Raw genomic sequence first — 227404 nt, forward strand, 5'->3', positions numbered from 1 at the left:
GGTGTGGGAGAGTAGGTCACCGCCGGACTTAACTTGAGTAGATGGTTTGAGGCCCTGGTACCGTTTGGTGCCGGGGCCTCACCTGTTTAACCCGTCCCCTGGTAATCGACTTGCTAAAGCCTATGGGTTCAGTTTCATGCTGGGCCCTTTTTGTCGTTAACCCCTTTTAGAAGAGTTGAATCTATCAAGGGGCTTCGATCGGCTACGCATGCGTCGATGGCTGGGGGCAACCTTAGGGCCGCCACTGAGTGTCTTGCCACATTGGACCCGTTTCCCTATGGTATGACTCGTGCCTCCCGTAGACTTGAATTTAGATGTACATGCCTCGAGGGCATGCTGAATAGTTAATAGTGAAGTGATTTGCAAAGGCAAACACGAAGGTTGCGGTATTGAGATAGCCGCTGAAGGGGACATTAGATGTCTAACGAATTCCGCCGTAACTCCGACAACGGACGAGGCGACTTCCGGAACTCAGATTCAAACCGCAACAACTCCCGCGATGGCTTCAAGCGTCGCGACGACCGTAGTGATTTCAAGCGCACCGACGATAACCGTGGTGGCTTCCGCGGTGACCGTAATGCTGACCGCGGCGGTGACTTCAAGCGCGACGACAACCGTGGTGGTGGCTTCAAGCGTGATGACAACCGCGGTGGCGTTTTCCGCAATGATGACCGTGCTGGCTTCCGTGGCGAGCGTCGCGATGACAACCGTGGCGGTGGCTTCAAGCGTGATGACAACCGCGGTGGTGGCTTCAAGCGTGACGATAGCCGCGGTGGCGGTTTCCGCAATGATGACCGTGGTGGTTTCCGCGGCGAGCGTCGCGATGACAACCGTGGCGGTGGCTTCCGCAATGATGACCGTGGTGGTTTCCGTGGCGAGCGTCGCGATGACAACCGCGGTGGTGGCTTCAAGCGTGATGACAACCGCGGTGGTGGCTTCAAACGCGATGACAATCGCGGTGGTGGCTTCAAACGCGATGACAACCGTGGCGGTGGCTTCAAACGCGATGACAACCGTGGCGGTGGCTTCAAGCGTGATGACAACCGTGGCGGCGGTTTCCGCAATGATGACCGTGGCGGCTTCAAGCGTGACGACAACCGCGGTGGCGGTTTCCGCAATGATGACCGTGGTGGTTTCCGCGGCGAGCGTCGCGATGACAACCGTGGCGGTGGCTTCCGCAATGATGACCGTGGCGGCTTCAAGCGTGATGACAACCGTGGCGGTGGCTTCAAGCGTGATGACAACCGCGGTGGCGGTTTCCGCAATGATGACCGTGCTGGCTTCCGTGGCGAGCGTCGCGATGACAACCGCGGTGGTGGCTTCAAGCGTGATGACAACCGCGGTGGCGGTTTCCGCAATGATGACCGTGGTGGTTTCCGCGGCGAGCGTCGCGATGACAACCGTGGCGGTGGCTTCAAGCGTGATGACAACCGCGGTGGTGGCTTCAAGCGTGATGACAACCGCGGTGGTGGCTTCAAGCGTGATGACAACCGTGGCGGTGGCTTCAAGCGTGATGACAACCGCGGTGGTGGCTTCAAGCGTGCCGACGACCGTCGCTCGAAGGGTGAGTACCCAGCACGTGAAGACCGCTTTGCTGATAAGCGCGGTGACGCACCGCGCGCACATAATCCTGGCGATCTGCGCATCTCGAACCGTGCCGATCGTGAACAGTCCCCAGATATCGATGAGGATGTTACCGGTAAGGAGTTGGACCGCGTAGCACGCGCCCAGCTGCGTTACCTCGAAGAGCGCTCGGCAAGCTGGGTCGCAAAGCACCTGGTGATGGCTGGCCGCCTGCTGGAAGACGACCCAGAGCTGGCATACGAGCACACCCTGGCAGCATCGCGCCGCGGCGGCCGTGTCGCGGTGGTTCGCGAGGCCGTTGGCATCGCTGCCTACCACGCTGGCAAGTACGCCGATGCACTGCGCGAACTGCGTACCCACCGTCGTATTTCCGGTTCGGACTACAACCTGCCATTGATCGCTGACTCGTTGCGTGGCCTGGGCCGCCCAGAGAAGGCAATCGAGCTCGCCCAGTCCGAGGAATGCGCCAATCTGGAAAGCGCCGTCAAGGTTGAAATGCAGATGGTTGCTGCCGGTTCGTATGGTGACTTGGGCAAGCTGGATAAGGCTCTGGCTGAGCTGGAGTCGCTGGAACAGCTGAACTTCAACCGTGCCTTCTCCTTCAGCCCACGTTTGTTCACTGCCTACGCTGATCTGCTGTCGGCTGCCGGCCGTGCAGAAGACGCGAAGCGCTGGAATGCTCAGGTCGAGGTTGCAGAAAGCGCCCTGGGCATCGAGCGTGAAACCGAATCCTTCATCATGGACCTGGCTCCGGAGATGGATGAGGAAGAGGAAACCCCACGCGCCAAGGATCTGATCGAGCCTTCGGAAGCTGAAGACGCAGATGCCGACGCCGAGGCTGAAGAAGCAGATGCAGAAGCAGAGGCCGAAGAAGCAGAAGAGGCAGAAGCCGAGCAGACCGGCATCGACGAGGAAGATGACCTGAACGAAGTCATCGAATCCGACACGGAAGCTGGCGAAGCTGACGTGGAAGAAGAATCGGCGAAGTAAGCTTTGGCGTAGTAGCCAAATACCTCAAGTAGTAGGAACCACCACCGAATGCTGATTTCCGGATTTGATTCCGTCCTCTCCGACTTGGACGGCGTCGTCTATGCTGGCCCGAACGCCATTGACGACGCCGTGGAGTCGCTGAACACCCTCGCGGAAGTGAATGTCACCTTGGCGTTCATTACCAACAATGCTGGGCGTTCGCCGATGTCCGTCGCGGCCCACCTGCGCCAGCTGGGCGTGAAAACCAGCGCTGAGCAGGTTTTCGGTTCTGCCGACGCCGGTGCGGAGATGCTGGCCCGCGAATTGAATCCGGGATCCAAGGTTTTGGTGGTGGGTTCCCCCTACCTGCGCGAATGCATTGCCGTGCGCGGGTTGGAAGTCGTCGAATCCCATAAGGAAGAACCCGTAGCGGTGATCCAGGGGTTCGACCCGGACATCTCGTGGAAGAACCTGGCCGAGGCCAGCTACGCGATCAATCACGGTGCCCAATGGGTTGCCACCAACACCGACCTGACGATTCCGCGCGCCGAGGGCCTGGCCCCGGGCAACGGATCGCTGGTCAATGCGGTGAAACTGGCCACGAGCGTGGAACCACGCGTGGCGGGCAAACCCGAATCCTACCTGTTCGCTCGGGCCGCGGACCGACTGGATTCCCAGCGCCCGCTGGTCGTCGGCGACCGCCTGGATACCGACATCCTTGGCGGCTTCCGTGCCGGGTTCTCCACCGCGCTGGTGCTGACCGGTGTGGACACGCCGCGCACAGCACTGGGCGCACCGGTCGAGCAGCGCCCCAACTACCTCATCAATTCGATGGCTGATCTGTACCGGCCGTACCCGACCATCAAGGTACTGGGCTACGGCGTGCAGGTCGGCGACGCGGTTGCCAAGGTCGATAACGGCGCGATCGAAGTCTCGGGCAGCGACCAGGACCTGAATGCCTGGCGCGCCGCCTGCCATGCCTGGTGGCTGGCCCATCCGCGCCAGTCGGGGCACGAAGAACCGGAAATCCGGTTTACCGAACGCGGGCTCGATGCCCTGCGCAAGATCCGGGGCTAAGCATGCAGCCGCAGAATCCTCTTCCGAGCCCTGGCCCTCGCGGGCTGGATGATCCAGCAGTGGAGCAGGCGCTGTCTTCCCTGGCCGACCATGACATTACCGAGCATGCCGGAATCTATGAGCAACTGCTTGCCGGCCTGCAGCAAGAACTGAATCGTACGGAGCACGGCGCGTGAATCGCCTGGATCAAGAACTTGTCACCCGTGGGCTGGCGCGCTCGCGCACCGAAGCAGCCAAGCTGATCGATGCGCAGCGGGTGCTGCTGAACGGGCAGGCCGCCACCAAGGCCGCCAAGAAGGTTTCCGCCACCGATGAGCTGGCCCTGGTGCCCAGCGAAGGCGAAGAATACGTCTCCCGTGCCGGGCATAAGCTCGCCGGAGCCCTAGATGCTTTTACGACTATTGACCCCGCTGGCCTGCACTGCCTGGACGCCGGTGCCTCGACCGGCGGCTTCACCGACGTGCTGTTGCGCCGCGGTGCGAAATCTGTGGTAGCAGCCGATGTAGGCCATGGCCAGCTGGTCGACGAGCTGCGCGAAGACCCCCGCGTCACGGTCCACGAAGGACTGAACGTCCGCTATCTGGCCCCCGAAGATATTGGGGGACCAGTCGACCTCGTAGTAGCCGACTTGTCCTTTATTTCGCTGCGCCTGGTGATCGACGCCTTGGCCGGGGCCGCCAAGGACGGCGGCTTCCTGCTGCTGATGGTCAAGCCGCAGTTCGAGGTCGGGCGCGAACACCTGAACCGCACCGGCGTGGTCACCGATCCCGCCCTGCGCCGCAGCTCCGTTGAAGCGGTGGTCGCCAGCGCGCAAGCCGCGGGACTGCACCTGCGCGGGCTGGCACGCAGCCCGCTGCCGGGACAGGACGGCAATGTCGAATTCTTCCTTTGGCTTGCCGCAGGAGCGGATCCACAGCCTGCCGATGTTCCACGCATCGGGCAGGATGTTGACTATTCTTAGTAGTGACGTGTTTTAGCCGTGGTCGATAACCACGGTCATTTTGCACCTCGCGATGCTGAGAGGGGCCGACCGCCTTGCGCCGAATCCTGATTTTCACCCATACCGGACGCCAAGAAGCCATCACCGCGGCCATAGAAACCTGCGCCTTGCTCAACGCCGCCGGAGCTATCCCGGTGATGCGCGGCAAGGACCAGCTGGCGATGACTGAAGCGATCGGCGCGGCTGTGCCTTCGGTGCAGGTGCTCGGCGAGGATTGCCAGATCGAGGACGTCGACATGGGCGTGGTGCTCGGTGGCGATGGCTCCGTGTTGCGTGCCGCGGAATTGGTGCGGGAATCCCCGATGCCGCTGGTGGGGGTAAACCTCGGGCATGTGGGTTTCCTCGCCGAAGCTGAACGCAGCGAACTGGCCTCCACCGTGGAAGCACTGGTCAATGAGACCTACACCGTGGAAGAACGCATGACCATGGAGGTCAAGGTGTGGCTGGACAACGTCTGCCTCGCCGAGACCTGGGCCTTGAACGAGGCCGCGGTGGAAAAGGCCAACCGCGAACGCATGGTCGAGGTCGTGATCGAGGTCGACGGCCGGCCGATCTCCACCTTCGGCTGCGATGGTGTCGTGATGGCCACGCCTACCGGTTCTACCGCGTACTCCTTCTCCGCCGGCGGCCCGGTGGTCTGGCCGGACGTGGCGGCGCTGATCATGGTGCCGATCTCCGCGCACGCACTGTTCGCCAAGCCCCTGGTCATTTCCCCGGATTCGATCATGGCCGTCGAAATGCTGACCCGCACCGATGCCGGGGCCGTGCTCTGGTGCGATGGACGGCGCACCATCGAGCTGCCGCCGGGAGCCCGTGTGGAAGTAACGCGCAGTGACCGCCCGGTGTACATGGCGCGATTGAACACGACGCCGTTTTCCGAGCGCCTGGTCAACAAGTTCGAGCTGCCCATTACCGGTTGGCGCGGACCAGCGAAGGAAGAGGCGCGCCGTCCGGCCACTACGGCACTGCCGGTGATCGGACCAGGCCTGCAAAGCGTCGATCCGCATTACCGCGATGAACCGGGCATTCCCATGGTGGGACGCCCCGAGGACCAGGACTGAATAGCGGCCTCGAAGAAAAACTTTCCACACGCTCGAACATAGTTACGAAAAATAGGGTTAGAACACATATACTAAAAGCGCACGGTACGACTTGAACTCGACATTCGGGAGCAGGCATTGATTCAGGAAATCCAGATATCCAACCTTGGGGTGATCACCGAGGCCACGCTTCCGCTTGGTCCGGGACTCACGGTAGTCACCGGTGAAACCGGCGCTGGCAAGACCATGGTGATCACCGCCTTGTCCCTGCTGCTCGGGCGCCGGGCCGATGCCGGTGCGGTGCGCAACGGCGCCAAGCACGCTCTGGCTGAAGCCGTGGTGCACTTGCCGCCGGATCACCACGTGCTCGATGCCGCAGGCCAGGCAGGCGCATTCATCGAACCAGCGGGGGAGAACAGTGAACTGCTGCTTTCCCGCTCGCTCTCGGCCCAAGGCCGTTCACGCGCCACCATCGGCGGACGCAGCGCCCCTGTCGGCCTGCTAGCCGAACTGGGGCACGATCTGGTGGCCGTCCATGGCCAATCGGACCAGATTCGCCTGAAAGAGCCGGTGGCGCAACGCGATGCCCTGGACCGCTTTGCAGGTAGCTCGCTGTCGCGCACGCTAAGCAACTACCAGCGAGCCTACCGCCAGTGGCGATCGGCTTCCAAGGAGCTGGCGGGGCTCAAAACCGAATCGCGCAACCGTGTTCGCGAAGCAGAAAACTTGCGCCTGGCGCTGGACGAGATCGATTCCCTGGATCCGCAGCCGGGCGAGGACGAAGCCTTGCGCGAGCAATCCATGAAGCTGGGCAATGTCGAGTCCCTGCGCACCGCCGGCCGGCAGGCGCAAGCCGTCATCGACTCCGAGGATTTCGAGAACCCGGGCGTTACCACCTTGGCGGAGACCGCCCGCGGCGTGCTGGCCCAGGCCAGTGACGATGATACTGCGCTGGCCGCTTTCGCGGAGCGGGCAGCAGAACTGGGCATTCTCGCCTCGGAACTCTCCAGTGATCTTGCCGCCTACGTTGCCGACCTCGATGAGGAAGGCCCGGAGCGCTTGGCGCAGATTGAAGCCCGCCGTGCCGATTTGAGCAAGCTCATGCGCAAGTACGCACCGAGCATTGATCAGGTGCTCGCCTGGGCTGCCGAATCCCGTACCCGTCTGGAAGAACTCGGTGGGGATGACTCGCGCATCGAGGAGCTGGAAACAGAAGTCGTTGAATTGGAGCACAAGGTGGCCTCGCTGGCCTCGGACCTCTCCGACGCGCGCCGCAAGGCTGCCAAGAAACTCTCCGCGCAGGTTTCAGCCGAGCTCAAGGCCCTGGCGATGCCGGATGCCAAGCTCGTCATCGAGGTGAAGGAACTGGAAGAACCAGGTGCCTTCGGCCAGGACGCGATTTCCATGCTGCTGGCCCCGCATGCCGGAGCCTCGCCGCGACCGCTGGGCAAGGGTGCCAGCGGCGGCGAGCTCTCCCGCGTCATGCTGGCCATTGAAGTCGTCCTAGCGGCGGTCGACCCGGTGCCGACCTTCGTCTTTGACGAGGTGGACCAGGGCGTGGGTGGCAAAGCGGCGGTGGCCATTGGCGAGCGCCTGGCGATGCTGGCAAAGCATGTGCAGGTCATCGTCGTGACCCACCTGCCCCAGGTGGCCGCCTATGCGGATCGGCACATTCGTGTGATCAAGAATTCAGATGCCAAGTCGAAGGCGGGAGCTGGCTACACTGCCAGCGATGTCATCAGCTTGGATCAGGAAGCCCGCGTCAAGGAACTTGCGCGCATGCTCGCCGGCCAAGAGGAATCCGGCACGGCGCAGGCGCATGCTGAGGAGTTGCTTGAAGAAGCGCAGAACCTAGTGTCATCGCTCACTTCCAAGAGAATGGCGAAAGCCTAAAAGTCTTGGTGAGCCCCTGAATTACGGCAATGCTAGGGCATTGGCCGGAGGTGCACTAGAGTCTTATGAGGATGCGAAATATTGGAATGGTGATAGGATGAAATCCCGTGGTGCAGCGTAATTCAACTCGTGATTCTCGGTCGTCTGAAACGACAAAGCATATCTTCGTCACCGGCGGTGTGGCCTCTTCCCTGGGTAAGGGATTGACGGCATCCAGCCTTGGACATCTACTTCGAGCTCGTGGTCTCTCAGTGACCATGCAGAAGCTCGACCCGTACCTGAACGTCGATCCAGGTACTATGAACCCCTTCCAGCACGGTGAAGTCTTCGTTACTGACGATGGCGCAGAAACCGATCTGGATATCGGACACTATGAGCGTTTCCTGGATGAGAACCTTCCGGGTACCGCCAACGTGACCACCGGACAGGTCTACTCGACCGTTCTGGAACGCGAACGTCGCGGTGAATACCTCGGCGATACCGTTCAGGTCATCCCTCACATCACCGATGAGATCAAGCGTCGTATGCGCTTGGCAGCAACCGAACCAGGGGCCGGCAAGTCGGCACCTGACGTGATCATCACGGAAATCGGTGGCACCGTCGGCGATATCGAATCCCAGCCATTCCTCGAAGCAGCACGCCAGGTCCGCCAGGACATCGGCCGCAAGAACGCATTCTTCGTACACGTTTCCCTGGTTCCATTCATCGGCCCAAGCCATGAACTGAAGACCAAGCCTACCCAGCACTCCGTTGCCGCTTTGCGTTCGATCGGTATCCAGCCAGATTCGCTGGTAATCCGCTCGGACCGTCCAATCCCGGCAGAAATGCGCGCCAAGCTCGGCCGTACCTGCGATGTGGACACCGAAGCAGTGATCAACTGCGCCGATGCTCCAAGCATCTACGACATCCCAAAGGTCATCCACTCCCAGGGCCTGGACGCTTACATCGTCCAGACCTTGGAGATGAAGTTCCGCGACGTCGACTGGGCTTCGTGGGATCGCTTGCTCGAAGTCGTGCACAACCCCGCAACCGAGCTGACCGTAGCTTTGGTGGGCAAGTACATCGATCTGCCCGATGCCTACCTGTCGGTCACCGAAGCCCTGCGTGCCGGCGGGTTCGCAAACAACGCCAAGGTCAACATCCGCTGGGTACCAGCAGATGACTGCGCTACCGAAGCAGGGGCCGCCAAGGCGCTTGAGGGTGCAGAGGCAATCTGCGTCCCCGGTGGCTTCGGCATCCGCGGTCTGGAAGGCAAGCTGGGCGCGCTGCGCTTCGCTCGCGAAAACAAGCTGCCAACCCTGGGCCTGTGCCTGGGACTGCAGTCGATGGTCATCGAATACGCCCGCAACATGGCTGGCCTCACCGATGCATCGTCCACCGAATTCGATCCTGAAACCTCGACCCCGGTCATCGCGACCATGGAAGAGCAGCTGGACATCGTTGAAGGCAAGGGCGACCTGGGCGGCACCATGCGTTTGGGCCTGTACGACGCAAAGCTGCTTGAGGGATCGGTTCTGGCTGAGACCTACGGCAAGACCGAGGTTGCGGAGCGCCATCGCCACCGCTACGAGGTCAACAACTCGTACCGCGCGCAGCTCGAAGAAGCTGGCCTGGTCTTCGCTGGCACCTCGCCAGACGGCAACCTGGTCGAGTTCGTTGAACTGCCAAGGGAAGTACACCCGTACTACGTTTCGACGCAGGCTCACCCTGAGCTCTCCAGCCGCCCGACTCGCCCGCACCCGCTGTTTGCAGGTCTGGTCGAGGCAGCTCTGGAGCTGCGCAAGTAAGTAATACTGCTTGCCGGAGGTAAAACTCTGAAGGCACTGCGCGCCGGTCGTTACTGACCGGCGCGTAGCTGTTTAAGCTGGAGAATACCGACCAGCTTTTTCTACCGAAGGACGATCCTCGTGCCGCTGCATCCTATAGCCGATGAATTCTCACCACGTGAATTGCTGAACCGTGAAACCGTGTACGAGGGACGGATCTGGGACGTCATCCATGACACGGTGAAGCTCTCCGAATCCGGGGCGACCATTGAACGCGATTACATCAACCACCCCGGTGCTGTATGCGTTCTGGTCATGGATGCTGAAGAACGCATCTTGATGGTCAACCAGTACCGCCACCCGGTAGGCATGCGGCTGTGGGAAATCCCTGCCGGGCTGCTCGATGTGGCTGGAGAACCACCTTTGGAAGCTGCCAAGCGCGAATTATGGGAAGAAGCGGATCGTACCGCCGAGCACTGGTCGATCCTCACCGATGTCTTCTTGAGCCCGGGCTCCTCGGCCGAAGCAGTGCGAGTCTACCTCGCGCGCGATGCGAAACTGGTTGCCGCCGATCAGCGCCATGAGCGTACCGAGGAGGAAGCTGAAATGATCAGCACCTGGGTGCCGCTGGAGGAAGCCGTCGCAGCCGTGCTGGCAGGCAAGATCCATAATCCCACCGCGACAATCGCGATCCTTGCCGCTCATGCAGCGCGTACCAGCAAGTACTTGGACCTGCGCGATGCGAACGAGCCATTCGATGTGCACCCATACCTGCGCGAAGGATGAGCAACCACTTCGAGACCCCGCTCAAGCGCTACCTGCAGCATCTGGCGATCGAGCGCGGGCTGGCCGAGAATACACTGGCTTCCTACCGGAGGGATCTGCTTCGCTACGTTGAAGCGCTGCAGGCAGCCGGCGTAGCACAACCGCAGCAGATTACCGAGCTGGCCATCAGCGGCTACCTGCAGGATCTATCCCGCGGCGATGAAGAGCATAAGCCGTTGAGCGCCCGCTCCGTCGCTCGCCATTCGGTAGCCATCCGCCAACTGCACAAGTACTGGGAGCTCGAAGGGATTTGCGCGCCTAACCCGGCCCGCGAGATCCAGCCTCCGGCTATCGGGCAATCCCTGCCCAAAGCGATCTCCATCGACCTTGTTACCAGGATCCTCGAATCGGTGAGCATCGAAACCCCTGCCGGGCTGAGGGATCGCGCGATTCTGGAATTCTTGTACTCCACCGGTGCGCGCATTTCCGAAGTCGTGGACCTGGACGTCGATGACCTGCACTTTGCCGACGATGCCGTTGTGCGCTTGTTCGGCAAGGGATCCAAGGAGCGGGTCGTTCCGGTGGGCGGTTATGCCCAGCGTGCGGTGAGCGATTATCTGGTGCGTGCCCGTCCCGGGCTAGCCGCCAAGGGAAAGGGAACTCCAGCGTTGTTCCTGAACCAGCGCGGGGGACGGCTTTCCCGCCAATCGGTGTGGCTGTTGCTTTCGAAGGCCGCTGAGCGCGCCGGGGTTTCCACCGAGGTTTCTCCGCATACGCTGCGCCATTCCTTCGCCACTCATTTGCTGGAGGGCGGCGCGGATGTGCGTGTGGTCCAGGAGTTGCTGGGACATGCATCGGTCACCACCACGCAGATCTACACCAAGGTCACCGTGGATTCGCTGCGTGAGGCCTACCAGCTGGCCCACCCGAGGGTGAACTAGTGGTCGCCGGCCACCAGGTGCGTTCTGCCAAGCAGGTAGCCCTCGTGGCGCTGCTGCAGGAGCGCGAAGGACGGCTGCACGTGTTGCTCGGACGCAAGCGTCGCGGATTCGGCAAGGGCAATATCGTGTTGCCTGGCGGCAAGATCGAGCAGGGAGAGAGCGCGCGGCAAGCGGCCATCCGGGAATTCTCCGAGGAAACCGGACTGCTCCTCGCTCCGGAGGAGCTGGAGCCTGCGGCGCAGGTCAATTTCCGGTTCCCCGCCCAGCCGGCAGCCGACATGGAATGCGCCACCTTCATTGCCTGGAAGGCATCGGGCCAGCTGCACATCACCGAGGAGCTCGAGCCGCTGTGGGCCGATCCGGCGGCCTTGCCCTTGGAGCAGATGTGGCAGGATTCCCCGTTGTGGCTGCCGCAACTCGTAGCCGGCGGGAAATTTACCGTCGAGATCGTGCTGGCGCAGGACAACACCTCGGTGCAGAGCATCAGCTTCGAGAACTGGGACTAGCCAGCGAGCTGCATCTAGTCCTGTTCGGTTTCGAAGATCAAAAGGTCGCCGGGTTGGCATTCCAATTCCCGGCAGAGGGCTTCAAGAGTGCTGAAACGTACGGCCTTGGCGCGCCCGTTCTTGAGCACCGCGAGGTTGGCCGGGGTAATGCCGATGCGTTCGGCCAACTCGCCGACGGCCATTTTGCGGCGGGCCAGCATCACGTCTATATCTACGCGGATTCCCATTAGATCACGCCGCCCAGTTCGGTACGGAGCGCATCGGCTTGGGCTTCGGTCATCGCCGCTTGTGCGAGCAACTGCCGCAGTACGAGCACGATGATGCTGATGCCGATCATCAGCACCCCGGCTCCACCAACAAGAAGCACGACTCCGGGTGCAATTTCCGTGCTGGCGGCGAAGATCGCTCCGAGGGCAAAAGTGGATAGGGCGCCGATCGTGAAGGCAATGATGATCGGCGTTACATAGCCCAGGGAAGCGGGATCGAAAACGGTGCCGCGTTTAACTCTCGTGGCTAGTTTCCACACGCTGTAGACGCAGGTTTCAATGATGAGCCCGGCGAGAAGCAAGTAGCCGAGGAAAGAGGCTTGAAAGAACTTGTCGGTGCCGTTGCTCGGCGACTCGTGGATCAAGATCATCGGGATTATGAACAGCTGCACAAAAAGCGTGCCGGCCAGGATCACGGCCAGAACTACCTTCAAACCGATAATGCTGAATTTTCCCATGGCAATAGACCTTATCGTTCTTCGGAATGTATCTATCGTTAAACGATAGGCCCATTGGCCTGGGACTGCAACTTCGGGCAACGACGGCAAGCCGATGCCGTTCCGCAGCTGGCACGGCAATGGCCACGGGCTGGCACGGCTGTGCCATACCCGCGGCCAATACCGGGAGTCGAAGTGTGTCTACAGCGAGCGCTGCTCCACGCCGTTATAAGCCGAAAGCGGGCGGATCAACGCATTGGCTGCGCGCTGCTCGAAGATGTGGCTGGTCCAGCCGGTGATGCGTGCCGCGATGAAGATCGGGGTGAACATCTCGGTGTCGAAGCCCATCAGATGATAGGTAGGGCCGGCCGGGTAGTCGAGGTTCGGCTTGATGGACTTGGCCTCGTCCATGGCTGCCTCCAGGCCGTCGTACAAGCCCAGCATCTCATGGCGGCCGTAGTGCTCGATCATGCGATCCAGCGCGGCCTTCATGGTTGGCACGCGGGAGTCGCCGTGCTTGTAGACGCGGTGGCCGAAGCCCATGACCTTCTTCTTGGCGGCCAGCGCGTCTTGCATCCACGACTTGGCGCGCTTGGCGGCATCCTCGCGGGATTCCTCCTTGTCGATGCCGATCTCGTTGAAGGTATGCATGACAGCCTCGTTGGCGCCGCCGTGCAATGGGCCCTTCAGCGCGCCGATCGCCCCGGTGACGGCCGAGTGCAGGTCCGAAAGCGTCGAGGTAATCACGCGGGCGGTGAAGGTCGAAGCGTTGAAGGAGTGCTCCGCGTAGAGCACCATTGACACGCGGAAGGCGTCGACGACCTCGGGGGCTGCTTCTTCGCCGAAGGTCATCCACAAGAAGTTAGAGGAGTAATCCAGATCTTCGCGTGGAGCTACCACGTCCTGGCCGCGACGGCGGCGCTGGTCATAGGCAACAACTGCCGGGAAGGCCGCGAACAGTTCCTTGGCCTTGAGCAGCTCCGCCTCGGGGGAGGAGTTCTCGGCCTCCGGGTGGTTGGCGCCAATTACCGAGACCGCGGTGCGGCCCACGTCCATCGGGTGGCAGTCAGCTGGCAGCAGGTCGATGGCTGCCTTCACGCGTGGGTCCAGCGCGCGGTTGGCCCGCTCGAAAGCGCTGAACTCGGTCAGTTCGCTTTGCGTTGGCAGCTCGCCGGTCCAGAGCAGTAAGGCGACCTCTTCGAACGACTTGTTCGCGGCCAGATCCTGGACCGGGTAGCCGCGGTAGAGCAGCGAGTTGGTGTCTGGATTGACCTTGGAGACGGCGGTGTAGTCAACGACGACGCCTGCTAGGCCCTTCTTGATTTCCTCGGTGGCAGTCATTCTTGCTCCTCTTCATTGCCGGAGAATAATAATGCTTTGGGTAGCGCCGGCCGGCGGGTGCCGGCCGGCGCAGGGGGGGTGTTAGGTGCTTGCGAGCCTAGAGGTTCGCGCTGTTGGAATCAATGTCCAGGGTTGGGACCTGGAAGTTGAAGATCCCGGTATCGAAGCGGTTGTAGGCCTCGTAGTCCACGAGCTCGTACAAACGTGACCTGGTCAACATGTTATCCACTTCACGTGCCTGGGTGCCATCCTCGCTGATGGCATCCAGTACGCGTTCAGCCGCGCCCATGGCGCTGCGCAGCAAGGTGACAGGGTAGATGATCAGCGCGACGCCTGCATCGGCCAGTTCCTGGCGGTTGAACAGCTCGGACTTGCCGAACTCGGTCATGTTCGCCAGTACCGGCACGTCGACCGCATTGCATACTGCCTCGAATTCGGCGACGTTCTTCATCGCCTCCGGGAAGATCGCGTCGGCACCAGCATCGACCATCGCCTTGGCGCGGTCGATCGCCGCATCCAGGCCATCGACCGCACGGATATCGGTGCGGGCCATGATCAGGAAGTTCTCATCGATGCGTGCATCAGCGGCAGCGGCGATGCGCTTGAGCATGGTGTCGGTATCCACCACATTCTTGCCATCCAGGTGCCCGCAGCGCTTCGGGTTGAACTGGTCCTCGATGTGGCAGCCGGCAAGGCCGGCGTATTCGAGTTCCTGGATGGTGCGGGCCACGTTCATCGGCTCGCCGAATCCGGTGTCGGCATCCACGATCGCCGGCAGGTCCGACATGCGCGCGATCTGCCCGGCGCGGGTTGCTACCTCGGTCAGCGAAGTCAGGCCGATATCCGGCAGGCCCAGATCGTTGGCCAGGACCGCGCCGGAGATGTAGATTCCGTCGAACTGCTTCTCGCTGATCAGCTTGGCTGAGAGCGGGTTGAAGGCTCCGGGGAACTGGCGCGCAGCTCCCGGGGTGAGCATCTCGCGCAGCGCAAGGCGCTTTTCTGCGGGGGTTTTGGTTGAGTACAACATGTTAGAACAGGCCCTTCGGTGCGGCCGCGGCGTCGATGACACCCGCTGCGGCGGTGATGTTCAGCTGATCCAATTCGCCGGCGGCCAGGTTTTCCAGGTTCTGGGCGGCCGCGATGAAGCGGTCGATCTCAGCGTCGTCCACCAGGCCGGTGGCCAGGGTGCGGAACTTGTTGATGTACTGCTCGCGGGCGAAGGGACGTGCGCCCAGTGGGTGCGCGTCGGCTACGGCAATTTCATCGGTGATCACGGTGCCATCGTTCAAGGTGATTTCCACCGAGCCGCCGAAAGCCTTCTCCGCGATATCCAGCGAGTGGTAGCGTCGGGTCCATTCGGCATCTTCTTCGGTGGTGACCTTGCTCCACAGATCCACGGTGTCGGCGCGGCCGGCACGCTCTGGTGAGTACGAATCCACGTGGTGCCATGCGCCATCCTGCAGGGCCACGGTGAAGATGTAAGGGATCGAGTGATCCAGGGTCTCGCGCGATGCGGTCGGATCGTACTTCTGCGGGTCGTTCGCTCCGGAGCCGATAACGTAGTGTGTGTGGTGGCTGGTCTTGATCAGCACCGACTTGACGTTCTCCGGGTCGGTGGCCTCCGGGTGCTCGCCATGCAGCTTGCGGGCCAAATCGATCCAGGCCTGCGCCTGGTACTCGGCCGAGTGCTCCTTGGTGTAGGTGTCCAGGATGGCGCGCTTGGCTTCGCCAGCCTCCGGCAGCGGCACCTCGTAAGCGGCATCCTTGCCGTCAAGCATCCAGGCGATAACGCCGTCTTCGCCTTCGTAGATTGGCACTGGGGAGGTCTGGCCGCGCATCGCGCGGTCGGCAGCCTCGACGGCCATCTTGCCGGCGAAGGCCGGGGCGTGGGCCTTCCAGGTGGAGATTTCACCCTTGCGCGACTGTCGGGTGGCGGTGGTGGTGTGCAGGCCCTGGCCAACGGCCTGGAAGATGGTCTCGACATCCAGCCCCAGCAGGGTGCCGATGCCGGCAGCGGCCGATGGGCCCAGGTGCGCTACGTGGTCGATCTTGTGCTTGTGCAGGCAGATGGCCTTGACCAGATCCACCTGGATCTCGTAGCCGGTGGCGATGCCGCGGATCAGGTCCTTGCCGGAAGCTCCGGTGTGCTGGGCAACCGCCAGGATCGGCGGGATGTTATCGCCCGGGTGGGAGTACTCGGCAGCCAGGAAGGTGTCGTGGTAGTCCAATTCGCGCACGGCCACGCCGTTAGCCCATGCGGCCCATTCCGGGGAGACCTTCTCGGAAATGCCGAAGACGCTGGCGCCGGCACCGCCGGTGGATGGGGCGTGGGCCAGTGCCTGGGCACGGGCGGCGACGATCGGGCCGCGGTTCAGCGAAGCGATCGCGACCGAAGCATTATCGATGATGCGGTTGATGATCATGTCGGTCACTTCTGCGGTGACCTCTACCGGATCGGCAGCAACCGTGGCGATCTTATGTGCCAGCTGGTCTTCGCGAGCCAGGTTTTCCTCTGAGCGGTATACGCGTACTGGGTGGTTGATCATGGTAACTGCCTTTCTGATCCGGCCGCGTGGGCCATGATGTGGGTGAAGGATTGGTGCAGGTGAACTGTGGTGGCCGCGGCTGCGACCTCGGGGTTTCCGCTGGCGATCGCTCTCGCGATGGCCGCGTGCTCGGAGGCGGAAGCCTTAAGCCTTTCGGGATTGTCCTTGGCCATGCGCCGCACCCGTTGCAGGTTCACCCGCAAGGTGCGCAGTGCGTTGGACAAGTACTTGTTGCCAGCTGCTTCGTCGATGGACTCGTCCAGCAGCTGCACCAGCTGGTAGTAGGACTCCCGGGAGCCGGGAAGTTCCACCTCCGTGACGGCTGCTTCGAAGCGGCCGGCCAGCTGATTGAAGGCCGATCGCTGCGCGGACTTGGCAGCTTCGCGTGCGCTGGCGCATTCCAATGCCAGGCGCAATACGAACAGGTCTTCTACGTGGTCTTCACTGACTTCGGAGACGACAGCACCGCGTCCGCGATGCTGTACCGCCAAGCCGTCGGCGACCAATCGGCCCAAGGCCTCGCGCACCGGAGTGCGGGAAACGCCCAGGCGTTCTGACTGTTCCACTTCGGCAAGAACGGTACCTGGAGCCAGCCGCCATTCGACGATGTCGGCACGGAGGCTCTCGTAAACCTTGTCGCTTGCTCTCATGGCTCCAGTGTATACATGAAACCCGAAAATATGTGAGCTGTGCCAAATTCTTTTGGGATTTTTTCGAAATATGTATACAAAGAAGTTGCGATGATGTGATCGTACTCATACAGTTAATGCCAAGAGGACGACCTCAACCACCACACAGGTGCCGGGTAATGACGCCCGGGGCCAGGAGGAGAGAACCATGGCGCAGGAATACCGTCAGGCCTTTGACCAAGCCACCAATGACCCAGCCGCATTCTGGCTGCAAGCTGCCCAGGATATCCATTGGGACAAAGCGCCGCAGATTGCGCTGGATGATTCGCGCAAGCCGCTGTATGGCTGGTTTCCGGATGGCACGCTGAATCTTTCGGTCAATGCGCTGGACCGCCACGTTCAAGCCGGCCGCGGAGATAACACCGCCCTGATCTACGATTCGGCAATGCTGGGCACTGTCACCGAGTACTCCTACTCCGAGCTGCTGCGCGAAGTGGAAATCTTCGCCGGGGTGCTGGCCGAACGCGGCGTGAAGACCGGCGACCGCGTGCTGGTCTACCTGCCGATGATCCCGCAGGCGGCCATCGCGATGCTTGCTTGCGCGCGCCTGGGTGCCATCCACTCGGTGGTCTTCGGCGGCTTCGCGCCCAAGGAACTGGCTGCCCGCATTACCGACTGCGCCCCGGTCGCGATCATTACCGCCTCTGGCGGCATCGAGCCAAGCCGCCGCATCGAATACCTGCCGGCCGTGGCCGAGGCGCTGGGCCTGGCCGAGCCTGCGGTCAGGGACGTGATCGTCGCCCATCGGGATGGTTTCGGGCACTCCTTGGACGAATACCAGGGCAAGCAGGTCAACGGCCAGGAGATCAATTGGCTGGACTGGGATGAGCAGGCGAAGACCGCTTCGCCGGCCGGGCCAGTATCCGTGCCATCCACCCACCCGCTCTACGTGCTCTACACCTCGGGAACCACCGGTGCCCCGAAGGGCGTGGTGCGTGATACCGGCGGCTACGCCACTGCCTTGCAGTACTCCATGAACGCGGTCTACGACGTGCATCCGGGAGATACCATGTTCACCGCCTCCGACGTGGGCTGGGTGGTCGGACACTCCTACATCGTCTATGCGCCGCTGATCGCCGGGGCCACCACGGTCCTCTATGAGGGCAAGCCCATTGGCACTCCGGATGCCGGCGCGTTCGGCCGGATCATCGAGGACCACAAGGTCACAACGATGTTCACCGCGCCGACTGCGCTGCGCGCGGTGCGCAAGGCCGACCCGGAAGGCGCGATGATCGCCAGCCACGATCTGTCATCGCTGCGTGCGCTGTTCGTCGCCGGCGAGCGGCTGGATCCGGATACCTACCACTTCGCCTCGAAGCTGCTGGGCATCCCCGTGGTGGATAACTGGTGGCAGACCGAAACCGGCTGGCCGATCGCGTCCAACCCGCTGGGCCTGGAAGAGCTGCCTGCCAAGGCCGGTTCGCCGACCACCCCGGTACCCGGGTTCGACGTGCAGATCCGCGATGCGCTGGGCGAGCAGCTCGGCGCGAACCAGGAAGGCAACATCGTTGTCCGGCTACCCTTGCCGCCCGGCGCCTTGACCACCCTGTGGGGCAACGACCAGCGCTTCATCGACACCTACCTCTCGCAGATCCAGGGGTGCTACCTCACCGGCGATTCCGGCTTCCTGGACGACGACGGCTACCTGTTCGTCATGGGGCGAACCGATGACGTGATCAACGTGTCCGGGCACCGCCTGTCCACCGGTGCCATGGAGCAGGTGCTGGCAAGCCATCCCGCCGTGGCCGAATGCGCGGTGATCGGCCTGGCCGACGCGCTCAAGGGCCAACGGGCCAGCGGCTATGTGGTGCTCAAGTCCGGTGTGCAGATCCAGGAGGAAACGCTGAAGAAGGAAATCGTCGCGCTGGTGCGCCAGCACATCGGCGCGGTGGCCGACTTCCGCGAAGTCACCGTCGTGGCGGCGCTGCCCAAAACCCGTTCGGGCAAAATCCTGCGCAAGACCATGCGGCAGATTGCCGATGGCAAGGACTACTCGGTCCCGTCGACCATCGAGGACACCGCGGTGCTCGACGAGCTGGTGCCGCTGCTGCGTCCCGAAGCCTAGGGGAAACCAGAACCTAGCTGCGCGAGGCTGCCCGGTATTCGTATTCCGGGCGGCCTCGTGTGCCATGCCGGGGCTGCTTGACCACGGCCTTGACCTCGGCGAGATGCTCCAGATAGCGCCGGGCGGTGACCCGGGAGATGCCCAGCTCTTCTCCGAGCTCGGTCGCTGACAGGCAGGTATCGGGCTTGCTGCGCAGATGGTCGGTGATCTGCGCCAGCGTTTCCGGAATCAGCCCCTTGGGCAGGGACGCGGAAGCACTGGTGGTGCGCAGGGCCGAGAACGCATTATCCAGCGCGGCCTGGCTGGTATCCGGACCGGTGGAGCTGATCTCGGAAATGAACCGCCGGTGGTTCTCCAATTTCTCGCTGAACGCCGCGAAGGTGAAGGGCTTGATCAGGTACTGGGTGATTCCGGTGGCTACCGCCGAACGCACCACAGCCAGGTCCCGCACCGCGGTAATGGCGATGATGTCGGTGGTCAGCCCGCGGCCGCGCATGCGCTTGGCGACGTCGATGCCGTGCAGGTCGGGCAGGGTCATATCCAGCAGGACCAGGTCAAAGGGGTCGTGGGCATCGCGGGCCGCGGCCAGGAGCCCGAGCGCCTGCTGGCCGTTGGCGGCAATGGCGCCGGTGGCGAATCCCGGAACGCGGTTGACGTACTTGGCGTGGGAGGCGGCAGTTTGCGGCTCGTCGTCGACCACGAGCACCTTGAAACTGTGCGAGGCGGTGCCCGGCGGGGGCGTGGCTGCAGGGGATTCGTGCACGGTACCCTCCTGGGCTAGTCGCTGATTCTCAAAGGCAAGGTGACGGTGAAGATTGCGCCGGCATCGTTATCAACACCCATTGTGCCACCTAGCCGCAGCACCGCCTGCTGCACCAGTGCCAGCCCCAGGCCGCGCGGCTGGCCGCCGGCCTTGGTGCTGGCCCCGAAGCGCAGCAGCTGATCGAGGAACTCGGGTTCGATGCCCGGGCCGGAATCGGCCACCGCGATGATCAGCTCGTCATCGGCCGCGGCCACTTCCACCCACACCGTCGCGTCCTGGGTGCCCGCCGAAGCATCCAGCGCGTTATCCAGCAGGTTGCCGACGATGGTGACGATGTCGGTGGCGGCAAAGGCATTGCCCGGAATCATGCCCTGCGCGTTGATATCGAGCTTCACGCCGCGCTCATGGGCTTGGGCGGCCTTGGCCACCAGCAGGCTGGAAAGATAGACGTCGTCGATGGAATGCACGATCGCATCGGTGAGCTTCTGCGAATGCTGGCGGTCATCGACCGCGAAGGCCAGCGCCTTGTCGCTCTGGCCATTTTCGATCAGCGTGGCAATGGTGTGCAGGCGGTTGGCATGCTCATGGGTTTGCGCTCGCAGGGCGGTGGAGAAGGTCTTCAGCGATTGCACTTCGCCGGCCAGTTCCTGCACTTCGGTCAAATCGCGCAGCGTCATGACCTGGCCGGTCACCGGCTGGGAACCGAACCAGCGGGCCGGCAGCCCGCCGCGGCGGGGCAATCGCGCGTTGGTCAGGCGGGCCGGGCCCTGGGAAATGGACAGCACGGTATGGGTGCCCAAATGGATTTCGTCCTTGCAGCTGCGTCCGGTCGCCATCAGGGTGCGCAGGGTTTCGGGGATCTGCACCTGGTCGAGGTCCAATCCGCCGGAAGGCACTTCCTCGGGGAAGCCGAGCAATCTTGAAGCTTCCTGGTTGTAGAGCACGATGCGGTGCCGCCGGTCCAGCAGGACCAGGCCCTCGCGAACCGAGTGCAGGGCCGAGAAGTAGAAGGCGTAGAGCCGGCGCAGCCCGTGCGGGCCGAAGCCGAGCGTGGCCTGGTTGACGTAGCGGGAGAAGGACCATGAGCTGAAACCCGCCAGCAGCAGGGCCAGCGCCGAAACGGTCATGATCTGCGGAAGTTCGCTGCGGTAGATCGACTCCAGGCTCTCCAGCGTGATGCCCGAAGAGACCATCCCCACCAGCTCGCCGTCATGGTAGACCGGGGCGATGGTGCGCACCGATAGGCCCAAGGTGCCCGCGGCCACCTCGTTGTGGGTCTGGCCGGCCAGTGCCTGGTTGATGCTGCCCGAATATCCCTTGCCCAGCTGCTCGGGGTCGGGGTGGGTGACGCGCAGGGCATCGGGGGTCATGATCGTAATGAAATCCACGCCTTGCCCGCGGTCCAGGATCTTGTCGGTGTAGGGCTGCAGCTGCTCGGTGGGGTGATCGCCGGCCAGGGCCTGGGACACGAAAGGATCGTTGGCCAGGGTGATGGAAATCGTGGCCACCGTGGCCTGCTTGTCATCCTGGATCACCTGCGCCTGGTGCTGGTAGGTGGCGACCGCCAGGCCGACGACGACGAAGATGACCACCAGCATCTGGGCGGCGAAGATGACTACCGCCAGGGACCAGCCGTCGCGGCTGAGCGGTGCGGGGGAGGCGGCCTCGCGGGTGGGGCGGGCCAGCGACAGGTCGGTGAAATGATCGGTCACTGCGCTCATCTCCTTGTGCTGCCTGGTCCTTGTACTGTTCACCGCGTGACCAATATGAACGCAATGGAGATGCGGATCACTTCGAACCGCACCATGGATACAGAACGATTCTACGTAATGCCGGCTGTGCAAGGGTGCACGGTTCGGTTCCATGCGCTCACAAGGGTAGGACTACCATGGCTGTCACAGACCAGATGCCGCCGGCAGGCAATTCGCCGCAGGCCGGAACGAAGAAGAAAGACAAGACCCACTGGCTGTACATCATGGTGATTGCCGCCGTGGTGCTCGGCGCAGCGGTCGGCCTGTTGGCCCCGGAGGTGGGCAAGGCCCTCAAGCCCCTGGGCACCGGATTCGTCGCACTGATCAAGATGCTGATCGGTCCAGTCATCTTCTGCACCATCGTCCTGGGCGTTGGTTCCATTGCCAAGGCGGCAACCGTCGGCAAGGTCGGCGGCCTGGCGCTGCTGTACTTCATCACCATGTCCACCTTTGCGCTGGCCATCGGCCTGGTCGTCGGCAACATCATCCACCCGGGTTCGGGGCTGAAGCTCGAGCCGTACGAGTCGGGATCCGGCGGCGGGGAGAACTCCACCGTGGCCTTCCTGCTGGAAATGATTCCGGGCGACATCCCCGTGCTGCCGACCCTGGTGCTGGCCCTGCTGGTCGGCTTCGCGCTGCAGTCCATGGGCAAGTCCGGCGAGCCTGTGCTCAACGCAGTCAAGCACATCCAGGCGGTGGTCTTCCGCCTGATGATGATGATCATGTGGGCTGCCCCGATCGGTGCCTTCGGTGCCATTGCCGCAGTGGTCGGTGCTACCGGCTGGGCCGCCATCGGCTCGATGGCGATCCTCATGGGTGCCTTCTACGTCACCTGCGCGCTCTTCATCGTCGTCGTCCTCGGTTCCCTGTTGCGCCTGGTCACCGGCCTGAACATCTTCTTGCTGCTGAAGTACCTGGCTCGCGAATACCTGCTGATCTTCTCCACCTCATCCTCCGAGTCGGCACTGCCGCGCCTGATCGCCAAGATGGAGCACGCAGGGGTGTCCAAGCCCGTCGTGGGCATCACCGTGCCTACCGGCTACTCCTTCAACCTCGATGGCACCGCCATCTACCTGACCATGGCGGCACTCTTCGTCTCAACGGCCATGGGCATGCCCATGAGCCTGAGCGAGCAGATCGGCCTGCTGGTCTTCATGATCATCGCTTCCAAGGGCGCAGCCGGCGTGACCGGCGCCGGCCTGGCCACCCTGGCAGCCGGCCTGCAGTCGCACCGCCCGGAACTGCTGGACGGCATGGGCGTGATCGTGGGCATCGACAAGTTCATGTCCGAGGCCCGCGCGCTGACCAACTTCACCGGCAACGCCGTGGCAACCTTGCTGATCGGCAAGTGGACCAGGGAGATCGACATGGACCAGGCCAAGGCCGTACTGGCGGGCAGCCTTCCATTCGACGAGAGCAGCGTCGAAGGCCACTAGGACCTTGCTGGAAATCCGTTATCCGACACGTTCGGGTAACGGATTTTCTGCGTCTGGGCGCCTTTGGCAAGATAGGGCCTAGCCGGGCGCAGCAGCCAGCAGGCGGAAAGGCATCATGGGTTCAGCGGTACGAGTGTGCTTTGTCGGCGATTCCTTCGTCGCAGGAGTCGGCGATGAAACCCATCGCGGATGGGCGGGGCGGCTGGTCGCCCGGGGAATCGAACGGGGCCATGGGCTTACCGGCTACAACCTCGGTGTTCGCGGCGATACCAGCGCCATGATCCGGCAGCGATTCGAAGCTGAATGCGCCGCACGCTTTCCGCCAGGGGATTACGCGCCAGGCGTGGTGCTCTGCTTCGGGGTCAACGACGTGATCCGCTGGGACGCGAAGCCGCGGGTGGCCGCCGGAGAACGGATCCAGAACCTCGAGGCCATCCTGGATGCGGCAAAGGAACGCAATTGGCCGGTTCTCATGATCGGTCCGCCGCCGATCGCCGATGATGCATTGAACGCGGAACTGCGCGAGCTGGATGCGCAAATGCGGGCACGGTGCGCGTCGAGGAATGTGCCTTATCTAAGCGTGTTCGGGGATCTCGCGGGACATGAGCTGTGGCGCCGCCAAGTGGCCGCCGATGATGGAGCGCACCCGCGCGCAGCAGGATACGACCTGCTGGCGGAGATGGCCAGCCAGGCTTGGGACCCGTGGCTTGCGGAACTGGGCAGCTAGGCTGGAGCAATGAACGGGACACCGCACCGGCAGCAGTATCGTGCACTGGCAGACGCCGAGGAAGAACTGGTCGAACTCGCCCGGCGGACCATTGAGGCAGCAACCGACGCGCCCGATGGCGGCGACGGGGTGCACACCATGGGTGCCGCGGTGCTGGCTGCCGACGGCGCCATGCACGCGGGCGTGAATTTCTACCACTTCACCGGAGGCCCGTGTGCAGAGCTGGTGGCCTTCGGTGCGGCCCGTGCGGCCGGGGCAAGGGATCCGCAGGTGGTGGTGGCGGTGGGCAACCAGGGGCGCGGCATCAAAAGCCCGTGCGGGCGCTGCCGCCAGGTGATGGCTGATAGCTATCCGTGGCTGCGGGTCATCGTCGATACCCCGCACGGGGCGCGCAGCATCGGCATTCGCGAGCTGCTGCCGTTGTCTTTCGACTGGTTGGCCGAGCAAGCCTGAGAGCCTGATGCCCGGCTCAGCGCGAGAGGCCGGGCAAGGGCGAAGCGAGCACCACCCGGTTGCCGTCGGGATCCTGCAGCTGCACGATCCGTGCTCCGCCGCCAGGCTGCGGGCCGTGATGCCCGATGCCCGCATCCAGCAGGCGCGCGGCCTGCGCGTCGAGGTCGGCCACTTCCAGGACCAGCGTGCTGTATCCGGCACGGTCGGGCTCCGCGAAGACCTCGACTCCGAATCCCGGGGCCAGATGCCATTCGAGCAGCCCGTCCATGGGCCGTTGGTCCGGCGCCCGGTTGAAGAGCCGCGCGTACCAGTGCTCGGCCCGGGCCAAATTCGATACCGTGCAATTGCTGAGCATTCCCGTGAACATCTGCCTCGCCCCTTATGCCGCCGGATGCCGGCGCGTGTGGAACCATTCGACCACCGGAATGCGCCAGGATCAAGAACTTATCCGAATAGCCAGCGGATGATCGGGCTGGGCACCAGGGCGCTGCCCAGCCGGGGACTCCACGGCAGGATCACCCTCCAGTGCCTGGCCGGTGGCTAGGGCCAGATCGCAGAGGTGGTCAAGCAGTTCGCGTACCGTCCAAGCGGTGCATGGCGCGGGAATCCTGGTTCATGATGATTCCGGTTTTCGGCCCAGAAGCACGCAGGTCAGTGGCCGGCCGCGGTGTGCAGGCGCGGGCCGAACTGGACCTCATGATCCAGAGCCATCAGCTCGTTGATCGACGCGTGCAGCTGTTGCGCAGCGAGAATCGACTGGATGTACTCCCAATAAGCATGCAGCTCCTCGGCCCGTCTCCACCCCGGTGCCGGTTCATCCGGGCCCACCACAACCAACGCGGTTTCGCGGATTCCGGCCGGCGTCACCTGCGCCCATTCTTCGCTGCTGGACCATCCGCGGTCGTCGAGCACCACGATGAATTGCCCGTCGTCCAGTTGGGCCTGGAGGAGCACACGGACCCTTGCCTGCTTGCTGCCTGGCTCGGCTTCCGCCCAGCTGGCGAGCTTTTCAATGGTGCGCATCGCGCCCTTCCCGTAAATGCCAGAGTGCGTTCAGCTCGCATACAACATTAGAGCTAAGGTTCAAGGTAAAGGCTCGCCGTGGAAGAACCCAAAAAACCAAGATCTTTTGCTTCGACCGATAACCTTGAAAAGAGCTTACAGCTCGAAGAATCAGGTTTATCGAACGGGAAGTGTGGTTTACCCATCGTGAGCGAGGAACAGGGAAACAAGCACCGCGGAGCGGGGATGCTCAAGGAGCCTCGCCCAGTGGGTCCTACTGGCAAGCCATTGACAGATTTCCCCGTGCCAGCACCGTTGCCATCGCACGGCCCGGCACGCGTGATCGCCATGGTGAACCAGAAGGGCGGCGTCGGCAAGACCACCTCCACCATCAATCTCGCCGCCGCGCTCGCCGAGTACGGCCGCAAGGTGCTGCTGGTGGACTTCGACCCGCAGGGCGCGCTGTCTGCCGGCTTCGGAACCAACCCGCATGAAATGGACATCACCGTCTACAACGTGCTGATGGACCGCAAGGTGAAGATCACCGACGCCATCGTGAAGACCGACGTCGAGAACATCGATCTGCTGCCAGCCAACATCGATTTGTCCGCAGCCGAGGTGCAGCTGGTCAACGAGGTCGCCCGCGAGCAGGTGCTGGAACGTGCGCTGCGCAATGTCATCGACGACTACGATGTGGTGCTCATCGACTGCCAGCCATCGCTGGGCCTGCTGACCATCAACGCGCTCACCGCCGCCCATGGCGTGATCATCCCGCTGACCGCAGAGTTCTTTGCGCTGCGTGCGGTGGCATTGCTGATGGAAACCATCGACAAGGTCAAGGACCGGCTGAACCAGGTGCTGGAGTTGGACGGCGTGGTGGCCACCATGTACGACGCCCGCACCCTGCACAGCCGCGAGGTCATCACCCGGCTGGATGAGGCCTTCGGCGACAAGCTCTTCGAGACCGTCATCAAGCGCACCATCAAGTTCGCCGACGCGAACGTGGCCGCCGAACCGATTACTTCCTACGCCGCCAACCACCCGGGCGCTGAGGCCTACCGCAACCTCGCCCGCGAACTGATTTGGCGTGGTGGTGCCCCGTAATGAGCGCCACGCTCAGCGAAGAAGCCGCCACCGATTCCACCACGCCAGCAGGAGCTGAGCAGGAATCGGCTGGCGGTTTTCGCCTTGCCCTGCAGAATTTCAACGGGCCCTTCGATGTGCTGCTGCACCTGATTACCAAACGCGAGCTGGATATTACCGAGGTCGCGTTGGCAGAGGTCACCGACGAATTCATCGCCTACCTGCGCGAGCTGCAAGCCACCAGTGCCGCCGAGGGGAGCGACGGGATGAAGGTGCTCGATGAAACCACCGAATTCCTCGTGGTCGCCTCCACGCTGCTGGATTTGAAGGCGGCCCGCTTGCTGCCGCGCGGCGAAATGGCCGATGAGGAGGACTTCGAGCTGCTCGAAGCCCGCGACCTGCTTTTCGCGCGGCTGCTGCAGTACAAGGCCTTCAAGCAGGCCGCCGAGTTCTTGGGCGAACGCTACGGAATCGAGGGAGCGCGCCATCCCCGCGAAGTCTCGCTGGAACCGCAGTTCGCGGCCCTGCTGCCGGAACTGGTGTTCAGCATCGGGCCCGACGCCTTGGCCGCGATGGCGGCCAAGGCGCTGGCGCCGAAGCCGGAACCGGAAACAGAGGTCGGCATCGGGCACCTGCATGGGGCGAACGTCACCATTGCCGAGGAAGCCGATGCGATCACCGCCCTGCTCGAAGCCCGCGGCACGCTGGCATTCACCGAGCTGGTGGCAGACGCGGATGCGCAGCTGGTGGTGGTCGTGCGTTTTCTGGCATTGTTGGAGATGTTCAGGCAGAAAGCCATTAGCTTTGCGCAGGAAGATCCGCTCGGCCCGCTGCTGATCTCGCTGGTCCAGGAGTCCAGTTTCGATGCGCAGGCCGTGCAAGACGACTACGAGGGGAGTGCTGGTGAGGTGGATCATGAGTGAGATTGCACCCATTGACCAGCTGCCAGGAGGCCTGGAATCGGGCCTTGAAGCGGTGCTGATGGTCGCCGATATCCCCGTATCTTCGGCGCGTTTGGCCGAAATCTTCGAAGTCCCCACCGCCAGGGTTGCCGCCGCTTTGGAGACCCTTGCTACCGAGTATGATAGTAAGGATCGCCCGCGCGGATTTGAACTGCGTCGCGTCGCCTCCGGGTGGCGCTTCTATTCGCGGGCCGATTACGCCGATTTCGTCTCCAGTTATGTGCTCGACGGGCAGACAGCACGCCTGTCACAGGCCGCCCTAGAAACCCTGGCTGTCATCGCTTACCGACAGCCGGTCTCGCGTGGACGTATTTCGGCGATTCGAGGTGTCAACGTCGATTCAGTGGTGCGCACGCTGCTCACCCGCGGATTGATCACGGAGTATCCGGAAGTTGGGGATGGCGGAGCGACGCTGTACCAAACCACCGAATACTTCCTGGAACGACTGGGACTGGGCTCGCTTGATGAGTTGCCTGCGCTGTCCCCGTATCTTCCCGGGGTGGCCGACCTCGAATCGCTCGATTCGGCAACCTACGACGACTAGGTAGCTGCCAGCCGGCAGCTACAACGGACCAACCACGCGTGAAGCCCCAAGACTGGCGGGCTCGCGCAGCGAACACGTAACAGCAAGGGACACAGGCAAGCATGAGCAGGGGACCATCCTCAGGCCGCAACGATCGCGGCAACAATTCAAACTTCGGCGGCAAGCCAGCAGGCGGCCGCGGCAAGTCCGGCGGCAAGGCCTACGGCAAGCCAGGCGGTGCAGGCCGCACCGGTGGCAAGTCCTTCGGCGAGAAGCCATTCGGCGAGAAGCCGTATGGCAAGTCCGCCTCGGGCAAGCCAGGGGAAAAGTCGAATTCAGCCAAGCGCAACACCGCAGCACCGCGCAAGAACTCCGAGCGTGCTTTCGGCAAGGAACGCTTCGGCAACTCCGTGCCGACCAACTATGCGCGCCCGACCCAGCGCGCCCGCGCCCAGGCTCGTGCCGAAAGCCAGGCAGCTCGCGAGATCAACGGCGAGCAGCAGGACGGCATCCGCCTGCAGAAGGCCATGGCCAACGCCGGGGTGGCCTCGCGCCGCGTCTGCGAGGAGATGATCCTCGAAGGCCGCGTCGAGGTCAACGGCAACCTGGTCGTCGAGCTGGGTTCGCGCGTGGATCCAGCCAAGGACCGCATCCACGTCGATGGCATGCGCATCCAGATGAACCAGGCAAACCGCTACTTCGTCTTCAACAAGCCGAAGCACGTGATGTGCACCATGGATGACCCGGAGGGTCGCCGCACCATCGCCGACTACTTCAAGAACGAGCACCACTCGCTGCGCTTGTTCCACGTTGGCCGACTGGACTACAAGACCGAAGGCGTCTTGATCCTGACCAACGACGGCGAGCTGGCCAACCGCCTGCAGCACCCGAAGTACGAAGTCCCCAAGACCTACCTGGTGCAGATCCCCGGTCCGCTGCCGCGTGCGGTGAGCAACCAGCTGCGCGAGGGAATCAAGCTCGAAGATGGCTGGATCAAGGTCGATGACCTGAAGATCATCGCCACCACCCCGAAGCACGTGATGGTCGAGGTGACCCTGCACTCGGGCCGCAACCGCATCGTGCGCCGCATGTTCGACGCCGTAGGCCACCCGGTCCAGCGCCTGGTGCGCGTTGCCGTGGGTCCGGTGCTGCTGGGCGACCAGAAGCAGGGCACCATCCGCTCCCTGGGCAACCAGGAAGTCGGGCACCTCATGGCCATGGTGGGGATGTAGCCCATGGCGTCTTCTCACCTTGCAGGCCCGGTGCTGGTCATCGGCACCGGCTTGCTGGGCACCTCGGTGGGATTGGGCCTGCGCGCCAAGGGCGTGCACGTCTACCTGTCGGATATTTCGCCAACCGCTGCCGGAGTAGCCCAGGACATTGGCGCCGGGGTGCTGCTGGAGCACCAGCAGATCGCCCCGGAACTGGTCGTGATCGGTGCTCCACCGGATGTCACCTCCGCCCTGGTGGGCGACGCGCTGCTGGCCTATCCGAACGCGGCCGTGGTGGACATCGCCAGTGTCAAGGGCTCGATCCTGGCCGGCGTGCTGGCGGACGAGCGGCTGGGCGAGGCCGAGACGTCCCGCTATGTGGGGACGCACCCGATGGCGGGCCGGGAGAAGTCCGGACCGGCCGCGGCTCGTGGCGAATTGTTCACCTCCATGCCGTGGGTCATCTGCGCCCATGAAGGAGCGCAGGCTTCGCGGGTCAAGGCCGCCGAATCCCTGGCCATCGACCTGGGTGCGACCATGTACCGGATGAGCGTGGTCGAGCACGATGAGTCCGTCGCGCTGATCAGCCACTTCCCGCAAGCGGCCAGCTCGATGATCGCCTCGCGCCTGCTGAACGCCGAAAGCCACCAGCTGGCCTTGGCGGGCAACGGGCTGCGCGACACCACGCGCATCGCGGCCAGCGACGAGAAGCTCTGGATCCAGATCTTCTCGCACAATGCCGCCGCACTGGTGCCGATCCTGACCGGGATGAAGGAAGATCTGGACCGGCTGATCAGCACGCTGCAGAACCCGCAGGGCCCCGGCGCGCTGCTGGACCTCTCGCAGCTGATGACCGAAGGCAACGCCGGCAAGGCCCGGATTCCGGGCAAGCACGGCGCACCGCCGCAGGCGTTCGCGTTGGTCACCGTCGTGATCGATGACCGGCCGGGGCAAATCGCCCAGCTGCTGACCGAAATCGGCGACGCGCAGATCAACATCGAGGATTTGCGCATGGAGCACTCCGCAGGCCATCAGGTCGGCATGGTGGATGTTTCGGTCGTGCCCGGCCGGCGCGATGAATTGATAGATGTATTGACCAAGAACGGATGGAAGGTAGCCCAGTGAGCACCTTGAACAACGACAAGCTTGTTATTGCCATCGACGGCCCTAGCGGCTCCGGCAAGTCCTCGGTCTCCAAGGCCGTCGCCCGCAAGCTGGGCGCAGCCTACCTGGACACCGGTGCCATGTACCGTGCGATCACCTACTCGGTGCTCGCCGATGGCACCGATCTGTCCAACGCCGAGGCCATTGCCCAGGCCGTGCGCGATGCCAAGCTGTCCATCTCGGTCGATCCTGATGCTGAACTGGTTGAAATCGGCGGTGTGGACGTGACCGCGGCAATCCGCGAACCACGCATCTCCGAGCAGGTTTCCGCCGTTGCCACCAACCTGGACGCGCGTGCCGAACTGGTCCGCCGCCAGCAGGAAATCATTGCGGCCAACACCCGCATCGTGGCCGAAGGCCGCGACATCACCACCGTGGTCGCCCCGGATGCCGATGCGCGCATCCTGCTGACCGCATCGGAAGAAGCCCGCCTGCGCCGTCGCGGCCTGCAGCTGGGCGGAACGCAGAACGAGTCGCAGCTGGCTACCCAGGTGCTGGCGCGCGATGCGAAGGACTCCACCGTGGTGAACTTCACCCAGGCTGCCGACGGAGTCATGACCGTAGACTCCTCGGACCTGGATTTCGAGCAGACCATCGACGCAGTGCTTGACGCAGTCGGCACTGCAACGAAAAACTAGCCTAAAGCTGGTGCCCATCCTCGGCGAGAGCCGATGAAGATTACGATCGCTGTGAAGGGAAAATCATGAGCGAGAACAACTCCACCCACGACGAGGAATACATCCCCGTTGGAGACGACGATATCGCCGAGCGCCTGGCCGAACTGAGCGAGGAAGAGGCCGCGGTTCGCGCCCAGGCCCTGCTCAGCGGACTGGAAGACTACGAACTGGACGAAGAGGACTCCGCCCTGCTTGCAGGCCTGGATAGCTTCGATGACGACGATGAAGACGTTGTCATTCCGCCGGTACTGGCTGTTATCGGACGACCTAACGTCGGCAAGTCCACCTTGGTCAACCGCATCCTGGGCCGCCGCGAAGCGGTAGTCGAGGATACCCCGGGCGTCACCCGCGACCGCGTGTCCTATTCCGCCGAGTGGGTGGGACGCCCATTCACCATCGTCGATACCGGTGGCTGGGAGCACGATGCCAAGGGCATCCACGCCTCGGTTGCCGACCAGGCCGAAATTGCCGCCGACGTCGCTGACGCCATCCTCTTCGTGGTCGACTCCCACGTGGGCGCGACCGCAACCGACGAGGCTGTGGTGAAGATGCTGCGCAAGAAGGGCAAGCCGGTCTTCCTAGTGGCCAACAAGGTCGACGACTTCAACCAGGAAGCCGAAGCCGCCGCGCTGTGGGGACTGGGATTCGGCCAGCCATGGCCAGTCTCGGCCCTGCACGGCCGCGGCACCGCCGACCTGCTGGACGCTGTCATGGAGAAAATGCCGGCCCATTCGGCTTTCGGCGGCATGATCCCATCGGGCGGTCCGCGCCGCATTGCGCTGATCGGCCGTCCGAATGTGGGCAAGTCCTCGCTGCTGAACAAGGTGGCCGGCTCCGAGCGCGTAGTTGTCGACGATCTGGCCGGCACCACCCGCGATCCCGTGGACGAACTTGTCGAGCTGGGCGGCGAAGTCTGGCGCTTCGTGGATACCGCCGGTATCCGCCGCCGCCAGCACATGGCCGTCGGCTCGGACTACTACGCGTCGTTGCGTACCCAGACGGCGCTGGAGAAGGCCGAAGTCGCCGTCATCCTGCTGGCTGCCAATGAAACCATCTCCGAGCAGGACGTGCGCATCATCCAGCTGGCCATCGAAGCCGGCCGTGCGATGGTCATCGTCTACAACAAGTGGGATGAGGTGGATGAGGATCGCCGCTACTACCTGGACCAGGAGATCGAGCGCGACCTTGCCCATATCGAGTGGGCACCGCGCGTGAACATCTCGGCGAAGACCGGCTGGCACAAGGACAAGCTCGTTCCCGCACTGAATACCGCGCTGGAATCCTGGGACAAGCGCATTCCAACGGGCAAGCTGAACGCCTTCCTGGGCGAACTTGTCGCAGCCCACCCGCACCCGGTGCGCGGCGGCAAACAGCCACGCATCCTGTTCGGCACCCAGGCTTCGGCCCGTCCGCCGCGCTTCGTGCTGTTCACCACCGGGTTCCTGGATCCAGGCTACCGCCGCTTCATCACCCGGCGGCTGCGCGAAACCTTCGGTTTCGAAGGAAGCCCCATCGAGGTTTCGATGCGAATCCGCGAACGCCGCGGACGCAATCGCTAAATTTCGAAATTAGCCCTTCACTTGGTGTAGGCTAATAAAGGAGCTTTTCGCAGACGGCACCCTTGGTTCTCACGACTTGGGGATAACGGCTGCGAGGGCATCGGGCTATGGCGCAGCTTGGTAGCGCGCCTCACTGGGGGTGAGGAGGTCGCAAGTTCAAATCTTGTTAGCCCGACGATCCAATCGCAAAACCCCGTCGAGAGTTTCTCTCGGCGGGGTTTTGCCGTGCCTCCCCAGAATTCCACACCCACTGCGAAGATCCGGAAGATGGTCCAATGCAACGCAGATTCCAGCAGGTCGATGTCTTCAGCGCTACCCCGTACAAGGGCAACCCGCTAGGCGTGGTGCTCGACGGGCAGGGCCTGGATACCGAGTCGATGCAGGACTACTCGCTCTGGTCCAATCTCTCCGAGGTCACCTACGTACTGCCGGCCAGCGATGAGCGGGCCGATTACCGTTTCCGCATCTTTGCGCGCGAACGCGAATTCCCATTTGCCGGCCACCCTGCCTTGGGCACAGCGCGTGCCTGGCTGCATGCCGGTGGAGTGCCGCAGGATCCGAAGCAGCTGGTCGTCGAGTGCGAAGCTGGTTTGGTGCCGATCAGGATCGAAGGTAAAACGCTTTCCTTTGCTTCGCCGCCGGCTGTTCGAACCGGTGCAATTGCGCCGCACGAACTGAAGGAAATGATCCAGATCCTGGGCATTGAGCCCGAGCAGATTGTGGATTCGCAGTGGACGGACAACGGGCCGGGGTGGGCCGCAGTGCTGCTGGAAAACTCGCAGCAGGTTTTGGACATCGCACCGCGGATCCCCAATAGGCCAGGACGCTGGAAAATCGGGGTCTTCGGCGCACTGCCGCAGTCGTCGGCACCGGAAAAATTCGAAGTCCGAGCTCTGGCCATCGAAAACGGGGGCTTGCGCGAGGATCCGGTCACCGGAAGCCTGAATGGAGCGGCCACGCAATGGCTGATGGCCGCCGGGCACGCCACCGCGCCACTGGTCAACCGGCAGGGTGCGAAAGTCGGACGCGATGGGCATGTGCATCTGGACTTGGCCGACGGCCAGTTTTGGGTTGGCGGGGCCGCGAACGTCCTGATTGAGGGCATCATCGAGCTGTAGTGCGCAAAACCTTGCCTGTTGTGATGGCTTGGGCTTAGCCTTGAATGGTGGGAACGTTAATTCATGGAGTCCATTTCCTCTAGGCGGTAACCAGTGTCGAGCTTCGCTCCGCTGACGCCATCTTCATTGCACCTTTGTGGTGCCCGCCAACCACCAGCACCGCACCGGCCCTGATTACTCGGCGAACCGGTGCTAGGCAGGAAACTCCCATGACCCAGTCCCAAAATATCCACCAGTCTTCCCAGCATGAGCGCGAAACCGAACTGGACTACGTATGCTCATTGCAAGGCATCGCAGTCAGTTTCGGCGAACGGGATGTGCTGACCGGCATCGACCTTGCAATTTCCGGTACCGACCGCATCGCAGTACTTGGCGATAACGGTTCGGGAAAATCCACGCTGATGCGCGTGATTGCAGGGAATCTCGAACCCGACCACGGGCAGCGGAAGATGAACGCGCCCGGTGCCGTTGCCTACGCTGCGCAGAACCCGAGCTTCGCTGCGAACATGAGCGTGCAACAGGTGATCGATTCCTATCATCGGCGCTTCCGTGAACTGGAAGGCTTGATGCGCGTCGTCTCGGCCAAGCTCGAAGATGCTCCAGAACCTGTCGCCGAACGTTTGATGAAGCAGCTGCAGCAGGTTACCGACCTGTATGAGGCGGCCGACGGCTATTCGCTGGCTCCGCGCCTGGATAGCGCCTTGGAGCAGCTGGGCCTAGGAGATCTGGATCGCCAGCGCCTTGTGTCCCAACTTTCCGGTGGGCAGCGATCCCGGCTGTCGCTGGCCTGTGTCCTGTGTTCGGGTGCGCAATTGCTCCTGCTCGATGAACCAACGAACGACCTGGACGAGGCGGCCATGAACTGGCTGGAGCGCACCCTGGATAAGCATCGCGGTGCGCTGGTGCTGATCAGCCATGACCGGATGTTCCTCAAGCGTTTTGCCCGATCCATCGTGGAGGTTGCCGACGGGTCGGTCGCGCATTACGGCAATGGCTATGACGGTTATCTGCATGCCAAGGAGCAGGAGCGCATCGCGATCCGCGTCGCCTACGAAAATTGGGTGCAGGAGCTTGAGCGTTCACAGAACTTGGTTGATAAGTATGCTTCACGCGTCAGCGCCATTCCGCGCAAGCAGGAGAAATCCAGTTTTGGACATGGAAATTTCCGGGCCCGCGATCCCAGCCATGGGTCGACCTCCAAGATCCGCCAGGCAAAATCCCGAATCGAAGACCTCGAAACCCACCGGGCACCCGAGCCGGCTGCTGAGCTGTCCTTCTTGATGCCCGGCAGCACCCAGGACCAGGCAGGTGGCGAAACCCTGCTGCAGGTGATGAACGCCCGGCGCGGCTCGGATCCGAAACTGTCCACGCCACGCTTCGACATCAAGCTCGGCGAGCGCTGGCTAGTCACCGGCCCCAATGGTGCTGGCAAATCCACATTGCTCAAAATGCTCGCCGGAGAACTGGAATGCACCGAGGGGAAGATCGAGCGCGCTGCCAACTTGCACTGCGGTTGGCTCCGCCAGGAAGTCGGAATTTTTCCTGGCAGCACCCTGGTTGAAGCCTTCGCCGCGGCCACCGGCCAGTATGTCCAGGACGCCGGTGCGTCCCTGGCCCAGCTGGGCCTGTTTGCGCCGCAGGATTTCCTGCGGCACCCCATGGCGCTTTCGGTAGGCCAGCGCCGCCGCCTGGAACTGGCTATTGCGGTCAGCACCAAAGCGCAGATGCTGTTCCTGGACGAGCCGACGAACCATCTCTCACCGGCTTTGGTGGAGCAGCTGGAGTCAGCGCTGGCGGAATATCCGGGCACCGTGGTCACGGTCAGCCACGACCGGCGCTGGCAGCAGAAAATGCGCGAGCATTCGGTGGTGCATCGGCTCGGGGTGGAAGCAGGACGCGCCGAGCTGATCAGGTAGCGCTGGAGTTCTGGCTTCTCAAGTTCAGTCCGCCATCAAACAGGTGCTGCGGGTCAGTTCTCTCGGACAGGGCACGCAGCCGGGTTCCGGTCTGCCCAGGCCAGGCGAGCTCGGCAGCCGAACGGCGAACGTCCGAAGAGTAGGCGCCGTACGCGCCGGTGCCCAGAACCTGCAGGGCAGCGAACGACTGGTCCTGCTCGGCGATGCCCAACGGGTGGATCCAGGTAGCTGCCAGCACTTCTTGATGCCGCGACCCCCAGGCGGTGGCGTGGGCCGGAACCCGGGCTACGGCACCGCCCAAGGCCCGCAATTCGCCGACCAGGCTGGCCCGATGGGCCAATGACTGCGCCATGGCATCGCCCAACTGCTCATCCGCCTGATCGACCAGGACATCACGCATTTTGATGCGCTGCTGACCGGCATGCGGCGAATTCGGGGCTGGCACGATCATCGGATAAGGCACTAGCTCGGTGCGCGAATCGTGAAGTTGGGCCAGGCCCAGGGCTTCGCGCAAGACCGGTGCTGCCTGGTCCTGGCCATCGCCAGCCCAGACATTGCGCGCCTGAATTGCGTGCTGTCCATCGCCCAATGCCTGCACCATCAGGAAGCTTTCCAGCTCGTCAGGCGACTGGCGCACCCACTGGCCCCAATCAGCGGTGAATTGCGGCAGCGAATCGGTCAGGTAGGTCAGTTGCTGGTGGATGATGCTGGCGTCACCGGCGGCAGTTCGCAGATCGGTGGCCGTGAACTCGAAGGCCGTGACTACTCCGGCATGGGTCGCACCTCCGCGCACGGCCCAGAACAATTCGGGCTCATGATCAGTGTCTACCCAGCGGATCGTTCCGTCGGCGGTGACCAATTTGGCCCGCACCATGGAGTCCAGCGTCAGTCCCTGCGAACGGGCGAAGTAGCCGATGCCGCCAGCCGTGGCCAGGCCGCCGACGCCGGTGTTGCCAAAGTTGCCGCTGCTGATGACCAGGTCTTCGGCGGCTAGCTGTCCGGCAATTTGTCCCCACGTGGCTCCGGCGCCCACCCGGACCAGGCCAAGTTGCGGATCGAGCATTTCGAAGTGCCGCAGGGCGGAAAGATCCAGGATGATGCCCCCGGTATTCGTCGAGGTGCCTGCGATGCCGTGGCCCCCTGAACGGATGCTGAATTCAACGCGGGTTCCCGATTGCTCTCGGAGCCGCGCTGCATAGAGCACCGTTTCCTGCACGTCCTGTTCGCTCCGGGCCTTGATGATCAGGGCCGGTGCGCCAACAGACATGTAGCTGGACCGTTCCATGGCATAGCCTGCCCGATGCTCGGTGATCGCGCGTGCGGCCAGCGTGCCCGGGAGTCCGGGCCGGCCGTCGGGCAGCACCAGGTCGTGCGATCGTGCTAGGCGGTTGGTGTTCATGCTGCCAGTTCCTTCATCAGCTGCGCTGCGGCCTGCGTGGTGCGAAGCGTGTAGTGCGCCGAGGGGCGCTCGGGCCGGGCGGCCAGGGCCGCGGTGATCGAGCCGAGTTCTTCGTTGGTGATCCACTGCGGATCAACCCATGGGCGTTCGCGGGTTGCCACTGGTCCGAGCTCGTGGGCGAAGACGCGGCGCTGGGTTCCGGCTTCGGCGCTGAGCACCCGATGCATCATCAAGAGTCCCGCTTGTTCCATGTTGATGATCGATGCACCGGGAACCGGGGTCGTAGCGCTCCCGCCAAGGACCAGATGGTAGCTGCCTGCAGGCGCCAGCAGGGGGAGCCAGGCACGCACATTTGCGACATGGGCGGTGGACAGATCGAGGTTGAAGCGCTGCCATTCCGATTCGGTGACTTCCCACAGCGGCTTTCCCTGCCACCAGCCGCCGATAGCAGCGATCACATCGGTAACGTCCCCGAATTCGCCGGTGATGCGCTGGGCCATGTCGGTTGCTGCGGTGAAACTGGTGTACTCGCCCACGACCAATTCCAGATTCGCGGTGTCGATGTTCTCGAGACGGGCCAGCAGTTCCTTGCCGCGGTTTTCGGTGCGGGTAGGAATGATGACTTCGGCACCGGCGGCCAGCCAGGAACGGACGATGCCCTCGCCGACCCGGCCGGTTCCGCCGAGGATCACCACGCGGTGCGCGCTCAATGCCGGCTGTTTGGTGCCCAGTTTGCTGTCGATGGTGGTCATTTAGGTTCCCATGCCTTTCATCCGTGTACTAGAATCAATTGCTGTAACTACAGATACTTTGATCCTATTCCCGGGAGGCATCCATGAAGACGGAATTGAACGATCGGCAGGAGATCTGGCGCGGCCTGCTCTACGGGCAGCGCTCGATGATGCTGCGGCTATCGGTTGAGCTCAAGCGGGATTTCGGGTTGAACAGTGCGCAATTCGAGGCGCTGCTGTACCTCTGGGAGGCGAAGGCGAACCGCTTGCCAGCCACTCAGCTTTCCAATCAGCTGCTCTACAGTTCCGGCTCGGGGTCCCATCTGATCAGCAGGCTTGAGCAACTCCACCTGGTGCGCCGGGACCGTGATTCCCAGGATGCGCGCATGGTCGTGGTGACGCTGACCGAAGCGGGTCTTGATCTCATAAGCCGAGCCCGAGCCGCGCACATTGAATCGCTGGCAAAGGAATTCGACCCGCTGATCGGGGATGCCGAGGTCCCGGTACTGCTGGACTTCGCGCGCCGGCTCTCCCGTCATGAAAGTGTCACCTCGCAGCCCTATTCCGGATAGCCTCACCGCATCCCGCTGGCCCAATGGATCCGGGCTAGCGGGATTATCCTTGCAAATATATCTGTTATTACAGATATATTTGCGGAAAGCACTTGTAAAGCAACGAAGGAAGGAAAACCATGAAGCAGCATTATCGTGTCGCTGTGGCCAGGCAGTTCGGCGCCCCGGAAGTCATCAGTATCGAAAATCATCCAGTGCAGCCACTGGCTGCGGGCGAGGTCCGCGTGGCGGTACGTGCCGCGGGCCAAAACCCCGTGGATGCCCGTCGCCGGGCCGGCAATTTCGGTGGCCAGGTGCCTCTGGTCTTTGGCACCGAATTCTCCGGAATTGTCCATGAGTCGAAAGACCCGGGTTGGGCTGCGGGGGATGAGGTGGTGGGCTGGGGTGCCGTCGGCGCCGACGCCGATCTGGTTCTCACCTCGGGGGACAAGCTGGCGGCTAAGCCCAAGGAACTGCCGTGGGCCGTGGCTGGCGGACTCAGTGGTGCGGGTCAGACCTCCCTGACAGCCCTTGCCGCACTGGAGCTGCAACCAGGAGATGTGATTCTGGTGCACGCAGCGGCAGGTGGCGTAGGAAGCATGCTGGTTCAGCTCGCCATGCATCAAGGCCTGGTCGTCATTGGTACCGCCGGAACAGGCAACCAGGAATATCTGCGTCAGCTAGGGGTTCTTCCTGTCGTTTACGGACCGGGCCTCAGCGAGCGCGTGGCCCAGGCCGCGGGAGGCCGGGCAATTGCCGCGTCCATCGATTTAGCCGGAAGCATGGAAGCCGGCGACCTGGCCCGTGAACTGGCAAGCGGTGGAGCGCAGTGCATCACGCTGGTTCCCGAGACCTGGCAATCCCATGGCCTGCCACTGGTGAGCGTCCGAGCCAGCGCGCAACGGTTCGCAGAGCTGGTGCGCAGCTATCGGGATGGCGGCTTGCAACTGCAGGTGAACACCCTCGAATTCAACGATGTCGTGAAGGCCCATCGCCAGATGGATGCCAAGCATTCACGCGGAAAACTCGTCTTGGAAATGAGCGATAACCCCTACCTCGCCAACAGCGGCGACGCGGCCTAGCTGCCGCTCAAGAAAGGCATGAACATGGCTTCAATAGCACTGATCGGACCGGGGCGGCACGGAACCGCCATCGCAGAACTCTTCGCCTCCCACGGGGTAAGCGTCGTGATCTACCACCACAATGCCGCCAAGGCGGAGGCAGCTGCGCAAAAGATTCGACAGGCCGCGGTAGACGCGCAGGTGCAGGTGGCCGCTGACCTGGCCTCAGCTGTGGAAGGCCAAGAGGTCGTAGTCTTGGCCACGCTCTGGGACCAGCCGCAACGCAAGGTCCTGGCCGAGCTGGGCTCCAGGCTGGCAGGCAAGGTACTGCTCGATGTTTCGAACCCCTTAGACGTGACACCAGCGGGCATTATTCCGCGCTCGCCGGCCGAAGGCTCGGCAGGCCAATTCGTGGCTTCATTGCTGCCGCACGGTGCAGGGCATGCCAAGGCGTTTTCGAACTTGGCCACTGCGTTCATTCGCGAGGGAGCGGATCGGGAACCACCGGCGATCCTGCCATTTGCCGCGGACTGCGCTGCCACGGCCAGCATCATCCGCCCCTATCTGTCGGCCACCAAATGGAAGCCGTGGCTGGTCGGAGATATCTCGTCCTCGCGCGACTTGGAGATTGGCGGGAAGTTCAACGCGGTGCACGGAGCCTATGGGCGTTCGCAACTTAATGAAGAGCAGATGCTGGAGTATGCCGGACCCGAGTGGGAGCATCGGTAGCAGCTGGCATCAGTGATGGGCCCCGGCGCGAGGTTATTGCGCCGGGGCTTCTGCCCATCTGCGGCTTAGGGGTGGCCGGCGCAGCGTGCATGAACTTGTGCCTGAGCTCACAGATTGTATATGATTAGTGTGCGATAAAAGATCATGCAGTTCTAATATCGAACATAATATTTATTGACTGAGGTCATCACAGGGAAATGGGGGATGAAACGGTGCAGTTTCACCACAACGGATACATTTCAGCCGATCCACGGGTGCAGCCAGCGGCTGGCGTGGGCATAAACCGTCCCATGGAGATGCCCGATGTCATGGATGTGCTGATCGTCGGTGCCGGTCCCGCAGGCATCATCACCGCCGCCCAGCTTTCCCAGTTCCCTGATGTGCACACCCGCATCATCGACCGACGGCCCGGCCGCCTGGAAATCGGCCAGGCCGACGGGATCCAGTCACGCACGGTGGAGACGTTCCAGGCTTTCGGTTTTGCCGAGCGCATCACCGCCGAGGCCTACATCATCAAGGAAACCACCTTCTGGAACCCTGATCCGCAGAACCCGGATCAGATCATCCGCACCGACCGCACCGCCGATGATCCAACCGGCGTCAGCGAATTCCCGCACCTCGTGGTCAACCAGGCGCGCGTTATCGACTATTTCGCTGATTTCGCGGCGAACTCCCCAGCTCGCACCGTCCCGGACTACGGGTGGGACTGCAAGGAACTGGTCGTTGAAGACGGCGAAGAGTACCCGGTGAAGGTCACCCTGATCGGCTGCGGCGAGAGCAATGACGGCATTGAGCGTGTAGTGCGTGCCAAGTACGTGGTCGGTTCCGATGGGGCCAGAAGCAATGTCCGCCGCTCGATCGGCGCGAAGCTCTCCGGTGACAAGGCCAATCACGCTTGGGGCGTCATGGACACCCTGGGCCTGACCAACTTCCCGGATGTGCGCACCAAGTGCGCCATCCATTCCAAGGCTGGTTCGATCCTGCTGATTCCGCGCGAAGGCGGGCAGCTCTTCCGCCTCTACGTCGACCTGGGTGAAGTTCCGGAAGGGGATAACGGCAAGGTCCGCGAGACTCCGCTGGAAGAAATCATCGAGCGTGCCAAGGCGATTTTGAATCCCTATACCCTCGAGGTCAAGGACGTCGCGTGGCACAGCGTCTACGAAGTAGGCCACCGGCTGGCTGACCGCTTCGATGATGTGCCGGTTGAAGAGATCGGTACCCGTGAGCCGCGCGTGTTCATTACCGGCGACGCCTGCCACACCCACTCGGCCAAGGCCGGCCAAGGCATGAACGTCTCCATGCAGGACGGGTTCAACCTGGCCTGGAAGATCGGCTATGTGCTCTCGGGCCAAGCTCCGGAAAGCCTGCTGCGCACCTACTCGGACGAGCGCAAGGTGATCGCCAAGGACCTGATCGACTTCGACAAGAAGTGGTCCTCCATCATGGCTGCTACTGCGAAGGAGCTTGAAGGCCAAGAAGGCGTTGCCGAGTTCTATGTACGCACGGCCGAATTCCCTGCCGGCTTCATGACCGAGTACGCGGCATCTGCGCTGGTCGCCGGCAAGGAGCACCAGGAGCTGGCCGCCGGATTCCCCGTGGGCAAGCGCTTCCGCTCTTCGGAAGTCATGCGCTTGGCCGATGCCAACCCAACGCACCTGGGCCACCACCATCGTGCCGACGGCCGCTACCGCATCTACGTCTTTGCTGATCAGCAGCCGGTGGGAGAGTCCCAGAAAATTGCCGCCTTGTCGAGTTGGCTGCTGGAGAATGAGCGCTCGCCACTGGTTCGCTTCACGCCGAAGGGTGCCGACGCCGACGCGCTGTTCGATGTCAAGGTGGTCTACCAGCAGGACTACACCACGATGAACGTGAATGACGCGCCGAAGGTGTTCCGTCCGGACACCGGCGTATTCGGCCTGATGGATTACGAGAAGGTCTACACCGCATTGGACGGCTCGGACATCTTCGAGGAGCGCCAGATCTCCCGCGATGGCGCGATCGTGATCGTCCGTCCGGATATGTATGTTGCCAGCATCCTGCCATTGGATGCGGCCAACGAGCTGGCCCGTTTCTTCGAGCCGATCCTGCTGGAGCAGAACTAGTAGCGCGCTCGCTCCACATATCACCGATGGCACCGCGAGTATCTCGCGGTGCCATCGGTTTCCCTGCGCAGGGCGTCGCGTGGAAGTGCGGAATATTCTTTGTCGCAACGTGGTTGAACCACCAAGGGACAGGACTTCGATGAAAGGTGCCACGGTGAGCCAGGAATTCAGCTTTGACCTTCAGCAGGTGGTCGATTCGGATATGGTGTGTGCCGACGGCGTGTGCTTCGTGCCGCCTACGGACCAGAGAGCTGATCGAGCAGATAGTCACGCAACACCACAGCATGATTAGCCTGCTCATTTTTTGCTCCGTAGACCAAAGTGACCACGGGATGCTGGTCCAGTACTTCCAGGAAGCCATCGACAGCGGGGTTCTGATCTAGCTCGGCGCGATAGTGCTGCGCAAATTCGCCAAAGCGGTCGGCATCGTGATCCCAACCTTTGCGAAGCCCGGTGCTCGGTGCCAAGGCCTTGGCCCAGTGATCCAGCTGAAGGGCAGCCTTGCTCTTCCCGCGCGGCCAGAGCCTGTCAACCAGGATCCTGTAGCCGTCCTCGACGCTGGGCGCGGTATACGCGCGTTTGAGAAGTATCTTCGTCATGATTCACCTGAAAGTTCCTGATTTATCCTTGCATCGCCTCCATCTGTGGGAAAGGATCGAAGTGCAGGCGCTGCCAAGGCATCATCGTCTCTCTTGGCATCTTGCCACACTGGCAATCCCTTGCAGCGGAAAATATGTACTTTTCTGTTATCAGTTGGGCAGTGAGTAGGCTAATCTGTAAATAGTTTGGTATTACTGACTGTGCCAACACAGAACTCAAGGTCGTCACGCACGAACTGTTAACAGAATTTTCTGGAGGACCCCATAATGTCGGAACATCGGCCGGTTGACCCGCACAACGAGTCTGCCTCTGAGACGACCAATATCGCTCTTCCTGCGGTGCACAAGGGTGCTGAACCTTCGGTCATCTACACCCTGAGTGAGGATGAGAAAAACGCAGTTGACGCCCTGCCAGCTGGTTCTGCGCTGCTGATTGCCCATTCCGGACCAAACAAGGGCGCACGCTTCTTGCTGGACACCGACGAGAGCATCGCAGGCCGCCATCCAAACGCGGATATCTTCCTGGACGATGTGACCGTTTCGCGTCGGCATGCCAAGTTCTCCCGAACGGACGCGCGGTTCACGCTCAGCGACATCGGATCGCTGAATGGTACCTACATCAACGGCGACCGTATCGACGAGATCCCGTTGAGCACTGGTGTTCAGGTTCAGATCGGCAAATTCCGCCTGAATTTCTACCAAAGCGTTCCGAACCTTTAAACTAGTAGAGTTCGAGGTTTTGTCCGCCGGCGTCTGGCACGCCGACATATCCATACATCCGAGGTGTAGACCCTTTGCCGATCTTTGACGCAGCCCGCAGCCCACGTCTCGAGGCTCAACGCCACGAGACCGCCCGGCAGGCCGCGCTGAATATCGGCGAGGTGCTCTCGGAACTCAAGGATGAGTTCCCACGTGTCACTGCGTCCAAGATCCGCTTCCTGGAAGACAAGGGACTGATCATCCCGCAACGCACCTCCGCTGGATATCGAAAGTACTCCGCGTCGGATGTGAGCCGCTTGCGTTTCATCCTTTCGGTTCAGCGCGACCAGTACCTGCCGTTGAAGGTTATCAAGGACCATCTCGACTCGGTGGATCGCGGTGAAGCGCCAGCAGCATTGCCTGGGGGAGCCCCGGTGGCGCCACAGGTGGTCAACGATGACATGGCTGAGGCCGTGGAGCGCAAAACCCGTTCGGTGTCCTTGGCTGAACTGCAGGGGCTGACCGGTGCCAGCGAGGAGCTCGTTGGCGAATTGATAAAGTTCGGCTTGATCGAACCCGTTGCTGGCCTGTTCGACGCCAACAGCATCAAGGTCACCAAATCGGCCGTTCAGCTGGCGGGCCATGGCGTTGAACCTCGCCACCTGCGGCAGTTCCGTACCGCAGCTGATCGCGAGTTCTCGCTGATTGAATCGATTGTCGGCAACGAACTGAAGAAGCCTGAAGTCTCCGCTCGTGCCCGCGCTGCGGAAGAGGCCCAGGAAATCTCGCGCCAGTGCCTGGAAATTCACGAGGCCCTGGTGCAACGTGCTATTTCCCAACTGGATCGCTAGGCTGAATTCGAACAGGCAACAACAACTCTAAGGGGCTAGCATGCTGGAACTGGAGTTTGCCGGAATCCGTATTCAACTGCCGGCGAATCAGCCGCTGTTGCTGCTCAAATACCCTGAGCGTAATCTCTACCTTCCGCTGTGGATAGGTGCGCCCGAAGCCTCGGCCATCGCAATGTCTGAACAAGGGCTCACTCCGCCTCGGCCGATGACCCATGATCTGCTGCTCAGCGTCATTGAAAGCATGGACGTGAAGCTTGAGCGGATCGAAATAGTCTCGGTAAACAATGCCGTGTTCGTCGCGGAGCTTGTCCTTTCCAACGGCAAACGCGTAGATTCCCGTTCCTCGGATGCCGTCGCCCTTGCCGTGCGCGCCCAGTGCCCGATCATGTGCGCCGAGCACGTCCTGGAAGAAGCTGGCGTGGCCATCGAGAATGAAACTGGCGGCGGAGAGGCACCCGAAGAGCAGTTGCGCGAATTCCGTGAATTCTTGGACAATATTGATCCAGAAGATTTTTCTTCGTAGATATCGCGCGTTTGGTTTCAGTGGAATATTGGCCTTGAATTGGGTAATTCCCCAAGCCTGCGCGACACGCCTTAAAGTTAAGCTTGAAGGTCTTTGACCATTAGTCGTTATCGCCGTACCGTCTTTGCATAGGGACATTTAAAAAGAGCTGTTTTTTGATGGTCATCACTCGCATCTGCGCGGTTCTCATTCGGTCCCTGGATACTCGTTTAGGAACGTGCTGACACGCAAGGAGCAATTGGATGGAGTCTCGCCAGACTGGGCCTCACTATGGGGTCGACGGTGGCAACAAGCAATCCAGCACCCAGGGATTGCTCTTCACCGATGACCTGCCTGAGCTGGATGAACATGCCGGCTACCGCGGTCCAATTGTGTGCAAGGCAGCCGGCATCACCTACCGCCAACTCGACTACTGGGCACGTACTGGCCTGGTTGAGCCGGCAGTGCGCGGAGCCAAGGGATCCGGCAGCCACCGCCTTTATTCATTCCGGGATATCCTCGTGCTCAAGGTTGTCAAGCGGCTGCTGGACACCGGAGTATCCCTGCAGCAGATCCGTTCGGCCGTTTTGCACCTGCGTGAACGCGGCGTTGAGGACCTTGCCCAGATCACGTTGATGAGCGATGGAGCTTCGGTCTACGAATGCACCAGCGCCGACGAGGTCATTGACCTTGTCCAGAAGGGCCAGGGCGTATTCGGCATCGCCGTAGGCCGTGTTTGGCGCGAGGTGGAAGGTTCCCTTGCCCAGCTGCCTTCAGAGAGCTCGGTGCAGCAGACCCTGCCAGAAGATGAATTGGCTGCCCGTCGGGCTGCCAAGGCGGCGCGCAACGTCGGCTAGAGCCGGCAGATAATTCAGCAGCTTAAGCAATTGACCGGATCTTCCTTGAAGGAAGATCCGGTCAATTGCTTAAGCTGCTATCCGTATCCGGGCCTAGGTGTTGTTCGGGCCTGCTGCGGACATGACTTCCTTGAGCAACGCGTCGAACTGCGCCAGCATCGGAGCGGTAGCTTTGGAAGGCCACTGGTGCACCGAGTACGCGGCACCTTGGATCTGCTGCCATTCCGGGTGTTCGGGAATCTCGGGCTTGACCATGGAGTCGCCGAACATCTGGCGCATTTCGCCCAAACGGAAGGTATGCTCCGCGGAGTCCTTGCGGACGCGGTTGGCGACAACACGTACCGGTCCCAGGGAAGGAGCGAATTCACGGCGGAAGAGTTCCAATGCGCGCTGGGTGCGCTCGGTGCCGGCCACGGAGAACAAGCTGGGTTCTGCCACTAGCACGAGCTGATCCGACGCGCTCCATGCCATGCGGGTCAAGCCGTTCAGCGATGGCGGGCAGTCGATGAGAACCAACTGGTAACCGCTGGTGCGGCTCAGAAGCTGGGAGAGGCGGCGTAGGTCGCGGGTCCGCAGATCTGGTCGATCGTAGATGCCGGTGAATGCGTCGCCAACGGCAACATCGAGCACTGGAATGCGGGTACGGGATTTCTTCTCTGCTGCCTTGGACTGCCAAGCGCTGGCGACAACCTGATCTTGCAGACGGGCGCGACGAGCGTTCTTGAGCATTTGCCCAATTGGCTGCTTCCCATTAGCACGGACTCCAAGGCCAGTGCTGGCATCCGCATGGGGATCCAGGTCAATGACGAGAGTCGGAATGCCGGCGGCAAGTGCTGCTGAAGCCAATCCGAGTGTCACGGAGGTTTTTCCTACGCCACCCTTGAGGCTGCTGATGCTCACTACGTGCACGGACCAGACCACGCCTTTCACTGTTCGTTAGTTTAAACGTCCCACCGAATTTTTAGTCTCTCATCATCATAGTGTGCCGAGCCGTGTTTCTCCGACTTTGCAACGTCAGTTTTTGCCATTAGGCACAAGTTAGTGATTAAAACTTCAAAGATCCAATTATTTCATGTGGTCTGACCACAGGACGAAATGTTTGGACGTTCTGGAGAATCCCCGTGTAGTGTGTTTCACAGAAGTGGCAAATGCTAGCTGCTTTTCGAGACCCGACACGCTGGGATGGCGGGCCTGCACCTGAGGGGAACAGTCCTGATTGTGCCGTTGAACCAGCGTGTACAGATTCGATGTAGGGACACTATGTTTGAAAAGATCTTGGTCGCCAACCGCGGTGAGATTGCGATTCGCGCTTTCCGCGCCGGCTACGAGCTGGGCGCAAAGACCGTTGCTGTCTACCCACATGAGGATCGCAATTCGATCCACCGCCAGAAGGCCGCAGAGGCCTACCAGATCGGCGAAGAGGGCCATCCGGTCCGCGCCTACCTGGATATCGACGAGATTATCCGCGTTGCCAAAGAAGCCGGCGCGGATGCAATCTACCCGGGCTACGGCTTCCTCTCGGAAAATCCTGACCTCGCACGAGCTGCCGAAGCAGCAGGCATCAAGTTCATCGGTCCAAAGGCGGACGTGCTTGAACTGGCCGGCAATAAGGTAGCGGCGCTGAAGGCTGCTCGCGAGGCAGGCATTCCGGTACTGGAATCCTCCGAGCCAAGCGATGATGTTGATTACCTGATTGCCGAGGCCGATCGCATCGGCTTCCCGATCTTCGTCAAGGCTGTAGCCGGCGGCGGCGGTCGCGGCATGCGCCGTGTCGACAAGCGCGAAGACCTGCCGGAGCTGATGGGCGCGGCAATGCGCGAAGCCGGCACCGCCTTCGGGGACCCCACCGTTTTCCTGGAACAAGCAGTGCTGCGTCCGCGCCACATCGAGGTGCAGATCCTCGCCGACGAGCAGGGCAACATTGTCCACCTGCATGAGCGCGACTGCTCGCTGCAGCGCCGCCACCAGAAGGTTGTCGAAATCGCTCCAGCACCGAATCTGGATGAATCGATTCGCCAGGCGCTGTTCCGGGACGCCGTGAAGTTCGCGCAGACTCTGGGCTACCAGAACGCAGGCACCGTCGAATTCCTCGTTGATACCGTGGGCGACCGCGCCGGGCAGCACGTATTCATTGAAATGAACCCGCGCATCCAGGTTGAGCACACGGTGACCGAAGAGGTTACCGACATCGACCTGGTGCAGGCGCAGATGCGCATCGCTGCTGGCGAGTCGCTGAAGGATCTGGAGATCAGCCAGGACACCATCCAGGTGCGTGGCTGGGCCTTGCAGTCCCGCATCACCACCGAAGATCCAGCCAATGGCTTCCGTCCGGATGTTGGAACCATTACCGTCTACCGCTCCGCCGGCGGCTCGGGTGTCCGCCTGGATGGCGGCACAATCTACACCGGCGCCGAGGTGTCCCCGCACTTCGACTCGATGCTGGTCAAGCTCACTTGTCGTGGCCGTGACTACCAGACGGCTGTGGCTCGCGCCCGCCGTGCGCTGGCCGAGTTCCGCGTGCGCGGTGTGGCCACCAACATCCCGTTCATCCAGAATGTGCTCAGTGATCCGCAGTTCCTGGCCGGTGATGTCGCTACCGACTTCATCGACTCCCGCCCGGATCTGCTCACCGGCAATGAATCCCAGGACCGCGGCACCAAGGCGCTGAACTTCCTGGCCCATGTCACGGTGAACCAGCCAAATGGCAGCCGTGTCGAGGGAATCGACCCGCGCAAGAAGCTTCCTGCTTTCCCGGGTGACAAGACCGACGAGCCAGAGCGTTCGCCATTCGATGGCCCCTCCAAGTCCGCCTTGCCGGCCGATGGCTGGCGCCAGAAGCTGCTGGATCTCGGTCCGGAAGGATTCGCCAAGGCCCTGCGCGAGTCGAAGGCGGTGGGCATCACCGATACCACCTTCCGCGATGCGCACCAGTCGCTGCTGGCCACCCGCGTCCGCACCCGCGACCTGCTCGCGGCAGCACCGGCCTACGCGCACAACGTCCCGCAGCTGTTCTCCATGGAAGTCTGGGGCGGTGCCACCTACGATGTGTCCCTGCGATTCCTGGGCGAAGATCCCTGGAAGCGCCTGGAGCTGCTGCGTGCGGAGCTGCCGAACATCCCGTTGCAGATGCTGCTGCGCGGCCGCAATACCGTGGGCTACACTCCATACCCAACCGAGGTCACCGACGCTTTCGTGAAGGAAGCCGCGTCCGCCGGCATCGACATCTTCCGCATCTTCGATGCGCTGAACGATGTTTCGCAGATGGCTCCGGCCATCAAGGCGGTACGCGACACCGGCACCGCAGTCGCCGAAGTGGCCCTGTGCTACACCGGCAACCTGCTGGATGCCAACGAGACGCTGTACACCCTGGACTACTACCTGGAGCTGGCACAGCAGATCGTCGACGCTGGCGCGCATATCCTCGCAATCAAGGACATGGCCGGCCTGCTGCGCCCAGCGGCAGCAACCAAGCTGGTCACGGCCCTGCGCGAACGCTTCGATCTTCCGGTGCACCTGCACACCCACGACACCTCCGGCGGGCAGCTGGCGACGTTGATGGCGGCCATCGACGCCGGTGTGGACGCCGTCGACGTGGCCAGCGCGGCCATGGCGGGCACCACCTCGCAGCCATCGGCCTCTGCACTGGTCGCAGCGCTGGAGTTCACCGAGCGTGATCCCGGCCTGTCACTGGATGCCGTGGCGTCGCTGGAACCGTACTGGGAAGCAGTGCGCGCCATGTACAAGCCATTCGAATCCGGACTGCCAGCGCCAACCGGCCGTGTCTACCAGCACGAGATTCCGGGCGGCCAGCTTTCGAACCTGCGCCAGCAGGCCATTGCATTGGGCCTGGGCGAGCGTTTCGAAGCCATCGAGTCGATGTACGCCTCGGTCAATGACATGCTCGGCAATGTGGTCAAGGTGACTCCATCGTCCAAGGTCGTCGGCGACCTGGCCTTGCAGCTGGTGGGTTCCGGAGTCCCAGCCGCGGACTTCGAAGCGAACCCGCAGAACTACGACATCCCGGATTCGGTCATCCAGTTCCTCTCGGGCGAGCTGGGCAACCCTCCAGGCGGTTGGCCGGAACCGTTCCGCACCAAGGCGCTGCAGGGACGCAATGTCAAGGCCCATGTCGAGGACCTCTCGGCAGAGGACCTGGCAGCGCTGCAGGCGGATTCGGACACGATTCGCGGTACCCTGAACCGGTTGCTCTTCGCTGGCCCAACCCGTGACTTCGAGAAGTCGGTGGAGAACTACGGCGATTTGTCCGTCCTGCACACCCGCGACTACCTCTACGGCCTGGTTCCCGGCTTCGAGCATGTCATTTCGCTGGGTACGGGTGTTCGATTGCTGGTCAGGCTGGTATCGGTATCGGAAGCCGATGAGAAGGGCCTGCGCACCGTCGTGGTCAACCTCAACGGCCAGTCCCGCCAGCTCAAGGTTCGCGACGAATCGGTAGAATCCACCGTGAAGTCCGCGCCGAAGGCCGATCCGAACAATAACGGCCACGTCGCTGCACCCTTCGCGGGAGCGGTGACTGTGAACGTCAAGGTCGGCGACCTGATCGAGGCCGGCCAGTCCGTGGCCACCATTGAAGCAATGAAGATGGAAGCTGGCATCACTGCCAACGCGGGTGGCGTGGTCAGCCAGGTAACCCTGAATGGCACCAGCCAGGTACAGGGTGGCGATCTGCTGCTGGTGATCGAACCCAAGTAGCATCCGCAGTACCCAGAGCACAGGGGCTCGTGACCAAGGTTGCGGGCCCCTGCGCTCTGTCAACTAATCGTGCGAACCACAAAGCAGAAGGAGCAGTGATGCGCCCAAGCAAGATGACGCCCGGGGCTGTGCCCGCCCGGCTGAGGCAGCAGGTTGCCGAGCTGGGATCCAAGGGCCAGCCGATCACGGTACTGGTCTTCACCCTCGACACGCATCTTCCGTTCTGCGAAATCGCAGAGCACTTGGCCGAGCAATTCGGTGAATTGGATTGCAAGGCCCAGGTGGCCACGGCCGGACCGCAGCGCGTGCAATCGGTGATGGACGGTAAATTCACCGGCACCAACGTGTTGGTGGTTGTGGGCGATACCAGTGCCGACTCGGAAGACCGGCTCATGGAATTGGTCGAATGGCTGCTGGCTAATGGCCGCAAGGACCTGGCTGGGAACCTGATCTACGCGGTGCTTGGCCACGAGCACCAGAATCACGCCACCCAGGCATTCAGCCGCGTGGTATTGCCGCGCAGCTACTATGCCCGAACACAGCAAAGCGGCCTCAAGTTGCCTTGGGCCGCTTCAGCTCGCGAATCGTGGGAGCTGGCTAATGCAGTGCTGGACTATGCTGTCGGCTTGGGCGCCGAGTAGATGCCTTCGATCACGGCCTCGTAGTCCTTGAGCACTACTGCACGCTTGATCTTCATCGAGGGAGTCAAATGACCGGTTTCCTCGGTGAAGTCAGCAGGCACAACGCGGAAGGACTTGATCGCCTCGGCCTTGGATACCGAGGTGTTGGCCTTGTCGATGACCGCCTGCACGGTTTCGAGCACCTTTGGATGGGTCGATAGCTCGTCCAGCGACAGGTTCTGGTCCATCTGGTGACGGGCCAGCCAACCTGGCAGGGCTTCTGGATCCAAGGTCACCAGGGCCGCAATGAACGAGCGGCCCTCGCCGATGACCACGCACTGGGAAACCAGCGCGTCGGCGCGGATCTGGTCCTCAAGCAGCGCAGGAACCACGTTCTTGCCGCTGGCGGTGACGATGATTTCCTTCTTGCGCCCGGTGATCCTCAGGAATCCGTCGGCGTCGAGTTCGCCGATATCCCCGGTGCGGAACCAGCCATCGGTGAAGGTCTCATCTTGCAGCTCTGGACGGTTGCGGTAGCCGCGCATCACGCAAATGCCCTTGGTGAGGATCTCTCCGTCCGCGGCGATGCGCACGGCGTTGCCCGGCAGCGGCTTGCCTACGGTGCCGATCTTGATCCGGTCCAGGGTGTTCACCGTGATCGGTGCGGTGGTTTCAGTCAGGCCGTAGCCTTCCAGAATGGTCACCCCGATGCCGTTGAAGAAGTGGCCCAGGCGCTCGCCCAGCGGACCTCCGCCGGAGACCGCATGGCGGATGTTGCCACCCATCGCGGTGCGCAGTTTCTGGTAGAGCAGGGCGTCGAAGAGCTTGTGCTTCAGGTTCAGCACCAGCGGAACCTTGCCCTCCTGCTTGGCGCGGGAGTATGCCACTGCAACGTCAACGCCGGCGTGGAAGATCTTGCCCTTGCCGCTATCTTCAGCCTTGAGCATGGCCGAGTTGTAGACCTTCTCGAAGACGCGTGGCACAGCGAGGATGAAGTTCGGCTTGAAGGACTGGAGGTCCTCGAGCAGGTGCTTGACATCGGGGGTGTGCCCGGTGCGGCAACCAGCGGCAATGTTGACTACCGAGATGAAGCGGGCGAAAACATGAGCCAGCGGCAGGAACATGATGGTCGATGCGCCCGGGTAAACGGCGCCAGGCAAGGTAGCCACAGCGTTCTCCGCCAGCTCCACGAAGTTGCCGTGGGTCAGCTCGCAGCCCTTGGGACGGCCGGTGGTGCCCGAGGTGTAGATGATCGTGGCGATGTCATCCAATGCTGCGCCCGAACGGCGGGCTTCGAGCAACTGGTCATCGACGTTCCGGCCATCTTCGGAGAGCTGTTCCAGCCCGCCATCGAACTGCCAGACGTGATCCAGTCCGTCGAGCTGTTCCTGATGGGCGGCGCGGCGCACCACGGCTTCCTGGGCGGCGGCCTCAACGACGACGGCCTTGGCACCGGAATCGGAAACGATCCAGGCAACCTGGCTAGGGGAGGAAGTTTCATAGACGGGGACGGTGACGCAGCCGGCGAACCAGATGGCGAAGTCAACCAGCGTCCACTCGTAGCGGGTCTTGGCCATCAGCGCGATGCGGTCGCCAGGTTCGATGCCATTGGCGATGAACCCCTTCGCAATAGCCCGGGCGTCGGCAGCGAACTGCGATGCCGTGACATCATTCCACGTTCCGTCGGTTCCCGGCTTTGAGAACAATGCCGGGTTGGCCGCTGAATTCGCGTGGCGTAATAGCAGATCTGTAATATTCGACTGCTGTGGCGAATGAATGCGAATTGGCGAGCTGTATTCGCGCATCTGGTCTTCAACTCCTGAAACTCTGTGTGACCCCATTAGCAATAGCGGGTAACCCGCATCACATATTTATTACTATAGAGTAACCTACCGTGTGGTGTACTCAAAGCCGTTTTCTATACTTGAGCCCCATCATCTCCCGGATCGCGTTCAGTGGGAAGACGTTTGAGCAAGTAGGCGATTCCGAGCAGGGCGGCGAGTGCCAGCCCGAAATAGATGAACACCGGAGCTGAGCGGAAAAACACCACACACAGCAGCAACCCAAGCGGACCGCCAGCGGCGCCAACCCAGGCGAGGTTCAGCATCGGATCACCCGAACCCAGCGCGGCGGGTTCTTCTGGAACGAACTCTTCCGGCGTCTGCTCAGCAACATAGTCGCGCGGTCCGCGAACCGCGGCAGGCCCGGTGTTGAAGAGCTTCGCCAGTTTCGCCGCGCGCTCGTCGGCGCTGGGTTCGCGGGGTGCCGAGGCATCAAGCTGACGGAAATTCTCGACTAGCTCATCCCACTGCGGATCATTCTGGTTTGAAGGATGGGCATCTTCCGGATTCATGCGCGCTCCTCCTTGCGCTTCCGTTCCGTGGCGGCCAGCTGCGCGAAGAAGCGAGCGGATTCGTGGAAAATCTGCTCCGCATCGTAGTCCAGGGTGGCTACGTGCTTGGAGTGCAAGAGCATGTGGTGCTCGGCCAGGGTGCCCGAGTTCAGGCCCTCGACCAGCTCGCGCACCGACTGGTCTGAAACTACGTTGTCAACGGTGGAACGGAAAAGCTGCACCGGGGCGTTCACCAGCTCCAAGCGCCGGCGGGTCTGGGCAAAGAGCGAACGGAGTTCGGCTACGGCTGCTACCGGGGTGCGCGGGTAGGCCCCTTCATCGACACCGCGCTTGGCGATGTCATTGCTGATAGGGGCAACGCTGCGCACTACATGCTTGAGCCAAGGAGTATAGGGGGACAAGGGGGAGTCCACGACCAGGCCCGGATTGACCAGCGAAACACCGGCTACATTGCGGCGGGTCGCCAGATGCAGGGCCAGGGCGCCACCCATGGAAAGGCCAGCGGCGAATACCTGCTCGTGCGTGCGCGAGAGCCTGTCAAAAGCCGCTTCGGTAGCGTGGATCCACTGGCCATAACCTCGACCGACCATGTCCTGCCATTGCGTTCCGTGCCCGGGCAAAAGGGGAATGTCCGTGTCGAATCCGGCCTGCTCCAAGGAATCCGCCCATGGCTGCATGGAAACAGCGGAGCCGGTAAAACCGTGGATCAAAAGTACTGCACATGGACGTTTGCGCTCGTCCAGCGGAGTATTGCCTGCATCAAGTTTCATCGTGAACCCTCCGGATTTCTGCCTTCACCTTCGAGCGTAGTGCACAATTGAAGGGTGCGGAGTGCGCTTCGACCAGTAAGGTCGCGGTTTCTCTTCCCGCGTAGCTGGTCAACTAGAAGAAGGAATTTTCCCGCTGTGCTGTACGACTTCCTCAAGCGTTTCGCTGTCCGGCCGCTAATACGAATTTTCTTCCGCGTCAAGATCCAGGGCATCGGCAATGTGCCTGAAACCGGTGCGGCGATCTTGGCTTCCAACCACCTGTCGGTGAGCGACTCGGTGTTCCTCCCAGCGGCGCTGGATCGTACCGTGATTTTCCTGGCCAAGGACGAGTACTTCAACGGCAAGGGCATCAAGGGCCGGATCACCGCGTGGTTCTTCCGCAATATCAACCAGCTGCCCATGGACCGTTCAGGCGGGCAGAAATCGGCTGCTTCGCTGGCCAGTGCCAAGAACGCACTGGCGCAGGGCCAGGTGCTGGGCATCTATCCGGAAGGCACCCGTTCACCGGATGGACGGTTGTACCGGGCCAAGCTCGGCGTCGCAAAGCTCGCCCTGGAAACCGGTGCCCCGGTGATACCAATTGCAATGATTGGCACCGACAAGGTCCAGCCCATCGGCCAAAGCCTTCCGCATCCGGGCCGGATCGGGATCAAGATCGGCAAGCCGCTGACCTTCGAGCACCTGAACGGCAGGTCCGCGAATCCTGAAACGCTTCGCGCTTGCGCCGACGAAATCCGCAAGGCAATCAATGTCCTGTCGGGTCAGAGCTACGTCGACATCTATGCTCCACGCAAACCAAAGACGTAGCAGGCCGCTATGCGCAGTGTTACGGCGACTTGTTACATTCGTCGCGGTCCTTTGAGCTGATGCCACGTAGAATGGGCAAGGTGAGCGAAGAAAACCGAACCCCATTGCCAGGCTCCTCCGTAGCCGGCCCCGCCACCGATCCGCAACTAGATTTGTGGCGTGAATTGCCAATTGCCCAGCAGCCGACTTGGCGTGAGCACAAGGACTATCAGTCCTCCATCAACGAATTGGGTTCGCGTCCGCCACTGGTATTTGCCGGCGAAGTCGACGTACTGCGCGAACGCTTGGCCGCAGCAGCCCAGGGCAAGGCCTTCTTGCTGCAGGGCGGCGACTGCGCCGAAACCTTTGCCGATGCAACCGCCGACAAGATCTCCTCGCGAGTTCGCACCATCTTGCAGATGGCTGTGGTACTGACCTATGGCGCTTCGATGCCGGTAATCAAGATGGGACGCATGGCTGGCCAGTTCGCCAAGCCGCGCTCCTCGAATGACGAAACCCGAGATGGTGTAACTTTGCCGGCATTCCGCGGCGACATCGTCAACGGCTTCGACTTCACACCCGATTCCCGTGCCCACGATCCGAAGCGCATGGTGCAGGCCTACAACACCTCATCGGCCACGCTGAACCTGATCCGCGCGTTCACCCAGGGCGGCTTCGCAGACCTGCGCAGCGTGCACTCGTGGAACAGCGGATTCATGGCCAACCCGGCGCACTCCGCCTACGAGCAGCTGGCCGGCGAGATCGACTCGGCCATCCGCTTCATGGATGCCTGCGGTGCAGACTTCGAGGCACTTAAGCGCACCGAGTTCTTCGCCTCCCATGAAGCACTGCTGCTGGACTACGAGCGTGCGTTGACGCGTACCGATTCGCGGACCGGCCTGCCGTACGACACCTCCGGCCACTTCCTGTGGATCGGTGAACGAACCCGTCAGCTGGACCACGCACATGTGGACTTCCTCTCGCGCGTGCGCAACCCAATCGGCGTGAAGCTGGGCCCGAACTCGGATCCGGAAGATGTCCTCGCGCTGATCGAAAAGCTCGATCCGAACCGCGAACCAGGACGCCTGACCTTCATCACCCGCATGGGTGCGAAGAACATCCGCGAGAAGCTGCCAAACCTGATCGAAAAGGTCACGGCCTCCGGCGCCCAGGTGCTGTGGGTTACGGACCCAATGCACGGCAACACGGTCACCAGCCAGAACGGCTACAAGACCCGCAACTTCGACGATGTCATGGACGAAGTCCGCGGCTTCTTCGAAGTGCACGACGCGCTGGGCACCTTCCCAGGCGGCCTGCATGTGGAGATGACCGGCGACGATGTGGCTGAGTGCCTCGGCGGAGCGGATCCGATCCGCGAGGAAGACTTCGACTCGCTGTACGAGTCGCTGTGCGACCCGCGCCTGAACCACCGCCAGTCCCTGGAGATGGCCTTCCTGGTCTCCTCGGCGCTGCAGAGCCGCAGCCGAAACCGCTAGCAGCTAGAGAATAATCCGGTTCCCGACAGCGGGAACCGGATTATTTTTATGCCTGGGGAACGGCACAGGCCTCAGAAGGCGTATATCCTGATCTCGCTACCGCGCACGGCTTGCTGGTGCAATGGAGACTGCATGCGAACGGTCTGGCTGAAACCGCCAAAGACATTGTGCGTCCTCACGGAAAAGCCGGCGGCTTCCAGTGCAGAGATTGCTTCCTCGACGCCCAGGCCGAGCACGGATGGGATCTGGACGTATTCTGGTCCTTGCGAGAGATTCACTGTCACGGTGCTGCCGTACGCAACGGTGCCCTGGGCCGGGTCCTGTACGGCGACTAGGCCTTTTTCTGTCGTCGTGGAATGGACGGATTCACCGGTTTCCAGCTTCAAGCCCATGGACTCAAGCTTTTCCTTGGCCGCATCCTTGCTAAGACCAATGACCGCAGGAACACGAACCGGGGCATGTCCCTTGGAAACAGTGAGGGTGATGATGTTCTTCCGCGGCAATTCCTTGCCGGCGGCAGGGGAGGAACTGATAATCTCGCCCTTAGTCACCGATTCCGAGTAGGCCTCGGCTTCCTGGACATCTTCGAAACCGATTTCATCGAGCAACTTGGTGGCCTGATCCAGGGTTTTCCCGGTGAAATCCGGAACTGCAAAAAGCTGAGGGCCTTGCGAAACGATCAGATCGATTCCCTGGAACTTCATGATGTTCTCGCCGGTCCCCGGCTGCGAGTCGACCACCCTGCCGATGGCAATCTCATCGTTGTAGGTCGTGCCTACCCGAACTGGAACACCTTGGCCATCCATTTGCGCGACTGCCTGCGATTGAAGCATGCCGGTCAATGACGGGATGCGGATGACGGTTCCGGGGCCGCGGCCGAAGAACCATCCGGCACCTGCGACCAGAGCCACAATGAGGATCCACATCACGGTGATGACGAACTTCTGCGTACCCGAGCGAGGCTGACGCAACCGGTGGGTGGGTACCTGTGCTTCCTTGCGCCACTTTCTTGCAGCCTGCTTCTGCGCACGCTTTTGGCCACGTACCGACAGAGGTGCTTCGGAATCGGCGTCATTCTCGTGGGCCGGTTCCAGATCGCGGCCGCGGGTGTACACCGACGTTGCGGCTATGCCAGAATCAGCGGCAAGATCAGTGGGACGAGGCTGGGCCAGTGTGGCTTGTACATCGCGAAGATCCAAGACTTCGGTGGCGTCAACCGCGGCAATGACGGTTGTCTGGTCAGGATCGGCGGGGGCATCATCGATAACGTAGCTGGCCTCGTGCTGAGCAGTATTCCGCTTCAGCCATACCTGTTCACGCTCATCTTCGCGCTCGCGTTGCATCGCATCAAGACGCTGCTGCAGCGTAGTGGGCATCTGCGCCATAGTTTGCGGGGTGAGATCTTCAATCCCGCCGAGGTCCTCGGCGCCCAGGTCCAGTTGCGCATCGTTGAGCGTTGAGCGGATCTGGATGATCTCCTCCAGCAGCAGCGAAGCATCCTGCGGGCGCTTCTCTGGATCCTTCTCGGTGCACCATCGAACCAACTCATCGAGATCTTCGGCCAATCCCGGAACCAAGTCCGAGGGCATGGGCATGGGGGAGTCCAGATGATGCTTCATTAATGCAGCGGCATTGGTCTCGGTATACGGTGCTTGTCCAGTCAGCATCTGGTAGATCATGATGCCCAGTGCGTAGATGTCGCTGCGCGAATCGGCTGGTGCCCCTGAAACTAGTTCGGGGGAGACATGGGACAGCGTGGCGACGAGCGTGGCTGACTGGGTATGGGCGCTGGCAGCACGGGCCAAGCCGAAGTCGGAAACTTTCACTTCGCCGGTATCGGAGAGCAGCACATTTGCCGGTTTCATATCCCGGTGGATGATTCCCTCGCTGTGCGCGGCGCTGAGACCGTGGCAAATTTGTTCAAGGACGCTTAGCGCCTGACGCGGAGTAAAGCGGCCGCGTTCTTCAATGACCTGTTCGAGGTTCCGTCCTCGAACATACTCCATCACGAGGTACACCAGATTATCGCTCACGTTGTGATCGCGGATGGAGACCACATTCGGATGAGTGATATTCGCAGCGATGACAGCTTCGGATTCGAATCGCTCACGCACTGTATGCTCGCTGGAGAAGTTGTCGTTCAGGATCTTCACGACAACCGCTCGATGCAGGCGCTTGTCCATGCTGCGGTAGATGCGTGACATGCCACCCAGGGCAAGCAGATGGTCCAGTCGGTATCGACCATCCAGCGTCTTGCCCAGGTTGGGGTCGGTCAGGGCCGGGCTCATTTTGCGGTCGCACCTGCCTGAACGGTGCACGCGAAGCGGGCCAGAGTCACTAACGGATCCTTTCGAACATGAATACTACTTTTAATGTACCTAGCTGAGCTGACAATTTGTCGCTTAAACTCGAAATCCGCCAGTGGTGTTTACCTCTGGCGGATTTCGTATAGCGTCTCGGGTTGCGAGAATTACCTCGAGCGCAGCTTAATTAGGAAGCGCGGCGAGCTCGTGCTGCACGACGCTTCAAGGCACGACGCTCATCTTCGCTCATGCCACCCCAGACGCCTGCATCCTGGCCGGACTCAATAGCCCACTGCAGGCAGGTTTCGGTTACTTCACATCGACGGCAGACGCTCTTGGCCTCTTCGATCTGCAACAGGGCCGGACCGGTGTTTCCCACTGGGAAAAACAGTTCCGGGTCCTTTTCCAGACACGCCGCGCGGCTACGCCAATCCATGCTTATTGATGCTCCTTGAAATCTGAGAGGGTGTGAAACACCAACGACAATCAACACACAGGCAAAAAATAACTAGGAGTGAAATGAAATCCTGGTTGCCTAGCGGTTAACATCTGGCGTCTCGAAAGGTCGGAGAAGTCCATTCGGGCACTTCGTTTAACCGACCACATAAGGTTTTCATGTAACGCGGAAGTAAACAAGAGTCACGGTAGCGAAATGTTGCTGAATGCCTGAGTGCTTTCTCACATGGCATTTGGCACTAGGATCCGCTAGTTATCAGAGGTGTGGCGCGAGCAACAGCAAAAGTCAATTGTTGCGGTTTGAGTTCCTGCAGAAGGTCAACGAAAATTGTTGATGTGAGCAACGAAAATGCAATCTCGTCCCGCCCAACCAGTGTTTTCGTGGTTGCCGCGCTTGTCCTAATTGAGGCCCTGGCTGTTCTGGCGTACGCCGTCAGCTACATGTTGAACCTCGACACCAACGGAAGAGTCAATATGGGCGGGCAGTTATTCATGCTGGCCCTGTGCTTGCTTCTTGCCGTTTGGCAAGGCTCGGTAGCTGTCAACTTCTTCAAGGGAAAAGCGTTCACTCGTGCTCCGATTGTCGTTTGGCAACTATTCCAGCTCATCCTCTCTGTTTCATTCCTGAGCTCCAATATCCCGATGGTGACGGCCGCGGCGGTACTTTCCATCGTGGTCGCCGGAACCACTGTGGTGATGCTCTTCGCGCCGAAGACCACCGCATTCCTCGGAGACCGGCCAAACCGCTGAATTGCCAGCAGATAATTCGTACGGAATATGAATCATCCGCGGTTTGCCTCGTTTGGAGATGACCGCGCACCAATAGTCTTTGGCTCCTTGATGAGGCACCTGATGGATTGGCTGCCAATTCATCGGTTGAAGATCTTGCGGATGATGGGCTTCGACAGCGACTACCTGGCGATCATCGAACCCGTTGGCGCTCAATCCCAGGTCGAAGGCCATCCTGCTGGACGGCGGAACGAATAGCGCGACACCGATTCCCCTCGAATTCAGAGCGTTCAAGAGCGGTGGCAACCGAGAGTCATTGGTGGTTTCGAGGAAGAGGCAAAGCAAGTCCTGCCGAACACGGTACGAGCCGTCCTCGAGAGAACGTACGAACCGTTCAAAGTCCGGTAGGCCGCAAATATGCGGGGAGTTCCAACGCACAGCGAGTACGGCAGTCAGCTGCCGGCGCTGTTGCGTATCGGGGCACAGCACAACAACCATCGGACCTGCTGGTCGAGGGACCGCCTCACCATCGAAGGGCGAGTATCCCAGAAAGTTTGCCGGTTGAAGGGCAGAACCTGAAGGCATCTGCCAAGCCGAAGGCACTTCGGGCCAGGTGCTTCCCGGGATTTCAGCTAATTGAACTTCGGTGAGTTGGAAGACCTGCGGAGGATGCCCCGAACTCAGCTTGACCCCTCGACCCGGCAAAAGCGAACAGGCCGGGATCTTGGGCCACATCATCTTTAATGACTCGGTAGCGTTGAATGGGAAGAACCATTGCTCTGTACAAAGACCGGTGGACCTCAACGCGTTTTGGTCGCGGTCAACTGAACAAATCACCATAGGCGATTGCGGGCCGCCGAAACGCAATAGCGTACCGAGTGCTTCGTCCAGGCGTTGGAAATGTTGCGGGTGGATATTGGACTGCAACTGGGCCAGTGAATGAACGAGAATGATCAATGCTGGATCACTGGGCATGGATTCCAGGAAGTCGACAGCATCGAAAAAGCCATAGGGATCCTCACCCGTGACAACCTTGACGTTTTCAGTGGCATCCGGGATCGGCGACGGACCGAAGCAAAGTATTTTTCTGGGCGAACGGGCGAGGGAAGCGAACAGGGTTCGGGCACCGGCTTCTGGCAAGCCGCAGATCAATGTTGATCGTGAACGGGCAGGGTCAAGAATCAAAGGTTCAAGCCGGGCCAAATGCAGATTATCTGCAACGCCGCAGTAAATCGTTCCTCGTTCCTTCCCATCCCACGTATCTGGCGAGTGCGTTGGTTCTGCTGGCCGAGGCAACGCTGGAGCAAAACCAGATACCGGGAGCTCCGAAGTGGACCACTGTGAGGAAAGTTCTGCTGCATGGTTTTGCAAGCGATCTCCAGCGACTGACGCGATGCTCTTTTCGAATCGGCACAACGGACGAAGGCTGAGATCTTGACGATTCCGCTCGAATAGTTCGCCGTGCAGTGGCGGCTCGATGGCCAGCTGGAATTGCATGTTCCTAGTGGGCTTGGAAGCGCCCTTGATGATCGCCTGTCCGGGGTGGAGGAGTTTGGACGCCTCGGTGGAGCCCACCAGTTCCACGGACTCACCCGGGTCGTTTACCCTCAATGCGATTGTCGTGTTCAAGTTCGCCTTGGTTTGTCCCGTCAAAGCGCCAGCCGGACGCTGCGTGCTGAGAATCAGATGGATTCCTAGAGCTCGACCCACCGCAGCTAAACGATCAATTCTGGCGCTGGCTTGAGGAAGCGTTTCGACGAAAACACGGAATTCGTCAATGACTACCAGCAAGCGAGGCAGAATCGGGCCTGATTCGTCGAGATCTTGATATTCCGCAATGTCGCTGCAGCCTTGTGCTGCCAGAAGCTCCTCGCGCCGCCGCACCTCATGTTCTAGTTGTTCCAACGTGCGCTGAGCCGCTGCCTCATCGAGGTCGCTTGCGAAGAGCTGGACATGGGGCAAACCTGCATAGACGCCTAGTCCAGCTCCACCCTTGAAATCAATAAGTGCGAAGGCAAGCTGAGTCGGCGGGTAGTTCCGGGCAAAATCAGCAATCAGGCGCCTGAGCGCTTCTGACTTGCCTGACCCTGTAGTGCCGCAAATCAGTACATGCGGACCATCCACATGAAGATCAAGGAACACGTCCTCTTGCTGTTCATCGAGGCCCAGATGTGCCCGTACGGCTAGTGATGGGGATGCAATGGATTCTGCGTTCTTGGTTATTGCCTGCTTTTGCAGCTGCACATACTGCTGCACCATCCTGTCGAACCGCGAAAGGCTCAGCGTGCTTAGGTTCTGCAGCACTAAGCGTTCGTCGGGCAAACGCGAGGACACGGGGCTTGGAACAATCCAATTCTCCACGGATTCGGCCAGCACCGGTGAAACGCCCAGCACCAGGGCGCCGGAAATAGGTTGAGGTTCCTGGGCAGTGACGTACAACGTCGCCAGGTTGGTTTCCTCTTTCCTGGTGAAGCTCGATTCTTCGGGAATCGACAGGTGGGCCACGGAAACGTTGCTCATCAAAAGCAGCGACGCCGGAAGACACCTGACACTGGGATCGAGCACGAGCCGTATCTGGCCGGAATGTATGGCCGGGAGATAGCGTGCAAGTACTGCGGCCAGAATAGCCCCAGCGCTTTGCCCTTGTGCAGAATTCAGCTGCCAGACGCTCGGGGTACTCGGGAAAAATACTGGACCGAACCAGGGCGCGTCCGACTTCGTCTTCCTGAGGCTACGAAATACTTTGCGGATCCCCGTGGGATCAGAACGAGAGGTGTCCTGCGGAGACCACAGTCCCTCGCCCCAAACCAGTGGTGGTATCCGGGCATGCGACAGTCCCAAAGAAGCGGAATCCAGTCCGGCTACGAACGATTCTCCGAGAGCCGGAGAATATTTACTTCTCGCGATAATGGCGGAAGCTCGTTGCACTTCCATTTCCCTTTTCCATTCGCGACGCTCCACGAACAGTTGACCGGCAGGCACCATACCCATAAGGGCCGAAACGCCACTCAAGATCAGAAAGAGCGTCGAACCGGTAACCAAGGCAAGCAAGACGCCGGAGATGATCGGAACGAATGCTGCGAGGACCAGAGCAATTAAGCGGGACAGCTCGGGCTTGGAAGGTACTTGGATTTCCAATTGTTCGGGGGTTACCAATTGACCGGATTGGGCGGTTAATGGATCGCCGACAGCGAATTCAGTGTTGCCCAGAAAGAAGCGCGATCCGTGTTCCAATTCCACGGACTCGCAGCGGCTGCCATCTGGCATGACAAGTTGCTGCTCAGAGCAGGCTACCAGGCGCAAGCTCCGGGTTGTCACGAATAACTTCGCGTGAACCCGGGACACCAGCGGATCTTCTAACCATAATGGGGCGGTTCTGCCGATGACATGTTCTCCCTTTGTGAGCGGAATCCAGGCACCAGCGTCGGGGCCGCGAACTACATATAACTTGAGGCACGAAGCTGTGGTGCTTGTGGCGCGAACAGGTTGGGGCAATTCATTGAGCAGAAGACGTTCAGACGCATGCAAGATCCCCAACTCTTCTATCCGCGTTATTCCCGAATACCATCGTTGTCCCGGGAAATGCTGCTGCAGCAGTGCGGCGAGCTGCTCGCCCGATATTCGTCCGGACATGACAAGTTCGAATTGCCGCGGATGCTGGAATTTTCGGGAAATCAGAAGTAATTCATAGCGGACCATGAGGTCTCCTGAATGTAATGGAATGTTGTCGTTCCCATCTAAACCAGCATTGAGGGCGGCGCTGGAAGATAAGAATCTTGGTGTGGAGAAAGTACCAAGAACTATCCACAACTTCGGGAACCTCTTGAAAGCGGTCTCTGCTGCAGATAGCATCCCTTGTCATACGAATAGGTATGCTGCACCGACGACGCGCTCGCCGATAGTCCCCGAGATCGGGATCCTCCAGTAGGGAAGCCAAAGGAGTCAGTCGTGGATGCGCTGTCCATTGTCGAAGACGAAGTACGCGAGCTGGTTCGCCGGCGTGGATTGGACCCGGCAAAGCAGCCAGCGATGATCCGATCACTTATTGAAGAGGTCATTCGCGACTACGACGAACGCGCATTGCTTGGCGCCGTGCCTTCACTTGGATCGCTAGAGGCTGCCCAACGTTCAGTATTCGATAATGTGGCCGGGTTCGGAGCGCTGCAACCCTTATTGGATGATCCTTCTGTTGAAGAGATCTGGGTAAATTCTCCGTCACGAGCTGCAAAACTACTCTCAAAGTAGTTTTCTATTCGAATGACGATGATCACTGGTCATTGCAGTAATGCATTTGGAGTAACCAGGCTATGTGCCAGTGCCGAAAAGTTGCTAGGTAAGTGTTTCGAACGGGCCTCATAGCTGTTCGGCGGGGATCCTATCTGAAACCTACTCCATACTGGTTTTGCGACGAATCATTGTCGACGATTTCCGTCGCGGTTAACCTCTCAACACCTACCTGGAACATAAGTACCGACCACCCTTCAAGATGTAGAGTTCATCGCAGTCCTAGTTGGGCTATGCAGTTCGTGGGGATTCGTTGTGCGAGTCATGAGGGGTGGCAATCCGCGAGGCGATATGCGCCTGCGAAGGCTAGGGACGTCTACGTCAGTCGTGCGCTGGGCATCAACTGCGACGCATCGCGATGCGCTCGTATGCCCTGCGCAACCGCTTGAGGCACATACCGATCACGAGGAGAAAGTGCACAGTTGCGGCCACGGCCATGCCCGTCAGGACGGGTCCTATCTGGTAGTCCCCGATCCACTTCCCGGCATCACCGACGATGAGGAAGAGCGCCAGGGCGAGACCCCAGAGGATGGCCCACAGAGTGTTCGCCATGCACTCGTCGACGAGCACGTAATCGTCGTCTCCGAGCCTCTTGTCCGTGCCCAGGGTGACGCGCAGCTGGAACAGGAATACGGCCATGGCGAAGAGTAGCCCGGCCACGATCGAGATGCCCGAAACGGCAGCACCGACCTCGACCATCTTCGCCCCGAGCTTCCAGGCGGCCGCACCAGCACCGAGGGGAAGGAGTGCTTGCCAGGTGATGGCCCACCAGTCGGGACGCCCCGTGCGGTTGTCGTAGAGCGTGCGGAAGTGATCGGCAGGCACGTTCCACAGGGACGCTTTGCCCATCTCGTCAACTCCCTTGCTGTGGCGGCCGGCTCCATGCCGCGTCCCATTCGCCGCCAGTCCGTGCAAGCAGGTCGCGTACCTTCTCGGTGCACGTCTCCATCAGCTGGTCGACGTCAAGAGCCGCCTCGTTGGAGTCGTTGAGCACTTCGCGGATTGCGGGTGCTCCCTCTGAGCCCAGCTGGAACTTCTTTGCCCGTCCGTCCCGCACCATCGTCACGAAAACGTCGTGATCCTCGGGCAACTCTTCGACTGCGACTACCTCGGCCGCCACGCTTGCATGGTGCAGTTCTCCTAGGAGCTTGCCTGGGAAGAACCCGCGTCTCTCCGGCCGCGCGACGTGCGACACCCGCCCGACCTTGACCGTCAGGCCGTCCGCCACGTCCGCGCTCTTGCCGGTAACGCGCACCTCGACCTCTGTGAGTTTGGCTGCCTCTCGCCATGTCTCGCCCTCGGTGACCGGGGCAGTGACCATGGTGATCTGATCGGTGTATTGGCTAAAATACTTCTTGAACAGACTCAAGATTCTGCCGCCTGCCGAACCCCGCGAAGACTCCTCGGAGAGAAAGTGCGCTCGTTCCCCAAGCTCCGGCACGAACAGCATCGCCCGGTTCTCTCCGGTGGGTGCCTGGTGATCTTCGATCTGGCCGACAGGGTCGCCGGTACTGATATCAACGAGATCCCCGGGCTCTCCGTAGGCTCCCACCCGCAAGTCGAGCATGATCACGCGAGGTGCGTAACGCACCACTTCCGCAACGCTCACCCAGGTTTGCCGCTTCTCATTGTGTGTGTCAGCGGTTGTCAACCCCTCAGCCCACGACGCGAAGACATCCAGAAGGTCTTCACCGTCGAGGTCGGCGGGCGCGAAGCTAGCAGCGTTCCGCTTGAACTTCTGGTGGAACGTCAGCTCCGACACGGTTAGGACGCGACGGCCCATAGATTCCTCCTCGATGACGTGAGTGAGGGACGAACGCAAAGCACGCCTCCAGCACGACCATTGCGCGCTGAATAGCCCAGCATTACTTTGATCGACATCCACACACCTCCTACCCTGACACTCCGCCAGCGAACAATTCCGCTTGCTCCAGCACCAGCTCGATTGCCTTAGCCTCCGCATCAGGTGGATAGTCGTACTTGGCGAGGATGCGACGGACCTTGGAGCGCATCGCAGCCAGCACAGACTCCTTCAGGTTCCAGTCGATCGTTGCTGATTGCCTGACAGACTTCACGAGCTCTTGAGCGATCGCCTTGAGTGTCTCGTCGCCCAGCTCCATCACCGCAGAGTCGTTCTGCACGACCGCGTCATAGAAAGCGACCTCGTCTTCGCGCAGTCCGAGCTCCTCGTGCCGCCTCTGAGCGTCGCGCATCTGCTTCGCGAGCTTCACCAGCTCGGCGATGATTTCAGCGGTCGTCAACGACCGGTTCGTGTAGCGATTCACGGCCTCATCGAGCATCTCCGAGTACTTGCGCCCCTGGACGACGTTCGTTCGCTGCACCGTACGGATCTGGTCGTTCAGGAGACGCCGCAGCAGCCCCATCTGAAGGTTTGGCTTGTCCTTCTCCGCAAGCGAATCGAGGAACTCATCGCTGAGAATCGAGATCTCAGGCGTCTCGATCCCGGCGAGCTTGTACACGTCCACGACCTGATCTGCAGTGACCGCCTCATTGAGAAGCTGACCGAGCGCTGTATCGATCTCGACCGCGCCCGAACCGCCTCGGCCAGAGTCGGGGTTCTGGATCTTCAGGATAGCTGCTCGGACGTCCGTGAACAGCCGGACATCGTTCCGGATCGCGGCTGCCTCATCACGCGCGCCCGCCAGCGCGAACGCCTTCGCCAGAGCCAGCACCTGGTCATTGAACCGCGAGGTCCGGTCTGGGTCCGCCATGACAAAGTCGAGGACCTTCGCGTACTCGTTCAACCGCTTGGAGGCTGTCAGCTCCGGGGACGAGTCGAACTGGACTCCGTGGAGAAGTCCGCGCACGATGTCGTGCTTCTCCAGCATCACCTGGACCATCTCGTCGATTGGCACGCCAGCCTGGTCGCGATCGGACGGCGAGTATTCGCTCAGCGCGTTCTGGAGGTTCGCGAACACTCCGATGTAGTCGACGATTAGACCGCCGGGCTTGTCGCGGAACGTCCTGTTGACCCGAGCGATGGCCTGCATGAGTCCCGCGCCCTGCATGGTCTTGTCGACGTACATCGTGTGCATCGACGGGGCATCGAATCCGGTCAGCCACATATCGCGAACGATGACCAGTTCCAGCGGGTCGTCCGCGTTCTTCGCCCGCAGCTTGAGGTCCTTGCGCACGTCCTTCGAGTGGATGTGCGACTGGAAATCAGCAGGATCAGATGCTGACCCGGTCATGACGACCTTGATCTTGCCCTGCGCCGGGTCATCCGAGTGCCAGTCGGGCCGCAGTGCGACGATCTTCTCGTACAGCCGCACGGCGATCCGGCGACTCATGGTCACGATCATGCCCTTGCCGAACAGAGACTCCCGGCGCTTCTCCCAGTGCTCCACGATGTCGCGGGCTACGAGGTCAAGTCGTGCCTCCGCTCCGACGACCGCCTCAAGCCGCGACCAACGTGACTTCGCAGCTGTTGCTGTGTCTTCCTCGACGGACTCGGTGATCTCATCGGCAAGGTCGTCGAGGGCAGCGAGGTCAGCTTCCGACAGGTCGATCTTCGCCAACCTGGACTCGTAGAAGATCCGGACAGTCGCGCCATCCTCCACTGCCCTTGTGAGGTCGTACACGTCGACGTAGTCGCCGAACACAGCCCGGGTGGACTTGTCGTTCGACTCGATCGGAGTGCCGGTGAAACCGAGGTACGTGGCACCAGGGAGCGCGTCGCGCATGTGCTTGGCCAGCCCGGACTTGAGTCGACCGTGGCGGTCGAGCGTCTCACTGAAGCCGTACTGACTCCTGTGCGCCTCGTCGGCGATCACGATGACATTCCGACGGTCAGTGAGCACGGGGTTGGTGTCCCCGTCCTCGCCCGGCGCGAACTTCTGCAAGGTGGTGAACACGATCCCACCCGACGCGCGCTTCAGCTTCGCTCGCAGATCCGAACGCGTTGCCGCCTGGACCGGCGTCTCCGGCAGAATGCGGGCCGGGGCGAATGTCTCGCCGAACAGCTGATCGTCGAGATCGTTGCGATCGGTGATGAACACCAGCGTCGGGTTCACCATGCGCGGGTCGCGCATAATCTTCGCAGCGTAGAACACCATCTCGAAGCTCTTGCCGGAGCCCTGGGTGTGCCACACCACGCCGCCACGACGGTCCCCATCAGGACTTGACGCTTGCACTGTGGACTCTACGGCAGCGTTGACCGCCCAGTACTGGTGGTACTTCGCCACACGTTTCACGAGCACCCGGGTCGGCTGCCCCGTCGACTTGTCGGTGACCGTCTCGTCACTGAACACGACAAAGTTCTTCAGCAGGTCCAGGAACCGCTTCGGCTCGAACACACCCTTGATGAGAACCTCAAGGGCTGGCTGGTTGCTAACAACCTCACGACCTTCGATGGTCTTCCACGGCGCGTAGTGCTCGAACGCACCCGAGTAGCTGCTCATCGCCGCCGAGGTTCCGTCGGAGATCACCGTCACCGCGTTCGGTACGAACACCGACGGAATGTCATGTCGGTACGTCTGCACCTGGTTCCACGCCGACTTCAGCGTTGCGTGCTCCGCAGCGGGGTTCTTCAGCTCCAGCAGAGCCAACGGGAGCCCATTGACCATCACGAGTACGTCGGGGCGGCGGTTCTTACCGTTCTCGACGATCGTGAACTGGTTGACAGCCACCCAGTCGTTGTTCTCCGGCTCGTCGAAGTCCACGAGCCACAAGCGCGTTGTGCGCAGCAGACCATCGTCGCCGCGATGCTCGACCGGTACGCCCTCCGTGATGAGCTTATGCAGGCGAGCGTTCTCGTCGATAGGGCTCTGTGACTCGGCACGCTGAACCGTCTTCACAGCCTCTGCGACCAGCGCGGCGTCCGCACCACGATTAATCCGCCGAAGCGCATCACGCACACGCCCCCACAACACGACGTCCTCGTACGACTCCCGCTCAGCGCCAGGCTCTCCTGGCGCGATGTCAGGGCCATGCATACGTCGGTAACCCAGCTCGGCGAAGTATTCCAGAGTGGCCTGCTCGATGACGTTCTCGTTGAAGGTGCTCATCCGGCACTCCTCACTGTGGCAGGCGACGTTGGTCCAGTGCGCTTCGCCAGATAGACTTCGACGAGGAAACTCGCGACAGTCTTCGCCGAGTTCACCGCCACTCGGGCATGTCGATCCTGTGGCTGCACATGACGCGCATGCCCGTCACTCGCCATGTTTCGGATCGCTGCCAGACCGTTGACGATCTGGACCAGGCCTCGTGCGATCTGCTTGAACCCTTCGTCGACCTGGTCGTCCTTGTCATCGATCCGAAGAATCTTCGCGACCGCCTTGTACTGACGTTGAAGGTCTCCGGCATAGTTCCCGCTCTGGCCCGTCAAACGAATCTCCAGCTGCTCCAGTACCGCCTCAACCAAGGTGCGCGACACCGTGATCGCCCCTTCGAGATCTGCGGCTGCGAGCCGGCGTTCCGCCTTATCGGACAGCTCACGGACATATGCCAGGGTGAGGATATTCGGGGCGACTGGCGCGGCGTTCAGTGGAACGGCTACGCCTTCCAGTCGCGAGACGATCCCGCGATACTTGTCGATCGAGGCACGTTGATCGTCTCCGTCTTGCTCGCCTCTGTATTCGAGAAGTGCATGGAGAACACGCGCACATTCTGCCGTTGACGCAGAACGGAGGAAAGCCCGTAAGCGCTTGGCTTTCGAGAGACCTGTCTCTTCCGGATCAATCTCAACATCGAGATCAGCAAAGAACTCCGCGAAAGTACGGTTACTGAAGTCGAGTACGTAGCCACTACCCATATCGAGGACTTGCTCAACGATACGAAGATCCGTGGAACTCAAGATTGATCTACTCATGACGCCTCAGCTGGTGTACGTAGCCGACCGGAGAGCAATTCTGGCAACAGGGCGTCGCGCAGTCGCGAGAGCCGCTGGTTCTCTCGTTCGGCTAGGAGCAGGCGTTCCCAGAGCGGTGCGATTTCCTCGTCGAGGCGGGCGATCGCGGCGGTAGTCGGCAGTGAAGCCGTCGTTGATGTGAGATGCCCTCTCTGGATGTGTCCCATCGTCGTCGCCTTATCGGCGGCGAGCGCCCGGAACACCGGCATGACCGCCTCGAGTCGATCGAACACCAACCATGCTGGATACCCGTCAGGATCGACTTTGAAGATGTGCTGGTTGATGATCGCCTCATCCCTATACCAGCGGTACACCCCCAACGACCCGGACCATGCCATCAAAATATCGCCAGCCCGCGCGGTCTTGTTATCGGGGACTTCGATGTCGTTGTACACAGTTGAGCCGCCGGGGCCGGAGTTGAGCTCCGCAATCCGGATCACCATGCGGCCCGTCCCTGTTGCCCCCTTCGTGTACGCGCCGCCGTTGGTGAAGGTCGCGAGGTCTGAGACGGGTATCGTTACTGACTCGTCAGCGATAGCCACGTCAACGCGCGCACGAACGAGGCTCGGGATCAGCTCTATGAGCCTCCGGTTCGACTCGATCTTATCGTCAAGCGCGCCGAGCGTCGCGGCAATCGCGCGCTGCTCTCGGATCGGTGGCAAAGTGAACTCAAAATCTCCGATCTGACCGCCGCTGATATGGGGCACAGCAGAACCGGTCTGAACGCCGATCACATAGTTAGTGAAAGCCGCGCTACCGATGACCACGCCTAAGAATCCTTGGTCGAGAGAATCGCTCTTCGTCCGGAGGCGCGCAACCCGTTGGACGAGGAGCGAGGGGAGATCGTGTTTGCGGACAACCGCGTACTTCAACCCAGCACCAATCCAGGGACGATCCATCGCTATAACAACATCGCCAGGCGACAATAAGTATCGATCGACTTCATTGACTCGATCTAGGGGGAACCTCTTCGCTCCGGCCCACTTTAGATTCCCCTGCGCGACGTTATCGCCCCGTAAGAGACGGACATCGTCTGGTCCGTCAGCGAATTCTGCGCTCTTGAATGCGAAGCCGAAGGTCAGCTCGACGACATCAGCTATGCGCGTCACAGTTGCAACCCACTGAGCCGCCGGCGAACCTCATTCTCAAGCTCGCGCCCACGCTCGAACTCAGCGAACAGCTCTGTCGTGAGGCGTTCAATCTTTTCATCGATCGGTTCATTGTCGATCTCCGCTTCCGCAGCGCCCACGTACCGTCCGGGTGTTAGCACGAAGTCATGCTTTTCGATCTCATCGATCTTCGCGGCCTTCGCAAACCCCGCCACGTTTTCGTACTCGCCGTCGTGGTTGCGCCACTGGTGGTATGTGCCTGCGATCTTCTCGACGTCGTCATCGTCGAGCACACGGAGCTTGCGTGACTCCATCCGGCCGAGCTTGCGCGCGTCGATGAACAGCACCTCGTCACGCCGCTCGCGGTGCCCGTTCCCAGCACGTCCCTTCGAGACGAACCACAGAGCGACCGGGATGCCGGTGTTGAAGAACAGCTTGTCTGGCATGGCGACGATGCAGTCGACCAACCCTGCCTCGACGAGCTTGCGACGGATCTCGCCTTCACCGCTGCTCTTCGAGGACAACGACCCGTTGGCGAGCACGAAGCCCGCCGTGCCGTTGGGGGCGAGATGGTGGATGAAGTGCTGGACCCACGCGAAGTTCGCGTTGCCTTTCGGCGGCGTCCCGTACTTCCATCGGGGATCGTCGGCGAGCTTCGCATCCCACCAGTCAGAGACGTTGAACGGCGGGTTCGCGATCACGTAGTCAGCGCGGAGATCCTGATGCAAATCCTCGGTGAACGAGTCCGCCGAGTGCGAGCCCATGTCAGCTTCGATGCCCCGCAGCGCGAGGTTCATCTTTGCGAGCTTCCACGTTGTGTCGGTGAACTCCTGGCCATACACGGAGATGTCGGTGCGCTTGCCGCCGTGGGCCTTCACGAACTCTGCCGACTGGACGAACATGCCGCCCGAGCCCGCGGCGGGGTCGTAGACGCGGCCCTTGTAGGGCTCCAACATCTCGACAAGTGTCTTGACTACGGAGCGCGGCGTGTAGAAGGCCCCGGCGTCCTTGCCGGTCTCTTTACCTGCGAACTGGCCAAGGAAGTACTCGTACACACGACCGAGCACGTCGTCTGCGCCGTGATCGTCGGTCTCGGTGAAGCCGATCGATCCGATGAGATCGACCAGCTCACCGAGGCGGCGTTTGTCGAGCCCGTCCCGGCCGTAGTTGCGTGGGAGGACACCACGCAGGGAGGGGTTCTCCTTCTCAATGAGATCCATCGCTTGGTCGATTTGCTGGCCGATCTCAGGCTGCTTCGCCACGGACTGCACGTAGCCCCATCGCGCGAGGGATGGTACCCAGAAGACGTTCTGGCTCGCGTACTCGTCCCGATCCTCCAGGAACGACTCGATCCGCTCGGGCTTGATGCCCTCGGCGGCCAGCTCTTCTTTGAGCTGCTCGCGGCGCTCCTCGAACCGGTCGGAGACGTACTTGAGGAACACCAGTCCCAGCACGACGTGCTTGTACTCGCTGGGCTCCTGGTTGCCGCGGAGCTTGTCTGCGGCATCCCACAGAGTCTGTTCGAGTGTCTTCGTTGGCTTCGCCTTTGCGGCCCGTCGCGCCATATTTCGTACTCCTTCGCGCGAGAAACGCGCCTCCGTCTGCAATTTTCAGCTCCATCTCAGGATAGCGAGCACAAGGGACATCTTAGTACTTCAAGGTAGAGGGCGCGCCGCAGGCAGACCGAAGGTGCGAAGCAAGGTCGGTTGGCTGGGCTTAAGTTTGCCATATCGTTAGTGCATGGCTGCTTGGGCGCTTGCTTGCCTCTCTTCGATCTAAGGCAAAGGTTCAGAGACACTAACTCGTCGGAGGCCATGCCGTGAGTGAGGGTCGATGAGTCTGAGAGCCACTTCAAACGGGCGTTGGACACCAGAAACCACGGATTGAACAGGAACCAGTGATGAACCAGTAGTGTTACCGTTTTCCATCCGGGGCTTACCACCACTGACGGCGCGTGCGATACACGATCCTTTCAGGAATCTCAGAAGGTGACAGTGGGCGATCTGGACGCGGTCGCACGTTGTACGGGGTGATGCGCTCTTTATTACTGTTAATTCGAAGTAGGTCGACTTCTAGCTGAGGCATGTGCGGTTCGAGTCGCTTGAACGTCTCTTCCAGCAGCAATTCGAGTCGATGGGTTTCTGCTTCGGCAGCCTTCATCCGTTCGTGGGACGTCATCGCTCGGTACCCACACCACTGGCGCAGGAGTTCATGCCGTGGGCGGTCGTACTTCAGGTACCAGTCGTATTCTTCTTCTGGCGATCGCCATCCGTCGTCAATGTCGAGGATCGGCTTCTTCTGGCTACCGTACTTGCACTTGAGCCACGATTCTTCTTCTTCCTTGAACACCACGTCGAGTATCGGCGTTGGATTGATTCCGCAGATGCGCTCGGCGATGGCTGCCGAAGCCAGTGGGGACAGGACTAATGCACCGTCGACATGTACTGAGGAGTAGTGCTCAGCGTACTTGCCGAGATCCAGACCCAACATGGTGCTGAATATTTCCTGGTCTTTAACATTCGTTGTGTCATTGACTGGCCGCCAGCCAAGTTCTGCTACTTCCGTTGGGACAAGCAGATCGAAGACCTGATTGATGCAGTCGCGTTCCACGTCATCCAGTGAATCCTCCCGACGGATCCTAGACCATGCTTCTTGAAGGCGATCATAGGCAGCAACGTCGGCCCACGGGACGCGGATCCGGTTGCCTGGGACCGTTTCCTGGCGTCCATCATCGAATGTCACCAGCAACTTGGGTTTTGACTTCGTGCAGTCGACGGAATTGATCAGAACCCGTTCGGAGGGGCTCGCATCTCGAAGGCGATACACCCAGTATTCGTCGGGTTTGGCAGTAGTCCCTTGTGATGTCATGCACCGAATATACCGGGCTTGCTGCCTTCCCTTCCCGCCGGTCGAAATCTATTTCCACGTGCGGTCAGTCGAGCGTGGACAGCAGCTCGGCAGGCTTCACGCCCAGGCCCCTGGCGAACTTCACGATGACGTCAAGAGTGGGGTTCCGCACGCCGCGCTCGACGCCGCTGACGTAGGTCCTGTCCAGGTCAATGTGGTGCGCGAAGGCTTCCTGGGAGGTCCAGCCCTTCTCTTTTCGCAGCTGCTTGACCCGCTCGCCGAACGCACGGCGATGCTCGGGAATATCCATACGTCCACGTTTTCGCTACGATGACAATAGATCCACGGACTATGAGTCACATCGTCGAACTATTGGACGCGAGTGCGATGACTTCGATCACGAATGCGTACCGGGGGCTGAATGAATTCCAACAGTCCAGCGGCACGGCGTTCCCTCAGCCATAGGTACAAGCGCCGCGGCCTCGGACTACGAGAGGAGCATGACCATGAGGCAGTTGCCCAGCGATGTCTTCGCGCAGCGCCTGCGCGAGGTGCGGCGGAGAGCCGGCGTTTCGAGAGCCGATCTGTCGCGCAGGATCACGCTGTTCCTCGGCGGCCCCATCGAGCCGACGCTGGTGCAGCGATTCGAAGAGGGCACTCGGGCTCCGAGACTCGACGAAGCCGTCGCCGCAGCCGATGCCCTGGACATCTCGCTCCTAGATCTGATCGAGACGGGCGACAGGTCGCGGACCAGCGAATCACAAGGTGTCGAGGGGGAATCATGAACGAGCCTAAAGACGGCCAGGATGCTTCTTCCGCCGGCACTTTGCTGACGCGTGTCGCGGGACGTGCGCGGCCTCGTGCGCAGGTGATGGCGGATTGCGAGGAATCCGTGGCGGAACTGAAGCGAAGGTACCATTCGGCGCTGTGGCCCGTCATCTTGCCGAAGACCGAGGAAATGCACCGTTGGCGCATCCAGCTCGAGTGCGGCTGCACCCGCGAGGTGCTGACCAACGGGAAGGACGATTTTCCGGACAGCAGGTCCTGGCACGACGTGCTCTCGGGCCGCCCCCTGCCCCTCGGCGAGTACTGGTGCTCGAACGACCACGGCGACGTCGAGGAAGTGTACCGGGACATCGTCGAATGGATCGACAGCAGTGTCAAAGAGTTCCCGGCCGACCCCGAGGAATGTCCTGACGATGAGGATCCGGAGTACTGGGCCATTGTGAGACGCTCGGAACCCCATTCCTCAGCCTTCTGGCGCGTCCGCTTGGCCTGCGGGCACTTCGACGATCATGTCCCGACTAACGTCGAATGGAAGCCCGAGAAGGGGCCCACGCTGGTCTCCGAGCAGCGGGCGTCGGAGATGCGCGGCGAGTTCGAGGCGCTCTGGTCGGTCCTGGGCGACGAAGCCTGGCCGGAGGAAGGACCTGAGCGCGATCACACGCTCAGGATGCTCGACCAGCGCTGGCCCAAGCCCGAGCCCGAGAGGCGGTGCCTCGTGTGCCGGTACGCTCAGCGCATCACCGGTTACCAGCGGATCGGGTGGTTGGTGCCGAGGACGGACGTGAAGAAGGCGGCAGAGAAACGGGCCACCGCCGCCCGCGGAAAGGCAGAGCGGCGGCTCGCCATGATCGAGGAGGAAGCAGCGCAACTACGTGAGCAGCTTGGTCGCGCAGAAGACCAATGAGAGTTGCCGTATTCGTTGAATGAGACTCCGAGATCTCGGCCCCTGTAGCTGGTCAATGCTGGTAACCATCTTTGACCGTTTCAGCGGTGTTTCGTAGACTGTACGGTGTAACGCCCCGGTGACTATTCGGGCCATTCGTGGCCAGGACTCCCGGGGCTATAGTTCTTTTGGCAGCGAGTTACAACCGAGCACGCGACTATCCTGCGCGGCATCTTTCTTCGGTAACCTTCAGCAGCAGTCCTGCCAAGCGGGCACCTGTGCCAGAGTGCAAAACGAGACGATGTGGTCGACGATATCAATTGAAACCCTTGGAGGTCCTTTGGATGAAACTCCGCAAACTACAGGGTGCAGGCGACACCGAGCATTGCGGGCACGGCACCTCTGAAAGCAGATTGTTTATCGACACGTTAATCGTGGATGGACTCTCAGGAGGCATTTCGGGTGTGGCAAAGTGCTTAGCGGGAGAGGTGTAAGCGCTTGTTGGGACAGGGCTGGAATCTGGCCTTGGGCATTGAATGCGTGCCGTTGGAAGTGTTGACGGGACTTGCCCAGCTGGCGGCGCGTGCACGAGTCACTCGGTTCTGCCCGGGGCACGATTCCCTGAGCTGGCATTGGGAAAGTGGGCTGCACGCATTCAGTGTTGTGGGAGTGCAACGATGATCTGCCCCGGGTGGCCAAAGGCAGAGGTGAGGGTCCTTGGAACTGCGTTTCCCGTTTGCAGATATCTCTGCGGGGAATGCAGTAGTTTCCAGAATCAGTTCAAGTTCGTTCAATTTGAGAGCGCCGGTTCGACTTCGACGTGCGGCGTTTATTGAAATCCGGGATCGACGGAATCTGGCACAAAAAAGCAAACCCGCCCCGGCTCTAGACTTGCGAGCGGGAGCGGGTTCAGGAACTAGATGCAGCAGAAGGCGATTCGGGCTGGCCGTCGTGCGTGATCAGTTGTTGATCTAGCCACGTATGGCACTCGACATCTCTGGCTTACTTTCAGAGCGCTTGATCAATGCGTAAGCGCACCAGCCAACCACAGCACCGACAGCGTACACAATCATGTCGGTAATGGTGAGCGCCCGTCCCCAATTTGTGATCAGTTGAGTAAATTCAATGAGAATACCGAAGCCGACAACAGTGGTGAATGCGGCCTTGGTGCTCATCCGGGTGAACCATAAGGTCAATATCATGCCAGGTACGAAGAGCAAGGCGTTCAGCGATGACTCTCGAACTGCAACTAGATTCAGCCCGTACTGGTCAACCCAGCCGTCAAAGGGAATCAATGAGTAGTTTGGCGGATCATCCTCAAAGCGTTCGCGAATAGTACCGCTTTCGGGGATGACTGTAATCATGACGACGCCGATATACCAGCAGATCAAGAGCCATAATCCAAGGACACCACTTAGCTGCCGCTTGGAAGCTCTTTTGGAAACTCTGTTGATTACAATCATCGCAACTAGAACAATGATGCTGATAATGAGGAACCAAGGTACGAGCCAACCGAAAGCTCGAAGTGCACTAGTCAAAACTGGACGCCTTACTTATGGGTACGTGATTTTCCCGGAAACTGTGACATATCCGCCGTCGTCGACCTTGGAAATGTAAATGCGATATGAACCCTTCGGCATGTCCTTGAAGGTCTTGGATCCCGAAGATCCGCAGCTGACTGTGAAGGTGCCCTTGTTGCGCCAAACGAAGCTCATATGTTCAAGCCTAATGGTGGCTTTCATGCTTGAGCTCGAACCAACGCGCTTGTCGCAACTATAGACTGACGCGGAAACCTTGAGGCTGCCCTTTTTGCTGGAATGAACTTCGCGAGAAGTGACACCGTACTTTAGACGGGCCTCGTAATTCATGGCCGATGTCGCAGCCTGAGCCGGCGCGATAGGAATAAGTACTGCAAAGGACATTACCAATAAGGTAATCAGACTAAATTTCCCGCCGCGTTTTAACTTCTCGCTGGCTACTGATATTTTTCCCAAGTCGGAACTCTTTCCTGATGGTGAGTAGTGATGAGCATTTTTAAGCTATCAGTATTTGAAATTAGTGTGAAATGAAATTCTGCACGAATACAGCGTTGACCGAACTGCTTTGTGATGTATCTCGCGCATATTCAATTTTGGTTAGTATGGGCCGGGGCATTAGTGAGCTCGATTCACACTGCTCCGTAGTTCCTCGCTTATCAGTTCACAATCGCGGGATCCATGGCTGATCCAATAGACCGGGGTAGGTTGAGGAAACGAAGCCAAATCCAACTTTCAGGAGTGCATCATGGTCGTTTCTACCATCACAATCGAGATCAACGAGGATGAACCGGAATTAGTTGGAGAAGTCCTGACTGCGCATCGGCAGGAGTTCGCCGACCGTGTGCGCGACGCAGATCGCCAGGGGATGACGGATATTCGTTCGAAGGAGAGCGTCCCGATGCTGGACGACCTAATCGGTCGATTCGAGGACTCCCAATAGTTACCATGGAACGATTTGTTATCAACTACAAGCTTGGCCACCCAGCGATGGTGCATAGAACGGATTGCCCGGCCATAGCCCATCAAGTCAACGGCGGCCAGGCTGGACATGAACAGGTGGGATCGATCGAGTGGGCCGCTCAGCCGCAAAACCGACACCTATCAATAGCAGACCTCGAAGCTTCACGTCCTGTACGGGCCAAGTATTACCGTGCCGAGTATTTGACGCGGATGGCTCTCGCGTCCAGCGAAGAAAAGTATGAGCGTTGCAAGATTTGTGTTCCCGCGGTGGAAGAATGTCAGAAACTTGGTCCAGATCCCTGGCGGAGCCTCAGCTGCAAAGCACTCAACGAGAAGCACATTGGCCGGCTGTTCCAGAACATCGGTACCCTGCTCGAAGTCCGCATTGCGCAGGATGGGTACACCTTGATCGGTGACCAAGACACGAGCGAGGACAATCCAGCCGAAACCGTGTTTAAGTACCTCAAATAGAACCTGCGGAAACAGCCAGCGTCGTAGACGATGGCAAGGCTCTCCGACGCCGAGTTCCTTCTAGCCACAGCTGACGGTTCCCTTGCTTCAAAACGCGGGATTTTTGCCGACAGGTGGGCTGGTTCGGGCATAATCCGAACCAGCCCACCTGTCTCCATTTTCGTTTTTACTTTGCTCCAGTGTTGGGCCAATACTCGCCGGCGCTGAAATACTGCCCTTCTGCATCGGGCCCAGTCAGAATTCGAGCGGTCTTGGTCTCCATAGTCCTTTCCGGTACATGTTCCGGCTCTCCTGGCCGATCTCCGTACCCGGCCAGGGCTTCCTCGAAGGGCCGATTCTGCAATGGCCGCACCGTATGGCGCGCAAGTTTCTGTGGCGACCTGGCTCGCACACCCCTGGATGCCAACTCATCTGCCTTGTGGCCGATCGCCCACAGCATTCGAATCGCGTCGCAATCGTAGGGCTGCAACCGCCGCAGGTCGTTACGGGAGCGCTGGCATAATTTCAGACAGGTGTGCCACTCAGTGCTCCGCTCGACGCTGAAATTTGCTTTGGCGATGCCGATTATCATCAGGGCGGCGAGGCGGTGCACTTCAACACAGGTGCCCGTACCTTGGCTGGATGCGCGGGCCAGTTCCTGCCCTTCAAAGATCAATTCATCGGTGTCAATCGAACCGCCGTTGATGAGAGTGTGCGCATCGTCGATGGCGACGATGAGACGATCTGTGAATTCTGAAGTATCCAAGGGATTCGTCCTTAGCTAGTTTTGGGCATAAAAAAAGAGAGCCGAAGCTCTCTTGACGCAAAAACAGCGCACCACTGCCAACAGGCGGAAATGTGCTTTTAAAGAAACTCTTAAAGAAAAATGATCCCGACTTTCGCGGGCTTCTATTTCATGTAATCATGATCACATAAAAAATGTACCGTTTGCAATAGCTGGAGAATTCGAGTTTCTGTGGCATGTGATCCGTTGCGTAATCCAGACTGTGGATGAGCTGAAGTCCTGATCGAAAGGTTGATTCGACGGTTACTCGAATTCAGAACTATGGTCGCTCGACGGGCATGGCTTCGTCGAGCCACTCTATGGGCGAGCTGCCCAGCCCGTCGGCCAAGGCCGCCGCGGTCTAGCGCCACGAGATGAGCTCAGCGTTCGCGAGTCCGGGGTCGCCGTGTGCCAATGCCGCCGCGGCCGCATCGGTGAGTTCCTTCGCGCAGGTCTCCCGATCGGCTGCTGGCAACTCCAGCATCCAGGGGAGCGCTGCGCTCATCTTCTCGACGTCCATGGGTCCAATCCTATGCCAGCACCCTGGCGCGGGGAACTGATAAGAGGCAGGGCCAAGCCCAGGGAGCCCAGCCCTGCCTCAGTCCTCGGAATACGCGCCGTCTCCGTTCAGCGCGGTGTACACGGTCTGCCGGCTGACTCCGAGCTCCCGGGCCACGACGGCCTTGGGGACGCCGCGGGCGATGAGCTCGCGTGCAGTGAAGAGCTGCCCGTCGGTGAGCTTCGGCTCGCGCTCGTACGCGCCCCTGGCCTTGGCGATGGCGATGCCCTCGGCCTGGCGTTCCCGGATCGTCGCGCGCTCCAACTGGGCTACGGCTGCGAGGATCGTGAGCATGAACTCTCCCTGCGGCGTGTTCGTGTTCAACGCCGGGTTGTCCACGAACTCGACGGCGACGCCCTTGGCCTCCAACTGCTCGACGAGGCCGAGCAGGTCCCGGGTCGACCGCGCCAGCCGGTCGGGCGACTTCACCCGGACCACGTCGCCGTCGCGCACGTAGGCGATCATCTCCTGGAGCCGCTCCCGGTCTCCGGCGCTCTTCCCTGAGGCCTTCTCGGCGAACAGCCGATCGACCTCTCCGATGGCTTCGAGCTGCCGTGCGTCGTTCTGGTCGGCGGCGCTGACGCGCACGTACCCGACCACCTGTCCCTTGTGTCCAACCATCTCTAGACCTCCTCATCACTTGTGTCGAATGCGTGCAGAACCGACCTCGTTGGACGTCGCTGCGGGCAATCTGCGTTGTGTCCTTCGGGGTATACCCGATTGGACGATCATCGACTGGGTCAAATGCGTGATCGTCAACCTGCCGAGCATCTGCCCTCAGCCGACGACGAAGTCGGCCACGGTCTCGCCGGCGTCTGAGCACAGCGCGGTGAACTCGTCCTTGGCGGCCGCGACGCCGGTGCCCGCGGTCTCGGTGAAGCCGACGCGGATCGTCGACTCCGTCTTCTTCATGGAGCTGGTCTCGCTGTCGGCGTCCCCGATCCACGGGTCGACGCCGTCCCAGAGGACCTGCTCGTCGCCCAGCCGGCCGCTCGCTTCGGTGACGACCTGCCCGGTGCAGAGGACCTCCTGGTAGGTGATCTTCTCGCCGTCGACGTGCCAGTAGGTCAGCCAGGGGCCGACGACCTTGGGCGGCGAGAGCAGTCCGCCGCTGCGGTTGGCGACGACGTAGACGGTGCCGGTCTCCGGTGCCAGGTCGACGAGCGCGGCCTTAGGAGAGGCGCTCTCGGCGGGCTCGGTGCTCCTGTGCTCCTCGGCACCGCTGGGAGCGCTGCTGTTCCGTGGCTCCGGGGCGCTGGTCGCGGGGGACGACGCAGGGGCTTCGTCCTTGGGCGCTGCTTCGACGACGACGCAGCCGGTGAGAGCGAGCGCCGCCAGGGCGAGGCCTGCAGCCGCGCCGATGGTCTTGTTCGTGGTCATGATGGGGATTCCTTTCCGTGGAGGGGATTCGGCTGAATGGCCAGGTCGGCGGCCGGGGAGTAGAACGAGCGGCTCCGTCAGTTCCCTTCGGCGTCGGCCGAGGGAGCCTGGGTCCTCACCTGGACGCCGCTCTTCGACTTCAGCTTCGCGGCCAGCCCGCCGAAGAGGTTGGGGGCCACGATCAGCGAGGCGACCAGCGCGGCGGCCGCCCCGGCGATCCACACGTTGTCGAACACGCCCAGCACCACGCTCAGCCCCCAGCGGGCGACCATGAAGGCGACCGTGTAGGCCAGGGCCATGGCAGCCAGCCGCCAGATCGGGCTCTTGGCCTGGAACTCGTGGAACTCGCGCAGGAAGGTCTTGATGTTCCCCGAGGTGGCGGCGAAGTCGCCGCCCTTCTTCTCCGGCAGGACGATGAGCCCGACCTTGGCCATCATCTGCACCATCTGGAAGAAGAAGACGGTCAGGCCAGTCGCGGCCAGGTCCAGCATCCCGGCGTTGGAGATCGCCCAGGCCGCCATGCCGACGGCCCCGCAGGCGAGCAGGGTGCCGAGGACGGTCCACGCGTGGTTGTCTGGACCCCGGTCGATCTTGATGTTGACGTTCTGTTCACTCATCGGACTGCGCTCCTTCGCTGTTCTCGATTCGTCTCGGTGCGGCTCGGCTCGGACGCCTCCCCGTCTCTCGCCCCGGCTGACGCTGCGCCGGCCGGGTTCTCTGCGGCGTTCGTCCATTCAACGGCTCGTTCCTCCCTCGTCCTCGAAGACGATGAAGTCGTCCTCGTTCTCGAAGACCGGTTCGTCCTCGGACGGATCAGGTGGCATCGGTGGATCCTCGTGTTCGGGTACTGCCGCCGGGACGTCTCTTCCATCGCCAGGACCGGACCTTTCCTCCGGACCGCTCCGGTGGCCGGCGAACGGCGCGAGGACGACCAGGTCCTCGTCCGCGACCTTCGTGAACGTTCCGTCGGCATTCTTCTTCGCACTGGCCTTGCCGATGCCGGACCGCGGCTTCACCGCCGCCCACCCGGATTCGCGGACCAGCATCCCGGTCAGGAGCAGCCCCAGGCCGGATTGGACCCACAGCCAGGTTGGAACGAGGACGGGAAGGTGCACGTGCAGCGCCGGAGGCCAGGCGACGAACCACGCGCCGGGCCCGAGCCCGGACAACTGGTGGACGGCGGCCCCGCCTCCCAGCAGGAGCAGGCCCGCGGCGAACCACGGCCACGCCCACAGCCGGCCGAGCCTCGGTGCGCTGCGCCAGAGCAGGAAGTAGACGCCGGCTGCCAGCAGGGCGGCGGGCCCCAGGGCCAACCAGGCGAGGGCGTAGAGCAGGGGCACTGCGATGAAGCGCAGCAGCCGTTCTCCCGAGCCCTCGTCGGTCGCGAGCATGCGCCGGAACAGCGGTGGGGTGATGTCCTCGTGCCGCGACGAGTCGGCGACGCCGGTGCGGGCCAGCCGCGCGGCGCGGGCCGCCCGCCGCTGCAGCAGCTCGGAGCGCCGACGCCGCGAGGTCCCGGGCCGGGAGCGCGCCAGCAGCCAGGCGCTGCGCTCCTTCTCCCACCGCTGGGCGTTCACGGCCGCTCACCTGCGGCGCAGGGCTCCAGCTCGGCAATGGACTGCGCCGGCAGGCAGGCCTCGAACTGGTCGACGGCCATGCCGCTGCCGAACGAGCCGCCGGCGACGAAACCGAAGAGGTAGATGCCCGCGATGGCGATGAGCAGCGCGGCGAGCTTGAATCCGATCTTGCCCATGGGACGCCTGCCTTCCAGGTCAGGGGTGCCCGGACAGCACGAAACGCCGGACACCCGTAGTCGGGGTCGATCGACCAGTGTCGATCAGGCGGCTCGTCTCCGCCTCGGCGTGCTTCTATTCTAGACTGCCGCCTTGAATTAAATCAAGCCTTCCGAGATGATTGATTCATGAGGATCGAGATCGATGACGAGCACGCAGCCCGACTGGCCAAGCTCGCTGATGGCGCGGGGATGTCGAGCGCGCGCTGGGTGCGCGGGGCGGTCCTCGCGGCCGAGACCGATCCATTGCTGGCGGCGAAGATCGCCGAGATGGCCCCGGCCAGCGCCCACGGCGGAACGCGCCCAGGTGCTGGCCGGCCCAGAAGACCCGAAGGCGGCGACGCCGCCGATCCCCGGCAAGGGGCGTAGGACGCCACGAGACGGCGGTAGAACGAGGCCCAGGGACCCCTGGCGCACCTCGACGAACGGAGGAGATGCGGGAGGGGCAGCCATGAGAGCTCCCACCGGAAAGAATGCAGCGCAGCACCGGGGCGACACCCCGTACGCGGGCCTGGTCCTGGTCGACCAGCCCGCCGACGACGGCAGCGGGATCGAGCCCAACGCGGGGCAGAAGGCCGGGCAGATCGCCGCCACGGCACCGCACCTGGCGGTAATCGGCAAGACGGGCTCGGGCAAGACGAGGTCCTGCCTCGGGCCCAACGTGGTGCTCTGGGGCGACCGCCCGGTCGTCGCCATGTCTTCGAAGGGCGACCTCGCCGAGCTCACGATCAGGCAGCGGGCCCGGACCGGCCCGGTGTACCTGCTCGACCTGTCCGGGGAGGTGCGCGAGTCCGAGCTGCACGGCATCGACGTCCGGCGGGTCGTGGCCGACCCGTGCGCCCTGGTGTCGAACGACGACGAGGCCGCGAACATGTCCAGCCTGCTGCACGCGGTCGGTACCTTGGGCGCTGGCGGCACCGGCGGCTCCAGCGACGAGTCGGCGCAGTGGAAGGCATTGGCGACCAGGCCCCTGGCGAACTTCCTGCGCGCCGGCGGCTGGCTGCCGGACCCCGAGGACCCGACCGGGGAACCGCTCTGGGGCGGAGGCATCGCCTGGGCCCTGGCCGCGGCCGAGGACATCGGCGGCGACGAGGACCAGTCGGACCCCGACGCCCCGGTCGACTACGCGACGCCGAACTGGGACACGGCGTACCTGCGCTCGAAAGCGCTGCTGCGCTCGCGGCACGCGCAGTCGCTGCTGGCGGCGAAGCGGCGGGACCCGAGGCAGCGGGACAGCGTGGCGATCAACTGCCTGATGGCGCTGACCCCGTGGACGCTGGAGTCCGTGGCCGGCGACGGCTCGGGTATCCCGTTCCATCCCTCGATGCTCGAGGAGCGCGGCGCGACGCTGTACATCGTGTCGCCCTTCGACGGCAGCGCCGCCCCGGCCGCGACGGCGGTGATCATGCAGTGCATCAACCACTGGCGCAAGCGCGTCGGGCGGCTCGACCCGCTGCTGATGGTGCTCGACGAGCTGGCGAACGGCGCGCCGCTGCCTGCGCTGCCGCAGATCGTCGGCGAGGCCCGCGGCCTGGGGATCCGCATGGTCGTGGGCCTGCAGTCCTCCAGCCAGTTCGAGCCGCGCTGGGGGAGCGCCGGGCTGAAGATCCTGCGCGACACCTTCCCGGCGGTGCTGGTCTACCCGGGCACCGCGGCCGCGGAGAAGGACTTCCTGGAAGACGCGGCCTGGGCGGCCGGGGAGGAGGAGCGCACGACCTCGTCGACCGATGCCACCAACCGCGCGTCCAGGTCACGGGACCGCGTCGAGGCGCAGAGCGCGGCGGAGCTGCTGCCGCGGCGCAGGGGCCAGGCCCGGCTGCTGGTGGGCGGCGGGCCCGGCCTGCTCGTCTCCGTCCCCGACATCGACTCGACCAGCCTGCGCGCGGGCTGACCCCGAGGCAGCGAGGAGGGCCGGGACTGCTTGATCCCGGCCCTCCTCGCTGCCCTCCTTCCGTCGAGCCGCTACCTGCTCATGCCGTGGCTGCGCTCCTTCTCGATCTCCTTCGCGGCCCGGTTCGCGGCGCTGGTCTCCGCGCGGGCGGCCCGCAGCTCGTCCCGGATCCGTTCGCGCCCGCGGCCCGCGCCGTCCGGCTCGTGCTCGTCGGCCTGGTGCTGCTCGCGGTCCTGCTCGCGCTGCTCCAGCCGCGACTGCTCGGCCTGTTCCTGGTCGGTGCGCTCCTGCTCCTGCTGCTGGCGCTGCGCTTCTTCCTGCGCGGCCCGGTCCTGTTCGCGGGCCTCGGCCTCGGCTTCCCTGCGCTGCTGCTCCTGCGCTTCCCGGCGACGCTCCTGCTCCAGAGCCGCCTGGCGGCGGGACTCCGCCCAGACCTCCTGGCCGCGCCGCTGGCGCTGGGCCACCTGCTGCCTGGCCTGCTGGAACTCCTCGGAGCCCAACGCCTGCTCGCCGAACCGGCGCTGCACGGCCCGCTGGCCCTGCGTCGCGAGCAGGCGCTGCATGCGCGCCGCCTGCTGCTGGTCGATGTTCTGGTTCTGCGCCATCGTTCTTCCTTTCCCTGTGGTCCTACTGCGCCGTGCTCCGGCGCAGCTGCCGTGCCTCCTGGCGGTACCCGCGGGCCCGTGCCCTGGTCTCCTCGACGGCGTCGAGGTCCTGGTAGTGCGACCGGCTCGGCCGTCCTCCGGCTATCCAGCTTCCGTGCGAGAACGCCTCGGCCTCGTCGGCCTGCCGTTCCAGCGCCCGGGCCATGGCGTCGAGCCGGTCCGCGCGGTCCTTGCTGCTGATCATTGCTTCACCTCCCTTCACATCCCGTGTCCGTGGTCCTGGTCCGCCTGCCTGCTGCGGTCGTTGGCCTCGCGGCTCTCGGAGCGGGCCGCGTCGAGCCGGCGCTGCAGCGGGGTCCTCTCGGCCTGCGCCCCGGGCGTGTCCTTCTCCAGGGTCCCGGAGTCGAGCTCCTGCTCCAGCCGACGGTGGCGGTCCCGGTGGTAGGCGCGTTCGTGCCGCATCTCGTCGCGGACGTCGCGCTGCCCGACGGGACGGCCGAAGGGGTGCTGCTTCTCGTCTTGGCGGATCGCCTCCTCCAGCCGCTGGTCCTCCTTGTAGGACAGATCCTTGAGCTCGGTCTTGTCGACGTAGAGCTCGAGCTGCTCGCGCAGGCCCGGTTCGAGCCGGGAGGAGATCTTCTTGAGCGTCAGCCGTCCCAAGCCGCCGCAGGCGCGGATGCGGGCCACGAAGGCGGCATCAGGCCGGTACCCCGCATCGCGGTAGTCCTCTTCGAGTGCCGCCAATCCGTCCAAGCGCCGCTGCATGCTCTCCGAGATCCCGGCGCGGCGGCCCGCGCGGAGTCGCGACCGGAACGCTGGCGGCGCGGGGGCTTCGGACTCTTCCTGGATCGGAGGTTCCTGCGGCGGATCCAGGGGTGATCCAGCGGATGCCGTCCGGCTCCTGTCGCGGGCGTCGTCGTTCACTGCCCGTTCCTGCCTTGCCAGCTCCTGCTCGTGCCGCAGCCGCTCGAACTCGGCCTCGTACTCGCTGCTGCCGAGCCAGTCCTGCAGTCCCTGGACCGGGTCCTTCGTCTCCTGCTGCGCCAGTGCGGCGCGCTGGAGCTCGGCGTTGCGTTCCATGGCTTCCTCCACGTCCGCGACGCGGAACCCGTCGCCGAGCCGCTGGCCGCGGCGGGTGTGGGCGCGGGAGTGCTCTGCGAGGGTGCCGTCGGGCTGCCCCAGCATCATGCCGTAGCCGACGTCCTGTCCGCGCGGGGCTACTGTCACGCCGTGCTCGCGGCCGATCGCCGTCGCGTCGTCCCAGGACTGCAGGCGCGGGTCGGCGAGCGTGCGGCGGATCCGCGCTTCGAGCTCGATCTCGGAGAACCGTTCCTTCGGGGGAGCGGTGCCGATTTGGGCGGCGATCTCCCGGTCGCGCTCGTTGAGCCGGTACCGGTCGAACTCGCGAAGGCGGCGTTCCTGCCGCGCCTGCGAGGCTGGTACCTCTGAGTGGCGCTGAAGGCGCACGGACCCTTCGGCTGCTTTCAGCTTGCGCTGCAGTTGGCTCGGGGAGAGCTCCTTGCTGGCGGGGTCGGCGAGCACGGCGGAGCGGGCTTCGTCCATGGCCTGCTGCGCTGCGGCGGAGCTCGCCTTCATGTCGGCACGCTGCTCGAAGCCCTGCTCGGCGAGCACGCGGTCGTGGGCGAGCGCGAGGCGGGCGTGGGTGACGAGGTTGCTGTCGATGCTCTTGCCGGTCTGCGGGTGGACCGCGCCGATGATGAGGTGGTTGTGGACGCATCCGGAGCGCCCGGAGACCTCGGTGGCGATGAGCACGGGATGGCCGGGGAAGCGGTCCTCGGCCAGCGCGCGGCCCAGGCGCTGGGCGGTGTCCCAGGAGGCGGGGTCATCCGGGTCCAGCTCGTCGTGGCCGAAGCTCTCGACCAGCGAGTAGGCCTCGACGTAGCGTGACTCGTAGAGCGTCCGGCCCTTGGCGTCCTTCAACGGCACCGGCCGGCCCGCGGCGTCGCGCACCGCCTTCCCGTTCTCGTCGACCGCGCAGCGCGGCTGCATCCCGTCCTTGCCGTGCAGGGCGCGGATCTCGGCGAGGCGCTGCTCGAACATCGGCACGGCGGCGTTGAGCGCGGAGATGGCGACTGCGCCCTTCTTGGCGTAGCTCTGCGCGCGCCCGCTGGTCCGCGTCGACTGGGAGGAGACGATGGCCATGGTCAGTCCCGTCCGTGGTCGGCTTCCGCGTCCGCTCCAGCCGGGTGTCCATCGACGAACGCCACGAGCGCCGCCTCCATGCGGGCGACCGCGTCCTTGGACTCCTGGACTGAGCGGAAGGCGTCGCGGAGCTCGGCGGGGGAGACGCCCTGCTCGAAGTTGAGCTTGCGGGAGATGTTGTAGAGCGAGCCCTGCGCGCGCGACAGCCTGTTCCGGCACTTGCTCAGACCGTCCCAGAGCTCCATCGGGACCTCGACGGTGCGCGAGGGTGTCCACGTCTCGGGCTGGCCGGCCATGGCCCGGGCGGCCTTCTCGTTGCCGACCAGGAGCAGGCGCACCGCGTCGGAGAACTTCACGTCGTCCGCGTCCACGCCGCGCATCTTGGCGAGGGAGGATCGCATCGAGGCGACGGCGGCCTCCTCGGCAGGACCGAGGCGCAGGGCGCGACGGGTGCCGTAGTTGACCGGCTTCGGCCGACGATGCTTGCGGGGGACGGGAAGAGCGGACATGGGCGGAATCCTTCGATGGATCCCATGCGTCCGGCGTCCGGGAGAACTGAGGTCGCCACCACCCAGAACGATTGAGGTGTGGACAGTGGCGATGATGCGACCTGCTGTCATCCCAGTCTAGGACCGACCCGTACACCCTGGCAACAACGGCGAGGACCAGTTTGATCCGTCCGACAGATGACCTCGCAAGCTCGGTCATCGTCGTCCGGATCCTGGTCCATCGCGCTGCGCGCTCTCCGAGGAATCCGGCTCCGCTCGGCCCCACCCAGCTCGTCGCTCCGCGCCTCGCTGGGTCCCTCTGGGCCGGCTCCGCCAAGCTGCTGTGCGCTGCGAACCTGGCGGCGAATGGAGCGCAGGACAGCGAGAAGCTGGGCACAAGCTGGCACTCGTAGGCCGGACCCGATGCCCGAGGCGGCCTTGTCGAGGTCCACGTATGGTCCTGCCGTAGCCCTAGTCGGGACCGGAAGAAGACCCGAATCAGGACATATGACGAATACCAATAGTGCGTCGCCCCGGTATGGTCCGTTGAAGGTCTCGCCGAGGTCTCTGACAGGGCCGCAGGTGGGCTTTCGCTGGTCCCGTTCGGGGCGCGGTGGGACCGGAAAGAGGCCAGGTCTTTCTCGGGTCTTGTTGCGGTCTGATGATGGTCCGCTGCCGGTCGCATCTTGGACCAGCAGTGGACCAGCAAGAGACCCGGAGGAAGCGCCGTTCCTGCCACGTGCGACGAGTGGCCTTTTCTGGGACGGAGATGGGCCAGAGCTGGCCACTACGAGACCAGCAAGAGACCTATACATGACACTCGTGCATTCCCAGATGATCAATTCCTAAATCCGACCCGAGGTGAAGGGTGGATTCTTCACTCGCATCAGATCAGAAGAAATTGAAGCGCATCTGGAGCGGGCGCTAACCCCACCGTAGTCCGGGAGACCGAGGGCTATCCGCTGTGCTCGTTGCCGTGAGCGCTGCGAGGCGCTCTCCAGACTGCGTAGCGTCTACAAGCAGCCGCACCTCCAGCCATTCGGCACGGGCACGGTACTAGATCGCCGACTCGCGGAAGTACTGGAGACAAGCCATCTTGGTTGCGTTCTGCGTGCTCGCGTCGCAGATGACGGGGCTGCTCATGCTGCATCTCCAATCGGGTCGACGGTGTGGTCGTCATCGGCCTCGGCTTGCTCGATCGCGGCCCGCGTCCTCTGCTGCTTTGCAATGCAGACTGCCTTGGCGGCAGGGTCCGGGCCGCTCGCGCCGCCGGCCGCCATCCAGACCTCGTAGACATCGCGGCGCATGAAACCTCGCACCTGGCGTGGAGCGGACTTCGCCAACGCATCGCCTCCGAAACGGCCGCGCTCGGCCTCGTACTGCCACTTGTTCACGTCGTCGACGTAGTGGAACTCGTCAAGCACGGGCTCGCGCTCGGTCAGCCAGTTGCGCGTGGTGAGCTTGCGATCGGAGCCGTCGGAGGCTTGGGGGACGACCCACGAATCGGCGTCGAAGCACTCCTTGGCCTCCTTGGTGAACTGTTGGGCCTCCACGGGATTGGAGCTTCCGCGGTTCTCCTTCAGCCACGCCACGTATAGCGCTCGGACCATGGGAAACGGAACGAACGGTCGGACAAACTCGTCCTTGTACTCCTCGAAGAACGCGAGCACGGTATTGGTCCGGACCTTGTGCTCCTTCAGCGCCTGCTTGACGCTGGACGGCTCCTCGAGCTCCCAAAACTTCGGCATCTCGACCAGCACCTTGTACGCCATGTACTCGCACACCTCGCGGCGCTGGAGGTAGTCGTCCTTGATCGCCTTGATCTTGACGCCGTCGTCGAAGCGCTGTGTCATCGGGACGATGGCGATACGGCGATCCATCGACTTGGTCTTGTCGCGGAAGTTCAGCTCGCCGTTCAGAGTCAGGATAGTCAGTAGCGTCGGCTTGTAGGTGATCGGGTCCTTGTGCTTTCGGTCGATCTCGATCGGATCGTTCGTAATGATCGATTTCAGGTCCGTAGCGTCCTTGATGAACTCGCCCACCGGGGTCTCATCGGGGATGTTCAGGCGCGCGCCGATCAGCTGCGACTTGCCGAACTGCGAGCCGTAGCGCTTGAGCGGCACGCTCCGGCAGTTGCGGGAGCCGATCATGGCACGGATATGCGCCAGGATCGTGCCCTTGCCGTTCGACCCCGTCTCGGAGAAAAGGCACGGCATCTTCTGCCAGTCGTGGGCGGGCCGGAAAGCAGCACCGATGACGTGCTGGATATAGGACCGTGTGCCCTCATCGGGGACCGTATCAACCCACCACTCGTCGTAGTTCCACGTCTTGCCGTCCTCGCGGACGATCGTGATGGCGGAGTCGGGGTGCTGCCGCTCGATCAGGTCGGTCTCCGAGTGACGGGCGAGGAACACATAGTCGGGCGAGAACGGGATCCGCTCATCGTTCCTGTAGTCGTAGATGAGGTTGCCCATCACGACGAGGTCCGTGTTCTGGTTCTCCGGGACCTTGCGCGCGAAGCCTCGTAACGCGCGCTCGAATTCGGCCAGCCACTTGCCGTCGTGGACGAAGTTGTACTGGCGCGCTAGGTCGTCGAGGAGGCCGAGATCGACGCGACGGTACAGACCCACGAAATCGCCAGAGTCCTTGTAGATCGAGAGAATTCCGAGGCCGTCGTCCTGCTGGGTGCCGCCGGGGGTCACCTCGGCCACTCGGTAGAGGCGGTCGACGACCATGGCGACCTGGACGGGCAGGAGTGCCTTGAGCAGCGGCAGCTTCTCGATGGCGACCGTCGTCTTCATGCTCTCGATCTTGCTGACGCCGTTGACGAACGCCAGCAGCTCCTTCTCGATCTCGCCAGGGGCCGGCGGGTCGTTGCGGTCGATGGCGTCGAGGTACTTGCTGGTGCAGACCCTGACTACCTCGTTCTGCGGGGCGATCTCGCCATCACTGGAGAAGTGCTCCACGGCACTGGTGTAGGCGTCGGCTACCGGGTTGGCGACCCGCGCGGGCCCTTCGGCGACGTCATCCGCGAAGACCGGAACCACATCGTCCGGCTCGTTGTCCTGATCATCGTCTCGTGAGATAATGGACATAAGAAGTGATCCCTTCTTCTGTTGCCTGGCGTATGAGCTCCCAACTCGGTCAGGCGATGAACGACTTATTGCAAGGCCCCGCCTCGGCGGGGCCTTCTTCATGCGGCAGCGAGGAGTCGGCCCAGCTCGGCCCTGCGCTCGGCGCTGAGGCGCGGCCAGTTCGAAACGATCTGTGAAGCTAGCGCGGCCAGATCGTCGAGGTCGGCGGCGGGCTTGGGCGCAGTGGACGAGGCATCACCGATAGGCTTGGCGATCAGCGGGAGGTCGCTCTCACGGATCCTGTAGGCATTTCCCACTTTTACCGCCGGCAGCGTGCCGTCGTGGATGCGCTTCATCAGAGTCGTTCGGTCGCCGTAGTTGGCGTCCTGCAGCTCGCGCAGAGGATAGAGACGTTCGAGCGTCGAAGGGGTGGCCATGGCGGAGTCCTTTCGTCGGGCCGTGTAGTCCCGACTGCAGCGTGCGCCATGCACGGTCGGTTTCCGCCAGCCCTGGGTCTCTGTCGCCAGGCGTCTTGGTCGCATCCTTGGGATGCACCTGCTACCAGTCTAGTCGATTTTCTGTGAATTCGACAGTCTCAACGTCGACTAATGTGGGAATCACAGCGTTCCGCTCAGACACCAGGAGATCCGTCATGCCCGAGGCAATCAAGGTAGAGTTCGCCCGTCGGCTTCGCCAGGAGAGGGTCGCGGCCGGGATGTCCCAGACCGAATTGGCGCGGCGCATCTCCGAATGTCTGGGCACAGCTGTTGACGGTTCGGCGATCACGCGGATCGAGAGTCAGGGGCGATCGGTCAAGCTCGAGGAGGCCGTCGCGGCGGCGCAGGCGCTGGGAGTGCCTCTGGCCGTTTTGGTGAGCGGCGAGTCGCCCGCGGAGGCTCGGGTCGACGAGCTGCGCCGAAGGCTCGAGCTGCAGCAGAATCGGGCGGATGCGGCCGAGGCAGAGTTCCGCCAGGCGCAGGCGGCGATGGTCGCCATAGAGCAGGAGATCGACCAGATCAAGGCCCAAGGAGACTGAAGGCCCCGCGTCGTGCGCCGTCCACCGCTCGGTCGCGGGAGTGAGGCAGCGGCTGCGCTGAGCCAGGGCTGGATCGCATACTGCCTCACATGAAATCACTGGTCAGGCTGGCGATCAAGGCGCGGTGAGGCAGGAGGCAGCGATTTGCGGATTTTCCCTGTGTTTGTGCGTGCGCGAGTGCGCGTGTGTAAAAATCGTTGAATTCACTGCCTCACTGCCTCAAGTAGATAGAGATATGTTTGTGACCTGGTCATTTACATGAGGCAGTACATGAGGCAGCGCGCGAGGCAGCGCCGATTCGGCCTGTCGCTGCCTCACAGCTACCGCCCCAAAGTCCTCCCCTCGCCCCTCTGGCTGACCAAGTTCCTCACACGTCGGCCGAAGGCATGGCCTTAGCACGCGCGCCAACTGCCTGTCGCCCCCGCCGTTTCGCTGCCGCGTCCACGCTCGAAGGTAAGCCACCGCCGCTTCCTCCGACCTCACGGGCCTTCGCCGACGCGGTCACGCACGACAGGCAGATCGCGCAACTCAAGGTCGACGAGCTCTCCTACGCGCCATCCGGCCTCGGGCACGAGCTCGACGCCGACGACCTGGGCGCGATCGAGCACGGCATTAGCGCCACGACGGTCGACGACCTCGTCGCCATCGCCGCTGTGCTGGAGGTGACGTCGGCCGTGCTGCTTTCTCACCTCTCGCTCGAGCATACGGGCGTGGGTCCGTGTTGCCTCCGGCGTGCTCAAGGTCGAATCGATTGTGCTGGCCTGGATTTCGTGCCCCAGCAAACCTAATCAATTGCCTGGCGGATTGTTGTTGCCTTGAAAACGGGCGAAAAATGGCGGACGCGTGGAGCAAAAAGCAACCGTCCAAGGAGTGCTTACTGCCGAGGCAGGTGCCTTACTGGCGACCGACGGAACGAGGGTGAACTTCGAACCCGAACTGCGTCCCCGCCTCGCCCAGCGCGTGGTTCCTGCCGGAAACGGCAATCATTTCCCAGAGGCGCTCGATGGCAAGGGCGATTCGTTCATGGAGCGAACGATGGAAGGAATTCCACAGATCATTATCCGACACGGAATTCATGGCCTCACTGAATAAGTCCTTGATCTCCGGTTCGAGCATCACAGCGTCTTCGATGCGCTGCCAGTGTTCTTCGGGGCTTTCCCATTCCTGCGGCGCGTCTCCAAGGACATCTAGATAGTAGAAGCGACCGCTTTGCCCGTACCTGCCCAGCGCCGCGATTAAAGGCTTGACTACGAAATCGTCCTCAACGGAGGAGAGCAGACCACGAACATATGCGGACTTATCCGCTGTTCGCTTCCTGAGTTCGTCGAAGACGGCATCATGCATGTCTACGAGGTTGTGCCCGTGCGATTTCATCTGCGCCTTCGACGGCCACTTGCCATCGCGTTCCAGATCGACGAGCCCCAACGTCAGCTTGTAGAGCTTCTCCACGCCGATGGAAAGCATGGTGAAGATGGGATCTCGTGTGGTTTCGACGAACGCTGCGGTTCGCATCGCCCGGATCCCGTAGGCCAGTAGATTGCGAGTTGAATTCATTTCAGAGATCAACGCGAAGGATTGATCGCGGCTGAGGTTTCCTATCATGAGAGCCCCTTTTTTGTTTCGGATGGGTAGTTAAGCAGGAACGGATTACACGTAGATCGCTATCGGGATCACTTTGAACGAAGCTCCGTGGATCCGAGCCGAAAGGTCGAGGCCGAAGGCCATCTCACCCGATGACTTCGCCTTCTCCAGGCGTTGTTCGACCTGCCCCATCATCGTGCCGACGAGTGTTTCAAAGCTTTCGACAGGGATGGAGCTCAGGAGCTTGTTGCGTTCAAGAGTCGGCCTGTCGTGTGCAACCGACTCCGCGACCTTTCCCAGAACGGTGAAACGGCCGTCGAGGACCCGGTCTGTGTCCTCGACGGTGAAATAGGCAGCATCGCACATAGTTATCGCTGTGACTTGATCGTCGTCCAAGCCAAGTTTCCCGAAGAACTCCCGTGTTCCATCGCTGCGGAAGTCCTTACGGATCGCCCGCGTGATGGACTCCGCGAGCTCGGCTTTGGCTTCGACCCGGAACCCCGTTTCGGCAAAATAGGCCTGCCGCGCCTCGTAATCGTCCCAGCCACTAAATGCCTCGAGCGCTTGCTGCTTGGTCAGGTACCTAACGATAGAAGCCACGAGTTCCGGAGACAGTACGTCTAGGAAGGAAGCCATCTGGTCCGGCTTGAACTCAGCTGTGTACTCGACCAGATCACCGACTTTCAGGGTCTCCGCGTCGCTTAGAGTCGCGACAGTGTGCAGCAGCCCGAAATGGCGCAACGACTCGCGAACGACATGCAGATAATATGCCTGGGTGTATTCCCAGACCGACCGGCGATTCTGGGTCGAGGCTTGTGCCTCGGTAGATTCCCCACCTATGGACATCCTTGCAGTGAGCCCTAATTTCGACCCGAGCCAACCGATGTTTCCTGTGCCCTCCGCCGAGCCGTCAACCGCCGTAGTCTCCGTCGCGGTATTGGTTCCGTCGCCTTCAGTCGTATCCTCTTTTACCAGCGGGGCTCGGTAAATCTGCTGAAGTATGCCGCTGACATGATCAGGATTCTGATAGACCGTGACTGTGGGCGCTGTCGGTTGTTGATTGGACGAGGTGTCCTGAGTCTTTCGGGTGGCCATTCTCTCCCACTTTCTGAATATTGCCCTTCAGTATAGGAAAGAGAAGGGACAGTTTAGTTTGAGACGAAGGCCAGGCACTTTGCGTGCGAACAACGAACACTTCTGCTGTTCAGAAAATTCGAATACAGCTGTATCAATGAATCATTAGTGGCACTGTATGAAAATACTCATCCTACGTGTGCATTCGGTTCTCGTCGGCCGCGACATGGTCACGTTCCACGGTTGACCTCGGAGCGCTGGAGCTCAAGGACTGCGTTTCCTAGGTGGATTCGCGGTGGGTGGCGAACTTTAGACGAACAGCCGTCAAGAGGAACACCGGAAACCGGCTTAGACGCCAAGATGCTCCTGGCATCACGAGGTCATATGCCACGTATACCAAATCTCAGCAGTTCGTGAACACGACCCATTGTCCAATGGCCTCGCTTAGCGATAAGCCAGCAATTTCATAAAAACTCCGGCTGGCTGAAGCGGAATTGCTTGTCGTTTTCGCCTGATATTCTTCGTGCATGGGCGAAGACACCGAATTCCAAGATGACCCGACTGACCGGGTCGAACTGGTCAGCGACGGCGAAAACCTCCTCATTGTTGGCAAGGACCGGCGCAGCGTTGAGTCGTTTCTTCACGAGAAGGGACTGGCTGAAAAGGCCCGGGAGCTCGGCCAGCGCCAGTTCAGTTCGACGCTTCGAACTTCGGCCCAGTATCTGGAGAGAATATCCAGTACCGTCGCTGAATCGAGCCTCTGGCTGAAGATGACACCGGAGTCCGCAAAAACCATCAAGAAGTTTGGACTTACGGACAGCGGTGTCCCGGGCGTCTCCTATGCAATGGCTGGCAGTCGGGGCAATATCCGGGAATGGATCAAGGTCGACACGACTAATCGTGCGCAGCTCGCGAATCCAGCAATCCTGTCCGGAACTGCGGCAATGCTTTCACAAGCTGCCCGCCAGCATGAAGCAGCTGAGCTCCGGGATCTGCTGGCATCGCTCGATCACAAGCTGGACAAGGTGATTCAAGGACAAAAGGATGAACTAGTCGGCGATCTGATTGGCATCGAGCGTCAGGTCCGAACTGTCAAGAACAGGGTTGAAGCCGAAGGCAAGCTCGACTCGCTGACATGGTCGTCCCTCGCCGGTACCTCGGTCGGGCTCAGGCAAGTTCAAGCAAAGGCCTTGCTGAAACTACAGGCGATCGCAGGAGATCTTGAGTCAAACATGCGATTCGGCGATCTCCACCAGATGCTGATCGAATCCAAAGTGGAGGTGAACGAGTGGCTTTCCGTCCTGGCGCGTTGCACGGCGGCACTCGACGACCTGGCTGTACTCGAGCTGGACTATCTGGCCGTGCTCGAGCCACAGCGCCTCGATGCACGCCGCGCGACGCTGGATTCCGAGCGCCATGACGACCGCATCGAGCTGGAGAATGGGATTCGAATCTTGCTGCAACGCCTGGACGACGCTGCGCAGACTGCCAACGAGAACAAACTCTTCCATCGTCGGGGTGTCCCCAAGGCCCTTGCTTCGATCAAGACGGCGCGCGGCCTCGTTGAGCGGGTTTACGATGTGCTCGGCTTCGACGTCCATGGGGATTCGGTTGATCCTACTACGTGGCGCGAGGCACTGCTCCAAGCAAAGCAGTGGAAGAACGGTCTGCATGAGGGAGGGACGTTGGCGTGGGAGAAAGGCAAGCCCGTAGCCGGAGGGCTCGCTTTAGCAGCGGCATCGGTTGCAGTGGGTGTTGTCAAAGACAAATTCGAGTCCTCGAAAGATCCGATGAACCGAGAAGACCGGAAGGGATAGAATCTCCGCATGCACGGATGTATGCGGCGCGTTCGTGACAACAATTGCCGCAGTGCCTTGCAGCCGCAGCCGCCTGTTTCCCGGCTACGTGCAAAGCAAGAACAACGCGAGTCACGAGCAATCTGACCAACGAGTCGTCAATTGACGTTCAGCCGTGGCTTCTGCACAGCCTAAGGTTATCGGAAGCCATACCCTTAATTGCCGCAAAGATGGATTAAGCAGCTTCAGAACCGGCCTTCTCGGGAAACGCCTCGTTTGACTTCATTGCCAACGCCGCCGCCAGCCGGCCGCGCATGTCATCAGTGAATACGGGGCGGGTGGCGAGGAAACGTTCGATCGATGCTTCGAGGTACTTCTCGGCGTTGTTCTGCTCGGCGACTGCAGTGGGCATGACGGTCCCTTCAGGACGTGTCATCCGGAGCCGGGTCCGTCGTGGCCGTATCGCCGATCCATTGACGGGTGCGGCGGTCGCCGCTTGCTCCATCCCGGGTCGAGCGTCAAAATGGGAAGTGTTCGGGCCGCTCGTCCCTGCGCTTTGTCGTCGTTGGCCCCGCGGCCGATCTTCGCGCTGATCCCATTATAAAAATTCATGGCGACAGGCGCAGTCCTCCTCGGCGGCAGCGTGTCGCACTCACGGTGAAGTGGCGATCAGCCGCCAGCTCCGTCCCATTCGACCCGGATGCCCCTGTAGGGATTCGCCCCCGAGGCCGAGAAGGCCCCGGGACCGATCTTGTCCACCGTGATCGTCAGGCCGGTCATCTCGATCAGGGCGCGGAGGAGCAGCCGCTTCTTCTCGACCGTAGCGGCGTCCCATGCGGCGGCCGCCGAGGATCCCGTGAATTCGTCCAGCCCATCGGCCGGGCTCGCCGACCTCAGCCTGGCCTGCTCGGCCTCGAGCTGCGTCGTCAGCCGGGCGTTCTGGCGGCGGAACTGCTGCTCGTCCATGCCGCCCTCGCTGGCCGGCGTCATCACCAAGTCGGAGAGCAGGGCTTTCCTCGCCTTGATCTCCTCGATCCGCTGCTGGGCTTCGTCCACGACCGCCTGGTCGCCTCCCAGCATGCGCACGCCTTCGGTCTCCAGGAGCCGGACGACGTGCCGCTCGACGAACTCGTCGACCACGTTCATCCGGCGGGTGATGCCGTGGCACCCCTGGTGCGCGCACGTGTACTTGGCGTGGTAGTGGCGCTCCCGGCTCGGCGACTGCGAGCCGTCAGCGCGTTTGTAGCCCTTCACGGTGTACGTGTAGCCCTTCACTCCGACCATGGGCCTGCCGCACGCGCCGCACAGGACGATCCACGTCAGCAAGTACTTCAGCGCGGTGTCGCCCTTGTTGGTGATCCTCGACGGGTCGGTCAGCTTCGCGAGGACCCTTTCGTGGGTCTCCCGATCGATGATGGGCTCCCAGGCCGCTTCGAAGAGCTGGGGCTGCCCGACCCACTGGCCGTCCTTGAACTCCTGGTGCTTGCGGTAGCCGGCCTGGGTCCACCGCATGAGCATCCGGCGCAGCGTCTGCGTCTGCCAGGCGTTCCCTGCGGCCGTCTCGATTCCACGGGCGCTCAGGTCCTTGGTGATCGCCCAGAGGCTCTCGCCGTCCAGGACCCGGCGCGCGCACTCCCGGATGACGGCCGCTTCGGCCGGGTCGACGACCAGCTGCTTGCCGGAACCTCGGATCGTGGAGCCGTCCTGGTCCGCGGCGAAGCGGTAGCCGAACGGCCGGGGCCCGATGTACCGCCCTGCCTCGGCCATTTCCTTGTGCTTGGCGCGCTGCCGCCGGGCGATCGTCTCGGCTTCGAGCCGGGCGAAGACGCCCTTCATGCGGGCCATGGCCCGGCCCTGCTCGGTGGCGAGGTCGATCTCGCCGCCGACGCTGGCCAGGCTCAGCCCGAGCCTGTTCGCGTGGTCGATCCAGTCCTCGAGCTCTCGCGGCTTCCTCGTCAACCGGTCGACGTCCCAGACCACCACGGCGTGGACGCGACGGTTCTCCACGGCCCGCATCATCCGCTCGTAGGCCGGCCTCGGCTTCTTCTTCGATGCGGAGACGTCGTTGTCCGTGAAGACCTCGACGACGCGCCATCCGAGACGCTCGGCGAGGGCATGGCAGTCCTTTTCCTGGCGCTTGACTCCGAGCCCCTGGGCCTCGGAGTCCCGCGAGATCCGGACGTAGATCGCGGCGTCGATTGGACTGGTCATGGGTCGATTCTAGCAAGAGTAGTTTTGAAGTTCGTGAGCCACATCAAGTATTTTGCGCCAGAGGTGGCCAAAGCGAACTGACCCACATACGCATGGAATCGGCAGAAATCGCGGCTCTAGTAGAACGCATGCTCAAAACGTCGGGCAGGCGTCTGGACCTTTCCCAGCCATTCGTCGACTGCCAATTGCCTGATGGGTCTCGTCTTCACGTTGTGATTCCAGACATCACCCATGAGCATTGGGCCATCAACATTCGTAAGTTCATTGCTCGCGCGGGAAAACTTGAAGATCTAGTTGAGCTGGGAGCCTTGAGCGAACAAGCAGCGAGGTTCCTTTCTACGGCGATCAGTGCCGGTCTGAATGTCATCGTTACTGGCCCTACACAAGCCGGCAAAACGACAATGCTCAACTGTCTGGCATCAGCGATCGGCCCCAGGGAACGCATTATCACCATCGAGGAAATCTTTGAGCTGAATCTTTCACTGAGAGATGTCGTTGCAATGCAAACTCGCCTCGCCAATCTTGAAGGCACCGGTGAAATCACGATGCGCCGGCTGGTCAAGGAGGCCTTGCGCATGCGCCCGGAACGGATCATTATCGGCGAGGTCCGCGAAGCAGAGTCCTTGGATATGCTCATTGCCCTGAACTCGGGAATCGCGGGGCTATGTACCTTGCATGCGAATTCTGCCCGCGACGCTATCACAAAAATTTGCACTTTGCCGTTGCTTGCAGGACCAAATATCACCAGCGACTTCACCATCAAGACCGTGGCTGCATGCATTGACCTTGTGGTTCATTGCGTGCGGAGTCCACAGGGCCATCGCTATGTCAACGAGATTCTCAGCGTGCGCAACCGCGTGGAGGAAGGACAAATTGAGTCCTCGACGCTATTCGAGCGGCAAGCCGATCGCCTGCTGCCGGCTCGGGGAGCCGATTGGTCCCATGAAAAGTTTGATGTCGCTGGAATCAATATTGCCGATTTGATGGCGGTGTAGCGGTGGTTGCTTTCTTTGCTCTCCTTGGCGGGCTAGGCATTGCCCTCATGGTTGACTGGTTGCTCTTCGCCCCGTGGGCAAAATCGCCCAAACGAAGCTCGGCCATCAAGAATGCTCTTTTGCATGCAGGAATGAGCAATCTGGCTCCGGCAAAATTCATCGTGATTTGCTTGGTCTGCGGGCTGACTTCCGCGTTGGTGACGTTGGGACTCACCGCTTCGTGGCTCTTCGCCTTGGTGTTTAGCATCTTCGGTTCATTCGCACCATGGGTCTACCTGCGCCATCAAGCCACCAAGCGCCGCACAGCATTGCAAGAACAATGGCCAGAGGTGGTTGATCACTTGCGAAGTGCCATCCGGGCGGGCCTATCTCTTCCCGAAGCATTGAGCCAATTGGCTGTCGTCGGCCCGCAGGTATTGCGTCCGCTATTTCGGGATTTCGCATTGGACTATCGAGCCACAGCGAACTTCTCCGTGGCGCTGGACCAGCTGGGCGAACGCTTGGCAGACCCGGTAGCCGACAAGATTCTCACGACATTGCGGATTACGCGTGAAGTCGGGGGCACCGACTTGGGGCATACGCTCACAACTTTGTCGGCATTCTTGCGCGATGACGTGAGAACACGAGGGGAACTCGCTGCCCGCCAATCATGGATTGTCTCGGCAGCGCGTTTGGCAGTCGCCGCGCCATGGATCTTGCTGTTGGTCTTGGGCACCCAGGAAGCTGCGAAGGATGCATATATGACGTTCGGGGGAGTGATAGTGCTATGCCTGGGCATGCTGGTTTCCCTCGTTTGCTATCGAATCATGCTCCGGCTGGGCACCTTGCCAGTAGAAGAACGAGTCCTGGCATGAACAGCTATACACCGTGGGCGGCGCTTTGCGGTTTGGGACTTGGCATAGGCCTTTGGCTGGTCTTTGTGAACCTGCCGGGCTGGCGAAGAATGGCCTTCGCTGATCGTATTGCGCCCCATGTTCGCGTTGGCGTTCGAAGCTCACGCATGCTGGAAGACTCATGGCACTCTGACTCCGGGCACTCGGCTTTAGGCCAACTCGCTGCCCCCATGTTGCTGCAAATCAAGAAGCTGGCTAGCCTCCACAGTCCTTCGGCAAGTACTCTTCGGAAGCGTCTGAACGCTGCCGGATTGGACATGAGCGTAATTGACTACCGGTCTCAAGAAATTGTTTATGCTCTGGCAGGCCTAGTAGCAGGATCTGCGCTCATGGCCTTTGCCGCCGTTCAGTATCATGTCTCTTTGATCCTATCGGTGCTAGTCGTTGTTGGTTTCGGGATTGTTGGCTATGCATTGCGTGGTTGGTGGCTTGGCGAACAGATCCATCGGCGGGCCAGGAAAATATTGACTCAGTTTCCAACCGTGGCCGAAGTGCTGGCGCTAACTGTCGGCGCAGGCGAATCAACCACCGGGGCCATCGAAAGAATTTCACGAATCTGCCACGGGGTGATCGGTGACGAATTCACCAAGACTTTGAACGACATTCACGCAGGCACACCGATGGTCCAAGCGATGCAGAATATGTCCGACCGGATGCAAGTTGGAGCCATGACGCGATTTGTCGATGCAATCGTTGTTGCAACAGAGCGAGGCACACCATTGGCTCAAGTGCTCAGAGACCAAGCACAAGACGTCCGCGATGCGTCCAAACGAGAACTTATGGAAGTTGCAGGAAAACGCGAGATTTCCATGCTGGTCCCGGTCGTGTTCGGAATTCTTCCTCTCACGATCGTTTTCGCCGTATTCCCCGGTCTGGCGTTATTGGAGATGAGTTATTGATCGGAGCATAGAAAAACTTGAATCTCCCACTTTGAAATCCTTTAGCAAGTTAGAAGGGCCGTCATGAATCACATACAAGAAATGATGCTCAAACTGGTATTGCAAATCACTGCAACCGGTGAACTACTCTTTCGTAAGGTTTCCCCGAAACTCAGGGATAGCAGAGGCGACGTGCCCGGATGGGTCATGATTACACTCATGTCCGCATTGCTGGTTGCCGCCTTGCTGGCCATTGCAGGGCCTAGGCTGCAGGACCTGTTCAACCAAGCGATCGATCGAGTTTCCGGATTGGGATAACCGCGCATGTGGTCGAGTGCGGGGTCTCCTGGAAATTCGGAATCTGCGGAACTTGTAGATTGCGAGAACGGGTCTGCTGTAGCCGAATTTGTCATGGTCACAACGTTGCTTGTGGTCATCGCAATGATGCTCATCCAACTCGCGTTGGTACTGCATGTGCGCAACACCCTGATTGACGCAGCATCGAACGGCGCCCATTACGGTGCTTTGGCCAATCGGTCAGTATCCGACGCTCGAAGCAGAACTCGGATATTGATCACCGAAAGCTTGCATGGCGGATTTGCCCGTGACATTGCTGTGAGCACAACCCGCGTTGGTGATAGCCAGTTGGTAACCGTATCGGTTAACACGAGGGTGCCCTTAATCGGGTTCTTGCCCAACGGGTGGGATTTGCAGGTTCAGGGAGAAGCTGTGCGTTATGGGTAGAGCCAAGTATCTCGCTGCCGCGATGCACAAGAGAATCCGGGCCGAAGATCGCGGCAGCGCGATAGTGGAGTTTATTTTTGCTTCAACTGTCTTGCTGATTCCCATGGTGTACCTGATTCTGGCCGTCGGACAGCTGCAAGGCGGTAGCTATGCCGTGGTTGGAGCTGCTGATCATGCAGCGAAGGTTTTCGCCGCCGCCGATAACCCCGCCCAGGCAAGGTCAGATGCGCACGCAGTCGTACGAAGAACCATGAACAACTTTGGATATGCCGACGCTCGCACATCGATTAGTTGCGACAAGGAATGCTTGAGTCCGGGCAGTGTCGTCACTGTGACGGTAGCGTTGGATGTTCCCCTTCCTTTCGTTTCCGACTGGGCAGAGGTATCTGCTTTCACCGTGGATTCTTCAGCCTCGCAAAGGACTGATCGCTTTGGCTAGGACAAAACGCGCTGCCCTGAATCCACGGGACGAGGATGGACAATCCTTAGTGCTGGCAATCGGCTTGTGCGCCATCACTTTGCTGACTATTTCAGTGGTGCTAGCAGTCAGCGCAGTCAACCTCAAAGCGCGTCAGCTGTTGTCAATTGCCGACGGGGCGGTCGTGGCTGCCGTGGATGAATTCGAATTTGTTGCGGACAATGGCGACCCGAGGATTCAGTTGGACCAGCAGCGCGTGCAACAAGCCGTGCAACAGTACCTTTCGGATGTGGGTGCGGCCGGCCGCGTCGACAATTTACGCATTGGCCGGGTGCAGATCACGCCTGATGGGCAAGGCGCGAATCTCGTGCTGCAGGGCTCGGTGCAACCGCCGATAGTGGGGTGGATCGTTCCAGACGGAGTACCAATATCTGTAGATTCATCAGCAAGAACTGTACTGAGCAGGTGAACACCTCCGCGCAGAGCCGCATGGATGTTCCAGGGAAGCGGGAAATGCACAAGTACGAGGAAGCAAGAGAAAGAACGTGTCAGCGAGCAACGCTGCTGCATGCCCTAGGAGCGGAATCCAAGAAGGATGGATCCAGCGCAACCGGATCCATCATTTTTGCGGTAGTTCGGGCTTCTTTGGAAGCTTGCGGACCCCACCTCCAAATCCCAGTTCAGAAATACTGTTCGAGAACTGACTGGCCGGATTCCCGATCGACCCGTGGATGCAAGCCTTGCAAGTTGGCTAGGGGTTCCACAGCGCGATTTTCAGTGAAAACCTCGATTGGAACTTCTTTTCGGCGATAGCACCGGACTCATTGATCAATGGCTAAATGACGTAGTCTTAGAGGACCATGGCAAAAACTGACTTCTCCGCTGAAATCCGCTCACTGCGTTCTACATTCTCCGCAATTGAAGACGTGAGCGATGTCGAGCAGATCAAAGCTGACATCGCAGTCCTCTCGGAGGAAGCTGGCGTTCCGAACCTCTGGGATGATCCGGCCGCCGCGCAGATCGTTACCAGCAAGCTATCGCATCGCCAGTCTGAGCTGGAACGGCTGACCCGGCTTAAGACCCGCATCGACGATTTGGAAGTCTTGGTTGAGCTTGCTGAACTTGAAGACGACGATGATACGTTGCACGAAGCGGATAGAGAGCTCGTCAGCGTCCAGAAGTCCCTTGCCGAACTCGAAATTGTTACCCTTCTCAACGGTGAATTCGATGCTCGCGGAGCGGTTGTCACGATTCGCTCCGGTGCCGGCGGCGTTGATGCCGCCGATTTCGCAGAGATGCTTTTGCGCATGTACCTGCGCTGGGCTGAACGCCGTGGTTACAAGGCCACCGTTATGGATACTTCGTATGCCGAGGAGGCCGGCCTTAAATCGGCAACCTTCGAAATCGACGCACCGTATGCCTTCGGCACACTCTCGGTAGAAGCCGGCACGCACCGTCTGGTTCGTATTTCACCATTCGATAATCAGGGACGTCGCCAGACGTCGTTTGCCGCAGTGGAGGTCGTGCCGCTGATTGAGCAGACTGACACCATCGAAATCCCTGACTCTGAAATCCGCGTGGACGTCTTCCGTTCCTCTGGCCCTGGCGGACAGAGCGTTAACACCACCGACTCTGCAGTACGCATGACGCATATTCCTACCGGAGTTGTCGTCTCGATGCAGAACGAAAAGTCGCAGATCCAGAACCGTGCTGCCGCACTTCGAGTTCTGCAATCGCGGTTGCTGCTTCTGAAGAAGGAACAAGAAGACGCCCAGAAGAAGGAATTCGCCGGAGATGTGAAGGCATCTTGGGGCGATCAGATGCGTTCCTATGTGCTTAATCCGTACCAAATGGTCAAGGACCTGCGTACCGAACATGAAGTCGGCAATACCCAGGCAGTACTTGATGGTGAAATTGACGATTTCATTGATGCAGGCATCCGCTGGCGTGCAGGACAGCGTCGCCCTAGTAAGTAAGCGAAATCGCGAATTCCAGCTGGTCTAAACGCTTTTGCCACAGAGGGTGTAAGTATCATCACCGTTACGAACTCCGTTTCGCTAATTCCAGCTAGTCATGCCTAAGCTGGGCATTCTGCGTTAGCTGTATGTACGGCATGAATCTCGCAACACACCTTATATTTCGGCTGGTTAGCTACCTGGCACCGATAGTGTTTGGAAGACTGGCGCACCAAAAGACGTTTGATCTCGAGATTGGTATTCGTGGGTCGCGCCCCGACGAAGACTAGCGATTGAAGACATGATTAAATTCGAAAACGTCTCGATGGTTTACGAGCCAAAGCAGCAGAATGCAGCTTTGGACGATATAAACATCGAGATAGACCGTGGCGAGTTCGCCTTCTTGGTTGGCGAATCCGGTTCGGGTAAGTCGACCTTCCTCAGCTTGGTGCTGCGCGAAAAGCGCTCCACCGACGGATCCGTCTACGTGGCGGGACAGAACCTCAACCGTATTCCGAGCCGCCGTGTGCCTAAGCTGCGCCGTGACATCGGTTTCGTTTTCCAGGACTTCCGCCTGCTGCGCGAGCGCACGGTCTTCGACAACGTCGCGTTCGCCATGGAGGTCATTGGAGCTTCACGGGCCCAGATCCGCGAGCGTGTGCCAGATGCACTTAAAATGGTCGGCCTTGAAGATAAGGCGCGTCGCAAGCCAACTGAACTTTCCGGTGGCGAGCAGCAACGCGTCGGCATTGCCCGCGCCATTGTGAACAGGCCCTCGATCCTGCTTGCCGATGAGCCTACGGGTAACCTCGACCGCAAGAACAGCATCGAAGTCATGAACGTGCTCAACCGCATTAACCAGAACGGTACGACTGTCCTGATGGCTACGCACGCACATGAACTGGTGAGCGAATACCGCCACCGCGTTATTGAACTGAGTCGCGGGCAGGTCATCCGCGATGAAATTGATGGACAGTACGCCCCGATGACCACCGTGGTGAACCAGGACGGTTCGCGCGAACTGCTCGTCGGCGATTCCGCCGTGGAGTACGACGAAGAGTCACAGGTTGCTGAGGACAAGAAAGACGAGGACCAGTGAGACTAGGATTTATTCTCCGCGAAGCGGCGAAGGGCCTGCGGCAGAATGTCGTCATGGTCGTCTCTGTGGTGCTGGTGACTTTCGTATCGTTGACCTTCGTCGGTGCCTCGGTATTACTGCAGCTCCAGATCAACCAGATGAAGGGCTACTGGTACGACCGCATGGAAGTTGCGGTGTACCTCTGCGATGACACGAGCACTTCGCCCAACTGCGCTGGTAGCGCGGTTTCCGAAGAGCAGCGCCAGAGCATTGAAGAGATGCTCAAATCAGAGCAGCTTGCGCCGTATATCAAGGAATTCGCCTACGAGTCGAAGGACCAGGCATACGAAAACTTCCTCGACCAATACGAGAACTCGGCATTGGTTGACCAGGTCACTGCTGAGCAGCTGCCCGAATCATTCCGCGTCGCACTGGTAGATCCGGAGAAGTATCCGGTGATCAACGAAGCGTTCTCCACGGTACAAGGCGTTGACTCGGTCATTGACCAACGGGAACTGCTTGAAAAGGTCTTCCAGTTGGTGCGCGTGGCATCCGCCGCCGCTGCTGTCGTTGCAATCGTGATGATTGTTTGCGCGGTGCTGCTGACCGGTACGACTATCCAGCTCTCAGCCATGCACCGGCGACTCGAAACAACGATCATGCGACTGGTTGGTGCATCGAAAGCAACGATTCAGCTGCCGTTCATTATCGAAGGAGTCATCGCGTCGCTGATTGGTGGATTGCTGGCTTCTGGCACCTTGTGGTTGCTGCTGAAGTTCCTCGTCGAGGATAAGTTGGCCAATGAAAACGTCGGTGTAGCGTTCATCTCCACCAGCGAAATATGGCTAGTTGCTCCGATACTCTTGATTATTGGTATCGTTTTGGCCACAATTTCATCAGTGGTAACGTTGAAGCGTTACCTGAAGGTTTAGCTGAAACGTTATCTAGGCTTGAACTGAAGTACGCAATTTCTAAAAGGAGCTTTATGCTGTCGAACGCAGTGCGACGTAAATTCTTACGCGCCTCCATCGGTGGAGCAATGGCTCTCGCGCTCACGCTGCCCGCAGGGCTGGTAGCCGCCGATGAGCTGGACGACAAGAAAGCTCAAGTCGAAAAGAACATCGATACCCTCGAGAACGACATGGAATTCTTGGATGCCGACATTCAAGAAACCGACAGGAAATTGCGTGACCAGCAAGCACAGGTTCCTGTAGCCCAGCAGGCATTGGCTGACGCGCAAAGCCGCGTAGCCAATGCACAGGCCACCCTTTCCGATCTCAACAACCGCTTAATCAGCGCGCAAGCGACTCGTGATGAAGTGGCTAAGCAGATCGAGGAAAACGCGGCTAAGCTTTCCGACGCTCAAGATGCGATGGCGCAGATCGCTTCTGAGGCTTATAAGCGCGGCGGCGTTTCTGGCGGGCTGGACATGATCCTCAACATGGATTCGGCGACCAAGATGGCCGATGGCCTGGACATGGCCAACCGCGCCATGGAATCCCAGAATGCCGCATACAATGATCTGGCCCAGGAACAAGCCAGCAATGAAAGCAACAAGCTTCGCCTGGTTGCTGTTGAAAAGGAAATTTCCTCCCTGAAAGCCCAGGCTGAGGAAGCCTTGGCGCAGGAGCAGGCGGCGCGAGATGCTGCGCAGAACGCCAAGAACGAACTGGATGCGCTGGTTGCCAGCACCGAAGAACTCAGTGCTGAACTTGAAGCGCAGAAGCCGCGTATCCAGGCGAAACTGCAATCGCAGCAGAAGGAATACGCTGCGGTCAACCAGCAGATCAAGGAACGCCAGGAGCGCTTGATCAGGGAAGCTGCCGAACGCAAGCGCAAGGCAGAAGAAAAAGCGCGCCGCGAAGCAGAAGCCGAGCGAAAGCGCATCGCTGAGGAAAAGGCGGCCTACGAAGCTGAGCAGGAGCGCAAGGCAGCAGAAGCTCGCGCAGAGAAAAAGGCCTACAAGAAGAAGGCGTATGTAGCACCGAAATCCGAGCCAAAGGCACCGACATATGCCGAGCCAAGCAGCTGGGGTTTGGTTAAGCCCACTACCAGTAACCGATTGACCTCGACCTTCGGGTGGCGCCCGACTCCAGCTGGAACAATCGACTATGGCGGCCGTGGCGGCTATGTCCACGCAGGCATTGACTGGGGATTCGGCGGCCAGTGCGGCTCGCCAATCACGGCTGCTGCCTCCGGTGAAGTGTGGATGGCCGGTTGGGGCGGATCCTCGGGTAACAAGGTCACCGTTTCTCACGGCGTCATCAAGGGCAAGGCCCTGGCCACCAACTATCACCACATGTCCCGCATCGCGGTAAGCGTCGGCCAGCATGTGAAGCAGGGCCAGGTTATAGGCTACGTTGGCACCACCGGCAATTCGACCGGCTGCCATCTGCACTTCGAAACGATCATCAATGGTTCACATGTGAACCCCTTGGGACTTCTCTAGCGCTAGACTTGTAATCTGTGCGCGGGAATCCGCCCGCGACATGCAAGGAGTAACGTGGCTAAGAAGAATCAAGAAGATCGAGTAATCGCGAGCAACCGCAAGGCGCGCCACGATTTCGAAATACTCGACACCTTCGAAGCTGGCATGGTGCTCACGGGTACTGAGGTGAAGTCGCTTCGCGAAGGCAAGGCCTCGCTGGTTGACGGTTTCGGCCAGTTCTACCGTGGCGAGCTGTACATCGAGAACGTCTACATCCCCGAGTACCTCAATGGATCGTGGACCAATCACGCGGCCCGTCGTCGCCGCAAGCTCTTGCTGCACCGCCAGGAACTGCTCAAGATCGAACGCAAAATCAGTGAAGCCGGCCTGACCGTCGTCCCGCTGAGCTTGTACTTCAAATCCGGTCGGGCGAAGCTGGAGATCGGCGTTGCCCGCGGTAAGCGCGAATACGACAAGCGCCAGACCTTGAGGGAAAAGCAGGATAATCGCGAGGCGTTGCGTGCCATGCGCGAACGCAACCGCGGAAACGCATAAGGCTAGCTTGTGGCGCATTTCGCATTGGGGGAAACCCGGGCAGTGCGCTATGATTGGTAGACACGCCCTAGGGTGTGGTTGTACCCGGGAGACCGGGACTGACAACAAAATACGGGGATGATCGGTTTCGACGGTGTGAGTCGCGACAGATGAAGCGGGCCGAGGACGCAAAGTTATCTCGTAAACGCCCTTTGCAAACCAATAAGTGCCGAATCAAAGCGCACTGACTTCGCTCTCGCTGCCTAAGCAGCCAGACGGTCCGTTAGCCAGGGGACGCTATCGCCCCTGTTCCTAACGTCATTTAGATAGCCAATGTATCCAGCGGATGTTGCCGCTTCTGGATACACATTTAGGCAACTGTGCCCGGATCAACCACATGTTTGCGTGATGGTTGGGGCAGAGAAAATCCGCAGCAAACTGCGCCCGGAGAAGACCTGGCAACACCACATCGGACGGGAGTTCAATTCTCCCCATCTCCACAATATCCAGCTCCGGAGCCAGGCCCATAGGTCTGGCTCCGGAGCTTTTTGTTTGTTTCGGAGTCCGCAGTCACATCGCGAGCCTGTTCGCGGGATGGAGAATTTACACATAGACTTGAAATGAAAGTCCAAGGCTTTCGAAACGACAGCGTGTGCAGAAACGGAGTGAGATTGAAGTCGATGGGTAAAAACAGTTCCCAGCGGGTATCGCCTTTCCTTTCAGCAAGCTATGCGGCAGTTGCCTTCCTCTTGGAAGTAGGATTGCTTTTCGCCGCGGCACTAGCCGCTATCGCTTTCATCCCATGGCCGACAATTCCAGCAATCCTTGTAGTAGTTGTCCCGCTGCTGATCCTCTGGTCGATTTTCTTCTCGCCGAAAGCCGTCATCAAGTTGAGGCTGCGAACCCGTCTGCTCCTGGTCCATATCATTTACCTCATCGGAGCCTACGTGCTGTGGCTGAGCGTCGACCATTCCTTCTACGATCAATCCCAGATTTGGGCCATCGGAATGCTTGCGTTGACCGGCATCAGCGCCATTCTGGTCATCGCCACCGGCGGATACGTGGTCCCGCACGATCGAACCAAGCAGCCACCGAAGCAAGTTCCGAGCCGGGCACGAGCGGGTGCTCCCAAGGGACGCCGGGCAGCACGCTAGAACTGATGGAATGCCAAGCCGAAAGGCTTGGCATTTTTTCGTTTGCGGCTAGAAGTGCCCAGCGACGTGGTAGCCGAGCAATGCCGCGAGCACCGCTCCAGCGAGGGTCCCCAATGCATTGGCCAGGCTGGCTGCGAGGCGGCCGGCCTGGAGCAGCCGGACAGTTTCGAAACTGGCCGCCGAAAACGTCGTGTAGCCGCCGAGCAGTCCTGAACCTATGGCCGCAAGCCATTGCGCCGACAACAACTGCTGGGCCATCAGCCCGGTCAGCGCACCCAGCGCGAAGGAGCCGGAGAGATTGACCAGGATCGTGCCCCAGGGCAGCGGGGCCGGAAGCCACCGCTTGATCAGGGCATCGACCACGAAACGCAGGCAGGCGCCAAGGCCGCCGCAGAGCGCAACGATAAGAAATAAGCCGGGGGAGAGCACTAGTGAAGCCCTCCCGATTTCCGGGCCATGCGCCTAGCACCGGCGGCGATTCCGCACCAGGTTGCCAATGCACCGAAGAACACCGTGAACAGTGCGTAACCCAGGGCATGGAGCGCTGCGCCGGATGCGAACATCTGCATGCTGCCGGTGGCCAGCGCGCTGTAGGTCGTGAAGCCGCCCAGGAAACCGGTGCCCAGCAGCAGCCGCAGCCGGTGACGCTTGCCCTCGTCGAGGCCGGGATGCGAAAGCGCCTCGAGCAGCAGGCCGAGCAGGAACGCCCCCAGCATGTTGGCTAGGAAAATCGCGATCGGGAAACCGCCGGGATCTGGCAGCAGCAGGCCCAGGCCTTGCCGGCAGGCAGTACCGGCAGCGCCACCAAGAAATACCAGCAGCAGGAAACGCGGGTTGAAGAAGGAACCCTGCGCGGGGCGCTGGGCCATGGGTGTTGGCGGACGGGTCATGAATTGCGAATCTGTTCTGCGCGGCGTGGCGGGATGAGGAGCACCGGATGGCGCTGTCGATGGGTTAGATGCACCGCTACCGAACCGTTGAGCAGTTCCCCAATAGTGTTGGCCATAGAACGCTCCCGAACCCCGAGCACAATCAGCGCCGCATCATGCTGCAGGGCAAGATGCGACAGCTGCTGACCGGGGCCACCGGCCGCGGCATGCGCCTGCCATTCCAGTCCCGATCCGCCGAGCTGGGCTTCGAGCTGCTGCAGAAGCCGTGCCGGGAAACGCTCAATTGCTTCGTCCCCGGATTCGGGATCCAGCGGTGCGCTGCGGATGGTGCCATCGGGAAGCTCTTCGAGCGGATAGCGGGTGGGATCCACGTGGACGCAAAGCAACCGCGCTCCGAGCGCGCCGGCGAGGTCTGCGGCTGCGTCCAGAACGTGGGGATCGAGGCGATCCGGGATGCCCAGGATGATCGGTCGTGTCTCCAATGGCCCTCCCTTTGGCAGTGGGGCGCACCGTGCAGCGCGTCGCTGCTTTTAATTCTTGCACAGCCGGCAATCAGCTAGGCTTTGCGCACCCAGATCAGCGAAGCCTCAATGAAATCCAGCTGATGCGGCAGCTCGATGACCGCCCCGGGAACCAGCCCCTGGGCGGCGGCACGACGCAGGAACTGGGGGTCTTCATCGCTGATCCGGTCGATGACGGCCCGGGCACCGGAGAAGCGGTCAAGCCGGATGGCCCCGGAGACCGGCAGTTCCCCTTCCGCGCTGGGAATCGCGTCGCCATGCGGATCGTGGCGCGGGTGGCCCAGCCGGGCTTCCAGGGCGTTGATGAAGCGGTCGGTGACGGTGTGCTCCAGGGCCTCGGCCTCGTCATGCACCTCGTCCCAGCCGTAGCCCAGCTCATCACGCAGGAAGGTTTCCAGCAGGCGGTGGCGGCGCACCATGCGCAAGGCCTCGCGCCGGCCGGTGCCGCTGAGCGTAATGGCCCCGCGCGGCACGTGATGGACCAGGTGCTTGGCTGCGAGCTTCTGCACCATGGCGGTGGCCGAGGCAGGGGACAAGCCCAGCTGGTCGGCCAGCGCGCCGGTGCCCACGTCGGTGTCTTCCCATTCGGTGAGCAGGTACACCGCCTTGAGGTAGTCCTCTTCGCTGGTGGTCAGCCCGGCCGGCCCGCGTCGTGCGGTTGCCATCGTCCTCGTGCTGCCTAGCTGCGGTTCAGGTAGGGAAGGATCGCCTCGTGCAGCTTGCCGTTGGTGGCCAGGGCGTTGCCGCCATGGCAGCCCTCTTCTCCGGCCACCGAGGTGAAGCGGCCCCCGGCTTCGCGTACCACCGGCACCAGGGCGGCCATGTCGTAGAGCTCCAGTTCGGGTTCGAAGGCCGCATCGACCGCGCCTTCGGCCAGCAGCGCGTAGGACAGGAAATCCCCGTAGCCGCGGGTGCGCCACGCGGTATCCAGCAGTTCCAGGAAGCCCTCGAGCTTGCCGGCCTCCTTCCAGCCGTTCAGCGAGGCGTAGGCCAACGAGGAGTCAGACAGCTCGCTCACCGAGGAGACCTTGATCTGGCGGGTGGCGGTGGTACCGGCGGTGGCACCCGGTTCGGTGACGTACGCGCCCAGGCCGCTCGCGGCATGCCAGCGGCGGGTCATGGCCGGGGCGGAGATGACTCCCAGCACCGGTTCGCCGTCGATCTCCAGCGCGATCAGCGTGGCCCAGACGGGTACGCGGCGCACGAAGTTCTTGGTGCCGTCGATCGGGTCGATGACCCAGCGCCGGGAGCCGGTTCCGTGCACGCCGAATTCTTCGCCGAGCACCGAATCATCGGGGCGGTGGGCGGCCAGCTCGGCCAGGATCAGCTGCTCGGCGCCGCGGTCGGCGTCGGAGACCGGGGTCATGTCCGGCTTGGATTCGACCACCAGGTCGTTGGCGCCGTAGCGGGCCAGGGTGAAGGCGTCGACCTTCCCGGCCAGAGCCAGGGCGAAGTCGAGATCTTGCTGCAGGGTGTATTCAGCCATGGTGTTGCGGGCGCCTAGAGCGCGCCGAGCTCCTTTTCGTGCGTGGTTTCCTCGGTGGTGACCAGCCGGCGGTAGGAGGCCAACCGGTCAGCGGCCTGGGTGCCTTCGGCATTTTCGGCCCAGGCTTCCAGCGCGCAGCCCGCCTCGCCGGCGGCATGGGTGCAACCGCGCGGGCAGCCGGTGGCGATTTCTGCCAGGTCCTCGAAGGCGGCCAGGATATTGTCCCGGTCTACCAGTCCCAGCCCGAAAGAACGGATGCCGGGGGTGTCGATCAGCCAGGATCCAGGGGTGTCGCCCAGGCGCAGGGCCAGGGCGTTGGACGAGGTATGGCGTCCGCGGCCGGTGACCGCGTTGACGTGCCCGGTGGCGCGGGTCGAACCGGTCAGGGCGTTGACCAGGGTGGACTTGCCTACTCCGGAGTGGCCCAGCACTACCGAGACGCAGCCGGAGAGGATCTCTTCGAGTTCGGCCAGCGCGCCGGCATCCAGCCGGGCGCTGGAACCGTCGGCGCCGCGCGCGTCCACGCCGGAGGCGTCGGCAGTGGTGGTGCGGGAGATGACCACGGGGAACTCCAGTCCCTCGTAGTGCTTGAGGAAGTCGGCCGGATCCTTCACATCCGCCTTGGTCACGCACAGCACCGGCTGGATGCCGGCGTCGAAGGCGGCGACCAGCGCGCGGTCCACGAAGCCGGTGCGCGGCTCGGGATTGGCGGCGGCCACGACGATGACCAGCTTGTCGACATTGGCGACGACCACGCGCTCGGTGGCGTCGGTGTCGTCGGCGCTGCGGCGCAGCAGCGTGGTGCGCTCTTCGATGCGGATCAGCCGGGCCAGGGTATCGGGCTTTCCGGAGGTGTCGCCCACCAGTCCCACCAGGTCCCCGGGCACGATCGCCTGGCGGCGCAGCTCGCGGGCCCGGGCGGCGATGACGATGCGCTCCGTGGCGGTGTCCTCATCCAGGATTGCGGTGTAGCGGCCGCGGTCCACGGTGATGATGCGGCCGATGACCGCCTGTTCGTAGGCCGGGCGGTCCTTGGTGCGCGGACGGCTGCCCTTCTTGTTGGGGCGGACGCGGACCGAGGATTCGTCGTAGTCGGAGTAGCGCATTAGCCCTGGCCCTTTGCGGTAGCCGCCATGCGGGACCATAGCTGCGGGAAATCCGGCATGGTCTTGGCGGTGGTGGCGATGTTTTCCACGCGCACCCCGTCGATGGCCAGGCCCAGCAGGGCACCGGCGGTCGCCATGCGATGGTCCTCGTAGGAATCGATATCCGCTGCCTGCAGGGCTCCGGGAACGATTTCCAGCGCGTCCGCGGTGGCGGTGATTCTGGCGCCCACCTTGGACAATTCGGTTTCCAGCGCGGCCAGCCGATCGGTTTCATGGCCGCGCAGGTGCCCGATGCCGGTCAGCTTGCTCGGCGAATCGGCCAGCACGCACAGTGCTGCCAGGGTAGGGGCCAGCTCGGAGGCATCGGCGTAGTCGATGCCGCGGATGACTCCGGTTCCGCGCACGGTGAGCACGCCGTCGCCGCCGTGGCTGACTTCCGCTCCCATCGCGGCCAGTATTTCTACCCACTTGCCGCCGACCTGGGTGGTCCTGGCAGGCCAGAAGGGCACGCGCACGGTGCCATGGCTCGCCAGCGCGGCGGCCAGGAACGGTCCGGCGTTGGACAGGTCCGGTTCCACGGTGACGGTGAAGCCCGCCAACTGGCCCGGGGCGATGCTCCAGCGGCGCGCGTCGGCATCGACGCTTACCTCTACGCCCAAATCGCGCAGGGTCTGGACGGTCATCGCGATGTGGTCCGGGGAAGCGATAGGCCCCGGCGCGGCGCGCAGCTTCAGCCCGCCGGGCAGTGCCTGGCCAACCAGCAGCAGCGCGGAGATGAACTGGGAGCTGCCCGACGCGTCGATGACCACTTCGGCATCCTGCTTCAGCTCGCTGGCATCAATGGTGAAGGGCAGCATGCCGGTGCTCCCGGCGTAGTCGATGCGGGCGCCCAAGGCTGCCAGCGCGTCCAGTACCGGGGCCATGGGCCGCACGCGGGCCGCGGCGTCGCCGTCGAAGGCCACCTTGGCGCCGGCGACGGCAGCCAATGGGGGAACGAAGCGCATCACCGTGCCCGCCAAGCCGCAGTCGATCGCCAGCGGTCCGGCGGCCAGCTGGCCCGGGGTGATGTCCACGGTGGTGGAGCCGTCGGCCTGCTCGGTGCGCTTGATCCCGACCCCGAATCCGGCCAGGGCGCTGAGCATCAGCTCGGTGTCGCGGCTGATCAGCGTGTTGTGGATCGTGGATGGCGAGGAGGCCAGGGCCGCAAGGATCAGATACCGGTTGGTCAGCGACTTCGAAGCTGGCACCGGGACGGTTGCATCCAGTCCGGCGGCGGCATAGGGCGCTGCCCACCAGTTCTTTTCTGCGTCGTGCAGCTGATCGAGGGGGCTCCCGGGGGCGCTTGCAGTGCTGATTGGTAGATCCTTAGGCTCGAGGCTTCAATTCGGGGCCGCTGGCAGTACCGCAAGTACTGTGCGCCCACTGCCTAATTCTAGCCGAGATCGGTGCGGGAATAAGGCTTTAGCTCCGCTGGTTATACCTACTGTGACGATACGACAGGACACTTCAAACGCCGGCGGCACCGCTTGCGCCGTCGCCGAGCAACCGCGGCCGGCCCGGGCCCGCGCTGGCACGCGCATAAAGCCGTTCGAACGCGTAGACTCGGCAGTGATGAACAACAAGAGTGTGGACGAGAATTTGCCCGATGTGGCCTCCGAGTCCGAGCAGCAGCGCCGCGAACGCTTCGAGCGTGACGCGATGCAGTACGTGGACCAGCTCTATTCGGCTGCCCTGCGCATGGCGCGCAACCCGTCGGATGCCGAGGATTTGGTGCAGGAGGCCTACACCAAGGCCTATTCCGCCTTCCACCAGTACAAGCCGGGCACCAACCTGAAGGCCTGGTTGTACCGCATCCTGACCAACACGTACATCAATTTGTACCGCAAGCGCCAACGCGAGCCGCTGCGCACTTCCACCGATACGGTCGAGGATTGGCAGATGGCCCAGGCGATGGAGCATTCGCCGACCGGCTTGCGCTCAGCCGAGGCCGAGGCGTTGGACCATCTTCCGGATTCGGATGTGAAAGCCGCGCTGCAGTCGATCGGCGAGGATTTCCGCATGGCCGTCTACTTCGTGGATGTCGAGGGCTTCAGCTACAAGGAAGCCAGCGAGATCCTGGGCGTGCCGATCGGCACCGTGATGTCCCGGTTGCATCGCGGACGGAAAAACTTGAGGGAACTGCTGGCCGATTACGCAGCAGATCGTGGGATCGCCACCGGCACCCAGAGCAAGAGTGCCGCCAAGGCTGACCGAGGAGCGAAATAAGATGGATTGCAATTCAATGGGTGATTGCGCCGATGACCGCATCGTCCGCATCTACGAGTACCTCGACGGAGCGCTGACGCTCGATGACCTCAAGGAGGTCAAGTCCCATCTGGATGGCTGCCCGGAATGCACCGAGCAGTACGATCTGGAGTGCATCATCCGCTCGGTGGTGCGCCGCAGCTGCCAGGAGCATGCCCCGCAGACCTTGAAGGCCAGCATCATCGCGCGGATCTCGCAGATCCGCGTGGAATCAGGCCACTAGCACGGCAAAGAGAAACCCCGTATCTTCCGAGTTAATCTCGAAGGGTACGGGGTTCTTTTTTGTTCGCTTCGCTTAGCTGTTTGGGCGCTTGCCGTGGTTGGCACCGCCACGCTTGCGATCGCGACGCTTACGAGCGCGCTTCGACATGGTGACTCCTTAGAGGGAACAATATTGCTTCCCGAAAATTCGGGCCGGCTCATAGTCTTTCACACTTCCGGCCCATTTTCCTAACGGACCGGCGGTCCCTAGCCCTCGCCTGGCTCAGGCAACTCCAGCCAGGAATACCAGCCGCGGTGCAGCACCAGCCAGGCCATCAGCCCGTAGCCTGCCTGGCCGGGCACCCCGCCGGAAGCGTTCAGATCGGCACGCCACTGGGCATGGGAACGCAGGGGCGTGAAAGTATCGACGTAGTGGTGGTTGCGGCGCAGCGCCACATCCGAGTAGACGCGGTTCAGTTCTGCCACGCGCTGGTTGCGCGCATCATCCAGGCCCGGGGCCGGGCCGACCAGCAAGGCCTTGATGTTCATCTGCGAAGCCGAATCCAGGATGTTGGCCAGATTCAGCCGGCTGCGCGCGGTGGTGACATCCAGATCGACGTCGCGGTCCGAGAGCGCGATGACCAGGCGGTTTTCGTATTGGTCGCTGAATCGGCGGGAGGCTTCCCCCAGCCAGCGTTCGGCCAGCGCTTCGGATCCCTCGGCCGGGGAAGCCAGGACGAAGGACTGCAGGCGCAGTGCCGGATCCTGGGTGCGGGCCATGACGCGGCCGAACCAGCCCAGGCCCCGCGGGTCGCCATGTCCGGCCAGTAGCTCATCTCCGATTGCGGTAATTCGGATTGTGCGTAACTCCAACTGGGCGACCTTTCGTTGGCTCAAAAATGATGAATCGCTCCCCACCTTAGCAGTCGGAACGCTGGCATCGGGGGAGGCGGTCATTGGTTAAACCCCACAATTCCCTGCGAAAAACCAGCGCCGGGGTTAAAGCGCTGTTGCCGGCGAACCTCCGAGGTGGAACCCCCGGATAGTTCGCCGGCAACAGTTGGCCAGCAGCGTTCAGGCGATGCGGTCTAGCGGGCGAAAGCCTGCTGGATCAGCACTGCGTTTTCTGCGTCGTGGCGCTTTGCATTGCCAGCGGAGGTCGCAGCCGATGCCGGGCGGGAGATCAAGGTGATCTTCTGCTGCAGTGCCGGTGCAACGTACAAGCCGAAGAACGGCCATGGACCCTGGTTCGCAGGCTCGTCCTGGACCCAAGCCACCTCGGCGTTCGGGTACTTGGCCAGTTCGGCAGCGATCTGCTCGGCCGGAGCCGGGTAGAGCTGCTCGACGCGTACCAGTGCGGTCTTGGTGTCGTTCGTCTTCGTGCGAGCGGCCAGCAGATCGTAGTAGACGCGGCCCGAGCACAGCAGCACCTTGTCCACGGCGTTCGCATCGGTGATCGACGCATCGCCGATGACCTCGCGGAAGCCTCCGGTGGTGAAGTCCTCTACCGAGCTGGCCGCGGCCTTCAGGCGAAGCAGCTGCTTCGGGGTGAAGACGATCAGCGGCTTGCGCGGACGGGCGTAGGCCTGGCGGCGCAGCAGGTGGAAGTGGTTTGCACCGGTGGAAGGCTGGGCAACGACCATGTTGTTTTCGGCGCACAGCTGCAAGAAGCGCTCGATGCGGGCCGAGGAGTGGTCCGGGCCCTGGCCTTCGTAGCCGTGCGGCAGCAGCATGACCAGCGAGGAGGACTGCGACCACTTCTGCTCTGCGGAGGAGATGAACTCGTCGATCACGGTCTGCGCGCCATTGACGAAGTCGCCGAACTGCGCTTCCCACATGACCAGTGCATCCGGGCGTTCTACCGAGTAGCCGTACTCGAAGCCGAGCGCGGCGTATTCGGAGAGCAGGGAGTCGTAGATCCACAGCGGTGCCTGGTCTTCGGCCAGGTGGTGCAGCGGGTACCACTCGGTGTCGTTCTCGCGGTCGTGGAAGACTGCGTGGCGCTGCACGAAGGTGCCGCGGCGCGAGTCCTGGCCTGCCAGGCGGACCGGCACGCCTTCCATGGTCAAGGTGCCCAGGGCTGCCAGTTCTGCGAAGCCCCAGTCGATGCCGCCTTCGCGGGACATCTTCTCGCGGCGCTCGAGCAGCGACTTCAGCTTGGTGTGCATGGTGAAGCCGGCCGGGATATCCAGGTGGGCGGCACCAATCTTCGCCAGCGTCTGGGCGGTGATGGCCGAGCCGCGTGCGCCGTCGACGGTGTTCTCGTCGGCAGCCTGGGCGAATGGCTTCTCCAGGTCGTTGATGGTCGAGCCCGGGGTGATGATCGGGATCGGCGAAGTCTGGGCCGCATGCGTCTCGGCGAAGATGCGCTCCAGGTTCTCTTTGTACTCGGCCAGCACGTTCTCGGCTTCTTCCTGCGTGATGTCGCCGCGGCCCACCAGGGCCTCGGTGTACAGCTTGCGGGTCGAGCGCTTGGCTTCGATCAGGTTGTACATGATCGGCTGGGTCATCGAAGGGTCATCGCCCTCGTTGTGGCCGCGGCGGCGGTAGCACACCAGGTCGATGACGACGTCCTTGCCGAACTTCTGGCGGTACTCGAAGGCCAGCTGGCCCACGTGCACCACTGCCTCCGGGTCATCCCCGTTGACGTGGAAGATCGGAGCCTGCACGGTGCGTGCAACGTCGGTTGCGTACACCGAGGAGCGCGAGGAGCTCGGCGCGGTGGTGAAGCCGATCTGGTTGTTCACGATCACGTGCACGGTGCCGCCGGTCTTGTAGCCCGGCAGCTGGCTCATGGCCAGTACCTCGGAGACAACGCCCTGGCCTGCGAATGCGGCATCGCCGTGAACCAGGATCGGCAGTACGGTGTTCTTCTGGTTCAGGCGGTCCAGCTTGGCGCGGGTGATGCCCTCGAGCACTGGATCGACTGCTTCCAGGTGCGATGGGTTGGCAGCCAGGTAGATCTTGGTCTGGTTGCCGGCATCCGAGGTGTACGAACCCTCGGTGCCCAGGTGGTACTTCACGTCGCCCGAACCCTGGACCGAGCCCGGGGTAGCGGTGCCTTCGAATTCGCGGAAGACCTGTGCGTAGGTCTTCCCGGCGATGTTGGTCAGCACGTTCAGGCGGCCGCGGTGGGCCATGCCGATGGCGACCTCGTCCAGCTGCTCGTCGGCTGCGTCGGAGATGATCGCATCCAGCAGTGGAATCAGCGATTCGCCGCCTTCCAGCGAGAAGCGCTTCTGGCCAACGAACTTGGTCTGCAGGAAGGTCTCGAAGGCCTCTGCGGAGTTCAGCTTGCTCAGGATGCGCAGCTGCTCTTCGCGGCTTGGCTTGGCGTAGCCGGATTCCAGCTTGGCCTGGAACCATTCGCGCTCTTCGGGGTTCTGCAGGTGCATGTACTCGGTGCCGATGGTGCGGCAGTAGGCATCGCGCAGCACGCCGAGGATGTCGCGCAGCAGGCCGCGGTCCTTGCCGCCCAGGCCGCCGGCCAGCCATTCGCGGTCCAGATCCCACAGGGTCAGGCCGTAGGAATTGATGTCCAGGTCCGGGTGCTTGCGCTGGACGTATTCCAGCGGGTTGGTATCGGCCATCAGGTGGCCGCGCACGCGGTAGGAGTTGATCAGGTGCTGGATGCGGGCAACCTTGTTGACCTGCAGGTCGATGTCGACCTGGTTGTCAACGGCCCAGCGAACCGGCTCGTAAGGGATGCGCAGCTGCTCGAAGATCTCGTCGTAGAAACCCTGCTCGCCCAGCAGCAGCGACTCGACCAGCTTCAGGAATTCGCCCGAACCTGCACCCTGGATGACGCGGTGGTCGTAAGTGGAGGTCAGGGTGATGTGCTTGCCGATACCCAGGGCGGCCACGGTCTTCTCCGAGGAGCCGCGGTACTCTGCCGGGTATTCCAGTGCGCCAACGCCGATGATCGCGGCCTGGCCCTTGGACAGGCGTGGAACCGAGTGAACGGTGCCGATGCCGCCTGGGTTGGTCAGCGAAACGGTGGTGCCTGCGTAGTCGTCAGCGGTCAGCTTGTTGCCGCGGGCGCGCTTGATCAGGTCTTCGTAGGTGGCCCAGAACTCGTTGAAGCTCAGGGTCTCGGCAGCCTTGATGTTCGGCACGGCCAGCATGCGGGTGCCATCCGGCTTCGGCATGTCGATCGCGATGCCGAAGTTCACGTGGGCTGGCTGGATCGCAGTTGGCTTCTTGTCGATCACGTCGTAGGTGACGTTCATCGACGGGATCTGCTTCAGCGCACGGATCACGGCGAAGCCGATCAGGTGGGTGAAGGAGATCTTGCCGCCGCGAGCACGCTTGAGATGGTTGTTGATGACAATGCGGTTGTCGATCATCACCTTGGCCGGTACGGCACGCACGGTGGTGGCGGTAGGCACGGTGAGGGAGGCATCCATGTTGGTTGCGATGGCCTTCATTGGTCCACGCAGCGGGGTGCGCTTTTCCTCACCGAAAAGTTCGGTGGACGGCGTAGCCTTCGGAGCCTGTGCCGGGATCGGCGCAGTCTTCAGTGCTGGCTCGGCCTTCTTGGCTTCAGCGGCCGGAGCTGGTGCTGCCTTGGCAGCCGGTGCTGGTTCGGAGGCACGGGCCTGGGCTGCGGCGCGTGGCGCACCCTGCCCGTTGGCTGCAGACGCTGCGGCAGGTGCTGCCGCTGCTGGCGCCGGCTGCGCTGCCGGTGCTGCTGGTGCCTTCTTTTCGGCGGCGAGAGATTCGAAAATATCCCACCATTTCTTATCTACCGAGTTCTTGTCGACGAGATACTGTTCGAACAGCTCGTCTACTAGCCACTCGTTTCCACCAAACTCTTCAGTAAGTCGGTGGTGTGCTTGCTCTGGCACGTGCAACGCCTCTTCCCTGATTTCTACGTTGTTCTAGCTTGAGCCGGTGGTCTTTCGAGGACGTGATACGACCACTGCGGCCCACAAGATTTCTAGACCTGCGCACCAGTCTAGTGACTTTTCCGCCCACTTGGCCACGGCACGTATGTAATGTCACGAAAGTGTTGCGCCTAACATGCCGTTCAGCGTATCCAAAGCACCGCTGGGCGAGCATGTGTCGAAGTGGTGCGCAATGGCCCTTCGTTCGATAGACTAATTCGCACTATGGAATCCCACTCTCCAAGCCGGTGTGCCGCCCAAGGGCGCAGTGCCGGCCACAACAGTCCATGTTCAGGAAGTTCCGCCTCCCTTTTGGAGCCTTCTAGTTGCCGCCCTGTCGGCACTGGAACTGAACTTCGCACGCCAGTGAATAGGCGGCGGTAAACGCCTATGGAATGGCTCTCAATACTTTTCGGCCTGCTGCTGATTCTCGGCACCGGCTTCTTCGTGGCCGTGGAATTCTCCTTGGTCGCCCTGGATAAAAGCACCGTGCAGCGTGCCGTAAATGACGGCGAGCGTGGCGCCAAGCCGCTGCTGCAGTGCCTCACCTCCCTCTCTACCCAGCTGTCCAGCTGCCAGCTGGGCATTACGCTGACCACGCTGCTGACCGGCTACGTGCTTGAACCCGCAATGAGCGCGCTGCTCGAGCCGTTGATGGAACAATTCGGCATTCCGGCCGCAAGTTCGCTGGCCATTGCCGTGGTGATCTCGATGGTCGTTGCCACTTTGCTTTCGATGCTGATCGGCGAACTGGTCCCGAAGAACATGGCAATTGCCCAGGCGATGAAGGTTGGCAAGCTGCTGGCCCGCCCGCAGCTGGTTTTCACCGCCATCTTCAAGCCGGCCATCATCGTGCTCAACGGCTTCTCGAATGCGGTACTGCGCAAGTTCTTCGGACTCGAAGCCAAGGAAGAAATCTCCGCGGCCCGCTCCTCGCAGGAACTGGCATCGCTGGTCCGCCGTTCGGCTCAGCTGGGCACCTTGGATGTGCAGACCGCTCGCTTCGTGGAATCCACCATTGAATTCTCCGAGCGCACCGCCGCCGACGTGATGACCCCGCGAACCTCGATGTCCACCATTGATTCCGAGGCGGCCCTTTCCGAGCTGATCGAGGTCAGCGCGGACACCGGCTTCTCGCGTTTCCCGGTCACCACCGGATCCACCGATGAAATCCAGGGTATCTGCCACGTCAAGGCAATTGTCTCGGTGCCCCGCGAACGCCGCGCAGCGCTGCAGGTCGGCGAGTTCGCCCGCGACGCGCTGTACGTTCCGGAAACCATTCACCTGGATGTGCTGCTTGAGCAGTTGCGCGCCGCCGAATTCCAGGTCGCGATCGTGATGGACGAATACGGTGGAACCGCTGGACTGGTGACCCTTGAAGACCTGGTCGAAGAAATCGTCGGCGAAGTTTCCGATGAGCACGACGAGGACGAGGAGGAGGCCGTCACCCAGCCCGACGGCAACTGGCTGTTCCCGGGCATGTACCGCCCGGACCAGATCAACGAGAACTTCGATACGGACGTCATCCCGGAAGAGTCGACCTACGAAACCATCGGCGGCTTCATGCTCGCCGAATTGGGCCGCTTGGCTGAACTCAATGACCGCGTCGCCACCGAGCATGGCACCTTCACGGTGACCGAGCTCGATGGCCGCCGCATCTCGCAGGTTCGTTTCGAACCAGCAGTGCAGGAGGATGGCAATGAATGACTTCATGGGCCTGGTCTGGCTGATTGTCCTGCTGGCTGGCAATGCCTTCTTCGTTGCCGGCGAATTCGCGGTGATGAGTGCGCGTCGTTCGCAGATTGAACCCTTGGCCGACGAGGGCAATAAGCGGGCAAAGATCGCGCTGTACGCCATGGAGCATGTTTCGATCATGCTCGCGGTGTGCCAGTTGGGCATTACCGTTTGCTCGCTGCTGATCCTGAATATTTCGGAGCCGGCGATCCACCACCTGCTGGCCGAACCGCTGACCATGATCGGCATGGCCGAATCCGCTGCGGACACCGTAGCGTTCCTGATTGCCTTGATCGTGGTGACCTTCCTGCACGTGACCTTCGGCGAAATGGTGCCGAAGAACATTTCGGTTTCCGTTGCGGACAAGGCCGTGCTGCTGCTGGCCATGCCACTGGTCGGCCTGTCCAAGGTGCTCAAGCCGATTACGGCGTCGCTCAATGGCGTGGCGAACCTGGTGCTGCACGCTTTCGGTATTGAACCGAAGGATGAGGTGGCCAGCTCGTATACCGCCGCTGAAGTCCGATCGATCATCGATGCTTCATCCGAGGAAGGCGCGCTGGATGAGGACGATGCCGCACGCTTGACCAAAGCGCTGGAATTCTCCTCGGTTACCGCACGCAGCTGCATGGTTCCGCTGGATGACCTGTTCACCTTGGAATACGGGCAGACCACCGCGCGCGCTTTCGAGAAGAAGGTCGGCAAGACCGGATTCTCGCGCATGGTGATCACCAAAAACGAGGTTCCGGTGGGCTACTGGCACGTGAAGGACGTGATGCTCATCGATGATGCCCACTCCACGCAGCCACTGCTTGATTTGCCATTGCACCCGCTGGGCCGGTTGGAGCAGGACACCGAAATCGAGGCCGCCCTGGAAGCGATGCGGCAGGAAGGCAACCACCTTTCGGCGGTTGTCGACGAGTCGGGGGCAACGCTCGGCGTGCTCTTCCTGGAGGACGTGATCGAGGTGCTGGTCGGTGAAATCACCGATACCACGCGAAAACGCGTCAACCCGCCTCGCAGCGAAAAACGGGCAAATTAGCTCAAGCTCACCCCAGAGTGCATATTGCGAATGACTCGCAACTGATACGATTGACTGCGGCACCCATTGCGGGTGCCGCAGTATTTCGTTGCCGGCCCATCCTCAGCCAGCGCAATCCAGAAAGCAGTCAATGACAGAGACCCCCATCGTCAGGTTTGAAGACGCGCGCCTTGCCTATGGCTCCCGCGTGCTCTGGGATGAACTCAACCTATCCATAGCGGCGGGGGAGTTCCTTGCAGTTCTAGGGCCCAACGGCTCGGGCAAGACCAGCTTCATCAACACGATGCTCGGCACCACCGCGCTCAATCGAGGCAGGGTCTCGATCGCCGGGGAGGCCGTGCGCCGGGGGTCGGCTGCCGTGGGGTTGATCCCGCAGCAGCGCCCCTTCGGGGACAACGTTCCCCTGCGCGCTCGCGACCTGGTCGCACTGGGACTGGATGGAACCCGGCCCGGGATTCGCGTGGCCCGCAGGGCCGTGCGCAACAAGGTCGACGAACTGCTGGAACTGGTCGGCGCTACCGCCTACGCCAACCGTGCGGTGTCCGACCTTTCCGGAGGCGAGCAGCAGCGCCTGCGCGCAGCGCAGGCTTTGGCCAGTGATCCCCGGGTACTGCTATGCGACGAGCCGCTGCTCTCCCTGGACCTCAATCACCAGCAGGCGATCAGCGAAGTGATACACCGCCAGGCCGCAGAGCGCGGCAGCGCGGTAGTCTTCGTGACGCACGAGATCAACCCGATCCTGCCCTATGTCGACCGCGTCCTGTACCTGGCCGAAGGCCGCTTCCATCTGGGCAGCGTGGATGAAGTCATGCAGTCTGCGGTGCTCACCGAACTTTACGGTGCTCCGGTCGAGGTGCTGCGGGTCAATGGCCGCATCGTGGTGGTCTCGGGCGATGGCAATCGGGCATTGCCAGCCGATGGGCACGACCACGTTGAAGAAATCGATCTAGAGACCGGAAAGTAGGAGCAGGACATGGACTTTTCGGATCTCATCGAGAAGGCGTTCAACTTCCAGGATTACGGACTGCTGCTTCCGCTGGTGACCAATTCCCTGATTGCCGGTGCAGTTCTGGGCGTGGTTGGCGGTCTGATCGGCATCTTCATCATGATGCGGGACATGGCTTTCGCCGTGCACGGCATCGCTGAGCTGTCCTTTGCGGGGGCGGCCTTCGCCTTGCTCATCGGAGCCGACGTGGTGACTGGCTCGGTGTTCGGGTCCATGATCGCGGCGCTGATCCTTGGCATTCTCGGAACCCGGGCGAGGGACCGGAATTCCATCACCGGCGTGCTGATGCCTTTCGGCCTTGGCCTGGGCATCTTGTTCCTTTCGCTGTATGAGGGGCGAAGCGCCAATAAGTTTGGCCTGCTGACCGGCCAGATCGTGGCCGTGGATGACGTGCAATTGACAGGAATGCTGGTCCTTTCGGCGGTGGTAGTGATCGCGCTGCTGGTTATTTGGCGTCCGCTGACCTTCGCTTCGGTGGACCCGGTGGTTGCCAATGCCCGGGGCGTGCGCACGGCTGGCCTGTCCATCGTCTTCATGATGATCCTGGCGCTGGCTGTAGCGGTGACGATTCAAGTGGTCGGTGCCTTGCTGGTGCTGGCGCTGCTGATCACGCCCGCCGCAGCCGCCATGCGTGTGAGCTCCAATCCGGTCATCACCGTCGTGCTCTCCATCGTGTTCGCGGAACTGGCTGTCGTGGGCGGCATCCTTCTTGCGTTGGCTGGTTCCTTGCCGATCAGTCCATATGTGACCACGATTTCGTTCGTGATCTATGTGGTCTGCCGCGGAATCGAAGCGGTGCGTTCCCCTCGCCGCCACCAAGTCTAGGAGCTGCATTCGGCCAGCGCGCCCCCGCTGGTTCCGGGCTCGGTTGACTAGCCGGCAGCCGAACCTCCAAGCTGGAGCATGAGCAAAATTCCAGCCAGTGAAATCTGGCCATTGGTGCATGCCGAACGCCTGGCCCTGATCGATGATCTGGGAACTTTGGATCCGGATCAGTGGGAAGTTCCCTCCCTGTGCGATGGGTGGAGCGTCCATGACGTGGCTGCTCATTTGGCAGATAACGCGCGTGCGACTTTCTTCCGCCTGCTTGCCGGGATGGCCAAGGCCGGATTCAGCTTGGACCGCCAGAACGACAATGGCGTGGCCGCCGAGAAGGCCGCAACTCCCGATGGGACATTGCTCAGGCTCGTTGAGGTCGCGGCTTTGCGGGCCACTCCACCGGTTCCGATTGCCAGCCGGTTGGTGGAGGAAATCGCCCATGGGGAAGACATCCGTCGTGCCGTGGGCCTGAAACGGGCCTATCCTGCAGAATCCCTGGAGCCAGCAATCAAATACCAGGCAGCCACGCCGCAAGGTGTTGGGGGTGCCAAGGAATTAGCGAGCAGGGTCCAGCTGTGCAGCGACGACGAAGGCTTCCGGCTGGGCATCGGCCCGCAGATTGCAGGACCGCGCCTGGAACTGCTGATGCTGGTTTCAGGCCGAAGCAAGCACGCTGTGGGCCTGACGGGTCCGGGGCTGGCCCTCGTGCGGTAAATTGCAGAAAGGTGAGGGGCCGCGCGGCATGGGCGCGGCAGAACGCGCGCCGTTGCCTAGGTTTCAGTAGTTCCTGGTCCGTCGGGCCTGGTGAGCCGTTCCTTGAAATCAGCGAACCATTTCGAGTCGCGCATTAGTTGCGGGAATGGCTTGTGCATGAATCCAGTTGCCGGTGGCGCAGTGGATCGATAGGACATTGCCGACCCCGGACAGATCATCATCGAGTGCCGATCGCGGAAAGCGGTGTACTCGTACCAGCCGTCGGCCTGCTTTGCCTTGTTGCAGGTCGCGCAACGGCCCGAAGCATTGGCCACGGTCGTCTTGCCGCCACGTGCATACTGGAGCACGTGGTCTGTTTCTTCGACCAGCCCGTCGCAGAAGGGCGTTCGGCAATGCCGATCGCGAATCCCGATGAACCTCTTGAGCTTATCCGGGAAGATCCGGGCTTTGGAATCCAATGCGATTAGTTCCTGGTCCCCGGGAGCCGTGTAGAGACGAGTTATCTCCGTCATCACTTCGATCCGCTCAATATTCTCGGGGGCGAGTTCGGCTTCCATTTCCGCGAAGGTCAGCTCGTTGGGAATCTGGTGGCCGCCAATGAGTTCCCGCGCAGTCTGCGCGGGGATGAAGCCGTAGCCTTCCAAGTAGGCCGGTTCGCGATCACCCATGAACAGCGCTCTATCGGTCATGACCAGTCCGAGCTGGACGTTGATCTTCTGCTCATTGTTTTCATCGAAGAACATGTAGCGGGCCAGCAGATCGGCCTGGATCTGGGTGCGGGTGCGGGCATCGCCCTTGCGCTTGATCCTGCATGACTGGTTTCGCAGCGTCATCTGCAATCCGGTTCCGCCAACGATAGGCAGACGGGCCTGGAGGAAGACGCACCCTGCTTCCCGATCGGTGCGGAAGCGAACGTAGCGTTGCTGGTTGGCTTCCTTCAGCTTCTTGTCTTCCCGGTCCGATGCGTACTTGATCGTGAAGCTGGTGACCGTTTCCTTGATGCGCTTGGGGCCCATGGATTCGAACATGTCTGGATTCTGCCCGTAGATCGCATCGAACTCGGTGCGGCGCAATGGCCGGACTTCCTGCAGCGGGGTGAGCATTGCGTTGATCTGCGCTTCGGTGAATTCACCACGGGAGAATGCGGCAGCGATATTCGGGGTGTCCTCGAAGAGGACGCGGCAATTGGCCAGGTAGTTCCTGGAACCGCGTTGAGTCTGCTTGCGGGCGATGGCAACGCGGCTGGCCGCTCCGCGGACCTGGTCATCAATGTTGGTCCCGCGCTCTTCATTCTCGCGCAGGACTTCCTTCTCCAACTGGTGAGCCAGGCCGGCTTGCTGATAGCGCAAGGATGAGACCAGTCCTTCGACGGATTCGATAGCCCGGGCGCACGCGGCCTTGCCGCCGTGGTCATGGAACCATGACAGGTCGTTCTGCAGCTGGATCAGGTGGGATTCGAAATCCGGCTGATCTGCTGGGCGGGCTAGGCTGTTTCCGTGCGCCTTTGCTTCGAGCATAGTACTAGTATACGCCCATTGTTCGAATATGTCTTCGAATAATTCGGCTGGGGATTACCGAACTCTTGGGGCGCCGAACAGTCCGCTGGACCCAGGTCCAGGTAGCGGAAAGGGCTACGAGGCAGCGGGGGCGCCAGCCTTGGCTTTGGCACGGCAGTCGGCGCAGAGGCCGTAGATTTCCACGGTGTGCTCGGGATCGGAGAAGTCGTGCTCCGCGGCAACCCGAGCGGCCCAGCGCTCGACGGAAGGGGCTAGCACCTCGACGGTCTTGGAGCAAACGCGGCAGACCAGATGATGGTGGTGGACCTCGGTGACGCACTGGCGGAAGCGGGCTTCGCCGTCTCCGCTGCGCAGCACATCGACCAGGCCATCGTCGGCCATGGACTGCAGCAGGCGGTACACGGTGGCCAGCGAAACCTTCTTCTCCGAATCCTGCAGCCAGCGATGCAACTGCTGGGCGGTGGCGAAATCATCGACCTCGCCCAGTGCCTCGGTGACGGCCAGGCGCTGCTTGGTGACCCGGGTTTCTGGCTGGGACATCGACGTGCACCATTCCTTGAGTTTGTTGCGGACCGGCGATGAGCCAGCGAACTGGGCCAATCACCTGCGGTTTCCCTCAATTTTAGCCAACTTTGCGTTGCAATGCGTGTCTGGCTCTGGCATGGGCGGGGCGCTGAGCCTACGCTAAGGATATGCGCATCAAACTTAGGGGCCATTCCTGCTTGGAAGCGAGCACGATTGACGGCAAGGTCTTACTGGATCCGGGCGGATTTTCGCAGCTTGACGACGCGTTCGACGGCATCAATGCCGTGCTGGTCACCCATGAGCATGCTGACCATGCCGACCAGCCGGCCATTGCCGCCGCGCTGGAGGCGAATTCCATCCTGGAGCTCTACGCGCCGGCCGCGCTGGCGCAGGCGATGCGCGACCAGCTGCCGCCAGCGGCCCAATCCCAGGTGGTGACGGTGCGAGCCGGTGCCGACTTCATTGTCGGCGGCATTCGGGTACGGACTTTCGGAGGCACCCACGCCACCATCCACCATTCCATTGCAGTGGTTGCCAACGTGGGCTACCTCCTGGGGGACCGCGCGGTAGGCCAGCTGGAGGTCTTCCACCCGGGCGACAGCTACCAGGTGCCGGTGGGGGCGCAGCCGGATGTGCTGCTGCTGCCGGTGATGGCCCCGTGGGGCAAGATGGCCGAGGCTGCCGACTTCGCGGTGGCCGTGGATGCTAGGTGCTGGATGCCGATCCACGACGGGCTGCTCAACGCGAACGGGCTGGGGCTTTTCGATCGCCAGCTCGGCGCGATCGCCCAGCGGGCAGGATGCAGCTATGTGCGCTTGGAACCTGGAATCGAACATCATCTCGACGAGTTGCTGGGAGGCACCAACGAATGAACCCCTTGATAAGCGCCGCGCAGCTTCGCGAAATCCTGGACGCCGGGGGCCAGCCGGTGCTGCTCGATGTGCGGTGGGTCCTGGCCCGCGACGACGGGGCGCAGAGCTATGCTGCCGGGCATATCCCCGGCGCGGTGTTCGCTGACCTGGAAAAAGAGCTTTCCGGTGCGCCGGGCGAGCATACCGGCCGCCACCCGCTGCCTTTGCCGGCGGACTTCGAGCAGGCCGCGCGCGGCTGGGGCATCAACGCCCAGAGCCACGTGGTGGCGTACGACAACTCCGGAGCCCTCGCCGCGGCCCGGGCCTGGTGGCTGCTGCGCCATGCCGGATTCGACCGCGTGCAGGTGCTCGACGGCGGGCTCGGGGCCTGGACGGACGCCGGCGGAGAGCTGGCGCTGGGCTACGAGCAGGCCGCCAAGGGCAGCGTTTCGCTATCGTGGGGCCGGATGCCGGTGGTGGAGTACGAGGAGCTGGACACCTTGCCCGGCACGCTGATCGACTCGCGGGCCACCGCGCGCTACCTGGGCATCGAGGAGCCCATCGACCCGGTGGCCGGGCATATTCCCGGTGCGCTGAACCGTCCCACCACCGACAACCTCGACGCGCAGATGCGTTTCCGGGCGCCGGAGGTGCTGCATTCCAGCTTCGTGACGCTGGGTGCCCACAGGCCGGGATCGGCCGCCTACTGCGGTTCGGGGATCACCGCGGCGCACCAGGTATTGGCCGCGGCAAGTGCCGGGATCCCGCTGGGGCTCTTCCCCGGCAGCTGGTCCGAATACTGCTCCTACCCGGATGCGCCGGTCGCCACGAGCGACGAGAAGCACCGCCACTAGAATTCAGCCATCGAGCAAGAAAGGCAGCAATGAGTACGCTATTCACCAAGATCATCAAAGGGCAGATCCCGGGCCGCTTCGTGTGGGAGGACGAAACCTGCGTGGCATTCTTGTCCATCGGGCCGCTCTCCGACGGGCACGCACTGGTGGTTCCGCGCGAGGAAATCGACGAGTTCACCGATGCCTCCGACGAGCTGGTTGCGCACCTGACCCTGGTCGCGGCCAAGATCGGGCGCACCCAGAAGCGCGTGTTCTCCGCGCAGCGCGCGGGCCTGATGATCGCCGGATTCGAGGTGCCGCACCTGCATGTGCATGTCTGGCCGACCAATTCGCTGGCGGACTTCGACCTGTCCAATGCGGCCGATAACCCGGATCCGGCGGCCATGGACAAGAACGCGCAAGCGCTTCGCGCGGGCCTGCGCGAAGATGGCCACGGGGAATTCGTGCCCGAGGCCTAGCCGGTGCAATTCATCCGCTACCAGGGCACCGAGCCCAATCACCGCGGCGTGCACCTGGGGATTTTCGCGCTGGCCAATTCCCTGGGCCACGGCGGGAAGCTGAGCGCCGCCGAACACGCCATCTGGCGTGCGGGCAACGACTGGTACGACGCTGCCTATCCGAACCCGAGCCGCACCCATCGGGCAATCTACGATCATGCGATCAACCCCGGGGCCGTGGCGTGGTTCAAGGGCAGCGCGCAGCACCTGCTGGAGCGCGTCGAGCCGTATTTGCGGTTGCTCGACGCGCACCGGATCGGCTGGGAGAAGCTGGAAAGCAGTGCTCCGGGCACCATCATCTACGAAGATGACGTGCAGGTGATCGCCACGCCCGCAGTGCCCTAGCCCTTCACCCGGCGCATGGTCATGTGGGAGGTGACGCGGCGGACCGCCGGCAGCGCGGTCAGCTTGGGAATCAGGTCCCGGTCGTAGGCCTCGGCATCGGCCACCTGGATGCGCAGGAAGTAGTCGGGCTGGCCGTAGAGGCGGCGTATTTCGGTGACGCCGGCAACGGTGTCCACCGCCTTCTCGAATTCGTCGAGGCTGTGCTCGTTGTTCATTTCGACGTCAATGGCCACGGTAACCTCGAAGCCCCTGCCATAGGCCTTGGGATTGACGATCGCCTTGTAGCCATGGATGATTCCGTCGGCCTCCAGGCGCTGGACGCGGCGCAGGCAGGGAGCGGGGGTCAGGCCCACCCTGCGCGAGAGCTCGAGGTTGCTGATGCGGCCGTCATTTTCCAGTTCGGCAATAATTGCGCGGTCAAGATCATCCATGCATCTATTATTGCCGATCCAACCCGTCAGTTGGCTAGAATTGGCAACCATATTTGGCTTGGAATTTCCTAATATTGCTTCATGAGCGAAAAACTGGCAATTAAAAGTTCCCGGCCTTTGTCCGACGAGGGCCGATGGCAGCAGATCAGGCTGGGCGCGAAAAATGTGCTTCCCGCCAGTCTGGCGGTCATGCCATTGGGCCTGGCCCTGGGCGTGCTGCTGGTGCGCTCGGGATTGCCCTGGTGGTCAGCTCCCTTGCTTGCCGGGCTGGTGTTCGCCGGTTCCCTGGAATTCCTCTTGATCGGGCTGCTTGCCGCCGTGGCGCCGCTGTCCCATATCGCCCTGACCACGCTGGTAGTCAATTTCCGCCACGTATTCTATGCGATCTCTTTCCCGCTGCACCGGGTCAAGGGCCAGGGGGCGAAGTTCTACAGCATGTTTGCACTGACCGATGAGGCCTATGCGCTGACCCTGCAGGCCGAGCGGAAGGACTATTCCTCGACGCGGATCCTGGCCATCCAGAGCCTGTTCCATGCAAGCTGGACCACCAGCGTGCTGGGCGGATCGCTGCTGGGATCAATGATCCCCGAATCCATCAGGGGCCTGGAATTCGCGGTGACCGCATTGTTTGCCGTGCTGGCGATCGAAGCGTTCAAGGCCTACCGCAGTGTGCCGCTGTCCATGCTGGCGCTGATCAGCGCCGTGGCGGCCAGCTGGATCGCACCGCAGAGCATGATGGTGGTAGCCATGGCGATTTTCCTTGCCGGACTTGCGGCGGCCTACCTGCTGCGCCGGCGCACCGGCACCGCTCAGCAGGCCGGCGGGCAGCAGGCGGGAGAAGCAGCCGATGCCCGATAGCCTCTACCTCTTCTCGGCCATCGCGTTGAGCACCGCAGTGACCTTCGGGCTGCGTGCCTTGCCCTTCGCCTTCATCGCCAAATTGCGCAGCAACGCGTTCATCAACTACCTGGCGCTGCGCATGCCCTTGGGAATCATGGTGGTGCTGGTTGCTTCCACGGTGCCTGCCGGCATTGCGGATCCGGCCGTGGCGTGGCCGGTGGCCACCGCCCTGGCGGCCACCGTGGTGCTGCACCTGCTCAAGTCCAATGCGGTGCTCAGCGTGCTGGGCGGCACCGCCGTCTACGTTGGGATCCTCAGCTGGCCGCTATAGCTGCGCCAGCGAATCCTTGATCGCCTTGCGGATGCGCTTTTCGCTGACCGAATAGGCGGTGCCCAGCTCCTGGGCGAACAGCGAAATGCGCATTTCCTCCAGCATCCACTTCACCTGGGCCAAGTCCGCCGGCACCCGGGCTCCGGGCGGAACCCGATCCAGGGCGGTATCGTATTCGTCTTCCAGCTTCTGGATCACGACCAGGGCCTGGGAATCACGGGTGACAGCACCTGCGCGCAGCTTCTCCAAGCGCTTCTCGATGCCCTGCACATAGCGCGGCAGGCGCATCAGGTTCGCTGCCCCGGTGGCCGCGATGAAGCCCGGATAGATCAGCTGCTCGAGCTGGGAGCGGATATCGGTGACTGCCGCGAACATCGCCAGGGAGTTGGTGCTCTTCAGATCCTTGTTGATCCGGGTCGAGGAGCCAAAGACCTTCGCCACGATCGCGGTAATCGTGAAGACCGTGTCGATCTGCTCGGCGCGCACCGTCTCGAACAGCGCCTCGAATTCGGCGCGGTTCATCGGCAGCTTCTCGGGCACCAGCTGGTCTATCGCGGCCATGGTGCAATCGGCAATCAGCTTCTCGATGGACCCGTGCGGGTTCTGCGTGAACACCAGCTTCTCAGCGTTCTTCAGGTGCGAAATCACGAACTTCCCGGCAGGCGGCAAGCGCAGCATCAGCAACCGGATGACACCGGTGCGGTGCGCCGCATCGCGCTCGGCCTGGGTGCGGAAAACACTCAGGTCGACCTTTTCGCCGGTGTCCATCAGCCCCGGATAGGCGGTGATCTGCTGGCCCATCACCGTGGTGGTGACCTTGGCAGGCAGCGTATCGCCCAGGGTATCGCCTGATGATTCCAGCTGCGGCCAATGATCCAGCGACTTCTGGTCCCAGGCGCCGGTGGCCGCCGATGCGGTGGCCGCGGCGCCCTTCTTCTTGGACTGCGCCTTCGACGCGGCCGCAGGCTTGCCAGGCATCCCCGGCTTGCCGGTGGCGGCCCCGGGGGAGTTGACCCCGCTGGCCAGCGCGGCGCGGTTGGCCGCGGCGAACTTGTACTGCAAGGCGGCCAGGTCATCGCCGCTGCCCAGCACCTTCCCCGATGCATCGGTGACGGTGAAGCCGAAACGCAGGTGCGCAGGCAGGGTCGAGAAGTCGAAGACCGAAGGCTCGACGACCATGCCGCGCAGCCGGCGCAGCACCAAGGCCAGGGAATCGGCCAGATCATCGGCCGCCGGATCGAAGTCCGCCTCCAGCATGGCCAGCGCCTTGGCCGCCACATCCGGGGCAGGCACGAAGTTCTTGCGGATGGCCTTGGGCATCGAACGGATCAGCGCGGTGAGCAGCTCGTGGCGCAACCCCGGAATCAGCCAGGCGAAGCGCGCGGGATCCAGCTGGTTCAGGAACACCACCGGGACCGTGAGCGACACGCCATCGCCTTCTCCCGGGGCGGCCGCCGGGTTGTACTCGTAGGACAGCGGCAAGTGGATGCTGCCCAGCTGCCAGGTGGTGGGGAACGCGGCCTCGTCAACCGCATCGGACTCGGCCAGCAGCGCCTCGGGGTCGAAGTCCAGCAGCGACGGATCGGTGGCGCGGGCCTTCTTCCACCAGCGGTCGAAGTGGCGCTCCGAGTAGACCTCGGCGCCCACCCGGGCATCGTAGAAGGCGAACAGGTCCTCATCGGAAATGCGCAGGTCATGGCGGCGCATGCGGGTTTCGAGCTCTTCGACTTCTTCGAGCAGCGCCCGGTTCTTGGCGAAGAACTTATGGTGGGTGCGCCAATCGCCCTCCACCAGCGCGTGGCGGATGAACAGCTCGCGAGCCAGGTCCTTATCCACCCGCCAGTAGTGGAACTGGCGGCGCGGGATGATCGGCAGGCCGAAAAGCGTGACCTTCTCGTAGCCCATGACCGAACCGGTGCGCTTGGACCAGTGCGGCTCGGAGTGGGTGCGCTTGAGCAGGTGCGGAGCCAGCTCTTCCACCCATTCGGGGGAGATGGCCGCGTTGGTGCGGGCCCACAGCCGCGAGGTTTCCACCAGCTCGGCGGACATCACCCAGGTCGGGGACTTCTTGAACAGGCCCGAGCCGGGGAAGATCGCAAAACGGGTGCCGCGCGCGCCCAGGTAGTCGCGCTTGCGCTCATCGTAGAGCCCGATGTGCCCCAGCAGGCCCGACAGCAGCGACTTGTGCACCTGGTCCTCATTGGCCGCCGGGTCGATCGGGGAGGCCGCCATGGTGATGCCCAGCGGCTTGGCCAGCTGGCGCAGCTGGGTGAACAGGTCCTGCCACTCGCGCACGCGCAGGTAGTTGATGAACTCGTTCTTGCACAGCCGGCGGAAAGCGGAGGAGGACAACTCCTTCTGCTGCTCCTGCAGGTAGGCCCACAAATTCAGCAGCGCAATGAAGTCGGACTTGTCATCGGCGAAGCGCTTATGCAGCTCCACCGCACGATCACGCTGCCCGGTTTCCTCGCTGGGACGCTCGCGCGGATCCTGGATGCTCAGCCCGGCAGCCAGCACCATCACTTCCTTGGCGACCCCGCGTTGTGCGGACTCGACGATCATCCGGCCCAGGCGCACATCCAGCGGCAGCACCGCCAGCGCCCTGCCGGTTTCGGTCAGCTTCGCGGCCTTGTCCTGCTCCAGCGCACCGAGCTCGCGCAGCAGGTTCACGCCATCGGTGATGGCCTTGGCTTCGGGCGGCTGGACGAACGGGAAGCTGGCCACCTCGGTGGCCGAAGCGACCACGCCCATGGAGATCATCTGCAGGATCACGCTGGCCAGGTTGGTGCGCAGGATTTCCGGGTCGGTGAACTCCGGACGCGCCTCGTAGTCGGGCTCCGAGTACAAGCGGATGGCGATGCCCTCCGACACGCGGCCGCAACGTCCCGAACGCTGGTTGGCGCTGGCCTGCGAAACGCGCTCGATGGGCAGGCGCTGCACCTTGGTGCGGTGAGAATAGCGCGAAATGCGGGCGGTGCCGGTATCGATCACGTACTTGATGCCCGGCACGGTCAGCGAGGTCTCGGCGACGTTGGTGGCCAGGATGATGCGCGGGGCGCCACCGGGGTGGAAGACCCGGTGCTGCTCGGCCAGCGACAGCCGGGCGAACAGCGGGAGCACCTCATAGCGCGGCAGGCGCTTGTTGGCGGTGACCATGGCGCGCAAGGCTTCGGCCGCGTCGCGGATTTCGCGCTCGCCGGAGAAGAAGATCAGGATGTCCCCGGGCGCTTCGCCGCTCAGTTCCTTGACCGCGTCGGTGACCGCATCCAGTGGGTCGCGTTCTTCCTCCAGCGAGTTCTCCGCGGCCTCGTCCGCGTCGACATCGAGCTCGGCCTGCAGCGGGCGGTAGCGCAATTCGACGGGGAAGGTGCGCCCGGAGACCTCCAGGATCGGGGCAGGCTCGACGCCGCCGCCGGGCAGCGGCTTGCCGAAGTGCTCGGCAAAGCGCTGCGGGTCAATGGTGGCCGAGGTGATGATGATCTTCAGCTCGGGGCGCTTGGGCATGATCTGCTTGAGATAGCCCAGCAGGAAGTCGATGTTCAGGCTGCGCTCATGCGCCTCGTCGATGATGATCGCCGAGTATTTCTTGAGCAGCTTGTCGCGCTTGATCTCGGCCAGCAGGATGCCGTCGGTCATCACCTTCAGCTTGGTCTTGCGCGAAACCTCGCCGGTGAAGCGCACGTGGAAGCCGACTTCCTCGCCGATTTCGGTGCCCATTTCCTCGGCGATGCGCTCGGCCACGGTGCGCGCGGCCAGGCGGCGCGGCTGGGTGTGCCCGATCATGCCCTTCTCGGCCAGGCCGAGCTCGATGAGCATCTTGGGAAGCTGGGTGGTCTTGCCCGAACCGGTTTCGCCGGCGATTACCACGACCTGGTTTTCGCGGACCGCGGCGAGGATGTCCTCGCGGCGGGCTGAAACGGGAAGGGCTTCGGGATACGTAATGCTGAGCGCCATGATGTTCCCATTCTATTCGCGCCACGCATTTTCGTGGTGGCCGCCGGGCCGAAGCCCGATTCGGGGCAGGAAATGTGCTCCCGGACGCATTGCTCCATGAGTCAAATTTTCAGATTGTCCAAGCAATTGTCGACAAGTTCGGGCCGGTAAATACAAAACTTCCAGATTCTGCTTCCCGGCGGAGCATTTGTGTCCACAAGAATCCGTATCAAGATGCAAACGTCTAGGAATCGACCGTGATTGTAGGCAAGGTGAGGTCGTTCACATGTAAGATCGGGGGTAATCATCGACGTGATGCCTGGATGGTTCCCGCATGCTGCGCACCAGTTGCGCTTCATAATCAGGCTTCCGCGCTATCGGTGGGAATCACTCGCAAGGGAACTTTGAAAGGAACTTCAATGAAGAGCTTCACCGCCATGAAATTCGCTGCCATCGCAGCAGCTGGCGCACTGGCCCTGACCGCCTGCGGCGGCAGTGGCGAGCAGGGCACCGCGGAGGGCGGCGACGAGGCCGTCAAGATCGGCATCTCCCAGTTCGTCTCGCACCCTTCGCTGGACGCAGTGGTCACCGGCTTCAAGGCAGGCATGGAAGAAGCCGGCTACACCGGCCAGAAGATCAGCTACGACGAGAACAACGCCGAAACCGATCAGGCTACCAACACCTCGATTGCCGGCAAGCTCGCCGCTGATTCGGATATCGACCTGGTGCTGGCAATTGCTACCCCGTCGGCCCAGGCCGCGGCGCAGGCGATCACCAAGGTACCGGTCCTCTTCTCCGCTGTGACCGACCCGGTTGATGCCAAGCTGGTCGCCTCCAATGAAGCTCCGGGCGCGAACGTCACCGGCACTTCGGACATGAACCCGGTCGACGAGCAGCTGCAGTTGCTCAAGGACCTGGTGCCCGATGCCAAGAAGGTGGGCATTGTCTACTCCTCGGGCGAAGCCAACTCCGCAGTCCAGGTGAAGATGGCCAAGGAAGCAGCCAAGAGCCTGGGGCTGACCATTGAAGAAGCCGCTGTCTCGGCGTCCAGCGAAGTCCAGCAGGCCGCCAGCTCGCTGGATGTCGACGCGTACTACGTTCCGACTGACAACGCAGTCGTTTCCGCCCTGGAAGGCCTGCTGCAGGTTGCCGAGAAGAACGGCGTGCCGGTCATTTCGGCTGACGGCGAGTCCGTCAAGCGCGGTGCTACCGCAACCTACGGCATCAACTACGAGAAGCTGGGCGCGCAGACCGCTGCCATGGCCGTGAAGCTGCTCAAGGGCGAGGCCGAGCCGGCAACCCTGCCGGTGGAGACCATCTCCGAGGTCGATCTCTACCTGAATGAAGATGCCGCCAAGAAGGCAGGCATCGAATTCACCGACGAGATGAAGTCCGAAGCCGTAGAGGTCTACTAAGCCCCGGCAACAACTTACCGACGCAAGGCGAGGCGCATAACCTGGTGCCTCGCCTTTCGTCGTGATTACCTGCAAAACTTACAACTCAAGGATCCACACATGATCACAGCGGTTGAACTCGGCCTGATTTACGCCATCATGGCGCTCGGGGTGTATCTGACCTTCCGTATCCTGGACTTTCCCGACCTGACTGTCGACGGCAGCTTCACCACCGGTGCCGCCGTCGCCTCGGTGGGCATCGTGAACGGGATGAATCCCTGGCTGGCCACCGTGCTGGCTTTCTTCGCCGGCATGATTGCCGGTGTCATTACCGGCCTGCTGCATACCAAGGGCAAGATCGACGGCCTGCTCGCCGGCATCCTGACCATGATCGCGCTGTACTCGATCAACCTGCGCATCATGGGCAAGGCCAACACCCCCTTGCTGGGGGAGGAGACCCTGATCAGCCCGATGCGCGTCTCGGGCCTGCTCGGCTCATGGGCGTCGGTGGCCATCCTCTTTGCCGTCTGCCTGGTCTTCGTGGCAGCGATCGTCTGGTTCTTGCACACCGAGCTGGGCATGGCCATGCGGGCCACCGGCGACAACCAGGAAATGATCCGTTCCTTCGGCGTGAGCACCGACAACCAGAAGATCCTGGGCCTGGCGCTGTCCAACGGACTGGTGGCGCTGTCCGGTGCGGTCATCGCCCAGTACCAGGGCTTCGCCGATATCGGCATGGGCATCGGCCTGATCCTGATCGGCCTGGCCTCGGTCATCGTCGGCCAGGCGATCTTCACCCAGCGTTACATCTGGCTGGCTGCCATCGCGGTGGTCTTCGGCGCAGTGATCTACCGCCTGGTGATCCAGATGGCCCTGTCGGCAGGCCTGGAGGTCAACGACATGAAGCTGATCTCCGCGGTCCTCGTCGTCGTCGCCCTGCTGCTGCCGAAGTGGAAGGGCTTCCAGAAGATCATCAAGAACTTCAAGCGCACCCCAGCAGCAGTTGAAACCAAGGAAGAGGTTCGCACCAATGCTTGAAATCAAGAACCTGTCGCGCACGTTCTTCCCGGGAACTGTCAACGAGCGCAAGGCGCTGCGCAACATCAACCTGAACCTGTCCGACGGTGAATTCGTCACCGTCATCGGCTCCAACGGCGCCGGCAAGTCCACCGTGCTGAATATGGTTGCAGGCAAGCTGCAGCCCGATGCCGGTTCGGTGTCCATCGCGGGGAAGAACGTCACCAGGATGGCCGACTACACCCGCGCCAAGTACATCGGCCGGGTATTCCAGGACCCGATGGCCGGCACTGCGCCGACCATGTCCATCGAGGAGAATATGGCTCTGGCCTACGCCCGCGGCCGTTTCCGCGGGCTGGGCCTGGGCGTAGGCACCAAGCGGCGCGAGCTGTTCGTCGAGGAGCTCAAGAGCCTGGAACTCGGTTTGGAAGGCCGCTTGAAAACCAAGGTGGGCCTGCTCTCGGGCGGCCAGCGCCAGGCGCTGAGCTTGCTGATGGCCACCTTCTCCAAGCCCAAGATCCTGCTGCTCGATGAGCACACCGCGGCCCTGGATCCGCAGCGTGCCGCGCTGGTCTCGCGCCTGACCAAGGAAATTGTCGAACGCCACCAGCTGACCACGTTGATGGTGACGCACAATATGGAACAGGCGTTGCAGCTGGGCACCCGGCTGATCATGATGCACGACGGGCAGATCATCCTGGACCTGGACCAGGAAGAGAAGTCCAAGATGACCGTCAAGGGCCTGCTGGAGGAATTCAGCAAGATCAAGGGCGCACAGCTCGATGACAAGACCATGCTGCAGTAGCAGCTGGCCAGTATCCGTGCAGGCTCCGCACCCGATGGGTGCGGGGCCTGTCGGGTTTAAGGCAGCGGTTTGCGCAGGCGGTGCTCGACGCGTCCCGAGCTCCGGTCGATGACTTGCTGTCCTGTCCATTGGTACCCGCAACGGCGATAGAGCCCCCTCGGCACGTGCATTGCCGGCGATCAGCAGACTGGACATGGCTGGGGCAGTGACCAGCAGGATGGATCAGTTCTACACCTGTCGGCCTGCCTGCGCTGTCAAGATTCTAATTCACGGGTACGGCATGGTGGAAGACTCGATTTCTGCCGTTTCAACTGCTGGCTCATGAGAGAGCGCGACATGCGCGGCCGCAGCTCTGGCATCGTAGTTGGCATTAATGGGTTTACTCATGCAGCTGATCTTCGATACTCAATATTCATGCAGTTAAAGATGCATTGCTATAAACCTGCCTAGGATTAACACCTTCTGCGAAACGAATGGTGGACTATTGAGAACCCAAGCCGCGCCCATAGCTGCAGCGACAGGAATCGTCGGTCTGGCTCTCATCACTGGATTGCTGTCGGGTTGCTCTTTGACTGGGAAATACTCCGATGAAACCTGCGATGGCCGCAAACCCGTCAGCTCGTTAGAGCAGGCGGGCACGGAATTGGTAGTTGCTGCGTATGCTGGCGATCGCACTGGAGTTTGCCGGGTTACTTCGCCATTTCCAGGAGGAAACCTGAATGACGAGATGGTCAGCCAGACTCGGCAGATTCTAGAGAACCACGGCATTACACCTGAAAATGTGTCGGTCGTGGTTGGAGAGCAGTTTGGAAGCGCAGTATCCGTTCACCTGACTGACGGTAACCAGTATGCTCGGCACTCACTGTGGGTCGGTGGCCATAGTATCCGTGAGGAAGGATTCACTATAGGGCTACCGGAGGAACTGTATCCTGCTGCGCCCGAGCATCCGGCGTCCCAGTCATCCACGGTTGATCCCTAAGCTTTGCAATTCTAGTGATTCAGGATTCTTGGTATCCGGGTATCTCGTAAGCGCGATACAAAGCGAAATTTCCCCGGCTATTGTTCTAAGTGGAGCTTTGGTTCCCTCTCGGCAATGCCGGTTAGGCTTTCGCCGAATCATTAGCGCGGACAGTCAGCTGCCGCGCGATGTCTTTAGGCTTTTCGCCTAGTGTCCAAATGAAACATCGGAAACGCCTGTTTATTCTTCATTCGTGGCATAAACAGTGACCCAGACTCCCACCGGCTCTTTGAATTCGAGCTGTACCTCATTGGTGTTGATTTGATGTGCCGGGGTAGAAAGACTCGTATATATTTCTGAATTCGAATCGCAACCACTCGCACCGGTTTTTGATCCACCTAGCAGGATAATCTCCCAAGGGGACGTTGCATCACATGAAATTATGAAGCCAACTGAATCAAATCCTCCGGGAAGATCCCCGAGGCGCAGAGTGGTCGAGCCCACGGAATGAGTTTCATTGAGAATCTGGAAGGAGTCTTCGCTCTGGGCGAGGAATTCGGCATGCTTCTTTAGGGAATCTGGCGATTCCGAGGTGCTGGCCGACGTATCTGACGAAGGAATCTCTCCAAGCGCTGTCTCAGGGGAAGTCGAAGGGCTGCATGAAGACAGTGCCAAAGCAATCACAGAAGCAAGTGAAATGATTCCAAAGAGGCGTTTCGTCATGTGTCAAGATTATCTTTTAGCGGGATAAAATCAAGAGTTCATGAGAGTACTTCGATTTCCCACGTTTTCGCTCGGGTAGTTTGCCGAGGAACTCTTGAATGGCAGCGATGCGAATTCAGTGTCGAGTGGATGGCGTATCGCTCTTTCCATCAAGCGGTGGGCAGTTAGCGGCCACGGGCAATTTGATGCGGGTATCGCCATCTCGGATTGATGACGAGCCCGGTCCATGCCGGCAGTAGTTCCCGAATAGGCCGGTCGGGTCGACTCCAAGATCCCCGACTCCAAGATCCCCTAAGTGCAGTTCTGGATTTGAAGCAAGGCCGCCGAGCGGTCCCAGAGTTGCTTCGCTAGTACCTCATCATGGATCAGCGGGTTGACCTTCGATGCGATCTTTCCCGACTCGTAGTAGGCGCCCGGTTCGAATTGCACGCCAGGCTTCGCCTCCGCAAGCCAGACGAGCTGGTCGGCGCCCTTGCTCGAGTCGACCGTGAAGAAGCGCCTAAGCGGACCGTGGTAAAGGAACTTCAATAACCCCTTGGAGTCGGAGGCGAAACTGGTGCCAACGATCCCGGGGTGGAACGCCACGGCGTTAAGCCCGGAACCGCCAAAGCGCCGCTGTAATTCCGAGGTGAACAGAATGTTCGCCAACTTTGCATTGCCGTAGGCGGCCCTCGGTGAGTAGCTGTTTTCGCCCTGTAGGTCCGCAATGTCGAATTTGGCCATGAGACGCGCAGCCATGCTGGCGGTCTGAATGACCGTGGCACCCGAATCGATTAGTCGTTGCAACAACAGATTCGTGAGCAGGAAGGGCGCGAGGTGATTGACTTGGAAAGTCTTTTCGAATCCATCCACGGTCAGTTCGCGCTCTGCCTTGATCCCGCCGGCATTATTAGCCAGCACATCAATTCGGGGATACTTCTGGAGCAACTGCGTGGCCAGGCCGCGTACCTGTGCGAGCTGGCTGAAGTCTGCCACGAAATAGCTGGCGCCTAGCTCATGGGCGATGGCCTGGGTTTTGGTTTGCGAACGACCGACAACGACAATCTGGTGCCCCTGTCGTGAAAGTTCTCGGGCCGATGCGGCCCCGATCCCGTCGCTGGCTCCGGTAATGAGAATGGTTTTTTTCATGGTGCCCTTAAGCGCTTGTTGGTTTATCCGAGTTTAGGGCCTAGCTGAAGCTAAAGGTTGTGGCGACGGGGAAGCTGCCAGAAAATGCTGAACGGAGAAGATTCGTGGCCTCGCGCGAGCTGCGGCGTGAGAAGAAGAGCGAAAAAAATAGCAGGCCCTGGTAACCAGGACCTGCAATTTAGGTGGTGCCCCTGAAAGGAATCGAACCTTCGGCCTTCTGCTCCGGAGGCAGACGCTCTATCCACTGAGCTACAGAGGCGTGTTGCTGGGCAACAGGAAAAATACTATCAGGTCGTCACTTGATCTGCGCAATTCCAGCACCCTGGCACGCATGTGTTGCAAAAGTCACCGGGTTGGGCCAGTCTCACAGGCGATGCAAGTCATGAATGCTGAAGAAGCACGGCAATTGCCGGTATTCTTGAACGGTGACTCCTGAAGAACTCTCCGCAGCAATATCCGCATGCCTCACCGAAGCCGTAGCCGCCGGCGAAATCTCCGTCGAGGTGCCAGAGACCGTACGCGTGGACCGCCCGAAAAGCCGTGAACACGGCGACTGGGCAACCAACATCGCGCTGCAGCTGGGCAAGAAGGCCGGCATGGCCCCGCGCGACTTCGCCCAGATCCTGGCCACCCGACTTGCTTCGGTCCCAGGAGTCGGCGCCGTGGACATCGCAGGTCCCGGCTTCCTGAACATCACCCTCGAAGCCGGCGCTGCCGGCGAGCTGGCCCGCACCATCGTCGAGGCGGGTTCCGCCTACGGCAGCAACGAGGCCCTGGCCGGCCACGTGGTCAACATGGAATTCGTTTCCGCGAACCCCACCGGCCCGCTGCACATCGGCCACACCCGCTGGGCCGCGCTGGGAGATGCCATCTCCCGTGTGCTGCGCGCTTCGGGCGCTTCGGTGACCAGCGAGTACTACATCAACGATGCCGGCAACCAGATGAACGTCTTCGCCCGTTCGGTGTACAACCGCATCCACGGCCTGCCAGTGCCAGAGGGCGGCTACCCGGGCGAATACATCAAGGAACTGGGCGACGCCGTCCTGGCCCAAGCCCCGCAGCTGCGCGAGCTGGACGAAGCAGAAGCAATTCCTGCCCTGCGCGACGCCGCCTACAAGGCGCAGCTCGAAGACATCAAGTCCACCCTGGCCGACTTCGGCGTCAGCTTCGACGTGTTCTTCTCCGAAACCACCTTGCATGAGGGCGGTGCGGTGGCTGACGCCGTGGCACGCCTGCGCGAACAGGGCCACATCTTCGATCTGGAGGGCGCGGTTTGGCTGCGCACCACCGACTTCGGCGATGACAAGGACCGCGTGCTGATCCGCGCCAACGGCGAGCCGACCTACTTCGCCGCCGATGCAGCCTACTACCTGTCCAAGAAGGACCGCGGCTTCGAAGAGAAGATCTACCTGCTGGGCGCCGACCATCACGGCTACGTCAACCGCCTGAAGGCGATCGCCGCCTGCGCGGGAGATGACAAGGACAAGAACATCGAGGTGCTGATCGGCCAGCTGATCTCCGTCAACGGAGCCAAGCTGTCCAAGCGCGCGGGCAACATCATCGAGCTGCGCGATTTGATCAACTGGATCGGCGCCGACGCGCTGCGCTACTCGCTGGCCCGTTTCCCGGCTGATTCGCCGATCGCGCTGGATCCAGAGCAGCTGAAGAAGAACACCAATGACAACCCGGTGTTCTACGTCCAGTACGCCCATGCCCGTTCGTGCGCCGCGGCCCGCAATGCCGCCGCCAAGGGCGTGACCCGTGACGGCTTCGATGCCGCGCTGCTGACCGACCCGACCGAAAACGAGCTGCTGGCCGTGCTCGGCCAGTTCCCGTCGGTGGTTGCCGGTGCCGCGGAATTCCGCGAACCGCACCGCATTGCCCGTTACCTGGAGCAGGTCGCCGGCGCCTACCACTCGTGGTACGCCGCAACCCGCATCACCCCGGTGGGCGAAGGCGAAGCGGTCGCGCCGGTGCACGGCACCCGCCTGTGGCTGAACGACGCCGCCACCACCGTTTTGGCAAATGGATTGGAACTGCTGGGCGTTTCCGCCCCAGAGAGGATGTAAGACCTTATGGCCGTATCGCCGCTAGCCCCGCAATGGCTGCAATTCCCGGAAAACATCAACGCACTTCGACAGATCGAGTGGGCTTCGGGGGTTTCCCGCGAGGCTGGCGGCGAACTGTCCATCCAGGGCCTTCCCGTCTCCCAGCTGGCCGCCGAGTTCGGCACCCCGCTGTTCGTGCTCGACGAGAACGACTTCCGCGCCCGCGCCCGGGGTTTCAAGACCGCCTTCGACGACGCGTTCAGGCAGCTGTGCGGGGGAGTCGACGTCTACTACGCCGGCAAGGCGTTCTTGTGCACCGAGGTGGCCCGCTGGGTGACCGACGAGGGCCTGCGCCTGGATACCTGCTCCGGGGGCGAACTGGCCGTGGCCAACGCCGCCAAGGTGCCCGCTGCCAACCTCTCGCTGCACGGGAACAACAAGTCGGCTGCTGAGATCACCCGCGCCATCGAAATGGGCGTCGGGCGCCTGGTCATCGACTCGCTGGACGAGCTGGACCGGGTGATTTCGATCGCTGACGCCATGGGCCAGAGCGCGCAGGTCATGCTGCGCATTACCCCCGGCGTGCACGCCTCCACCCATGAGGCCATTGCCACCGCGCACGAGGACCAGAAGTTCGGGCTGTCCATCCTGGACGATGCCTCCGGCACTTCTCCTGCGCTGCGCGCGGTCGCCCAGGCGATCGAGGCGCAGAACATCAACCTGCTGGGCCTGCACGCCCACATCGGTTCGCAGATCTTCGAGGCCGAGGGCTTCGCAATGGTCGCCCGCACCATGCTCGGCCTGCTGGCCAAGATCCGCTCGATTCATGGTGTTTCCCTGCCCGAGCTGGATCTGGGCGGCGGCTACGGCATTGCCTACACCTCCGAGGACCACCCCTCCACCCCGGCCAAGCTGGCCGGGCAGATGGCCGAAGTGGTCTCGGCGACCTGCACCGAACTCGAGCTGGAATGCCCGCGCATTTCCATCGAGCCGGGCCGCGCCATCGCCGGCCCGAGCACCTTCACCCTCTACGAGGCCGGCGTGCGCAAGGACGTCCAGGTGGAAGACGAGGCCGGAGCCCTGCACCCGCGCCGCTACCTTTCGGTGGACGGCGGGATGAGCGACAACCCGCGCCCGGTGCTCTACGACGCGCAATATACCGCCGTGCTGGCTAGCCGTATGACGCAAAACGACGCAATTATTTCTCGTGTAGTTGGGAAACATTGCGAGTCAGGTGACATAGTCGTGAAGGACGTTTACCTGCCCGATGACGTGGCGGCCGGCGATTTGATCGCCGTTCCGGCCACCGGCGCCTACTGCTGGGCGCTGTCGAGCAATTACAACTACCTCACCCGCCCCGCGGTGGTAGCGGTACGCGATGGCCAAGCCCGTCTGATCGTGCGCAGGGAAACGGAAACAGACTTGTTGGCCCGTGACATGGGAGTTTAATTGAGCGGCGAAAAGAACCTGAAGGTAGCCCTGCTGGGTTGCGGCACGGTCGGAGCCCAGGTGGCCCGGATCCTGCTGGAAGATGCAAATGAACTGGCTGCCCGCTCGGGCGCCGGCCTGCAGCTGATCGGCATTGCCGTGCGCACACCGGATGCCAAGCGCGATGCAGTGCTGCCCCAGGAGCTTTTCACCACCGACGCCCACGGGCTGATCGCCCAGGCCGATGTGGTCATCGAACTGCTCGGCGGCATGGAGCCGGCCGGCGAATACATCGCCGCCGCCCTTGCCAAGGGTGCCAGCGTCATCACCGGCAACAAGGCGCTGATTGCGCTCAAGGGCGCCGAACTGAACGCGATCGCTGCCGACAACGGCGCCCAGCTGCGCTACGAGGCCGCGGTGGCCGGGGCCATCCCGATCCTGCGCCCGATTGCGGACTCGCTGGCCGGGGACCACATCACCAAGGTGATGGGCATCGTCAACGGCACCACCAACTTCATCCTCGACGCCATGGACACCACCGGTGCCGCGTTCGACGACGTGCTGGCCGAAGCCCAGGCGCTGGGCTATGCGGAAGCCGATCCCACCGCCGACGTGGGCGGGCACGATGCCGCCGCGAAGGCCGCGATCCTGGCTTCGCTGGCCTTCCACACCACCGTGTCCTCGGACCAGGTCTGGACCCAGGGCATCACCGAAGTTAGCGCCGCCGATGTCGCGGCCGCGGCCGCCGCCGGCTACGTGATCAAGCTGCTGGCCATCGCCGAGCAGGCCGAAGCCGGGATTTCGGTGCGCGTCTACCCGGCGCTGGTGCGCCGCAGCCACCCGCTGGCTACCGTGCATGGCGCGTTCAACGCCGTGTTCGTCGAAGCGCAGAACGCCGGCGACCTGATGTTCTACGGGGCTGGAGCCGGCGGCAACCCGACCGCGTCGGCGGTCATGGGCGACGTCGTTGCCGTGGCCCGCCAGATCGCTGCCGGAGCCCCGCTGCCCAACGGCTCGGTCAACCAGGCGCCACGGATGCTGGACTTCGAGGCCATCGACACCCGCTACTGGATTGGCCTGTCGGTCAAGGACCAGTCCGGCGTGCTGGCAGCCATCGCCACCGTCTTCGGCGAGCACGGGGTCTCCATCGAGTCGATGAGCCAGCAGGTGGACGCCGAAGCCGGCGCGCAGCTGCGCATCCTGACCCACCAGGGCACCGAAGCGGCCCTGGCCAGCACCGTCGAGGCGCTGACCGCGCTGGACACGGTGCACTCTGTTCTATCCGTTATGCGAGTTGAAGGAAACTAACGTGGCTCACCAGTGGCGCGGAGTGATCCGCGAATATGCCGATCGCCTGCCAGTAGACGAAAACACCAAGGTCATCACCCTGGGCGAGGGCGGCACCCCGCTGGTCTACGCCCCGGCGCTGTCGGCGCAGACCGGCAACGAGGTGTACCTGAAGGTCGAGGGCATGAACCCGACCGGTTCCTTCAAGGACCGCGGCATGACCATGGCGATGACCGCCGCGGTGGCTGCCGGCGCCAAGGCCGTGGTGTGCGCCTCCACCGGCAACACCTCCGCTTCGGCCGCCGCCTACGCAACCCAGGCCGGGCTGAAGTGCGCGGTGCTGGTTCCGGATGGCAAGATCTCCATGGGCAAGATGTCCCAGGCGATCGCCCACGGTGCGGACATCATCCAGATCGACGGCAACTTCGACAACTGCCTGGAAGTTGCGCGCAAGCTCAGCGAGAACTACCCGGTGTTCCTGGTGAATTCGGTGAACCCGGCCCGCATCCAGGGCCAGAAGACCGGCGCCTTCGAGGTCGTCGACTTCCTGGGCGACGCCCCGGATTACCACCTGCTGCCGGTAGGCAACGCGGGCAACATCACCGCGTACTGGAAGGGCTACAAGGAGTATTCCTCCAAGTGGACCAACGAAGCCGGCAAGGAACTGCAGCCGGTGTCCACCAAGAACCCGTTCATGTGGGGGTTCCAGGCCGCCGGGGCCGCCCCGATCGTGGCCGGCCACCCGATCACCGAACCGGATACCATCGCCACCGCCATCCGCATCGGCAATCCGGCATCCTGGGAACAGGCCGAAGCCGCCCGCGACGAATCCGGCGGGCAGATCGACTCGGTCACCGACGAGCAGATCCTCGAAGCCCACCGCTGGCTTTCCAGCCGCGAAGGCGTCTTCGTGGAGCCAGCTTCGGCAGCCGGCGTGGCCGGCCTGCTCAAGCACCACGCCGCCGGCACTGCGCCGACCGGCAAGAAGATCGTGATCACCGTGACCGGCCACGGCCTGAAGGACCCGGACTGGGCCCTGAAGCAGGCCGACGGCTCGGAAGTTGCGCCGAAGAAGGTGGCCTTCGACGTGGTCGAGGTCGCCGGCGCGCTGGGCCTGGCCTAGCATCTTTTCGCCGGCCAGCCGCCGGCAGCACGACGGCCCGCCGCGTCATTGGCTCTCCCGGACCGGGGGAGCCAATCGCGGCGGGCCGTTGCGCACCTGATACCTATCGCACCGAATTCTTGAAGGAACCATGACGCAGCAGATCGCCCTGGGCCAGAAGTTGATCGTTTCCCCGCCGGCCACCTCAGCCAACCTCGGTCCCGGCTTCGACTCGCTGGGCCTGGCCCTGGAATACCGCGACCGCCTCGAAGTGCGCACCGCGCAGTCCAGCAGTGTCGAGATTTTCGGCGATGGGACGCAGGAGCTGCCACGCGATGAGTCGCATCTGATCATCAAGGAAATGCACCGTTACTGGAAAGACGCCGGTTTTGAACCGGTAGGCGTCCAGCTGGTCGCGCATAACAACATCCCGCACGCGCGCGGCATGGGATCCTCGGCCGCGGCGATCGTCGCGGCCTACGCCGCCGCCGATGCGCTGCTTCCGGCCCCAGCCCGTGGCGGGACCGAGCGGATCTTCCAGGCGGCTGCAGCGTGGGAAGGGCACCCGGACAATGTGGCTCCGGCGGTCTTTGGCGGACTGAGCATCTCTGCCACCGATGCCGCCGGCAGCTTCAGCTCGGTGCAGGTGCCCCTGCACCCGGACCTGCGCGCAGTGCTGGCGATCCCGTCCAATGGCTTGTCCACCGAGGTCGCGCGCGGCGCGCTGCCTGCACAGGTCGACCACGCGGTAGCCGCGGCGAACAGCGCGAGCGCCGCGCTGCTGATCCATGCGCTGAGCAACGATCCGCGCCAGCTGCTGGGCGGCACCAAGGACTACCTGCACCAGGACTATCGCGCCGCGGCCATGCCCGAAAGCGCGGCGCTGATTGCCAAGCTGCGCGGTGCAGGACTGGCCGCAGTGGTGTCCGGCGCCGGACCGACCGTGTTGACCCTGGTGGCCAGCGATGAACAGGTCGCTGCCGTGCAAGCAGCCATCGATGAATTCTCTGCAGGATCTCCAGTGTCTTGGCGTGCTGAAGTTCCCAAGCTGGCCGCCAACGGTGTTACAGTAGAAGTGCTGTAACACCATGGCAGGCCGGATAGCTGGGCAGTAGCCCGGTCCGAATCCTTTGTGGCCAGTGTTGATGCGGATAAATTCGGTTCTCGAACCCCATTTCATCCGTCCAGCCGTCCCGGATCTTCCTGCAGTTCGCAGCAACTTTGATATCCCGCATTCAGGTACGTCTTCGTGCCTAGGAGATGTCAGTCTCTCTAATCCAGTGCAGTTTTGCCCCGAATTCTGGGCCATCTTGCGGGGAGAAAGTGAAGTAGCCACGAAATCTTCGGCTGCTGAACATCATTTACGGCATAGTGGGCCTGCCTTGAAGCGGCCCATCCTACGAGTCAGAAGGAACTTTCGTGACCGAAACCACGAGCCTCAACGAAGGCGTGGACACCAAGACTTCCGAAAACAAGAGCGCCGGACTGGCCTCTTTGAAAATGACCCAGCTCCAGCAGTTGGCTTCGCAGCTGGGTATCACCGGCGGTTCGCGGATGCGCAAGGCTGATCTGGTCAAGGCCATCGGCGACCACCAGCGCGGTGGCTCCGTTGCCGCCAAGGATGCCAAGGCCGCACAGGAAGCGAAGTCTGCCAAGACCGAAGCTCCCGCAGCGAAGGCTGAAGCTCCAGCCGAGCAGGCCAAGGAAACCAAGACCCGTGCACGTCGTGCGCCAAAGGCCGCGGCCCAGGCGCAGGCCGAGACCGAGAACGCACCAGAGGCCGGCGCGGCTGCTGAAGCTCCGGCTGAAAAGCCAGCTCGCGCACGCCGCACCTCGCGCCGTGTGACCGACTCGGGCAAGGTTGCGGCTCCTGCCGAAGCCAACGAAGCCGCTACCGAGGCTCCAGCCGAGAACCAGGCAGCAGCCGAGGAGTCCAAGGCTCCACGCCAGCGCCGCAACTCGCGGAACAACAAGCCGGTTGACCAGCCAGCAGAGCAGGTAGCCGAGCAGGCCGAGGCACTGGCGGAGAACGCCGAGAGCAACGGCGAAGCACGCGAAGAGCGCCGCGAGCGCGGCAACCGCCGTGAGCGTGGCAACCGCCGCGATCGCAACACCGAGCGCACCGAAGTTGCCGAGTCGGAGAACGCTGAAGAGCGCACCGACCGCCGCGAAGAGCGCCGCGAGCGCAACAACCGCCGCAACGAGCGCAACAACGACCGCAACGAGCGCAATAACGATCGTGCTGAGCGCAATAACGATCGCAACGATCGCAACAACGACTCGAACGACTCGGAGAACACCGAGGACCGTTCCGAGCGTGGCGACCGCAATGACCGCCGCGAACGCCGCGAGCGCAACAACGACCGCAACGATCGCAATGACCGCAGCAACCGCCGCGAGCGCAACAATGATCGCAACGATCGCAACAACGACCGTAACGATCGCAACAACCGCAACCGCCGCAACCGCCGTGATGACGACGAGCCGCAGCTGAGCGAGGACGACGTCGTATTGCCGATCGCCGGCATCCTGGACGTGCTGGAGAACTACGCCTTCGTGCGCACCTCCGGCTACCTGCCCGGCCCGAACGACGTCTACGTCACCCTGGGCCAGGTCAAGAAGTACAACCTGCGCAAGGGCGACGCCATCGTTGGCGCCATCCGCCAGCCACGCGAGGGCGAGACCCCGAACCCGCGCCAGAAGTTCAACGCCCTGGTGCAGCTGACTTCGGTCAACGGCAAGAAGCCAGAGGACAACCGCGAACGCGTCGAGTTCAACAAGCTCGTCCCGCTGTACCCGACCGAGCGCCTGCGCCTGGAAACCGATCCGAAGCTGGTCGGCCCGCGCGTCATCGACCTGGTCGCGCCAATCGGCAAGGGCCAGCGCGGCCTGATCGTTTCGCCTCCGAAGGCCGGCAAGACCTTGATCCTGCAGGCCATTGCCAACGCGATCACCATCAACAACCCAGAAGTGCACCTGATGATGGTGCTCGTTGATGAGCGTCCCGAAGAAGTCACCGACATGCAGCGCACCGTGAAGGGCGAGGTCATCGCCTCGACCTTCGACCGCCCGGCCGATGACCACACCACCGTGGCCGAGCTGGCCATCGAGCGCGCCAAGCGCCTGGTGGAAATGGGCATGGATGTCGTGGTCCTGCTGGACTCGATGACCCGCCTGGGCCGTGCCTACAACCTGGCCGCTCCGGCCTCGGGCCGCATCCTCTCCGGCGGCGTCGACTCGGCAGCGCTGTACCCGCCGAAGCGCTTCTTCGGTGCAGCCCGCAACATCGAGAATGGCGGCTCGCTGACCATCCTGGCTACCGCCCTGGTGGAGACCGGTTCCAAGATGGACGAGGTCATCTTCGAGGAATTCAAGGGCACCGGCAACATGGAGCTGCGCCTTTCGCGCCAGCTGGCCGAGAAGCGCATCTTCCCGGCAGTGGATGTCAACGCTTCCTCGACCCGCCGCGAAGAGCAGCTGATGAGTGCCGAAGAGGTGCGCATCATGTGGCGCCTGCGCCGCATGCTCTCGGGCATCGATCCGCAGCAGGCACTGGAAGTGCTCACCGGGAAGATCCGCGAAACCGGATCGAACGCGGAATTCTTGATGCTGGTCAACAAGACCACTCCAAACAAGGATTAGCACCACCCACCGCCATGGCGTCCAGCCAGCTTGCCGCACCGGCAGCTGGCTGGACGCCATCGGCGCGTAGTGACACCTCGCACGCCGGCCCCGGCCGGCGCAGCGTTTAGAATTGAATTCCAGCAGTGCCCCAGCCGCAATAGCCGGCGGCACTGCGCGGAAAACGCCAACAAGGAAGCACACCCACCATGTTCGAGTCCGTCAAGTCGCTACTAGAAGAGCATGCCGCAATCCAGGCGCAGCTCTCGGATCCAGCGGTGTACGCCGACCAGGCGCTGGCCCGCAAGCTCGGCCGCCGCTCGGCACAGCTGAACGGCATCGTCGAGGCCTACAACAAGTGGCACGCCGCCACCGAGGACCTGGAAGCAGCCAAGGAAATGGCTGACGAGGATCCGGACTTCGCAGAAGAGGTGGAAACCCTCACCGCCGCCCTGCCAGAGCTCGAGGAGAAGCTGCGCCGCCTGCTGATCCCGCGCGACGAGAACGACGGCCGCGACGTGATCCTCGAAGTCAAGGGCGGCGAGGGCGGCGACGAAGCAGCGCTGTTCGCAGCCGACCTGCTGCGCATGTACACCCGTTTCGCCGAGCACAAGGGCTGGAAGGTGGAGATGATCTCCTTCAACGAGTCCGACCTCGGCGGCTACAAGGACGCCCAGGTTGCCATCAAGGGCAAATCGAATGACCCGGCCGAAGGCGTCTACGCCCAGCTGAAGTTCGAAGGCGGCGTGCACCGCGTGCAGCGCGTGCCGGTCACCGAATCCCAGGGCCGCATCCACACCTCGGCTGCCGGCGTGCTGGTCCTGCCCGAAGTGGACGAGCCCGAAGAAGTCGACATCCACCAGAACGACCTGAAGATCGACGTCTACCGTTCCTCGGGCCCCGGCGGCCAGTCGGTGAACACCACCGACTCCGCGGTGCGCATTACCCACCTGCCCACCGGCATCGTGGTGGCCATGCAGAACGAGAAGTCGCAGATCCAGAACCGCGAAGCCGCGATGCGCGTGCTGCGTTCGCGCCTGCTGGCCCACCAGCAGGAGATCATCGACAAGGAGAATTCGGCCCAGCGTGCAAGCCAGATCCGCACCATGGACCGCTCCGAGCGCATCCGCACCTACAACTACCCGGAAAACCGCATTGCCGACCACCGCACCGGCTACAAGGCCTACAACCTTGACGCCGTGATGGACGGGGACCTGCAGCCGGTGGTTGAATCCTGCATCCAGATGGACGAGGAAGAGCGCTTGGCAGCGCTGGGCGAGTAACGACGCCTTGGAAGAACTCACTGCCGTACGCCGCCAGGCGATTGCGGCGCTGGCCGACGCCGGGGTGCCAAGCCCCGGCGTCGACGTCGACCTGCTGCTGTGCCACGTGCTGGGCATTGACCGCTCGGAACTGAAGCTGCGCGAACTGCGTGGCGAGGGCCTCGACCCTGGAAGCCGGGAGCAGTTCACCGCCCTGGTGGCCGCCCGGCGCACCCGCATCCCGCTGCAGCACCTGACTGGCGTGGCGTACTTCCGCTACCTGGAGCTGAAGGTGGGACCGGGAGTATTCACCCCGCGGCCGGAAACCGAAACCGTGGTGCAGCTCGGCCTTGATTTCCTGGCCGGCCAAGGCATCGGCACCCCGCGGTGCATTGATTTGTGCTCGGGCTCCGGCGCCATTGCAGCGTCCGTGGCCAGCGAAGTGCCAGCAGCCAGCGTCTGGGCCGTGGAGCTCTCGGACGATGCCATTGGCTACACCCGGGCCAACTGCGAGCCGCACCGGGTCACCGTGCTGCACCAGGATGCCACGCAAGTTCCCGGGGAGCTGGAAGGCACCATGGACCTGGTGATCTCCAATCCGCCGTATATTCCGCCCAACGCGGTTCCGCGCGAAGTGGAAGTGCGCGAGCACGACCCGGAAATGGCGTTATACGGGCTCGGGGAAGACGGACTGGACATTCCGCGAGCCATTACCGCCCAAGCCATGAAGCTCTTGCGTCCCGGCGGCTACTACGTGATGGAACACGCCGAAGTGCAGCGCGAAACCGCGGCAGCCATGCTGCACGCGGCCGGTTTCACGCAGGTAGCTGGCCATGAAGATTTGACCGGGCGCGCCCGCGCCACATCCGGCTACGCGCCGCAATAACCAAACCACACCCAGTGCATGAAAGAATGATCCCGTGAGCACAACATTTTCGGTAAGCAACGAGCAGGAACACGCTGAAGGCATCGCCGCAGCCAAGGCCGCGCTGGCGGACAAGCGCTGCATCGTCTTGCCTACAGATACCGTCTACGGGATCGGCGCCGATGCATTCAGCGCCCAGGGCGTGGCGATGCTGCTGGCCGCCAAAGGCCGCAACCGCACCATGCCCCCGCCGGTGCTGATCGCCCAGAGTTCCACCATGGACGGATTGGCCAGGGACATCCCCGAGGCCGCGCGCAAGCTGGCCGAAGCGTTCTGGCCAGGCGGACTGACCCTGATCCTGCAGGCCCAGCCTTCGCTGACCTGGGATCTGGGGGAGACCCGCGGCACCGTGGCGCTGCGCGTGCCCAACGACGACACCGCCTTGGAACTCCTGGGCCAGACCGGCCCGCTGGCCGTGTCCTCGGCCAACCGCACCGGCAACGCGGCGGCGCTGGATGTCGAGCAGGCTTTCGCTCAGCTCGGGGAGTCGGTGGATGTCTACCTCGACGGCGGCCCGCGCGGCGAGGCCGGGGAAGAGGTCCTGCCATCGACCATCATCGATTGCACCGGCCAGAACCTGCAGGTGGTTCGCTCGGGCGCGATTTCCATTGAGGAATTGCGCGTGGTCGTCCCTGGCATTCTCGATTTGGGACAGGACGCACCGGAAACCGGCGCATGAGAACATACGTACTGCTCATAGCATTCAGCTTTACGGTTTCGTTCCTGCTCACCCCGATCATCCGCACCCTTGGCCACCGTTTCACCGGCAACCAGCTGGTGCGCGAACGCGACCAGCACGAAAAACCGATCGTGAAGTTCGGCGGCCTGGCGATTATCGCCGCTTTCGCCGCAGGGCTATGGCTGGCCAGCAACTTCCACTTCTTCCGCGGGGTCTTCGGCAATGACGACGCCATCCGCGGAATCGCCTACGCCCTGGGCGTCATCGTGCTCATGGGCCTGGCCGATGACATGTTCGACCTCAAATGGTGGCTGAAGCTCGCCGGCCAGATCCTGATCGGCTGGCTGGTCGCCACCAACGGAATCGTCATCCAGTCCCTGCCAGTGGGTTCGTGGCAGATCGATGAGCAATGGATGCAGATTTCGGTGACGATTTTCCTGATCGTGCTGACCATGAACGCGATCAACTTCTCCGATGGATTGGATGGCCTGGCCGCGGGCCTGGCCGCCATTGGCGCGGCGACCTTCTTCGTGTACTCCTATGTACTGGCCACGCACGTGAGCGCCGATGACTACGCGAACATCGGGGCCTTGCTCTGCGCCTTGCTGCTCGGTGCCTGCCTGGGCTTCTTGCCGCACAACTTCAACCCGGCGAATATCTTCATGGGGGAGACCGGCGTTCTCGCCATCGGCATGATCCTCTCGGTGGCCGCGGTGGCGGTGACCGGTGATGTGCAGGGCCTGGAGGCCCGGCGCTTCCGCAACATCCCGGCCTACATGCCGATGCTGCTGCCGATGGTGATCGTCTTCCTACCAGTACTGGACCTTGTACTCTCGGTCTTCCGCCGGCTGGCCAACAAACGCTCACCCTTTTCCCCGGATGCCAAGCACATCCACCACCGGATGCTGGCCCAGGGCCACTCGGTGCGCCAATCGGTAGTTCTGCTCTACCTGTGGGCCGCCGTGATTGCAGTCTCAGTGGTTTCCATCGCCTTCATCCCGGTCATTCTGGTGGTCCCGATGGCCTTGCTGTTGTTCCTAGTGGCAGCGGTTGCAACGTGGCGCCCCCTGGTGATCAAGCGGGTCGAGGCCTTACGCAAGCGCATGGGCAAAGCCTAGCCCGATCAAATAGCGGGGTAACGCACAAGCAATCTGTTTCTATCTCGTGTAGAATTCAATCTGGATCTTCTTTCATCTGTTCTTTAGGGAATAGGTGGAAGTTTCAAGTTTCATCAGCATCGATGGGTGCACGATGGTTCCTCGGTGTTGACGAAGAAAGGTTGCGGACGTGAATTCTGGTTCTGCCCGCGTCAGTGCTTCGTCAGCCCCGAAATCCATCTGGTTGCCGATTCTTGGCTTGTCACTGGTGTATTCGCTGATCGCTACCGCCATATTTTTCCTGATTTCATGGTTGGTTGCCGATCTTCGCTACGCGCTTTCTGGCGCGCTGGCTGCCGGGATTGTGATTGGCTTTTTCGCGATTGGCATTCTCATTGCCGAAGCTGCAGGGCGAATTCGCCACTCGTGGGCCATGCCCGCGTTCTTGGGTGTCTTTGTCATCAAGGTTTTTGGCATCGCCTTCGTGTTGTTGAACCTGGGGTTGCCCGATTGGGTTAATCGCCAGGGATTCGTTCTTGCAGCAGCTATCTCCCTTGTTGCCTGGCAGGTTGGCGAGGTGCGTGCTTTCATGAGGGCGCGCCTGGCTATCTACAACGAGGAATAGAGTATTCCGCGCGACTTTGTGTCGGTGGGGTGCTGTGAGTTTGATAAGCTTACTTCGGGTCATTTTTGGCCGTCCGCTCAACTGCGGGCGGAATACGCAATATGCATCCGCGGGGTAACCCGCAGATGGACCTTCATCAGGGTTGATGCTTCTGGCATGGGCCATGATGGGATCCCCGTTTGATCTTTTCTTCACACGGTGAGAGGCAGTTACCGCCAGTCACCGCCTTTTGCCCGTGACCGTTACTGCAGAGAGGACAGCGCGTTGTTCGCGTTTGCGCTCCCAATGGCCTCAGAAGAAGGCGGCTTCGTACCGCCATCCGTTTCCGATACCCACCTCCCGGATCTTTTCCCGTGGATGGCTGAGTACGGCACGGGTTTCGGCAAGCAGATGCTCATGATCGTTTTGTCGATCGTGCTTATCTCTTGGTTCTTCACCGTGGCCATCAAGAACCCGAAGCTGGTTCCAGGCAAGATGCAGTACATCGCTGAGTCCGGTTACGCGTTTGTACGTAACGGAATTGGCCGCGACATCATCGGCGAGAAGAACTTCCGTCCTTGGATTCCTCTGCTGTTCGCGACCTTCTTCTTCGTACTGCTGAACAACCTCTTCGGCGCGATTCCGTTCCTGCAGCTTCCATCGTTCTCACACGCTGGTTCTGCATACGCGATGGCTATCATCATCTACGGCACCTGGATTGCTGTAGGCCTGAAGAACCACGGTATCCGCTACTTCAAGTTGGCCGTCGTCCCGTCCGGTGTTCCGGGCTGGATCATGCCACTGATGATTCCGTTGGAAATCATTTCTAACTTCATCGTTCGCCCGCTGACGCACTCGCTGCGTTTGATGGCAACGATGCTGGCCGGTCACATGATCGTGATGCTGGCAGCTGCCGGCGCTCGTCACCTGATCGTTGTCCAGGACTCCCTGGCCATGAACGGCCTTGGCATCCTGGTCATCGTTGGCTCGGTCGCCATGTACTTCCTGGAACTGCTGATCATGGTCCTGCAGGCGTTTGTTTTCGCCCTGCTGACCGCGATCTACCTCCAGGGTGCAATCGAAGCCGACGCCCACTAGGCCAACACTTCTTTTCTTCCAACCCATAAAGATCTTCCTTGAGTCGCTCAAGGAATACCTCACAACCTACCGGCAAAAGCTCGGTATCTTGAAAGGAACATAATCACATGTTGCACGGCTCCCTGAATATGATCGGCTACGGCCTGGCTGCTATCGGTTCGGCTATCGGCGTTGGCTTGATCTTCGCTGCCTACATCAACGGTGTTGCACGTCAGCCTGAGGCTCAGCGCATCCTGCAGCCAATCGCCATGCTTGGCTTCGCACTTGCTGAAGCACTGGCCATCCTGGGCCTGGTCTTCGCTTTCGTCATCGGCGCCTAGTCTTTTCGCAACTGTAGTGGCCTCGCCACTATCGCGAGGCGTACACACAAGCGGAAACTAGTAGATAAGGAATAGTGAGAATGAACAGCACTGATTTCATCCTCGCTGCGAGCGAATCGGTCAACCCGCTGTTGCCGAACCCGTGGGAAATTCTCGTCACGGGTGTTGGTTTCGCGGTCCTTCTGTTCATCGTCATCAAGGTAATTGCTCCAAAGTTCGAGCAGTCCTATGAAGATCGCGTCACCGCGATCGAAGGTGGCCTTGAGAAGGCTGAAGCAGCGCAGAAGGAAGCAGAGGAGACCTTGGCACAGTACAAGGCCCAGCTTCTGGAAGCACGCACCGAAGCAAACCGCATCCGTGAGGAAGCTCGTAGCGAAGGTGCTCAGATCCTTGCGGATCTGAAGACCAAGGCAACCGATGAGGCAGCTCGTATCACCGAGCAGTCGCACCGCCAGATCGAAGCTGAGCGCGTATCCGCTCTGGCTTCGCTCCGCACCGACGTGGGCGCATTGGCTACCGAGCTTGCAAGCAAGGTTGTTGACGAAGCTCTGCAGGACGATGCCCGTGCCCAGCGCGTGGTTGACAAGTTCCTGACCGATTTGGAAGCTCAGCAGAACGCAGGTGCATCGAACTAATGGCAAGTGTATCGAGCGAGTCACTGGCAAAGGCTTTGGCGTTCCTGGAACCCAAGCTGGCACTGGCATCTATTGAGCTGCCTAAGGAACTGTTCGCGGTCCTGGAAGTACTGGATGCAAATGCCGGTCTCCGCCGCGCAATGACTGACCCAGCCCGTGGAAATGCCGACAAGGCAGGCCTTTTGGCTCAGCTGCTGCACGGTAAGGTCTCGGCTGACGCCGAGGACGTCGTCGCACAGCTGGCTTCTACCCGCTGGAGCTCGGAACGCGACATTAGCGATGCGCTCGAATCGCTGGCTGTCACTGCGGTCACCGCAGTGGCAGAGCAGCAGGACGGCGCTTCGGGGCTGAACAAGCTGGAGCAGGATCTGTTCTCCTTCATCGAGGCAGTGCGTGGCAATCACGAACTGCAGCGTGCGTTGGATGATGCACAGGCCCCAGTCGAGGCTAAGCGCACTCTCGCGCTGAAGCTCGTGCCTAACGCGTCGCAGACCTCGCAGGTTTTGATCTCCCAGGCAGTTTCGAACCCCCGCGGTTTGAAGCCAGCAGCCTTGGTTGGACGTTTCGTAGAGCTCGTGGCCAAGCGCCAGCAGCGCTGGATTGCCTCGGTAACCAGCTCTGTAGAACTTTCCGAAGCCCAGCTTTCGCGCCTGGAGACCAGCCTGAACAAGCTATACGGTCGTCAGCTCAAGCTCAACGCCACTACCGACCCATCGCTGGTCGGTGGACTGGTAGTCAAGGTTGGCGACGAAGTTGTCGACGCTTCCGTGGCATCACGCGTGGCCGAGTTGCGCCGCGCCTTGGCCAGCTAGGACTCATTGGGCTAGGGAGTGATCCTTCGCCTGGTGTTCCTGGCTGCCAGGACCACAACAGACTTCATTCACATTCGATTCGGTCCAATGGACCGGATCACAATTTAGGAGAGCAGGGACTGCAGATGGCCGATTTGACCATCAATGCCAACGACGTCCGCGATGCCCTAAACGAGTTCGCATCTTCCTACGAACCGGGTAAGGCAGAGCGCACCGAGGTGGGACGCGTCGTCGCCGCGAGCGACGGCATCGCCAGAGTGGAAGGCCTTCCTTCCGTCATGGCCAACGAGTTGCTGAAGTTCGAAGATGGCACCCTGGGCCTGGCCCAGAACCTCGATACCCGCGAAATCGGTGTCGTTGTGCTTGGTGACTTCACCGGCATCGAAGCTGGCCAGAAGGTAGAGCGCACCGGCGAGATCCTTTCGGTTCCAGTTGGCGACGGCTACCTCGGCCGCGTGGTTGACCCATTGGGCGAGCCACTGGACAACCTGGGCCCAATCGCTTCCGAGGGCCGCCGCGCCCTGGAGCTTCAGGCACCAGGCGTCACCCAGCGCAAGAGCGTGCACGAGCCAATGCAGACCGGTCTGAAGGCTATCGACGCCATGATCCCGATCGGCCGTGGCCAGCGTCAGCTGATCATTGGTGACCGCCAGACCGGTAAGACCGCTATCGCGGTTGACACCATTCTGAACCAGCGCGCCAACTGGGAATCCGGCGACCAGACCAAGCAGGTTCGCTGCGTCTACGTGGCAATTGGCCAGAAGGCATCGACCATCGCTGCCGTACGCCAGACCCTCGAAGAGCAGGGTGCACTGGAATACACCACCATCGTGGCTTCCCCCGCATCTGACCCAGCAGGCTTCAAGTACTTGGCACCATACGCAGGCTCGGCCATCGGCCAGCACTGGATGTACGGTGGCAAGCACGTTCTGATCGTCTTTGATGATCTGTCGAAGCAGGCTGAAGCCTACCGTGCCGTGTCCCTGCTGCTGCGCCGTCCGCCAGGACGCGAAGCTTACCCAGGTGACGTCTTCTACCTGCACTCCCGCCTGCTTGAGCGTTGCGCCAAGCTGTCGGACGAGTTGGGTGCAGGTTCGATGACTGGTCTGCCAATCATCGAAACCAAGGCCAACGACGTGGGCGCGTTCATCCCGACCAACGTCATCTCGATCACCGACGGCCAGATCTTCTTGCAGTCGGACCTGTTCAACGCCAACCAGCGTCCAGCAGTCGACGTGGGTATCTCCGTATCCCGCGTTGGCGGCTCGGCTCAGGTCAAGGCCATGAAGAAGGTTTCCGGTACTTTGAAGCTTGAATTGGCCCAGTACCGCGACATGCAGGCATTCGCGATGTTCGCTTCGGACCTGGATGCTGCTTCCAAGCAGCAGCTGACCCGTGGTGCACGCCTGATGGAACTGCTCAAGCAGGGCCAGTACACCCCATACCCAGTCGAAGACCAGGTCGTTTCGATCTGGGCCGGCACCAACGGTTACCTGGACGATGTCCCGGTTGAGGATGTACGCCGCTTCGAGGGCGAGTTCATCGACTACCTGCGCCACCGCACCGACGTGCTGACCGTGATCGGCCAGACCGGCAAGCTGGAGAACGAGACTCTGGAAGCCATGAAGACCGCTGTTGCGGACTTCAAGGCCGGCTTCTTCGGCGAAGGTGACGACAAGCTTGTCGCCGCCGGACACGAAGAGCACGACGCTCTCGATTCCGAGTCCGTTGACCAGGAACAGATCGTCAAGCAGAAGCGCTGACAATTTCCTTACGAGGGGGAGCGGCGCCGGTAACGGCGCCGCCCTCCCGAAGTAGGGGATAAGGAAAGGACACACATGGGAGCCCAGATTCGGGTCTACCGCCAGAAGATCGGATCGACCAAGTCGATGCGCAAGATCTTCAAGGCGATGGAACTGATCGCTGCATCCCGCATTGGTAAGGCACGTACGCGTGTCTCGGCCTCGTTGCCGTATGCCAATGCGATTACCCGTGCAGTAACCGCCGTCGCGTCCCAGGCCGATGTCGAGCATCCACTGACCACCGAGCCGGCGCAGGTACGCCGCGCCGCGGTCTTGGTGATGACTTCGGACCGAGGACTTGCCGGGTCCTACTCCGCCAGCGTTCTGAAGCAGGCAGAGCACCTCGTGGAACTCCTGCGTGAAGAAGGCAAGGAAGTCAAGACCTACTTGGTCGGCCGCAAGGCCCAGGCTTACTTTGATTTCCGTTCACGCGAGTACGCACGAGTGTGGACCGGGGAAACTGATTCCCCGCGTTTCGAAACCGCACGCGAGCTGCGCGATGTCCTCCTGGAGGACTTCGACACCGATTTCGAGCAGGGTGGCGTGGACGAGATCCATGTCGTCTACACCCAGTTCAAGTCGATGGTCACGCAGGAACCGACGGTCATCCGTCTGTTGCCGTTGGAGGTTGTCGAGGATGAATCCGAGACTCCAACCGACGAGCTGTTGCCACTGTACGAGTTTGAGCCATCGCCGGAAGAAGTGCTTGACGCACTGCTTCCGCGCTACATCGATTCTCGACTGTTCAACTGCCAGTTGCAGTCCGCTGCTTCCGAGCTCGCTGCCCGCCAGCGCGCCATGAAGGCCGCAGGCGACAACGCTGGTGAACTGATCAAGAAGTACACCCGATTGCTCAACAATGCCCGTCAGGCTGAAATCACCCAGGAGCTTTCGGAAATTATCGCCGGCGCCGACGCGCTGAACAGCTAATTACCGATACTCCGACCAGACAAGAAGTGAGAAAGATGACTGCCCAACTCAACGAGCAGGTTACCGCAGGGGCCATCGGTCGCATCGCGCGCGTGACTGGCCCGGTCGTGGACGTCGAGTTCCCAGCCGACGCACTGCCTGCTATCTACAACGCACTGACCGCCGAGCTGACCCTCAACGGCGAAACCAAGAAGATCACCTTCGAGACCAGCCAGCACCTCGGTGAGGGCCTGGTCCGCGCAGTATCGCTGCAGGCCACCGACGGCCTGGTCCGCGGTGCTTCGGTGACCGATACCGGCGCTGCCATCTCCGTCCCAGTAGGCGACGGCGTCAAGGGCCACATCTTCAACGTTCTGGGCGACGCCCTGGACGTTGACAACTCGGAGATCCAGGTCACCGAGCGTTGGCCAATCCACCGCCAGCCTCCGAAGTTCTCGGAGCTCGAGGGCTCGACCGAAATGCTGGAAACCGGCATCAAGTCGATCGACCTCCTGACCCCGTACATCAAGGGCGGCAAGATCGGCCTGTTCGGCGGCGCCGGCGTTGGCAAGACCGTGCTGATCCAGGAAATGATCACCCGTGTTGCACGTAACTTCGGTGGTACCTCGGTATTCGCCGGTGTTGGCGAGCGCACCCGTGAAGGCAACGACCTCTGGGTCGAAATGGACGAGGCAAACGTCCTGAAGGACACCGCACTGGTGTTCGGCCAGATGGATGAGCCACCTGGAACCCGTCTGCGCGTGGCACTGTCGGCTCTGACCATGGCGGAATACTTCCGCGATGTCCAGAACCAGGACGTGCTGCTGTTCATCGACAACATCTTCCGCTTCACCCAGGCCGGTTCCGAGGTGTCGACCCTGCTGGGCCGCATGCCTTCCGCCGTGGGCTACCAGCCGAACTTGGCCGATGAAATGGGTCTGCTGCAGGAACGCATCACCTCGACGAAGGGCCGCTCGATCACCTCGATGCAGGCTGTCTACGTCCCGGCCGATGACTACACCGACCCGGCTCCAGCAGCAACCTTCGCCCACTTGGATGCAACCACCGAGCTGTCGCGTGAAATCGCGTCGCGCGGCCTGTACCCGGCGATCGACCCACTGACCTCGACCTCGCGAATCCTGGATCCGCAGTACATTGGCCAGGATCACTACGATGTAGCCATCCGCGTGAAGGCCATTCTGCAGAAGAACAAGGAACTGCAGGACATCATCGCGATCCTCGGTATCGACGAGCTGGGCGAAGAGGACAAGATCGTCGTTGCCCGTGCACGCCGTATCCAGCAGTTCCTCTCGCAGAACACCTACACCGCAAAGCAGTTCACCGGTGTCGAGGGCTCGACCGTATCGATCAAGGACACCATCGAAGGCTTCAAGGCCATTTGCGATGGCGAATTGGACCACATTGCAGAGCAGGCGTTCTTCAACATCGGCGGTCTTGACGACGTCGAGCGCCAGTGGGCCGAAATCCAGAAGGCCAGCTAATTATGGCTGAGCTTCAGGTCGAAATCGTCGCGGCTGACCACTTCGTGTGGTCGGGCGCTGCGAAGCTGGTCAAGGCTCGTTCGGTGGACGGCGAGATCGGTGTTCTGCCCGGTCACGTTCCGATGCTGTCCGTGCTTGCCGCTGGGGACCTGGAAATCGAACCGGTTTCCGAGTCCCGCTTCTCGGTCCAGATCGACGGAGGCTTCTTCTCTGTTGATTCGGATCGCGTAGTGATCGTTGCTGACAACGCTGTGCTTGGTACCGCAGCGTAGGCGATGAATTGTTTGAGATAACCGCACCAGTTCTGATCGCGTTGCTGATCCTGATCGGCATCGCCATGTTCTTCGGGGCCATGGCCGTGCGCCGCATCCAATTGCGGCGCACGCTGGGCACCTTCGATGCATCCATCCTGGCGCCTTCGGGCAAATGGATGATGGTCATCGGCCGCTACGGCGGAGCGCATGTGGACCTGTTGCGGTTTTTCTCTGTCTCCCCGGTCCCGAGTTTCGTGATCGAGCGCCGTGGCCTGGATATCACCGGGACACGCCAGCCCACCGATGAGGAAACCTCGCGGATCCCGCCAGGATTCATCATCGTGATGCTGGTGCGCAGCGGTGATGAGCTGCTGCTGGCCATGGACTACCGCGACTACACCGGCTTCTCGGCCTGGCTCGAAGCCGGGCCGATCGCCGGGAGCTGGCAGATCTAGAACTTGATAAAGCAAAACCGCCGTTGCAGATGCAGCGGCGGTTTTTGCGTTCCCTGGCCGGGCAATGCTGGCAGGCAGCGTTGGCAGGCTGGGGAAGCCGCTGCGTAGCGCCTGCGTGCTCGGCGCACTGCTCAGCTGCGCGTGGCGGCTCGGGGGAGTACCTCCGGATCCCGGGCACCGCAGCCGCCGATTCGGAAACGGTGGGCAGGAACTGCGCTGAGTGCGAAAAGCCTGGGCCCGCGGCGCAGGACGTAGTTGACTGTTCGCATGGAACGAACCTTGATCCTTGGCGGGACCGCGTGGCTCGGCGGCGAGCTGGCGCGGCAGCTGATCCGCAGTGGCCACGAAGTCACTAGCCTGGCGCGCGGAAATTCCGGCGAGGTTGCCCAAGGCGCGCAGCTGGTGCGTGCCGACCGGAGCCAGCCCGGGGCCTATGACGCCGTGCAGGGCATCGGATTCGACTCGGTCATCGAGCTGTCCTATGAGCCGCAATGGGTGCACGAAGCGCTGGCGGCCCTGGCCTCGACTGCGCGGCACTGGACCCTGGTTTCTTCCATCTCGGTGTATGCCAGCTCGCAGCTGCCCGGTGCCGGCGAAGACGCGCAACTGCATGATCCGTCCGATCCCGGCGACTACGGGCATGCAAAGGTCCTTGCCGAACGGGCCAGCACAGCGATGGTTGCCGACCGGTTGCTCATTGCCCGTCCGGGGCTGATGACCGGACCTGGCGATCCCAGCGACCGCTTTTCCTACTGGGTTTCGCGCTTGGCCTTGGCCGGTGCCGGCCAGGTCCTCATCCCGCCAACCGCGGGCCGCCATGTGCAGGTCATCGACGTGCGCGATGCCGCCGCGTGGATTATCGACGCCGCCGCGCGTTCGCTCACGGGAACCTTCAACGTGGCCGGAACATCACATGGCTTCGCCCAGTTCCTCAGTACGGCCGCACGGATTGCGGGATTCAGCGGGGAACTGGTCACCGCCCAGGACGCATGGCTGCGCGAACGCCAGGTCAATTACTGGGCCGGGGCGCGTTCGCTGCCGCTGTGGCTTGCGTTTGAGGACCACGGCTTCGCCCAGCGCAGCAACCAGCGGTACGCCTTGGCCGGTGGCCCGGAGCGGGACCTGGAGGACTTGCTTGGCGACGTGCTGGCCGATGAACGGGCTCGCGGACTGGACCGGTCCCGGCATGCTGGCCTGAGCCGGGCCGAGGAGCTTGAGCTGCTCGGCCAGCTCGGGCGGATCCGGCAGGGCTAGCGCAGTCCGGGATTTTCGGTGGGCTAGAGGTATTCCCCGTTGCGGATCGTCTGGACCAGCTGCAGATTGGCATCCAGGATCAGTGCATCGGCGGCGAAGCCGTAGTGCAGGGAACCGACTTCGTCGGCCAGGCCGATCAGCGAGGCGGGGATGGACGTAGCCGAGTTGACCGCCTGGACCAGTGAGACCCCGGCCTGCACGGCGCGCTGCACGATTTCCAGCAGCGTGCAGGTGCCGCCGGCCAGGGAATTGTCGCTGGCCAGCCGTGCCTGGCCCAGGGCCACATTCACATCCTGCGGGCCGAGGGTGTACTGCCCATCGGCCAAGCCGGTGGCCGCCATGGAATCGCTGACCAGCAAGATGTTCTCCGCACCGACCAAGCGGAAGACCAGGCGCACGGTATCGGGGGACAGGTGCACCCCGTCGGCGATCAGCTCCACGAACGCATTGCGGTTCACCGCCTCTTCCAGGCAGGCGGCCACCGGACCGGGTTCGCGGTGGTGCAGCGAAGGCATGCCGTTGAACAGGTGGGTGACCGTAGGGCGTTCGGTGAAGCCGTCCACCCCGGCGCTGCGCAGCTGTTCGCGGGCAAAGCGCAGGGAATCCGCGGTGATCTGGGCGCTGGCATCGGTGTGCCCCAGCGACGGAACCACGCCGTGGGAGACCAGCTGCTCAACGAGTTCCTCGCTGCCGGCCAATTCCGGAGCGTAGGTCATGGTGCGCAGCTGGCCGCGGCTGGCAGCCACCAGCTCGCTGACGAATTCCGGATCCGGATCCTGCAGGAAGCGCGGGTCCTGGGCGCCGCAGCGGGCTACGGAGAGGAACGGGCCTTCGGCATGGATGCCGGCAATCTGGCCGGCCTCCGCCAGCTCGGCGAGCAGCTCGGCGGCCTCGATCATGGACGAGGGCTCTGCGGTGACCAGCGACGCGAGCAGGGTAGTGGTGCCCGAGCGGTGCAGGTACTCCACCGCTTCAGTGACGCTCGAATGATCCGGTGCCGAGAAGTCCGCGCCGAGGGCGCCATGGCAATGCAGGTCGATCAGGCCCGGGATGATGATGGATCCGGGGGCTACCTCGCGTACCGGGTAATCGGCAGCATCGGCCAGCGCGTCGAAGTCATCGCGGTTGCCGGCAAAGCGGATGCGGTCGCCTTCCACGGCGAGCACGCCATCGGTGACCTTGAGGCCATCGGAAATCAGGGTGGCATGAAGGGCGTAGCGCGTCGTAGTCATGTTCCCAGCTTAGAAGAGAGAACGCGTCCAGTCACCGACTCGACGGATTATTTTCTCAGCGGACTTGGCATTTAGCGAATCGGGAACGCAACGGCCCCAGTGCGTCGGGCTCCTGGCCAAGGCGAGGCGCTAGCTGTCCTTGCCCGTAGGATCTTCGGAAGCCGGCGCGTTGCCGGTGGCCAGGGCCTGCAGGGCCTGCAGCGTGCTGGTCTTCGCGCCGGAGGCCAGCTGCGCTTCGCGCGCGGAGTGCGCGGCGGCCCGGTTCTGCCTGATGCTGCCGACCCGGTTCTTCATTGACCGGTAGACCCTGCGGAACATGCGGTAGAGGAAGAAGCCGATGGCAATGGCAACGAGTCCGAGCACGGCAGCCAGTACGGGAACCAGCACAGCTGCGAAGACGAGAACCAGCGCGCCAAGATCTTCTGCCAGGCTGCGCACCCATTGGGTGATGGGTTCGGGCACGGCATTGGTCGCCGCGGTCATCGACGATTTGCCCAGGCTCACCGACAGCGCGGAGCCCGCACCGAGCAGTCCGGTGAGGACGGCAACCTCGACTCCCGAATTGGCGCCAAGGCCGATGCCAACCAGAGCACCGAAAACAGGCCGCAGCCACACCGAGATGGTTTCCATGGACAGATTGAGGAAAGGGATCTTATCCAGGCCGGCCTCGCCGATGGCAAGTACGGCACAGATCGCCAGGACCCACGGATTGGTGATGCTTTCAGGAATCTGCCGTGCCGCAGAAGCGATCATGTCAGGTGCGGTATCGGGGATCACGAGTCCCGCGATGCCCAGGGCCAATACCGTGAAATACGGCCGCAGGCCCGCAGCGGAACCGCTGCCAATGGCCATGAGCGAAGCTGTCAGCGGATCCAATGGACCTCCCGAGCCTGGCGGCCCGGACCGTGCGGCACCGAGCGCTTTTGGTAGAGGAGATCAGACTAGCAGTCGGGATGCAGTTTTCTGCAGGGCCAAGCTAAGGCTGCCAGGCAGCAGCATCCGGCCAGCAGCGGATGCGCCAAGGCCAGGCAGCTCGGGGAGGACCCGCAACCCTAGAAGAGGCGTCCTGCCGAGTCGTCGACTCCGCGCATTGCGTCGTAATCCAAGGTGAGGCAGCGGATGCCGCGGTCCTCGGCCAAGGTGCGGGCCTGCGGCTTGATCTGCTGGGCGGCGAAAATGCCGGTAACCGGCTTGAGCAGGGGATCGCGGTTCAGAAGCTCCAGGTAGCGGGTCAGCTGCTCCACGCCGTCGATATCGCCACGGCGCTTGAGCTCCACGGCAACCGTGGCGCCCTTGGCATCACGGGCCAGGATATCCACCGGGCCGATGGCGGTCATGTATTCACGGCGGACCAACTGGTGGCCGGCGCCGAGCAACTCGATCTGCTCGGCCAGCAGGCGCTGCAGGTCGGCTTCGACGCCATCCTTGATCAGCCCCGGATCGGTGCCCAGGATGTGGGCCGAGTCGTGCTCGAAGCTATGGAAGTGGATGGTCAGCTTGTCATCGGTCTTCGCGCTGGACACGGTCCAGGTAGCGGTGGCACCCAATGCCGCGGCGTCCTCATCGGGATCTGCCTCGCGCAGGATCAACGGCGGATTCATCCAGTTCAGCGGCTTGTAGCTGCCGCCGTCCGAGTGGATGAGTACCGAGCCGTCGGCCTTGACCATGATCAAGCGGGTCGCCAACGGAAGGTGGGCTCGAAGACGGCCCTCGTAATCAACTGAACACTTCGCTACCACTAAACGCACCCCACACACTTTACTAGCTGGTTGCGACTTGTGCCGGGAGATACGGCATGATTAAAGACATGCCACGTTCCAACCGCCCGCGCCGCTCCAAGAATTCCCGACCCGCCCAAGGCCGGAACTCCGGCTCCGGCTACGGATCCGGGGATGAAGAGCAGGGCTACGGTTCGGGCCAGGAAGAGTGGATGCAGCGTGCCCGTTTCGGCGTGGTGCTGCGCCAGGATGCCCCCGACGGCCAATGGCATGTGCGCAAGATTGCGCCGATGAACGCCAATAAGCCCTACTCCTGCCCGGGGTGCCACCGTTCCATCGGAGTTGGAGTTGCCCATGTGGTCGCCTGGCGCGCGGACCACTGGTCGGGCGATGACGCCGCGGCCAACGCGCGCCGACACTGGCATCCGCACTGCTGGGAAACCCGTTCCTACCGCTACTAGGCCAGCTGCCTGGAGGCAGGTGCTAGCGGCGGTCCTGCCGCGCGATGAAGACTTCGCGCAGCAGGATCATGGCGCTGGCTGCCACCGGGATGGCCATGAGCGCACCGGTGACCCCGGCCAAGGTGCCGCCGGCAATCACCGAGATCACCGCGACCGCGCCGGGTACTGCCACCGCACGGCGCATGATGCGCGGCGAAACGAAATACGCCTCGACTTGCAGGTAGCCGAAGTAGCACACCGCGTAGATCAGGGCGGTTTGCCAGCCCAATGACAATGTCACCAAGGTGACCAGCACGCCGGCGATCACCCCGCCGACCAATGGGATGAAGGCCAGCATCGCCACCAGCAAGGTGAGCAGCGCGGTGAATGGCACACCCAGGATGCTCATCAGCACCAGCGCCACCAGGCAGTTCAGTATGGCCACGGTGGCTTGGCCCATCACGTAATTGCCCACGGAGCGGGTAATGCGCACGGTCAATTCGGCCACGCGGTCGCGTTTGGAGCGCGGGGCCAGGCGCAGCGAGAAGCCCATCATCCCTGGCAGCGAAGCCAGGAAGTAGATGGCCAGCACCAGCACGATCAGCACGCCGAACATGGACTGGGCGACGGTCTGCGATACGCCCAGGACGCCGCCGAACACATTGGTCACCGCGCCCGAATCGCCAAAGAAACGGTCGACCTCGGTAGTGATGCGCTGGGAAACCGCGTATTGCCGGTCGATTTCCCGGACCCAATCGCTATTGAGGAAATCATCCACGATTTCAGGCGCCCGCGTGATGAAGGCGGTGATCTGGTTGACCAGGGTAGGGATGATCAAGGCCATGAAGCCGCCGAAGATCGCCAGCAAGCTGACCATGGTCGCGGCCACAGCCAGCGGACGGGTCAATCCCTTGCGCATCATGAAGCGCACAATCGGATCAAGGCCCAGCGCGATGAACAGCGCAATGGCAATCCAGGTCATCAGCGAACCGACGTTGGTCAGCAGGTAGTAGCCGCCCAGGGCGATGCCCACGCCAATGGTGCCCAAGAAGCCCATGGAAATAGGATGCAGCGCCGGAATCGGTTCCGGCGAGCCATCCAGCGGGTGCTCCGGTTCCTCGCCCAGGGCCGCACTGCGCTGCGGGGTGTTGAGCATCTTGCCCACGCGTTCGGCGATCTTCTTGGTCCAGCCCTCGCGGGATGCATTAGCGCCCGTCGGCGCAGCGCCCGGATAACGGGCCTGCGCGCTGGCGGCCGCAGGTGATTCCGGTTGGGAATTGCCCTCATAAGGCTGGGAATGCGCTGTGGATTCCGGGCCGGAGGTTGCCGGCCCGGAAGAGCGATCCGACGCGTCGGAACGCTGCTCGGGTACGTGCTTATCGCGATGCGGGTGCGGCTGATCAGGCTCCATGGGTCAGAGCATATCGCGCATCGGCCACTGTTAAGTGGTTCAAGACACCGTGCTGTTGCGTTGTTGAGCCAGTTCACAGGCGCGGATCGGAACCATGATCGGCCGCAACTCGTTAGACTTGTCAAAGAACAGCTGTGAGACGTAGGCGAATAGGTGAACCTGTGCGAAAAGTAATCTCCGTGATCGCGATGCTGCTGGGGGCCGCGGCCCTGGTAGTCGGCATCGGACAGAAGACCTTTTGGGCCCCGCCCGAAACGGTGACCGCGAGCATGCCGCAACTAGCTGATGAGGCACCGCTGACCCTGATTGAATCCTCGGTCAACGACCCCAAGCTGGACCCGGTGGAACTGGTGATCAAGTCGAAGGGCGAATTCACTGCTTCCTTGGGCCGCGACTATGACGTCGAGGCGTGGATCGGCGATGCATCGCATATATCGGTCACCGGCATCGACACCGAAAACCACAAGATGATCGCCGAGCACGCCAAGGGCAAGGCCGATGCGCCTAATCCCGCCGGTGATGACATCTTCTTCGACTCGCAGACCGCGGATCAGACCATGACCTACCGCTGGACCGCTCCGGATTCCGGCGACTGGTCCCTGCTGCTGGCCGCAGGCGGAAAGGATGCCGCTCCGGTGGATATCTCGGTAACCTACGCGAACGACGACGCCATGCCATTTGCCCTGCCGCTGATCATTGCCGGCTCGCTGCTGCTGGTCTTCGGACTGGCCCTGCTGGTCATGCGCCCGGGCAAGCCGAAGAGCGGGTCGAACACCCAGCACTCGGTCGCCGCCGTGGCCGTAGTGGCCCTGGCGATCTCCGGTGTTTCGCTGCCCATGGCGCCAAGCGACGAGTCCAGCGCCAACCCTTCGGAATCCGAGCAGAAGTCGCAGGACGCCAAGGCGTCCGATGATGCCAAGGGCTCCGAGTCCGCTTCTTCCTCGGTTGAAGAAGTATCCAGCTTCCCGGTCATCACCGAAGAGCAGCTCAAGCGCGTTCTGGCTGATGCCCAGAAGCAGGTAGCCAAGGCCGATGAGAAGAGCGATGCCAAAGCCCTGGAACCACGCAGCGCCGGGGCGTTCAAGTACCTGCGCGATAAGCGCTACGACATGCTCAAGGAGAAGTTCGAGGTAGACAAGCCGCTGGCGCTCACTACCCAGGTCATCCGCTCGGCCGCTGTGCCGAATGCGAATGAAGCCAAGTTCCCCCGCGTGATCTCCGTGGTGACCGCGAAGAACAATGATGCCGACACCCTGCCGCAGGCGCTGACCCTGGTGCAGGCCAACGCCCGAGATAACTTCAAGGTGGTCTTCGCCGGCCAGATGCTGCCGAACTCCACCTTCCCGGGCATCGCCGTTGGCGACCCGTCGACCAAGCAGCTGGCTGCCAACGCCGAGGGTCTGCAGATGACCCCGGAGAAGGCTCTGGAAGCATTGGGCAACGTGCTGACCGATGGCAAAGCCAAGGACAAGGACAAGTTTGCCGAATCGGACTTCATCAAGGCGGTGCACGCAGCCCAGAAGGATGAGTCCAAGGAAGCCAACGAGGCGGACGTCAAGTACAAGCGCACGGTCACCAAGGGCGACACCAAGGTGGTTTCCACCCCGGATGGCGGAGCGATTGTTACCGGCAAGCTGAACAACAAGGCGCTCTTCGTGCGCACCGAAGACGCTGACCCGCTCAAGAGCACCGACAAGCTGACTGAACAGCTGCTGGGATCCAGCTCCTCGAACGGCGACGTGGAAAGCACCTACGCCGAGCCGGTGATGTTCTACCTGCCAGCCGACGGTTCCAAGGACAAGATCCAGCTGATCTCTGCAAGCCAGATCCTGCTCGATGTGAAGGAAGTTGACTAACCCCCATGACTGATCAGAACATTCCCTCAACCCGTGGTGCGGTAGATCTCTCCGCCCTGGCCAGCCAAGGACCGGAAGTTACCGGCAGCATGCCGGCTGGTCCGGCAAGCTGGACCACCAATCTGGATGAGGCTGCGTTCCAGCAGTTCGTCGGCATGTCCCAGCAGGTACCTGCCATCGTTTCCCTCGGCTCGCCTCGCGTGCAGGTCTCGGCAGACCTGGATGCGACGCTGCGCAAGCTGGTGGATGCCAAGGGCGGCAAATTCATCCTCGGCCTGGTGGATGCAGAAACCTACCCGCAGATCGCCCAGGCCTTCCAGGCGCAGCAGATCCCGATGGTGGTGGCGCTGATCAAGGGCCAGCCGGTGCCGCTGTTCCAGGGGCCTGCCGATGAACAGCAGATTGTCCAGGTTTTCGCACAGCTTGAACAGCTCGCAGTCCAGCAGGGCATGAGCGGTACCGCCCCGGCATTCTCCGGGCAGGCCGGCGAGCCTGAGCCAGAGCTGCCGCCGCTGCACCAGAAGGCCGTGGACGCCATCGATGCCGGGGACTACGCCGCCGCCGAGGCCGCCTACCTGGAAGCGTTGAACGAGAAGCCGAACGACAAGGACGCGCAGATCGGTGTGTACCAGGTTCGACTGCTCTCGCGCACGCACAACCTGGATCTGAACAAGTCCCGCGAGCAAGCCGCGCAGAACCCTGAAGACATCGCAGCCCAGCTGGATGTAGCAGATCTGGACGTGGTGGGCGGGCATGTTGAAGATGCCTTCGCCCGACTGGTTTCGCTGATCTCCCGCCTGGCTGATGAAGACCGCGAGCGGGTCCGCCGTCGCCTGATTGAGCTCTATGCGGTAATCGGCAACAGCGATCCACGCGTAGCTGCCTCGCGGCAGAAACTGGCACGCGTACTCTTCTAGGCTGACGTCCAGGGACTGGACCAAGCAGTTCAACCGCCGCGACCCAGGGTTTTTCCCTGGGTCGCGGCGGTTGTCTTATACCTGGGTTTAACTCCAAAGGATGATGCGTTCTGACTAGGGGCATTGCTAGTCTTAGGCTATGAATCAGATCGCACTGGACATTCGGGGTCTTGCCAAGCAATTCGGCGCCAAGATTGCCGTGAACAACGTCAGCCTGCAAGTTCCTGCGGGTTCCTTCTACGGTCTTGTCGGACCCAATGGTGCCGGCAAGACCACCATGCTTTCCATGGCCACTGGATTGCTGCGCCCGGATTCAGGCCAAGCGCTGGTCAACGGCGTGGATATCTGGGCTGATCCGCAAGCGGCCAAGGCCACGTTGGGAGTCCTGGCTGATGGCGTGCGCCAGTTTGACCGGCTGACCGGCCGCCAGCTGGTGACCTACTCGGGATTGCTGCGCGGCATGGAACGCGCAGAAGTTGCCCAGCGTACCGAAGACCTGCTGCGCGTGATGGATTTGCTCGATGACGGAGACAAGCTGGTGGTGGACTACTCGGCCGGCATGACCAAGAAGATATCCTTGGCTACCGCGATGATCCACTCGCCAAGGCTCTTGGTTCTGGACGAGCCGTTCGAGGCGGTGGACCCGGTATCGGCGGCGAATATCCGCGACATCCTGAATAACTACGTTGAATTCGGCGGCACCGTCATCGTTTCCTCGCATGTGATGGACCTCGTCCAGCGCATGTGCACGCATGTCGCGGTCATTTCCGATGGCATGCTCAAGGCGCAGGGCACCGTGGATGAAGTCCGCGGCGGCATGAGCCTGGAAGATCGCTTCGTCGATCTGGTGGGCGGCCGCGCCAATAATGAGGGGCTGTCATGGTTGCGCACGTCCTAAGCTTGAAATTGCGCTTGCTCGCCAACGGCTTCAAGCGCTCCGTCGGCCAGCTCATTGGCGTCATCATCGGTGGCCTGTACGCACTGGGCATGATCACCATGCTGACCATGGCCATGTGGTTTACCGCCGGCGATATTCCTTTCCAGGGCGAAATCTTCACCCTGATCGGCTCGGCCGTGGTGCTGGGCTGGGCCATTATCCCGCCGCTGCTGACCGGTGTTGACCTCACCCTGGAACCTTCACGCTTTGTCCACTTCGGGATTCCGGAAAAGACCTTGGGGCCAGCGCTGGTGCTGGCTGGCTTTATCTCGATTCCCGCGGTGCTGACCATTGCGGGCCTGCTCGGCGCCTCGCTGATGTGGCGCTTCGATGCGGGCGCGCTCATGCTGGCACTGCTGGCAGCGGTGGCGACCGCGGTGATGGCGATTCTGCTTTGCCAGTATTTGGTGATCATGGCGACCGCACTGCGGGCCAAACGCCGATTCCGTGAATTGACTTTCGTGCTGCTGTTCGTGGTGCTCATCGCCTTGGGGCCGATCGTGACCTCGGCATTGGCTGCCGCGCAGAGTATGAGCGACTGGATCCAGCCGATTGCCTCGGTCTTGGGGTACACCCCGCTGGGTGCCTTTGCCGCGATTCCCGGGGCTTTTGCCTCGGCGCAATACGGCCAGATGGCGATCCATCTGGCGCTGGGCTTGCTCTACCTTGGCGGACTGTACCTCCTGCTGGCTCGGGCTACCGCCAAAGCCACGGTGACCCCGCCGCCAGAGCAGCGCGCTGCCACGGCCAAGGGGCTGGGCTTCTTCAAGTTGATGCCGGCCACGCCAACGGGCGCCGTGGCTGCCCGCGCACTGACCTACTGGTTCAAGGATCCGCGCTATGCCATTGGCGTGCTCATTGTGCCGATGCTGCCGTTGCTCTTCTGGTTCACCGGCAACCAGACCGGCAGCTACGTGATGATGTTCCTGCTGGGCCCGTTGATCGGCATCTTGATGGGCTTCTCCATCTCGGCCGACATTTCCTATGACAACACCGCCTTTGCGCTGCACGCACTGACCGGCATTTCCGGACGCGCAGATCGTGCAGGGCGAGTGCTGTCCTGTTTCCTGATTGCCATCGTTCCGGTCCTGGCGGCAGCCATTTTGCCGGGCCTCATCTCCGGTGCGCTGTGGCGCATCCCGGGAGACCTGGGCCTGTCACTGGCTGGGCTGCTTATCGCGTTGGGTGTCGCGTCGGTCTCCTCGGCCCGCTACACCTATTCGGTGCCGCTGCCGGGTGATAACCCGATGAAGACCCCTCCGGGTAATGGCATGCGCATTGCGCTGACCCAGCTGGGAATCATGTTTGCCATGGGCCTCCTGCTGATCCCGGTTCTCATTCCGTACATCATCGGCTGGGTGAAGCAGTCGCAGTCCTTCGGCTTCATCACCTTGGGCGCGGGCCTGGTCGTGGGTATCGGGCTGATGCTCGGCGGCATTGCCCTCGGTGGCAAATGGTACGAAAAGCGCACTCCTGAGCTGATGCAGTCGGTCATCCTCAATAAGTAGGCGCAGCAGCCGAATTGCTGCCTTCGGCCGTCTAGCGGGACGCTGTTTTCCGCTAGGCGGCCGTTTGCCTGCCTTGGGTGCAAGGAGGTTCACAGGATATTGATCGGGTCGCGACCAATTGGCTCAATATTGACTTCCAAGGGCACCGCAACGCATCGGAAGACCACTGAAAAATGGTTGTTGACTTGCAGGGAGGAAGAAATCGATGGGGCGGCCTAGTGCAGCGCGGCAAAGTCAATGTGGACAAGCTCCCATGCTTTCCACGCGGACAGCAGTGGCAATCCGTATTAGACTTGGAGGCATGGTGGAACAGTCTGAAGAAACCCGCGGTGGCACTGCCACGATTGAACGTACCGAGACAACCCAGAGTGTCGAGGCCGGAGATCATGAGCGTTTTGCTCACTACGTGCAGAAGGAAAAGATCATGGAGTCGGCAATGACCGGCGACCCAGTGATCGCTCTGTGCGGCAAGGTCTGGACGCCAGGCCGAGATCCGCAGAAGTTCCCGGTATGCCCCGAGTGCAAGGAAGTCTACGACTCCATGATGGGGTAGTGCTGCGAATGAACTAGCACTACTTCACACAATGCACGCGGCCGGGAAAAGGTAAATGACCGAGACACTCTTTGATTTTGGCGACAAGCTTCCACTAGAAGACAAGCTGCCGGTAGCGTATCCGGAACGTGCGGCTTGGGGAACTGGGCCGAAGCTGCGTGCCTGGCAGGCCGAGGCCTTGGCTCTGTACTTCGATACGGAGCCCAAGGACTTCATGGCAGTGGCGACCCCTGGCGCAGGTAAGACCACCTTCGCGCTGCGCCTGGCCAAAGTGCTGATCGACTCGGGCAAGATCAACCGCATGATCGTTGTCGCGCCCACCGACCACCTGAAAAAGCAGTGGGCGGATGCGGCGGCGCGTGTGGGCATCTCACTGGACCCGAACTACAAGAACTCCGACGGCCGGCACGGCTCGCACTACATGGGCGTGGTGGTGACCTATGCCCAGGTCTCGCTGAAGCCCGCGGTGCACCGCGCGAAAACCGAAGATGCCCGCACCCTGGTGATCATGGATGAGGTCCACCACGCCGGCGATGCCCTGTCCTGGGGCGATGGCATTCGTGAAGCATTCGAACCGGCTACCCGGCGGCTTGCCCTGACCGGTACCCCGTTCCGTTCCGATGCGGCCCCGATTCCTTTCGTGCAGTATGTGGACGAGGGCGATGGCATTCGCCGTTCCAAGGCGGACTACACCTACGGCTACGGCAGCGCCCTGGCTGACCACGTGGTCCGTCCGGTGCTGTTCATGGCCTATTCGGGCAATATGCGCTGGCGTACCTCCGGCGGCGAGGAGATGGAAGCAAACCTCGGCGAAGGCTTCACCAAGGATGTCACCGCCCATGCCTGGCGCACCGCGCTGGATCCGCACGGCGACTGGATCCCGTCGGTGCTGCAGGCCGCTGACCGGAGGCTCTCGGAGGTCCGCCGCACCGTGAAGGACGCCGGCGGCCTGATCATCGCCACCGACCACGAGGACGCGCGCGGCTACGCGGCCCAGCTCGAAGCGATCTGCGGCGAGAAGGTCACCACCATTCTTTCCGATGACCCCAAGGCATCGCAGAAGATCGACGATTTCTCCGAATCCGACGCGCGCTGGATGGTTGCGGTGCGCATGGTGTCCGAAGGCGTGGACGTTCCGCGTCTCTGCGTGGGCGTTTATGCGACGTCCACCTCCACTCCGTTGTTCTTCGCCCAGGCGGTCGGCCGCTTCGTGCGTAGCCGCAAGCGCGGCGAGGTGGCTTCGGTCTTCCTGCCCTCGGTGCCGATCCTGATGGCCTTGGCCAACGAGATGGAAGTCGAACGCGACCACGCCTTGGACCGTGAAGGTTCCAAGGACGAAGACGGGCTGGACGATTCGCTGCTGGAAGCGGCGAACAAGGAAGACAAGGCCAGCGACGAGCTGACGCGCAACAAGTTCGAGGCGCTGAACTCGCAGGCCTCCTTTGACCGCGTGCTCTTCGACGGCGGCGAATTCGGTACCGGCGCCGACATCGGCAGTGAAGAAGAACTCGGCTTCCTGGGGATCCCGGGCCTGCTGGATACCGAACAGGTTTCCGAGCTGCTGCGCAAGCAGCAGAACAAGCAGATTTCCAAGGGCGGCACCAAGCCCGAGCCGGTCTCGGACCACCGCCGCATGATGGAGCTGCGCACCAAGCTGTCGAAGAACGTCTCGGCATGGGCCGCCCGCACCGGCACCCCGCACGGGCAGATCCACAACAAGCTGCGCAGCGTCTGCGGCGGGCCTGCCGTGCCGCAGGCTACTGCTGACCAGCTGCAGGCGCGCATTGACAAGCTGCAGGACTGGTTCGTCGGGCGAAAATAGGCTCCACGAGAGAACGGCTTTGCTCCTGACCGGAAAATCCGGTCAGGAGCAAAGCCGTTTCTGCTTTCCGGGGGGATCATCAACCCAGCGAAATCACCGTTACCCCGGCTGCCCTCAGTTCCTCGCGTATCGCCGGCAGATTCTCCGGCGAGACTGCTGCGGTCAGCGGAGAAATAATGGTCGTGGTGAATCCTGCTTCAGCTGCATCGAAGGCGGTCGCCTTTACGCAATGATCCGCGGCGAGCCCTACGACATCTACAGAGTCAATGCCTCTGGCCTTGAGCCATGGACCTAGCAGTTCTCCGCTTTCATCAGCCTGGTCAGCCGATGGATCCAGCACTCTGGCTTCGAAACCCGAATAGGCTGCGGTGAAGCGCCCCTTGGCGAAGTGCGCATCCAGGGGCACCTCGGCGAGCTGCGGATGCAGGGCGGCGCCAGGTGTTCCGGCGACACAGTGCACCGGCCAGGAATCAACGAAGTCCGGGGTTTCCGAGAAATGATTCCCCGGATCGATATGCCAATCCTGGGTGGTGACGATTGCCGAGTAGGCATCGCGGCGTTCGGCAATATCCGCGGCAATGGCCGTTGCGACGGCGTTGCCACCGGTCACGGCCAGGGCTCCGCCTTCGCAGAAGTCGGGTTGGACATCAATGATCAACAGGGCTCTGCTCATCGCTGCCTCCTGGCTGGGGGAAGTGTAGAGATTGGAAAACTGCGGACCGCAGGATCCTTGAATCTGGATCCTACGTCCCGCAGCTGGGATTTTCGTGTGTTCGACTAGTCCTGGATCATGACGGTCGGGATGACCGGTTCGCCACGCTGCATCTTGCGGGCCACGCCTGGCAGTTCCTGGACCGATGCGAAGTGGCGCTCGGTGGCGAGCTTGACGCCAGCTGCACCCACGTACGCCTGATCGATCTCGCCATGGCGCACCAACGGGACCACCAGATCCCGCTCGGGGCCGCCGGTGGTGTACTCGGAAGTGGAGACGATTTCAGCGACAGCGCGGTTGCGTTCATTGAGCTGGCGCACCGCGTACTTGCGCCCGCCCACGCTGGCCTTGTTCGCCGCGGCCTTGGCGACCGGAATCCATTGCCCCGAATCGTCTTGGCGGGCAACCAGCTTGTAAACCATCGACGCGGTCGGATGGCCGGAGCCGGTGACCAATGCCGTGCCGACGCCATAGGCGTCAACCGGGGCGCTGGCCAGGGCGGCGATCGCGTACTCGTCGAGGTCCGAGGTCACGGTGATCTTGGTGTTCCAGTTGCCCAGGTCATCAAGCAGCTCGCGAACCCAGCCTGCCTGCTGCACCAGGTCGCCCGAGTCCAGCCGGACTCCGCCCAGTTCCGGACCCGCAACTTCAACCGCGGTGCGTACGCCCTTCTCCACGTCGTAGGTATCCACCAGCAAGATGGTGTCCTTGCCCAGCGAGGCAACCTGCGCTTCGAAGGCGGCGCGCTCGGTGTCGTGAAGCAGGGTGAACGAGTGGGCCGAAGTGCCAACGGTCTTCAAGCCATAGCGGGCACCGGCTTCCAAATTGGACGTTGAAGTGAATCCGGCGATCATGGCGGCCCGCGCGGCAGCCACTGCTGATTCCTCATGGGTGCGGCGCGAGCCCATCTCGATACATGGGCGTTCGCCGGCCGAGGCGATCATTCGCGATGCCGCCGAAGCGATGGCCGAATCATGGTTCATGACCGAGAGCAGGAAAGTCTCGATAACGCAGGCTTCAGCGAAAGTCGACTCCACGGTCAGCAGCGGCGAATTCGGGAAGTACAACTCGCCCTCGGCATAGCCGGAGATGCTGCCGGTGAAGCGGAAGTTCTCCAGGTACTTGATGGTTTCCGCGTTGACTACCTTATTGTCGCTGAGGAAACGCAGCTGTTCGTCATCGAAGCGGAAGTTTGCCAACCCTTCGAGCACGCGACCAGTACCTGCGACCACTCCATAGCGCCGGCCCTCGGGCAAGCGGCGAGCGAATGCCTCGAAGACAGACGGGCGGTGAGCTGCACCGGATCCCAGCGCTGCTTGGAGCATGGTCAGCTCATAGTGGTCGGTGAAGAGACTGGTGCGCATGTGACGCTCCTGATGATCGGAAAAGGCCTTATACGGTGCTGCTTGGGAAAGCAGACCGGTTTTACTGTATAACGGCTCACGCTCAAGGTGATATTTGCCGTGTCCGGTGTTGCGTTCAGCTTCCAAGCGTAAAATGGTAGCCATGACCGCAATGCCCGATGTACTTTCCGAATTTGAAACCCTGGTATCCCAAGACAAGCCCTGGCGCTTGGTCGTGTGGAATGATCCAGTGAACTTGATGAGCTACGTATCCTACGTGTTCCGTTCCTACTTTGGTTTCAGCGCGGAAAAAGCCGAGAAGCTCATGCTGCAGGTGCACCATGACGGCTTCTGCACGGTGCGCAGCGGCAGCCGCGAAGCTATCGAATCCGATGTGCAGGCAATGCACGGGTTCGGCCTGAACGCAACGATGACCCAGGGAGCCTGAACGTGGCGAAGGCCTTCAAGAACGGTTCCAAGGGCATTACCGGAACGCTGCACTCCGCAGAACGAAAACTGATCCGCGAACTCTTCGGCGATGTCATTGGAATGCTCGAGGAGCGCGCGCAGCTGCACCAGCTGCCCGAAGATGTTGATCCGCTTTACGCCCTGACCGGGATGCGGCCCGAGTCCATGGACCTGCCGCCGGTTTCTGATCCTGCGCTGGCCAGGCTGCTGCCGGATGCCAGCGATGACGCAGTGGCCGCCGCCGAGCATCGCCGGCTGACCGAAGCCGACCTGATCGCGCAAAAGGTTGGCCGCCTGCGCGAGGCCCAGATGCTGCTGGACACCGAAAAGCTGGTCTTGGACAAGGACACCGCGACGCGTTTTGCCCAAGCGCTGAACGACGTGCGCCTGGTGCTCGCAGAGCGCCTGGAAATCCGCAGTGAAGAGGATTCAGCCCGGGTCGCAGAGGTGCTCGATGCATCCGAGGTGAACACTCCGGAAGAATACATGTCCTTGGTGTACAACCTGATTTCATGGGTACTCGATACCCTGATGGCTGCACTGATGGATGCGGAGTTCTAATCCATGAATTCCTACTTTGCTACCGGGCAGGTCTCGGCCCCGGAGGCCAATACCCCCATCGGCATTTTCGACTCGGGCGTTGGCGGACTGACCGTGGCCCGCGCGATCATTGACCAGCTGCCGGGCGAATCGCTGATCTATGTGGGGGATACCGCCAACTCTCCCTATGGCCCGTTGCCCATTGCCCAGGTTCGGGCCAATGCGCTGGGGGTGATGGATGAGCTGGTCGATGGTGGCGTGAAGCTGCTGGTGATTGCCTGCAATTCGGCCTCTGCCGCGGTGTTGCGCGATGCTCGCGAGCGCTATACCGCGCGCTATGGCATTCCGGTCGTCGAGGTCATCCAGCCGGCGGTGCGCCGTGCGGTAGCCGGCACGAAGAATGGCAAGATCGGCATCATCGGCACCCAGGCGACTGTTGGTTCACGCGCCTACGAGGACGCCTTTGCGGCCGCGCCGAACTTGCAGGTCTCCACCGTGGCCTGCCCGCGCTTCGTGGAGTTCGTGGAGTCCGGCATTACCGCCGGTGCCGAGCTGCTGGAGATCGCGCAGGAATACCTGGCGCCGCTGCAGGCCGCCGATGTAGACACCCTGGTTCTGGGATGCACGCACTATCCGTTGCTGACCGGCGTGATCTCCTATGTCATGGGGGATTCGGTCAGCTTGGTTTCGAGTGCCGAGGAAACGGCAAAGGACGTTTTCCGGGCGTTGACCCGCCATGCCCTGGTGCGCAACGACGGCGCCGCGGCGCGTCATGAGTTCCTAGCCACAGGCAACGCTGATAGCTTTGGTGTACTGGCTCGCCGATTCCTCGGACCCGAGGTGCTGCAGGTGCGCCACGTGGACCATGTAGCCGCCCACTATCCGACCGGAGCTATTTCGCGGATTACCCCGCAAATGATTGCCGCGTCGAAAGCGAGTAACGAATGAAGCTGACCATCATTGGATGCACCGGGTCATTCCCAGGGCCGGGATCGCCCGCTTCCTGCTACCTGGTGTCGGCCTTTGATGGCACGCGCGACTGGAAGATCCTGCTGGATCTGGGCTCAGGCGCATTGGGCGTGCTTCAGCGTTACACCGATTTAAAAGACATTGACGGGATCATGATTTCCCATCTGCATCCGGATCACTGCATGGACCTTTGCGGTTTGCATGTGGCGATTCGCTGGGATCCGATGGGCTGGGGCCGGGACCGGATGCTGGTGCACGGTCCGGAAGATACCGCCGAACGCATTGAAACGGCCTACTCCCTGCCCGATGGCGACACCATGGCCAAGGACTACGACTTCCAGGTCTGGAAATCCTTGCAGCCGGTGAACATCGGTCCCTTCACCATCACTCCCTACCCGGTGCGCCACCCGATCAAGGAAGCCTATGCGCTGCGCGTGGAAGCGCATGAGCCGGGCCCCGATGGCGAGTTGCTGACCAGCGTGCTGACCTATTCCGGGGACACCGACAGCTGCGATGGCCTGGTTGAGGCAGCCCGCGGCGCTGACATGTTCCTGTGCGAAGCGGCCTTCGAAGAGGGCCGCGATGACCATATCGACGGCGTGCACCTGACGGGCAAGCGTGCTGGCGAAATGGCGACCGCGGCCGGTGCCGAGCGCATGCTGCTGACGCACATTCCGGTATGGACCGACATCAACAAGGTAGTCGAAGAAGCCAAGGAAACCTACGACGGCGGGATCGCTGTTGCCGTTTCCGGGGTGACGTACGGCGTGTACTCCGGCAGTCTGAAGGAAGACAAGGACCCGGCCCTGTTCAAGGGGGAGCGCGGTACCGACTACCTGAAGACCCGTACAGGCACCATGCCGACCATCAAGTACGAGAAGACCCGCAAGTTCCCCTTGCTCAAACGCAAGAAGTAGGCACGCGGAACCGGAGAAAAGCACTGGCGGACAGGAAGAAATATCCTCTGCGCCGGTGCTTTTCGCGTTCCCGGAAGCAGCCTAGCCGGCGCCGTGCTTGGCGCCCCAGGGCTTGTCGTATTTGCTGGCCAGTCGGGTCAGGGCCAATGCGGCGACCAGCAGTCCCACGTCGCGCAGGGCGACATCGAGGAAGACGCCCATCGAGACCAGATTGACGATGATGCCCAGCAGCCACAGTGACAGCACATAGCTCGCGTAGCGCGGCTTGATGATCATCGATGCGGCGGCAACCAGTTCCACCACGCCAACGAAATGCATGGCGGTTTGCGCGGAGAACGGCATGATGTCAATGATCCACGGGGCCAGGTATTCCGGCCAGTAGGTCATGACGTTCGCGAACTTGTCCAGTCCCATCAGCAGGGGCAGGACGACAAATCCAATGCGCAGGATCCAGAATGCGCTCAACGACGGGTCGGTGTTGACTCGTGCAGCTGTTGTTGCCCGTATGTGCGAGACCGGATGCTTCTCGCTCCATGAGGCGCTCATGGCGATCACCCTCCAAAGGTTCGAACGTATACCCAGAATTCGCCTCTCGGGCCTATTTGTCAATATCCATTGTTGATAGAATTCTGGCATGTCGACAAAACTGAGCTTGCAACAAGATGCGGTCCTCAAATCGCTCAACGATCCGGTTCGGCGGCGACTGTTCGAATTCATTTCGCAAAGCCAGCAACCGGCAGGACGCGACGCGGCATCCAAGGCCGCAGGAATCAGCCGGACCCTGGCCGCCTACCATCTGGACCGGCTGGCAAGCGCAGGATTGCTGGCAGTGACTTTCGCGCGACCAGAGGGCAAAAACGGACCGGGGGCCGGGCGGACCGCCAAGCTCTACACGCCCGCCCAAGCCGAAGTTTCCGTGAGCCTGCCAGCGCGCAATTACCGCCTCTTGGGCAGCTTGCTGGCCCACGCGGCCAGTGCCGATGCCTCGGGGGCTGTGCTCCAGGCGCTGCGTCAGGCGGCACGAGGCGAGGGGCAGAATCTGGGGCAGGCCGGTGACGGGCTCGTGCCGCTGCTGGACGAGCTGGGCTATGCGCCTGAAACAGACGAGCGAGGAGAGATCTCCATGGGGAACTGCCCCTTCCATCTGGTCGCGCAGCAGCAGACCGAACTGGTCTGCTCCATGAACTATGAACTGGTTTCAGGCGTCTTGGAGGGGTGCCAGTTGGATTGCAGCCGGGCCGAGTTGAGCCCGCGTCCCGGGCGATGCTGCGTTGTGGTGCATCCGCAGTAGCTGCCAAGGATGCGCCACGAGGTGCATTTCACCGTAACTCGCGGGTTCACCCGTACAGATCGCGCGGTGCGCGTGGTTAGGATGGAAGCATGACTTTACGCGCTGACGGCCGAGGAGCCGCGCAACTTCGAGACATTACCATCACCCGTGGCTGGTCCGCTCAGGCCGAAGGCTCGGCGCTGATCGAATTCGGCAACACCCGCGTGCTGTGCACCGCGTCCTTCACCGAGGGCGTGCCACGCTGGCTCAAGGGCGAAGGCACCGGCTGGGTCACCGCTGAATACGCGATGCTCCCACGCGCTACCAACACCCGCAACTCCCGCGAATCGGTCCGGGGCAAGCTCTCGGGCCGCACCCATGAGATTTCCCGCCTGATCGGCCGCTCGCTGCGTGCCGTCGTGGACACCAAGGCCCTGGGCGAAAACACCATCGTGCTGGACTGCGACGTCCTGCAGGCCGACGGCGGCACCCGCACTGCCGCCATCACCGGTGCCTACGTGGCACTGGCAGAAGCAATTTCCTGGGCCCGTTCACAGGGCATCGTGAAGGCCAACGCCAAGGTGCTCACCGACTCGGTCGCCGCGATCTCGGTGGGCATCATCGATGGCACCCCGATGCTGGACCTGCCCTACGAGGAAGATGTTCGCGCCGAGACCGACATGAACGTCGTGGTCACCGGATCCGGCGACTTCGTCGAGGTCCAGGGCACCGCCGAAGGGGTTCCATTCAAGCGCGAGGAGCTGGATGCCCTGCTGGACCTGGCCCTTGGCGGTACCAACGAGCTGGCCGAGATCCAGCGTGAAACCCTGAGCAGCACCAAATGAGCAAGCCGGTACTGGTGCTTGCCTCGCGCAACCAGGGCAAGCTGCGCGAATTGCGCGAATTGCTGCGCGGGCAGGTTCCGGGCCTGGATGTTGACAGCCAGGTCATTGACGCCGCCACCGCTGGGGCTGCCGACCCGGTTGAAGACCAGGTCACCTTCCAGGGTAATGCGCTGAAAAAGGCCCGCGAGATCTCGGCATCCACCGGCCTGGTGGCGCTGGCCGATGATTCCGGTTTGAGCGTGGATGTGCTCGGGGGAGCGCCGGGAATCTTCTCGGCGCGCTGGTCCGGGGTGCACGGCAATGACGAAGCGAATATCGATCTGCTGCTCGGCCAGCTCGGCGATATTGCTGCCGAGCACCGCGCAGCGCAGTTCGTCTGCGCCGCGGCACTGGCTACCCCAGAGGGTGCCGAGCACGTGGAACTGGGCAAGGTCGAGGGCGTGCTGCGCACCGAGCGTGCCGGCGAGCATGGTTTCGGCTATGATCCGATCTTCGAACCGGCCGGTGCCGGCAAGTCCATGGCCCAGCACACTCCGGAGGAGAAGAACGCGATCTCGCACCGGGCTCGCGCCTTCGCCGCGTTGCTGCCCAGCATCATCGACGAGGTCACCAAGGCCTTGGCCAAGTAGCCTCCAAATCCCGGATAGAACAAGAACGCCAGCAAATCCTGAAACGGATTTGCTGGCGTTCTTGCGCTAGTGCGGGAAGTTCTCGCCGGACCGTGCCAGGGCCAGGTAGGGCCGCTCGTCGAACTCGGTCACCAGGTATTGGGTTTCGCATGCGCGGCACTGCCACTGTGCGGGAGGCCCCAAAGGCATCATGCAGCCAGCGGTGACGTACTCGTCGTCATTGGGCATGAAGCTTGGCATTCCCCAGATGATCTTCAGCGGATTGCGTTCCCCGCATTCCGGGCAGGCAGGCTTCGCGAACTTCCGGAGCTGTTCCAGGGTTGGCTGGTGGGCCATGTCGTGGCAGCCATGGCAAAGCAGCACCACCTCATCGGCATGGTCCTGGATTTCCCAACGCAGGCCGTTGTGATGGCTCTGCGGCAGGTGGACCTCGGGCCTGGCAGAAATATCCCGATCGCAGATTTCGCAAGCAAGCGGTTCATACGGTGAAGCCTTCTGGAGGATGGCCACAACGCCCAGCACCTCATTGGCCTTCGCGGGCTGCGAGGGAGTGCAAGGTCCGGCGGTGACGAATATCGGGCGGGGGCGTTCGAGCAGATCCCCGATGCTTTCCAGAAGCTTCTGGGCAAGGGAATCTGCCAAATACTGCGAGCGTCCCGGAAGTTCTGCTCCGATCATGGACTCGAGCTCAGCCACGGAGATCGGGTCGGTGAAGGTCGCCAAATTGGTGAAGGTGAGCCGCTCCGCCTCATCCGCTTCGGTGATTTCAAGGCTGGCCATCAACGCTGGAGTGCCCTCCAATGCCGTCAGGACGAGATCGCCTGCCCGCAGGGGTTCCTCCAAATTCCAGCGGAATGCCTCGTTCTCCTGCCCCAGAGCCGCCGCGGAAGCCAGTGCATTTGCCTGGCGGCACCAATATACCGGCTGGCCCTTCGTGCCGGTGAGCAGTGCGCGATTCAATGCCGCATGGTTCGGGCGGCGCAAGGGGTAGTCCAGGATATTGCGGCCGGGACGCTGCATGGTGCCAGCACGCGAGTCCTGGATTCTGGCGATCAGCTCGCGCCGGGTAGCGCGGGCCATTTCTTCACCGGTGGATTCGGGGAAAAGCACCATGTACAGCCCGAGCAGGATCTGGCGATCCAATGCTCCGAGAAGCGGATCCGGCGCCTCAAGGCGATTGAAAAGTTCTTGCATGGTCCCTCCCATAAAGGCCTGCAACCCGTGGATTGCGGTCATTGCCCAGCGTGCGATCACTATTTTCCTGGGCCAGATACGGCAAATTATTCGTAGCCATCGCCAGCCCTTCCCGGTTTCGGGTTGCGCCATGCGTTGTCTCGGTCTGCAGCTCCATTTCCGTGCTCACCACGGTGAACGCACCATCGCCGGTGCCCGTTCCAGGCAGCCCCGTCGACAGTTCCCAGCATAGATAGCGAGGCGGACAGTTTGGGGTACCGGTTTTTCCGTGGATATTTTGCCGCCCCGCTATTGCACAGAACCGAACTAGGTTCTATGGTTAGTTACATGAGTAACTAACCCACTAACTAAACTAGTGGAAATGAGCACGGAGAGGAGCCAGCATGATTGATGATTCAAAACCGATCTTCTTGCAGATTGCTGAGCTGATTGAGAACGACATCATCTCTGGTGTTCTTGCAGAAGAAGCGCAAGTTCCATCAACCAATGAATTCGCAGCGTTCTACCGGATCAATCCGGCCACAGCAGCCAAGGGAATCAACCGGCTCGTGGAAGACGGACTGCTCTACAAGAAGCGGGGGATCGGCATGTTCGTCACCGAAGGTGCACCGCGGCGGCTGCGAGAACAGCGCCGCGAGAAATTCCAACAGCAATTCATCACCCCATTGACCGCAGAAGCCTCCAAGCTGGGCATTGGCCTGGATGAGCTGGTCGCCATGATCAAGACCGGTTCGGATTCTTGAAACATCTCTACTAGGCAGGGAGGAACGACATGCCACGAACGACAGCAATCGCCACACGCGAGCTGAGCAAGACCTACAAGGACGTGCGAGCGCTCGACAACGTCAGCCTGGAACTGGAACCCGACCGTATCTACGGGCTGCTTGGACGAAACGGGGCCGGCAAGACCACGCTCATGTCCATCCTGACCGGGCAGAACTATGCGGACCAAGGCACCGCCGAAATCTTCGGCCACGCCCCCTTCGAGCATGATCCTACGCTCTCGCGCATCTGCTTCATCCGCGAATCCCAGAAGTACCCCGATGACTTCAAGGTCCACCAGGCCTTCAAATCCGCAGCCCTGTTCTTCGAGAACTGGGATGAGGAACTGGCCCAGGATCTCGTCGAGGCGTTCGCACTGCCGACCAGGCGCAGGATCAAGAAGCTCTCCCGCGGGCAGCTGTCTGCGGTGGGCGTGATCATCGGCATGGCCTCGCGGGCGGACATCACGTTCTTCGACGAACCCTACCTCGGCCTGGACGCGGTAGCGCGGCAGATCTTCTATGACCGCCTCGTCGAAGACTTCGCGGAATATCCACGCACCATCGTGCTCTCCAGCCACCTGATCGATGAAGTCGCCAACCTGCTCGAACACGTCATCGTGATCGACAAGGGGCGAATCGTCATCGACTCGGATGCCGAAGAGCTGCGCGGCACCGCGGTAACGGTGACTGGCGAGGACGCCAAGGTCCAGGAATTCATCGGTTCCGCGCAGGTAATCCATCGTGATGCACTCGGCGCCCTGGCCAGCGTCACCATCAAGGCCAAGCTGGATTCGGACCAGCGCGAACAAGCGAAGCTCATGGGCCTGGACCTGAGTCCGGTGTCGCTGCAGCAACTGGTAGTCCGCAGCGCCTTGAGCAGCACCACCGAAACAGGGATCGACGAACGGACGGAGGCAAGAAAATGAACCGCATCATCAAAGTCGCCCGCATGCAACTGATCAACAAAGCCACTTTCATCGGAATCCCGCTGATGATCCTGTGCGCATCCTTCCTCTTCACACTGGCCATCTGGTGGCTGGTCCGGCGCAACGGCAGCGACGAAGGGCTGTACAGCGGCGGCGCCCAAGCGCCGATGTGGTACTTCCTGGCCCTGGGTATCCAGGCGCTGACGCTGACCTTCCCGTTCTCCATGGCCATGAGCATTTCGCGGCGTACCTTCTATCTGGGAACCGTGGCACTGTTCTCCGTCTGCGCACTGGTTCTGTCGGTGTTCTACTACCTGATTGGATTGCTGGAAGTCGCCACCGGTGGTTGGGGCATGGGCGGCCAGTTCTTCGCCCTGCAATGGATTGCGGATAACAACTGGCTGGTCCAGATCCTGTTCTACTTCGTGCTGATGGTGCTGCTGTTCATGGTCGGCTTCCTGATAGCGACCATCTACATGAGGTGGCGCACCACGGGCATGGTGGTTTTCTTCACCCTGCTGGGTGTGGTCGTGCTGGGAATCATCGCCCTGTTCACCTTCGGCAATTACTGGGACCAGTTCTGGAGCTGGGCCTTGACCTGGACCGCCGCGGGGATCACGCTATGGGGCGGCCTGGTGGCCCTGCTGATGGCAGGAGGATCCTATCTCACCTTGCGCAAGGCAACCGCCTAGCCCGGGTAGGAAATACAGAACATAAGGGCACCGGTTCCCTTTCCCCTTGGGAAGGGAACCGGTGCCTGCTTTTGCAAGAAGGCGCCCAGCGGCCCGGGACCGCGATTTGCTATTCTTCAATGACTGCCGGTGAAGGCGCTGGAGCCGCCCGTGCCGCGGCGGCAGGGGAGCAACCCAGGAGAGAAATCATGAGCGCCTCGCCGACCGGAATTCGAACCGCAGACGGAGCGCTGGAATTGCGCCGCGAGTTCACCCAATCCCCGAGCAGGATCTGGCGCTATCTGGCAGACTCCCAGTGCTTGGCGCTCTGGTATGGCCCATGGCACGGGGACCCGGAGTGCGGCGCGGTGGACGTGGTGATGCTGCTCGAGGACGGTTCACCCACCGAACGAGTCGAAATCCTGCGTTGCGATTCGCGCATGCACCACCTGCAGGTGCAACTTGGAACAGGCCCCTCGGCCTGGCGGCTGGAGCTCGCGGTGCAGTCCTGCGGCGAGGGCAGTTCCCTGGTCTTCCGGATGCCGGGCCTTGACCCGCAGCTCGCCGGCTCCGTCGGGCCGGGCTGGGACTATTACCTGGACCGCCTGGCAGCCGTGGTGAACGGAGTCGATGCCGACAGTGTGGACTTCGAGGCCGATTACTATCCGGCGCTCAGCGAGCATTACGAGGAGCTGTTCGGGCACTGAGTTCCCTGCGTGCAGGGTTCGACTCGCTCAATGCGGCCGGCTGATGATTGTGAGATGACCTGCCTTGCGCCCAAGCCAGCCAGGCCGCCGATAACTTGATCGATACAGGTCAAAATCGGGTTGCAGCGAATTATTGGCACGTTATCGCCCGGCGGTCACCGCGCGGTGCACGGTGCGCGAATGTCACGCATGCCGGTGCCAGCGATTAAGCGAGTAAGCTATTGGGCGTGGCATTGGACTTCACAGCAGTAGATTTTGAGACAGCAAACGGTTTTATCGGCTCCGCCTGTTCGGTGGGCCTGGTCAAGGTACGCTCCGGGCAAATCGTCGAAACCGAACAGTGGCTCATGCAGCCGCCGGCAGGCTTCGACCACTTCGACCCGCGCAACGTCTCGATCCACCACATCACCCCCGACATGGTGAGCGCCGCGCCACGGGTGACCGACAGGATTCCGGAACTGCTGGAATTCATCGGATCCGACGTGCTGGTGGCCCACAATTCTTCGTTCGATTCCGGAGTGATCCGCGCGGCGTGCGAAGCCGGCGAACTGCCGGTACCGGAAATTGCGCACCTGTGCACCGTCAAGCTCTCCCGCAAGGCCTATGATCTGCCCAGCTACTCGCTGCCGTTCGTTGCCGAAGAAGCGGGGCACCCTATCGAAAACCACCACGAGGCCCTGGCTGACGCTGTGGCCTGTGCCTGGGCAATGATCGATATCGCCGGGCGCAGCGGACAGCAGTCCGTGTTGGAGACGGCAGACCACTATGGCGTCCGGCTGAGCCTGACCCAGCCGTGGCAGCCAGGCCACGAACTGTCCCGCGCCACCCGCGACGCCCAGGGCTGGCTGGCTGCTGGCAACCCGTTGCCGCCGCAGGATTCCTTCAACAACTGGCCGCAGGAAGGGCCGAACCCGAAGCCGAGCGACAACGCGGATCCCAGCCATCCGCTGTTCGGCCAGATCATGGTGTTCACCGGCAACCTGTCCATGCCGCGCCCCAAGGCCAAGGAACTGGCCGCCGAACACGGCGCGCAGACCGCCTCGCGGGTCACCCGCGCCACCACGGCGCTGGTTGTCGGAGACGGCTTCGTTCCCGAGGATCTGGCCAACGGGCGGCTGACCAACAAGGCCAAGCACGTACTCCGGCTGCGCGAAAAGGGCCAGCGGGTCAGCATCATCTCCGAAGGCGAGTTCATGCAGATGGTTGGCGGGTTCGGGCTGACCGCCTAGCAGACCGCAGAAGCCCGGCCGGCACAGATCGAATCTGTGCCGGCCGGGCTTCTGCCATTTTTTCTGGGCGCGGTTCCTAGACCAGCAGTGCCATCCAGCGGTCATGCAGCTCGGAGATGATGTCATCCAGTGCGCTCGCGGGGCGCTCGCCGACGGCTTCGGTGCCGTAGATGGCAGCCAGCAGCGCTACAGCGTAGGCGTCGACCTCGGGATCTCGGCTGGCTTCTTCTTCGGCGGTTGTCGCCGGGGCGGCCTCGATGTCCGATTCCGCGTCTTGCTCGGCGGCATGCTCGCCGAAGTACGCCGCGTAGGCCTCTTCGGGGGACAGCGAGATGTTCTCGGCGATCCTGGTGGCCACCTCGCGCAGCGCATCGGCCGACGGGCCCTGCAGGCCAACGAGCAGCTCGGCCCATTCGCCGGTGGCGGCCTCGGAGCGTTCCATGGCCGAGCGGATGATCTTCGCCGCGGCAATGGCGGTCTTGGCCGCCTGGTCGTCGTGGGTCAGGAAGGCGGCCGAACGGGCCAGGGTCTCGGTGGTGCCCACAGGGACCCGAGCCAGCAGCGCGGCAATCGCGGCACGCGGCAGCACGCCGGTGGAGTCGGCGCCAGCGCCGGTGGGACGCCCCGGCTGTCCCATGTCGGGGCTGTCCAGGCCGGCGAGGTTCTGCGGATCGCCGTCCAGGATCTTCTCGAAGATCTCGACGTTGGCGAATTCCTTGTCGATCCAGCGGCCCAGCGGTTGCGGGGCGCGTTCCGGGAAGGAGCCGGCGATCTTGCTGTAGCCGCGCAGGGCCGCAAGCCACATGCAGGCCGCTTCGTCGCTGGCGACACCGTCGTTGGCCCATTCCAGCGCTTCCAGCAGGCCGTCGGCCAGGTAGAGCGGGAGGATTTCGGTGGCCCCGGGGTCAATTTCGTCACGGGCGTGGGTTGCGCCATCGGCTAGGCCGAGGAGGATCGCAAACACCTTGTCTGAGTAGTTCTCTGGCAGGAGTGCAGTTTCACCGGTTTCATTCACATCACCATTCTAATGTCCAAGTTGTCCGCGGCATTGCATAAGGTTGGACACATGCGATTGCTTCACACCTCGGACTGGCATTTGGGACGGACCTTCCACGGGGCCTCCCTGATCGAAGCGCAGCGCGCAGTGCTGCAGGAAATCATCGATATCACGATTAATCAGCAGGTTGATGCGGTGCTGATTTCCGGTGACATCTACGACCGCGCGCTGCCGCATGTGGATGCCGTCCAGTTGTGCAACTGGGTGCTGCGCGAGCTGCGCGCCACCGGGGCCGCCGTCGTGGTCACCAGCGGCAACCACGACTCGGCCTCCCGTCTGGGCTTCGGCGCAGAGCTCCTGGACAGCGCCGGGGTGCACATCATCGCCGACCTCCAACGCATGCTGCTGCCGGTCATCCGCGAGGCCGGCGACCACCAGGTAGCCATCTACGGCATCCCGTACCTGGAACCGCGCATGGTGATGGAACGCCTGGGCGTGGCCAAGGCCAGCCACGAAGCGGTCGTGCGTGCAGCCATATCGCAGATCGATGAAGATCTTGCGCAACTGCGGGCAGGGGAAAAACCGGTAGTTTCCATCGCGATGGCCCACCTGTTCGCCGCCGGCGGCTACGGCAGCGACTCCGAACGCGAGCTGAGCACCGGCAACCTCGACGTGGTTCCGGCAGAGCTTTTCGAGCGCTTCGACTATTCGGCGCTGGGGCACCTGCATGGACGACAGAAGGTCAAGGAGCACGTGCGCTATTCGGGCTCTCCGCTGGCATACTCCTTCTCCGAGGCAACGCAGCGCAAGGGCGTATGGCTGATCGACACCAACGCCCGGGGCATAGAGTCCGTGCAGGAAGTCCTGCTTCCGGTGCCGAAGAAATTGGCCATCCTCAAGGGCAAGCTCGCTGAGCTCCTGGCGGATCCGGAACTGGAATCCGCCGTCGATGCATGGTGCCAGGTCACGCTGACCGATAGCGAGCGCCCCGCCGACGCGATGGCAACGATTCGAACCCGTTTCCCCGACACCGTGGTGCTGAATTTCGCCCCCGATCACGCCGGCGGGGATGCCAAGCCGGCGAGCTATGCCGAGCGCATGGCCAAGGCCGCCAGCACCGAACAAGTGGTGGGGGACTTCATGGAACATGTCCGCGAACGCGCGGCCGATGAACTGGAACGAGAAGTCATCGGCGCCGTCATCCAAGCCACCCGAGAGGCACAGGCCAGCCAGTGAGAATCCACAAACTCCAGATCCAGGCGTTCGGGCCCTTCGCAGGCACCGAAGAGATCGACTTCGATGAACTGGCCGAAGGCGGGCTGTTCCTGCTTGATGGCCCCACCGGTGCCGGCAAGTCCAGCATCCTGGATGCGATCTGCTACGCCCTGTACGGCGCGCTGCCCGGAAGCCGTGCCGGCAGCCGGCAGATCCGTTCGGACCATGCCCCGGCCGGTTTGGCTCCGGAAGTGGTCTGCGAGCTGACCATCGGCGACCGGCGCTTCGAGGTCACCCGTTCGCCGGCCTGGATGCGCCCGTCCAAGCGCGGCAAGAACAAGACCACCGAGCAGAAGGCCGCCAGCTTCCTGCGCGAGTTGACCGGTTCGGGCTGGAAGGAACTGTCCACCCGCAACGACGAGGTGGGCCACGTCCTGGGCAGCCTGCTGGGTCTGGACCGCGAGCAGTTCACCAAGGTAGTAATGCTGCCGCAGGGCGGCTTTGCGGACTTCCTGCGGGCCAAGGCCAAGGACCGCGAAGATCTCCTGGCGAATCTCTTCGATACCAGCGGCTATGCGCGGATCGAGGATGAATTCGCCGCCCGGCTGGCCGAAGAGCGCAAGAAAACCGAGAGCCTGGAAGCACGCCTGAGCGCCAGTGAAGAGGCCATCCATTCCGCTGCCCGGGCGTTCCTCGCCGGCCGCGAAGCCATCGATGAGTCCGCTGAGGCCGACGGAGAAGCGAACGCCGAAACCGACGGCGAAGGCGCTGGACAGGCCGCTGCGGGGGACCTGAGCAGTGCCGAGCAGTTCGCCGGCTATCACCGTCGGATCGCGGCGGTTCACCGGGACTCGGCCCTCGAAGCGGCCAAACTGCGCACCGAGATGACCCGCACCCGCGAGCAGGCGCAGGCCCTGGAGGAACGCCGCCGGATCTTTGCGCGCCTGGCCGAGCTGCGCGGCATGCAGGCCGGCTATGCCCAGAACCATGAAGCGGCAGCAGCGGCTGCCGCGCGTTTGGACAGCGATGCCAAGGCCGGTGCGGTGCGTGCCTACCAGGCCCAGCTCCAGGAGGCATCCGTTGCCCAGGAGCAGGCCAAGGGCACCTGGCTGGACAGCAAGCTGTGGCTTGAAACCGAACAGGGACTGGACCCCAGTGCCGACGCTGCCGGTCTGGAGCAGCTGCGCCTGCCGGCGCAGCAAGCGGCCGAAGAACTAGCGGTGGCCAAGGCGGGCCTGGACGATGAAAAGCGCCGCGGCGTCCTGGCCGGCCAGGCACGCAAAGCCGCCGAACTGGCCGCTGCGCAGGAAGAGACCCGTGCCCAGGCCGAAGCCGAAGTTGCCTTGCTCAAGGCCGAACGTGCTGCGCTGGAAGCCGCGGACCTCGACCAGGTAGCCGCCGGCGGCAAGGTCCAGCAGGCCAAGGAACAGGTGAAGGGGCTGGAGACCAGGATCCAGCATGCCACCGAGCGCGACACCCTGGAGAAGCAGGCGCTGTCCGCACGGGAGAAGTCCAGCGCACAAGAGCTGGAGATTGTAGGCGTAGCCAATACCTTGCTTGACCTGCGTACCGAGCAGCTGGCCCAGAGCGCTTTGCGATTGGCTGCCGCGCTGGAAGACGGGCAACCGTGCCTGGTCTGCGGTGCGCAAGAGCATCCCGCCCCGGCCCGGGCGGATGCCGATGCGCCGCTGATCGACGATGAGCAGATCCAGGCGCTGGAAGCCGCCGTGGCTGCGGCAAGAGCTGCCGGGCAACGGGCCGCGCAGGCGCGCGACACCCTGGTGGCCAAGTTCCAGGCCGCGCAGGAAGCTGCGGGCGATGCCTCGGTCGCGGACCTGCGGGCGGAGCTTGCCACGGCGCGGGCCGGACTGGAACGGGAGCAGAAGCAGCAAGGAGAAATCGCTGCCCGCGTGGCAAAGCTGGATGCGGTGCGCCAGCGTACCGAGCAGCAGAACGCGCGGGCATCCCAGGCAGTACTCGAGCACGCCACCGCGAAGCAGCGGGCGCAGTCCCTGCAAACCCAGCTGGCAGAACTCGATGCCAAGCTGGAGCAGCTGCGCCAAGGCCGGGAGAACCTGGCCGAACTTGTGGCGCAGCTGTCCGCCACGTCCCAGGGCTTGGCCAGCGCGGTGCAGAACCTGCGCCGTTTCCTTGAGGCTAGCGAGGCGCTGGAGAAGGCCGAGGCCAACTGGAATAGCCAGCGCACGGCCGCCGGTTTCGAGAATCCGGCTGCCTTCGAGGCCGCCTTGCTGGACAGCGCCGAACGCGAGCGCCTGCGCCAGCTGCAGCGTGCCGATGCCGACCTGGCCAGTGCCATTGCCACGCTTGAAGCGTCGCAGGACTGCCGCAAGGCCCAGGAATTATCCGCGCAGGGCCTTGAAGGGCCAAGCGAAGAAGGGATTGCCGAAGCGAAGCTGCGCTCTTCCCTTGCCGAAGAACGCTTCGAAGCGGCGCGGGAACAAGAAGTGCTGGCGCAGACCCAGCTCGCTCGCCACGAGCAAGCAGCCACTGATCTTGAACGCCAGCGGACCGAGGCAGGCCCGGTCATCGAAGCCTACCGCCGGCTGCGCGGATTGGCTGAAGTGATTCGTGGCGGGGGAGAGAACCTCTACAAGATGACGCTGAGCACCTATGTGCTCGCTGCCCGGCTGGAGGAAGTGGCCATCGCCGCAACGCAGCGCCTGGGCATGATGTCCGGCGGCCGCTACTCGCTGCACCATGATGATTCCAAGCAGGGCAATTCGAAGTCCGGGTTGGGGCTGCAGGTGCTCGATTCGTGGACCGGGAAGCGCCGGGAGACCCAGACGCTCTCCGGAGGCGAGACCTTCATGGCCTCGCTGGCCCTGGCACTGGGCCTGGCGGATGTCATTTCGCACCATTCGGGGGCAGTGGACATGCAGACGCTCTTCGTCGATGAAGGCTTCGGTTCGCTGGATGCCGAGACGCTGGAAGAAGTCATGCAGGCGCTGGAAAACTTGCGCGCCGGGGGCCGCACCATCGGCTTGGTCTCCCACGTGGCAGAAATGAAGCAGCGCATCACCAATCGGATTTCGGTCAGCAAGACCCAGCACGGTTCCACCATTGAACGCGATGGCACTGTGATCTTGGCTGGATAGATTGGACTTGCCCCAGGGCAGTAGCTATCTTGAAAGTAGTGCCATCAGGCATGCCTGGGAAATTTTGTGCGTCGGGGGGTGTGGGACGACGCACGCTTCGTCATGGAGTTTTGTTGACTCAGCCTACTTTGTCGAAGGAAAACAGTGAGGAATCCGAGAAGATGTCCGGATACTCCGCGTTAGTTCCTTTGGTGGGAGCACCCTTCCTGCCGCTTACTTTCCTTGCACGCCTCCCGCTGGCGATGCTCACCATCGGGTCCATGACCCTGGTAACTGCTACCACCGGCTCATATGCCATGGGCGGCTTGGCCGCGGCCATGGTTGGCCTGGGGTCCGCCATTGGCGGTCCGAGCATCGGCTATCTGGCTGACCGGGTGGGCCAGCGCCCGGTATTGACCACTGTCGCGGTCATCCACACCATCCTGCTGGTTGCCCTGACGCTGTTTGCCGATTCGGGACCGGACATGTCCGCGGCCTTGCTCTCGATCATGTGCCTGGCCGCCGGTGCTACCGGCCCGCAGGTCGGCCCGATGTCCCGCGTCCGCTGGATTGCAATCACCCGCCAGCAGAAGAAGAACCACAAGGTCCTTTCGGCGGCATTGAGCCTGGAGTCCATGTTCGATGAACTGGGCTTCGTCTTCGGCCCGGTTGCCGTGGGCCTGCTGGCCTCCCTGGTGGATCCGGTGCTGCCGCTCTACCTTGCCGCCCTGCTGACCCTGGTGCTGGTGCCGGTGTTCGCTTCGCACCGTACCGGCAATGCGGTGAAGCCGGCGAGAACCGCCGAGCACACTCCCAAGGTCTCGATCAGCGGCGCGCAGGTTGCCGCGATCGGTGCCCTGGTCCTGGGCATGATGGCGCTGGGCACGGTCTTCGGTTCCTCGGCGGCCGGTACCCTGGCCTTTGCCGGGGCGCAGGGCGATTCCAACTCCGGCGGCCTGCTCTATGGCGCCATGGGGTTCTCCAGCGCGATTGCCGCGATTTCCGTGGCTGCTTGGCCACAAGCCTTCAAGCAGATCAACCGCTGGATCCTGTGCGGCGCAGCACTGACCGTACTCAGCTTCGGGCTGCACGTGGCCGGCAATGTCCCGCTGATGCTGGTTGCCCTGTTCATCGCAGGATTTGCGGTAGGGCCGGTGATCGTCACGGTCATGACCCTGGGCGGCGAAGTCGCTCCGCCGCAGCGCCTGTCCACCGTGATGACCATGCTCTCTGCCGGCATTGTTGTGGGAACCGCGATCGGAAACGGCTTGGCCGGCGTCTTCGCCGAGACCCTGGGCTACCTCGGCGCTTTCTGGGTCTCCACCGGTGGCGCACTGGTGATCTTCCTGGCCGCTGTGGCGATGAAGATCGTTGTCGCGAAGTCCCCGTCGCTGGCCCGCGTCCGCTAGGGCAAGAACTCTGCGCACGAGACCGGCGCCCAGCAAAACTGGATAAGAAGCATCCCGTTGCACCTCGCCCAGCAGGCGAAAGGCAGCGGGATGCTTCTTTCCCCGCCGGGAATTGCTAGTGCGCGAGCTTTTCGCTGATGCGCGCTGCTGCGTGCTTGAGTTCCTCGATCATGCGTTCGTACCCGCCGACCGTGCTGGCGGCGAAGACGACGGCCAAGGCCGCCGGGGTTTGCCCGGAATGCTGGATCGGAACGGCAATGGACGTCACGCCCTGGATGACTTCATTCTCGCTGGTGGCATAGCCGTCAACCCGGGCCGCGACGGCAGCCTCGCGGTACTCGATGCCCGTGTCCAGGGCATCCCACTCGGCCTTGGCATAGCGCGACTGGATCGCGATGCCGGCAGCTCCCACATCCATGCCGTGCGCCGAGCCCGGGCGGTGGACGATCGCGCGCTGGGAGTTCAACGGGGAGACCGACTGCAAGGTGGTGCACAGGTCGTGTTCCCAGACGGCCACGAAAGCAGTCATCGACAGCTCGTTGGCCAGCGCGGTGAGTTCCGGGGTGGCGGCCGCCTGCAGGTCGCGCTGGACCGAGCGGGCGAGCACGGCCAAGCCGGAAGCGGAACGGATATGCCCGGCCTCATCGCGGTTGAGCAGGTGATGCTGCTCCAGGGTGCGGATGATGCGGTAGGCAATGGAGCGGTGGACTTCCAGTTTCGCGGCGATTTCCGCGATGGAAAGATTGACCGGGGAATTGGCGACGATTTCAAGGACGCGGATTCCACGCGAAAGCGTCTGGGAGGTAGGCATTGTTCTTCAATCTGGCGTGCGGCGCTGCTGGAACGTCGTCGAGGGCCTTCGTAGTGAACCGGGGGGACTTGGCGGTCGGTGATCTATATCCGATTTTAGTCGTTCTCTATTAGAACACCGAATTCCCGGCCCAGCGCGGGAGAGGGTGCCTGGCTGGAGCTGGTCACGATTTGGATAGATCTTGTGATCTGCTTCACTGTGGGCATATGATGGTGTGCGACATAAACCGTCCGAACGGTCGGTAAACAACTCGCAAAAAGGCCAACTCATGTCATCGACTGTCACTCGCACCCAGGAGGAGCGCCGGGTTCTTGCCGGCACCCTGGTGGGCACCACCATTGAGTGGTACGACTTCTTCATTTTCGCCCAGCTCACCGCGACCCTGCTGACCCCGTTGTTCCTCGAGCCCCTGGGGCAGTCGAATCCGGGTGTCGCGCAGATCCTTTCCTTCGCAATGATTGGCATCTCCTTCTTCTTCCGTCCCCTGGGCGCAGTGGTTGCCGGCCACCTGGGCGACCGCTACGGACGCAAGCGCATCCTGGTGCTCACCCTGATCCTCATGGGCGTTGCCACCGCGGCCATTGGCCTGTTGCCAACCTACGCGTCCATCGGCGTGGCCGCTCCAATCCTGCTGGTGCTCCTGCGCGTGGTCCAGGGCTTCTCGGCCGGTGGCGAATGGGGCGGTGCGGCCTTGATGGCGGTAGAGCACGCACCAAAGGATCGCCGCGGCTACTTCGGCGCCTACCCGCAGATCGGCGTGCCCATCGGCATGATCCTGGCTACCGGCCTGCTCTACATCCTGCGCGTTGCGATGAGCCCGGAAGAGTTCGCCGCATGGGGCTGGCGCATTCCGTTCCTGCTCTCCATTGCGCTGATCTTCGTGGGCTACATGATCCGCCGTGCGGTCGAGGAATCCCCGGTCTTCAAGCAGCTCGCCCAGCGCAAGGCTTCCGAGCACACCCCGCTGCGCGAGCTGATGACCAGCCATTCCAAGCAGGTCCTGCAGGCAGCGCTGATCTTCATTTCGAACAACGCCGCCGGTTACCTGGTGATCGCGTTCTTCATTTCCTACACCACCAAGGTCCTCGAGATGCCGGTGGCGCCGATCCTCCTGGCTACCACCATCGGTTCGGTGGGCTGGCTGATCTTCACCCTGGTCGGCGGCTGGCTCTCGGACAAGATCGGGCGCCGCAATACCTTCGTGATCGGCTACGCGCTGGTGTTCATCTGGATGATCCCGATGTTCCTGATGGTCGACACCGGAAACATCGTGCTGTACACCATTGCGATCTTCGTGCTGACCGTTGGCCTGGGCTTGTCCTACGGCCCGCAGTCGGCGATGTACGCGGAGATGTTCCCGGCGCAGATCCGCTACTCGGGCATCTCCATTGGCTACGCCATTGGCGCTATTTTGGGCGGTGCCTTCGCGGCCACCGTGGCGCAGATCCTGCTGGAGACCACAGGTTCTTCGATCTCGATTGCCATCTACATCATGGTGCTGACCATCATTTCCGTGGCAGCGGTGCTCTGGGTGGGCGAGACTCGTGGACGCAACCTGCACGTGGAAGAAATCGAGGGCGAACAGGCCGACTCGCGCGTGGCGCACTAGTTTCGCGGCAGTACAATGCCCGCGCAGGCAAGCGATCAAGCGAACCTGGCCCGCGCGGGCATTTGCGCGTCTGCCGACCGGTGGTTTGCCGATCAGTGGGCGGATGCAGCGGGCAGTTTGCTGCACGGCCAAATTCCGGCCACCGCCATCGATTGCACCTAGGCCGCCGGCGTTTGGGCCCGGGGAATTCCTGGGCCGGTTATTGGGCGGGGCGGGTGGTGGAGGAGCGCACGATCAGCCGATGGCCCAACTCGTGGGCTTGCGCCGGTTCCTGGCCGCGGATAGCACGCAGCAGCATGGCGACCGCCAGCTGCCCCTGCTCATGCGGACGCTGCTCGACGGTGGTCAAGCCGAAGAGCTCGGCCAGGTCGTGATTGTCCACGCCGATGACCGACAGGTCATGGGGCAGCTGCAAACCGAGATCGCGGGCGGCCAGGATCGCGCCAATGGCCATCTCATCACTGGCTGCGAACACTGCCGTCGGACGGGATGCCGGGTTGCCCAGCAGCTGCTTGGCCACCGCGTAGCCCTGGGCCATGGAGAAGTCCGCGCTGGCGAACAGCGACTCATCCAGTTCAAGTCCAGCCTCGGCCAGCGCCCGCTCGTAGCCGGTGCGGCGGTGGGTGGGCACCATGAAATCTACATCGGTTTCCGCGTTGCCGCCGATGAAGCCAATGCGTTCATGGCCCAGGGAGATGAGGTGCCCGGTCGCGAGGGCAGAAATCGCTTCGTCATTCACGTGCAGGGTCGGCACGCCTGGGAGAGGTCCCCCCACGCCAACCAGGGGCTTGTCCATGGCCAGCAGCGCCTGGACCTCGTCCCCAGCCAACTCGACGTTGACCGCGATCACCGCATCCACGCGCTGGCGCAGCAGGAAATCGGAGAAGATCTTCTCGCGCTGGGTGCCGTCCTTGGTCAGCTGATAGAGGGTGGTGTCGTAGCCCTCGTCCATCAAGCGGCTGGAAATGCCTTCCAGCACGCAAGCGTAGAACCAGTGGTTGATCACCGGAACGAGCACGCCGATGTTGCGGGTGCGTCCCGAGGCCAGCCCGGACGCGGAAGATGAGACCACATAGCCCAGCTCGGTGGCGGCGCGCTGCACAGCCTCCTGCGCTGACGCGGAGACAGAACCCCGGCCAGATAATGCGCGCGAGACGGTGGCAATGGATACGCCAGCGGCTTGTGCGACGTCTTTGATCCCGGCCACTTCTCTTCCTTCCTTCATGGGCACAGCCGTGGCTAGGGGAAATTCCTTCCCCTGGCCACGGCTCCTGCCCAACACTACCCGGTGCGGCTGCATCCGGTCATCAGATGGCCGGCTACGGCAACTGGAACCAGAGCGTGGTTTCGCCCGGAATCATTTCCGGTTCCGCCGAAATCTCGCCTTGGCTGCGCACCAGTTCGGTGGCGCCCTGCGCACCGGCAGGCAAGGGCTGTGCAGTTGCAGCGTAGTTGGCCACGACCAGCACAGTGCCGTTGGTGAAAGCCAGAACATCATCCGCAGTGCCTTCGACCCAATCCAGGGTGCCGGTGCCCAGTGCGTGATCCTGGCGCAGCTGCAACAGGCGGCGGTACAGGTTCAGCGTGGAAGACTGGTCATCGACCTGCGCATCGCGGGCATAGGAATCCCAGCCTTCCGGCTGCGGCAGCCAGCTTTCACCGGTCGCGCTGAAGCCGAAAGCGGGCTTGCCGCTTTCCCAGGGCAAGGGCACCCGGCAGCCGTCACGTCCGTAGCGCTCGCCATTGGTGCGCAACCAGGTAGGATCCTGGCGCGCCTCATCTGGCAGTTCAACGGCTTCTGGCAGGCCCAGCTCTTCGCCCTGGTAGATGTAGGCGCCACCTGGCAGGGCCAGCATCAACGCGCTGGAAGCACGAGCGCGACGCAATCCCACGGCAGCTTCCGGCAGGTTTGGGGTGTTCAGGCCGATGCCCTCGCCTTGCGGGTTCTCATCGGTCAGCGCCAAGCGGGTCGCATGGCGCACCACGTCATGGTTGGAGAGCACCCAGGTGCTCGGGGCGCCGACCTTGCCGAACTCCTCCAGGGACTGGTCGATGGTTTCGCGGATCTGCTGGGCATCGAAGTCGCAGGAGAGGTAAGGGAAGTTGAAAGCCTGGTGCATCTCGTCCTCGCGCACCCACTTGGCCATCAGCGACAGGGGATTGACCCAAGCCTCGGCGCACAGCACGCGCTCGCCGTCGTACTCGTCCATGACCTTGCGCCAGTCGCGGTAGATCTCATGCACGCCATCCTGGCCCCACCACGGAGCCAGTTCGTCGGTGCCGCCCATGGAGGCACCGGATGGGTCCGGGGTGAAGTCCGGCAAGCCCTCGGCCTTGATCAGCCCGTGGGCCACGTCAACGCGGAAGCCGTCGGTGCCCCGGTCCAGCCAGAAGCGCAGGACGTCGCGGAACATCGCGCGCACTTCCTCGTTGTGCCAATTGAAGTCCGGCTGCGAGGAGTCGAAGATATGCAGGTAGGACTGGCCGGCGCTGCCATCAGGATTCCTGGTTTCGGTCCACATCGGGCCGCCGAAGACCGAATCCCAATTATTCGGGCGCCCGGTTGCCGGGGTGTCCTTGAAGATGAAGCGGTCGCGTTCGGGGGAGCCGGGCGCCGCCTTGAGCGCTTCCTGGAACCACGGGTGCTGGTCCGAGCAGTGGTTCGGAACCAGGTCGATGATGACGCGCAGGCCCAATGCGTGGGCCTTGGCGACCATCGCGTCGTAGTCCTCCAGGGTTCCAAACAGCGGATCCACATCGCAGTAGTCCGATACGTCGTATCCGGCGTCCTTCTGCGGGGAAGTGAAGAATGGCGACAGCCAAATCGCGTCGACCGAAAGCTGAGCGATGCTTTCCAGGCGTTGGGTAATGCCGCGCAGATCGCCCATCCCATCGCCATTGGAATCGGCGAAGGAGCGCGGGTAGATCTGGTAGATCACCGAGGAGCGCCACCACTGCGAGTCTTCGGATTGCACAAGGGAATCAGCTGCTGAACGAATTGAAGTCATGACGGTAACGATAAATGATTCACCAGAGTTTGTAAACGCTTGCAATTATGCTTCAAGCCTTCGTTCCATGGCGAGGTCAGAATTCGCGCCTCGGCCGATAAAACTGATTTTATCGGCATTGTTGTCAATTTTCATGATCTGTGCCACGCTGTAAACGCTTACAATCAATGTGTTACTCGCACCACTAAAGACCCGACCGGCAGGTTCAGCGGAAATCGCGGCCGACCCGGTCCCTGATGACACAGTTGTCACGAAAGGACATCCCATGAAGGTGAATAAGCACCCTTGGCTTCTCGGCGGAGCACTGACGGCCATTGCCGCACTCTCGCTCACCGCTTGCGGCGGGTCTGGCACCAGCGAGCCAGCAGCTTCTTCCAGCCCCGCAGCGGCGCAATCCTCCCCGGCAGCCGCCTCCGGCGGCGAACTGACCGTATGGGTGGATGCCAACCGCGAACCAGTGCTGAAGGAGGCCGCGGCGGACTTCGAGAAGCAGTCCGGGGTCAAGGTGGACCTGGTGATCAAGGACTTCTCCAAGATCCAGGAAGACTTCCTGCGCCAGGTTCCTACCGGCAAGGGCCCGGATATCACCATCGGCGCCCACGACTGGCTGGGCAACCTGGTCAACAACGGTGTCGTGCAGCCAGTTGAGCTGGGCGACAAGGCCGGCGAATTCCAGGACGTCGCCGTCAACGCCATGAGCTACGAGGGCAACACCTACGGCGTTCCCTACGCCACGGAGAACCTGGCCCTGCTGCGCAATGCGGATTTGGTCAAGGAAGCTCCGACGAGCTTCGATGACATGATTGCCGCCGGCGAGAAGGCCGGCACTGAATTCCCGTTCCTGGTGCAGGTCTCTGATGTCGGCGACCCATTCCACGCCTACCCGTTCCAGACCTCCTTCGGCGCACCGGTGTTCGGCACCGATGATACGGGCGCCTATGACCCGGCAGATCTGCAGATCGGCAACGAGGGCGGCATCGAGTTCGCCAAGTGGCTGGCTGAAGAGGGCGAAGAAGGCAACCTGAAGACCAGCCTCGACGGGGACATTGCCAAGGAGAAGTTCGTCTCCGGCGACTCGCCATTCTTCCTGACCGGTCCATGGAACGTGGAAGCAGTGGAAGAAGCTGAGATCAACCTGGAAATCGACCCGATTCCATCGGCCGGTGGAGAACAGGCCCAGCCATTCGTCGCCGTGCAGGGTTTCTTCGTTTCCGCGAAGACCGAGAACCTGCTGGCCGCTACCGAATTCCTGACCAACTACATCGGCACCGAAGAAGTCCAGACCGAACTGTACGAGGTAGGCAACCGCCCGCCGGCAAACAACGCGGCATTCGAAGCGGCCAAGGCCGATGAAACCATCGCTGCCTTCGGCGAGGTCGGCGCCAACGGTGTGCCGATGCCGAACATCCCGGAAATGGCTGCCGTATGGGAGTTCTGGGGCGTAGCCGAGGCCGAGATCATCACCGGCAAGGCTGATCCAGCCAAGCGCTGGAAGCAGATGACCTCGGATATCGAAAAGGCCATCTCGAAGTAGGAACACCTGCCACCAGGCACAACGGTGGGCGCTGGGGTCGGGAGGAACTCTTCCGGGCCCCAGCGCCTGCAATTCACCAGCGCCAACTGCACTTGATCGACAGGGATATCTGGAAGATGACAAAGACCGCCCGCCAAGGGCCGCAACCCGGCACCGAGGAGACGAAGCCCAAGCTGTCACCGGCAGCCAGGCGCTTCGCGAATGCCACCAGCACCTCCATTGGGGCCATGCTCGCCAAGATCATCCTGGTGGCGATCGTCGATGCGACCGCGCTCTTCGCGGTCTTCACCGCACTGGGGCGCGAAGCCTGGGCGATCGCCGCGGTGATCGCGGCCATTACCGTGCTGATCAACGTGGTCTACTTCAAGCGCGGATGGCTGCCGGCAAAGTACCTGCTGCCGGGCACCATCTTCCTGCTGATCTTCCAGGTCTTCGTGATCGGCTACACCGGGTATATCGCCTTCACCAACTACGGTTCGGGGCACAACTCGGATAAGGATGACGCGATCAACGCGCTGCTGCAATCCAACCAGAACCGCGTCGAGGGATCAGCCGGCTACCCGGTGTCCATCCTCGAAGGACAAGACGGGCTGGCGATGCTCATTGAGCGCGATGGCCAGCAGCTGCTCGGCGATGCGGATGATCCTTTCGTCCCGGTAGACCCCGCTGGCCTGGGGGACTACTCCGAACTGGCTTTCGCCGATTTGCTGGGCCGCCAGCAGGAAGTCACCTCGCTGGCCGTTCCATTCACCGAGAACCCGGCAGATGGCACCTTGCGCACCAGCGATGGCCGCACCGCCTACCAGTACACTTCCTCCATCAAGCATGATGAAGCCGCGGACACCATGACCGATCAGAAGACCGGCGTGGTGTACCGGGACACCGGCGTGGGCGCGTATACCGCGCAAGACGGCTCGCAGCTGATGCCCGGCTGGTCCATCAACGTGGGCTTCGAGAACTTCACCCGTGCGGTCACCGATTCCTCGATCCGCAACGCCCTGTTCTCTGTCACCGTGTGGACCTTCGCCTTCGCCTTCCTGTCGGTGGCGACCACCTTCTTCCTCGGGCTGTTCCTGGCGATTGTCTTCAACGACCTGCGCATGAAGGGGCGGAAGGTCTACCGCGTCATCTCGATCCTGCCTTACGCATTCCCTGCGTTCCTGGGCGGGCTGGTCTGGGCCGGCATGCTCAACCGCGACTTCGGGTTCGTCAACCAGGTGCTCCTGGGCGGAGCGCAGATCCCTTGGCTGACCGACCCGTGGCTGGCGAAGTTCTCCGTGCTCTGGGTGAATCTGTGGCTCGGATTCCCGTACATGTTCCTGGTCTGCACCGGGGCGCTGCAGTCCATTCCGAATGAACTCTCCGAAGCGGCCACCATCGACGGGGCGAAGCCGTTCCAGATCTTCCGGTTGATCAAGCTGCCGCTGCTGCTGGTCTCGGTGGCTCCGCTGCTGATCAGCTCCTTCGCCTTCAACTTCAACAACTTCAACGTGATCTACATGCTCACCGAAGGCGGGCCGCGCATGCAGGATGCAGGACTGAACGTGGGATCCACCGACATCCTGATTTCCATGGTCTACAAGGTGGCGTTCGTTGGTTCCCAGCGCGACTACGGCCTGGCCAGCGCCTTCTCCATCATCATCTTCGTGATCGTCGCGATCATCTCGATTATCAGTTTCAAGCAGACCAAGGCACTGGAGGAGCTGAACTAATGAGCACCGAAATCACCGGCAGGCCGGTAGCCGGCGCACCCAAGGGACGCGCGGGGCGCCAGGGCCTGGGCAAATGGTTCGCCTCCACCGGGTGGCGCCACCTGATCGGCGTGGCCCTGTGCATCTATGCGGCCTTCCCGCTGCTCTACGTGCTCTCGGCCTCGCTGAACCCCAATGGAACCCTGCTGTCTTCCAATGGATTGTTCACCACCATCGGCTTCAACAGCTACGTGGAGCTGTTCCAGAATCAGCAGCGTCCCTTCGGCGCCTGGTTCATCAACACCTTGGTGATCGGCCTGACCACGGCGGCCGCTTCGGTGTTCCTCGGCGCCTTGGCTGCCTACAGCTTCTCGCGGATGCGCTTCACCGGCCGCCGCGTGGGCCTGGTCAGCTTGCTGATTGTGCAGATCTTCCCGCAGCTGCTGGCCGTGGTGGCGATCTTCATCCTGCTCACCTCGCTGGGAGATGTCTTCCCGGTCTTGGGCATCGATAACCAGATCGCATTGATCATGGTGTACCTGGGCGGGGCACTGGGTGTGAACACCTATCTGATGTACGGCTTCTTCAACACCATTCCGGTGGAAATCGATGAAGCGGCGAAGATCGATGGTGCTGGCCATGCCCGCATCTTCTTCACCATGATCCTGCGCCTGGTGGCACCGATCCTGGCCGTCGTGGGCCTGCTGTCCTTCATTTCCAGCACCTCGGACTTCGTGATCGCCTCGGTCATCCTGGTCTCCCCGGAGAACCAGACGTTGGCTGTGGGCCTGTACTCCTACGTCTCGGAGGAGTTCACCTCCAACTGGTCGGTCTTCGCCGCCGGTGCGGTACTGGCAGCGATCCCGGTGATGGCATTGTTCCTGTTCTTGCAGAAGTACATTGTCGGCGGCCTGACCGCCGGCGCAGGCAAGTAGCCGGCAGCAGCTGACCGCTTCGGGCAGATGGGGCAACGCCACTGGCGTTGCCCCATTTTGCCTGCGTCAGCCCATGGGCCGGAGCACGTAGAGTAAAAGGCATGAAGCCCTACTTGCCGCGCGCCGCCCGCAACTACCTGGAGCAACTTCGCCGTGCGCTGGATTTCTTGTCTTTGCAAGAACGCAACGAAGTCATTGAAACCACCAAGCAGGAGATTCTCCGTCTGCCTGGCGGCGGACGCCGCAAGAGCGATTTGATCCGCTTGCTCGGCGAGCCTGCCTCGCGTGCGCTCAAATTCGAACGCCATGAGCCCGAAGCCCTGGAAGTGGGCAGCGGCAAGTACTTCCTGACGCGTATTCTGGCGTGGCCAATATTCGCTCTCGCACTGCTGACCCTGATGGTGGTGCTTTTCGCCCCGCCGCAAGCCGCCTTGGCCAACGAACAGAGCTTCGGCTTTGTTGCCGGGGGAGTCGGCGGCCTGCTGGGGCAACTCGAATTGCTGATCGGATCCCAGCTGATTTGGCTGGCGTTCATTCCGGTCATCCTCAGCCTGGTTCCGTTGTGACTGCCCAATAGTGCCGGCACTACCATCCACATCCTCGGGGCTGTGATCATGACCGTTATCTGCGCGGCCGGTGGCGGACAGCTCTCGCTCTTCTTCATTCCGGTGACCGTGCTGCTCTGGGCACAGGTTTTCACCCCGCTGCTGATGATGCGCGGTTCCATGGCAAGCCCCGGGCCCGGCTGGCTGGTGTGCGCGGCGGTGCTGCTGATCCTGGTCCTGGGGTTTGCCAGCTACCAAGGCTTGGCCAGCTTCAGCGCTGCGCCATGGCTGATCCTGGCTCCGGCCGCGCTGCTGGCCGTGCTGGCGATGCTGCTGCCCTTCCGCTGGAAGCTGGCTCATCTTGCTCTGGTCGCAGCCGGCCTGCTGGTGATGGCCGCTGGATTCGTCGCTGCGCTGCCAGGAACCTACGGGGCGGTCCTGGCGTGGCCGTGGCTGGCTGGCGGCATGAGCTTCGCCGTAGGACATCTTGCGCTAGCTGCCGGCATGTGGCACGAGCGAGCCAGGAAATTGCTGGCCCTGTTTTAGGAGTTTTAATACTTGTAGGCGCTTAATGGGAATTTACAGAGAAAATGCGTATATCCTCGTGACATGGCCGAGAATAAGGAAAATTCCTCTCCTGAACCGACAAAACGTGGTCGCGGGCGCCCGCGCAAGGACTCTGAGTTCCAGTCCCTGAGCAAAGAGCAGCTGGCCCAGAAGGCTCTGGAAATCGCCGGTGCCGAGGGCTACGACGCGCTGACCATGCACCGTCTTGCGGCCGAATTCAATGTCACCCCGCGGGCGTTGTACAACTACGTGGCGGATCGCCAAGAAGTCATCAACCTGGCGGTGGGGCGCTTCATCTCGATCAATCCGCTGATCGAGTTCGATTGCAACGACTGGAAGCTCGGGGTGACCGAAGCATACAACGCGACGCGCCGCGCCTACCGGGCCTACCCCCGGGCCTCGCAATTGACGCTCGACGAAAAGCTCAAGGTGGAGCCCGGCCCGTTCCGCAATGAATTGATGGAACGGATCCTCGCCTTCTTCGTGGATATCGGGCTGACGCTCAAGCAGGCAGTGGCCATGGTCCGCGCCCTGGAACGGGATGTCCTGGGTTTCGTGATGCATGTGGATTACTACTATGACCGCCGCTCGAAGGACAGCCCGGACTACGTGAGCTCGCTGGTGCCGGTCCAATTGCTTGACGCCTACCCGGAAGTTCCGGCACCGCTGGCACGCCAAGCGCTCGAGCTGCCGCAGCAGGACAGCGATGACCTTTTCGGGGAAGTCGTCGAGTTGCGCTTGCTGGCTATTGCGCAGATGCTCGAGCTCAACCGGGCCGCCGAAGACCACAAAGAGTGAAATAAGCACCTCGACAGGGAATATTAGCCAGCTGGCCAACGCTGTAGGTTGAAGGACCGCAGGATTGTGCGGCCTGGAATTCGTTTGAAAGTTGGCCCATGTCCCAGAGCAAGCTGCATCCGGTACCAGTTGCTGAAGAACTCTCGGCCGGAGCGCGATGGCGATTGCTGGGCGTGCTGCTGGCGGCGATGTTCATGTCGCTGGTTTCGGTCAGCATCGTCAACGTGGTTCTTCCTGCCATCGGTTCCACCCTGCACGCCACCGAAGCGGACCTGCAGTGGGTCTTGGCAGGATATGCGCTGACCTTCGGCGTGGTGCTGGTTGCTGCCGGACGCGCCGGCGACCTGCTGGGCCGTGGCGTGATGTTCGTGGCAGGCCTGGCGATCTTCACAGCCGCCAGCATCCTCGCAGGGCTGGCCGCGGATCCACTGGTATTGAACATTGCCCGCTTCATCATGGGCGTTGGCTCGGGCCTGCTCAACCCCCAAGTGATGGGCATGATCCAGCAGCACTTCCGTGGCGCGGCCCGCGGCCGGGCCTACGGGCTGCTGGGCACCGCCGTCGGCTTCTCGGTAGCTATTGGGCCGGTGCTGGGCGGATTGCTGATCAACTGGTTTGGCGAAGACGCCGGCTGGCGCGCCACGTTCTTGATCAACGTCCCGGTCGGCGTGCTGGCCATTGTCCTGGCGCTGCTGTGGCTGCCCAAGCCGCTGTTCAACAAGCCAGCGGGCAAGGTGGATCTGGACCCGGTTGGCGGCCTCCTGCTGGCGGTTGGCATTTTCGCCCTGCTCCTGCCATTCGTCCAGGGCCGCGAAACCCCATGGCTCTGGTCGCTGCTGGCCTTGGCAGTGCTGGTCATGGTGCTCTGGGTCTGGTGGGAGAAGAAGTACAAGAAGCTCGGGCGCGAACCAATGGTGGAATTGGCCCTGTTCAAGATCCGCAGCTTCACCAACGGCACGCTCATCGCTGGCCTGTACTTCATGGGTGTTTCCAGCGTCTGGGTGCTGGTGGCCATTTACGTCCAGCAATCCCAGGGCTTCAGTGCCCTGCAGGCAGGGCTGATCTGCCTTCCCGCGGCCCTGCTCTCCGCCTTCAGCTCCGACATCGCCGGACGCTATGTCATGACCGTGGGGCGAAAAATGGTCATTGGCGGCATTCTCAGCGCCCTGTTCGGCCTGCTGGCCACCATTGCCGTGGTGGTCCTGGAGGATCGCGGGCTGCTGAGCATCTGGTGGATGCTGCTTTCGCTGGCCTTCATCGGCGTAGCCCAGGGCTTCATCATTTCGCCTAACCAGGCGCTGACCCTCATGGAAGTTCCCGTGGCCAACTCCGGCAGCGCCGGCGGCTTGATGCAGACTTCCCAGCGCGTGGGCACCGCGGTGGGCATTGCGGTGATTACCGCTGTCTTCTACGGCATGAACCACGTAGCCGGGTACTCGATCGCCATGGCGCTCTCATTCGCTGCCATTTCCCTCTTGGTCCTGGCCACCTTGCTGGTCGGTATCCTCGATCTGCGCCATAGCCATGCTGCCCGCAGCAAGCCAGTTGCCGAAGAAGTCGTTCCCGTCAGCACCGGCGTGCAGCGTACGGTGACCGGGGCAATCGAGGTTGTCGGGCCGAAGGAGCCTACCCAGCCAGTAGACTCCCAGCCGTAATCCGATGCTGGCCAGCGGGTGGGCCGAAGACCTAGGCTGGGGGATATGAAGCGATTCTTCCTGCGCACCGCGGCACTGTCTTTGGCTTTTGGCGTTGCCGCCTGCGGGGCGACCCCGGGCGAGCCGGGCGCCAGCCAGCCAACTGAAAGCGAGGCCAGCGTGATACTCCAGGATCCGGTCGGCTTGTGGGGCAGCAAGGATCAGGGCCAGCCGTGGCTGGAGCTGTCCGAGGACGGCAAGGTCACCGGCAGCGATGGCTGCAACCGCCTCGCCGGTACCTGGAGTGCATCCGAGGACCTGGAATTCGCCGCGCTGGCTTCGACCAAGATGTTCTGCGAAAGCGTGGATGACTGGCTCTCGCGCGCTGCCTCCGCCAAGCTGGAGGACGGCGGAAAGATGCTTGTTCTTGACGCAGACGGGAAAGAGCTAGGATCCCTTGCCTTTGGTGGCAAGGGATCCTAGCTCTTTGCTGCTTCAGCCTGAACTATGCGCTGACGCGGTATCCGGAGATCATCGGGCACTCGAAAGGATCCCGGGCCGATAGTCCGACCTTGTTCAGGTAGGTGATCACCTGCGCGTAGGATTCGCGGACACTGGCCACGGTGTACGGGACCTGGTGCTCGTCGCAGTACTGGCGCACGATGCGCGAGACACCGGCCAGATTGGCGCGCGGCATGGACGGGAACAGGTGGTGCTCCACCTGGTAGTTCAATCCGCCGTAGACGTGGGAGAGCACGCGGTTTCCCCAGCTGGACTTGGCCATGACATTGCGTCCGGTCAGTACCTGGCGGGAGAAGAAGTCGATGCGAGCGTCCTGGGGAACCATCGGCATGCCCTTGTGGTTCGGGGCGAAGGACGCACCCATGTAGACGCCGAAGACTGCCAGCTGCACGCCGAGGAAGGCGAAAGCCATGCCCACCGGCAGGAAGTAGAACACGATCGCCAGGTAGATGGCGATGCGCAGTGCAATGCCGGTCATCTCGCGCTTGCGGTTCTTGACCCGGCCGGCCTTGAACAGGTACTTGATCGAATGCATATGCAGATTCAAGCCCTCAAGGGTGAGCAGCGGGAAGAACAGGTAGCCCTGGCGGTTGGTGATCCACTTGAGCAGGCCGCGCTGGCGCTTGGCGTCCTCGGTCTGGAAGGAGATGGTGTCCCACTCGATGTCCGGATCCTTGCCCACGGTATTGGGGGTGGCGTGGTGCTTGTTGTGCTTGTTCATCCACCACTGGTAGCTGATGCCCACGACGATATTGGCCAGGAACTGGCCCAGCTTGTCATTGCGCTTGTGCGAAGCCAGGATCTGGCGGTGTGCCGCCTCGTGTGCCAGGAACGCGAATTGGGTGAGCAGCAGGCCCAAGGCTGCGGCCATCAGCAACTGGAACCAGCTGTCGCCCAGGAGGATGAAACCGGTAACGGTGCCGGCTAGCAGCACCGTCAGCACGATGCCCAACCCGAGATAGTGCCCGCGGCGGCGTCCGACCAGTCCAGCTTCGGTGACCAGCTTCTTGACGTGGAAGAAGCTCTTGGGATCGCCCGGCTTGACCGTTGGCCCTTGGGGATGGAGTGTTGCAGTGCTGCTCAAGAAAATATCCTTGGGTACTAGGCGTCGACCTCGCAGTCGAAAGAACTGAAAAACTCGGCTCCTATAGTGCCAATCCTACGTTGGATAGCTGTGAACTTGCCAGTGCAATAAGTGCCCAAGTGAGGCCCTAGAAATGGGCCGTTAGTTGACCCTGTGCAACTTCCCATCGGGCGTCTAGTCGCACATTCTCCAGCAAGCGCCGATCATGGGTGACCAGCAGCAGTGCTCCGGTGTACGCTTCCAGGGCTTCCTCGAGTTGTTCGATGGCCGGCACGTCCAGGTGGTTGGTCGGCTCATCGAGCACCAGCAGGTTCACCCCGCGGGCCTGGAGCAGCGCCATGGATGCGCGGGTTCGCTCGCCGGGGGAGAGTGAATCCACCAAGGCCGAGGACTGGTCGGACTTCAACCCGAACTTGGCAAGCAGGGTGCGCACCTCCGCGGCGGAGTACTCGGGCACTTCCAGTTCGAAGGCTTCGCCCAATGGCAGGTCGCCGGGCAGCTGGGTGCGCGCCTGGTCGATTTCTCCGATATTCACCGAGCTGCCCAGTGAAGCCGAGCCGCCGTGCGGGGCCAGCTTGCCCAGCAGCAGGTTCAGCAAGGTCGACTTGCCTGCTCCGTTCGGGCCGGTGATGCCAATCCGGTCCCCGGCGTTGACCTGCACCGAAACCGGTCCGAAAGCGTAGTCCCCGTGGGATACCGAGGCCTCGTTGAGCGTGCACATCACCGAGGACCCGCGTTCAGCCGCGGCGATGGAGAACTGCAGGACCCATTCCTTGCGCGGTTCGGCCACTTCGTCGAGCCGGGCGATGCGCGATTCCATCTGGCGCACCTTGGCGGCCTGCTTTTCCGAGGACTCGGAGTTGGCCCGGCGGCGGATCTTGTCGTTGTCCGGCGCCTTGCGCATGGCGTTGCGCACGCCTTGCGAGGACCATTCGCGCTGGGTGCGGGCGCGGGAGACCAGATCGGCTTTCTGGTTCTCGAACTGCTCATAGGCCTCACGGGCATGGGTGCGGTTGATGGCCCGTTCGGCAAGGTACGAGTCGTAGCCGCCTTCATAGGTGGCTACCTGGTTCTGGGCCAGGTCCAATTCGATGATGCCGGTGGTGCAGCGGGAGAGGAACTCGCGGTCATGCGATACCAGGATCACCGGTGCGCGCAGGGAATTGATGAAATGCTCCAAATGCTCCAGGCCCTCGAGATCGAGATCATTGGTCGGTTCATCGAGCAGCACCGCATCGAAGCGGGAGAGCAGCAGGGCTGCCAGAGCCACGCGGGCTACCTGGCCGCCGGACAGGGCAGTCATCTCGGTTTCTACCGGGAGGGTGAAGCCGAGCTTGGCCAGCACCTCGGGGATGCGGTCTTCCAGATCCATGGCGCCACAGGCCATCCAGTGGTCGAATGCAGCGGTGTAGGCGTCATCCGCACCGGGCTTGCCGCTGCCAAGTTCTTCGGCGGTGGATTCCATGGCGGTGGTGGCGGCGGCGCAACCGGTGCGGCGGGACAAATACGCGGTGATGGTTTCACCTGGAATGCGGTCGTGTTCCTGGGGCATCCAGCCGATGAACGCAGAATCCGGGGCGGTGCTCACCGTTCCGGCCTGCGGGGCCGCGGCCCCGGCAAGCAGCGAGAGCAATGTGGACTTGCCAGCGCCGTTGGCACCCACTACGCCGTAGACATCACCGGGTGCGGCGGTGAAGTTCAGATTCGAGAAGAGGGTTCGGTGGGCGTGGCCGCCAGTCAGGTCCTTGGCCACGAGCGTTGCAGTCATGGCTCCAATTCTAGTTCCAGTCGGACGCGGAATATTTCCGGTGTGCCCTAGGCAATACCGGGCGAGAGCATTAGTCTATTAGCATGCATGCAGATAATAAGATTTATGCTCCGGATCCTTCCTCGGATTTCGTGGAGCTGGCCGCGGAAGTCTTCGGCTTGCTGTCCGATGCCACCCGGATCCGGATTGTGCTGCATCTGCGCCGTGCCGGTGAGCTCTCGGTCAACGCGCTCGCAGAGCTGGTCGAGAAGAGCCCTTCGGGGGTATCCCAGCACCTGGCCCGTTTGCGCATGGCGCGCATGGTGACCACGCGCCAGGACGGAACCAAGGTCCTGTACAGCCTCACCGATGAGCACCCGGTGCGTCTGGTCAGCGAAGCGATCAAGCAGGCGGAGCATTCGGTATCCAACGGACAGCTGCCGTTGCACCACGAAGCCCCGCAAGGCTAGCGGCAAAAGATACGGGAGTCGGCAAAGATGCTCGCAGTACTCAGGGACCAGGCGTACGCCAAGCTCTTCAGCGCCCAGATGATTGCGCTGCTGGGTACCGGCCTGCTTACCGTTGCCCTGGGCCTGCTGGCTTTCGATATTGCCGGCAGCAACGCGGGATTAGTGCTTGGGCTGGCCTTGACTGTGAAGATGGTCGCCTATGTGGCCGTTGCGCCTTTGGCCAATGCCCTGGTTTCCCATATTCCGCGCAAACCCGTGCTCATCGGGTCCAACATCATTCGTGGACTAGTGGCGCTCTGCCTCCCATTCGCCAGCGAAGCGTGGCAGATCTATGTGCTGATTTTCGTACTGCAATCAGCATCGGCGACCTTCACCCCCGCGTTCCAGGCGGTCATTCCCTCGATCCTGCCCGATGAGCGGGATTACACCCGGGCCTTGTCGCTGTCGCGGCTGGCCTATGACATGGAGGCGTTGGCCAGCCCGATGCTGGCGGCCGCGCTGCTGACCGTCACCAGCTACCACAACCTCTTCGCCGGGACCGTGCTCGGCTTTGCCGCGTCTGCTCTGCTTGTTGCCGCGACGCGCTTCCCGGCGATCCCGCCGCCCCAGAAGTCGCTCTTCTTCCATCGCCTCACCGGGGGAACCCGGGCATTCTGGGCGGCACGGGAACTGCGCAGCCTGATGGCGCTGAATCTGGTGGTCGCCGCGATCTCCGCCATGGTCATCGTCAACACAGTGGTGCTGGTGAAGGGGGATCTGGGCCGTTCGCAGGTGGATGTGGCGCTGCTGCTCGGAGCCTACGGTGCAGGTTCGATGGCGGTGGCACTGGGCATGCCGGGGTTGCTGGAGCGATTCGAAGACCGCAGCGTGATGCTCGCCGGCGCCGTGATGATGCCGTTGCTGCTGTTCATCGGTGCCGCTGTGATCGGCTGGGGCGAGGGTTCTGGCCAATGGGCCGGGCTCCTTGGCCTGTGGCTGGCCCTGGGTGCGGCGACCGCAACCATCCTCACGCCCTCGTCGAGGCTGCTGCGCCGCAACAGCACCGAGCAAAACCGCCCCGGTGTTTTTGCCGCGCAATTTTCCTTGTCCCATGCATGCTTCTTGCTGACCTATCCGGTGGCCGGCGCCCTGGGCGCTTCGATCGGCCTGTGGGGTGCGGCTCTGGTCCTGGTCGGCATCGGAGTGGTCGGTACGGTGCTGGCATTTGGCTCGTGGCGCCCGGAAACGGTTTCGGCGCACCAGGGATGAGATCACCGGGGCAGCAGGACCGGCAGGCGCAATTGGAGCCGGGAGCAGGGAATGACGCTGGATTCCTCCTTGCCGGCCCTTGCCCGTGCGGGGCTGGATATGTTCGGTCGTGAAGCTGACCGGTGCCACCGGCTAACCCGGAACTTGGACGCAATGTCCCGGGCTGCGGTCCTGGGACCTCACCGTGCGGAGCGCAGCATTTCCAGGACCTGGTCCTGGCCCACTTGCCCGAAGTCCTCGTAGAAGGCTCCGACGGCAGTGAAATTTTCCGGGGTGAGCAGTTGGCAGAGGCCATTGACCCGGGGTGCCAATTCGCCAGCCGTTCCAGGCGAAGCCACCGGAACTGCCAGCGTGATGGAGGCGGGATCCAGGTCCTGGATAAGATCCAGCGCGGCCTTCATCGTGGCGCCCGTGGCCATTCCGTCATCGCAGAGCAGCAGGTCGCGCCCAGCCAGATCGGGGCAGTAGTCCTTGAAGGTGCCGGCCAGGGCCCGCAGGTCGGCACCGGTGCCGCGTTCGACGGATTCGAGTTCGTCCTTGCCGAAATACTGCAGAGCCCGGCGGTAGATCGCCTCGTTGATGTGGCGAGCGCTGCTAATCCCGTACCGGGCAATGGCGCCGAATGCCAGTTCGGGATTGCGCGGCACCCCGAGCTTGCGCACTGCCACCGCGCCCAGGGTGGCCCCGAGGGCCCTGGCCACTTCATGAGCGATGGGCACTCCGCCGCGCAGCAAACCCAGCACGGTGTATTCGCCGGCGGGCAGCAGGGTGGACAGCTTCATGCCCAGCGCGGCGCCGGCATGGCTGCGGTTTTCGAACACTGTGCTTCTGCCTGTTGCCATAGTTCAAGTCTTGCCCAATGGCGCCCGATTGCAAGGGGACTGCGGGAAATATCCAGCATTCCGAGTTCTGCGCGGTGATCAGGTGCCGCCACCGGATGCCGGCGAAGAAGTGCTGGCCGTGCGTGGCGGGGATCTTGAATGTTTGTGGCCAGGAACTATTTCCGGGCAGACCCGGGTTGGACCCAGGATTCCGGGCGCTGCTAGAGACCCAGGAGGGACCGGGTGCGCTGGTATTTCTCGGCCAGCCGCTGCCGGGTAGCCTGATCCAGCTGGCTTGTGCGTTCCGGGTCGGTGTTATCGGCCAGGTCCGCTTCCTTGACCAGCAAGGCCAGCGCATTGCCGCGTACCCCGGCGCAATATTCTTCCAGGCTCTGCCCGGGCCGCTTGCTCAGCAGTTCCACCGCCACGATGACCGTGTCGGGAATGCCAGCGGCACGCAGGTCCGCCGCGCTCACGTCGCAATCCTCGATCACATCATGCAACCAGGCGGCCGCGATGGCTTCTGGCGAACCGCCGAGGTCGCGGGCGTGCCCGGCCACTCGTGCCGGATGCCCGATATACGCGGCGCCGAGCTTGTCGACCTGTCCTTCGTGGGCGCCGGACGCGATGTCCTTGGCCGTATCGATCATCGATTTGTGCTCGCGCATAGTCCGCCTCGCTGGGTAGTTCCTGTCGAGTCCCACTCTACGCAGGGCGGCCGGCATTTGGGCAGGAAGCCTGATCCTTGAACTTCCACGTGCCTGCAGAGTGCAGCCGGCCGGCCCGGCGAGACGGCAGTGGCGGTGGCAGGCATGCCAATGGCCGGTCTAGCAGCCGTTGCCGGACCGGCCCGGTGTCCCGGTGCGGAACTAGCTGGAGGTTCGTCCCAAGTTCTGGAACTTTTTCTGCCGGCGCTCCAACCGATCTGCCTCGGGAATGGCAAGGGCCAAGGAGATCTCCGCAGCAATAGCCGTTCCGAGTTCCTGGCAGAACTCGCGCGGCCGGGTGGCAGCGTCATCGAACTCGTCCACCACGTGGTCCACCAGGCCAAAGGCGCACAGCGAAGCAACGCCGATCTTCTGCTGGCGGGCCATATCCGGGGCATGGCTGGTACTGCGGTGCATGATGGCGCTGGCGCCCTCGGGCGGCAACGGCGAGAGCCAGGAATTGCGGGCTGCGATGGTCCGGTCCGCCGGCAGCAGCGCCAGTGCGGCGCCGCCGGTACCTTGGCCGAGGAGCACCGACACCGAGGGGGACCGCAAGCCGATCAATTCGCTGAGCGAACGGGCAATCTCTCCGGCCAACCCGCCTTCCTCTGCCTGCACCGAGAGCTCGGCGCCGGTGGTGTCGATGATGGTGACCAACGGCAGGCCGAGTTCCTGGGCCAGTTGCATCCCGCGGCGGGCCTCGCGCAGCGAGGCGGGCCCGAGGCTGGCCGTGTCCGGGTGCCGCGGCCGCTGCTGGCCGAGCACCACGCAGCGCTGTCCTGCGAACCGCGCCAACGCCAGTATCAGCCCGGGGTCTTTCTCTCCCTGTCCGGTTCCGTTCAAGGGCAGCGCGTCGTCAGCTGAGGCCAGCAGCATCCGGGTGTCCGGTCGGCGCGGGTTCCGGCTGGCTTGCACAGAGCGCCAGGCGTCCTCGTCCGCACTGCACGAGATGCTGCCCACCGGTGCCGGGAAAGCGCCGGAATCTCGGACCGGCTGCAGGATCTGCAGTGCCCGGTCCACTAGCTGCGGAAGGTCCTGCGGCGGGACAACCGCGTCGATCAAGCCCTTGCGGAACAGGTTCTCCGAGACCTGGACGCCCTCCGGGAAGTCCTGTCCGTAGAGCGCCTGGTAGACCCGTGGACCCAGGAAACCCAGCAGCGCCCCTGGCTCGGCAACGGTGATGTGCCCCAAAGAGCCCCAGGAGGCCATGACACCGCCGGTGGTGGGATGGCGCAGGTAGACCAGATAGGGAAGTCCTGCCGCCTTGTGCCGGCGGACCGCATCGGTGATGGCGACCATCCCCAGAAAGGCCAAGGTGCCTTCCTGCATGCGGGTGCCCCCGGAAGCGGGCCCTGCCAGCAGCGGCAGTCCGGCCGCCGTTGCGCGCTCGATGGCCGCGACAATGCGCTTCACGGCAGCCTGCCCGATGGAACCGGCCAGGAAGTTGAATTCCGAGACGATCACCGCCACTTCGCGGCCCTGGATCAGCCCCTTGCCCGTGAGCACCGATTCATCGGTGCCGCTTTTTGCGCGGGCGGCATCGAGGTCGGCCGCATAGGATTCGCTGAGCTCGGGCTGCTGCGGCTGGCTGTCCCAGGACTCGAAGGAGTCTTCATCCAAGACGATGGACAGTAGCGCCGACGCGTCAATCCGTTGGGTTCTGGTGCTCATGACTGGTCTTCCTTCTGCTCTTCGAGCCAGCGGTCCACGTCCGCTGCATCAGCATTGAGCAGGGGCGGAGCGGTATGCGCCTTGCGGGTGGTCTCCTTGCTGGTGGCGGCATCGAAGAAACGCAGGGGAGGGCCGGGCAGGCTGACCCTGCCCAGCACTTCGTGCTCCACCTCCACGATGAGTCCTTGGGAGTGGACCTGGTCCCAGTCATAGACCTCCTCGATGGAGCGCACCTTTCCCGCTGGAATGCCGGCTGCGTCAAGGGAGTTGAGCAGCTGCGCCGCATCGTATGCGCTAAAAGCCCGTTCGATCAGCTCATTGAGCGCCGCGCGGTTCTCCACGCGCTGGGAGTTGCTGGCAAAGCGGGGATCCCCGGCGGGCAAGCCGAACCGGGAGGCGAAGGCCTGCCAGAGCTTTTCGCTGCCGATGCTGATCTGCACTTTCCCATCGGCACAGGAATACAGGCCGTAGGGTGCAATGGAGGGATGGTGGTTGCCGATGGCTTGGGGATTCTCCCCGGCGACGGTCTGCCGGGTGCCCTGGAAGGCATGGACCCCGATGATCGAGGCCAGCAGGGAGGTGCGGACCACTTGGCCGCGACCGGTCCTTTCGCGTTCCAGCAGCGCTGCCAGCGCCCCGTACGCTCCATACATCCCCGAGAGCAGATCCGCGATGGGCACCCCGACCTTCTGCGGATCCTCCGGGCCGGAGCCGGTGATGGACATCAGCCCGGCCTCGCCCTGCAGGATCTGGTCGTAGCCGCTGCGGTGGGATTCGGGGCCGTCGTGCCCGAAGCCGGTAATGGACAGGATCACCAGCCGCGGATTCAATTCATGGAGTACCTCGACGCTGAAGCCGAGCCGGTCCAGCACGCCGGTGCGGAAGTTCTCCATGAGCACATCCGAGTTCCTGACCAGCTCGGCCAGCTTGGCTTGGTGCGCGGAATCCTTCAGGTTCAGCGCAACAGACTGCTTGTTGCGATTGCATGACAGGAAGTAGGTGGCCTGCCGGTTGTCTTCCGGCCCGACGAAGGGTGGGCCCCAGCCGCGGGTGTCGTCCCCGGTGCCCATCGCTTCGATCTTGATGACCTTGGCACCCAGGTCGCCCATCATCATTCCGGCATGAGGCCCGGCCAGTGCACGGGTCAGGTCAAGGACCACGTAGCCGCTCAGGGGGCCGGTGCCGGTGGCCAGGGTTTCTTCGGGTTGGACTGTAATCGAGCTCAAGAGATACCTCCTAGGAGTGGAAAGATTGGCGGTTCCGCTGGTGCCTACAGCCAGCCGGGCAAGACCAGCAGCGCCCAGGCCAGGACGGGGCCGGCCAGGACGATGATGCCGCCGTAGCCCAGGACCTGCTTGTAGAAGCGGTCCTTGTCGGTGCCTTCCGGGGCATTGGCAAGGACCAGGGCGCCGTTGGTGGAGAAGGGCGAGACATCCACGATGGTCGAGGCGATGGCCAGCGCGCAGATCAATCCGGTAGCGCTGATCGAGCCCGAGTCCAGGAACGGGATCGCCAGCGGGATGAGCGCGGCCAGGATGGCAGTGGATGATGCGAAAGCCGAGACAACAGCGCCGATGTAGCAGATGAGCAAGCCCGCAAGCAGCGGTGCTCCCAGGGTCGCCACGGCGTTCGAAGCGTATTCGATGGTGCCGGCTTCCTCCAGGACTCCGACGAAAGTGAGCATGCCGCAGATGAGCAGGACCGTGGACCAGCTGATCTTGTTGACCGCCCCCTTCTGGGCAGCGGGGTTGACCAAGGCCAGGACGACCGCGATGGTGATCGAAACGAAGCCGACGTCGACCTTGAAGCCCAATGCGATCACTGCCAGGGCGACCAGGCCGAGGATGGTCATTGCCTGGCCGAAGCGCTGGCCCGGGGCATGCGGCGCGGCGCCGTCGCCGGCAGGATCGCGGGGACCGTAGGTTCCCGAGCCGCTGCCCTTGAAATCGACATCGGCTGCCTGCGAGCCCACGGAGACCGACAGGCGGGCCTCGGCAACGCGTTCGGCGATAGCGCTGGCCCGCTGGCCAGCCAGTTTGCGCCCGCCCAGGACCAGGAACAGCACGATGGCGATCACCAGGTTGAAGGCGAAGCTGGTGAGGAACAGGGCGGTGGGACTGAAGGCGAACCCGGCTTCCTGGATCAGCCCATTGACGATCACGCCGTAGACGGCGATCGGGGAGAAGCCGCCGGCCTGCGCGCCGTGCACGATGAGCATGCCCATCATGAGCGGGTTGATCTCGTATTTCTGCGCGAAGCGCAGGCCGATCGGGGCGATGATCGCCACCGCTGCCGGGCCCAGGGCGCCGATGGCGGTAATGGCTGCGGTGATGGCGAACATGACCCAGGGGATCAGCGAGATCCGGTTGTCGACAAGTTTCACCGCCCGGTCAACCAGGATGTCGATGGTGCCATTGTTCTGGGCTATGGCGAAGAGGTAGGTGACCCCGACCAGGGTCAAGAACAGTCCTCCGGGGAAACTGGCGAGAATGTCCTTGGCATCCATGCCGAGGAATATCGTGCCGAGCAGGAAGGCGCCAACGAAGGCCAGGGCTCCCATGTTGATCGGGAACATCGTGGCAATTATGAACATCACCGCCAAGACGATGATGGAGACGAGTGCGACAGACATGGGAAATCCTTTTCGGGAGGCTTTGCACTGAATGGTTTTGCTGTGACGGGTGTCACTGGCTCACTGGCCTAGCCTCCTAGACTCTCGGTGTCTTGTCAAGGTACTTTTCGGTGTAAGTTTGAGGAAGAACACATTTTCAGGTGGGGAGTGGTTGTGGCTGAAGCCAAGAAGGCCAGGGCGTTCGCGAAGGTGCAGCGCCCTCGGCTCTATGAGCAGTTGATGCAGCAGATCCTGGCTTTTGTCGAAGCAGAGCAGTTGGGGCCCGGTGACCATTTGCCGGCCGAGCGCGAGCTGGCAGAGCAGCTCGGCGTCTCGCGAGCGACCCTGGCCCAGGCCCTGGTGGCGTTGGAAGTACTCGGGGTCATCGACGTGCAGCATGGAACCGGCGCGGTGCTCGTGCACCGTCCGAGCGTCGCCACGGTGCTGCGCGAACTGCGCGAGCACAAGAACCGGTTGCCGGATATCGTCGAGGCGCGCAGTACCTTGGAGGTCAAGCTGGCCGCGCTGGCTGCCGCACGCCGCACCGAGGCTGACCTGCGCAAAATCGATCACGCGCTGGAGGTGATGGCCGCGGAAATTGGCGAGGGCGGCCGTGGCGAGCGCGGTGATGAGCTTTTCCACGAGGCAATTACCGCTGCAGCCAAATCAGCGGTTTTGCAAAAACTCATGACGTTTATCGCTGAGATGGTTCTCGAAACCCGCATCGAATCGTTGGGGCAGCCAGGACGCCCGGAGCGTTCGCTGGAGTCGCACCTGAAAATCGCCGATGCGATTCGCCGCGGCGATGCCACGGGTGCCGCCGCCGCGATGGGCGAGCATATAGAAATGGTCTCCGACGTGGCCCTGCTCAGGGACGGCAGGTAGCCGCAAAGCCGGTCAGCCAATTGCTGCCGGGCGAGGCTGGCCCTTTTTCGCCGGAGCCGTTTTCTTCGATGTCCGGGCGGCTCGAGGTGCTGCCGGCCGCTGGCTTTTGCTATTCTCCCGCGCGCAGTGCGCGGAAGGCCGCCGTGGCTGGAGCTTGGCCTGTTGCGGCGAATTCGCAGTTATCAAAAGGCGATGGGCGATGGGCCGGGATGGAAAAGCGCGGCCACTGCCGACTATGGACCACGCTGCGCTGGAATTCAACGGATCTTGGCACTCCAGTCCAGCCGCCAGTCCTGCCGCTACGCGATACGTTGCCTGCTGGTTCGCTTGTTCCGGCTCGATGCGCCCCGCTCACTTCCGGCTGTGGCGCCCAGTTCTGCAACGAATAGCATTGAACACCTGTTCTCATCTTGTGACAGTAATGTGTGATTGACGATAGTGTGTGGCGCACGGTAATGTGAGCGGCATGGAAGAGTTCGACACCCAACTGCAAGAGCTGCGACGCGGCACCGTTGTGCTCGCTTGCCTGCAGCTGCTGCGCAGTGCAGGATACGGCTACAGCCTGCTGGAGCAGCTCGACGACCACGGTTTCTCCACCGATGCCAACACCTTGTATCCGCTGCTGCGGCGTCTGGAGAAGCAGGGTTACCTAACCAGCGAGTGGAACACCGAGGAGGCCAGGCCACGCAAGTTCTACCGAACCTCGCCTGACGGTATCCGTCTTGCCGACACGTTGACCACGGAATGGCGATCACTGGCAACGGCGATCGCCTCGCTCACCGAAGAGGAGCACTGACATGACTGCCACATTGACCGAACGCTACATCTCGGCCACGATCCGCAGCCTCGAGCCCGGCATGCGGAACGACATCCGCGCCGAGCTCGAAGCCTCCATTGCCGACGCCATCGAGGCGCGCGTAGCCCAAGGCGAAGCCGCGCAGGAGGCAGAACGCCGCGTCCTGGCCGAACTCGGCGACCCCGGCATCCTCGCCGCCGGCTACGCAGACCGGCCGCTGCACCTGATCGGGCCGAAGTACTACCTGGCTTGGTGGCGCCTGCTGAAACTGCTGCTGTGGATTGTGCCGCTCTGCGTGGCAGGGGCAATGGCGCTGGGTTTGCTGGTCTCTGGACAGGACGTGGGCGAAAGCATCGTCCAGTCGCTTTCCGTCGGGCTGCAGGTCATCGTGCACGTGGCCTTCTGGACCACGCTCGTGTTCGTCGTGCTCGAGCGCACTGGCGCGGACACTGGCGTGAAGTGGGATGTCGACCATCTGCCGGAAATTCCCGAGGATGGCGCGGGCCGCAGCGAGTTGATCGCGTCGCTGGTATTCCTGGGCATCGCCGCCGGCGCGGTGGTGTGGGATCTGGTCCGAGGATTCTTCCCCACAGGCGGTGAACCGATCCCGATCCTCAACCCGGGGCTGTGGCCGTGGTGGATCGGCGTCCTGTTCGCACTGATCATCCTCGAGGCCGTCTTCGCCGTCGCGCTGTTCCGCCTGCGTCGTTGGACAACTGCCATGGCGGTGCTGAACACCGTGCTCGCCTTGGCCTTCGCGGCCTGGGCGCTGATCCTGCTGTTGCGCGGCGAGCTCGTCAACCCGGAATTCCTCTCGTTCGTTGCGGTTGCCGGAGGCGACGGGTTCGCCGCCGGAAACGCACAGGCCGCTGGCAATGGCGGCATCTTCCGCATTCTCGCCGTGCTGCTCGGGTGCGGAATCGCGGCCGGCATTGGCTGGGATATCGTTGACGGCTGGCGCAAGGCCGTGCGGGAACGGGGCACAGCCCGGGGCTGAACGCGCTGAAGGGCAGGTGGCAACCTGATCAGGGTCTCGCCGATGGACTAGGAATTAGCGCGGCCAGCAAAAGCAGAATCCCAGGGCATCGGCGAAAAAATTCGCTGATGCCCCGGGATTCTTGTGTTGCAGCTCAGGGAAGCTGCCAAGCTCTGGGTCTAGAAGAGCTTGCCTGGCTTAGAGCTGGTTGCCCAGCTTGAAGCCCTTGGAAGCCTGGCCATGGTACGAGCCATCTTCGTCACCGGCACGGGTGAAGGAGAAGCCGTCGGCGCCAATGGTGACCTCCAGCTCGGAGTCATCGGTGCGCTCGATGACTTCCTGCACGTTGCCATCCAGGTCCAGGACCTTGGAAGCTTCGGTGTACCACGATGGAACAACCGGGTTGCCCCACCAGTCGCGGCGCTGGTTGTCGTGCACGTTCCAAGTGATGGTCGGATTGTCCGGATCGCCGGTGTAGTAATCCTGGGTGTAGATCTCGATGCGGTGGTCATCTGGATCCAGGATGTACAGGTAGAACGCGTTGGAGACACCGTGGCGGCCGGGGCCGCGCTCGATGCGGTCCGAGATGCGCAGTGCGCCCATCTTGTCGCAGATCTGGATGATGTTGTGCTTCTCGTGGGTGGAGAAGGCCACGTGGTGCAGGCGCGGGCCGTTGCCGCCGGTCAAAGCGGTGTCGTGCACGGTGCCCTTGCGGTGCATCCAGGCTGCGTAGGTGGTGCCTTCGTCGTCCTGGATGTCCTCGGTGACGCGGAAGCCCAGGTCCTCGAGATAGGCACGGCCGCGAGGCACGTCCGGGGTGACCTGGTTGAAGTGGTCCAGGCGGACCAGTTCGCCGGCCGAGTACAGGTCATAGCGCATGTGCAGGCGCTCAACGTGGGTGGTCTCGAAGAAGAACTCGTACGGGAAGCCCAGTGGATCCTCGACGCGCAGTGCATCGCCGATGCCCTTGACGAAGCCTTCCTTGCGGCGCTCGGTGCGGCAGCCCAGTTCCTTGTAGTAGGCCTCGGCCTTGTCGACCTCTTCGGCGCTGCGCACACGGAAAGCCATGGCCTTCAGTGCTGCCACCGGGCCCTTGGTCAGCACCAGGTTGTGGTGGATGAATTCCTCGAAGGAACGCAGGTAGATCTGGTTCTCGTCTTCGTAGGATACGTGCAGGCCCAGTACGTCCACGTAGAACTTGCGCGAGCGCTCCAGGTCGGTGACGACCAGTTCAGCGTAGGCGCAGCGCAGGATATCCGGTGCTGGAACCGAAGGGGTTGGGATCGGGTTTGCGATCTCTTTGCTCATGATTTGCTCCTTTGCAAGCAAGAAAAACTAGGGGCGGGAAGCGCGTGCTTCCTAGACGCCGAACTTAGGGGAGTGCGCTTCGTTCAGGGTGATCTGGATGGACTGCTGGGTGGTGTAGAAGTCCACCGAGCGGTAGCCGCCTTCGCGGCCCAGCCCCGAAGCCTTCACGCCGCCGAATGGGGTGCGCAGGTCGCGGACGTTGTTGGAGTTCAGCCACACCATGCCCGAATCGATCTGGTGCGCGAAGTTGTGCGCGCGCTTCAGGTTGGAAGTCCACACGTAGGCTGCCAGGCCGTACTTGGTGTTGTTGGCCAGTTCTAGTGCTTCCTCGTCGGTGTCGAACGGGGTGATGGCAACAACCGGGCCGAAGATCTCGTCCTGGAAGATCTGCGCATCCGGGGCAACATCGGCGAAGACGGTCGGAGCAACGTAGTTGCCCTCTTCGAAGCCTTCGGCGCGGCCGCCGCCGGCCAGCAAGCGGCCTTCGGTCTTGCCGATCTCGATGTAGCCCATGACCTTCTCGAAGTGGTTAGGGTGCACCAGTGCACCGACTTCGGTCTTCGGGTCGCTCGGCAGGCCAACGCGGATGTTCTTGGCGCGTTCTGCGAACTTGGCTACGAAATCATCGTAGATATCGCGCTGGACCAGCACGCGGGAACCGGCGGTGCAACGCTCGCCGTTCAGCGAGAACACGCCGAAGACGGTGGCGTCCAGGGCAGCTTCCAGATCAGCGTCGGCGAAGACCACTGCAGGGGACTTTCCGCCCAGCTCCAGGGACAGGCCTTTGAAGAATGGCGCGGCCGCGGTGGAGATGGTGGCGCCGGTGGAGGAGTCGCCGGTGAAGGACACCAGCGGCACATCCGGGTGCTTGACCAGGTAGTCGCCGGCCACGCCGCCGGAACCGAAGATCAGGTTGAAGACGCCCTCTGGCAGGCCGGCTTCGCGGAAGATTTCTGGCCACAGGCCAGCGGAGAGCGGGGTGTAGCTGGCAGGCTTGAGGACCACCGAGTTGCCGGTGGCGATGGCCGGAGCCAGCTTCCAGGATTCCTGCATGAACGGAACGTTCCACGGGGTGATCAGCGCGGCGACGCCAATGGGCTTGCGGTTCACGTAGTTCATCTGGCGTCCTGGGACGCGGAAGGAGTTATCCACCTGCGCGACGATCAGGTCGGCGAAGAAGCGGAAGTTCTCCGCGGCGCGGCGGGCCTGGCCCTTGGCCTGGGTGATCGGCAGGCCGGAGTCGTAGGACTCGAGCAGCGAGAGCTCTTCGTCGCGGGATTCGACGATGTCAGCGATCTTGTGCAGCACGCGGGAACGCTCGCGTGGCAGCATCTTGGCCCAAGGGCCTTCCTTGAAGGCCTTGTTGGCGGCGGCAACTGCCAGGTCCACGTCTTCGGGCTGTGCCGAAG

214 protein-coding genes, 2 tRNA genes, 1 other RNA gene and 4 pseudogenes (1 of these 221 cut by a window edge) are annotated in these 227404 nt (G+C 62.2%); 134 read left to right on the plus strand and 87 right to left on the minus strand.

From position 1 onward, the window contains the following. Nucleotides 1-477: 477 nt before the first annotated feature. Nucleotides 478-1626 carry a hypothetical protein gene (locus tag ACIP6G_RS13140; protein WP_400290584.1) on the minus strand — a complete coding sequence of 383 codons (1149 nt, stop codon included), beginning with the start codon at nucleotides 1624-1626 and terminating at the stop codon, nucleotides 478-480. A gap of 81 nt (nucleotides 1627-1707) precedes the next feature. Between ACIP6G_RS13140 and ACIP6G_RS13145 the strand changes: the two genes are divergently transcribed. The 10 genes from ACIP6G_RS13145 to ACIP6G_RS13190 all read left to right on the plus strand — a co-directional run bounded on the left by ACIP6G_RS13145 (nucleotide 1708) and on the right by ACIP6G_RS13190 (nucleotide 11541). After that, nucleotides 1708-2574 carry a hypothetical protein gene (locus ACIP6G_RS13145; protein ID WP_400290585.1) on the plus strand — a complete coding sequence of 289 codons (867 nt, stop codon included), beginning with the start codon at nucleotides 1708-1710 and terminating at the stop codon, nucleotides 2572-2574. A gap of 48 nt (nucleotides 2575-2622) precedes the next feature. Then, entirely contained in the window at nucleotides 2623-3630 is a 1008-nt protein-coding gene (locus ACIP6G_RS13150) for an HAD-IIA family hydrolase (protein WP_105659024.1), read from the plus strand. A 2-nt stretch (nucleotides 3631-3632) separates the two neighbouring features. Next, nucleotides 3633-3806 carry a hypothetical protein gene (locus tag ACIP6G_RS13155; protein ID WP_400290587.1) on the plus strand — a complete coding sequence of 58 codons (174 nt, stop codon included), beginning with the start codon at nucleotides 3633-3635 and terminating at the stop codon, nucleotides 3804-3806. Further along, nucleotides 3803-4591: a TlyA family RNA methyltransferase gene (locus ACIP6G_RS13160; RefSeq protein ID WP_400290589.1), complete on the plus strand. Its 789-nt coding sequence runs from the start codon at nucleotides 3803-3805 to the stop codon at nucleotides 4589-4591. Before ACIP6G_RS13155 ends, ACIP6G_RS13160 begins: the two co-directional genes overlap by 4 nt. 74 nt (nucleotides 4592-4665) lie before the next feature. Next, nucleotides 4666-5691, plus strand: a complete 1026-nt coding sequence (locus ACIP6G_RS13165) for an NAD kinase (protein WP_105659026.1) — start codon at nucleotides 4666-4668, stop codon at nucleotides 5689-5691. 117 nt (nucleotides 5692-5808) lie between these two features. Continuing rightward, nucleotides 5809-7563: a DNA repair protein RecN gene (gene recN, locus ACIP6G_RS13170; protein ID WP_105659027.1), complete on the plus strand. Its 1755-nt coding sequence runs from the start codon at nucleotides 5809-5811 to the stop codon at nucleotides 7561-7563. A gap of 107 nt (nucleotides 7564-7670) precedes the next feature. Next, nucleotides 7671-9350: a CTP synthase gene (locus ACIP6G_RS13175; RefSeq protein WP_332487349.1), complete on the plus strand. Its 1680-nt coding sequence runs from the start codon at nucleotides 7671-7673 to the stop codon at nucleotides 9348-9350. Nucleotides 9351-9470: 120 nt separating this feature from the next. Continuing rightward, entirely contained in the window at nucleotides 9471-10115 is a 645-nt protein-coding gene (locus ACIP6G_RS13180; protein ID WP_105659029.1) for an NUDIX hydrolase, read from the plus strand. Then, nucleotides 10112-11035 (plus strand): site-specific tyrosine recombinase XerD, encoded by a 924-nt coding sequence (gene xerD, locus ACIP6G_RS13185; protein WP_400290593.1) that lies wholly within the window; start codon nucleotides 10112-10114, stop codon nucleotides 11033-11035. The genes ACIP6G_RS13180 and xerD overlap by 4 nt, the downstream gene beginning before the upstream one ends. Continuing rightward, nucleotides 11035-11541, plus strand: a complete 507-nt coding sequence (locus tag ACIP6G_RS13190) for an NUDIX domain-containing protein (protein WP_332595000.1) — start codon at nucleotides 11035-11037, stop codon at nucleotides 11539-11541. The genes xerD and ACIP6G_RS13190 overlap by 1 nt, the downstream gene beginning before the upstream one ends. 14 nt (nucleotides 11542-11555) lie before the next feature. Here the strand turns inward: ACIP6G_RS13190 and ACIP6G_RS13195 are convergent, their stop codons facing one another. From ACIP6G_RS13195 to ACIP6G_RS13220, 6 genes are all read right to left on the minus strand, one after another. Beyond that, complete coding sequence (locus tag ACIP6G_RS13195; protein ID WP_105659032.1) at nucleotides 11556-11768, minus strand: helix-turn-helix transcriptional regulator; 213 nt, start codon at nucleotides 11766-11768, stop codon at nucleotides 11556-11558. Then, nucleotides 11768-12223, minus strand: coding sequence for a DUF2975 domain-containing protein (locus ACIP6G_RS13200; RefSeq protein WP_400290597.1), 456 nt, complete (start codon nucleotides 12221-12223; stop codon nucleotides 11768-11770). The genes ACIP6G_RS13195 and ACIP6G_RS13200 overlap by 1 nt, the downstream gene beginning before the upstream one ends. A gap of 222 nt (nucleotides 12224-12445) precedes the next feature. Then, complete coding sequence (locus ACIP6G_RS13205; RefSeq protein ID WP_400290599.1) at nucleotides 12446-13585, minus strand: bifunctional 2-methylcitrate synthase/citrate synthase; 1140 nt, start codon at nucleotides 13583-13585, stop codon at nucleotides 12446-12448. A gap of 97 nt (nucleotides 13586-13682) precedes the next feature. Continuing rightward, nucleotides 13683-14612, minus strand: a complete 930-nt coding sequence (gene prpB / locus ACIP6G_RS13210; RefSeq protein ID WP_400290601.1) for a methylisocitrate lyase — start codon at nucleotides 14610-14612, stop codon at nucleotides 13683-13685. Between the two features lies 1 nt (nucleotide 14613). Then, complete coding sequence (locus ACIP6G_RS13215; protein ID WP_400290602.1) at nucleotides 14614-16131, minus strand: MmgE/PrpD family protein; 1518 nt, start codon at nucleotides 16129-16131, stop codon at nucleotides 14614-14616. Next, nucleotides 16128-16781, minus strand: a complete 654-nt coding sequence (locus tag ACIP6G_RS13220) for a GntR family transcriptional regulator (protein WP_400290604.1) — start codon at nucleotides 16779-16781, stop codon at nucleotides 16128-16130. Before ACIP6G_RS13220 ends, ACIP6G_RS13215 begins: the two co-directional genes overlap by 4 nt. A 145-nt stretch (nucleotides 16782-16926) precedes the next feature. Here ACIP6G_RS13220 and ACIP6G_RS13225 point away from each other — a divergent pair. Further along, nucleotides 16927-18885: pseudogene (locus ACIP6G_RS13225) on the plus strand (AMP-binding protein); the annotation flags it as partial. A 13-nt stretch (nucleotides 18886-18898) separates the two neighbouring features. Here ACIP6G_RS13225 and ACIP6G_RS13230 read toward each other — a convergent pair. Both ACIP6G_RS13230 and ACIP6G_RS13235 read right to left on the minus strand, forming a co-directional pair. Beyond that, a complete protein-coding gene (locus tag ACIP6G_RS13230) occupies nucleotides 18899-19648 on the minus strand; it encodes a response regulator (protein ID WP_105659039.1) in 750 nt (249 codons plus the stop codon). Nucleotides 19649-19662: 14 nt separating this feature from the next. Continuing rightward, a complete protein-coding gene (locus ACIP6G_RS13235; protein ID WP_166650818.1) occupies nucleotides 19663-21369 on the minus strand; it encodes a sensor histidine kinase in 1707 nt (568 codons plus the stop codon). 167 nt (nucleotides 21370-21536) lie between these two features. Between ACIP6G_RS13235 and ACIP6G_RS13240 the strand changes: the two genes are divergently transcribed. From ACIP6G_RS13240 to ACIP6G_RS13250, 3 genes are all read left to right on the plus strand, one after another. After that, nucleotides 21537-22835: a cation:dicarboxylate symporter family transporter gene (locus ACIP6G_RS13240; protein WP_105659041.1), complete on the plus strand. Its 1299-nt coding sequence runs from the start codon at nucleotides 21537-21539 to the stop codon at nucleotides 22833-22835. Nucleotides 22836-22950: 115 nt separating this feature from the next. Beyond that, nucleotides 22951-23562 carry a GDSL-type esterase/lipase family protein gene (locus tag ACIP6G_RS13245; RefSeq protein WP_400290606.1) on the plus strand — a complete coding sequence of 204 codons (612 nt, stop codon included), beginning with the start codon at nucleotides 22951-22953 and terminating at the stop codon, nucleotides 23560-23562. A gap of 9 nt (nucleotides 23563-23571) precedes the next feature. Then, entirely contained in the window at nucleotides 23572-24015 is a 444-nt protein-coding gene (locus tag ACIP6G_RS13250; RefSeq protein ID WP_332595002.1) for a cytidine deaminase, read from the plus strand. Between the two features lie 16 nt (nucleotides 24016-24031). Here the strand turns inward: ACIP6G_RS13250 and ACIP6G_RS13255 are convergent, their stop codons facing one another. From ACIP6G_RS13255 to ACIP6G_RS13265, 3 genes are all read right to left on the minus strand, one after another. Further along, on the minus strand, nucleotides 24032-24382 hold the full coding sequence (locus ACIP6G_RS13255) for a VOC family protein (protein WP_400290608.1): 351 nt from the start codon (nucleotides 24380-24382) through the stop codon (nucleotides 24032-24034). A gap of 69 nt (nucleotides 24383-24451) precedes the next feature. Continuing rightward, the gene (locus ACIP6G_RS13260; protein WP_400290988.1) at nucleotides 24452-24622 is read right to left on the minus strand and encodes a maleylpyruvate isomerase N-terminal domain-containing protein; all 171 of its coding nucleotides are present in this window, start codon (nucleotides 24620-24622) and stop codon (nucleotides 24452-24454) included. A gap of 44 nt (nucleotides 24623-24666) precedes the next feature. After that, nucleotides 24667-25038: a hypothetical protein gene (locus tag ACIP6G_RS13265; protein WP_400290610.1), complete on the minus strand. Its 372-nt coding sequence runs from the start codon at nucleotides 25036-25038 to the stop codon at nucleotides 24667-24669. 186 nt (nucleotides 25039-25224) lie between these two features. Between ACIP6G_RS13265 and ACIP6G_RS13270 the strand changes: the two genes are divergently transcribed. From ACIP6G_RS13270 to abc-f, 10 genes are all read left to right on the plus strand, one after another. Continuing rightward, a complete protein-coding gene (locus ACIP6G_RS13270; RefSeq protein WP_013348536.1) occupies nucleotides 25225-26121 on the plus strand; it encodes a ParA family protein in 897 nt (298 codons plus the stop codon). Then, nucleotides 26121-27023, plus strand: a complete 903-nt coding sequence (locus tag ACIP6G_RS13275) for a ScpA family protein (protein WP_332487318.1) — start codon at nucleotides 26121-26123, stop codon at nucleotides 27021-27023. Before ACIP6G_RS13270 ends, ACIP6G_RS13275 begins: the two co-directional genes overlap by 1 nt. After that, the gene (gene scpB / locus ACIP6G_RS13280; RefSeq protein ID WP_105659047.1) at nucleotides 27016-27606 is read left to right on the plus strand and encodes an SMC-Scp complex subunit ScpB; all 591 of its coding nucleotides are present in this window, start codon (nucleotides 27016-27018) and stop codon (nucleotides 27604-27606) included. The genes ACIP6G_RS13275 and scpB overlap by 8 nt, the downstream gene beginning before the upstream one ends. Before the next feature lie 101 nt (nucleotides 27607-27707). Next, nucleotides 27708-28817, plus strand: a complete 1110-nt coding sequence (locus ACIP6G_RS13285) for a pseudouridine synthase (protein ID WP_332502657.1) — start codon at nucleotides 27708-27710, stop codon at nucleotides 28815-28817. Between the two features lie 3 nt (nucleotides 28818-28820). Further along, complete coding sequence (locus tag ACIP6G_RS13290) at nucleotides 28821-29921, plus strand: prephenate dehydrogenase (protein WP_332487314.1); 1101 nt, start codon at nucleotides 28821-28823, stop codon at nucleotides 29919-29921. Next, the gene (gene cmk / locus ACIP6G_RS13295) at nucleotides 29903-30598 is read left to right on the plus strand and encodes a (d)CMP kinase (RefSeq protein WP_400290613.1); all 696 of its coding nucleotides are present in this window, start codon (nucleotides 29903-29905) and stop codon (nucleotides 30596-30598) included. Before ACIP6G_RS13290 ends, cmk begins: the two co-directional genes overlap by 19 nt. A gap of 65 nt (nucleotides 30599-30663) precedes the next feature. Beyond that, complete coding sequence (der, locus tag ACIP6G_RS13300; protein ID WP_105659051.1) at nucleotides 30664-32196, plus strand: ribosome biogenesis GTPase Der; 1533 nt, start codon at nucleotides 30664-30666, stop codon at nucleotides 32194-32196. A 101-nt stretch (nucleotides 32197-32297) separates the two neighbouring features. Next, nucleotides 32298-32371 (plus strand) — tRNA-Pro (locus ACIP6G_RS13305). A gap of 100 nt (nucleotides 32372-32471) precedes the next feature. Next, nucleotides 32472-33314 carry a PhzF family phenazine biosynthesis protein gene (locus ACIP6G_RS13310; protein ID WP_400290615.1) on the plus strand — a complete coding sequence of 281 codons (843 nt, stop codon included), beginning with the start codon at nucleotides 32472-32474 and terminating at the stop codon, nucleotides 33312-33314. Between the two features lie 209 nt (nucleotides 33315-33523). Next, on the plus strand, nucleotides 33524-35230 hold the full coding sequence (abc-f, locus tag ACIP6G_RS13315) for a ribosomal protection-like ABC-F family protein (RefSeq protein ID WP_400290618.1): 1707 nt from the start codon (nucleotides 33524-33526) through the stop codon (nucleotides 35228-35230). On the opposite strand, the gene ACIP6G_RS13320 is transcribed toward abc-f, so the two are convergent. Together ACIP6G_RS13320 and ACIP6G_RS13325 are read right to left on the minus strand one after the other, a co-directional pair. Beyond that, nucleotides 35223-36629 (minus strand): FAD-dependent oxidoreductase, encoded by a 1407-nt coding sequence (locus tag ACIP6G_RS13320; protein WP_400290621.1) that lies wholly within the window; start codon nucleotides 36627-36629, stop codon nucleotides 35223-35225. The two genes, abc-f and ACIP6G_RS13320, sit on opposite strands and share 8 nt — an antisense overlap. Further along, a complete protein-coding gene (locus ACIP6G_RS13325; protein WP_400290624.1) occupies nucleotides 36626-37381 on the minus strand; it encodes an SDR family oxidoreductase in 756 nt (251 codons plus the stop codon). Before ACIP6G_RS13325 ends, ACIP6G_RS13320 begins: the two co-directional genes overlap by 4 nt. A gap of 83 nt (nucleotides 37382-37464) precedes the next feature. Here ACIP6G_RS13325 and ACIP6G_RS13330 point away from each other — a divergent pair, with 83 nt between their 5' ends. The 4 genes from ACIP6G_RS13330 (at nucleotide 37465) to ACIP6G_RS13345 (ending at nucleotide 41803) form a co-directional block, all read left to right on the plus strand. Then, a complete protein-coding gene (locus tag ACIP6G_RS13330; protein ID WP_400290625.1) occupies nucleotides 37465-37932 on the plus strand; it encodes a MarR family winged helix-turn-helix transcriptional regulator in 468 nt (155 codons plus the stop codon). Nucleotides 37933-38051: 119 nt separating this feature from the next. After that, nucleotides 38052-38993, plus strand: a complete 942-nt coding sequence (locus tag ACIP6G_RS13335) for an NADP-dependent oxidoreductase (protein ID WP_400290627.1) — start codon at nucleotides 38052-38054, stop codon at nucleotides 38991-38993. Between the two features lie 24 nt (nucleotides 38994-39017). Next, complete coding sequence (locus ACIP6G_RS13340; RefSeq protein WP_400290629.1) at nucleotides 39018-39701, plus strand: NADPH-dependent F420 reductase; 684 nt, start codon at nucleotides 39018-39020, stop codon at nucleotides 39699-39701. A 212-nt stretch (nucleotides 39702-39913) separates the two neighbouring features. Next, complete coding sequence (locus tag ACIP6G_RS13345; RefSeq protein WP_400290631.1) at nucleotides 39914-41803, plus strand: FAD-binding monooxygenase; 1890 nt, start codon at nucleotides 39914-39916, stop codon at nucleotides 41801-41803. 236 nt (nucleotides 41804-42039) lie between these two features. Here the strand turns inward: ACIP6G_RS13345 and ACIP6G_RS13350 are convergent, their stop codons facing one another. Continuing rightward, the gene (locus tag ACIP6G_RS13350; protein ID WP_133834491.1) at nucleotides 42040-42402 is read right to left on the minus strand and encodes a DUF488 domain-containing protein; all 363 of its coding nucleotides are present in this window, start codon (nucleotides 42400-42402) and stop codon (nucleotides 42040-42042) included. A gap of 267 nt (nucleotides 42403-42669) precedes the next feature. Here ACIP6G_RS13350 and ACIP6G_RS13355 point away from each other — a divergent pair, with 267 nt between their 5' ends. The 4 genes from ACIP6G_RS13355 (at nucleotide 42670) to ACIP6G_RS13370 (ending at nucleotide 45311) form a co-directional block, all read left to right on the plus strand. Further along, on the plus strand, nucleotides 42670-43122 hold the full coding sequence (locus ACIP6G_RS13355) for an FHA domain-containing protein (RefSeq protein WP_400290633.1): 453 nt from the start codon (nucleotides 42670-42672) through the stop codon (nucleotides 43120-43122). A 74-nt stretch (nucleotides 43123-43196) separates the two neighbouring features. Further along, nucleotides 43197-43952 (plus strand): MerR family transcriptional regulator, encoded by a 756-nt coding sequence (locus tag ACIP6G_RS13360; protein ID WP_400290635.1) that lies wholly within the window; start codon nucleotides 43197-43199, stop codon nucleotides 43950-43952. Nucleotides 43953-43992: 40 nt separating this feature from the next. Beyond that, the gene (locus ACIP6G_RS13365) at nucleotides 43993-44475 is read left to right on the plus strand and encodes a bifunctional nuclease family protein (RefSeq protein WP_400290637.1); all 483 of its coding nucleotides are present in this window, start codon (nucleotides 43993-43995) and stop codon (nucleotides 44473-44475) included. A gap of 242 nt (nucleotides 44476-44717) precedes the next feature. Further along, nucleotides 44718-45311: a MerR family transcriptional regulator gene (locus ACIP6G_RS13370; RefSeq protein ID WP_105659060.1), complete on the plus strand. Its 594-nt coding sequence runs from the start codon at nucleotides 44718-44720 to the stop codon at nucleotides 45309-45311. 93 nt (nucleotides 45312-45404) lie between these two features. Here ACIP6G_RS13370 and ACIP6G_RS13375 read toward each other — a convergent pair whose 3' ends face one another. Then, nucleotides 45405-46220, minus strand: coding sequence for a ParA family protein (locus ACIP6G_RS13375; RefSeq protein WP_105659072.1), 816 nt, complete (start codon nucleotides 46218-46220; stop codon nucleotides 45405-45407). Between the two features lie 351 nt (nucleotides 46221-46571). Between ACIP6G_RS13375 and ACIP6G_RS13380 the strand changes: the two genes are divergently transcribed. Then, nucleotides 46572-50024, plus strand: coding sequence for a pyruvate carboxylase (locus ACIP6G_RS13380; RefSeq protein ID WP_400290639.1), 3453 nt, complete (start codon nucleotides 46572-46574; stop codon nucleotides 50022-50024). Between the two features lie 98 nt (nucleotides 50025-50122). Then, complete coding sequence (locus ACIP6G_RS13385; RefSeq protein WP_105662560.1) at nucleotides 50123-50665, plus strand: hypothetical protein; 543 nt, start codon at nucleotides 50123-50125, stop codon at nucleotides 50663-50665. Here the strand turns inward: ACIP6G_RS13385 and ACIP6G_RS13390 are convergent. The 3 genes from ACIP6G_RS13390 to ACIP6G_RS13400 form a co-directional block, all read right to left on the minus strand. Continuing rightward, nucleotides 50638-52449: an AMP-dependent synthetase/ligase gene (locus ACIP6G_RS13390; RefSeq protein ID WP_400290641.1), complete on the minus strand. Its 1812-nt coding sequence runs from the start codon at nucleotides 52447-52449 to the stop codon at nucleotides 50638-50640. The genes ACIP6G_RS13385 and ACIP6G_RS13390 overlap by 28 nt on opposite strands. Before the next feature lie 113 nt (nucleotides 52450-52562). Then, a complete protein-coding gene (locus ACIP6G_RS13395) occupies nucleotides 52563-52997 on the minus strand; it encodes a hypothetical protein (RefSeq protein WP_400290643.1) in 435 nt (144 codons plus the stop codon). Continuing rightward, nucleotides 52994-53767, minus strand: a complete 774-nt coding sequence (locus tag ACIP6G_RS13400; RefSeq protein WP_400290645.1) for an alpha/beta hydrolase — start codon at nucleotides 53765-53767, stop codon at nucleotides 52994-52996. The genes ACIP6G_RS13395 and ACIP6G_RS13400 overlap by 4 nt, the downstream gene beginning before the upstream one ends. A 135-nt stretch (nucleotides 53768-53902) precedes the next feature. On the opposite strand from ACIP6G_RS13400, the gene ACIP6G_RS13405 reads away from it, so the two are divergent. Both ACIP6G_RS13405 and ACIP6G_RS13410 read left to right on the plus strand, forming a co-directional pair. Next, the gene (locus ACIP6G_RS13405) at nucleotides 53903-54574 is read left to right on the plus strand and encodes a lysophospholipid acyltransferase family protein (protein WP_400290647.1); all 672 of its coding nucleotides are present in this window, start codon (nucleotides 53903-53905) and stop codon (nucleotides 54572-54574) included. A gap of 71 nt (nucleotides 54575-54645) precedes the next feature. Then, entirely contained in the window at nucleotides 54646-56049 is a 1404-nt protein-coding gene (locus ACIP6G_RS13410) for a class II 3-deoxy-7-phosphoheptulonate synthase (RefSeq protein WP_400290990.1), read from the plus strand. 71 nt (nucleotides 56050-56120) lie between these two features. Here ACIP6G_RS13410 and ACIP6G_RS13415 read toward each other — a convergent pair whose 3' ends face one another. The 3 genes from ACIP6G_RS13415 to ACIP6G_RS13425 all read right to left on the minus strand — a co-directional run bounded on the left by ACIP6G_RS13415 (nucleotide 56121) and on the right by ACIP6G_RS13425 (nucleotide 63236). After that, nucleotides 56121-58337 carry a PASTA domain-containing protein gene (locus ACIP6G_RS13415; protein WP_400290649.1) on the minus strand — a complete coding sequence of 739 codons (2217 nt, stop codon included), beginning with the start codon at nucleotides 58335-58337 and terminating at the stop codon, nucleotides 56121-56123. A 202-nt stretch (nucleotides 58338-58539) separates the two neighbouring features. Beyond that, nucleotides 58540-58788: a WhiB family transcriptional regulator gene (locus tag ACIP6G_RS13420; protein WP_013348560.1), complete on the minus strand. Its 249-nt coding sequence runs from the start codon at nucleotides 58786-58788 to the stop codon at nucleotides 58540-58542. A 638-nt stretch (nucleotides 58789-59426) separates the two neighbouring features. Next, the gene (locus ACIP6G_RS13425; protein WP_400290652.1) at nucleotides 59427-63236 is read right to left on the minus strand and encodes an FtsK/SpoIIIE domain-containing protein; all 3810 of its coding nucleotides are present in this window, start codon (nucleotides 63234-63236) and stop codon (nucleotides 59427-59429) included. 249 nt (nucleotides 63237-63485) lie between these two features. On the opposite strand from ACIP6G_RS13425, the pseudogene ACIP6G_RS13430 reads away from it, so the two are divergent. Beyond that, nucleotides 63486-63755, plus strand: a pseudogene (locus tag ACIP6G_RS13430) (CpaF family protein); the annotation flags it as partial. A gap of 405 nt (nucleotides 63756-64160) precedes the next feature. On the opposite strand, the gene ACIP6G_RS13435 reads toward ACIP6G_RS13430, so the two are convergent. From ACIP6G_RS13435 to ACIP6G_RS13470, 8 genes are all read right to left on the minus strand, one after another. Next, the gene (locus tag ACIP6G_RS13435) at nucleotides 64161-64670 is read right to left on the minus strand and encodes a hypothetical protein (protein WP_400290654.1); all 510 of its coding nucleotides are present in this window, start codon (nucleotides 64668-64670) and stop codon (nucleotides 64161-64163) included. Between the two features lie 4 nt (nucleotides 64671-64674). Beyond that, complete coding sequence (locus ACIP6G_RS13440; RefSeq protein WP_400290656.1) at nucleotides 64675-65604, minus strand: hypothetical protein; 930 nt, start codon at nucleotides 65602-65604, stop codon at nucleotides 64675-64677. A gap of 109 nt (nucleotides 65605-65713) precedes the next feature. Then, nucleotides 65714-68848, minus strand: a complete 3135-nt coding sequence (locus tag ACIP6G_RS13445; RefSeq protein WP_400290658.1) for a type I restriction endonuclease subunit R — start codon at nucleotides 68846-68848, stop codon at nucleotides 65714-65716. Next, nucleotides 68845-69651 (minus strand): abortive infection family protein, encoded by an 807-nt coding sequence (locus tag ACIP6G_RS13450; RefSeq protein WP_400290660.1) that lies wholly within the window; start codon nucleotides 69649-69651, stop codon nucleotides 68845-68847. Before ACIP6G_RS13450 ends, ACIP6G_RS13445 begins: the two co-directional genes overlap by 4 nt. Next, entirely contained in the window at nucleotides 69648-70799 is a 1152-nt protein-coding gene (locus ACIP6G_RS13455; RefSeq protein ID WP_400290662.1) for a restriction endonuclease subunit S, read from the minus strand. The genes ACIP6G_RS13450 and ACIP6G_RS13455 overlap by 4 nt, the downstream gene beginning before the upstream one ends. Continuing rightward, on the minus strand, nucleotides 70796-72364 hold the full coding sequence (locus tag ACIP6G_RS13460; protein ID WP_400290665.1) for a type I restriction-modification system subunit M: 1569 nt from the start codon (nucleotides 72362-72364) through the stop codon (nucleotides 70796-70798). The genes ACIP6G_RS13455 and ACIP6G_RS13460 overlap by 4 nt, the downstream gene beginning before the upstream one ends. 370 nt (nucleotides 72365-72734) lie before the next feature. Next, complete coding sequence (locus ACIP6G_RS13465) at nucleotides 72735-73667, minus strand: hypothetical protein (protein ID WP_400290666.1); 933 nt, start codon at nucleotides 73665-73667, stop codon at nucleotides 72735-72737. Between the two features lie 64 nt (nucleotides 73668-73731). Continuing rightward, complete coding sequence (locus tag ACIP6G_RS13470) at nucleotides 73732-73956, minus strand: helix-turn-helix domain-containing protein (RefSeq protein WP_400290667.1); 225 nt, start codon at nucleotides 73954-73956, stop codon at nucleotides 73732-73734. A 196-nt stretch (nucleotides 73957-74152) separates the two neighbouring features. Between ACIP6G_RS13470 and ACIP6G_RS13475 the strand changes: the two genes are divergently transcribed. Together ACIP6G_RS13475 and ACIP6G_RS13480 are read left to right on the plus strand one after the other, a co-directional pair. Next, nucleotides 74153-74431, plus strand: a complete 279-nt coding sequence (locus ACIP6G_RS13475) for a helix-turn-helix domain-containing protein (RefSeq protein ID WP_400290669.1) — start codon at nucleotides 74153-74155, stop codon at nucleotides 74429-74431. Beyond that, a complete protein-coding gene (locus ACIP6G_RS13480; protein WP_400290670.1) occupies nucleotides 74428-75336 on the plus strand; it encodes a hypothetical protein in 909 nt (302 codons plus the stop codon). The genes ACIP6G_RS13475 and ACIP6G_RS13480 overlap by 4 nt, the downstream gene beginning before the upstream one ends. 950 nt (nucleotides 75337-76286) lie before the next feature. On the opposite strand, the gene ACIP6G_RS13485 is transcribed toward ACIP6G_RS13480, so the two are convergent. Both ACIP6G_RS13485 and ACIP6G_RS13490 read right to left on the minus strand, forming a co-directional pair. Then, nucleotides 76287-76853, minus strand: a complete 567-nt coding sequence (locus ACIP6G_RS13485) for a VanZ family protein (protein ID WP_400290671.1) — start codon at nucleotides 76851-76853, stop codon at nucleotides 76287-76289. 15 nt (nucleotides 76854-76868) lie between these two features. After that, on the minus strand, nucleotides 76869-77030 hold the full coding sequence (locus ACIP6G_RS13490) for a hypothetical protein (RefSeq protein ID WP_172512272.1): 162 nt from the start codon (nucleotides 77028-77030) through the stop codon (nucleotides 76869-76871). Between the two features lie 568 nt (nucleotides 77031-77598). Between ACIP6G_RS13490 and ACIP6G_RS13495 the strand changes: the two genes are divergently transcribed. Continuing rightward, the gene (locus tag ACIP6G_RS13495; protein ID WP_400290674.1) at nucleotides 77599-77793 is read left to right on the plus strand and encodes a hypothetical protein; all 195 of its coding nucleotides are present in this window, start codon (nucleotides 77599-77601) and stop codon (nucleotides 77791-77793) included. Between the two features lie 5 nt (nucleotides 77794-77798). Continuing rightward, nucleotides 77799-78284: a hypothetical protein gene (locus tag ACIP6G_RS13500; protein WP_400290676.1), complete on the plus strand. Its 486-nt coding sequence runs from the start codon at nucleotides 77799-77801 to the stop codon at nucleotides 78282-78284. A gap of 166 nt (nucleotides 78285-78450) precedes the next feature. On the opposite strand, the gene ACIP6G_RS13505 is transcribed toward ACIP6G_RS13500, so the two are convergent. From ACIP6G_RS13505 to ACIP6G_RS13535, 7 genes are all read right to left on the minus strand, one after another. Next, entirely contained in the window at nucleotides 78451-79029 is a 579-nt protein-coding gene (locus ACIP6G_RS13505; protein WP_400290677.1) for a hypothetical protein, read from the minus strand. 379 nt (nucleotides 79030-79408) lie between these two features. Beyond that, entirely contained in the window at nucleotides 79409-79567 is a 159-nt protein-coding gene (locus ACIP6G_RS13510; RefSeq protein WP_400290678.1) for a hypothetical protein, read from the minus strand. Between the two features lie 78 nt (nucleotides 79568-79645). After that, nucleotides 79646-80227 carry a recombinase family protein gene (locus tag ACIP6G_RS13515; RefSeq protein WP_400290680.1) on the minus strand — a complete coding sequence of 194 codons (582 nt, stop codon included), beginning with the start codon at nucleotides 80225-80227 and terminating at the stop codon, nucleotides 79646-79648. Nucleotides 80228-80383: 156 nt separating this feature from the next. Then, a complete protein-coding gene (locus ACIP6G_RS13520) occupies nucleotides 80384-80986 on the minus strand; it encodes a hypothetical protein (RefSeq protein WP_400290681.1) in 603 nt (200 codons plus the stop codon). A 77-nt stretch (nucleotides 80987-81063) separates the two neighbouring features. Further along, nucleotides 81064-81603 carry a hypothetical protein gene (locus tag ACIP6G_RS13525; protein ID WP_400290682.1) on the minus strand — a complete coding sequence of 180 codons (540 nt, stop codon included), beginning with the start codon at nucleotides 81601-81603 and terminating at the stop codon, nucleotides 81064-81066. A gap of 117 nt (nucleotides 81604-81720) precedes the next feature. Beyond that, nucleotides 81721-82563, minus strand: coding sequence for a hypothetical protein (locus tag ACIP6G_RS13530; RefSeq protein ID WP_400290684.1), 843 nt, complete (start codon nucleotides 82561-82563; stop codon nucleotides 81721-81723). Next, nucleotides 82560-82739: a hypothetical protein gene (locus ACIP6G_RS13535; RefSeq protein ID WP_400290686.1), complete on the minus strand. Its 180-nt coding sequence runs from the start codon at nucleotides 82737-82739 to the stop codon at nucleotides 82560-82562. Before ACIP6G_RS13535 ends, ACIP6G_RS13530 begins: the two co-directional genes overlap by 4 nt. A 168-nt stretch (nucleotides 82740-82907) precedes the next feature. On the opposite strand from ACIP6G_RS13535, the gene ACIP6G_RS13540 reads away from it, so the two are divergent. Further along, complete coding sequence (locus tag ACIP6G_RS13540) at nucleotides 82908-83147, plus strand: hypothetical protein (RefSeq protein ID WP_400290688.1); 240 nt, start codon at nucleotides 82908-82910, stop codon at nucleotides 83145-83147. 82 nt (nucleotides 83148-83229) lie between these two features. Continuing rightward, a complete protein-coding gene (locus ACIP6G_RS13545; RefSeq protein ID WP_400290689.1) occupies nucleotides 83230-84669 on the plus strand; it encodes a type IV secretory system conjugative DNA transfer family protein in 1440 nt (479 codons plus the stop codon). A gap of 71 nt (nucleotides 84670-84740) precedes the next feature. Here ACIP6G_RS13545 and ACIP6G_RS13550 read toward each other — a convergent pair whose 3' ends face one another. Genes ACIP6G_RS13550 through ACIP6G_RS13565 form a run of 4 tightly spaced genes read right to left on the minus strand, consistent with a single transcriptional unit; the run spans nucleotide 84741 to nucleotide 87946 of the window. Next, a complete protein-coding gene (locus ACIP6G_RS13550; protein WP_400290691.1) occupies nucleotides 84741-85274 on the minus strand; it encodes a hypothetical protein in 534 nt (177 codons plus the stop codon). Nucleotides 85275-85296: 22 nt separating this feature from the next. Continuing rightward, nucleotides 85297-85518, minus strand: a complete 222-nt coding sequence (locus ACIP6G_RS13555) for a hypothetical protein (RefSeq protein WP_400290693.1) — start codon at nucleotides 85516-85518, stop codon at nucleotides 85297-85299. 14 nt (nucleotides 85519-85532) lie between these two features. Next, on the minus strand, nucleotides 85533-87437 hold the full coding sequence (locus tag ACIP6G_RS13560) for a relaxase/mobilization nuclease domain-containing protein (protein WP_400290695.1): 1905 nt from the start codon (nucleotides 87435-87437) through the stop codon (nucleotides 85533-85535). A gap of 2 nt (nucleotides 87438-87439) precedes the next feature. Further along, entirely contained in the window at nucleotides 87440-87946 is a 507-nt protein-coding gene (locus tag ACIP6G_RS13565; RefSeq protein ID WP_400290697.1) for a hypothetical protein, read from the minus strand. Nucleotides 87947-88107: 161 nt separating this feature from the next. On the opposite strand from ACIP6G_RS13565, the gene ACIP6G_RS13570 reads away from it, so the two are divergent. After that, the gene (locus ACIP6G_RS13570; protein WP_400290699.1) at nucleotides 88108-88338 is read left to right on the plus strand and encodes a hypothetical protein; all 231 of its coding nucleotides are present in this window, start codon (nucleotides 88108-88110) and stop codon (nucleotides 88336-88338) included. A gap of 726 nt (nucleotides 88339-89064) precedes the next feature. Here ACIP6G_RS13570 and ACIP6G_RS13575 read toward each other — a convergent pair. Continuing rightward, on the minus strand, nucleotides 89065-91020 hold the full coding sequence (locus ACIP6G_RS13575; protein WP_400290700.1) for a phage/plasmid primase, P4 family: 1956 nt from the start codon (nucleotides 91018-91020) through the stop codon (nucleotides 89065-89067). 98 nt (nucleotides 91021-91118) lie between these two features. Then, entirely contained in the window at nucleotides 91119-91436 is a 318-nt protein-coding gene (locus ACIP6G_RS13580; RefSeq protein WP_400290702.1) for a helix-turn-helix domain-containing protein, read from the minus strand. 215 nt (nucleotides 91437-91651) lie between these two features. Between ACIP6G_RS13580 and ACIP6G_RS13585 the strand changes: the two genes are divergently transcribed. Further along, on the plus strand, nucleotides 91652-92035 hold the full coding sequence (locus tag ACIP6G_RS13585; protein ID WP_400290704.1) for a helix-turn-helix domain-containing protein: 384 nt from the start codon (nucleotides 91652-91654) through the stop codon (nucleotides 92033-92035). Between the two features lie 386 nt (nucleotides 92036-92421). After that, a complete protein-coding gene (locus tag ACIP6G_RS13590) occupies nucleotides 92422-92823 on the plus strand; it encodes a hypothetical protein (protein WP_400290706.1) in 402 nt (133 codons plus the stop codon). A gap of 106 nt (nucleotides 92824-92929) precedes the next feature. Here the strand turns inward: ACIP6G_RS13590 and ACIP6G_RS13595 are convergent, their stop codons facing one another. Then, on the minus strand, nucleotides 92930-93601 hold the full coding sequence (locus tag ACIP6G_RS13595; protein WP_400290707.1) for a hypothetical protein: 672 nt from the start codon (nucleotides 93599-93601) through the stop codon (nucleotides 92930-92932). Nucleotides 93602-93682: 81 nt separating this feature from the next. Continuing rightward, nucleotides 93683-94711 carry a hypothetical protein gene (locus ACIP6G_RS13600; RefSeq protein ID WP_400290709.1) on the minus strand — a complete coding sequence of 343 codons (1029 nt, stop codon included), beginning with the start codon at nucleotides 94709-94711 and terminating at the stop codon, nucleotides 93683-93685. Between the two features lie 506 nt (nucleotides 94712-95217). Between ACIP6G_RS13600 and ACIP6G_RS13605 the strand changes: the two genes are divergently transcribed. Continuing rightward, the gene (locus tag ACIP6G_RS13605; RefSeq protein ID WP_400290711.1) at nucleotides 95218-96507 is read left to right on the plus strand and encodes a hypothetical protein; all 1290 of its coding nucleotides are present in this window, start codon (nucleotides 95218-95220) and stop codon (nucleotides 96505-96507) included. 214 nt (nucleotides 96508-96721) lie between these two features. On the opposite strand, the gene ACIP6G_RS13610 is transcribed toward ACIP6G_RS13605, so the two are convergent. Both ACIP6G_RS13610 and ACIP6G_RS13615 read right to left on the minus strand, forming a co-directional pair. Continuing rightward, complete coding sequence (locus ACIP6G_RS13610) at nucleotides 96722-96898, minus strand: hypothetical protein (RefSeq protein WP_400290713.1); 177 nt, start codon at nucleotides 96896-96898, stop codon at nucleotides 96722-96724. Nucleotides 96899-97155: 257 nt separating this feature from the next. Continuing rightward, nucleotides 97156-98697, minus strand: coding sequence for a recombinase family protein (locus ACIP6G_RS13615; RefSeq protein ID WP_400290714.1), 1542 nt, complete (start codon nucleotides 98695-98697; stop codon nucleotides 97156-97158). Nucleotides 98698-98726: 29 nt separating this feature from the next. On the opposite strand from ACIP6G_RS13615, the pseudogene ACIP6G_RS13620 reads away from it, so the two are divergent. The 14 genes and pseudogenes from ACIP6G_RS13620 to ACIP6G_RS13685 all read left to right on the plus strand — a co-directional run. Then, a pseudogene (locus tag ACIP6G_RS13620) lies at nucleotides 98727-99692 on the plus strand (CpaF family protein); the annotation flags it as partial. Nucleotides 99693-99694: 2 nt separating this feature from the next. Then, nucleotides 99695-100546 carry a type II secretion system F family protein gene (locus ACIP6G_RS13625; RefSeq protein ID WP_105662565.1) on the plus strand — a complete coding sequence of 284 codons (852 nt, stop codon included), beginning with the start codon at nucleotides 99695-99697 and terminating at the stop codon, nucleotides 100544-100546. Further along, a complete protein-coding gene (locus tag ACIP6G_RS13630; protein ID WP_400290715.1) occupies nucleotides 100543-101484 on the plus strand; it encodes a type II secretion system F family protein in 942 nt (313 codons plus the stop codon). Before ACIP6G_RS13625 ends, ACIP6G_RS13630 begins: the two co-directional genes overlap by 4 nt. 81 nt (nucleotides 101485-101565) lie before the next feature. After that, nucleotides 101566-101781 carry a hypothetical protein gene (locus ACIP6G_RS13635; protein ID WP_286134310.1) on the plus strand — a complete coding sequence of 72 codons (216 nt, stop codon included), beginning with the start codon at nucleotides 101566-101568 and terminating at the stop codon, nucleotides 101779-101781. Between the two features lie 6 nt (nucleotides 101782-101787). Further along, on the plus strand, nucleotides 101788-102207 hold the full coding sequence (locus ACIP6G_RS13640; protein ID WP_400290717.1) for a TadE family protein: 420 nt from the start codon (nucleotides 101788-101790) through the stop codon (nucleotides 102205-102207). Beyond that, complete coding sequence (locus ACIP6G_RS13645) at nucleotides 102200-102646, plus strand: hypothetical protein (RefSeq protein WP_105658364.1); 447 nt, start codon at nucleotides 102200-102202, stop codon at nucleotides 102644-102646. The genes ACIP6G_RS13640 and ACIP6G_RS13645 overlap by 8 nt, the downstream gene beginning before the upstream one ends. 49 nt (nucleotides 102647-102695) lie before the next feature. Continuing rightward, nucleotides 102696-103094 carry a hypothetical protein gene (locus ACIP6G_RS13650; protein ID WP_332487271.1) on the plus strand — a complete coding sequence of 133 codons (399 nt, stop codon included), beginning with the start codon at nucleotides 102696-102698 and terminating at the stop codon, nucleotides 103092-103094. 391 nt (nucleotides 103095-103485) lie between these two features. Beyond that, a complete protein-coding gene (gene prfB, locus ACIP6G_RS13655) occupies nucleotides 103486-104601 on the plus strand; it encodes a peptide chain release factor 2 (RefSeq protein WP_400290720.1) in 1116 nt (371 codons plus the stop codon). 280 nt (nucleotides 104602-104881) lie between these two features. After that, nucleotides 104882-105679 carry a cell division ATP-binding protein FtsE gene (gene ftsE, locus ACIP6G_RS13660; protein WP_105658367.1) on the plus strand — a complete coding sequence of 266 codons (798 nt, stop codon included), beginning with the start codon at nucleotides 104882-104884 and terminating at the stop codon, nucleotides 105677-105679. Next, entirely contained in the window at nucleotides 105676-106590 is a 915-nt protein-coding gene (gene ftsX, locus ACIP6G_RS13665) for a permease-like cell division protein FtsX (protein WP_105658368.1), read from the plus strand. The genes ftsE and ftsX overlap by 4 nt, the downstream gene beginning before the upstream one ends. Nucleotides 106591-106643: 53 nt before the next feature. After that, entirely contained in the window at nucleotides 106644-108107 is a 1464-nt protein-coding gene (locus ACIP6G_RS13670; RefSeq protein WP_105658369.1) for a M23 family metallopeptidase, read from the plus strand. 54 nt (nucleotides 108108-108161) lie between these two features. Beyond that, the gene (gene smpB / locus ACIP6G_RS13675; RefSeq protein WP_105658370.1) at nucleotides 108162-108641 is read left to right on the plus strand and encodes an SsrA-binding protein SmpB; all 480 of its coding nucleotides are present in this window, start codon (nucleotides 108162-108164) and stop codon (nucleotides 108639-108641) included. A 113-nt stretch (nucleotides 108642-108754) separates the two neighbouring features. Beyond that, nucleotides 108755-109123: a transfer-messenger RNA gene (ssrA, locus tag ACIP6G_RS13680) on the plus strand. Between the two features lie 177 nt (nucleotides 109124-109300). After that, nucleotides 109301-109774, plus strand: a complete 474-nt coding sequence (locus tag ACIP6G_RS13685; protein WP_166650814.1) for a DUF2568 domain-containing protein — start codon at nucleotides 109301-109303, stop codon at nucleotides 109772-109774. A gap of 48 nt (nucleotides 109775-109822) precedes the next feature. On the opposite strand, the gene crcB is transcribed toward ACIP6G_RS13685, so the two are convergent. The 7 genes from crcB to aroA all read right to left on the minus strand — a co-directional run bounded on the left by crcB (nucleotide 109823) and on the right by aroA (nucleotide 115093). After that, on the minus strand, nucleotides 109823-110203 hold the full coding sequence (gene crcB / locus ACIP6G_RS13690) for a fluoride efflux transporter CrcB (RefSeq protein WP_400290723.1): 381 nt from the start codon (nucleotides 110201-110203) through the stop codon (nucleotides 109823-109825). After that, nucleotides 110203-110664 (minus strand): CrcB family protein, encoded by a 462-nt coding sequence (locus tag ACIP6G_RS13695; protein WP_400290725.1) that lies wholly within the window; start codon nucleotides 110662-110664, stop codon nucleotides 110203-110205. The genes crcB and ACIP6G_RS13695 overlap by 1 nt, the downstream gene beginning before the upstream one ends. Further along, a complete protein-coding gene (locus tag ACIP6G_RS13700; RefSeq protein WP_332504504.1) occupies nucleotides 110661-111146 on the minus strand; it encodes a universal stress protein in 486 nt (161 codons plus the stop codon). The genes ACIP6G_RS13695 and ACIP6G_RS13700 overlap by 4 nt, the downstream gene beginning before the upstream one ends. A 74-nt stretch (nucleotides 111147-111220) precedes the next feature. Continuing rightward, nucleotides 111221-111850 (minus strand): metal-dependent transcriptional regulator, encoded by a 630-nt coding sequence (locus ACIP6G_RS13705; RefSeq protein WP_400290727.1) that lies wholly within the window; start codon nucleotides 111848-111850, stop codon nucleotides 111221-111223. A 14-nt stretch (nucleotides 111851-111864) separates the two neighbouring features. After that, nucleotides 111865-112671 carry an inositol monophosphatase family protein gene (locus tag ACIP6G_RS13710; protein WP_105658376.1) on the minus strand — a complete coding sequence of 269 codons (807 nt, stop codon included), beginning with the start codon at nucleotides 112669-112671 and terminating at the stop codon, nucleotides 111865-111867. Nucleotides 112672-112685: 14 nt separating this feature from the next. Continuing rightward, nucleotides 112686-113777 carry a ribosome small subunit-dependent GTPase A gene (locus ACIP6G_RS13715; RefSeq protein ID WP_105658377.1) on the minus strand — a complete coding sequence of 364 codons (1092 nt, stop codon included), beginning with the start codon at nucleotides 113775-113777 and terminating at the stop codon, nucleotides 112686-112688. After that, entirely contained in the window at nucleotides 113777-115093 is a 1317-nt protein-coding gene (gene aroA / locus ACIP6G_RS13720) for a 3-phosphoshikimate 1-carboxyvinyltransferase (protein WP_400290992.1), read from the minus strand. The genes ACIP6G_RS13715 and aroA overlap by 1 nt, the downstream gene beginning before the upstream one ends. Nucleotides 115094-115388: 295 nt before the next feature. Between aroA and ACIP6G_RS13725 the strand changes: the two genes are divergently transcribed. After that, the gene (locus ACIP6G_RS13725) at nucleotides 115389-116042 is read left to right on the plus strand and encodes a sigma-70 family RNA polymerase sigma factor (RefSeq protein ID WP_166650812.1); all 654 of its coding nucleotides are present in this window, start codon (nucleotides 115389-115391) and stop codon (nucleotides 116040-116042) included. 1 nt (nucleotide 116043) lies between these two features. Continuing rightward, nucleotides 116044-116304, plus strand: a complete 261-nt coding sequence (rsrA, locus tag ACIP6G_RS13730) for a mycothiol system anti-sigma-R factor (RefSeq protein WP_105658379.1) — start codon at nucleotides 116044-116046, stop codon at nucleotides 116302-116304. Nucleotides 116305-116376: 72 nt separating this feature from the next. Here the strand turns inward: rsrA and ACIP6G_RS13735 are convergent, their stop codons facing one another. The 3 genes from ACIP6G_RS13735 to ACIP6G_RS13745 all read right to left on the minus strand — a co-directional run bounded on the left by ACIP6G_RS13735 (nucleotide 116377) and on the right by ACIP6G_RS13745 (nucleotide 121129). Beyond that, nucleotides 116377-116451 (minus strand): 50S ribosomal protein bL37, encoded by a 75-nt coding sequence (locus ACIP6G_RS13735; RefSeq protein ID WP_369299107.1) that lies wholly within the window; start codon nucleotides 116449-116451, stop codon nucleotides 116377-116379. A gap of 98 nt (nucleotides 116452-116549) precedes the next feature. Then, nucleotides 116550-117155, minus strand: coding sequence for a GDSL-type esterase/lipase family protein (locus ACIP6G_RS13740; RefSeq protein ID WP_105662568.1), 606 nt, complete (start codon nucleotides 117153-117155; stop codon nucleotides 116550-116552). Nucleotides 117156-117370: 215 nt separating this feature from the next. After that, on the minus strand, nucleotides 117371-121129 hold the full coding sequence (locus ACIP6G_RS13745; protein ID WP_400290730.1) for a multifunctional oxoglutarate decarboxylase/oxoglutarate dehydrogenase thiamine pyrophosphate-binding subunit/dihydrolipoyllysine-residue succinyltransferase subunit: 3759 nt from the start codon (nucleotides 121127-121129) through the stop codon (nucleotides 117371-117373). A 429-nt stretch (nucleotides 121130-121558) separates the two neighbouring features. Between ACIP6G_RS13745 and ACIP6G_RS13750 the strand changes: the two genes are divergently transcribed. The 5 genes from ACIP6G_RS13750 to ACIP6G_RS13770 all read left to right on the plus strand — a co-directional run bounded on the left by ACIP6G_RS13750 (nucleotide 121559) and on the right by ACIP6G_RS13770 (nucleotide 126480). After that, on the plus strand, nucleotides 121559-122875 hold the full coding sequence (locus ACIP6G_RS13750; protein WP_105658381.1) for a hemolysin family protein: 1317 nt from the start codon (nucleotides 121559-121561) through the stop codon (nucleotides 122873-122875). After that, the gene (locus ACIP6G_RS13755; RefSeq protein WP_332594812.1) at nucleotides 122868-123941 is read left to right on the plus strand and encodes a hemolysin family protein; all 1074 of its coding nucleotides are present in this window, start codon (nucleotides 122868-122870) and stop codon (nucleotides 123939-123941) included. Before ACIP6G_RS13750 ends, ACIP6G_RS13755 begins: the two co-directional genes overlap by 8 nt. A gap of 130 nt (nucleotides 123942-124071) precedes the next feature. Next, on the plus strand, nucleotides 124072-124905 hold the full coding sequence (locus tag ACIP6G_RS13760) for a metal ABC transporter ATP-binding protein (protein ID WP_105662569.1): 834 nt from the start codon (nucleotides 124072-124074) through the stop codon (nucleotides 124903-124905). A 9-nt stretch (nucleotides 124906-124914) separates the two neighbouring features. Then, nucleotides 124915-125772 carry a metal ABC transporter permease gene (locus ACIP6G_RS13765; protein WP_105658383.1) on the plus strand — a complete coding sequence of 286 codons (858 nt, stop codon included), beginning with the start codon at nucleotides 124915-124917 and terminating at the stop codon, nucleotides 125770-125772. Nucleotides 125773-125850: 78 nt separating this feature from the next. Beyond that, nucleotides 125851-126480, plus strand: a complete 630-nt coding sequence (locus ACIP6G_RS13770) for a maleylpyruvate isomerase family mycothiol-dependent enzyme (RefSeq protein WP_400290734.1) — start codon at nucleotides 125851-125853, stop codon at nucleotides 126478-126480. Nucleotides 126481-126536: 56 nt separating this feature from the next. On the opposite strand, the gene ACIP6G_RS13775 is transcribed toward ACIP6G_RS13770, so the two are convergent. Then, a complete protein-coding gene (locus ACIP6G_RS13775; RefSeq protein WP_400290736.1) occupies nucleotides 126537-127997 on the minus strand; it encodes an HNH endonuclease in 1461 nt (486 codons plus the stop codon). 114 nt (nucleotides 127998-128111) lie between these two features. After that, entirely contained in the window at nucleotides 128112-128537 is a 426-nt protein-coding gene (locus ACIP6G_RS13780) for a Fur family transcriptional regulator (protein WP_105658386.1), read from the minus strand. Between the two features lie 152 nt (nucleotides 128538-128689). On the opposite strand from ACIP6G_RS13780, the gene ACIP6G_RS13785 reads away from it, so the two are divergent. From ACIP6G_RS13785 to ACIP6G_RS13800, 4 genes are read left to right on the plus strand one after another with little or no spacing between them, the layout of a single operon-like run. Beyond that, entirely contained in the window at nucleotides 128690-129394 is a 705-nt protein-coding gene (locus ACIP6G_RS13785; RefSeq protein WP_400290739.1) for an MBL fold metallo-hydrolase, read from the plus strand. Beyond that, nucleotides 129391-130227, plus strand: coding sequence for a sulfurtransferase (locus ACIP6G_RS13790; protein ID WP_400290740.1), 837 nt, complete (start codon nucleotides 129391-129393; stop codon nucleotides 130225-130227). Before ACIP6G_RS13785 ends, ACIP6G_RS13790 begins: the two co-directional genes overlap by 4 nt. Before the next feature lie 29 nt (nucleotides 130228-130256). Next, the gene (locus tag ACIP6G_RS13795; RefSeq protein ID WP_400290742.1) at nucleotides 130257-130685 is read left to right on the plus strand and encodes an HIT family protein; all 429 of its coding nucleotides are present in this window, start codon (nucleotides 130257-130259) and stop codon (nucleotides 130683-130685) included. Between the two features lie 3 nt (nucleotides 130686-130688). After that, a complete protein-coding gene (locus ACIP6G_RS13800) occupies nucleotides 130689-131069 on the plus strand; it encodes a hypothetical protein (RefSeq protein ID WP_105662574.1) in 381 nt (126 codons plus the stop codon). Here ACIP6G_RS13800 and ACIP6G_RS13805 read toward each other — a convergent pair. Further along, the gene (locus ACIP6G_RS13805) at nucleotides 131066-131500 is read right to left on the minus strand and encodes an Lrp/AsnC family transcriptional regulator (protein ID WP_400290744.1); all 435 of its coding nucleotides are present in this window, start codon (nucleotides 131498-131500) and stop codon (nucleotides 131066-131068) included. The genes ACIP6G_RS13800 and ACIP6G_RS13805 overlap by 4 nt on opposite strands. An 81-nt stretch (nucleotides 131501-131581) precedes the next feature. Here ACIP6G_RS13805 and ACIP6G_RS13810 point away from each other — a divergent pair, with 81 nt between their 5' ends. Together ACIP6G_RS13810 and ACIP6G_RS13815 are read left to right on the plus strand one after the other, a co-directional pair. Continuing rightward, nucleotides 131582-132358, plus strand: coding sequence for an AzlC family ABC transporter permease (locus tag ACIP6G_RS13810; RefSeq protein ID WP_400290746.1), 777 nt, complete (start codon nucleotides 131582-131584; stop codon nucleotides 132356-132358). Next, on the plus strand, nucleotides 132348-132671 hold the full coding sequence (locus ACIP6G_RS13815) for a branched-chain amino acid transporter permease (protein ID WP_105658393.1): 324 nt from the start codon (nucleotides 132348-132350) through the stop codon (nucleotides 132669-132671). Before ACIP6G_RS13810 ends, ACIP6G_RS13815 begins: the two co-directional genes overlap by 11 nt. Here the strand turns inward: ACIP6G_RS13815 and hrpA are convergent. Further along, nucleotides 132666-136625: an ATP-dependent RNA helicase HrpA gene (gene hrpA / locus ACIP6G_RS13820; protein ID WP_400290748.1), complete on the minus strand. Its 3960-nt coding sequence runs from the start codon at nucleotides 136623-136625 to the stop codon at nucleotides 132666-132668. The genes ACIP6G_RS13815 and hrpA overlap by 6 nt on opposite strands. Nucleotides 136626-137023: 398 nt before the next feature. Between hrpA and ACIP6G_RS13825 the strand changes: the two genes are divergently transcribed. The 3 genes from ACIP6G_RS13825 to ACIP6G_RS13835 all read left to right on the plus strand — a co-directional run bounded on the left by ACIP6G_RS13825 (nucleotide 137024) and on the right by ACIP6G_RS13835 (nucleotide 139820). Next, nucleotides 137024-138019: an ABC transporter substrate-binding protein gene (locus ACIP6G_RS13825; protein WP_400290750.1), complete on the plus strand. Its 996-nt coding sequence runs from the start codon at nucleotides 137024-137026 to the stop codon at nucleotides 138017-138019. A 99-nt stretch (nucleotides 138020-138118) separates the two neighbouring features. Continuing rightward, a complete protein-coding gene (locus ACIP6G_RS13830; protein ID WP_400290752.1) occupies nucleotides 138119-139036 on the plus strand; it encodes an ABC transporter permease in 918 nt (305 codons plus the stop codon). Next, on the plus strand, nucleotides 139029-139820 hold the full coding sequence (locus ACIP6G_RS13835; protein ID WP_105662577.1) for an ABC transporter ATP-binding protein: 792 nt from the start codon (nucleotides 139029-139031) through the stop codon (nucleotides 139818-139820). The genes ACIP6G_RS13830 and ACIP6G_RS13835 overlap by 8 nt, the downstream gene beginning before the upstream one ends. A 1198-nt stretch (nucleotides 139821-141018) precedes the next feature. On the opposite strand, the gene ACIP6G_RS13840 is transcribed toward ACIP6G_RS13835, so the two are convergent. The 3 genes from ACIP6G_RS13840 to ACIP6G_RS13850 form a co-directional block, all read right to left on the minus strand. After that, a complete protein-coding gene (locus ACIP6G_RS13840; protein ID WP_400290754.1) occupies nucleotides 141019-141501 on the minus strand; it encodes a hypothetical protein in 483 nt (160 codons plus the stop codon). Between the two features lie 291 nt (nucleotides 141502-141792). After that, on the minus strand, nucleotides 141793-142629 hold the full coding sequence (locus ACIP6G_RS13845) for an SDR family NAD(P)-dependent oxidoreductase (RefSeq protein ID WP_400290755.1): 837 nt from the start codon (nucleotides 142627-142629) through the stop codon (nucleotides 141793-141795). A 183-nt stretch (nucleotides 142630-142812) separates the two neighbouring features. Next, nucleotides 142813-142888: transfer RNA gene (locus ACIP6G_RS13850), tRNA-Arg, on the minus strand. Between the two features lie 166 nt (nucleotides 142889-143054). On the opposite strand from ACIP6G_RS13850, the gene argS reads away from it, so the two are divergent. The 21 genes from argS to ACIP6G_RS13955 all read left to right on the plus strand — a co-directional run bounded on the left by argS (nucleotide 143055) and on the right by ACIP6G_RS13955 (nucleotide 165723). Continuing rightward, entirely contained in the window at nucleotides 143055-144698 is a 1644-nt protein-coding gene (gene argS / locus ACIP6G_RS13855; protein WP_105658399.1) for an arginine--tRNA ligase, read from the plus strand. 6 nt (nucleotides 144699-144704) lie between these two features. Next, complete coding sequence (gene lysA, locus ACIP6G_RS13860) at nucleotides 144705-146126, plus strand: diaminopimelate decarboxylase (protein ID WP_400290757.1); 1422 nt, start codon at nucleotides 144705-144707, stop codon at nucleotides 146124-146126. Next, nucleotides 146127-147413 (plus strand): homoserine dehydrogenase, encoded by a 1287-nt coding sequence (locus ACIP6G_RS13865; protein WP_400290758.1) that lies wholly within the window; start codon nucleotides 146127-146129, stop codon nucleotides 147411-147413. A 1-nt stretch (nucleotide 147414) separates the two neighbouring features. Then, the gene (gene thrC / locus ACIP6G_RS13870; RefSeq protein ID WP_400290760.1) at nucleotides 147415-148515 is read left to right on the plus strand and encodes a threonine synthase; all 1101 of its coding nucleotides are present in this window, start codon (nucleotides 147415-147417) and stop codon (nucleotides 148513-148515) included. 130 nt (nucleotides 148516-148645) lie between these two features. Further along, nucleotides 148646-149578 carry a homoserine kinase gene (thrB, locus tag ACIP6G_RS13875; RefSeq protein WP_400290761.1) on the plus strand — a complete coding sequence of 311 codons (933 nt, stop codon included), beginning with the start codon at nucleotides 148646-148648 and terminating at the stop codon, nucleotides 149576-149578. A gap of 335 nt (nucleotides 149579-149913) precedes the next feature. Then, the gene (gene rho / locus ACIP6G_RS13880) at nucleotides 149914-152136 is read left to right on the plus strand and encodes a transcription termination factor Rho (RefSeq protein WP_400290762.1); all 2223 of its coding nucleotides are present in this window, start codon (nucleotides 149914-149916) and stop codon (nucleotides 152134-152136) included. A 188-nt stretch (nucleotides 152137-152324) separates the two neighbouring features. Continuing rightward, a complete protein-coding gene (gene prfA / locus ACIP6G_RS13885) occupies nucleotides 152325-153398 on the plus strand; it encodes a peptide chain release factor 1 (protein WP_105658405.1) in 1074 nt (357 codons plus the stop codon). A 7-nt stretch (nucleotides 153399-153405) separates the two neighbouring features. Next, the gene (prmC, locus tag ACIP6G_RS13890) at nucleotides 153406-154263 is read left to right on the plus strand and encodes a peptide chain release factor N(5)-glutamine methyltransferase (RefSeq protein WP_400290763.1); all 858 of its coding nucleotides are present in this window, start codon (nucleotides 153406-153408) and stop codon (nucleotides 154261-154263) included. A 34-nt stretch (nucleotides 154264-154297) separates the two neighbouring features. Beyond that, nucleotides 154298-154981: an L-threonylcarbamoyladenylate synthase gene (locus ACIP6G_RS13895; RefSeq protein ID WP_105658407.1), complete on the plus strand. Its 684-nt coding sequence runs from the start codon at nucleotides 154298-154300 to the stop codon at nucleotides 154979-154981. Then, nucleotides 154978-156099, plus strand: a complete 1122-nt coding sequence (locus ACIP6G_RS13900; protein WP_332488148.1) for an MraY family glycosyltransferase — start codon at nucleotides 154978-154980, stop codon at nucleotides 156097-156099. The genes ACIP6G_RS13895 and ACIP6G_RS13900 overlap by 4 nt, the downstream gene beginning before the upstream one ends. Before the next feature lie 247 nt (nucleotides 156100-156346). Further along, the gene (locus tag ACIP6G_RS13905) at nucleotides 156347-156703 is read left to right on the plus strand and encodes a hypothetical protein (RefSeq protein WP_400290764.1); all 357 of its coding nucleotides are present in this window, start codon (nucleotides 156347-156349) and stop codon (nucleotides 156701-156703) included. A gap of 285 nt (nucleotides 156704-156988) precedes the next feature. Further along, nucleotides 156989-157780, plus strand: coding sequence for a F0F1 ATP synthase subunit A (atpB, locus tag ACIP6G_RS13910; protein WP_105658410.1), 792 nt, complete (start codon nucleotides 156989-156991; stop codon nucleotides 157778-157780). 107 nt (nucleotides 157781-157887) lie between these two features. Beyond that, nucleotides 157888-158100: an ATP synthase subunit C gene (locus ACIP6G_RS13915; RefSeq protein ID WP_013348621.1), complete on the plus strand. Its 213-nt coding sequence runs from the start codon at nucleotides 157888-157890 to the stop codon at nucleotides 158098-158100. A gap of 80 nt (nucleotides 158101-158180) precedes the next feature. Continuing rightward, nucleotides 158181-158735 carry a F0F1 ATP synthase subunit B gene (locus ACIP6G_RS13920; RefSeq protein ID WP_013348622.1) on the plus strand — a complete coding sequence of 185 codons (555 nt, stop codon included), beginning with the start codon at nucleotides 158181-158183 and terminating at the stop codon, nucleotides 158733-158735. Then, entirely contained in the window at nucleotides 158735-159547 is an 813-nt protein-coding gene (locus ACIP6G_RS13925; protein ID WP_133834462.1) for a F0F1 ATP synthase subunit delta, read from the plus strand. Before ACIP6G_RS13920 ends, ACIP6G_RS13925 begins: the two co-directional genes overlap by 1 nt. 125 nt (nucleotides 159548-159672) lie before the next feature. After that, nucleotides 159673-161310: a F0F1 ATP synthase subunit alpha gene (gene atpA, locus ACIP6G_RS13930; protein ID WP_400290767.1), complete on the plus strand. Its 1638-nt coding sequence runs from the start codon at nucleotides 159673-159675 to the stop codon at nucleotides 161308-161310. A gap of 75 nt (nucleotides 161311-161385) precedes the next feature. Beyond that, complete coding sequence (locus tag ACIP6G_RS13935; RefSeq protein ID WP_133834460.1) at nucleotides 161386-162279, plus strand: F0F1 ATP synthase subunit gamma; 894 nt, start codon at nucleotides 161386-161388, stop codon at nucleotides 162277-162279. Nucleotides 162280-162314: 35 nt separating this feature from the next. Continuing rightward, entirely contained in the window at nucleotides 162315-163760 is a 1446-nt protein-coding gene (atpD, locus tag ACIP6G_RS13940; RefSeq protein ID WP_133834459.1) for a F0F1 ATP synthase subunit beta, read from the plus strand. Nucleotides 163761-163762: 2 nt separating this feature from the next. Then, nucleotides 163763-164032, plus strand: a complete 270-nt coding sequence (locus tag ACIP6G_RS13945; protein WP_038990466.1) for a F0F1 ATP synthase subunit epsilon — start codon at nucleotides 163763-163765, stop codon at nucleotides 164030-164032. 8 nt (nucleotides 164033-164040) lie between these two features. Then, entirely contained in the window at nucleotides 164041-164469 is a 429-nt protein-coding gene (locus tag ACIP6G_RS13950; RefSeq protein WP_105658413.1) for a DUF2550 domain-containing protein, read from the plus strand. 267 nt (nucleotides 164470-164736) lie between these two features. Then, complete coding sequence (locus ACIP6G_RS13955; RefSeq protein ID WP_400290771.1) at nucleotides 164737-165723, plus strand: NAD-dependent epimerase/dehydratase family protein; 987 nt, start codon at nucleotides 164737-164739, stop codon at nucleotides 165721-165723. 23 nt (nucleotides 165724-165746) lie between these two features. Here the strand turns inward: ACIP6G_RS13955 and nagA are convergent, their stop codons facing one another. From nagA to nucS, 3 genes are all read right to left on the minus strand, one after another. Then, nucleotides 165747-166955, minus strand: coding sequence for an N-acetylglucosamine-6-phosphate deacetylase (gene nagA, locus ACIP6G_RS13960; RefSeq protein ID WP_400290774.1), 1209 nt, complete (start codon nucleotides 166953-166955; stop codon nucleotides 165747-165749). Nucleotides 166956-167084: 129 nt separating this feature from the next. After that, entirely contained in the window at nucleotides 167085-167831 is a 747-nt protein-coding gene (locus ACIP6G_RS13965) for a DUF4126 domain-containing protein (protein ID WP_400290777.1), read from the minus strand. A gap of 176 nt (nucleotides 167832-168007) precedes the next feature. After that, entirely contained in the window at nucleotides 168008-168703 is a 696-nt protein-coding gene (gene nucS / locus ACIP6G_RS13970) for an endonuclease NucS (RefSeq protein ID WP_105662590.1), read from the minus strand. A gap of 59 nt (nucleotides 168704-168762) precedes the next feature. On the opposite strand from nucS, the gene ACIP6G_RS13975 reads away from it, so the two are divergent. Beyond that, the gene (locus tag ACIP6G_RS13975; RefSeq protein ID WP_105658418.1) at nucleotides 168763-169134 is read left to right on the plus strand and encodes a hypothetical protein; all 372 of its coding nucleotides are present in this window, start codon (nucleotides 168763-168765) and stop codon (nucleotides 169132-169134) included. Between the two features lie 22 nt (nucleotides 169135-169156). On the opposite strand, the gene ACIP6G_RS13980 is transcribed toward ACIP6G_RS13975, so the two are convergent. Beyond that, nucleotides 169157-170524, minus strand: coding sequence for an AI-2E family transporter (locus tag ACIP6G_RS13980; RefSeq protein ID WP_400290779.1), 1368 nt, complete (start codon nucleotides 170522-170524; stop codon nucleotides 169157-169159). Nucleotides 170525-170685: 161 nt separating this feature from the next. Between ACIP6G_RS13980 and ACIP6G_RS13985 the strand changes: the two genes are divergently transcribed. The 6 genes from ACIP6G_RS13985 to ACIP6G_RS14010 all read left to right on the plus strand — a co-directional run bounded on the left by ACIP6G_RS13985 (nucleotide 170686) and on the right by ACIP6G_RS14010 (nucleotide 178117). Continuing rightward, entirely contained in the window at nucleotides 170686-172380 is a 1695-nt protein-coding gene (locus tag ACIP6G_RS13985) for a hypothetical protein (protein WP_400290782.1), read from the plus strand. A gap of 5 nt (nucleotides 172381-172385) precedes the next feature. Continuing rightward, nucleotides 172386-173297 carry a co-chaperone YbbN gene (locus ACIP6G_RS13990; protein ID WP_400290784.1) on the plus strand — a complete coding sequence of 304 codons (912 nt, stop codon included), beginning with the start codon at nucleotides 172386-172388 and terminating at the stop codon, nucleotides 173295-173297. A gap of 139 nt (nucleotides 173298-173436) precedes the next feature. Beyond that, nucleotides 173437-174195: an ABC transporter ATP-binding protein gene (locus tag ACIP6G_RS13995; protein WP_400290786.1), complete on the plus strand. Its 759-nt coding sequence runs from the start codon at nucleotides 173437-173439 to the stop codon at nucleotides 174193-174195. Next, nucleotides 174177-175742 (plus strand): transporter, encoded by a 1566-nt coding sequence (locus tag ACIP6G_RS14000; RefSeq protein WP_400290789.1) that lies wholly within the window; start codon nucleotides 174177-174179, stop codon nucleotides 175740-175742. The genes ACIP6G_RS13995 and ACIP6G_RS14000 overlap by 19 nt, the downstream gene beginning before the upstream one ends. A 301-nt stretch (nucleotides 175743-176043) precedes the next feature. Continuing rightward, on the plus strand, nucleotides 176044-176295 hold the full coding sequence (locus ACIP6G_RS14005) for a DUF3039 domain-containing protein (protein ID WP_105658424.1): 252 nt from the start codon (nucleotides 176044-176046) through the stop codon (nucleotides 176293-176295). Nucleotides 176296-176350: 55 nt separating this feature from the next. Further along, on the plus strand, nucleotides 176351-178117 hold the full coding sequence (locus ACIP6G_RS14010; protein WP_105658425.1) for a DEAD/DEAH box helicase: 1767 nt from the start codon (nucleotides 176351-176353) through the stop codon (nucleotides 178115-178117). Nucleotides 178118-178196: 79 nt separating this feature from the next. Here the strand turns inward: ACIP6G_RS14010 and ACIP6G_RS14015 are convergent, their stop codons facing one another. Continuing rightward, a complete protein-coding gene (locus ACIP6G_RS14015) occupies nucleotides 178197-178790 on the minus strand; it encodes an isochorismatase family protein (protein WP_400290791.1) in 594 nt (197 codons plus the stop codon). A gap of 104 nt (nucleotides 178791-178894) precedes the next feature. After that, entirely contained in the window at nucleotides 178895-180193 is a 1299-nt protein-coding gene (locus ACIP6G_RS14020; protein ID WP_105662594.1) for a nicotinate phosphoribosyltransferase, read from the minus strand. Between the two features lie 142 nt (nucleotides 180194-180335). Between ACIP6G_RS14020 and clpS the strand changes: the two genes are divergently transcribed. From clpS to ACIP6G_RS14040, 4 genes and pseudogenes are all read left to right on the plus strand, one after another. After that, entirely contained in the window at nucleotides 180336-180620 is a 285-nt protein-coding gene (clpS, locus tag ACIP6G_RS14025) for an ATP-dependent Clp protease adapter ClpS (protein ID WP_105658428.1), read from the plus strand. Between the two features lie 2 nt (nucleotides 180621-180622). Next, entirely contained in the window at nucleotides 180623-181201 is a 579-nt protein-coding gene (locus ACIP6G_RS14030) for a DUF2017 domain-containing protein (RefSeq protein WP_400290795.1), read from the plus strand. A gap of 3 nt (nucleotides 181202-181204) precedes the next feature. Further along, nucleotides 181205-182128 (plus strand): glutamate racemase, encoded by a 924-nt coding sequence (gene murI / locus ACIP6G_RS14035; protein ID WP_105662596.1) that lies wholly within the window; start codon nucleotides 181205-181207, stop codon nucleotides 182126-182128. Beyond that, a pseudogene (locus tag ACIP6G_RS14040) lies at nucleotides 182125-182919 on the plus strand (MBL fold metallo-hydrolase); the annotation flags it as partial. The gene murI and the pseudogene ACIP6G_RS14040, both read left to right, overlap by 4 nt. Before the next feature lie 228 nt (nucleotides 182920-183147). Here the strand turns inward: ACIP6G_RS14040 and ACIP6G_RS14045 are convergent. Next, complete coding sequence (locus ACIP6G_RS14045; protein WP_286134697.1) at nucleotides 183148-183612, minus strand: hypothetical protein; 465 nt, start codon at nucleotides 183610-183612, stop codon at nucleotides 183148-183150. An 88-nt stretch (nucleotides 183613-183700) separates the two neighbouring features. On the opposite strand from ACIP6G_RS14045, the gene ACIP6G_RS14050 reads away from it, so the two are divergent. From ACIP6G_RS14050 to rdgB, 3 genes are all read left to right on the plus strand, one after another. After that, on the plus strand, nucleotides 183701-184357 hold the full coding sequence (locus ACIP6G_RS14050; RefSeq protein WP_400290797.1) for a helix-turn-helix transcriptional regulator: 657 nt from the start codon (nucleotides 183701-183703) through the stop codon (nucleotides 184355-184357). An 89-nt stretch (nucleotides 184358-184446) separates the two neighbouring features. Further along, complete coding sequence (gene rph, locus ACIP6G_RS14055; protein WP_105662598.1) at nucleotides 184447-185181, plus strand: ribonuclease PH; 735 nt, start codon at nucleotides 184447-184449, stop codon at nucleotides 185179-185181. Continuing rightward, the gene (gene rdgB, locus ACIP6G_RS14060) at nucleotides 185178-185810 is read left to right on the plus strand and encodes an RdgB/HAM1 family non-canonical purine NTP pyrophosphatase (RefSeq protein WP_105658434.1); all 633 of its coding nucleotides are present in this window, start codon (nucleotides 185178-185180) and stop codon (nucleotides 185808-185810) included. The genes rph and rdgB overlap by 4 nt, the downstream gene beginning before the upstream one ends. Nucleotides 185811-185876: 66 nt before the next feature. Here the strand turns inward: rdgB and ACIP6G_RS14065 are convergent, their stop codons facing one another. Next, nucleotides 185877-187004, minus strand: a complete 1128-nt coding sequence (locus ACIP6G_RS14065) for a hypothetical protein (protein WP_400290801.1) — start codon at nucleotides 187002-187004, stop codon at nucleotides 185877-185879. 383 nt (nucleotides 187005-187387) lie between these two features. On the opposite strand from ACIP6G_RS14065, the gene ACIP6G_RS14070 reads away from it, so the two are divergent. The 5 genes from ACIP6G_RS14070 to ACIP6G_RS14090 all read left to right on the plus strand — a co-directional run bounded on the left by ACIP6G_RS14070 (nucleotide 187388) and on the right by ACIP6G_RS14090 (nucleotide 191301). After that, complete coding sequence (locus ACIP6G_RS14070; RefSeq protein ID WP_181148913.1) at nucleotides 187388-187747, plus strand: GntR family transcriptional regulator; 360 nt, start codon at nucleotides 187388-187390, stop codon at nucleotides 187745-187747. Between the two features lie 29 nt (nucleotides 187748-187776). Then, complete coding sequence (locus tag ACIP6G_RS14075; RefSeq protein ID WP_400290803.1) at nucleotides 187777-188694, plus strand: ABC transporter ATP-binding protein; 918 nt, start codon at nucleotides 187777-187779, stop codon at nucleotides 188692-188694. After that, nucleotides 188691-189386 carry a hypothetical protein gene (locus ACIP6G_RS14080; RefSeq protein WP_400290805.1) on the plus strand — a complete coding sequence of 232 codons (696 nt, stop codon included), beginning with the start codon at nucleotides 188691-188693 and terminating at the stop codon, nucleotides 189384-189386. Before ACIP6G_RS14075 ends, ACIP6G_RS14080 begins: the two co-directional genes overlap by 4 nt. Before the next feature lie 188 nt (nucleotides 189387-189574). Continuing rightward, a complete protein-coding gene (locus tag ACIP6G_RS14085; RefSeq protein WP_400290807.1) occupies nucleotides 189575-190072 on the plus strand; it encodes a polyketide cyclase in 498 nt (165 codons plus the stop codon). Nucleotides 190073-190299: 227 nt separating this feature from the next. Continuing rightward, nucleotides 190300-191301: an exonuclease domain-containing protein gene (locus tag ACIP6G_RS14090; RefSeq protein ID WP_105658459.1), complete on the plus strand. Its 1002-nt coding sequence runs from the start codon at nucleotides 190300-190302 to the stop codon at nucleotides 191299-191301. A 76-nt stretch (nucleotides 191302-191377) separates the two neighbouring features. Here the strand turns inward: ACIP6G_RS14090 and ACIP6G_RS14095 are convergent, their stop codons facing one another. After that, nucleotides 191378-192316, minus strand: a complete 939-nt coding sequence (locus ACIP6G_RS14095; protein WP_400290809.1) for a hypothetical protein — start codon at nucleotides 192314-192316, stop codon at nucleotides 191378-191380. Between the two features lie 51 nt (nucleotides 192317-192367). Here ACIP6G_RS14095 and ACIP6G_RS14100 point away from each other — a divergent pair, with 51 nt between their 5' ends. The 3 genes from ACIP6G_RS14100 (at nucleotide 192368) to ACIP6G_RS14110 (ending at nucleotide 198017) form a co-directional block, all read left to right on the plus strand. Further along, on the plus strand, nucleotides 192368-193534 hold the full coding sequence (locus ACIP6G_RS14100; protein ID WP_400290811.1) for an exonuclease SbcCD subunit D: 1167 nt from the start codon (nucleotides 192368-192370) through the stop codon (nucleotides 193532-193534). Continuing rightward, nucleotides 193531-196629, plus strand: a complete 3099-nt coding sequence (locus tag ACIP6G_RS14105; protein ID WP_400290813.1) for an AAA family ATPase — start codon at nucleotides 193531-193533, stop codon at nucleotides 196627-196629. The genes ACIP6G_RS14100 and ACIP6G_RS14105 overlap by 4 nt, the downstream gene beginning before the upstream one ends. 113 nt (nucleotides 196630-196742) lie before the next feature. Beyond that, a complete protein-coding gene (locus tag ACIP6G_RS14110; protein ID WP_105658442.1) occupies nucleotides 196743-198017 on the plus strand; it encodes an MFS transporter in 1275 nt (424 codons plus the stop codon). 115 nt (nucleotides 198018-198132) lie between these two features. Here ACIP6G_RS14110 and ACIP6G_RS14115 read toward each other — a convergent pair whose 3' ends face one another. Continuing rightward, nucleotides 198133-198828 (minus strand): IclR family transcriptional regulator, encoded by a 696-nt coding sequence (locus ACIP6G_RS14115; RefSeq protein WP_400290815.1) that lies wholly within the window; start codon nucleotides 198826-198828, stop codon nucleotides 198133-198135. A 268-nt stretch (nucleotides 198829-199096) separates the two neighbouring features. Here ACIP6G_RS14115 and ACIP6G_RS14120 point away from each other — a divergent pair, with 268 nt between their 5' ends. Further along, complete coding sequence (locus tag ACIP6G_RS14120; RefSeq protein ID WP_105658444.1) at nucleotides 199097-200437, plus strand: MFS transporter; 1341 nt, start codon at nucleotides 199097-199099, stop codon at nucleotides 200435-200437. A gap of 199 nt (nucleotides 200438-200636) precedes the next feature. Here ACIP6G_RS14120 and ACIP6G_RS14125 read toward each other — a convergent pair whose 3' ends face one another. Then, nucleotides 200637-201644 (minus strand): LacI family DNA-binding transcriptional regulator, encoded by a 1008-nt coding sequence (locus ACIP6G_RS14125; protein WP_400290817.1) that lies wholly within the window; start codon nucleotides 201642-201644, stop codon nucleotides 200637-200639. Nucleotides 201645-201756: 112 nt separating this feature from the next. Continuing rightward, entirely contained in the window at nucleotides 201757-203445 is a 1689-nt protein-coding gene (locus ACIP6G_RS14130) for an alpha-amylase family glycosyl hydrolase (protein ID WP_400290819.1), read from the minus strand. Nucleotides 203446-203710: 265 nt separating this feature from the next. On the opposite strand from ACIP6G_RS14130, the gene ACIP6G_RS14135 reads away from it, so the two are divergent. The 8 genes from ACIP6G_RS14135 (at nucleotide 203711) to ACIP6G_RS14170 (ending at nucleotide 211632) form a co-directional block, all read left to right on the plus strand. After that, on the plus strand, nucleotides 203711-204979 hold the full coding sequence (locus ACIP6G_RS14135) for an extracellular solute-binding protein (protein WP_400290820.1): 1269 nt from the start codon (nucleotides 203711-203713) through the stop codon (nucleotides 204977-204979). Between the two features lie 116 nt (nucleotides 204980-205095). Next, nucleotides 205096-206691, plus strand: a complete 1596-nt coding sequence (locus ACIP6G_RS14140; protein ID WP_400290822.1) for an ABC transporter permease subunit — start codon at nucleotides 205096-205098, stop codon at nucleotides 206689-206691. Then, nucleotides 206691-207605, plus strand: a complete 915-nt coding sequence (locus tag ACIP6G_RS14145) for a sugar ABC transporter permease (RefSeq protein WP_105658448.1) — start codon at nucleotides 206691-206693, stop codon at nucleotides 207603-207605. Before ACIP6G_RS14140 ends, ACIP6G_RS14145 begins: the two co-directional genes overlap by 1 nt. A gap of 101 nt (nucleotides 207606-207706) precedes the next feature. Then, nucleotides 207707-208171 (plus strand): HAAS signaling domain-containing protein, encoded by a 465-nt coding sequence (locus ACIP6G_RS14150; RefSeq protein ID WP_400290824.1) that lies wholly within the window; start codon nucleotides 207707-207709, stop codon nucleotides 208169-208171. A 42-nt stretch (nucleotides 208172-208213) separates the two neighbouring features. Continuing rightward, nucleotides 208214-208696, plus strand: coding sequence for a hypothetical protein (locus tag ACIP6G_RS14155; RefSeq protein ID WP_400290826.1), 483 nt, complete (start codon nucleotides 208214-208216; stop codon nucleotides 208694-208696). 63 nt (nucleotides 208697-208759) lie between these two features. Beyond that, a complete protein-coding gene (locus ACIP6G_RS14160) occupies nucleotides 208760-209515 on the plus strand; it encodes a TetR/AcrR family transcriptional regulator (RefSeq protein WP_400290827.1) in 756 nt (251 codons plus the stop codon). A gap of 98 nt (nucleotides 209516-209613) precedes the next feature. Continuing rightward, on the plus strand, nucleotides 209614-211170 hold the full coding sequence (locus ACIP6G_RS14165) for an MFS transporter (protein WP_400290829.1): 1557 nt from the start codon (nucleotides 209614-209616) through the stop codon (nucleotides 211168-211170). A gap of 45 nt (nucleotides 211171-211215) precedes the next feature. Further along, nucleotides 211216-211632, plus strand: a complete 417-nt coding sequence (locus ACIP6G_RS14170) for an META domain-containing protein (protein ID WP_400290831.1) — start codon at nucleotides 211216-211218, stop codon at nucleotides 211630-211632. Between the two features lie 22 nt (nucleotides 211633-211654). Here ACIP6G_RS14170 and ACIP6G_RS14175 read toward each other — a convergent pair whose 3' ends face one another. Then, nucleotides 211655-212755 carry a fatty acid desaturase family protein gene (locus ACIP6G_RS14175; protein ID WP_400290833.1) on the minus strand — a complete coding sequence of 367 codons (1101 nt, stop codon included), beginning with the start codon at nucleotides 212753-212755 and terminating at the stop codon, nucleotides 211655-211657. 127 nt (nucleotides 212756-212882) lie between these two features. Beyond that, the gene (locus ACIP6G_RS14180; protein ID WP_400290836.1) at nucleotides 212883-214523 is read right to left on the minus strand and encodes an ABC-F family ATP-binding cassette domain-containing protein; all 1641 of its coding nucleotides are present in this window, start codon (nucleotides 214521-214523) and stop codon (nucleotides 212883-212885) included. Nucleotides 214524-214606: 83 nt separating this feature from the next. On the opposite strand from ACIP6G_RS14180, the gene ACIP6G_RS14185 reads away from it, so the two are divergent. Together ACIP6G_RS14185 and ACIP6G_RS14190 are read left to right on the plus strand one after the other, a co-directional pair. Further along, nucleotides 214607-214972, plus strand: a complete 366-nt coding sequence (locus ACIP6G_RS14185) for an ArsR/SmtB family transcription factor (protein WP_400290838.1) — start codon at nucleotides 214607-214609, stop codon at nucleotides 214970-214972. A gap of 27 nt (nucleotides 214973-214999) precedes the next feature. Continuing rightward, on the plus strand, nucleotides 215000-216220 hold the full coding sequence (locus tag ACIP6G_RS14190) for an MFS transporter (protein WP_400290840.1): 1221 nt from the start codon (nucleotides 215000-215002) through the stop codon (nucleotides 216218-216220). 179 nt (nucleotides 216221-216399) lie between these two features. Here ACIP6G_RS14190 and ACIP6G_RS14195 read toward each other — a convergent pair whose 3' ends face one another. From ACIP6G_RS14195 to ACIP6G_RS14215, 5 genes are all read right to left on the minus strand, one after another. Next, on the minus strand, nucleotides 216400-217062 hold the full coding sequence (locus tag ACIP6G_RS14195) for a phosphoribosyltransferase (protein ID WP_400290843.1): 663 nt from the start codon (nucleotides 217060-217062) through the stop codon (nucleotides 216400-216402). 200 nt (nucleotides 217063-217262) lie between these two features. Next, the gene (locus ACIP6G_RS14200; protein ID WP_400290844.1) at nucleotides 217263-217709 is read right to left on the minus strand and encodes an HD domain-containing protein; all 447 of its coding nucleotides are present in this window, start codon (nucleotides 217707-217709) and stop codon (nucleotides 217263-217265) included. A gap of 201 nt (nucleotides 217710-217910) precedes the next feature. Next, entirely contained in the window at nucleotides 217911-219419 is a 1509-nt protein-coding gene (locus tag ACIP6G_RS14205) for a carboxyl transferase domain-containing protein (RefSeq protein ID WP_400290846.1), read from the minus strand. Beyond that, nucleotides 219416-220645 (minus strand): CaiB/BaiF CoA transferase family protein, encoded by a 1230-nt coding sequence (locus tag ACIP6G_RS14210; protein WP_400290847.1) that lies wholly within the window; start codon nucleotides 220643-220645, stop codon nucleotides 219416-219418. Before ACIP6G_RS14210 ends, ACIP6G_RS14205 begins: the two co-directional genes overlap by 4 nt. A 44-nt stretch (nucleotides 220646-220689) precedes the next feature. Then, nucleotides 220690-222051 carry an SLC13 family permease gene (locus ACIP6G_RS14215; protein WP_400290848.1) on the minus strand — a complete coding sequence of 454 codons (1362 nt, stop codon included), beginning with the start codon at nucleotides 222049-222051 and terminating at the stop codon, nucleotides 220690-220692. Between the two features lie 153 nt (nucleotides 222052-222204). On the opposite strand from ACIP6G_RS14215, the gene ACIP6G_RS14220 reads away from it, so the two are divergent. The 3 genes from ACIP6G_RS14220 to ACIP6G_RS14230 all read left to right on the plus strand — a co-directional run bounded on the left by ACIP6G_RS14220 (nucleotide 222205) and on the right by ACIP6G_RS14230 (nucleotide 224708). Further along, nucleotides 222205-222915 (plus strand): FadR/GntR family transcriptional regulator, encoded by a 711-nt coding sequence (locus ACIP6G_RS14220; RefSeq protein ID WP_286172292.1) that lies wholly within the window; start codon nucleotides 222205-222207, stop codon nucleotides 222913-222915. A gap of 466 nt (nucleotides 222916-223381) precedes the next feature. After that, a complete protein-coding gene (locus ACIP6G_RS14225) occupies nucleotides 223382-223711 on the plus strand; it encodes a PadR family transcriptional regulator (RefSeq protein WP_105658025.1) in 330 nt (109 codons plus the stop codon). Between the two features lies 1 nt (nucleotide 223712). Continuing rightward, a complete protein-coding gene (locus tag ACIP6G_RS14230) occupies nucleotides 223713-224708 on the plus strand; it encodes a permease prefix domain 1-containing protein (protein ID WP_400290851.1) in 996 nt (331 codons plus the stop codon). Between the two features lie 177 nt (nucleotides 224709-224885). Here ACIP6G_RS14230 and hpaD read toward each other — a convergent pair whose 3' ends face one another. Continuing rightward, nucleotides 224886-225983: a 3,4-dihydroxyphenylacetate 2,3-dioxygenase gene (gene hpaD, locus ACIP6G_RS14235; protein WP_105661547.1), complete on the minus strand. Its 1098-nt coding sequence runs from the start codon at nucleotides 225981-225983 to the stop codon at nucleotides 224886-224888. A 63-nt stretch (nucleotides 225984-226046) separates the two neighbouring features. Continuing rightward, nucleotides 226047-227404, minus strand: the 3' portion of a protein-coding gene (gene hpaE / locus ACIP6G_RS14240) for a 5-carboxymethyl-2-hydroxymuconate semialdehyde dehydrogenase (RefSeq protein WP_105658032.1). 136 nt of this gene lie beyond the right edge of the window; the window shows 1358 of its 1494 coding nt (coding positions 137-1494); its start codon lies off the right edge, out of view — the gene reads right to left on this strand; the stop codon is at nucleotides 226047-226049.

It is taken from the genome of Glutamicibacter sp. NPDC088483, assembly GCF_044753145.1.
GTDB lineage: Bacteria > Actinomycetota > Actinomycetes > Actinomycetales > Micrococcaceae > Glutamicibacter.

Coding starts and splice junctions, on each gene's coding strand:
- ACIP6G_RS13140 (WP_400290584.1), bottom strand. CDS start 1,626: ATGTGCGCGCGGTGCGTCACCGCGCTTATCAGCAAAGCGGTCTTCACG.
- ACIP6G_RS13150 (WP_105659024.1), top strand. CDS start 2,623: ATGCTGATTTCCGGATTTGATTCCGTCCTCTCCGACTTGGACGGCGTC.
- ACIP6G_RS13155 (WP_400290587.1), top strand. CDS start 3,633: ATGCAGCCGCAGAATCCTCTTCCGAGCCCTGGCCCTCGCGGGCTGGAT.
- xerD (WP_400290593.1), top strand. CDS start 10,112: ATGAGCAACCACTTCGAGACCCCGCTCAAGCGCTACCTGCAGCATCTG.
- ACIP6G_RS13195 (WP_105659032.1), bottom strand. CDS start 11,768: ATGGGAATCCGCGTAGATATAGACGTGATGCTGGCCCGCCGCAAAATG.
- ACIP6G_RS13205 (WP_400290599.1), bottom strand. CDS start 13,585: ATGACTGCCACCGAGGAAATCAAGAAGGGCCTAGCAGGCGTCGTCGTT.
- prpB (WP_400290601.1), bottom strand. CDS start 14,612: ATGTTGTACTCAACCAAAACCCCCGCAGAAAAGCGCCTTGCGCTGCGC.
- ACIP6G_RS13215 (WP_400290602.1), bottom strand. CDS start 16,131: ATGATCAACCACCCAGTACGCGTATACCGCTCAGAGGAAAACCTGGCT.
- ACIP6G_RS13220 (WP_400290604.1), bottom strand. CDS start 16,781: ATGAGAGCAAGCGACAAGGTTTACGAGAGCCTCCGTGCCGACATCGTC.
- ACIP6G_RS13235 (WP_166650818.1), bottom strand. CDS start 21,369: ATGAGCGCAGTGACCGATCATTTCACCGACCTGTCGCTGGCCCGCCCC.
- ACIP6G_RS13240 (WP_105659041.1), top strand. CDS start 21,537: ATGGCTGTCACAGACCAGATGCCGCCGGCAGGCAATTCGCCGCAGGCC.
- ACIP6G_RS13245 (WP_400290606.1), top strand. CDS start 22,951: ATGGGTTCAGCGGTACGAGTGTGCTTTGTCGGCGATTCCTTCGTCGCA.
- ACIP6G_RS13250 (WP_332595002.1), top strand. CDS start 23,572: ATGAACGGGACACCGCACCGGCAGCAGTATCGTGCACTGGCAGACGCC.
- ACIP6G_RS13255 (WP_400290608.1), bottom strand. CDS start 24,382: ATGTTCACGGGAATGCTCAGCAATTGCACGGTATCGAATTTGGCCCGG.
- ACIP6G_RS13265 (WP_400290610.1), bottom strand. CDS start 25,038: ATGCGCACCATTGAAAAGCTCGCCAGCTGGGCGGAAGCCGAGCCAGGC.
- ACIP6G_RS13275 (WP_332487318.1), top strand. CDS start 26,121: ATGAGCGCCACGCTCAGCGAAGAAGCCGCCACCGATTCCACCACGCCA.
- scpB (WP_105659047.1), top strand. CDS start 27,016: ATGAGTGAGATTGCACCCATTGACCAGCTGCCAGGAGGCCTGGAATCG.
- ACIP6G_RS13285 (WP_332502657.1), top strand. CDS start 27,708: ATGAGCAGGGGACCATCCTCAGGCCGCAACGATCGCGGCAACAATTCA.
- ACIP6G_RS13290 (WP_332487314.1), top strand. CDS start 28,821: ATGGCGTCTTCTCACCTTGCAGGCCCGGTGCTGGTCATCGGCACCGGC.
- cmk (WP_400290613.1), top strand. CDS start 29,903: ATGGAAGGTAGCCCAGTGAGCACCTTGAACAACGACAAGCTTGTTATT.
- der (WP_105659051.1), top strand. CDS start 30,664: ATGAGCGAGAACAACTCCACCCACGACGAGGAATACATCCCCGTTGGA.
- ACIP6G_RS13310 (WP_400290615.1), top strand. CDS start 32,472: ATGCAACGCAGATTCCAGCAGGTCGATGTCTTCAGCGCTACCCCGTAC.
- abc-f (WP_400290618.1), top strand. CDS start 33,524: ATGACCCAGTCCCAAAATATCCACCAGTCTTCCCAGCATGAGCGCGAA.
- ACIP6G_RS13320 (WP_400290621.1), bottom strand. CDS start 36,629: ATGAACACCAACCGCCTAGCACGATCGCACGACCTGGTGCTGCCCGAC.
- ACIP6G_RS13325 (WP_400290624.1), bottom strand. CDS start 37,381: ATGACCACCATCGACAGCAAACTGGGCACCAAACAGCCGGCATTGAGC.
- ACIP6G_RS13330 (WP_400290625.1), top strand. CDS start 37,465: ATGAAGACGGAATTGAACGATCGGCAGGAGATCTGGCGCGGCCTGCTC.
- ACIP6G_RS13335 (WP_400290627.1), top strand. CDS start 38,052: ATGAAGCAGCATTATCGTGTCGCTGTGGCCAGGCAGTTCGGCGCCCCG.
- ACIP6G_RS13340 (WP_400290629.1), top strand. CDS start 39,018: ATGGCTTCAATAGCACTGATCGGACCGGGGCGGCACGGAACCGCCATC.
- ACIP6G_RS13350 (WP_133834491.1), bottom strand. CDS start 42,402: ATGACGAAGATACTTCTCAAACGCGCGTATACCGCGCCCAGCGTCGAG.
- ACIP6G_RS13355 (WP_400290633.1), top strand. CDS start 42,670: ATGTCGGAACATCGGCCGGTTGACCCGCACAACGAGTCTGCCTCTGAG.
- ACIP6G_RS13365 (WP_400290637.1), top strand. CDS start 43,993: ATGCTGGAACTGGAGTTTGCCGGAATCCGTATTCAACTGCCGGCGAAT.
- ACIP6G_RS13370 (WP_105659060.1), top strand. CDS start 44,718: ATGGAGTCTCGCCAGACTGGGCCTCACTATGGGGTCGACGGTGGCAAC.
- ACIP6G_RS13380 (WP_400290639.1), top strand. CDS start 46,572: ATGTTTGAAAAGATCTTGGTCGCCAACCGCGGTGAGATTGCGATTCGC.
- ACIP6G_RS13385 (WP_105662560.1), top strand. CDS start 50,123: ATGCGCCCAAGCAAGATGACGCCCGGGGCTGTGCCCGCCCGGCTGAGG.
- ACIP6G_RS13390 (WP_400290641.1), bottom strand. CDS start 52,449: ATGCGCGAATACAGCTCGCCAATTCGCATTCATTCGCCACAGCAGTCG.
- ACIP6G_RS13395 (WP_400290643.1), bottom strand. CDS start 52,997: ATGAATCCGGAAGATGCCCATCCTTCAAACCAGAATGATCCGCAGTGG.
- ACIP6G_RS13400 (WP_400290645.1), bottom strand. CDS start 53,767: ATGAAACTTGATGCAGGCAATACTCCGCTGGACGAGCGCAAACGTCCA.
- ACIP6G_RS13410 (WP_400290990.1), top strand. CDS start 54,646: ATGGGCAAGGTGAGCGAAGAAAACCGAACCCCATTGCCAGGCTCCTCC.
- ACIP6G_RS13415 (WP_400290649.1), bottom strand. CDS start 58,337: ATGAGCCCGGCCCTGACCGACCCCAACCTGGGCAAGACGCTGGATGGT.
- ACIP6G_RS13420 (WP_013348560.1), bottom strand. CDS start 58,788: ATGGATTGGCGTAGCCGCGCGGCGTGTCTGGAAAAGGACCCGGAACTG.
- ACIP6G_RS13425 (WP_400290652.1), bottom strand. CDS start 63,236: ATGGTCCGCTATGAATTACTTCTGATTTCCCGAAAATTCCAGCATCCG.
- ACIP6G_RS13435 (WP_400290654.1), bottom strand. CDS start 64,670: ATGGGCAAAGCGTCCCTGTGGAACGTGCCTGCCGATCACTTCCGCACG.
- ACIP6G_RS13440 (WP_400290656.1), bottom strand. CDS start 65,604: ATGGGCCGTCGCGTCCTAACCGTGTCGGAGCTGACGTTCCACCAGAAG.
- ACIP6G_RS13445 (WP_400290658.1), bottom strand. CDS start 68,848: ATGAGCACCTTCAACGAGAACGTCATCGAGCAGGCCACTCTGGAATAC.
- ACIP6G_RS13450 (WP_400290660.1), bottom strand. CDS start 69,651: ATGAGTAGATCAATCTTGAGTTCCACGGATCTTCGTATCGTTGAGCAA.
- ACIP6G_RS13460 (WP_400290665.1), bottom strand. CDS start 72,364: ATGGCGCGACGGGCCGCAAAGGCGAAGCCAACGAAGACACTCGAACAG.
- ACIP6G_RS13465 (WP_400290666.1), bottom strand. CDS start 73,667: ATGACATCACAAGGGACTACTGCCAAACCCGACGAATACTGGGTGTAT.
- ACIP6G_RS13470 (WP_400290667.1), bottom strand. CDS start 73,956: ATGGATATTCCCGAGCATCGCCGTGCGTTCGGCGAGCGGGTCAAGCAG.
- ACIP6G_RS13475 (WP_400290669.1), top strand. CDS start 74,153: ATGAGGCAGTTGCCCAGCGATGTCTTCGCGCAGCGCCTGCGCGAGGTG.
- ACIP6G_RS13480 (WP_400290670.1), top strand. CDS start 74,428: ATGAACGAGCCTAAAGACGGCCAGGATGCTTCTTCCGCCGGCACTTTG.
- ACIP6G_RS13490 (WP_172512272.1), bottom strand. CDS start 77,030: ATGAGCTTCGTTTGGCGCAACAAGGGCACCTTCACAGTCAGCTGCGGA.
- ACIP6G_RS13495 (WP_400290674.1), top strand. CDS start 77,599: ATGGTCGTTTCTACCATCACAATCGAGATCAACGAGGATGAACCGGAA.
- ACIP6G_RS13500 (WP_400290676.1), top strand. CDS start 77,799: ATGGAACGATTTGTTATCAACTACAAGCTTGGCCACCCAGCGATGGTG.
- ACIP6G_RS13510 (WP_400290678.1), bottom strand. CDS start 79,567: ATGGACGTCGAGAAGATGAGCGCAGCGCTCCCCTGGATGCTGGAGTTG.
- ACIP6G_RS13515 (WP_400290680.1), bottom strand. CDS start 80,227: ATGGTTGGACACAAGGGACAGGTGGTCGGGTACGTGCGCGTCAGCGCC.
- ACIP6G_RS13520 (WP_400290681.1), bottom strand. CDS start 80,986: ATGACCACGAACAAGACCATCGGCGCGGCTGCAGGCCTCGCCCTGGCG.
- ACIP6G_RS13525 (WP_400290682.1), bottom strand. CDS start 81,603: ATGAGTGAACAGAACGTCAACATCAAGATCGACCGGGGTCCAGACAAC.
- ACIP6G_RS13535 (WP_400290686.1), bottom strand. CDS start 82,739: ATGGGCAAGATCGGATTCAAGCTCGCCGCGCTGCTCATCGCCATCGCG.
- ACIP6G_RS13540 (WP_400290688.1), top strand. CDS start 82,908: ATGAGGATCGAGATCGATGACGAGCACGCAGCCCGACTGGCCAAGCTC.
- ACIP6G_RS13545 (WP_400290689.1), top strand. CDS start 83,230: ATGAGAGCTCCCACCGGAAAGAATGCAGCGCAGCACCGGGGCGACACC.
- ACIP6G_RS13550 (WP_400290691.1), bottom strand. CDS start 85,274: ATGGCGCAGAACCAGAACATCGACCAGCAGCAGGCGGCGCGCATGCAG.
- ACIP6G_RS13555 (WP_400290693.1), bottom strand. CDS start 85,518: ATGATCAGCAGCAAGGACCGCGCGGACCGGCTCGACGCCATGGCCCGG.
- ACIP6G_RS13560 (WP_400290695.1), bottom strand. CDS start 87,437: ATGGCCATCGTCTCCTCCCAGTCGACGCGGACCAGCGGGCGCGCGCAG.
- ACIP6G_RS13565 (WP_400290697.1), bottom strand. CDS start 87,946: ATGTCCGCTCTTCCCGTCCCCCGCAAGCATCGTCGGCCGAAGCCGGTC.
- ACIP6G_RS13575 (WP_400290700.1), bottom strand. CDS start 91,020: ATGTCCATTATCTCACGAGACGATGATCAGGACAACGAGCCGGACGAT.
- ACIP6G_RS13580 (WP_400290702.1), bottom strand. CDS start 91,436: ATGGCCACCCCTTCGACGCTCGAACGTCTCTATCCTCTGCGCGAGCTG.
- ACIP6G_RS13585 (WP_400290704.1), top strand. CDS start 91,652: ATGCCCGAGGCAATCAAGGTAGAGTTCGCCCGTCGGCTTCGCCAGGAG.
- ACIP6G_RS13590 (WP_400290706.1), top strand. CDS start 92,422: ATGGCCTTAGCACGCGCGCCAACTGCCTGTCGCCCCCGCCGTTTCGCT.
- ACIP6G_RS13600 (WP_400290709.1), bottom strand. CDS start 94,711: ATGGCCACCCGAAAGACTCAGGACACCTCGTCCAATCAACAACCGACA.
- ACIP6G_RS13605 (WP_400290711.1), top strand. CDS start 95,218: ATGGGCGAAGACACCGAATTCCAAGATGACCCGACTGACCGGGTCGAA.
- ACIP6G_RS13610 (WP_400290713.1), bottom strand. CDS start 96,898: ATGCCCACTGCAGTCGCCGAGCAGAACAACGCCGAGAAGTACCTCGAA.
- ACIP6G_RS13615 (WP_400290714.1), bottom strand. CDS start 98,697: ATGACCAGTCCAATCGACGCCGCGATCTACGTCCGGATCTCGCGGGAC.
- ACIP6G_RS13630 (WP_400290715.1), top strand. CDS start 100,543: ATGAACAGCTATACACCGTGGGCGGCGCTTTGCGGTTTGGGACTTGGC.
- ACIP6G_RS13635 (WP_286134310.1), top strand. CDS start 101,566: ATGATGCTCAAACTGGTATTGCAAATCACTGCAACCGGTGAACTACTC.
- ACIP6G_RS13640 (WP_400290717.1), top strand. CDS start 101,788: ATGTGGTCGAGTGCGGGGTCTCCTGGAAATTCGGAATCTGCGGAACTT.
- ACIP6G_RS13645 (WP_105658364.1), top strand. CDS start 102,200: ATGGGTAGAGCCAAGTATCTCGCTGCCGCGATGCACAAGAGAATCCGG.
- prfB (WP_400290720.1), top strand. CDS start 103,486: ATGGCAAAAACTGACTTCTCCGCTGAAATCCGCTCACTGCGTTCTACA.
- ftsE (WP_105658367.1), top strand. CDS start 104,882: ATGATTAAATTCGAAAACGTCTCGATGGTTTACGAGCCAAAGCAGCAG.
- ACIP6G_RS13670 (WP_105658369.1), top strand. CDS start 106,644: ATGCTGTCGAACGCAGTGCGACGTAAATTCTTACGCGCCTCCATCGGT.
- ACIP6G_RS13685 (WP_166650814.1), top strand. CDS start 109,301: ATGGGTAAAAACAGTTCCCAGCGGGTATCGCCTTTCCTTTCAGCAAGC.
- ACIP6G_RS13695 (WP_400290725.1), bottom strand. CDS start 110,664: ATGACCCGTCCGCCAACACCCATGGCCCAGCGCCCCGCGCAGGGTTCC.
- ACIP6G_RS13705 (WP_400290727.1), bottom strand. CDS start 111,850: ATGGCAACCGCACGACGCGGGCCGGCCGGGCTGACCACCAGCGAAGAG.
- ACIP6G_RS13710 (WP_105658376.1), bottom strand. CDS start 112,671: ATGGCTGAATACACCCTGCAGCAAGATCTCGACTTCGCCCTGGCTCTG.
- ACIP6G_RS13715 (WP_105658377.1), bottom strand. CDS start 113,777: ATGCGCTACTCCGACTACGACGAATCCTCGGTCCGCGTCCGCCCCAAC.
- ACIP6G_RS13725 (WP_166650812.1), top strand. CDS start 115,389: ATGAACAACAAGAGTGTGGACGAGAATTTGCCCGATGTGGCCTCCGAG.
- rsrA (WP_105658379.1), top strand. CDS start 116,044: ATGGATTGCAATTCAATGGGTGATTGCGCCGATGACCGCATCGTCCGC.
- ACIP6G_RS13750 (WP_105658381.1), top strand. CDS start 121,559: ATGGAATGGCTCTCAATACTTTTCGGCCTGCTGCTGATTCTCGGCACC.
- ACIP6G_RS13755 (WP_332594812.1), top strand. CDS start 122,868: ATGAATGACTTCATGGGCCTGGTCTGGCTGATTGTCCTGCTGGCTGGC.
- ACIP6G_RS13760 (WP_105662569.1), top strand. CDS start 124,072: ATGACAGAGACCCCCATCGTCAGGTTTGAAGACGCGCGCCTTGCCTAT.
- ACIP6G_RS13765 (WP_105658383.1), top strand. CDS start 124,915: ATGGACTTTTCGGATCTCATCGAGAAGGCGTTCAACTTCCAGGATTAC.
- ACIP6G_RS13770 (WP_400290734.1), top strand. CDS start 125,851: ATGAGCAAAATTCCAGCCAGTGAAATCTGGCCATTGGTGCATGCCGAA.
- ACIP6G_RS13775 (WP_400290736.1), bottom strand. CDS start 127,997: ATGCTCGAAGCAAAGGCGCACGGAAACAGCCTAGCCCGCCCAGCAGAT.
- ACIP6G_RS13780 (WP_105658386.1), bottom strand. CDS start 128,537: ATGTCCCAGCCAGAAACCCGGGTCACCAAGCAGCGCCTGGCCGTCACC.
- ACIP6G_RS13785 (WP_400290739.1), top strand. CDS start 128,690: ATGCGCATCAAACTTAGGGGCCATTCCTGCTTGGAAGCGAGCACGATT.
- ACIP6G_RS13790 (WP_400290740.1), top strand. CDS start 129,391: ATGAACCCCTTGATAAGCGCCGCGCAGCTTCGCGAAATCCTGGACGCC.
- ACIP6G_RS13795 (WP_400290742.1), top strand. CDS start 130,257: ATGAGTACGCTATTCACCAAGATCATCAAAGGGCAGATCCCGGGCCGC.
- ACIP6G_RS13805 (WP_400290744.1), bottom strand. CDS start 131,500: ATGGATGATCTTGACCGCGCAATTATTGCCGAACTGGAAAATGACGGC.
- ACIP6G_RS13810 (WP_400290746.1), top strand. CDS start 131,582: ATGAGCGAAAAACTGGCAATTAAAAGTTCCCGGCCTTTGTCCGACGAG.
- ACIP6G_RS13815 (WP_105658393.1), top strand. CDS start 132,348: ATGCCCGATAGCCTCTACCTCTTCTCGGCCATCGCGTTGAGCACCGCA.
- hrpA (WP_400290748.1), bottom strand. CDS start 136,625: ATGGCGCTCAGCATTACGTATCCCGAAGCCCTTCCCGTTTCAGCCCGC.
- ACIP6G_RS13825 (WP_400290750.1), top strand. CDS start 137,024: ATGAAGAGCTTCACCGCCATGAAATTCGCTGCCATCGCAGCAGCTGGC.
- ACIP6G_RS13830 (WP_400290752.1), top strand. CDS start 138,119: ATGATCACAGCGGTTGAACTCGGCCTGATTTACGCCATCATGGCGCTC.
- ACIP6G_RS13835 (WP_105662577.1), top strand. CDS start 139,029: ATGCTTGAAATCAAGAACCTGTCGCGCACGTTCTTCCCGGGAACTGTC.
- ACIP6G_RS13840 (WP_400290754.1), bottom strand. CDS start 141,501: ATGACGAAACGCCTCTTTGGAATCATTTCACTTGCTTCTGTGATTGCT.
- ACIP6G_RS13845 (WP_400290755.1), bottom strand. CDS start 142,629: ATGAAAAAAACCATTCTCATTACCGGAGCCAGCGACGGGATCGGGGCC.
- lysA (WP_400290757.1), top strand. CDS start 144,705: ATGGCCGTATCGCCGCTAGCCCCGCAATGGCTGCAATTCCCGGAAAAC.
- thrB (WP_400290761.1), top strand. CDS start 148,646: ATGACGCAGCAGATCGCCCTGGGCCAGAAGTTGATCGTTTCCCCGCCG.
- prfA (WP_105658405.1), top strand. CDS start 152,325: ATGTTCGAGTCCGTCAAGTCGCTACTAGAAGAGCATGCCGCAATCCAG.
- ACIP6G_RS13900 (WP_332488148.1), top strand. CDS start 154,978: ATGAGAACATACGTACTGCTCATAGCATTCAGCTTTACGGTTTCGTTC.
- atpB (WP_105658410.1), top strand. CDS start 156,989: ATGGCCTCAGAAGAAGGCGGCTTCGTACCGCCATCCGTTTCCGATACC.
- ACIP6G_RS13915 (WP_013348621.1), top strand. CDS start 157,888: ATGTTGCACGGCTCCCTGAATATGATCGGCTACGGCCTGGCTGCTATC.
- ACIP6G_RS13920 (WP_013348622.1), top strand. CDS start 158,181: ATGAACAGCACTGATTTCATCCTCGCTGCGAGCGAATCGGTCAACCCG.
- ACIP6G_RS13925 (WP_133834462.1), top strand. CDS start 158,735: ATGGCAAGTGTATCGAGCGAGTCACTGGCAAAGGCTTTGGCGTTCCTG.
- atpA (WP_400290767.1), top strand. CDS start 159,673: ATGGCCGATTTGACCATCAATGCCAACGACGTCCGCGATGCCCTAAAC.
- ACIP6G_RS13935 (WP_133834460.1), top strand. CDS start 161,386: ATGGGAGCCCAGATTCGGGTCTACCGCCAGAAGATCGGATCGACCAAG.
- atpD (WP_133834459.1), top strand. CDS start 162,315: ATGACTGCCCAACTCAACGAGCAGGTTACCGCAGGGGCCATCGGTCGC.
- ACIP6G_RS13945 (WP_038990466.1), top strand. CDS start 163,763: ATGGCTGAGCTTCAGGTCGAAATCGTCGCGGCTGACCACTTCGTGTGG.
- ACIP6G_RS13955 (WP_400290771.1), top strand. CDS start 164,737: ATGGAACGAACCTTGATCCTTGGCGGGACCGCGTGGCTCGGCGGCGAG.
- nagA (WP_400290774.1), bottom strand. CDS start 166,955: ATGACTACGACGCGCTACGCCCTTCATGCCACCCTGATTTCCGATGGC.
- ACIP6G_RS13975 (WP_105658418.1), top strand. CDS start 168,763: ATGCCACGTTCCAACCGCCCGCGCCGCTCCAAGAATTCCCGACCCGCC.
- ACIP6G_RS13980 (WP_400290779.1), bottom strand. CDS start 170,524: ATGGAGCCTGATCAGCCGCACCCGCATCGCGATAAGCACGTACCCGAG.
- ACIP6G_RS13990 (WP_400290784.1), top strand. CDS start 172,386: ATGACTGATCAGAACATTCCCTCAACCCGTGGTGCGGTAGATCTCTCC.
- ACIP6G_RS13995 (WP_400290786.1), top strand. CDS start 173,437: ATGAATCAGATCGCACTGGACATTCGGGGTCTTGCCAAGCAATTCGGC.
- ACIP6G_RS14000 (WP_400290789.1), top strand. CDS start 174,177: ATGGTTGCGCACGTCCTAAGCTTGAAATTGCGCTTGCTCGCCAACGGC.
- ACIP6G_RS14005 (WP_105658424.1), top strand. CDS start 176,044: ATGGTGGAACAGTCTGAAGAAACCCGCGGTGGCACTGCCACGATTGAA.
- ACIP6G_RS14010 (WP_105658425.1), top strand. CDS start 176,351: ATGACCGAGACACTCTTTGATTTTGGCGACAAGCTTCCACTAGAAGAC.
- ACIP6G_RS14015 (WP_400290791.1), bottom strand. CDS start 178,790: ATGAGCAGAGCCCTGTTGATCATTGATGTCCAACCCGACTTCTGCGAA.
- ACIP6G_RS14020 (WP_105662594.1), bottom strand. CDS start 180,193: ATGCGCACCAGTCTCTTCACCGACCACTATGAGCTGACCATGCTCCAA.
- clpS (WP_105658428.1), top strand. CDS start 180,336: ATGACCGCAATGCCCGATGTACTTTCCGAATTTGAAACCCTGGTATCC.
- murI (WP_105662596.1), top strand. CDS start 181,205: ATGAATTCCTACTTTGCTACCGGGCAGGTCTCGGCCCCGGAGGCCAAT.
- ACIP6G_RS14045 (WP_286134697.1), bottom strand. CDS start 183,612: ATGAGCGCCTCATGGAGCGAGAAGCATCCGGTCTCGCACATACGGGCA.
- ACIP6G_RS14050 (WP_400290797.1), top strand. CDS start 183,701: ATGTCGACAAAACTGAGCTTGCAACAAGATGCGGTCCTCAAATCGCTC.
- rph (WP_105662598.1), top strand. CDS start 184,447: ATGACTTTACGCGCTGACGGCCGAGGAGCCGCGCAACTTCGAGACATT.
- rdgB (WP_105658434.1), top strand. CDS start 185,178: ATGAGCAAGCCGGTACTGGTGCTTGCCTCGCGCAACCAGGGCAAGCTG.
- ACIP6G_RS14065 (WP_400290801.1), bottom strand. CDS start 187,004: ATGCAAGAACTTTTCAATCGCCTTGAGGCGCCGGATCCGCTTCTCGGA.
- ACIP6G_RS14070 (WP_181148913.1), top strand. CDS start 187,388: ATGATTGATGATTCAAAACCGATCTTCTTGCAGATTGCTGAGCTGATT.
- ACIP6G_RS14075 (WP_400290803.1), top strand. CDS start 187,777: ATGCCACGAACGACAGCAATCGCCACACGCGAGCTGAGCAAGACCTAC.
- ACIP6G_RS14080 (WP_400290805.1), top strand. CDS start 188,691: ATGAACCGCATCATCAAAGTCGCCCGCATGCAACTGATCAACAAAGCC.
- ACIP6G_RS14085 (WP_400290807.1), top strand. CDS start 189,575: ATGAGCGCCTCGCCGACCGGAATTCGAACCGCAGACGGAGCGCTGGAA.
- ACIP6G_RS14100 (WP_400290811.1), top strand. CDS start 192,368: ATGCGATTGCTTCACACCTCGGACTGGCATTTGGGACGGACCTTCCAC.
- ACIP6G_RS14115 (WP_400290815.1), bottom strand. CDS start 198,828: ATGCCTACCTCCCAGACGCTTTCGCGTGGAATCCGCGTCCTTGAAATC.
- ACIP6G_RS14120 (WP_105658444.1), top strand. CDS start 199,097: ATGTCATCGACTGTCACTCGCACCCAGGAGGAGCGCCGGGTTCTTGCC.
- ACIP6G_RS14130 (WP_400290819.1), bottom strand. CDS start 203,445: ATGACTTCAATTCGTTCAGCAGCTGATTCCCTTGTGCAATCCGAAGAC.
- ACIP6G_RS14135 (WP_400290820.1), top strand. CDS start 203,711: ATGAAGGTGAATAAGCACCCTTGGCTTCTCGGCGGAGCACTGACGGCC.
- ACIP6G_RS14140 (WP_400290822.1), top strand. CDS start 205,096: ATGACAAAGACCGCCCGCCAAGGGCCGCAACCCGGCACCGAGGAGACG.
- ACIP6G_RS14145 (WP_105658448.1), top strand. CDS start 206,691: ATGAGCACCGAAATCACCGGCAGGCCGGTAGCCGGCGCACCCAAGGGA.
- ACIP6G_RS14150 (WP_400290824.1), top strand. CDS start 207,707: ATGAAGCCCTACTTGCCGCGCGCCGCCCGCAACTACCTGGAGCAACTT.
- ACIP6G_RS14160 (WP_400290827.1), top strand. CDS start 208,760: ATGGCCGAGAATAAGGAAAATTCCTCTCCTGAACCGACAAAACGTGGT.
- ACIP6G_RS14165 (WP_400290829.1), top strand. CDS start 209,614: ATGTCCCAGAGCAAGCTGCATCCGGTACCAGTTGCTGAAGAACTCTCG.
- ACIP6G_RS14170 (WP_400290831.1), top strand. CDS start 211,216: ATGAAGCGATTCTTCCTGCGCACCGCGGCACTGTCTTTGGCTTTTGGC.
- ACIP6G_RS14180 (WP_400290836.1), bottom strand. CDS start 214,523: ATGACTGCAACGCTCGTGGCCAAGGACCTGACTGGCGGCCACGCCCAC.
- ACIP6G_RS14185 (WP_400290838.1), top strand. CDS start 214,607: ATGCATGCAGATAATAAGATTTATGCTCCGGATCCTTCCTCGGATTTC.
- ACIP6G_RS14190 (WP_400290840.1), top strand. CDS start 215,000: ATGCTCGCAGTACTCAGGGACCAGGCGTACGCCAAGCTCTTCAGCGCC.
- ACIP6G_RS14195 (WP_400290843.1), bottom strand. CDS start 217,062: ATGGCAACAGGCAGAAGCACAGTGTTCGAAAACCGCAGCCATGCCGGC.
- ACIP6G_RS14200 (WP_400290844.1), bottom strand. CDS start 217,709: ATGCGCGAGCACAAATCGATGATCGATACGGCCAAGGACATCGCGTCC.
- ACIP6G_RS14205 (WP_400290846.1), bottom strand. CDS start 219,419: ATGAGCACCAGAACCCAACGGATTGACGCGTCGGCGCTACTGTCCATC.
- ACIP6G_RS14215 (WP_400290848.1), bottom strand. CDS start 222,051: ATGTCTGTCGCACTCGTCTCCATCATCGTCTTGGCGGTGATGTTCATA.
- ACIP6G_RS14225 (WP_105658025.1), top strand. CDS start 223,382: ATGGAAGAGTTCGACACCCAACTGCAAGAGCTGCGACGCGGCACCGTT.
- ACIP6G_RS14230 (WP_400290851.1), top strand. CDS start 223,713: ATGACTGCCACATTGACCGAACGCTACATCTCGGCCACGATCCGCAGC.